Source organism: Sinorhizobium arboris LMG 14919, assembly GCF_000427465.1.
GTDB lineage: Bacteria > Pseudomonadota > Alphaproteobacteria > Rhizobiales > Rhizobiaceae > Sinorhizobium > Sinorhizobium arboris.
Genome location: NZ_ATYB01000014.1, coordinates 506808 through 734186, shown reverse-complemented (window position 1 = coordinate 734186; position 227379 = coordinate 506808). Strand labels below are relative to the sequence as shown.

General features: G+C 62.9%; 202 protein-coding genes, 2 tRNA genes, 1 pseudogene and 1 riboswitch (2 of these 206 running past the window's edge). Of the genes and pseudogenes, 91 read left to right on the top strand and 114 right to left on the bottom strand.

Annotated features, from left to right (window positions below; all coding sequences use genetic code 11):
• Positions 1-794 carry the 3' portion of an aldo/keto reductase gene (locus SINAR_RS0114585; protein ID WP_027999789.1) on the top strand. The gene continues 34 nt to the left of window position 1, outside the view, so only the last 794 of its 828 coding nucleotides appear in the window; the start codon falls outside the window, past its left edge; the stop codon is at positions 792-794.
• 62 nt (positions 795-856) lie between these two features.
• Here SINAR_RS0114585 and SINAR_RS0114580 read toward each other — a convergent pair whose 3' ends face one another.
• Positions 857-1249: a hypothetical protein gene (locus SINAR_RS0114580; RefSeq protein ID WP_027999788.1), complete on the bottom strand. Its 393-nt coding sequence runs from the start codon at positions 1247-1249 to the stop codon at positions 857-859.
• A 288-nt stretch (positions 1250-1537) separates the two neighbouring features.
• Here SINAR_RS0114580 and SINAR_RS0114575 point away from each other — a divergent pair, with 288 nt between their 5' ends.
• Positions 1538-3100: a helicase HerA-like C-terminal domain-containing protein gene (locus tag SINAR_RS0114575; RefSeq protein ID WP_027999787.1), complete on the top strand. Its 1563-nt coding sequence runs from the start codon at positions 1538-1540 to the stop codon at positions 3098-3100.
• Positions 3101-3108: 8 nt separating this feature from the next.
• Positions 3109-3321 carry an alkylphosphonate utilization protein gene (locus SINAR_RS0114570; RefSeq protein WP_027999786.1) on the top strand — a complete coding sequence of 71 codons (213 nt, stop codon included), beginning with the start codon at positions 3109-3111 and terminating at the stop codon, positions 3319-3321.
• A gap of 109 nt (positions 3322-3430) precedes the next feature.
• Here SINAR_RS0114570 and SINAR_RS0114565 read toward each other — a convergent pair whose 3' ends face one another.
• The gene (locus SINAR_RS0114565) at positions 3431-3853 is read right to left on the bottom strand and encodes an organic hydroperoxide resistance protein (RefSeq protein WP_027999785.1); all 423 of its coding nucleotides are present in this window, start codon (positions 3851-3853) and stop codon (positions 3431-3433) included.
• A gap of 108 nt (positions 3854-3961) precedes the next feature.
• Here SINAR_RS0114565 and SINAR_RS0114560 point away from each other — a divergent pair, with 108 nt between their 5' ends.
• On the top strand, positions 3962-4438 hold the full coding sequence (locus SINAR_RS0114560) for a MarR family winged helix-turn-helix transcriptional regulator (RefSeq protein ID WP_027999784.1): 477 nt from the start codon (positions 3962-3964) through the stop codon (positions 4436-4438).
• 240 nt (positions 4439-4678) lie between these two features.
• Here the strand turns inward: SINAR_RS0114560 and SINAR_RS0114555 are convergent, their stop codons facing one another.
• Together SINAR_RS0114555 and SINAR_RS0114550 are read right to left on the bottom strand one after the other, a co-directional pair.
• Positions 4679-5458, bottom strand: coding sequence for a L,D-transpeptidase family protein (locus tag SINAR_RS0114555; RefSeq protein ID WP_027999783.1), 780 nt, complete (start codon positions 5456-5458; stop codon positions 4679-4681).
• Between the two features lie 324 nt (positions 5459-5782).
• Entirely contained in the window at positions 5783-8101 is a 2319-nt protein-coding gene (locus tag SINAR_RS0114550; protein ID WP_027999782.1) for a putative bifunctional diguanylate cyclase/phosphodiesterase, read from the bottom strand.
• Between the two features lie 291 nt (positions 8102-8392).
• Here SINAR_RS0114550 and SINAR_RS0114545 point away from each other — a divergent pair, with 291 nt between their 5' ends.
• On the top strand, positions 8393-9052 hold the full coding sequence (locus tag SINAR_RS0114545; RefSeq protein ID WP_027999781.1) for a glutathione S-transferase family protein: 660 nt from the start codon (positions 8393-8395) through the stop codon (positions 9050-9052).
• A 28-nt stretch (positions 9053-9080) separates the two neighbouring features.
• On the opposite strand, the gene SINAR_RS0114540 is transcribed toward SINAR_RS0114545, so the two are convergent.
• The 3 genes from SINAR_RS0114540 to SINAR_RS0114530 form a co-directional block, all read right to left on the bottom strand.
• Positions 9081-9989, bottom strand: a complete 909-nt coding sequence (locus SINAR_RS0114540; protein ID WP_027999780.1) for a LysR substrate-binding domain-containing protein — start codon at positions 9987-9989, stop codon at positions 9081-9083.
• Between the two features lie 409 nt (positions 9990-10398).
• Complete coding sequence (locus SINAR_RS0114535) at positions 10399-11019, bottom strand: glutathione S-transferase family protein (RefSeq protein WP_027999779.1); 621 nt, start codon at positions 11017-11019, stop codon at positions 10399-10401.
• Between the two features lie 101 nt (positions 11020-11120).
• The gene (locus SINAR_RS0114530; protein ID WP_027999778.1) at positions 11121-12128 is read right to left on the bottom strand and encodes an asparaginase; all 1008 of its coding nucleotides are present in this window, start codon (positions 12126-12128) and stop codon (positions 11121-11123) included.
• A gap of 71 nt (positions 12129-12199) precedes the next feature.
• On the opposite strand from SINAR_RS0114530, the gene SINAR_RS0114525 reads away from it, so the two are divergent.
• A complete protein-coding gene (locus SINAR_RS0114525; RefSeq protein WP_027999777.1) occupies positions 12200-12937 on the top strand; it encodes a DUF3750 domain-containing protein in 738 nt (245 codons plus the stop codon).
• A gap of 394 nt (positions 12938-13331) precedes the next feature.
• On the opposite strand, the gene SINAR_RS0114520 is transcribed toward SINAR_RS0114525, so the two are convergent.
• The 3 genes from SINAR_RS0114520 to SINAR_RS0114510 all read right to left on the bottom strand — a co-directional run bounded on the left by SINAR_RS0114520 (position 13332) and on the right by SINAR_RS0114510 (position 16865).
• Entirely contained in the window at positions 13332-14333 is a 1002-nt protein-coding gene (locus SINAR_RS0114520; RefSeq protein WP_027999776.1) for an NAD(P)H-quinone oxidoreductase, read from the bottom strand.
• A gap of 78 nt (positions 14334-14411) precedes the next feature.
• Positions 14412-16208, bottom strand: coding sequence for a GGDEF domain-containing protein (locus tag SINAR_RS0114515; RefSeq protein ID WP_027999775.1), 1797 nt, complete (start codon positions 16206-16208; stop codon positions 14412-14414).
• A 108-nt stretch (positions 16209-16316) separates the two neighbouring features.
• Positions 16317-16865, bottom strand: a complete 549-nt coding sequence (locus tag SINAR_RS0114510) for an HdeD family acid-resistance protein (RefSeq protein WP_027999774.1) — start codon at positions 16863-16865, stop codon at positions 16317-16319.
• A 145-nt stretch (positions 16866-17010) separates the two neighbouring features.
• On the opposite strand from SINAR_RS0114510, the gene betI reads away from it, so the two are divergent.
• The 4 genes from betI to betA all read left to right on the top strand — a co-directional run bounded on the left by betI (position 17011) and on the right by betA (position 22602).
• Complete coding sequence (gene betI / locus SINAR_RS0114505; protein ID WP_027999773.1) at positions 17011-17619, top strand: transcriptional regulator BetI; 609 nt, start codon at positions 17011-17013, stop codon at positions 17617-17619.
• Between the two features lie 127 nt (positions 17620-17746).
• Complete coding sequence (betC, locus tag SINAR_RS0114500; protein WP_027999772.1) at positions 17747-19285, top strand: choline-sulfatase; 1539 nt, start codon at positions 17747-17749, stop codon at positions 19283-19285.
• Position 19286: 1 nt separating this feature from the next.
• Positions 19287-20750, top strand: coding sequence for a betaine-aldehyde dehydrogenase (gene betB / locus SINAR_RS0114495; protein WP_027999771.1), 1464 nt, complete (start codon positions 19287-19289; stop codon positions 20748-20750).
• A gap of 202 nt (positions 20751-20952) precedes the next feature.
• A complete protein-coding gene (gene betA, locus SINAR_RS0114490) occupies positions 20953-22602 on the top strand; it encodes a choline dehydrogenase (protein WP_027999770.1) in 1650 nt (549 codons plus the stop codon).
• Between the two features lie 73 nt (positions 22603-22675).
• Here the strand turns inward: betA and SINAR_RS0114485 are convergent, their stop codons facing one another.
• Positions 22676-23155: a DUF6644 family protein gene (locus tag SINAR_RS0114485; RefSeq protein WP_027999769.1), complete on the bottom strand. Its 480-nt coding sequence runs from the start codon at positions 23153-23155 to the stop codon at positions 22676-22678.
• Positions 23155-23541, bottom strand: a complete 387-nt coding sequence (locus tag SINAR_RS0114480; protein ID WP_027999768.1) for a DUF6152 family protein — start codon at positions 23539-23541, stop codon at positions 23155-23157. Before SINAR_RS0114480 ends, SINAR_RS0114485 begins: the two co-directional genes overlap by 1 nt.
• 158 nt (positions 23542-23699) lie before the next feature.
• Between SINAR_RS0114480 and SINAR_RS0114475 the strand changes: the two genes are divergently transcribed.
• The 4 genes from SINAR_RS0114475 (at position 23700) to cysN (ending at position 28487) form a co-directional block, all read left to right on the top strand.
• Positions 23700-25052 carry a chloride channel protein gene (locus SINAR_RS0114475; RefSeq protein WP_027999767.1) on the top strand — a complete coding sequence of 451 codons (1353 nt, stop codon included), beginning with the start codon at positions 23700-23702 and terminating at the stop codon, positions 25050-25052.
• Between the two features lie 141 nt (positions 25053-25193).
• Positions 25194-25991, top strand: coding sequence for a phosphoadenylyl-sulfate reductase (locus SINAR_RS0114470; RefSeq protein WP_027999766.1), 798 nt, complete (start codon positions 25194-25196; stop codon positions 25989-25991).
• A gap of 46 nt (positions 25992-26037) precedes the next feature.
• Positions 26038-26991, top strand: coding sequence for a sulfate adenylyltransferase subunit CysD (cysD, locus tag SINAR_RS0114465; RefSeq protein WP_027999765.1), 954 nt, complete (start codon positions 26038-26040; stop codon positions 26989-26991).
• Positions 26991-28487 carry a sulfate adenylyltransferase subunit CysN gene (gene cysN, locus SINAR_RS0114460; RefSeq protein ID WP_027999764.1) on the top strand — a complete coding sequence of 499 codons (1497 nt, stop codon included), beginning with the start codon at positions 26991-26993 and terminating at the stop codon, positions 28485-28487. The genes cysD and cysN overlap by 1 nt, the downstream gene beginning before the upstream one ends.
• A gap of 373 nt (positions 28488-28860) precedes the next feature.
• On the opposite strand, the gene SINAR_RS1000000135375 is transcribed toward cysN, so the two are convergent.
• Positions 28861-29004, bottom strand: a complete 144-nt coding sequence (locus tag SINAR_RS1000000135375; RefSeq protein ID WP_084617732.1) for a hypothetical protein — start codon at positions 29002-29004, stop codon at positions 28861-28863.
• A gap of 235 nt (positions 29005-29239) precedes the next feature.
• Positions 29240-29316, bottom strand: a tRNA-Pro gene (locus SINAR_RS0114450).
• A 277-nt stretch (positions 29317-29593) separates the two neighbouring features.
• Here SINAR_RS0114450 and SINAR_RS0114445 point away from each other — a divergent pair.
• The gene (locus SINAR_RS0114445; RefSeq protein WP_027999763.1) at positions 29594-30007 is read left to right on the top strand and encodes a hypothetical protein; all 414 of its coding nucleotides are present in this window, start codon (positions 29594-29596) and stop codon (positions 30005-30007) included.
• A 176-nt stretch (positions 30008-30183) separates the two neighbouring features.
• On the opposite strand, the gene SINAR_RS0114440 is transcribed toward SINAR_RS0114445, so the two are convergent.
• The 4 genes from SINAR_RS0114440 to SINAR_RS0114425 form a co-directional block, all read right to left on the bottom strand.
• Positions 30184-32796 (bottom strand): mechanosensitive ion channel family protein, encoded by a 2613-nt coding sequence (locus tag SINAR_RS0114440; protein ID WP_027999762.1) that lies wholly within the window; start codon positions 32794-32796, stop codon positions 30184-30186.
• A 382-nt stretch (positions 32797-33178) separates the two neighbouring features.
• Positions 33179-33937: a hypothetical protein gene (locus SINAR_RS0114435; protein WP_027999761.1), complete on the bottom strand. Its 759-nt coding sequence runs from the start codon at positions 33935-33937 to the stop codon at positions 33179-33181.
• Entirely contained in the window at positions 33888-34919 is a 1032-nt protein-coding gene (locus SINAR_RS0114430) for a MarR family transcriptional regulator (protein ID WP_027999760.1), read from the bottom strand. Before SINAR_RS0114430 ends, SINAR_RS0114435 begins: the two co-directional genes overlap by 50 nt.
• A gap of 323 nt (positions 34920-35242) precedes the next feature.
• A tRNA-Gln gene (locus SINAR_RS0114425) sits at positions 35243-35317 on the bottom strand.
• Between the two features lie 254 nt (positions 35318-35571).
• Between SINAR_RS0114425 and SINAR_RS0114420 the strand changes: the two genes are divergently transcribed.
• Positions 35572-36480, top strand: a complete 909-nt coding sequence (locus SINAR_RS0114420; protein WP_027999759.1) for an MBL fold metallo-hydrolase — start codon at positions 35572-35574, stop codon at positions 36478-36480.
• A 61-nt stretch (positions 36481-36541) separates the two neighbouring features.
• Here SINAR_RS0114420 and SINAR_RS0114415 read toward each other — a convergent pair whose 3' ends face one another.
• Positions 36542-37453 carry a DUF1499 domain-containing protein gene (locus SINAR_RS0114415; protein WP_027999758.1) on the bottom strand — a complete coding sequence of 304 codons (912 nt, stop codon included), beginning with the start codon at positions 37451-37453 and terminating at the stop codon, positions 36542-36544.
• Between the two features lie 294 nt (positions 37454-37747).
• Here SINAR_RS0114415 and SINAR_RS0114410 point away from each other — a divergent pair, with 294 nt between their 5' ends.
• Both SINAR_RS0114410 and SINAR_RS0114405 read left to right on the top strand, forming a co-directional pair.
• The gene (locus SINAR_RS0114410; protein ID WP_027999757.1) at positions 37748-38137 is read left to right on the top strand and encodes a hypothetical protein; all 390 of its coding nucleotides are present in this window, start codon (positions 37748-37750) and stop codon (positions 38135-38137) included.
• Positions 38138-38331: 194 nt separating this feature from the next.
• Positions 38332-38580 carry a hypothetical protein gene (locus tag SINAR_RS0114405; protein WP_027999756.1) on the top strand — a complete coding sequence of 83 codons (249 nt, stop codon included), beginning with the start codon at positions 38332-38334 and terminating at the stop codon, positions 38578-38580.
• A 178-nt stretch (positions 38581-38758) separates the two neighbouring features.
• On the opposite strand, the gene ppdK is transcribed toward SINAR_RS0114405, so the two are convergent.
• From ppdK to SINAR_RS0114385, 4 genes are all read right to left on the bottom strand, one after another.
• Complete coding sequence (ppdK, locus tag SINAR_RS0114400) at positions 38759-41455, bottom strand: pyruvate, phosphate dikinase (protein ID WP_027999755.1); 2697 nt, start codon at positions 41453-41455, stop codon at positions 38759-38761.
• Positions 41456-41689: 234 nt separating this feature from the next.
• Complete coding sequence (gene smc / locus SINAR_RS0114395; RefSeq protein WP_027999754.1) at positions 41690-45151, bottom strand: chromosome segregation protein SMC; 3462 nt, start codon at positions 45149-45151, stop codon at positions 41690-41692.
• A gap of 189 nt (positions 45152-45340) precedes the next feature.
• A complete protein-coding gene (locus tag SINAR_RS0114390) occupies positions 45341-46141 on the bottom strand; it encodes a DsbA family protein (RefSeq protein WP_027999753.1) in 801 nt (266 codons plus the stop codon).
• A 109-nt stretch (positions 46142-46250) separates the two neighbouring features.
• A complete protein-coding gene (locus SINAR_RS0114385) occupies positions 46251-46757 on the bottom strand; it encodes a DUF721 domain-containing protein (RefSeq protein WP_027999752.1) in 507 nt (168 codons plus the stop codon).
• A gap of 89 nt (positions 46758-46846) precedes the next feature.
• Between SINAR_RS0114385 and mutY the strand changes: the two genes are divergently transcribed.
• A complete protein-coding gene (gene mutY / locus SINAR_RS0114380; RefSeq protein WP_027999751.1) occupies positions 46847-47947 on the top strand; it encodes an A/G-specific adenine glycosylase in 1101 nt (366 codons plus the stop codon).
• A gap of 74 nt (positions 47948-48021) precedes the next feature.
• Entirely contained in the window at positions 48022-48678 is a 657-nt protein-coding gene (locus tag SINAR_RS0114375) for an HAD family hydrolase (protein WP_027999750.1), read from the top strand.
• 130 nt (positions 48679-48808) lie between these two features.
• On the opposite strand, the gene SINAR_RS0114370 is transcribed toward SINAR_RS0114375, so the two are convergent.
• The 3 genes from SINAR_RS0114370 to SINAR_RS0114360 form a co-directional block, all read right to left on the bottom strand.
• Positions 48809-49939, bottom strand: coding sequence for a site-specific DNA-methyltransferase (locus SINAR_RS0114370; protein ID WP_027999749.1), 1131 nt, complete (start codon positions 49937-49939; stop codon positions 48809-48811).
• A gap of 113 nt (positions 49940-50052) precedes the next feature.
• The gene (locus tag SINAR_RS0114365; protein ID WP_027999748.1) at positions 50053-50412 is read right to left on the bottom strand and encodes an antibiotic biosynthesis monooxygenase family protein; all 360 of its coding nucleotides are present in this window, start codon (positions 50410-50412) and stop codon (positions 50053-50055) included.
• A 4-nt stretch (positions 50413-50416) separates the two neighbouring features.
• Positions 50417-50737, bottom strand: coding sequence for an NIPSNAP family protein (locus SINAR_RS0114360; protein WP_027999747.1), 321 nt, complete (start codon positions 50735-50737; stop codon positions 50417-50419).
• Between the two features lie 72 nt (positions 50738-50809).
• Here SINAR_RS0114360 and SINAR_RS0114355 point away from each other — a divergent pair, with 72 nt between their 5' ends.
• The 3 genes from SINAR_RS0114355 to SINAR_RS0114345 all read left to right on the top strand — a co-directional run bounded on the left by SINAR_RS0114355 (position 50810) and on the right by SINAR_RS0114345 (position 53736).
• Positions 50810-51493, top strand: coding sequence for an ArsR/SmtB family transcription factor (locus SINAR_RS0114355; RefSeq protein ID WP_027999746.1), 684 nt, complete (start codon positions 50810-50812; stop codon positions 51491-51493).
• Between the two features lie 193 nt (positions 51494-51686).
• Complete coding sequence (locus SINAR_RS0114350; protein ID WP_027999745.1) at positions 51687-52382, top strand: HAD family hydrolase; 696 nt, start codon at positions 51687-51689, stop codon at positions 52380-52382.
• 247 nt (positions 52383-52629) lie between these two features.
• On the top strand, positions 52630-53736 hold the full coding sequence (locus tag SINAR_RS0114345; protein ID WP_027999744.1) for an ABC transporter substrate-binding protein: 1107 nt from the start codon (positions 52630-52632) through the stop codon (positions 53734-53736).
• 192 nt (positions 53737-53928) lie between these two features.
• Here the strand turns inward: SINAR_RS0114345 and SINAR_RS0114340 are convergent, their stop codons facing one another.
• Positions 53929-54474 (bottom strand): hypothetical protein, encoded by a 546-nt coding sequence (locus SINAR_RS0114340; RefSeq protein ID WP_027999743.1) that lies wholly within the window; start codon positions 54472-54474, stop codon positions 53929-53931.
• Positions 54475-54822: 348 nt separating this feature from the next.
• On the opposite strand from SINAR_RS0114340, the gene thrC reads away from it, so the two are divergent.
• From thrC to SINAR_RS0114320, 4 genes are all read left to right on the top strand, one after another.
• Complete coding sequence (gene thrC / locus SINAR_RS0114335; RefSeq protein ID WP_027999742.1) at positions 54823-56223, top strand: threonine synthase; 1401 nt, start codon at positions 54823-54825, stop codon at positions 56221-56223.
• A 15-nt stretch (positions 56224-56238) separates the two neighbouring features.
• The gene (locus SINAR_RS0114330; RefSeq protein ID WP_027999741.1) at positions 56239-57540 is read left to right on the top strand and encodes a M16 family metallopeptidase; all 1302 of its coding nucleotides are present in this window, start codon (positions 56239-56241) and stop codon (positions 57538-57540) included.
• A 277-nt stretch (positions 57541-57817) separates the two neighbouring features.
• Complete coding sequence (locus SINAR_RS0114325; RefSeq protein WP_027999740.1) at positions 57818-58429, top strand: GNAT family N-acetyltransferase; 612 nt, start codon at positions 57818-57820, stop codon at positions 58427-58429.
• Positions 58429-61341: a sensor domain-containing phosphodiesterase gene (locus SINAR_RS0114320; protein ID WP_027999739.1), complete on the top strand. Its 2913-nt coding sequence runs from the start codon at positions 58429-58431 to the stop codon at positions 61339-61341. The genes SINAR_RS0114325 and SINAR_RS0114320 overlap by 1 nt, the downstream gene beginning before the upstream one ends.
• A gap of 122 nt (positions 61342-61463) precedes the next feature.
• Here SINAR_RS0114320 and SINAR_RS0114315 read toward each other — a convergent pair whose 3' ends face one another.
• Complete coding sequence (locus SINAR_RS0114315; RefSeq protein WP_027999738.1) at positions 61464-62069, bottom strand: YqgE/AlgH family protein; 606 nt, start codon at positions 62067-62069, stop codon at positions 61464-61466.
• A 257-nt stretch (positions 62070-62326) separates the two neighbouring features.
• Between SINAR_RS0114315 and SINAR_RS0114310 the strand changes: the two genes are divergently transcribed.
• On the top strand, positions 62327-63154 hold the full coding sequence (locus SINAR_RS0114310; protein ID WP_027999737.1) for a protein-disulfide reductase DsbD domain-containing protein: 828 nt from the start codon (positions 62327-62329) through the stop codon (positions 63152-63154).
• Positions 63155-63215: 61 nt separating this feature from the next.
• Positions 63216-63701, top strand: a complete 486-nt coding sequence (locus SINAR_RS0114305) for a peroxiredoxin (RefSeq protein WP_027999736.1) — start codon at positions 63216-63218, stop codon at positions 63699-63701.
• 430 nt (positions 63702-64131) lie between these two features.
• Here SINAR_RS0114305 and SINAR_RS0114295 read toward each other — a convergent pair whose 3' ends face one another.
• The 3 genes from SINAR_RS0114295 to SINAR_RS0114285 form a co-directional block, all read right to left on the bottom strand.
• Positions 64132-65595: a DUF1254 domain-containing protein gene (locus tag SINAR_RS0114295; protein ID WP_336884857.1), complete on the bottom strand. Its 1464-nt coding sequence runs from the start codon at positions 65593-65595 to the stop codon at positions 64132-64134.
• Positions 65596-65677: 82 nt separating this feature from the next.
• The gene (locus SINAR_RS0114290; RefSeq protein WP_027999734.1) at positions 65678-67156 is read right to left on the bottom strand and encodes a DUF1254 domain-containing protein; all 1479 of its coding nucleotides are present in this window, start codon (positions 67154-67156) and stop codon (positions 65678-65680) included.
• Between the two features lie 36 nt (positions 67157-67192).
• Complete coding sequence (locus tag SINAR_RS0114285) at positions 67193-67768, bottom strand: SMI1/KNR4 family protein (protein WP_027999733.1); 576 nt, start codon at positions 67766-67768, stop codon at positions 67193-67195.
• A 159-nt stretch (positions 67769-67927) separates the two neighbouring features.
• On the opposite strand from SINAR_RS0114285, the gene SINAR_RS0114280 reads away from it, so the two are divergent.
• Positions 67928-68950 carry a helix-turn-helix domain-containing protein gene (locus SINAR_RS0114280; protein ID WP_027999732.1) on the top strand — a complete coding sequence of 341 codons (1023 nt, stop codon included), beginning with the start codon at positions 67928-67930 and terminating at the stop codon, positions 68948-68950.
• Between the two features lie 63 nt (positions 68951-69013).
• On the opposite strand, the gene rnhA is transcribed toward SINAR_RS0114280, so the two are convergent.
• From rnhA to coxB, 11 genes are all read right to left on the bottom strand, one after another.
• Positions 69014-69475 carry a ribonuclease HI gene (gene rnhA, locus SINAR_RS0114275; RefSeq protein ID WP_027999731.1) on the bottom strand — a complete coding sequence of 154 codons (462 nt, stop codon included), beginning with the start codon at positions 69473-69475 and terminating at the stop codon, positions 69014-69016.
• Positions 69472-70452: a homoserine kinase gene (locus tag SINAR_RS0114270; RefSeq protein ID WP_027999730.1), complete on the bottom strand. Its 981-nt coding sequence runs from the start codon at positions 70450-70452 to the stop codon at positions 69472-69474. The genes rnhA and SINAR_RS0114270 overlap by 4 nt, the downstream gene beginning before the upstream one ends.
• Before the next feature lie 53 nt (positions 70453-70505).
• Positions 70506-71516 (bottom strand): 4-hydroxy-3-methylbut-2-enyl diphosphate reductase, encoded by a 1011-nt coding sequence (gene ispH / locus SINAR_RS0114265; protein ID WP_027999729.1) that lies wholly within the window; start codon positions 71514-71516, stop codon positions 70506-70508.
• Positions 71517-71611: 95 nt separating this feature from the next.
• Positions 71612-72376, bottom strand: a complete 765-nt coding sequence (locus tag SINAR_RS0114260) for an SURF1 family protein (RefSeq protein ID WP_027999728.1) — start codon at positions 72374-72376, stop codon at positions 71612-71614.
• Positions 72345-72728 (bottom strand): DUF983 domain-containing protein, encoded by a 384-nt coding sequence (locus tag SINAR_RS0114255; protein WP_028002328.1) that lies wholly within the window; start codon positions 72726-72728, stop codon positions 72345-72347. The genes SINAR_RS0114260 and SINAR_RS0114255 overlap by 32 nt, the downstream gene beginning before the upstream one ends.
• 243 nt (positions 72729-72971) lie before the next feature.
• On the bottom strand, positions 72972-73850 hold the full coding sequence (locus SINAR_RS0114250; protein ID WP_027999727.1) for a cytochrome c oxidase subunit 3: 879 nt from the start codon (positions 73848-73850) through the stop codon (positions 72972-72974).
• A 61-nt stretch (positions 73851-73911) separates the two neighbouring features.
• Positions 73912-74508, bottom strand: a complete 597-nt coding sequence (locus SINAR_RS0114245; RefSeq protein WP_027999726.1) for a cytochrome c oxidase assembly protein — start codon at positions 74506-74508, stop codon at positions 73912-73914.
• A gap of 11 nt (positions 74509-74519) precedes the next feature.
• The gene (locus SINAR_RS0114240) at positions 74520-74660 is read right to left on the bottom strand and encodes a cytochrome c oxidase system small membrane protein (protein WP_027999725.1); all 141 of its coding nucleotides are present in this window, start codon (positions 74658-74660) and stop codon (positions 74520-74522) included.
• A complete protein-coding gene (locus tag SINAR_RS0114235) occupies positions 74660-75610 on the bottom strand; it encodes a heme o synthase (RefSeq protein ID WP_027999724.1) in 951 nt (316 codons plus the stop codon). The genes SINAR_RS0114240 and SINAR_RS0114235 overlap by 1 nt, the downstream gene beginning before the upstream one ends.
• Before the next feature lie 98 nt (positions 75611-75708).
• Positions 75709-77397, bottom strand: a complete 1689-nt coding sequence (ctaD, locus tag SINAR_RS0114230) for a cytochrome c oxidase subunit I (protein ID WP_027999723.1) — start codon at positions 77395-77397, stop codon at positions 75709-75711.
• Between the two features lie 19 nt (positions 77398-77416).
• A complete protein-coding gene (gene coxB, locus SINAR_RS0114225; RefSeq protein WP_027999722.1) occupies positions 77417-78301 on the bottom strand; it encodes a cytochrome c oxidase subunit II in 885 nt (294 codons plus the stop codon).
• 398 nt (positions 78302-78699) lie between these two features.
• Here coxB and SINAR_RS0114220 point away from each other — a divergent pair, with 398 nt between their 5' ends.
• Positions 78700-79230, top strand: a complete 531-nt coding sequence (locus SINAR_RS0114220) for an invasion associated locus B family protein (RefSeq protein ID WP_027999721.1) — start codon at positions 78700-78702, stop codon at positions 79228-79230.
• A gap of 64 nt (positions 79231-79294) precedes the next feature.
• Here SINAR_RS0114220 and ribB read toward each other — a convergent pair whose 3' ends face one another.
• Positions 79295-80395 (bottom strand): 3,4-dihydroxy-2-butanone-4-phosphate synthase, encoded by a 1101-nt coding sequence (ribB, locus tag SINAR_RS0114215; RefSeq protein WP_027999720.1) that lies wholly within the window; start codon positions 80393-80395, stop codon positions 79295-79297.
• Between the two features lie 61 nt (positions 80396-80456).
• A complete protein-coding gene (aroC, locus tag SINAR_RS0114210; RefSeq protein WP_027999719.1) occupies positions 80457-81554 on the bottom strand; it encodes a chorismate synthase in 1098 nt (365 codons plus the stop codon).
• A gap of 444 nt (positions 81555-81998) precedes the next feature.
• Here aroC and SINAR_RS0114205 point away from each other — a divergent pair, with 444 nt between their 5' ends.
• Complete coding sequence (locus tag SINAR_RS0114205; RefSeq protein ID WP_027999718.1) at positions 81999-82259, top strand: DUF1344 domain-containing protein; 261 nt, start codon at positions 81999-82001, stop codon at positions 82257-82259.
• Between the two features lie 10 nt (positions 82260-82269).
• On the opposite strand, the gene SINAR_RS0114200 is transcribed toward SINAR_RS0114205, so the two are convergent.
• From SINAR_RS0114200 to SINAR_RS0114185, 4 genes are all read right to left on the bottom strand, one after another.
• A complete protein-coding gene (locus tag SINAR_RS0114200) occupies positions 82270-82854 on the bottom strand; it encodes a histidine phosphatase family protein (RefSeq protein ID WP_027999717.1) in 585 nt (194 codons plus the stop codon).
• A gap of 143 nt (positions 82855-82997) precedes the next feature.
• The gene (gene fabI, locus SINAR_RS0114195) at positions 82998-83816 is read right to left on the bottom strand and encodes an enoyl-ACP reductase FabI (protein WP_027999716.1); all 819 of its coding nucleotides are present in this window, start codon (positions 83814-83816) and stop codon (positions 82998-83000) included.
• Positions 83817-84016: 200 nt separating this feature from the next.
• Positions 84017-85075, bottom strand: a complete 1059-nt coding sequence (locus SINAR_RS0114190; RefSeq protein ID WP_027999715.1) for a DnaJ C-terminal domain-containing protein — start codon at positions 85073-85075, stop codon at positions 84017-84019.
• 203 nt (positions 85076-85278) lie between these two features.
• The gene (locus tag SINAR_RS0114185) at positions 85279-85734 is read right to left on the bottom strand and encodes an RT0821/Lpp0805 family surface protein (RefSeq protein WP_027999714.1); all 456 of its coding nucleotides are present in this window, start codon (positions 85732-85734) and stop codon (positions 85279-85281) included.
• A 140-nt stretch (positions 85735-85874) separates the two neighbouring features.
• Here SINAR_RS0114185 and pdxH point away from each other — a divergent pair, with 140 nt between their 5' ends.
• Positions 85875-86495 (top strand): pyridoxamine 5'-phosphate oxidase, encoded by a 621-nt coding sequence (gene pdxH / locus SINAR_RS0114180; protein WP_027999713.1) that lies wholly within the window; start codon positions 85875-85877, stop codon positions 86493-86495.
• Positions 86496-86518: 23 nt separating this feature from the next.
• Here the strand turns inward: pdxH and SINAR_RS0114175 are convergent, their stop codons facing one another.
• Entirely contained in the window at positions 86519-87577 is a 1059-nt protein-coding gene (locus SINAR_RS0114175; protein WP_027999712.1) for a polysaccharide deacetylase family protein, read from the bottom strand.
• Between the two features lie 208 nt (positions 87578-87785).
• On the opposite strand from SINAR_RS0114175, the gene SINAR_RS0114170 reads away from it, so the two are divergent.
• On the top strand, positions 87786-89015 hold the full coding sequence (locus SINAR_RS0114170; RefSeq protein ID WP_027999711.1) for a D-alanyl-D-alanine carboxypeptidase family protein: 1230 nt from the start codon (positions 87786-87788) through the stop codon (positions 89013-89015).
• A gap of 173 nt (positions 89016-89188) precedes the next feature.
• Here the strand turns inward: SINAR_RS0114170 and tldD are convergent, their stop codons facing one another.
• Positions 89189-90604 (bottom strand): metalloprotease TldD, encoded by a 1416-nt coding sequence (gene tldD / locus SINAR_RS0114165; RefSeq protein ID WP_027999710.1) that lies wholly within the window; start codon positions 90602-90604, stop codon positions 89189-89191.
• Positions 90605-90706: 102 nt separating this feature from the next.
• Positions 90707-91906: a winged helix-turn-helix domain-containing protein gene (locus tag SINAR_RS0114160; protein ID WP_027999709.1), complete on the bottom strand. Its 1200-nt coding sequence runs from the start codon at positions 91904-91906 to the stop codon at positions 90707-90709.
• Between the two features lie 133 nt (positions 91907-92039).
• On the opposite strand from SINAR_RS0114160, the gene SINAR_RS0114155 reads away from it, so the two are divergent.
• The 5 genes from SINAR_RS0114155 to SINAR_RS0114135 are packed head-to-tail and all read left to right on the top strand — an operon-like array spanning position 92040 to position 96586.
• Positions 92040-92720 (top strand): energy-coupling factor ABC transporter ATP-binding protein, encoded by a 681-nt coding sequence (locus tag SINAR_RS0114155; protein ID WP_027999708.1) that lies wholly within the window; start codon positions 92040-92042, stop codon positions 92718-92720.
• Positions 92714-93319: a CbiQ family ECF transporter T component gene (locus tag SINAR_RS0114150; protein ID WP_027999707.1), complete on the top strand. Its 606-nt coding sequence runs from the start codon at positions 92714-92716 to the stop codon at positions 93317-93319. The genes SINAR_RS0114155 and SINAR_RS0114150 overlap by 7 nt, the downstream gene beginning before the upstream one ends.
• A gap of 31 nt (positions 93320-93350) precedes the next feature.
• The gene (locus SINAR_RS0114145; protein ID WP_027999706.1) at positions 93351-93914 is read left to right on the top strand and encodes a biotin transporter BioY; all 564 of its coding nucleotides are present in this window, start codon (positions 93351-93353) and stop codon (positions 93912-93914) included.
• Positions 93915-93918: 4 nt separating this feature from the next.
• Positions 93919-95409 (top strand): AMP-binding protein, encoded by a 1491-nt coding sequence (locus SINAR_RS0114140; protein ID WP_027999705.1) that lies wholly within the window; start codon positions 93919-93921, stop codon positions 95407-95409.
• On the top strand, positions 95393-96586 hold the full coding sequence (locus tag SINAR_RS0114135) for a thiolase family protein (RefSeq protein ID WP_027999704.1): 1194 nt from the start codon (positions 95393-95395) through the stop codon (positions 96584-96586). Before SINAR_RS0114140 ends, SINAR_RS0114135 begins: the two co-directional genes overlap by 17 nt.
• Here SINAR_RS0114135 and SINAR_RS0114130 read toward each other — a convergent pair.
• On the bottom strand, positions 96574-96975 hold the full coding sequence (locus SINAR_RS0114130) for an acyl-CoA thioesterase (protein ID WP_027999703.1): 402 nt from the start codon (positions 96973-96975) through the stop codon (positions 96574-96576). The two genes, SINAR_RS0114135 and SINAR_RS0114130, sit on opposite strands and share 13 nt — an antisense overlap.
• 13 nt (positions 96976-96988) lie before the next feature.
• On the opposite strand from SINAR_RS0114130, the gene SINAR_RS0114125 reads away from it, so the two are divergent.
• The 7 genes from SINAR_RS0114125 (at position 96989) to SINAR_RS0114095 (ending at position 104470) form a co-directional block, all read left to right on the top strand.
• Positions 96989-97957, top strand: a complete 969-nt coding sequence (locus SINAR_RS0114125; protein ID WP_027999702.1) for a zinc-dependent alcohol dehydrogenase family protein — start codon at positions 96989-96991, stop codon at positions 97955-97957.
• 62 nt (positions 97958-98019) lie between these two features.
• On the top strand, positions 98020-98949 hold the full coding sequence (locus tag SINAR_RS0114120) for a histone deacetylase family protein (RefSeq protein ID WP_027999701.1): 930 nt from the start codon (positions 98020-98022) through the stop codon (positions 98947-98949).
• Positions 98950-98952: 3 nt separating this feature from the next.
• Positions 98953-99204: an exodeoxyribonuclease VII small subunit gene (locus tag SINAR_RS0114115; RefSeq protein ID WP_027999700.1), complete on the top strand. Its 252-nt coding sequence runs from the start codon at positions 98953-98955 to the stop codon at positions 99202-99204.
• A gap of 156 nt (positions 99205-99360) precedes the next feature.
• Positions 99361-100284, top strand: a complete 924-nt coding sequence (locus SINAR_RS0114110) for a pirin family protein (RefSeq protein ID WP_027999699.1) — start codon at positions 99361-99363, stop codon at positions 100282-100284.
• 221 nt (positions 100285-100505) lie between these two features.
• Positions 100506-102419 carry a 1-deoxy-D-xylulose-5-phosphate synthase gene (gene dxs, locus SINAR_RS0114105; protein ID WP_033057425.1) on the top strand — a complete coding sequence of 638 codons (1914 nt, stop codon included), beginning with the start codon at positions 100506-100508 and terminating at the stop codon, positions 102417-102419.
• A 51-nt stretch (positions 102420-102470) separates the two neighbouring features.
• The gene (locus SINAR_RS0114100) at positions 102471-103226 is read left to right on the top strand and encodes a TlyA family RNA methyltransferase (protein ID WP_027999697.1); all 756 of its coding nucleotides are present in this window, start codon (positions 102471-102473) and stop codon (positions 103224-103226) included.
• Positions 103223-104470: a class I SAM-dependent RNA methyltransferase gene (locus tag SINAR_RS0114095; RefSeq protein WP_027999696.1), complete on the top strand. Its 1248-nt coding sequence runs from the start codon at positions 103223-103225 to the stop codon at positions 104468-104470. Before SINAR_RS0114100 ends, SINAR_RS0114095 begins: the two co-directional genes overlap by 4 nt.
• A gap of 101 nt (positions 104471-104571) precedes the next feature.
• Here the strand turns inward: SINAR_RS0114095 and mcpU are convergent, their stop codons facing one another.
• The 3 genes from mcpU to SINAR_RS0114075 form a co-directional block, all read right to left on the bottom strand.
• Positions 104572-106668: a methyl-accepting chemotaxis protein McpU gene (mcpU, locus tag SINAR_RS0114090; protein WP_027999695.1), complete on the bottom strand. Its 2097-nt coding sequence runs from the start codon at positions 106666-106668 to the stop codon at positions 104572-104574.
• Positions 106669-107066: 398 nt separating this feature from the next.
• Entirely contained in the window at positions 107067-107819 is a 753-nt protein-coding gene (locus SINAR_RS0114080) for a crotonase/enoyl-CoA hydratase family protein (protein WP_027999694.1), read from the bottom strand.
• A gap of 9 nt (positions 107820-107828) precedes the next feature.
• Entirely contained in the window at positions 107829-109610 is a 1782-nt protein-coding gene (locus SINAR_RS0114075) for an acyl-CoA dehydrogenase (protein ID WP_027999693.1), read from the bottom strand.
• Positions 109611-109787: 177 nt separating this feature from the next.
• Between SINAR_RS0114075 and SINAR_RS0114070 the strand changes: the two genes are divergently transcribed.
• Positions 109788-110777 (top strand): transporter, encoded by a 990-nt coding sequence (locus SINAR_RS0114070; RefSeq protein ID WP_027999692.1) that lies wholly within the window; start codon positions 109788-109790, stop codon positions 110775-110777.
• A gap of 14 nt (positions 110778-110791) precedes the next feature.
• Here SINAR_RS0114070 and SINAR_RS0114065 read toward each other — a convergent pair whose 3' ends face one another.
• A complete protein-coding gene (locus tag SINAR_RS0114065) occupies positions 110792-111205 on the bottom strand; it encodes a BA14K family protein (RefSeq protein ID WP_027999691.1) in 414 nt (137 codons plus the stop codon).
• Between the two features lie 258 nt (positions 111206-111463).
• Between SINAR_RS0114065 and SINAR_RS0114060 the strand changes: the two genes are divergently transcribed.
• Positions 111464-112525, top strand: a complete 1062-nt coding sequence (locus tag SINAR_RS0114060) for a glycoside hydrolase family 25 protein (RefSeq protein ID WP_027999690.1) — start codon at positions 111464-111466, stop codon at positions 112523-112525.
• A gap of 1 nt (position 112526) precedes the next feature.
• On the opposite strand, the gene SINAR_RS0114055 is transcribed toward SINAR_RS0114060, so the two are convergent.
• Together SINAR_RS0114055 and SINAR_RS0114050 are read right to left on the bottom strand one after the other, a co-directional pair.
• On the bottom strand, positions 112527-113627 hold the full coding sequence (locus SINAR_RS0114055; RefSeq protein ID WP_027999689.1) for an FAD-binding oxidoreductase: 1101 nt from the start codon (positions 113625-113627) through the stop codon (positions 112527-112529).
• Complete coding sequence (locus SINAR_RS0114050; protein WP_027999688.1) at positions 113624-114868, bottom strand: aromatic ring-hydroxylating oxygenase subunit alpha; 1245 nt, start codon at positions 114866-114868, stop codon at positions 113624-113626. The genes SINAR_RS0114055 and SINAR_RS0114050 overlap by 4 nt, the downstream gene beginning before the upstream one ends.
• Before the next feature lie 111 nt (positions 114869-114979).
• Positions 114980-115182: riboswitch (cobalamin riboswitch) on the bottom strand.
• Positions 115183-115501: 319 nt separating this feature from the next.
• On the opposite strand from SINAR_RS0114050, the gene SINAR_RS0114045 reads away from it, so the two are divergent.
• From SINAR_RS0114045 to SINAR_RS0114035, 3 genes are all read left to right on the top strand, one after another.
• On the top strand, positions 115502-116098 hold the full coding sequence (locus SINAR_RS0114045; protein WP_027999687.1) for a DUF6656 family protein: 597 nt from the start codon (positions 115502-115504) through the stop codon (positions 116096-116098).
• 68 nt (positions 116099-116166) lie between these two features.
• On the top strand, positions 116167-117141 hold the full coding sequence (locus SINAR_RS0114040; RefSeq protein ID WP_027999686.1) for an L-threonylcarbamoyladenylate synthase: 975 nt from the start codon (positions 116167-116169) through the stop codon (positions 117139-117141).
• A 28-nt stretch (positions 117142-117169) separates the two neighbouring features.
• A complete protein-coding gene (locus SINAR_RS0114035) occupies positions 117170-118603 on the top strand; it encodes an FAD-binding oxidoreductase (RefSeq protein ID WP_027999685.1) in 1434 nt (477 codons plus the stop codon).
• A 55-nt stretch (positions 118604-118658) separates the two neighbouring features.
• Here the strand turns inward: SINAR_RS0114035 and SINAR_RS0114030 are convergent, their stop codons facing one another.
• On the bottom strand, positions 118659-120968 hold the full coding sequence (locus SINAR_RS0114030) for a DUF1217 domain-containing protein (protein ID WP_027999684.1): 2310 nt from the start codon (positions 120966-120968) through the stop codon (positions 118659-118661).
• Between the two features lie 311 nt (positions 120969-121279).
• Here SINAR_RS0114030 and SINAR_RS0114025 point away from each other — a divergent pair, with 311 nt between their 5' ends.
• Positions 121280-121846 carry a DUF6101 family protein gene (locus SINAR_RS0114025; protein WP_027999683.1) on the top strand — a complete coding sequence of 189 codons (567 nt, stop codon included), beginning with the start codon at positions 121280-121282 and terminating at the stop codon, positions 121844-121846.
• Between the two features lie 374 nt (positions 121847-122220).
• Here SINAR_RS0114025 and ubiA read toward each other — a convergent pair whose 3' ends face one another.
• From ubiA to SINAR_RS0114005, 3 genes are all read right to left on the bottom strand, one after another.
• Positions 122221-123180 carry a 4-hydroxybenzoate octaprenyltransferase gene (gene ubiA / locus SINAR_RS0114015; protein ID WP_027999682.1) on the bottom strand — a complete coding sequence of 320 codons (960 nt, stop codon included), beginning with the start codon at positions 123178-123180 and terminating at the stop codon, positions 122221-122223.
• A gap of 76 nt (positions 123181-123256) precedes the next feature.
• Complete coding sequence (locus SINAR_RS0114010; RefSeq protein WP_027999681.1) at positions 123257-124063, bottom strand: MipA/OmpV family protein; 807 nt, start codon at positions 124061-124063, stop codon at positions 123257-123259.
• Positions 124064-124419: 356 nt separating this feature from the next.
• Entirely contained in the window at positions 124420-125229 is an 810-nt protein-coding gene (locus tag SINAR_RS0114005) for an AraC family transcriptional regulator (protein ID WP_027999680.1), read from the bottom strand.
• A 113-nt stretch (positions 125230-125342) separates the two neighbouring features.
• Between SINAR_RS0114005 and SINAR_RS0114000 the strand changes: the two genes are divergently transcribed.
• The 5 genes from SINAR_RS0114000 to SINAR_RS0113980 all read left to right on the top strand — a co-directional run bounded on the left by SINAR_RS0114000 (position 125343) and on the right by SINAR_RS0113980 (position 132073).
• A complete protein-coding gene (locus SINAR_RS0114000; RefSeq protein ID WP_027999679.1) occupies positions 125343-126539 on the top strand; it encodes an MFS transporter in 1197 nt (398 codons plus the stop codon).
• A 102-nt stretch (positions 126540-126641) separates the two neighbouring features.
• Positions 126642-127679 carry a polyamine ABC transporter substrate-binding protein gene (locus SINAR_RS0113995; RefSeq protein ID WP_027999678.1) on the top strand — a complete coding sequence of 346 codons (1038 nt, stop codon included), beginning with the start codon at positions 126642-126644 and terminating at the stop codon, positions 127677-127679.
• Positions 127676-130045, top strand: a complete 2370-nt coding sequence (locus SINAR_RS0113990; protein ID WP_027999677.1) for a putative bifunctional diguanylate cyclase/phosphodiesterase — start codon at positions 127676-127678, stop codon at positions 130043-130045. The genes SINAR_RS0113995 and SINAR_RS0113990 overlap by 4 nt, the downstream gene beginning before the upstream one ends.
• 132 nt (positions 130046-130177) lie before the next feature.
• Positions 130178-131449, top strand: a complete 1272-nt coding sequence (gene purD / locus SINAR_RS0113985; protein WP_027999676.1) for a phosphoribosylamine--glycine ligase — start codon at positions 130178-130180, stop codon at positions 131447-131449.
• 114 nt (positions 131450-131563) lie between these two features.
• On the top strand, positions 131564-132073 hold the full coding sequence (locus tag SINAR_RS0113980; protein WP_027999675.1) for a plant virulence effector HPE1-like domain-containing protein: 510 nt from the start codon (positions 131564-131566) through the stop codon (positions 132071-132073).
• A 127-nt stretch (positions 132074-132200) separates the two neighbouring features.
• Here the strand turns inward: SINAR_RS0113980 and SINAR_RS0113975 are convergent, their stop codons facing one another.
• The 4 genes from SINAR_RS0113975 to SINAR_RS0113960 all read right to left on the bottom strand — a co-directional run bounded on the left by SINAR_RS0113975 (position 132201) and on the right by SINAR_RS0113960 (position 137714).
• On the bottom strand, positions 132201-132701 hold the full coding sequence (locus SINAR_RS0113975; RefSeq protein ID WP_027999674.1) for a 2-thiouracil desulfurase family protein: 501 nt from the start codon (positions 132699-132701) through the stop codon (positions 132201-132203).
• A 59-nt stretch (positions 132702-132760) separates the two neighbouring features.
• A complete protein-coding gene (gene glyS / locus SINAR_RS0113970; RefSeq protein WP_027999673.1) occupies positions 132761-134926 on the bottom strand; it encodes a glycine--tRNA ligase subunit beta in 2166 nt (721 codons plus the stop codon).
• A gap of 196 nt (positions 134927-135122) precedes the next feature.
• The gene (locus tag SINAR_RS0113965) at positions 135123-137057 is read right to left on the bottom strand and encodes a DUF2207 domain-containing protein (RefSeq protein ID WP_027999672.1); all 1935 of its coding nucleotides are present in this window, start codon (positions 137055-137057) and stop codon (positions 135123-135125) included.
• A gap of 108 nt (positions 137058-137165) precedes the next feature.
• Positions 137166-137714 (bottom strand): LemA family protein, encoded by a 549-nt coding sequence (locus SINAR_RS0113960; RefSeq protein ID WP_027999671.1) that lies wholly within the window; start codon positions 137712-137714, stop codon positions 137166-137168.
• 293 nt (positions 137715-138007) lie between these two features.
• Here SINAR_RS0113960 and SINAR_RS0113955 point away from each other — a divergent pair, with 293 nt between their 5' ends.
• Positions 138008-138256, top strand: coding sequence for a hypothetical protein (locus SINAR_RS0113955; protein WP_027999670.1), 249 nt, complete (start codon positions 138008-138010; stop codon positions 138254-138256).
• On the opposite strand, the gene SINAR_RS0113950 is transcribed toward SINAR_RS0113955, so the two are convergent.
• The 5 genes from SINAR_RS0113950 to SINAR_RS0113930 all read right to left on the bottom strand — a co-directional run bounded on the left by SINAR_RS0113950 (position 138257) and on the right by SINAR_RS0113930 (position 141685).
• Entirely contained in the window at positions 138257-139219 is a 963-nt protein-coding gene (locus SINAR_RS0113950) for a glycine--tRNA ligase subunit alpha (protein WP_027999669.1), read from the bottom strand.
• 99 nt (positions 139220-139318) lie between these two features.
• Positions 139319-139510 (bottom strand): hypothetical protein, encoded by a 192-nt coding sequence (locus tag SINAR_RS0113945; protein ID WP_027999668.1) that lies wholly within the window; start codon positions 139508-139510, stop codon positions 139319-139321.
• Between the two features lie 143 nt (positions 139511-139653).
• A complete protein-coding gene (locus tag SINAR_RS0113940) occupies positions 139654-140520 on the bottom strand; it encodes a S49 family peptidase (protein WP_027999667.1) in 867 nt (288 codons plus the stop codon).
• A 138-nt stretch (positions 140521-140658) separates the two neighbouring features.
• Positions 140659-141429 (bottom strand): tRNA1(Val) (adenine(37)-N6)-methyltransferase, encoded by a 771-nt coding sequence (locus tag SINAR_RS0113935; RefSeq protein WP_027999666.1) that lies wholly within the window; start codon positions 141427-141429, stop codon positions 140659-140661.
• 34 nt (positions 141430-141463) lie between these two features.
• A complete protein-coding gene (locus SINAR_RS0113930) occupies positions 141464-141685 on the bottom strand; it encodes a putative signal transducing protein (RefSeq protein WP_027999665.1) in 222 nt (73 codons plus the stop codon).
• Between the two features lie 107 nt (positions 141686-141792).
• Between SINAR_RS0113930 and SINAR_RS0113925 the strand changes: the two genes are divergently transcribed.
• The 4 genes from SINAR_RS0113925 to moaB all read left to right on the top strand — a co-directional run bounded on the left by SINAR_RS0113925 (position 141793) and on the right by moaB (position 146368).
• Positions 141793-142809, top strand: coding sequence for a polyprenyl synthetase family protein (locus tag SINAR_RS0113925; RefSeq protein WP_027999664.1), 1017 nt, complete (start codon positions 141793-141795; stop codon positions 142807-142809).
• 260 nt (positions 142810-143069) lie between these two features.
• Positions 143070-144899 carry a tetratricopeptide repeat protein gene (locus SINAR_RS0113920; RefSeq protein ID WP_027999663.1) on the top strand — a complete coding sequence of 610 codons (1830 nt, stop codon included), beginning with the start codon at positions 143070-143072 and terminating at the stop codon, positions 144897-144899.
• A 7-nt stretch (positions 144900-144906) separates the two neighbouring features.
• Positions 144907-145812, top strand: a complete 906-nt coding sequence (locus SINAR_RS0113915; protein WP_027999662.1) for a 4-(cytidine 5'-diphospho)-2-C-methyl-D-erythritol kinase — start codon at positions 144907-144909, stop codon at positions 145810-145812.
• A 13-nt stretch (positions 145813-145825) separates the two neighbouring features.
• Positions 145826-146368 (top strand): molybdenum cofactor biosynthesis protein B, encoded by a 543-nt coding sequence (gene moaB / locus SINAR_RS0113910; protein WP_027999661.1) that lies wholly within the window; start codon positions 145826-145828, stop codon positions 146366-146368.
• 336 nt (positions 146369-146704) lie between these two features.
• On the opposite strand, the gene SINAR_RS0113905 is transcribed toward moaB, so the two are convergent.
• Entirely contained in the window at positions 146705-147256 is a 552-nt protein-coding gene (locus tag SINAR_RS0113905; RefSeq protein WP_027999660.1) for a glycosyltransferase family protein, read from the bottom strand.
• A gap of 146 nt (positions 147257-147402) precedes the next feature.
• On the opposite strand from SINAR_RS0113905, the gene SINAR_RS0113900 reads away from it, so the two are divergent.
• Together SINAR_RS0113900 and rnhB are read left to right on the top strand one after the other, a co-directional pair.
• A complete protein-coding gene (locus tag SINAR_RS0113900) occupies positions 147403-148560 on the top strand; it encodes a PA0069 family radical SAM protein (protein WP_027999659.1) in 1158 nt (385 codons plus the stop codon).
• 250 nt (positions 148561-148810) lie between these two features.
• Positions 148811-149461 carry a ribonuclease HII gene (gene rnhB, locus SINAR_RS0113895; protein ID WP_027999658.1) on the top strand — a complete coding sequence of 217 codons (651 nt, stop codon included), beginning with the start codon at positions 148811-148813 and terminating at the stop codon, positions 149459-149461.
• 253 nt (positions 149462-149714) lie between these two features.
• Here the strand turns inward: rnhB and SINAR_RS0113890 are convergent, their stop codons facing one another.
• The 12 genes from SINAR_RS0113890 to SINAR_RS0113835 form a co-directional block, all read right to left on the bottom strand.
• Complete coding sequence (locus SINAR_RS0113890) at positions 149715-150200, bottom strand: F0F1 ATP synthase subunit B (RefSeq protein WP_027999657.1); 486 nt, start codon at positions 150198-150200, stop codon at positions 149715-149717.
• A 13-nt stretch (positions 150201-150213) separates the two neighbouring features.
• Positions 150214-150828, bottom strand: a complete 615-nt coding sequence (locus SINAR_RS0113885) for a F0F1 ATP synthase subunit B (protein WP_027999656.1) — start codon at positions 150826-150828, stop codon at positions 150214-150216.
• 73 nt (positions 150829-150901) lie between these two features.
• Positions 150902-151129 carry a F0F1 ATP synthase subunit C gene (locus tag SINAR_RS0113880; RefSeq protein ID WP_027999655.1) on the bottom strand — a complete coding sequence of 76 codons (228 nt, stop codon included), beginning with the start codon at positions 151127-151129 and terminating at the stop codon, positions 150902-150904.
• A gap of 83 nt (positions 151130-151212) precedes the next feature.
• The gene (locus SINAR_RS0113875; protein WP_027999654.1) at positions 151213-151965 is read right to left on the bottom strand and encodes a F0F1 ATP synthase subunit A; all 753 of its coding nucleotides are present in this window, start codon (positions 151963-151965) and stop codon (positions 151213-151215) included.
• Positions 151966-152025: 60 nt separating this feature from the next.
• Positions 152026-152388, bottom strand: coding sequence for an AtpZ/AtpI family protein (locus SINAR_RS0113870; protein ID WP_027999653.1), 363 nt, complete (start codon positions 152386-152388; stop codon positions 152026-152028).
• A 291-nt stretch (positions 152389-152679) separates the two neighbouring features.
• Positions 152680-153855, bottom strand: coding sequence for a cell wall hydrolase (locus tag SINAR_RS0113865; RefSeq protein WP_027999652.1), 1176 nt, complete (start codon positions 153853-153855; stop codon positions 152680-152682).
• Between the two features lie 342 nt (positions 153856-154197).
• On the bottom strand, positions 154198-156099 hold the full coding sequence (locus SINAR_RS0113860; RefSeq protein ID WP_033057416.1) for a potassium transporter Kup: 1902 nt from the start codon (positions 156097-156099) through the stop codon (positions 154198-154200).
• A 17-nt stretch (positions 156100-156116) separates the two neighbouring features.
• Positions 156117-157094 carry a magnesium transporter CorA family protein gene (locus SINAR_RS0113855; RefSeq protein ID WP_027999650.1) on the bottom strand — a complete coding sequence of 326 codons (978 nt, stop codon included), beginning with the start codon at positions 157092-157094 and terminating at the stop codon, positions 156117-156119.
• A 314-nt stretch (positions 157095-157408) separates the two neighbouring features.
• A complete protein-coding gene (locus SINAR_RS0113850) occupies positions 157409-158563 on the bottom strand; it encodes an Mrp/NBP35 family ATP-binding protein (RefSeq protein ID WP_027999649.1) in 1155 nt (384 codons plus the stop codon).
• A gap of 509 nt (positions 158564-159072) precedes the next feature.
• Positions 159073-159828, bottom strand: coding sequence for a LuxR family transcriptional regulator NurR (nurR, locus tag SINAR_RS0113845; RefSeq protein ID WP_027999648.1), 756 nt, complete (start codon positions 159826-159828; stop codon positions 159073-159075).
• A gap of 616 nt (positions 159829-160444) precedes the next feature.
• Positions 160445-161185, bottom strand: a complete 741-nt coding sequence (locus tag SINAR_RS0113840; RefSeq protein WP_027999647.1) for a helix-turn-helix transcriptional regulator — start codon at positions 161183-161185, stop codon at positions 160445-160447.
• 212 nt (positions 161186-161397) lie between these two features.
• Positions 161398-162258, bottom strand: coding sequence for an IclR family transcriptional regulator (locus SINAR_RS0113835; protein WP_027999646.1), 861 nt, complete (start codon positions 162256-162258; stop codon positions 161398-161400).
• A gap of 115 nt (positions 162259-162373) precedes the next feature.
• On the opposite strand from SINAR_RS0113835, the gene SINAR_RS0113830 reads away from it, so the two are divergent.
• The 6 genes from SINAR_RS0113830 (at position 162374) to SINAR_RS0113805 (ending at position 168419) form a co-directional block, all read left to right on the top strand.
• Complete coding sequence (locus SINAR_RS0113830; protein WP_027999645.1) at positions 162374-163144, top strand: SDR family NAD(P)-dependent oxidoreductase; 771 nt, start codon at positions 162374-162376, stop codon at positions 163142-163144.
• On the top strand, positions 163141-164061 hold the full coding sequence (locus SINAR_RS0113825; protein ID WP_027999644.1) for a 2-dehydro-3-deoxygalactonokinase: 921 nt from the start codon (positions 163141-163143) through the stop codon (positions 164059-164061). The genes SINAR_RS0113830 and SINAR_RS0113825 overlap by 4 nt, the downstream gene beginning before the upstream one ends.
• Before the next feature lie 14 nt (positions 164062-164075).
• Positions 164076-164714: a 2-dehydro-3-deoxy-6-phosphogalactonate aldolase gene (locus SINAR_RS0113820; protein WP_027999643.1), complete on the top strand. Its 639-nt coding sequence runs from the start codon at positions 164076-164078 to the stop codon at positions 164712-164714.
• Entirely contained in the window at positions 164711-165598 is an 888-nt protein-coding gene (locus SINAR_RS0113815; protein WP_027999642.1) for an SMP-30/gluconolactonase/LRE family protein, read from the top strand. The genes SINAR_RS0113820 and SINAR_RS0113815 overlap by 4 nt, the downstream gene beginning before the upstream one ends.
• 94 nt (positions 165599-165692) lie before the next feature.
• The gene (locus SINAR_RS0113810; protein ID WP_027999641.1) at positions 165693-167417 is read left to right on the top strand and encodes an IlvD/Edd family dehydratase; all 1725 of its coding nucleotides are present in this window, start codon (positions 165693-165695) and stop codon (positions 167415-167417) included.
• Positions 167418-167792: 375 nt separating this feature from the next.
• Positions 167793-168419, top strand: a complete 627-nt coding sequence (locus tag SINAR_RS0113805; RefSeq protein ID WP_027999640.1) for a PRC-barrel domain-containing protein — start codon at positions 167793-167795, stop codon at positions 168417-168419.
• A 170-nt stretch (positions 168420-168589) separates the two neighbouring features.
• On the opposite strand, the gene SINAR_RS0113800 is transcribed toward SINAR_RS0113805, so the two are convergent.
• The gene (locus SINAR_RS0113800; RefSeq protein WP_027999639.1) at positions 168590-170134 is read right to left on the bottom strand and encodes a trimethylamine methyltransferase family protein; all 1545 of its coding nucleotides are present in this window, start codon (positions 170132-170134) and stop codon (positions 168590-168592) included.
• 90 nt (positions 170135-170224) lie between these two features.
• On the opposite strand from SINAR_RS0113800, the gene SINAR_RS0113795 reads away from it, so the two are divergent.
• Positions 170225-171199 carry a LysR substrate-binding domain-containing protein gene (locus tag SINAR_RS0113795; RefSeq protein ID WP_027999638.1) on the top strand — a complete coding sequence of 325 codons (975 nt, stop codon included), beginning with the start codon at positions 170225-170227 and terminating at the stop codon, positions 171197-171199.
• Here the strand turns inward: SINAR_RS0113795 and SINAR_RS0113790 are convergent.
• Together SINAR_RS0113790 and SINAR_RS0113785 are read right to left on the bottom strand one after the other, a co-directional pair.
• Entirely contained in the window at positions 171172-172521 is a 1350-nt protein-coding gene (locus tag SINAR_RS0113790; RefSeq protein WP_027999637.1) for a putative bifunctional diguanylate cyclase/phosphodiesterase, read from the bottom strand. The two genes, SINAR_RS0113795 and SINAR_RS0113790, sit on opposite strands and share 28 nt — an antisense overlap.
• A complete protein-coding gene (locus tag SINAR_RS0113785; RefSeq protein ID WP_027999636.1) occupies positions 172518-174254 on the bottom strand; it encodes a response regulator in 1737 nt (578 codons plus the stop codon). The genes SINAR_RS0113790 and SINAR_RS0113785 overlap by 4 nt, the downstream gene beginning before the upstream one ends.
• Before the next feature lie 370 nt (positions 174255-174624).
• Here SINAR_RS0113785 and mutL point away from each other — a divergent pair, with 370 nt between their 5' ends.
• Entirely contained in the window at positions 174625-176442 is a 1818-nt protein-coding gene (mutL, locus tag SINAR_RS0113775) for a DNA mismatch repair endonuclease MutL (RefSeq protein WP_027999635.1), read from the top strand.
• A 94-nt stretch (positions 176443-176536) separates the two neighbouring features.
• Positions 176537-176770, top strand: a complete 234-nt coding sequence (locus SINAR_RS0113770) for a DUF2093 domain-containing protein (RefSeq protein ID WP_027999634.1) — start codon at positions 176537-176539, stop codon at positions 176768-176770.
• A gap of 29 nt (positions 176771-176799) precedes the next feature.
• On the opposite strand, the gene lpxK is transcribed toward SINAR_RS0113770, so the two are convergent.
• The 6 genes from lpxK to SINAR_RS0113740 form a co-directional block, all read right to left on the bottom strand.
• Positions 176800-177840 carry a tetraacyldisaccharide 4'-kinase gene (gene lpxK, locus SINAR_RS0113765; RefSeq protein WP_027999633.1) on the bottom strand — a complete coding sequence of 347 codons (1041 nt, stop codon included), beginning with the start codon at positions 177838-177840 and terminating at the stop codon, positions 176800-176802.
• Between the two features lie 140 nt (positions 177841-177980).
• Positions 177981-178691 (bottom strand): HAD family hydrolase, encoded by a 711-nt coding sequence (locus SINAR_RS0113760; RefSeq protein ID WP_027999632.1) that lies wholly within the window; start codon positions 178689-178691, stop codon positions 177981-177983.
• 23 nt (positions 178692-178714) lie between these two features.
• Entirely contained in the window at positions 178715-180028 is a 1314-nt protein-coding gene (gene waaA, locus SINAR_RS0113755) for a lipid IV(A) 3-deoxy-D-manno-octulosonic acid transferase (RefSeq protein WP_027999631.1), read from the bottom strand.
• Between the two features lie 37 nt (positions 180029-180065).
• Positions 180066-180302, bottom strand: a complete 237-nt coding sequence (locus SINAR_RS0113750) for a DUF4170 domain-containing protein (RefSeq protein WP_027999630.1) — start codon at positions 180300-180302, stop codon at positions 180066-180068.
• A gap of 60 nt (positions 180303-180362) precedes the next feature.
• A complete protein-coding gene (locus tag SINAR_RS0113745; RefSeq protein ID WP_027999629.1) occupies positions 180363-181181 on the bottom strand; it encodes a 3'(2'),5'-bisphosphate nucleotidase CysQ in 819 nt (272 codons plus the stop codon).
• 315 nt (positions 181182-181496) lie between these two features.
• Entirely contained in the window at positions 181497-182843 is a 1347-nt protein-coding gene (locus tag SINAR_RS0113740) for a TldD/PmbA family protein (protein WP_027999628.1), read from the bottom strand.
• Between the two features lie 152 nt (positions 182844-182995).
• On the opposite strand from SINAR_RS0113740, the gene SINAR_RS0113735 reads away from it, so the two are divergent.
• Positions 182996-184828 (top strand): monovalent cation:proton antiporter-2 (CPA2) family protein, encoded by a 1833-nt coding sequence (locus SINAR_RS0113735; RefSeq protein WP_027999627.1) that lies wholly within the window; start codon positions 182996-182998, stop codon positions 184826-184828.
• A 67-nt stretch (positions 184829-184895) separates the two neighbouring features.
• Here the strand turns inward: SINAR_RS0113735 and SINAR_RS0113730 are convergent, their stop codons facing one another.
• The 3 genes from SINAR_RS0113730 to SINAR_RS0113720 form a co-directional block, all read right to left on the bottom strand.
• Positions 184896-185780 carry a patatin-like phospholipase family protein gene (locus SINAR_RS0113730; protein WP_027999626.1) on the bottom strand — a complete coding sequence of 295 codons (885 nt, stop codon included), beginning with the start codon at positions 185778-185780 and terminating at the stop codon, positions 184896-184898.
• A gap of 89 nt (positions 185781-185869) precedes the next feature.
• Entirely contained in the window at positions 185870-186430 is a 561-nt protein-coding gene (gene rsmD, locus SINAR_RS0113725; RefSeq protein WP_027999625.1) for a 16S rRNA (guanine(966)-N(2))-methyltransferase RsmD, read from the bottom strand.
• Positions 186431-186436: 6 nt separating this feature from the next.
• Complete coding sequence (locus SINAR_RS0113720; RefSeq protein WP_027999624.1) at positions 186437-188143, bottom strand: pseudouridine synthase; 1707 nt, start codon at positions 188141-188143, stop codon at positions 186437-186439.
• Positions 188144-188217: 74 nt separating this feature from the next.
• Here SINAR_RS0113720 and SINAR_RS0113715 point away from each other — a divergent pair, with 74 nt between their 5' ends.
• The gene (locus SINAR_RS0113715) at positions 188218-188667 is read left to right on the top strand and encodes a nucleoside deaminase (RefSeq protein WP_027999623.1); all 450 of its coding nucleotides are present in this window, start codon (positions 188218-188220) and stop codon (positions 188665-188667) included.
• A 42-nt stretch (positions 188668-188709) separates the two neighbouring features.
• Here SINAR_RS0113715 and SINAR_RS0113710 read toward each other — a convergent pair whose 3' ends face one another.
• The 6 genes from SINAR_RS0113710 to SINAR_RS0113685 all read right to left on the bottom strand — a co-directional run bounded on the left by SINAR_RS0113710 (position 188710) and on the right by SINAR_RS0113685 (position 196402).
• Complete coding sequence (locus SINAR_RS0113710) at positions 188710-189189, bottom strand: GNAT family N-acetyltransferase (RefSeq protein WP_027999622.1); 480 nt, start codon at positions 189187-189189, stop codon at positions 188710-188712.
• A gap of 121 nt (positions 189190-189310) precedes the next feature.
• The gene (locus SINAR_RS0113705; RefSeq protein ID WP_027999621.1) at positions 189311-189931 is read right to left on the bottom strand and encodes a hypothetical protein; all 621 of its coding nucleotides are present in this window, start codon (positions 189929-189931) and stop codon (positions 189311-189313) included.
• A gap of 133 nt (positions 189932-190064) precedes the next feature.
• On the bottom strand, positions 190065-192974 hold the full coding sequence (gene ileS / locus SINAR_RS0113700; protein ID WP_027999620.1) for an isoleucine--tRNA ligase: 2910 nt from the start codon (positions 192972-192974) through the stop codon (positions 190065-190067).
• A gap of 372 nt (positions 192975-193346) precedes the next feature.
• A complete protein-coding gene (locus SINAR_RS0113695) occupies positions 193347-194330 on the bottom strand; it encodes a bifunctional riboflavin kinase/FAD synthetase (RefSeq protein ID WP_027999619.1) in 984 nt (327 codons plus the stop codon).
• 13 nt (positions 194331-194343) lie between these two features.
• Positions 194344-195192, bottom strand: coding sequence for a TIGR01459 family HAD-type hydrolase (locus SINAR_RS0113690; protein WP_027999618.1), 849 nt, complete (start codon positions 195190-195192; stop codon positions 194344-194346).
• Between the two features lie 382 nt (positions 195193-195574).
• A complete protein-coding gene (locus SINAR_RS0113685) occupies positions 195575-196402 on the bottom strand; it encodes a chromate resistance protein ChrB domain-containing protein (RefSeq protein WP_027999617.1) in 828 nt (275 codons plus the stop codon).
• A 268-nt stretch (positions 196403-196670) separates the two neighbouring features.
• On the opposite strand from SINAR_RS0113685, the gene groES reads away from it, so the two are divergent.
• The gene (gene groES, locus SINAR_RS0113680; RefSeq protein ID WP_010968824.1) at positions 196671-196967 is read left to right on the top strand and encodes a co-chaperone GroES; all 297 of its coding nucleotides are present in this window, start codon (positions 196671-196673) and stop codon (positions 196965-196967) included.
• Positions 196968-197040: 73 nt separating this feature from the next.
• Positions 197041-198678, top strand: a complete 1638-nt coding sequence (gene groL, locus SINAR_RS0113675) for a chaperonin GroEL (protein ID WP_027999616.1) — start codon at positions 197041-197043, stop codon at positions 198676-198678.
• Positions 198679-198992: 314 nt separating this feature from the next.
• Here the strand turns inward: groL and SINAR_RS0113670 are convergent, their stop codons facing one another.
• The 5 genes from SINAR_RS0113670 to hisS all read right to left on the bottom strand — a co-directional run bounded on the left by SINAR_RS0113670 (position 198993) and on the right by hisS (position 204485).
• On the bottom strand, positions 198993-200213 hold the full coding sequence (locus tag SINAR_RS0113670; protein WP_084617725.1) for an NAD(P)/FAD-dependent oxidoreductase: 1221 nt from the start codon (positions 200211-200213) through the stop codon (positions 198993-198995).
• Between the two features lie 91 nt (positions 200214-200304).
• Positions 200305-201012 carry a glutathione binding-like protein gene (locus SINAR_RS0113665; protein ID WP_027999614.1) on the bottom strand — a complete coding sequence of 236 codons (708 nt, stop codon included), beginning with the start codon at positions 201010-201012 and terminating at the stop codon, positions 200305-200307.
• Between the two features lie 121 nt (positions 201013-201133).
• On the bottom strand, positions 201134-201829 hold the full coding sequence (gene hisG / locus SINAR_RS0113660) for an ATP phosphoribosyltransferase (protein WP_027999613.1): 696 nt from the start codon (positions 201827-201829) through the stop codon (positions 201134-201136).
• Positions 201826-202965: an ATP phosphoribosyltransferase regulatory subunit gene (locus SINAR_RS0113655; RefSeq protein ID WP_027999612.1), complete on the bottom strand. Its 1140-nt coding sequence runs from the start codon at positions 202963-202965 to the stop codon at positions 201826-201828. The genes hisG and SINAR_RS0113655 overlap by 4 nt, the downstream gene beginning before the upstream one ends.
• A gap of 5 nt (positions 202966-202970) precedes the next feature.
• Entirely contained in the window at positions 202971-204485 is a 1515-nt protein-coding gene (gene hisS, locus SINAR_RS0113650; protein ID WP_027999611.1) for a histidine--tRNA ligase, read from the bottom strand.
• A gap of 231 nt (positions 204486-204716) precedes the next feature.
• On the opposite strand from hisS, the gene SINAR_RS0113645 reads away from it, so the two are divergent.
• The 3 genes from SINAR_RS0113645 (at position 204717) to SINAR_RS0113635 (ending at position 207293) form a co-directional block, all read left to right on the top strand.
• Positions 204717-205124 (top strand): hypothetical protein, encoded by a 408-nt coding sequence (locus SINAR_RS0113645; RefSeq protein WP_027999610.1) that lies wholly within the window; start codon positions 204717-204719, stop codon positions 205122-205124.
• A 97-nt stretch (positions 205125-205221) separates the two neighbouring features.
• Positions 205222-205602 carry a CopM family metallochaperone gene (gene copM, locus SINAR_RS0113640; RefSeq protein ID WP_027999609.1) on the top strand — a complete coding sequence of 127 codons (381 nt, stop codon included), beginning with the start codon at positions 205222-205224 and terminating at the stop codon, positions 205600-205602.
• A 233-nt stretch (positions 205603-205835) separates the two neighbouring features.
• Positions 205836-207293 carry an NCS1 family nucleobase:cation symporter-1 gene (locus SINAR_RS0113635; RefSeq protein ID WP_027999608.1) on the top strand — a complete coding sequence of 486 codons (1458 nt, stop codon included), beginning with the start codon at positions 205836-205838 and terminating at the stop codon, positions 207291-207293.
• Positions 207294-207365: 72 nt separating this feature from the next.
• On the opposite strand, the gene SINAR_RS0113630 is transcribed toward SINAR_RS0113635, so the two are convergent.
• Positions 207366-208001, bottom strand: coding sequence for a DNA-3-methyladenine glycosylase I (locus tag SINAR_RS0113630; protein WP_027999607.1), 636 nt, complete (start codon positions 207999-208001; stop codon positions 207366-207368).
• A 287-nt stretch (positions 208002-208288) separates the two neighbouring features.
• On the opposite strand from SINAR_RS0113630, the gene SINAR_RS0113625 reads away from it, so the two are divergent.
• A complete protein-coding gene (locus SINAR_RS0113625; RefSeq protein WP_027999606.1) occupies positions 208289-209029 on the top strand; it encodes a L,D-transpeptidase in 741 nt (246 codons plus the stop codon).
• A gap of 190 nt (positions 209030-209219) precedes the next feature.
• The gene (locus SINAR_RS0113620) at positions 209220-209915 is read left to right on the top strand and encodes a L,D-transpeptidase (RefSeq protein WP_027999605.1); all 696 of its coding nucleotides are present in this window, start codon (positions 209220-209222) and stop codon (positions 209913-209915) included.
• Positions 209916-210150: 235 nt separating this feature from the next.
• On the opposite strand, the gene glcF is transcribed toward SINAR_RS0113620, so the two are convergent.
• The 3 genes from glcF to SINAR_RS0113605 form a co-directional block, all read right to left on the bottom strand.
• Complete coding sequence (gene glcF / locus SINAR_RS0113615; protein WP_033057410.1) at positions 210151-211482, bottom strand: glycolate oxidase subunit GlcF; 1332 nt, start codon at positions 211480-211482, stop codon at positions 210151-210153.
• A 96-nt stretch (positions 211483-211578) separates the two neighbouring features.
• On the bottom strand, positions 211579-212796 hold the full coding sequence (glcE, locus tag SINAR_RS0113610; protein ID WP_027999603.1) for a glycolate oxidase subunit GlcE: 1218 nt from the start codon (positions 212794-212796) through the stop codon (positions 211579-211581).
• Complete coding sequence (locus SINAR_RS0113605) at positions 212793-214232, bottom strand: FAD-binding oxidoreductase (protein ID WP_027999602.1); 1440 nt, start codon at positions 214230-214232, stop codon at positions 212793-212795. The genes glcE and SINAR_RS0113605 overlap by 4 nt, the downstream gene beginning before the upstream one ends.
• Before the next feature lie 273 nt (positions 214233-214505).
• On the opposite strand from SINAR_RS0113605, the gene SINAR_RS0113595 reads away from it, so the two are divergent.
• Positions 214506-215402, top strand: coding sequence for a LysR family transcriptional regulator (locus tag SINAR_RS0113595; RefSeq protein ID WP_027999601.1), 897 nt, complete (start codon positions 214506-214508; stop codon positions 215400-215402).
• A gap of 60 nt (positions 215403-215462) precedes the next feature.
• Here SINAR_RS0113595 and SINAR_RS0113590 read toward each other — a convergent pair whose 3' ends face one another.
• Entirely contained in the window at positions 215463-216731 is a 1269-nt protein-coding gene (locus tag SINAR_RS0113590; protein ID WP_027999600.1) for a DUF3422 family protein, read from the bottom strand.
• A gap of 213 nt (positions 216732-216944) precedes the next feature.
• Between SINAR_RS0113590 and SINAR_RS0113585 the strand changes: the two genes are divergently transcribed.
• From SINAR_RS0113585 to SINAR_RS0113560, 6 genes are all read left to right on the top strand, one after another.
• Entirely contained in the window at positions 216945-217736 is a 792-nt protein-coding gene (locus SINAR_RS0113585) for a FadR/GntR family transcriptional regulator (RefSeq protein ID WP_027999599.1), read from the top strand.
• 287 nt (positions 217737-218023) lie between these two features.
• Positions 218024-218530, top strand: coding sequence for an NUDIX hydrolase (locus SINAR_RS0113580; RefSeq protein ID WP_027999598.1), 507 nt, complete (start codon positions 218024-218026; stop codon positions 218528-218530).
• 250 nt (positions 218531-218780) lie between these two features.
• Positions 218781-220286, top strand: coding sequence for an inorganic phosphate transporter (locus SINAR_RS0113575; protein ID WP_027999597.1), 1506 nt, complete (start codon positions 218781-218783; stop codon positions 220284-220286).
• A 9-nt stretch (positions 220287-220295) separates the two neighbouring features.
• Complete coding sequence (locus SINAR_RS0113570; RefSeq protein ID WP_027999596.1) at positions 220296-221033, top strand: 16S rRNA (uracil(1498)-N(3))-methyltransferase; 738 nt, start codon at positions 220296-220298, stop codon at positions 221031-221033.
• Between the two features lie 136 nt (positions 221034-221169).
• A complete protein-coding gene (locus tag SINAR_RS0113565) occupies positions 221170-222543 on the top strand; it encodes a glutamate--cysteine ligase (RefSeq protein ID WP_027999595.1) in 1374 nt (457 codons plus the stop codon).
• Between the two features lie 108 nt (positions 222544-222651).
• The gene (locus tag SINAR_RS0113560) at positions 222652-223467 is read left to right on the top strand and encodes a DUF937 domain-containing protein (protein ID WP_027999594.1); all 816 of its coding nucleotides are present in this window, start codon (positions 222652-222654) and stop codon (positions 223465-223467) included.
• Between the two features lie 373 nt (positions 223468-223840).
• Here the strand turns inward: SINAR_RS0113560 and SINAR_RS0113555 are convergent, their stop codons facing one another.
• The gene (locus SINAR_RS0113555) at positions 223841-224137 is read right to left on the bottom strand and encodes a DUF1127 domain-containing protein (RefSeq protein WP_027999593.1); all 297 of its coding nucleotides are present in this window, start codon (positions 224135-224137) and stop codon (positions 223841-223843) included.
• Positions 224138-224346: 209 nt separating this feature from the next.
• On the opposite strand from SINAR_RS0113555, the gene SINAR_RS0113550 reads away from it, so the two are divergent.
• Positions 224347-225297 carry a LysR substrate-binding domain-containing protein gene (locus tag SINAR_RS0113550; RefSeq protein WP_027999592.1) on the top strand — a complete coding sequence of 317 codons (951 nt, stop codon included), beginning with the start codon at positions 224347-224349 and terminating at the stop codon, positions 225295-225297.
• Between the two features lie 83 nt (positions 225298-225380).
• On the opposite strand, the gene katA is transcribed toward SINAR_RS0113550, so the two are convergent.
• The gene (katA, locus tag SINAR_RS0113545) at positions 225381-226865 is read right to left on the bottom strand and encodes a catalase KatA (RefSeq protein WP_027999591.1); all 1485 of its coding nucleotides are present in this window, start codon (positions 226863-226865) and stop codon (positions 225381-225383) included.
• Between the two features lie 175 nt (positions 226866-227040).
• Here katA and oxyR point away from each other — a divergent pair.
• A pseudogene (oxyR, locus tag SINAR_RS01000000133525) lies at positions 227041-227379 on the top strand (hydrogen peroxide-inducible genes activator OxyR); its annotated part runs 558 nt beyond the window's last position; the annotation flags it as partial.

Here is a 227379-nt window from a genome sequence, read left to right as displayed (position 1 = left end):
CCGCGCTCGGCTTCGGCACATTCCGTATGTCCGGAGCGGAGGTGCTTCGAATCCTGCCGCAGGCCCTGAAACTAGGTTTCCGCCACGTCGACACCGCCCAGATCTACGGCAACGAGGCGGAGGTCGGCGATGCCATGCAAAAGTCGGGCATCCCGCGGGCGGACGTCTTCCTGACCACGAAGGTATGGGTCGACAACTATCGTCACGACGCCTTCATCGCCTCGGTCGATGAGAGCCTGAGAAAGCTGAAGACCGACCATGTCGATTTGCTGCTTCTACACTGGCCGGGCAGCGACGTGCCGATGGCCGAGCGCATCGGCGCCCTGAACGAGGTGCGGGATGCCGGTAAGGTGCGCCATATCGGCATCAGCAACTTCAACACCACGCAGATGGAAGAGGCGGCGCAGCTCAGCAATGCCCCGCTCGCCACGAACCAGGTCGAGTATCATCCTTATCTCGACCAGACGCAGGTCCTCCAGACGGCGCGGCGGCTCGGAATGTCGCTCACGGCCTATTATGCCATGGCCAACGGCAAAGTGCCTGCCGACCGGCTCCTCACGGAGATCGGCGGCCGCCACGGCAAGACGGCGGCGCAGGTGGCGCTGCGCTGGCTAGTGCAACAGCAGGACGTCATCGTGCTTTCGAAGACGGCGACGGAGGCGCGGCTCAAGGAAAATTTCGCGATATTCGACTTCGCGCTGACGCGGGAGGAAATGGCCGCGATCCGCGAGCTTGCCCGCCCGGATGGGCGGATCGTCAATCCGCAGGGCCTTGCTCCCGAATGGGATAAGTAAGGAAAAAAGCATTTCGGCCGCCCCCTCGGGCCCAAGGGGCGGCCACCTAAGCTTCAGAGCAATCAGACGAACTGGCTGAGGCCCGGAACGGAGGCAACCACCTCGTCGACGACCTCCTCGCCCGCCTTCTCCTTGGCAAATGCGATCGTCTCTTTGGCGAGCGCCGTGATTTCTCCCATGCCAAGCCCCTGGCTCATCAATTGCTGCCCGAGTGCCATGACGCCCCCACCGCCGACCGCGGATATCAGGCCGCCAAGGAGACCGCCGCCATTGCTGCCCTCGCCATTGTACCGGGCGACCAGCTCGGGCGCACCGGGGATCGCCTCGATCATCTGCGCGACGGGACCTTCGGCGGCCTCACGCTGCAGGAAGCCGAGGATCATCCCGACTGCCTTTTCCGCCGTCGCGGTCTCGATGCCGACATTTTCCGCCACGCGCGTGACCAGTTCACTCATAGAAATCTCCTCGATCGATTTTGACGTTAACGTCAAGGTAAATGAACGATGCCGGAATGACAAGAGCACCGAGACGGACCTCGCATACCCATGCTCCGCCAACTTGCGGCATCGTTTCACGGAGCTGTCCAGATGGCAATCCGACCCTTCGTCCTGCCCGCAATCATGTTGCCGGGGGAATACGCACCGCCTATAACAGATGCGCGCCATGTTTCGATGACTGACTTTGCGACATGCGGGAAATACCCGCTTTCATTGAGAAAATCGACAGACGGAGATGAAGCCCCCATGCTGCAGGAAGGCAAGATCTATATCGGAACCAGCCGCAAGCCGGACGATTCGATCAACAAAGGCGAATATCTGGAGCTGAAGTTCGGCAACCGCCACGGACTGGTCACCGGCGCCACGGGGACTGGCAAGACCGTCACGCTGCAGATCTTGGCCGAGGGTTTCTCGAATGCCGGCGTTCCGGTCTTCTGCGCGGACGTGAAGGGCGATCTTTCCGGTATCGGCGCAATGGGCGAGCCGAAGGACTTCCTGCTGAAGCGCGCTGAGCTGATCGGCCTCGAGCCTTACGACTTCCAGGAGTTTCCGGTGATTTTCTGGGATCTCTATGGCGAAAAGGGTCACAGGGTCCGCACCACCATTTCCGAAATGGGCCCACTCCTTCTGTCGCGGCTGATGAATGCGACGGACGCACAGGAAGGCGTGCTGAACATCGCGTTCAAGATCGCCGACGAGGGTGGCCTTCCGCTGCTCGACCTGAAGGATCTGCAGGCCCTGCTCAATTACATGGGCGAGAATGCGGGTCAGCTTTCCAATCAGTTCGGATTCATTTCCAAGTCTTCCGTCGGCTCGATCCAACGGGAACTCCTGATCCTTGAACAGCAGGGGGCGGAGCATTTCTTTGGTGAGCCGGCGCTGAAGATCACCGATATCATGCGGACCACCAATGACGGGCGCGGCGCGATTTCGGTGCTTGCCGCCGACAAGCTGATGATGAACCCGCGGCTCTACGCGACTTTCCTGCTCTGGCTCCTTTCCGAACTTTTTGAAGAGCTGCCCGAAGTCGGCGATCCCGACAAGCCGAAACTGGTGTTCTTCTTCGACGAAGCGCATCTGCTCTTCAACGATGCGCCGAAGGTTCTCGTCGAACGCGTCGAGCAGGTCGTCCGGTTGATCCGCTCGAAGGGCGTCGGCGTCTTTTTCGTCACACAGAACCCGCTCGACGTGCCGGAGACGGTACTCGCTCAACTCGGCAACCGCGTCCAGCACGCGCTGCGCGCCTATTCCCCGCGGGAACAAAAGGCCGTCAAGACGGCTGCCGACACATTCCGCCCCAACCCCGACTTCAATTGTGTCGACGTGATCACCAATCTCGGCACCGGCGAGGCTCTGGTCTCGACACTCGAGGGCAAGGGATCGCCATCGATCGTCGAGAGGACCCTGGTTCGCCCGCCGGCCTCGCGCCTCGGCCCTCTCACGCAGGCGGAACGGCAGAAGGTGATGGATGTGAGCCCGGTGCGGGGCCTCTACGACGAGGATTTCGATCGGGAATCGGCCTATGAGATACTTGCCAAACGGGCGGCCAAGGCCGCGCAACAGGCGGAGGCTGCCCAGCAGGCTGAAGAAAAATCGGCCGAGGAGAGTTCCGGCGGCGGCCGCTGGACCCTGCCCGGCTTCGGCGACGACGCGGCCGAAGCGCCCTCCGGCAAACAGGCCCGGCCGCGCTCCTCCGGCTACAGGCGGGAAACCATCATGGAAGCCGCGATGAAGTCGGTCGCGCGAACGGTTGCGACCCAGGTGGGACGAGCCCTTGTGCGCGGCATTCTCGGCAGCCTGAAGCGATAGGATAGGCCATGGACGTCAAGGATTCGAACGGCGCTGTTCTCAAGGATGGCGACAATGTCATCCTGATCAAGGATCTGAAGGTAAAGGGAACTTCCGCCACGCTGAAGCGCGGCACGCTGGTCAAGGGCATCCGCCTGACGGACGATCCGAACGAGGTCGAGTGCCGGGTCGAAAAAATCAAGGGATTGGTGCTGCGTACCGAATTTCTGAAGAAGGCGTGAAACGCAGGCGTTCCGACCGCTAGCCAACTCTTGCCCTGCGGCGGAACTGCCAGGGCAGGCCGACGCCCGGAGTTTCGCTCCGAGCTTCGGCTTTCCCGAAACGGCCCGATCAGGCCACCGTCAGCTTCACGTCGATATTGCCCCTTGTCGCATGGCTGTAAGGGCAAACGATATGCGCCTTCTGGACGAGGTCTTCCAGAACCGCCTTTTCCACGCCGGGCGACGAGATTTCCAGCGCCGCGTCGATAAAGAAGCCCGTTCCGTCGTCGCGAGGTCCAATGCCGACCGTGCCCGTCACCGTCGTGTCTTCCGCAAGCTTTACCTTCTCCTTGCCGGCGACGAATTTCAGTGCACCGAGAAAGCAGGCGGAATAGCCGGCGGCAAAGAGCTGCTCGGGATTGGTGCCGCGCGCGCCGTCGCCTCCGAGTTCCTTCGGAACGGTCAGCGTCACGTCGAGAACGCCGTCCTTGCTCTTGGCCTGACCGGCGCGGCCGCCGGTCGCGGACGCGGTAGTGCGATAGAGGATGGGCATGACAGTCTCCTTCCTTGTGGTTGCCGATTTTCTATATCGCAATATTAAATAGCGCGCAAATTAATTTTGCAAATTGCTTTGCCGGCGTGAATTTGCGACAATGACATCATGACGACGAAAGCGGCAAAATTCGACGCAGATTCCGATGAAGCGCTGGCGCTCGGCAGGCAGCTTTGTTTTGCCGTCTACTCGGCGGCGCACGCCTTCAATCGCGCCTACAAGCCATTGCTCGACCGTTTCGGGCTGACTTATCCGCAATATCTTGTGCTGTTGGCGCTCTGGCAGCAGGACCGCATAACGGTGAAACGAATCGGCGAAGAGCTGGGTCTCGATTCAGGCACCCTCTCGCCCCTGCTCAAACGACTGGAAGCAGCAGGCTATGTCCGCCGTGTACGCGATGTGGCGGACGAGCGGCAGGTGCTCGTCAGCCTCACGGATCGCGGCCGGGAGCTGAAGGCCGAAGCCTTCGGCATTCTGCGTGATATCGGCAGTGCCTCGGGCTGCAGCCTGGAGGAGGTCGGCGAATTGCGCGACGCGCTGCATCGCCTGACGCAGCGGCTCGCTGGAAGTCAACGCGACACCTGACAACCGATGCTGGAGCAGTTCCAGGAAACGTGTGTAACGGTTTTCCGTTGGGAATGCGCAGTTCAAAGGATTAGTCTTGGGCCTTTCACTATTTCAATAAGACAGTGAAACGCTCTGAGGCCTGTTGAGATCAGGGATACCCGCTGCGGCTTGTTCGATCTCCTCGTCCCTGTGCCCGTCACAGGGATGCCAGCCAGATCAAGTCCTTGGTCTGAAAAAACACAGGCCTTAGACAGGCCGTCAGATGACGAGGATCGGCGCCTTGTTGCGCACGCGGTCGTAAAGATCGATCACGTCCTGATTGACCATGCGGACGCAACCGGAAGAGACCGCCTTGCCGATCGATTGCCATTCGGGCGTCCCGTGAACGCGATACAGCGTATCCTGGCCGTTCTGGAAGATGTAGAGCGCGCGCGAGCCGAGCGGATTGTCGAGCCCCGGCGGCATGCCGCCATTATCAGCGGAATATTTCGCCAGTACGGGCTGACGGGCGATCATTTCGTTCGGCGGCGTCCACTTCGGCCATTTCTGCTTCCACTGGATCAGGCCGCGGCCCGACCAGGCAAAACCTTCGCGGCCCAACCCGACGCCATAGCGCATCGCGCGCCCGCCCGGCTGGACGAGATAGAGATAGCGATCGGCCGTGTCGACGACGATCGTGCCTGGAGCCTCACCGAAGGGGTCGCTGACCTCCTGGCGATAGAAGCGCGGGTCGATCTGCCGGAAGGGAACAGCCGGGATGAGGAAGCCGCCGTCTTCGCGCGCCGCGTAGATCTCCGCATAGTAGGCATCCTGCGGCGGCAAGCCGATCGGCCCTTCGCCGACGGGCCCTTCATAGATCCCTCCCGGAGGGCCGATCCAACGGCTTTCGAGCGCGGGATTGCGGTAGACCGGCATCGTTTGCTCGCGGAAGCGATTCGTATTCATCGAAGACGTGCAACCCGCAAGCCCGGCGGAGGCGATTGCCAACGCGGATGTGCGGAGAAACTGACGTCGGGACAAAGCTGGCGGTGATGACATCGAACTCTAATGCGTTGTGCTGCACGGAAAAGCGAGTGGCGGGATGGTCCACCTGCTCCATTCCGAGGGCCAGATCAAGATGCTTCGAAGTGAATCATTGCGAAGCAGTCTCGAATGGTTACCGGCAAGTCGGAACGGGACGCAAGCGGAAACCGCTCCAGCCTTTTGAGACTACGCACTTCCGGACGGAAAACCGCACACTCTCCCTGGAAGCGCTCTGTGGCACCGGTTTGCATTTACGGCCTGAGCGGGGCCGGTGTCAGCAAACTTCAGATCACAATCGTGACACCGCGCTCCGCAACTGGAATGCGACCGTTGCCGGGATCACGGCGGCGGTGACGAAAGCAGCGCTTTGAAATCCTCACCCGAAAGAGGGCGGCTGAAGAAGAAGCCCTGGATCTCGTCGCATCCGCTCTTCTGGAGAAACTCGACCTGGGCCTCGGTCTCGACACCCTCGGCTATGACCCGCAGGCCGAGCTTCTGCGCAAGTGAGATGATCGCCGAAGTGATCGCCATGTCGTCGGCATCGAGCGGAATGTCCGTCACGAAGGACCGGTCGATCTTCAGCCGGCGTACCGGGAAGCGCTTGAGCGCGCTGAGGCTCGAATAACCTGTTCCGAAATCGTCGATCGCAAGGTGAACGCCGATCGCCTCGAGCGCGTGCATGGTGGCGATCGCCCCCGGCACGTCCTGCATGATCAGACTCTCGGTGAGTTCGAGTTCGAGGTAGCGGGCCTCAAGGCCGGTTTCCTCCAGGATCGCCGCCACACGCGCTGCCCAGTTACGCTCGCGGAACTGCCGCGCGGAAACATTGACGCTGACGATCAGCGGTGGCAGGCCGGCGTCCTGCCAGGCCTTCAACTGGCGACAGGCGGCGCGCAGGACCCACTCCCCGATCGGCACGATCAGGCCGGTTTCCTCCGCGAGAGGGACGAAGGCCGCAGGCGAGATGATGCCGCGCACCGGGTGGTTCCAACGCAGCAACGCCTCCGCAGCGAAGATGCGGCCGGTATCGAGGCTCATCTGCGGCTGGAAGTGCAGCAGGAATTCCTCCCGCGCGAGCGCCTCGCGAAGCTCCTCCTGAGACTGGAGTTTTTCGTGGGCCCTGGCCGCCATCTCCTCGGTAAAGACCTGAATGTTGTTGCGGCCGAGCTCCTTGGCTCGGTACATGGCCATGTCGGCATTGGCGAGCAGTTCGCCGGCCGTCTTTCCCTGGTTCGGGAAGCAGGCCACTCCCATGCTGCAGCTGACCTGCAGAGTGCGCCCATGCAAATGCACCGGCATGGCGATTGCGGCACGGATATCTTCCAGCCGCGACAGGACAACGTCCCGCTCCTTCGGCAGACCGTTCAGGAGGATGATGAACTCGTCGCCGCCGACGCGCACGACGAAATCGGATCTCCGCACAGCCGCCCGCATGCGCCCGGCCACGGCTTTCAGGAGCTCATCGCCCGTGGCGTGACCAAGGCTGTCATTGATCAGCTTGAAGTTGTCGAGATCGAGAAAGGCGAGAACGGCCCATTGGTCCCGTTCGCGGATTCCCTCGAGCATGCCGGCGACCTGCTCCTCGAACAGAACGCGGTTCGGCAGACCCGTCAAGGCGTCGTGGTGAGCCATGAAACCGATCCGGTCTTCGGCCCGCTTGCGCTCGATCGCAATTCCGGCGAGATGGGCGGCCATCGCGATCAGCTCCTGCTGCTGGTCGCTCGGGGTCCCGACCTCATGTGCATAGAGGGCAAATGTGCCGAGCACCTTGCGCTCGCGCGACAGGATGGGCGTAGACCAGCAGGAACGCAGGCCGGAGGGCTTCAGGAGGGGTGCGCATCCCTCCCACAGGGGGTCGGCAAAGACATCGGAAACGATAACCTGTTCGCCGCGCCAGGCGGCCGTTCCGCAGGACCCGGCAACCGGACCGATCTCAATGTCGTGAATCGCGGCGCAGTAGGCCTCGTCGAGGCTGGGGGCAGCGCCGTGCAGCAGATGCCGGCCATCGTCCGAAAGGAGCAGGATCGAGCCCTTGATACCCGGCAACAATGCCTCGATCAGCAGCACCAGCTCGTTGAAAAACTCACCGAGCGGCCGGCCCTTGGCTATCATCTCCAGCAGCCGGGCCTGGCCTTCGAGCAGGCGCTCGGCGGCCTTCCGATCGCTGATGTCGCGCGAGATGCCGACGATCCCGATGATCCTCCCGCCCTTGCTGCGCAGGGGCACTTTCGATGTCATGAGCCAGCGATCGCGGCCCTTGGTTACAATGGCGCGTTCCTCGATGCCGAAGATCGGTTCGCCGGTCTCCATCACCCGTTGCTCGATGTCGGCGACGGCCTGGGCGAACTCATGCGGATGCAGGTCGAAATCGGTCTTGCCGACGAGGTCCTGCAGGCTTGCGAGGCCGTTGTCGGCGACCGTCACATCATTGGCGATCAGGAAGCGCCCCGCCGTGTCTTTGGCATATATATAATCGGGGACGTGGTTGATCATCGCTTCGAGCCAATAGTGGCGGTCGGCAATGTCGGGCTCGGGCGGAAAAAGGCGCGCTACCTCGTCGGCAAGGCGATTGCCGGCATCGATCAGCCGGCGCGTCAGCGCGTTGTCGCCAGCATTCAGGTCGGCATATCTGATCGTGCGGGACGTTTTTCTTGCCAAGCGAAACCTCCGAGGGAGCGGCACTCGCTCAGGTTTAGCGGACAGAGGTTATGCTTCCCTAAATTCCGCAGCAAAAAATCGTCTAAAGGTTACGCAGAAGCTCTCGACCCGTCCGCCGCGGAAATGCCCTCGCATCAAAAGATTTCATGCGATCTATCATTGTCGGCGGCTTCTGCCGAGGAAGGCGATGGCCTATCACATACAGCAGCTCAAGCGTTGCAGCGGCCTCCGCGCGTCGGATCAGACGCGCGGCGCTGTAGCGAAGCCGAACGCATTCGGAGGAGAACGGAAATGCTGACGATCTATGGAGTCTATCGCTCGCGCGCGTCGCGCAATTACTGGATGGCACGCGAGCTCGGCATTCCCTTTGAATCGGTCCCCGTAATCCAGGCGCGCCGCGTCGCCGATCCGCTGGCCGCGGATGCCCCGCTCAACACGAAATCGCCAGGCTACCTGGCCATAAACCCAATGGGCCTCATACCCGCGATCGTGGACGACGGGTTGGTGCTGACTGAATCGCTTGCCAACAACCTCTATCTCGCCCGCAAGCATGGCGGGCCTCTGGCACCGGCCGACATTCGGGAAGAAGGGCAGATCGGCAACTGGACGATGTGGGCAGCGACCGAGGTCGAGCCGCATGCCGTCACGATCGTTCTCGCCTACGACAACGGGATCGAGAACACGCCGGAAGGCCGGACGGAGATCGCGGCCTGCGTCCGCTCGCTGGAAAGGGCCTTTAGCGTACTCGAGGCCCACCTTGCCGAACGCGACTACGTCGTGGGAGACCGCTTTACCGTCGCCGACCTCAATCTCGCGGAAGTTTTCCGCTACACGATGAGCCAGACTGTCCTTTTCGACAGGCACCGCCAAGTGAAGGCCTGGCTGGAGCGCTGCCAGTCCCGCCCCGCCTTCAAGGCGATGATGGAGGAACGGCTGAAGGAGCCGGAATAGGGCACATCGCCAGGAAGCGGCGATCCGCTCATGCCGCTTTGGCGGCAAGCTGACGCATTCCTTCCTCGACCTCCTCGCGCACCCAGCGCTTGAAAGCGGCTGCGCCCTTGCTTTCGCGGCGTGTGGCGGACGTGACGAAGTAGTGCCCGAAGCCGGTCCTGGCGCGAATGCCGAAAGGTGCCACCAGAGACCCTTTCAGCAGGGCGTAGCCGGCAAGCGTCTGCCAGGCAAGCATCACCCCCTGGCCGGCGATGGCCGCGTCGAGCGCCAGGGAGGCGTCGTTGAAGGTGTGGCGTACCGTCATGGCCGCACCGGAGAGGCCGGCGGTCCTCAGCCACAGCTCCCAGGAAAACATCGCATGCGCGTCGATCACCGCGGGCAGTTTCAGAATGTCCGCGGGCTCGCGCAGTCCGGTGGCTAGCGCCGGCGAGCAGACCGGAAATACTTCCTGCTCGAGCAGCAGTTCCGATCGCACGCCGGGCCAGCGTCCGGCACCGACGCGGATGCCGAGATCGACATCGGAGGTCTCCAGATCGGCGAGCGTCGTGGTCGCGTCGATCCTCAGCCGGATATCGGGATGGCGCTCGGCGAAGCGGTCCAGCCGGTAGACGAGCCAACGGGCGGCAAAGACCGGCGCTACCGACACGGTCAATACCGATTCGTCACGACGACGTGCCTGCGCGACCGCCTCGGCGAGTTCTCTGAATGCGCTCGACAATCGCGTCAGCAGCGCACGCCCGCTATCCGAAACCGCGAGCCCCCGCGGCGTGCGCTCGAAGAGCGTTCGGCCGAGTTGCGCCTCCGTCTTGGCCACCTGCTGACTGACGGCGCCGGGGGTGACGCCGAGCTCCTCCGCGGCAGCAGCGAGCGAGCCCAGGCGGCCAACCGCTTCGGCCGCGCGCAAACCGTTCAGGTGAACCGTATTCAGGTCTTTCATGTAGTTTTTCTAAACTGATGCTGTGGCAATCTCAATTGCAAACTTCGACGAAGGAGCAGATGCTCTTACCAGAAGCTTGGTGAAGGCATGGGATCGGTTGGCCGGCGAGATCGCTCCTCCCCTCCCGATCCAGGCTGATCTGGCACTGAAAGGGCACGCCGATGTTGAAGTTTTTCTCAATACTGAAGCGCCCCCGGATCTCGTCCGGCAGTGTTCGAGGTCTCGCCTCCGATTGGATGCGCGACCCTCTCCAGCATCCGGATCTCTCCCGTATGGATGAACGCGAACTCGCGGACCTGCCGTTCCCCGGATGGCCATGGCCCCGCCCCGCGGCGGAAAATCTCTGCGACCGAAGGTGAGCGCCACTCGTTTGAACGCTTCGGCTCCGCCGATCCCGGGCCGGTTGCCGCTACGACTGCACTTCAGCCAGAACCTTGGCGACGGCCGGACGCTCGGCCATCCGGTTGCGGTAGTCGAGGATTCGTGGAAACCGGGCCGGATCGACGCCGTCCGACTCAAGCCAGCTTGCGATGGTGAAGAGATAGGGGTCGGCAATCGAATAGGCGTCGCCAAGGACGAAGGGGCCGACGAACATCGTGCGTTCGATCAGCGCAAAGCAATCAGCCATATTCTGCGGCACCTTGGCCCTCATCGCCTCTTGCGCGGCCGGGTCATCTGCCCACCGTGCCGCGCGACGCGCATGGGCGTGCGCCACGTGCACCGTCGAGCAGAGATAGCTCAGGAACGACTGCAGGCGCGCGAATTCGAAGGGATCGTCAAGCGGCGCGAGCCTCGCCTGCGGAAAGCTCTGGGCGATATAGGCGAGGATAGCCGGCGTCTCGGTCAGGATACCGCGGTCGGTCACGAGCGCAGGGACGCGCCCCTTCGGGTTGATGGTGAGATAATCCGGCTTGGTCTGCTCCGCCTTGGAGAAGTCGATCCGATGCAACTGATAGGGCGCACCGGCTTCTTCGAGCGCGATATGCGATGCCAGCGAGCAGGTTCCCGGCGTGTAAAACAGTTTCAGCATCGTTCTTCTCCGAAATCGTCCAGCATGTGAACATACGGTAGCGCCTAAGCTTGGCGGACAGAAGATGAAATCGCGGGGCGGCAAGTACGGTCCCGGCTTCCTCAGGCGGCAAAGGCCTCCGTCACCCGCACGTCGCCGACGTGAATTCCGTTCCAGTTGTGCATCGAGCGATTGGCCTGGGCCATCAACGCCGCATGGGTCTGCGGGGCATCCTCGAAGAAGCGCGCCAGCGTAGCTGCGACCATCGCCTCGGCGGCACGGGTGGTGCCGTCCTCGCATTTCAGCGCGATGCCGATCCCCTTCTCCGGTATCGCCGCGCAGAACACGCCTTCGGCGCCGGTCTTGGCAAAAATACGCCCGGGAGCCGTCTTCATCAGCCGCGTGCAAGCGCGCTTCGTACCGGCGACATAGAAGGGTTCGGCCATGCAGGCGTCGATCAGACGCCTCGAGGCGCGCGCCCGTTCCATCCCAAGACCCACGCCGCTCGCCATCCTGGCGAAGCCGCGGGCAAGCCGTTTCAGCGAGAGGGCATAGGTCGGGATCGAACAGCCGTCGACGCCGCAATTGTCGCGGTCAAGAATCGCGCCCGTGAGCTCCGCCATGATACCGCGGATTTCCTGCTGGATAGGGTGGTCGTAGCCGATATAGCCTTTGACCTCGGTACCGGAATGGCAGCAGGCGCAGACGAAGCCCGCATGTTTGCCCGAGCAGTTGTTGTGGAGCGCGCTCGGCGCTTCGAGCGAGCGGGCCTGCGCGATCAGCGTCTTCTGGTCGGAGGACCAATGGGCACCGCATTCGAGCGCCTGGACGTCCCGCCCCGCAGCCGCCAGCATTTTTGCGGCGAGCGCAACATGGTCCGGCTCCCCCGAATGTGACGAGCAGGCCAGTGCCAATTCCTTATCACCGAAGCCGTAGGCCTCGGCGGCTCCGCTTTCAACAAGCGGCAGGGCCTGCATTGCCTTGCAGGCGGACCGCGGAAAGATGTGAGCATCCGTTTCACCGAGGGAAAACAGCGTGTTCCCGTCACCATCGACGGCGACGATCATGCCGCGATGGCGGCTTTCGACCAGATTTCCGCGCGTGACTTCCACCAGAACGGGATTCGACATCGCCTGCCCTCAATTTTCCAAGATTCGCATATGCATCTATCAGGAATCCCACCGCAGAAAAGTCGCCGCCGATGAAATTCCTCCGCAAGCTCGCTCTCGTTTTTGCCGTTGTGTACCTGCTTCCGGCACTCGCCTCGGCGGGCCTGTGGTATTTCAAGGAACGGCCGCAGAGCTGGCGCGATGCGGATTGGTCGTCGTCCGGCATTCTGGTGGATGCGGCTGCGAGCCCGGAGGCGGCGATATACGTCTTCTCCGCGACAACAGGCGGCATGAAGGGTGCAGTGGCAAGCCATGCCTGGATCGTCACCAAAGCGGAAGGTATCCCCGCCTACACCCGTTATGAAAAGGTCGGGTGGGGCAAGCCGATCCGCAAGAACGCTTATGCGGCCGACGGACGCTGGTATTCCAACGCGCCGCGCATCGTCGTGGCAGTCAGGGGCGAGGAGGCCAAGCGCCTGATCCCGAAGGTCGAAAAGGCGATCGAGGCGTACCCCTATTCTTCGCCGGGCGCCTATCGCCTCTGGCCCGGCCCCAACTCCAACACCTTCATTGCCCACGTGTTGCGATCGGTGCCGGAGCTCGACGCGGTACTGCCGCCGGATGCGGTCGGGCGCGACTATCTGCCGGAGGGGAAACTGTTCCATGTCGATGCCGACGGCCGCGACCTGCATGCGACGCTTTACGGCCTCGCCGGCGTCTCGGCCGGCTGGCGCAGCGGCCTGGAACTGCACTTCATGGGATTGGTGGCGGGATTCGACGTGGCGCGGCCGGGCATCAAGATTCCGGCACTCGGCCGCTTCGGGATATGACATCGGCGGCGCTCGTGTTTCGATGAAACACTGAAACGCTCCAGAGCGGAATGAGGAAAGGTGTATGCGGTTTTCAGCCCGCGTTCCGCTCTCACTTCTTGGAATGGATCACGATGTTTTTAGGTCGATCCGACCTGGAACATACGCTCCATAGGAAAAGGGCCGCCCTCCGGCGACCCTTCCATGAGCTTTGGCCTCACAATGGCCGGGTGCAAAGACCCCTAAGGAAGGCGGCTATCAAGCCGAGGGCTGCCTCGACTCCTTCACCTCTCCCATGTCCACTACGAGGTCCGAAATCTCATTAGACATTGGATCACCTTCCTTTCTGTTCGTTGACGTTGATCCCAAGGTAAGCGATCTTTGCGCCAATGCAAGGGCGACCATCGTCTTATTGTCAGGCGATCCTCATTACGATCTTGCCGATATGGTCGCCCCCCTCCATCTGACGATGGGCATCGGCAATCTCCGCGAAGGGCAGCACCGTCTGGATGACCGGAGCGACTTCACCCTTCTCCAGCAGCGGCCAGACCTTTTCCGCAAGTCCGTCACGGATCGCCTGCTTCTCGGCGGCCATGCGCGGCCGGAGCAGCGAACCCATGACATGCAGGCGCTTCGTGAGAATTGGCGCGATACTGGCGCCTTCCACTCGCGCGCCGCCGAGAAAGGCAATGATGGACAAGCGCCCGTCCTTGGCGAGGCTGCCAATGTTTCGATCGAAATAGCGCCCGCCGACCATATCGAGAATGACGTCGACCCCGCGGCCACCCGTTTCCTCCACTACGACAGCCCTGAAGTCCTCCTCACGATAATTGATCGCACGTTTCGCCCCGAGCGCCTCGCAGGCCTCGCACTTCGCAGCGTTGCCGGCAGTTGCGAAGACCTCTGCACCGAACGCCCTGGCGAGCTGGATCGCGGTGGTGCCGATGCCGCTCGATCCTCCATGGACGAGAAACGTCTCGCCGGGCTTCAGGCCCGCCATGTCGAAGACATTGGCCCAGACGGTGAAGAAGGTCTCGGGCAAGGCTGCAGCCTTCACGGCATCGTAGCCCTTCGGCCAGAGTAGAGCCTGTGTTGCGGGAACGGCGCAATATTCCGCATAAGCGCCGCCATTGGCGAGAGCGCAGACCTTGTCGCCGGTCGAGAAGCCGGCCGCGCCCTCGCCGAGAGCGACCACTTCGCCCGCAACTTCGAGCCCGAGAACCGGGCTCGCTCCTGGTGGCAGCGGGTAGTCTCCCTTGCGCTGCAGGACGTCCGGCCGGTTGATGCCGAAGGCCTCCACGCGGACCAGCATTTCGCCGGGCCGGACCTCAGGCAGCGGCCCTCGCGCCAGCATCATGTTCTCCGGTCCTCCGAAGCCGGTAAGGTCGACAAAAGTCATTTCTGTGGGAGGGTTCATGGCGGCATCCTCGCTAGCGGTTCCGCCTATACCTATAGCGCTCATGCCGTTCGGGAAAGTTCCCCTCGCGTCCGCCGCTCAGGACCGGTCGAGGGACTCCATGGCGAAACCTTCTTCGCTCGCCTTGGCACGCGCCTTGATCTCCGCGATCCGCTTGCTCACCACCTGGCCGTCCGAGAGCACAAGGCCTTCCGGCAGGACAAGCACGGCGATGGAGCAGCGCATTAGGGGAAAGTCCTTCGAGACGCCGTCGCGGCCATACCCGCTGATCCGTCCCGCCGACAGGTGCTCAGGCGAGTAGAGCTGGCGGACGTCGGATCGGAAATCGTCGATCAGACGTGAAAAGACGGCCGTCATATCCTCCTCGGTACCGCCGTCGATTCCGACGAAGAAATCGTCGCCCCCGACGTGCCCCAGGAACTTTTCTTCGCCAATGAAATGGCGCCGCAGGAGCGCCGCGAACAGGGTGATCGCGAGATCCCCCTTCTGAAAACCGTAAGTATCGTTGAAGGGCTTGAAGTCGTCGAAATCGCAGTAGCAGAAGTAGCGGACCCGGTCGCCGTCCAGGATCGCGCGCTGGACGTAATCGCGGATCGTCCGGTTACCGGGAAGGCCCGTCAGCGGATTCTGCTCCTGCGCCATCTTCAACTGCTTCTCGTTGATGATCTTCAGAAGCGACGAAGCGGAGAGAATACCGGCATAGCGCATGTTCTCCGTCAGGATGACGCAGTCGCTCCCGTCCATTCCGGCGAAGATCTTCAGCATCTCGTCGGCGGGCGTGTCGAGATCCGCGATCGGCGCGGGCGTGACGAAATGCGAGATGCGGCGCTGATAGATCCGGTTCTTCAGGAGGTCGCGGCCGAAGGGATGATAGATCATCTCCTTGACGTGGTACTCGTGCAGTATGCCACGCGGTTCGCCATCGGCATTCAGCACCGGAAAGAACGGCTGGCGCGGATTGAGCCGGAAAAGGTCGAACACGGAATCGAGGTCGTCGCTCTCCCTCGCCGCCGGGAGCTGCTCGATCTCCTTCCGGATCAGGATGCTGTCCAGCGTCGATGAGGACCGCCGGACGCCCTCCGGTTGGAGATGGGGATAGACGGCCTGCAGCTCCCTAAGGTGCGTCGTCGGCCGGGCGATGAAATAGCCCTGCATCAGATCGCAGCCGAGATCGCGGCAAGCGAGGAGCTCCGCCTCCGTCTCCACCCCCTCGGCGATGACCCGCGTCCCGAGGACATGAGCCATATTGACGGTGTGGCGGACGAGATGGCGCCTGCGTGCGTCTTTGTCGATACCGGAGATGAAATGCCGATCGATCTTCACATAGTCGACCGGCTGGTCGCAGAGCAGCTTCAAGCCGTTGAACCCGGCACCGAAGTCGTCGATCGCAAGCTTGAAGCCCGCCAGCCGCAGCTGCCGTACGAGCACGGAGAAGTCCGGCATCCTGCTGCTGTCGAAGCGTTCCGAAAGTTCGAAGCAAAGCGAAGATGGAGCGATATTCGCGCGCTTCAAGTGGTTGACGAGACGTTCGACGATATCCCCCTCGCCGCCGATGAGCCTCGCATCGAAATTGAGAAAGAGCGTGCGCGCCGAAAAATCCGGGAGCTTGGCAAAGGCGGCGACGGCGCGGCTGTTGATCAGGTGCTCGAGCGCAAGCAATTGCCCCGCACTCTCGGCCTTGTCGAGCAGTTCGACCGGAGAGGCGAAGCCCAGGCGCTCGAATCCGCGCATGAGCGATTCATAACCGAACACCGCCCCGGTCGTCGCTTCTACGATCGGCTGGAGGGCATTTTCGATCACCAGTTTGGCAAGCGTCACGACTTGGTCGTCGCCGAAGCGGCGAAGCGACAGGACTTCTGCAGGGGCGGCCGACATGCCGGGCTCCAGGGATAGGACACACAAACGCGCGCCAGCATCCGAGCCGGGAGTCAACGAAATCTTTCGCCAATGTGAAAGTTTGATGAAGGTTTGGAAAAGGCCTGCTCAGCCCCTCGCAAGAACCCCGAAGGCGATCGAGGCGAGACCCTGCATGACGAGATCTACGGCGAGGAAAAGGCCCAGGATCCAAAGGCTGTCGACCGGCCAGCCGGCGGCGATGACGAGGCCGGCGAGCAGCGTGACGAGGCCGCCGATAACCATCCATCCCCAGCCGCCGAGAGGCCGGAGCCTGAAGCCCACCCAGATGCGGAAGCAGCCGGCGGCGATCAGCGCCACCGCAAGCAGAAAGGTCAGCACGGAGGAGGCGAGGACCGGGTTGATGAAGGCGAAGAGGCCTGCCGCGGCGTAGAAGGAGCCGCTCAAAACCCAATAGAACACGCTCCCCCAGCTCTTGACCTGAAAGGCGTGGGCGAGATTGAGCAGGCCGCCGATCAACATGATGAGACCGACGTAATAGACGGAGGCGACTGTCGCCATCAGCAGGTTTCCGAAGGCGATGCCGCCGCACATGATCAGAAGGACGCCGAGTGCGACGAACCATCCCCATTTTCCGGCAAGGGCTTCTCTGCCGGCGGGATCGAACGCGTGAACCATTTCAACCTCCAGTCTTGCCTGTGCGCGAGAACCCTTCCCGCTGATTGAGCCGGATTTCAACGCAAAAAGAAAGAAAAAAGCGAAGTTTTTTTGTTGATTGATTAGTCAATCAACAATAAATTGGGCATGTCAGAGGAGTTCGAGAATGCCGAAGGTCGGAATGGAGCCCGTGCGCCGCAAGGCGCTGGTCGATGCGGCGCTACGCGTGATCGGCGACCAGGGGACGCTTGCCGTTACCATGTCCGACATCGCGCGGACGGCCGGCGTCTCGCCCGCGCTCGCGCATCACTATTTCGGCAGCAAGGAGCAGTTGCTGATTGCCACGATCCGCAGCCTCCTTGGCAAGTTGCGCGACGATGCCATCGCGGCAATGAAAGCCGCCTCGACGCCGCGCGAAAGGGTGAGCGCATTGATCCGCGTGAGCTTCCGCGCCGATCAGTTCGCGCCGGAAACGGTCGCAGCCTGGCTCGCCTTCTATTCGGAGGCGCAACGGTCGGAGGAGGTGCGGCGCCTGCTCGTCATCTATGCGCGACGGCTGCGCTCCAATCTGCTCGCGGGCCTGAGATCGCTCTGCCCCGCGGATGACGCGGAGCGCATCGCCGAGGGCGCGGCTGCGATGATCGACGGGCTCTACATCCGGCAGAGTCTGAGATCGGCGCCGATCAGCATCGATGCCTCGGTGGCGCTCACGGAAGATTATGTGAGTGCGCATTTGAGGGCGAATGGTGGAAATTGCCCTTCTCCTCGGGTCTAGGGGAGGAGATCGGCGCGGCAGGTCCCTTCTCCCGCCGGCGGGAGAGGTGACGGCAGCCGGACGAGGGACAATCGCCATCCGAACCAGGCAAGACGGGCAAGAACTCGAACCATTGAGGAACCGACCAGTGACTACCGGGAAACCGAATATTCTGATCATCATGGTGGACCAGTTGAACGGGAAGCTCTTTCCGGACGGGCCTGCAGACTTCCTGCATGCGCCCAACCTGAAGGCGTTGGCCAAGCGGTCGGCCCGCTTCCGCAACAACTACACCTCGTCGCCCCTGTGTGCCCCCGCCCGTGCGTCCTTCATGGCCGGGCAATTGCCGAGCCGCACCCGGGTCTACGACAATGCCGCCGAGTACCAGTCGTCGATCCCGACCTATGCGCATCACCTGCGCCGGGCCGGCTATTACACGGCGCTTTCCGGCAAAATGCATTTCGTCGGGCCGGACCAGTTGCACGGCTTCGAGGAGCGGCTGACGACCGACATCTATCCCGCCGATTTCGGCTGGACGCCGGATTACCGCAAGCCGGGCGAGCGGATCGACTGGTGGTATCACAATCTCGGCTCCGTCACCGGCGCCGGGGTCGCCGAAATCACCAACCAGATGGAATATGACGACGAGGTGGCCTTCCTCGCACAACAGAAGCTCTACCAGCTTTCGCGGGAGAACGACGACGAGGGCCGGCGCCCCTGGTGCCTCACCGTCTCCTTCACGCATCCGCACGATCCCTATGTCGCGCGGCGGAAATTCTGGGACCTCTACGCGGATTGCGAGCATCTCTCGCCCGAAGTCGACACCATTCCCCTCGACGAGCAGGACCCGCATTCGCAACGCATCATGCTTTCCTGCGATTATCAGAATTTCGACGTGACCGAGGAGAATGTCCGCCGCTCGCGCCGCGCCTATTTCGCCAATATATCCTATCTCGACGAGAAGGTCGGCGAGCTGATCGATACGCTTACGCGGACGCGGATGCTCGACGACACGCTCATCCTCTTCTGTTCCGACCACGGCGACATGCTCGGCGAGCGCGGCCTCTGGTTCAAGATGAACTTCTTCGAAGGATCGGCGCGCGTGCCGCTGATGATCGCCGGCCCCGGCATCGCAGCCGGCCTGCATCTGACGCCGACCTCCAATCTCGACGTGACGCCGACGCTTGCGGACCTTGCCGGCATTTCGCTTGATGAAGTGAAGCCCTGGACCGACGGCGTCAGCCTCGTGCCGATGGTCAACGGCGTCGAGCGGACGGAACCGGTGCTGATGGAATATGCGGCCGAGGCCTCCTATGCGCCGCTGGTCGCCATCCGCGAGGGCAAGTGGAAATATGTCTACTGCGCGCTCGATCCGGAGCAGCTCTTCGACCTCGATGCAGATCCGCTGGAGCTCACGAATCTCGCAGAAAACCCGCGCGGACCGGTCGATCAGGCAACGCTCACCGCCTTCCGCGACATGCGCGCGGCCCATTGGGACATGGAAGCCTTCGACGCTGCCGTGCGCGAAAGCCAGGCACGGCGCTGGGTGGTCTACGAAGCGCTTCGCAACGGCGCCTACTACCCCTGGGACCACCAGCCGCTGCAAAAGGCATCGGAGCGCTACATGCGCAACCACATGAACCTCGACACTCTCGAGGAATCCAAACGCTATCCGCGAGGAGAATGACATGAGAGCCCAACCGAAAGCCTCGCACTTCATCGACGGCGAATATGTCGAGGACGCCGCCGGCACGGTGATCGAGAGCATCTATCCGGCGACCGGCGAAGTCATCGCCCGGCTCCATGCCGCAACGCCGGCGATCGTCGAGAAGGCGATCGCCGCGGCCAAGCGCGCGCAGCCGGAATGGGCGGCAATGAGCCCGACGGCGCGCGGCCGGATCCTGAAGCGGGCAGCCGAGATCATGCGCGAACGCAACCGCGAGCTCTCCGAACTCGAAACGCTCGACACCGGCAAGCCGATTCAGGAGACCATCGTCGCAGATCCTACCTCCGGCGCCGACAGTTTCGAATTCTTCGGCGGCGTCGCGCCCGCGGCGCTCAATGGCGACTATATCCCGCTGGGCGGCGACTTCGCCTATACGAAGCGGGTGCCGCTCGGCGTCTGCGTCGGCATCGGCGCCTGGAACTACCCGCAGCAGATCGCCTGCTGGAAAGGTGCGCCTGCGCTCGCCGCCGGCAATGCAATGGTGTTCAAGCCGTCGGAAAACACGCCTCTCGGTGCGCTGAAGATCGCCGAGATCCTGATCGAGGCGGGTCTGCCGAAGGGCCTTTACAACGTCGTCCAGGGCGACCGCACCACAGGCCCCCTCCTCGTCAACCATCCGGACGTCGCCAAAGTGTCGCTCACCGGCTCCGTCCCGACGGGAAAACGAGTGGCGGGCGCCGCCGCCGCCGAACTCAAGCACGTCACGATGGAGCTCGGCGGCAAGTCGCCGCTGATCGTCTTCGACGACGCCGACCTCGAAAGCGCCATCGGCGGCGCCATGCTCGGCAATTTCTATTCGACCGGCCAGGTCTGCTCCAACGGGACCCGCGTCTTCGTGCAGAAGAAGATCAAGGAGCCTTTCCTCGCCCGTCTCAAGGAGCGTACCGAAGCCATCGTCATCGGCGACCCGATGGACGAGGCGACGCAGCTCGGGCCGATGGTCTCGGCGGCGCAGCGCGACAAGGTTTTCTCCTATATCGAGAAAGGCAAGGCGGAGGGCGCGCGGCTCGTCACCGGCGGCGGCATTCCCAATAATGTGAGCGGCGAAGGAACCTATATTCAGCCGACCGTCTTTGCCGACGTCACCGACGAGATGACGATCGCGCGCGAAGAAATCTTCGGGCCGGTCATGTGCGTGCTCGATTTCGACGACGAGGCAGAGGTCGTCGCACGCGCGAATGCCACTGAATTCGGCCTTTCGGCCGGCGTCTTCACCGCGGATCTCACCCGCGCCCATCGGGTCGTCGACGGACTCGATGCCGGCACGCTCTGGATCAACACCTACAATCTCTGCCCGGTCGAGATTCCCTTCGGCGGGTCCAAGCAATCGGGCTTCGGACGCGAGAACTCGGTCGAAGCGCTGAACCACTATACCGAGCTCAAGACCGTTTATGTCGGCATGGGGCCCGTCGAGGCGCCGTATTGATGAGTTGATTGCCCCTCACCCTAACCCTCTCCCCGCTTGCGGGGAGAGGGGATTGGAGGGCGCGGCATCATCCTTCTTCTCTCATTCCGGGAGAGGGAGTGGAAGCGCCGCAGCACGATCCCTTCTCCCTGCAAGCGGGGAGAAGGTGGCGGCAGCCGGATGAGGGGCGTACCGGGACACTACGCAGAAGAAAGACACACTCATGCAGGCAGATTTCGTCATCATCGGTTCCGGCTCGGCGGGCTCGGCGCTCGCCTACCGCCTGTCGGAAGACGGCAGGAATTCGGTCATCGTGCTCGAGTTCGGCGGCTCGGATGTCGGTCCGTTCATCCAGATGCCGGCAGCGCTTGCCTGGCCGATGAGCATGAGCCGCTATAATTGGGGCTATCTCTCCGAGCCGGAGCCGAACCTCAACAACCGGCGCATCACTGCGCCGCGCGGCAAGGTGATCGGCGGCTCCTCCTCGATCAACGGCATGGTCTATGTCCGCGGCCATTCGGAAGACTTCAACCGCTGGGAGGAACTCGGCGCACAAGGCTGGGCCTATGCGGATGTGCTGCCCTATTACAAGCGAATGGAGCATTCGCACGGCGGCGAACAGGCCTGGCGCGGCACCGATGGGCCGCTGCACGTGCAGCGCGGCCCGGTCAAGAATCCCCTTTTTCACGCCTTCATCGAAGCGGGAAAAGAGGCCGGCTTCGAAGTGACCGAGGATTATAACGGCTCGAAGCAGGAGGGCTTCGGGCTGATGGAGCAGACGACATGGCAGGGCCGCCGCTGGTCCGCCGCTTCCGCCTATCTGAGGCCCGCGCTCAAGCGTCCGAATGTCGAGCTCGTCCGTTGCTTCGCCCGCAAGGTCGTCATCGAGAACGGCCGGGCGACGGGCGTGGAGATCGAACGGGGCGGACGGACCGAGGTGGTGAAGGCCAATCGCGAGGTGATCGTCTCAGCCTCGTCGTTCAATTCGCCGAAGCTGCTGATGCTTTCCGGCATCGGCCCGGCCTCGCACCTCAGAGAGGTGGGGATCGAGGTGAAGCTCGACCGTCCCGGCGTCGGCCAGAACCTGCAGGACCATATGGAATTCTATTTCCAGCAGGTGAGCACAAAGCCGGTCTCACTTTATTCCTGGCTGCCATGGTTCTGGCAGGGCGTCGCCGGTGCGCAATGGCTTTTCTTCAAGCGAGGCCTCGGCATTTCCAACCAGTTCGAGTCCTGCGCCTTCCTGCGCTCGGCACCCGGCGTGAAGCAGCCGGATATTCAGTACCACTTCCTGCCCGTGGCGATCAGCTATGACGGCAAGGCGGCGGCGAAGTCGCACGGCTTCCAGGTGCATGTCGGCTACAATCTCTCCAAGTCGCGCGGCAACGTCACGCTCCGCTCCTCCGACCCCAAAGCCGACCCGGTGATCCGCTTCAATTATATGAGCCACCCGGAAGACTGGGAGAAGTTCCGCCATTGCGTGCGCCTGACGCGCGAGATCTTTGGTCAGAAGGCCTTCGACCTCTACCGCGGACCGGAAATCCAGCCGGGCGAGAAGGTCCGGACGGACGAAGAGATCGACGCCTTTCTGCGCGAACATCTCGAAAGCGCCTATCATCCCTGCGGCACTTGCAAGATGGGTGCCAAGGACGACCCCATGGCGGTGGTCGATCCGGAAACCCGGGTCATCGGCTTAGACGGGCTTCGCGTCGTCGACTCCTCGATCTTCCCGCACATCACCTACGGCAACCTGAACGCCCCCTCGATCATGACCGGCGAAAAGGCCGCCGACCATATCCTCGGCAGGCAGCCACTCGCCCGCTCCAACCAGGAACCCTGGATCAATCCGCGCTGGGCGGTGAGCGATCGGTAGAGCACGATGTCTTCAGGTCGGCATGCGGGCGGAAAACCGCACGCAGTTTTCCTCGTCCAGCTCTAGTCCGACCTTATTCCAGGAGGAATCCGATCCAGCGGCCGGCAAAGACGGCGCCGGTCCAGGCCGTCATGGAGAGCAGCGCGGCGACGCGGACCCTCAGGGACAGCGGCCCGCCTTTGACGGCCTCGCGCCATTGCGGGCTCAGGTGCAATAAGGCCGCGTTGAGGACGCCGAGCGCGAGCAGCGTCATCTTCGTCAGGAAGGCAGGATTGCCGGCATATTCGGCCGGACGAACGCTGAAGAGGCAGAAACCGGTGGCGACGGCTAACGCGATGCCGACTGCCGCCGCGCGTGAAAGAAAGGGTCCGAGCACTCCGACGGGTACGGTGCGGAAGAAGCCGAGCAGCCGCAGATCGAGCGTCAGGATCGAGCCGACGATGATCCCGATCGAGAGTATGTGGGCGGCGTTCACGAAGATGTAGAGGGTCGCGGAGCGCCGTATCGCTGCCGCGAAGGGCAGCGCCCCGATCCACGTCAGCGCGTCCTCCATCAGTTTGTCCGTATGCGCTCCGGATAGATATCATAGACCTTGCCGGCGACGGTGATCCGCACGGCCTTCATCCTTTTCTCGTTCCGGTCGAGCGAGCGGTTGCCGAGCACGACGATCGGATCGCCGGCCCTGGCAACCCCTTCGACAAAGCCGGAACGTTCGGTGAGCCGCGGGTTGCCGAGCTCGACCCGCCAGGTGCCGTCATTCTGCGTCTCGACTTGGAGGGTCGGATGCGGCGGCGCCATCGAGATCTCGCGGATCGTGCCTGAAAGCTCCACCTGCTCTGCCTCAGCCCAGGACCAGCCGTGATGCGCATAGGCACCGGTCACGAGAAGCAGGCTCAGCAAACCGGCCGCGGGTACGGGTGACGACAAAGACGTAGCCATCGGCATTTCCTTCCCTTGCGTTGATCATGCCTGAAGATGGAGCATGCTTGAGGGGAGAACAGGCGCCCTCACCGATTGTTGAACGCCAGACGGCGGCCGGCCCGAAGTCGCAGCCTCAACGGTTTGTGTTCAAAGGCGATACTGGCTAAGAGAACATGATGCCTTCAGCCTACGCGAAATCGAAACTTCTTCGCCGGTCCAAAGTCCTTTGGGGCTCCTACGACGTCTGGCGACCGCGGCTGGTCTTTTGGGTGGGCGCAATTGCAATCGGCGTGATCAGCGTCGCCTTCGCCGAAGCTGCCGACTGGGCACAACACGCCTTCCGCCGCCTGACGGATGCCGGGCAATGGAGCTTTCTGCTACCGCTTCTCCTCACACCCGGGGTTTTCGTCCTTTCAGCCTGGCTCGCCATCCGCCTCTTCCCCAACGCCCAGGGCAGCGGCATCCCGCAAGCCATCGCCGCCCGGCATCTGCATGGCGAGGAAGAGCGCTCGCGCCTGCTGTCGCTGCGGCTCGCCTTCGGAAAAATCCTGTTGACCGTTCTCGGACTTTTCGGCGGGGCATCGATCGGCCGCGAAGGGCCGACAGTCCAGGTCGGCGCGTCGATCATGCTGCAGGCCGCCCGGTGGGGCGGCATCGCACATGCGCGCGGGCTCATTCTCGCCGGCTCCGCTGCGGGCATCGCGGCTGCCTTCAACACGCCGCTGGCGGGAATCGTCTTTGCCATCGAGGAGATGAGCCGGACCTACGAGTCGCGCGCCAACGGGCTCGTCCTGACCGCCGTCATACTTTCAGGCCTCGCGGCCTTAAGTCTATCCGGCAATTACACCTATTTCGGTACCGCCTCGGCGACCGCGAGCGGGGCGAAAGACTTCCTGCTCATTTTCGCCTGCGGCGTCGGAGGCGGACTGCTTGGAGCCGGCTTCAGCATGACCAGCCTGCGTCTGACGCGGCGTATCCGCCGGTGGGCACAGCCGGCACCTCTGAGGCGCATGCTGATGCTTGCAGCCGGATGCGGCCTCGTCACCGGCATAATCGGCGTGCTGACCGGTGGCGCGACCTTCGGCACCGGTTATGAACAGGCCCATGCGGCCGTCGGGGGCGAGGCGCTCCCCCTTTTCTTTTTCCTGGGAAAATTGTTCGCGAGCTTCGCGGCGATGATCTCGGGTATTCCCGGCGGCATTTTCGCCCCCTCTCTTGCCATCGGCGCAGGACTCGGCAGCACCATGAGTTCGCTTTTCGGAACCGGCATCGCATTGGGGGCCGTGCTCGGAATGGCCGGCTACTTCGCCGGCATCGTTCAGGCGCCGATGACCGCCTTCGTCATCATAATGGAGATGACCGGCAACCATCAGGGCGTGATCCCGCTGATGGCCGCCTCGATGCTCGGCTATATCACCTCGCGGCTTATCTCGCCCGAGCCGCTCTATCACGGCCTTTCCCGAACCTTCATCGCCCAGAGCATTCTTTTGCGCAGAAGCAGCGCGAAAAGCGAGGCCGCATCGCAATGACGCGCCGGTCGGGCGCCTTTTTCAAGGCTTTTGGGGATCAGAGAGATATTTGCTCCGATCGCGCGGCATTAGAAACCGCTATTTCTGTCCATCGTCACGAACGGCTGCCATATTCCGTGCAAATTGCAACAGGATGCAGCCATGACGACGCAATCCCTCAAAGCAGAAGTGGTGGCCCTCGCAGCAGAAGTGACGGACCTCGAAATCGAAGCGAAGACCCTCAACGCCAAGCTCGAGGGCCTGGACCTTGCCGGGCGGCTGGCGCTCGTCGCCGGGCTCGAAGGCCGTGCGGTCTTCACCACCTCGCTCGGCATCGAAGATCAGGTGATTACCGCCGCGATCGGCAGCAACCATCTCGATATCGAAGTCGCGACGCTCAAGACAGGCCGCCTCTTCAATGAGACCGTGGCGCTGATCGACAGGACCGAGGAAGCCTTTGGTATCCTCATTAAACGCTATTATCCGGAAAAGGCCGACATCGACGCCTATGTGGCGCAATACGGCATGAACGGCTTCTACGAGAGCGTCGAAGCCCGGCATGCCTGTTGTGGCGTGCGCAAGCTGAAGCCGCTTGCGCGCGCACTCGATGGGGCAAGCTACTGGATCACGGGCCTGCGCCGCGGGCAGTCGGGCAACCGTGCCGCGACCCCGTTTGCGGAAGCCGACGCCGAGCGTGGGCTCATCAAGATCAATCCGCTCGCGGACTGGGGCATCGAGACGATCCAGGCTCACGTCGCGGCAGAGGGCATTCCCGTCAACCCGCTGCACAGTCGCGGCTACCCTTCGATCGGTTGCGAGCCCTGCACCCGCGCCATCAAGCCCGGCGAGCCGGAGCGCGCCGGCCGCTGGTGGTGGGAGAACGACGAGAAGCGCGAATGCGGCCTGCATGTGCCGGAAGCGGCTTCCTCGATCATTCCCAGCGCCAGCAGCGCGGCCTGAGCGCCACGCGCCGCATCCGAAGACAAGATCTTCCCCGGAGTCAGCAATGCCCCACACTCTTCCGGAAACGGAACTGCATAATCCGCAAAGCACCAAACCGCCGCTCGACCCGCACCTGAAGGCGCTGGAGAACGAAGCGATACATATCTTCCGCGAGGTCGCGGCCGAATTCGAGCGTCCGGTGATGCTTTACTCGATCGGCAAGGATTCGTCGGTCCTGCTGCATCTTGCGCGCAAAGCCTTCTATCCCGGCCGCGTCCCCTTCCCGCTTCTGCATGTCGACACCGGCTGGAAGTTCCGCGAGATGATCGCATTCCGCGACGAGATGGTCGCGAGATACGATCTCGATCTCGTTGCCCACACCAATCCGCGCGGCGCAGCCGAGAACGTCACCCCGTTCACGCACGGTTCGGCGCTCTATACCGATATCATGAAGACCGAAGCCCTGCGCCAGGCGCTCGACGCGGGCCAGTACGACGCCGCATTCGGCGGCGCGCGCCGCGACGAGGAGGCAAGCCGTGCCAAGGAGCGCATCTACTCCTTCCGCACACCCGATCATCGGTGGGATCCGCGTAACCAGCGCCCGGAGCTCTGGAATATCTATAACGGCATGATCCGCAAGGGCGAGAGCGTCCGCGCCTTCCCTCTGTCGAACTGGACCGAGGTCGACATCTGGCGCTACATCCAGGCGGAAGAGATCCCCATCGTTCCCCTCTATTTCGCCAGGAAACGCCCGGTCGTCGAGCGGGACGGCATGCTGATTCTCGCCGAGGACCCACGCCTCGAGCTGCTTCCCGGCGAGGTCAAGCGCGAGGAAGTCATCCGCTTCCGCACGCTCGGCTGTTTCCCGCTGACGGGCGCGATCCGCTCCGATGCCGACACGCTCGACGACATCATTGCCGAACTTGAGACCGCGACCGTCTCCGAGCGCCAGGGCCGCGCGATCGACCGCGACCAGGCCGGCTCGATGGAAAAGAAGAAACGCGAAGGATATTTCTGATGACCGCACCGGCAGCAGCGAACGCAGCCCTGGATCAAACCGTCGTTTCCCTTCCGGTGCAGGAGAGCGCGCGGTTGGTGCGCGACACGCGCCCCCTTCGCCTCATCACCTGCGGCAGCGTCGATGACGGCAAATCGACGTTGATCGGCCGGCTGCTTTGGGACACCAAGGCGGTCAAGGAAGACCAGGCGGCAAGCCTTCAGCGCGATTCAAGCGGCAAGCAGAACGATCTCGGCCTTCCGGACTTCGCTCTCCTGCTCGACGGCCTTCAGGCCGAGCGCGAACAGGGCATCACCATCGATGTCGCCTATCGTTATTTCTCGACCGACAAGCGCTCCTTCATCGTCGCCGACACTCCCGGCCATGAGCAGTATACGCGCAATATGGCGACCGGCGCCTCGACTGCCGATCTCGCCGTGCTGCTCGTCGATGCGCGCGTCGGTCTTTTGGAGCAGACCCGCCGTCACGCGACGATCGCGACGCTGATGGGCATCCGCCAGTTCGTGCTCGCCGTCAACAAGATCGACCTGACGAATTACGACCGCGCCCGCTTTGACCAGATCTCGCATGAGTTCCGGGAACTGGCCCTTTCGCTTGGGGTGCGCCAGGTCACCGCAATCCCGGTCTCGGCGCTCAAAGGCGAGAACGTCGTCTATGACGGCCGCGCTTCCATGCCCTGGTATGACGGCCCGACGCTGATCGAGGTTCTGGAGCTTGCCACGACCCGCTCCGCCCAGACTGTCGGCTTCCGCCTGCCGGTACAGCGCGTCTCGCGCCCGGGAGAGAGCTTCCGCGGCTACCAGGGAACGGTTGCCGGCGGCTCTGTAAAGCCCGGTGATTCCGTCGTCATCCTGCCGTCCGGCATGGTTGCCAATGTCACCAAGATCGTCACCTTCGATCTCGTGCGCAATGCTGCGGTTGCCGGCGACGCAATCACGCTCGTGCTCGACCGCCAGGTCGACGTTTCGCGCGGCGACGTGATCGCCTCGATCGACAGCCAGCCGATGACCGGGCTTGCCTTCGATGCGCAAATCGTGGCGCTGCAGCCTGAAGGCATCCAGCCGGGCAAGCGCTACTGGCTGAAGTCCGGCAGCCGCCGGCAACGCGTGCAAGTGCAGCCGGTAAGTCAGCTCGAACTCAAGAGCGGCAAATGGAACCACGCCGACGAATTGCCGATGAATGCGATCGGCAAGGTGCACCTCGCCTTCGACGAACAGGCGATCTTCGACACCTACGAGCAGAACCGCACGACCGGCGCCTTCATCCTCATCGACCCGGACACCAACAACACGGTGGCCGGCGGCATGATCACAGCCAAGCGCGCCGCACTTGGGGGAATCCATACCGAGGAGAGCCGGGTGATCCTGTCGCTGCCGGCCGATCTTGCCGATCAGCTCATGGCAACGGAGCTCTTTGCGAGCCGCCGCGAAGACGTGGAGGTGCGCCGCGTCACTGCCGGCAAGGCGGTCGGCATCATCGATGCCATCGACGGGTGACCGGGCGAATCACCGATGAGCTGAGGGGCCGCGAGGCCCCTTTTTGCTGCGCCTTTTTCGACCGGCCAACAACCGCCCGCGGTGCGCCGTGCCGCCTCTGAGCGTTTCGGAATTAGCAGCTGGACAACGTCAAGCCGCCAACCGGCCTGTCTTTCGCCCGAGGCCGTCAACCGTCTTCCAGTTCGCGAGAACCCGGTCAAGGTCTGGCGATTCCATCGCGGCATGGCCGCTCGGGAAGCGGCAAAGAGTGCCGGGATGAGCGTTCCTATCTCTCCGAAATCGAGAGCGGGAAAATGGACGGAAGTCTTTCAACCATGAAGAAGCTCGCCGGATCTCTTCCCGCGCATCCCGACGATTTGGCCTGATCAGGCGTTCAGGCGCGCCGCTCGATCGTTGCGAGATCGATCGTCAGCGGTTGCGGATCGGCATGATTCCAAAGCTGATAGCCGACCACGCTGCCGAGAATGGCTGCCCAGACGAGAATCTCACGGAGAGTGAAGATAGGTTCCTTCGACATCGCTGCCTCACGGTTGCGCTTTTGAAGCATATTCGCGCCGATTGTTCACTCCGATAAGACGGAGTTTCGAGAACAGCCCGTTTCCCTGTGAACAATAAAAGAATGGCAGAGGAGGTTTCGCCTGCCCCGCTCCATCTTGGTTGAGCGAGGCGTTTGCGGCCATCGGCCGGGAGTCGCTCGGGCGCCCGGGGCAAAGAAGCCGGCTGGAAAACAATAAACGGATGAGTGTTTCCGCTGGTCGGAGTGGAGTGATTCGAACACTCGACCCCCACGTCCCGAACGTGGTGCGCTACCAGACTGCGCTACACTCCGTGACCAGCGGCGCCTCTATAGAACAGCATTTTTGATTTCACAAGCGCCTATCTCAAAAAAGACCGCTCTACAGTCAAAAAAACCCGCCCGGCGGCAGGTGCCCGCCACGCTGGGATTAGGGCGTTTCTGCAACGCTTGCCAAATTCCTCGGTTGCGACTGTCCGGGCCGATTTTCTTTCGCGGATTTTGGCGCTAGAGCCTCGGCGGACTGCAAGGAAAACCGGGAATTCCGGCCGTTCCGCGCCGCAGGTTCAGGACATATCTAAGGGACAGACACATGAATTTCCGCATGATGACGGCGGGCGCCCTCGGGCTGCTTCTTGCCGGCTGTACGACGACGACGGGCATTACGAGAAATGCGGTCGAGGCGCGCTGGCTCGGCCAGCCGGCCGGACCCTTTTTTGCCAAGTTCGGCCCACCGCTTTCCGACGTCGAAGCCGGCGGCGACACCGTTTACAGCTGGAAGGGCGGCTACCAGACGCGCAAAATCGCGGCCGAATACGAAAAGACCGCCGACGGTAAACGCGGCAAGCGCATCTCGGCTGCGCGCACGGAATATCTGAGCTGCTCCGTTCAGCTCACCGTCTCGTCCGACTACGTCATCCGCGCGATCCGCATCGTCGGCGACCGCAAACGCCCGGACGGCCCGAGCTGGTGCGAGGAGTTCCTGGCCGGCGCGAAGGCGGAGTAGGCTGTTTCCTGGCACTTCCAGGAAATGTGCGGAACGGTTTTCCGTTCGGAACTGCGTAGTGCCAAGGTTAGAGTGTTTCAGTGCGATGGAGCACTGAAACGCTCCAGCCGCATCGGCCATGTCGGCCTGCCGTCGAAAGCCAGCGGGCTTCATAAGTCCGGAACGGCATCACAGCATTAGTCGTCGGTCGCCTCCACCGGGCTCTTCCTGCGCTTCGTGCGCGCCTGCGCCGGGGGAGAGGGAGCAGCGGCAGGCGCCGTGCGGCCGCCGAGCACGTCGCGCACCAATCCTTCGATGCTGGCGAGATCGCGAAGATGGATGTCGCGCTGCCCGAAAGGCATTTCGATTTTTTCCTCACGGAAGCGTTTCGCTATTTCGAAACGCATATCGCTCGCCGCGCCCGCATCGGCGTTGATGTTGCCGACGTGGCAGAACAGAGTGAACTGCAGGGCATCGGCTCCGAAATCGGTAAAGGATACGAAAGGCTCGGGAATTTGCAGGACGCGCGGATTCTCGTTCGCGATTTCCAGCAACACCCGCTTCACCTGCTCCGGGTCCGAATCATAGGAGACCCCCACGGGAATCTTCAGGCGCGCCGAAAAGTCGCCATGCATCCAGTTGACCACCTGGCCGCTGATCAGGTCGGCATTGGGTACGATCACCGTCACATTGTCGAAGGTCTGGATCTGGGTAGCCCTGACGCTGACGCGCTGGACGATCCCCATGTTTTGGCCCACCTCGATGCGGTCGCCGACCTTGAAGGGCCGTTCGGCAAGCAGGATGATCCCGCTGACGAAGTTGTTGACGATGGACTGGAGGCCGAAACCGATACCGACGGACAGCGCGCTGGCAACGATGGCGACGTTCTGAAGATTGAGACCCGCATAGGAGAAAGCCACGAGTCCCGCGATCGCCGCACCGACATAGCCGACGCCCGTATGGATTGATGTCCTGAGGCCCGCGTCGAGGCTGGTCTGCGGCAAGAGGCGGCCGTCCAGCCACCTCTGAAAACCGCGCGTAGCGACGATTACGATGATGAAGACGACGATCGCGCCGAGGATAGCCGAAGGCGAAAACGAGAAGCCGCCGATCTCGAAACCGAAGAAGGCGGAGGCGAAGGTGCCGACCACGTCCTCCGATTGGATGCCCCAGGGCGCAAGAAGGGCCATGATTGCAATCATGATCACGACCAGACGCGCGAAGCCGGCAAGGATCACGCCGATCTGGCTGATCGTATTGGGCTTGAACCCGATCGCCTGCCGCATGAAGCCGCCGATCCGGGTCTGCACCGAAAAGCCGCAGGAAATCGCCTCGTCGGCAAGGCGCAGCAAGAGCACGAGGCTCATCAGCACTGCCGTCGTGAAGACGATCTGGAGCGCGGCGAAGCGGCCAAAGGCCACAAAGCCGGCAAGGGGCGCGACGATGGTGAGCGCGGCGACCGCCCAGGTAACGGGAATCAGAAGCCGCCAAGCCGAGCTCGTCCCCTGGTGGCCCTCGTCGTCGTCTTCGCGCGCGACCAATCTGAGCGCGATCATCGCGAGGATGCCGAGCGCGATGGCGCCGAGGCCCTGTGCCGCGACGGCAAAGGACAAAGGCGCATGCGTGGCCTTCAGAAACGCATCGAGGGCAAGGCCGCCGGCATTGATCAATGCCATCGCAACGATGACCGGAATCAACCTCTCGGCCGCCGCGTCGGTGACGCCGACGAGGCGCCAGCTCGGCCGTTCGGGCGCGAGCACGGCGATGGAGAGACCGTAAAAGAAAGATGCGAAGGTCAATCCGAAGAAGACGGGTCTGAGGACCGTCGCCAGATCTGCGGGAAGAACACCCAAAGTCGACATCGCCTGGTAGAGCACGAAGAAGGCGATTGCCGGTATCAGGAGGTTGGCAAGCGTTATGGCTGCCGCTGCGGTCGCCTTGGCGAGCCCGGATGGGTGGAGCACCGAAGGATCACGGCTCGTGCGCCGGGTCAGCCAGCGTCGGCCCGGCGACAGAAGAAAGGCGGCGAAGCCGATCACTACGACGAGAATGCCCGCGGCCGAACGGCCGGTGCGCTCGATCAGGACGCCGAACCAGTGCCCGACGACGCTCGATTGATTGGCGAGCGTCGACGGTGTCGCGGCGGCCAGATCGAGCCAGAAAGAAGGATCCGCAAGGCTTTGCGAGCGCTGCAGGATAGAGCTTGTGAAGAGTGCCCGCCGCCGTTCTCCGATAATGTCGATGTCCTGCTGCGCGCGCAGCGCTATGAAATCCGCCTGCTGCACTATGCTCTGAAGACCGGCCGCCTCCGACTGGAGCTGCGCCTGTTCGAGCTTGATCGCTTCGGTCTGATTGAGGGCAGCGCGCTCATCGGCAGGCTTCAACTGCTCGACACGCTGGTTGACCGCCTGCAGTCGCGGCTGCAGGCTCGCCTTGAGCCCGGCGGCATGCATCGGGATGGTACCGAGCTGCCGGCGCAGATCGGAGAGGGTGGCGTCGTCGATGTGCTCGGCTTGCAGCCCACGCTCCACGCGCTCAAGCGTCGCCCGCCAGGCATCGATGCGCGCCTGCTCCTCCGGAAAGGCTTGCGGCGGCACTTGCAGCAGGGAATCCGTCTGGCCCTGGACATCAGTCGCCGCGCTGGCTTCCGGCGGCGCTCCACTACTCTCCTGAGCCAGCGAAGCTGATGAAAATACCAGCAGAGACGCGACGAGAAGCAAGCGAAACAATGCCCCGGCCGAAAGCTTCGGCGCCCCGAAAAGATTGCCCGCCGCGCAAGCGCGACGAAGAGGTATTCGCATGCTCGTCATCTTCAGTCCTTGTTCCGCAATGCCGCTTCATGTGTTTGCCGAGCGCGATCAGGTCGAGCTGGCAAGTCGGGGGAACAATAAGGTTGCTGGCCGGAATGTCCAACCCGCCGACTGAATTGAGTCGGTTGCGCTCCGCCTGGAAAGGGATGAGGAAAACTGTGTACGGCTTGACCTGCTACTGAACTTTCACCCAGCGGCGATTAGAGCCTCGGCGGTTACGCGGGAGCAACCAGCGGAAGCGCGTAGCCCTCATCGCCCGTCCTTCAATAGGCCGGCCTCTAATCCAATCTTCGGATGTATGTGGCGAGCAAGAAGGTCCGGGGATGAGGCGCTCTGGGGCTTTGGCGGTGTACAGACGTTGCTGTCAGAACGCAGGAGCCCCTCACGCCTTCATGAAGACGCTCAATAACACAGCTTTTATGTTATCCATCGTGTCCGAAATCCCGATAGCCGCGAGGTCCCGGTTGGACCTGTCTTCGACAGTTTCAAGAAATTCCCTCAGATGTTCCTGCGCTAGCTCAGGAATTTCGAAACGGTCGTCAGGAGACAGCAATTGGGAAAGCCGAAGGATGTCGCCCTCATGCTTCTTAATGTTCTTGGAATCGACCTGTTCACCGCGTTCGCGCCGTGCACGCAAATCAATCCAGGCGTAGGCCTTCAGCGGGATCAGGCATCCCTCATGAACGATTGTGACTCCGTCAATCTCTTTCCGGTTGGCTTGAATTAGTTTGTAGTAGTTCTCGTCTAGAAGGATTGCGGATAGACTGGAGACTTCTTCGTCGGCGGGAATTGGGGTCAGCCTCGACTGTTCTCCAAGCTCCAGGCCGTCCGGCGCACGAGAGAACAGTTCAAGCATGAACGGATACTTTTCGTTTGTCGGCTTTTGGAAACGATAGACTCGTTTCTCACCAGTGCTTTTCTCTTGAAGTTGATAGCCGCCATCCGAAACAAACTGCCAGAAATCTTTCAGGAACGATTGATCAATCGCCTCAAGCGTTAGAACTATATCCAAATCCTTGGTCAAGCGCGGATCAAAGCCTCGGTCCTCCATAAGGAGATAAGAGGCCGAACCGCCAATCAATACGTATTTGTCAGAATGGTCGGCGAAATGGGCTCTGAATAGGTCGATACCGTGGATCAAAATACTGCTCCATTAATTCTTCAAGGGCGATTTGCAGCCGTTCATCCGGGCGGTCTCTCAAGCTGAGGTAGAGAGAAAACCTGTCCACAACGTTACCGTCAGCAGTTGTTCGCGGATCATATTTCCACTTTTCGACCAAGCACACCGCTTCACCGTCGTCCGCGTTATCGAGTGCGTTGAGTGCCCGTGATTGGAGGTCATTTGCGAAGTCCCTCCCTACTGCGAACGTGGGAACACGTGGAGGGGCAAGCATCGTCTTCGCGGCTAACCCCGTCTCCCCTGCCTTTAGTCGCCGTTCAACTGGCATGTCGTCCAGAAAAACGTAGAACGATTGCCGAACTGGAGACGTGAGATAGGGCAACGCTGTTTCCCAGATTGCAATGGTTTCGTCGGGCAAGATCAGCATGCGTTCGCGACCCATACGGCTGTCTTCTGCAATGCCGGCTGCCACCAGCTCGTTTGCTATTCTTGATGCCGACATTTTTGATAGCTGAAGAGCTGCGGCTAGATCGGACACCGATACCATCGATGGTAGTTTACCGGTGAGCGCAGCAATGACCGCCCCTTGGGAAGCCGGCGTGAGCTTATCAACAAGCCGTGCTGTCGCAGTCGGCTGTCCGCCGCTCGATACAATTTGTCCAATGAACGGCCAATACAGTTGTCGAAAGGGCACCATGAATGGAATATTGTGCGCTCTCAACCGATGAGCGACGTAAGCGGGAAGGTCTTCAAACACCAACACCCAGTCCATCGGATAGGACTGCCTGATGACCTTGAGATGTTTCAGAAACGCCGTCGGCGTGAACTCTCGCGTGTCTTTGACAACTATCGCAAGGAATGTCTGCCCCCCCAACTGCAACAGGTATCTGTCGTAAGCGTTGTCGATGTACCTTGCTTGCCGATCTTGGATCCGTGTCACATCCGTAGGTGCGCCTATGACCGTTTGCAAGTATGAATTGAGCGTCGCTTCGCTGATTTTCATGGTATGTAACCTTTTTTGGCGATGGTAACGAAAAAAAGTTACAATCGCAAATAAAAGTTACTGTCCCTGGAATTCGGGCATTTTCATCGAGCACTCAGTTTCCAGAGGGCCAAGCTCTGCGTCCCTCCTCCGCACAATCACTCGGCATTGTCTGCGCATTTAAACGAATACTGAAACGCGCGGCATATACCGAGCGAGACTGTGAGACCGGAACTGCAATTAGGAATTGCACCCGACGGCTGAATTTATGTCAATACGCAACCACTGCAGTGGTTTCAATTTGAGAGGCGAAAGTTCAAAGGTATGTGGCGAGCAAGAGGGGATGGCTGGGGCGCCTGGATTCGAACCAGGGAATGGCGGTACCAAAAACCGCTGCCTTACCGCTTGGCTACGCCCCAACTAAACTGGCGGGAATCTCCTCGCCAAATCGAGCGCCTGATTAGCAAAGCTCGTGCGCGCTCACAATGCTTAACTTTGTTTCGCCTGCAGATTTATCGCTTTGCGCTTCGGGCCGCAACGTCGTGCAACGACGGATGGTTTTCTGCGTCTGCCCTTTGTTCTATGGTCGCGCCGACGGCCGGGCGACCGGTCGGGCCCGAGTCGGTCGCGCATACGGGACGGCAGGTCGGCAGGTGGATGGGAAAGCCAGGATATGCAAGCTCCGGAATTCGATCTCGATTTCAAGCCCGCCCACGGCGAAGCGGTGAACGTTGCCGAGAGTGTCGAGCGCATCACCGTCAACAATCCCGGGCCTTTCACCTTCCATGGCACGAATACCTATATCGTCGGCCGCCGCTCGGTCGTGGTGGTCGATCCGGGCCCCGAGGACGAAGCGCATTTCCATGCACTCATGGGCGCACTTAAGGGGCGCGAAGTGACCCACATCGCCGTCAGCCACACACATCGCGACCACTCTCCGCTTGTCCGCAGGCTGGCCAGGGCGACCGGCGCGATCGTCGTGGGCGAAGGTCCGCACCGCGCAGCCCGGCCGTTGCACGCCGGCGAGGTTAACCCGTTCGCCGAAAGTTCGGACATGGACTTCGTGCCCGATGTCGCGCTTTCCGACGGCGCACGCGTGGAAGGCGACGGCTGGAGCCTGACTGCGGTGGCGACGCCGGGCCACACGGCCAACCACATGGCCTTCGCGCTCGATGGAACCGGAATCCTCTTTTCCGCCGATCATGTGATGGCCTGGGCGACGAGCATCGTCGCTCCGCCGGACGGAGCCATGGCCGATTACATGGCCTCGCTCGACAAGTTGCTCCAGCGGGACGATGGGCTCTACCTGCCCGGGCATGGCGGCCCAGTTACCGAACCGGCTTCCTTCGTGCGCGCGTTGAAGGCACATCGCAAGATGCGCGAGCGCGCGGTGCTCGATCGCCTGCGCGCGGGCGACCGGCAGATCGCTGACATGGTAAAGGTGATCTATGCCTCGACCGACCCGCGGCTGCACGGTGCTGCGGCACTCTCGGTGCTGGCGCATCTCGAGGATCTTATCGAGCGGGGGCGTGTCGCAACCGAAGGACCGCCGTCGCTCACCGGTGCCTACAGGCCGATATGAGGCGCAGTCGAGGCGGGATGCGGGCGGAGACCCGCACTCGATCTTCCTCATCCCGCCCAGACTAGTCGCCGGCAATCCCCAATAGCTCGGCGTCGAGATCACGCAGGAATTCCTCAGCAAACATCGCTCCCATGCCGAGGTCATGGCGGCCGTAGCGCGAGGCGACACGCAGGTCGACGAAGGTGGTTTCTGCCTCTTCGCGCAGCCTGATCAGCACGTCGAAACGAAGGCCGACGATCAGGCTCCGCCATTCGCCTTGCAGCACGACGTCGCTGGATCGTCGTCCTGGTATGCCGTCGTCGACCAATTGTGCGGGCCGCGCGGTCGGAACTGGGATCACGTTCGGGCCGGCGATGGCATCCTCGCCTGCCTCGGGTCGCACCGCGAGGTCCTCGAGATCCGCCCGCGCATTGTCGACGCCGAACTCCGCGGTGGTGGCGACCCGCGTCTGCTCGACAACCTTGCGCACGCCCTGGAACACGCGGTCGAGCGCCCCCTCGTAGCGCCGGCCGGTAAGACCGGGATAGGCCGCAATCTGCGCGTCGCGGTCCTTCGGGGTCACCGCACGCTTGCGCCGCCCGAGCCAGCTTCCCTCGGTTGCCGGCGTCCTGATCCAGGGTGGCGGCGTGACCGTATCGGTGCTGACTTCATAAAGTGCCGGCCGCGTCAGATATTGCACGGCTCCATAACCGAGGAACCCGAGCGGGAGTGCCGCATAGAAGAGTGCCGAAACGGAAGCGGCGCCGCCGATCGCTGCCACCTGCCAAAGGCGCGTAAGCCCGACCGTTGCCAATACCACGCCAAGGAAAGCAAAGCCCCCGGCAATCAGCGCCAGGGCCAGGAAATGCGGCGTCGTCAGGGGACCGAAGCGGTGCGCCAGCAGCGACAGCAGAAAAACGATGAAGGCGATGCGGGCGATGCGGCGCGCCCAATGGGCCGCGTAGGAATAGGGACGCTCGTACCGGACAATCATCTAACGGAATCAATCCTCCGAGGCGGAAAAGGACCTCGCCTTTCTTAGACCATGGCTCGGGTGGTGCAAACCGGTAAATTCTCCGCCGTCGCCGGTGGAGATCGCTCCGCGGAGGCGACGGAAGAACGCGGGCGCAGATAAGGCGGCGCCACTCACACGAGTGCCGCAAATTTGCCATTCTCGTTAACCACCAATTCAGGTTCACTATTCGGCCCGGAACACGGCGCTGCAGGCATTTGGAGGCATCGGCCGTCGTCGCCGTAACGAGGCGCGGCAAATCAACGGAGAGACATCATGGCCGCACCGCAATCTACCATGGACATCGCCCTCCCCGCCCCTCCACCGCCGGCCGGCGATGCTGCGATACCCATGGCACTTCTCGAGCTGGAACTCTCGCTCGATCGCTTTTCCGGCAACAAGGACGATTTCGTCGGCTTCACCCACAAGGTCGCTCACGACATCGGCGCCGAGTTGCTCTTCATTCTGCCGGCCTCCGGTCTCGTCGACGATTGCGAGACGATCGCCGCGGTACGCCACGGCCGGACTGAGGACAACACACCGATCATCCTGTTCATCTGTCTTGCTCAGGATGACGCCACCATCCGCGTCGAGCAGCCGAGCGAGCGCACAGCCGGTCTCAAAAGCTTCGCCGAATCCTTCGTCGGCGTCCTCGAACGTATCTGACCCACAGCCGACCGCATGTCTGAACGCACGCGCGGCGCTGCCTGAACGATTGACCAGTCACGTGCGCCGGGCGCATGATGTGTGTGATTGAATCGCGCCCACGGACTTCGCCTTATGCGCTGCATTATTATGCCTGTCGTCCAGACTGCCATCGGTCTCTGTCCCCGCGAATGGGTGCCGATCAGGAGGCAAGAATGACGACGATGACGATGAGACTGCTTGGCCTCGCAGCCGCGGGGCTGGCGCTTGCTGCGTGCCAGTCGATGTCGCCGCAGGAACGGCGAGCGAGAGACGAAAATACATGCGCCTCCTACGGCTTCAGAAGAGGCACGGATGCGTTCGCAACCTGCCTGCAGCGCATAGATCTCGACCGCCGGGCGGAAGCGCGCGCTTTCCGCTATGACAACGACGTCTTCTTGCGCGGCCCCTATTACTGGCACTGAGCGGCTCCGCCGGTTCGCCGGGCTCACCCATCCACCGTTGCCCCGCGCAAGGCACATCATCATCCCGGGGAGGTAGCCCAGAGCGTTGCGGCGATTTTCCTTCGCCCCGCTTGCCGGGAGAAGGTGGCCCGCAAGCTGGATGAGGGGAATATCCAGCCGCCGGAACGCCATTTTGCCTTCAGCTCGCCGCCAGAGCCTGAACCTTTGCGACCTCGCGGCCGTTGATCGTCGCCTGTGCGGCCGCAAGTCTCGCGATCGGCACCCGGAAGGGCGAGCAGGAGACGTAATCGAGACCCGATTCCTCGCAGAAGCGGATCGAGGCGGGATCGCCGCCGTGCTCGCCGCAGATACCGAGTTTCAGGCCGTTCTTCGTCCGCCTGCCCCGCTCCGCCGCGATCTGGATCAGTTCGCCCACGCCCTCGAAATCGAGCGAGACGAAGGGATCCTGCTCGATGATGCCCTTCTGCTGATAGGTGGCAAGGAATGGGGCGGCGTCGTCGCGCGAAATGCCGAATGTGGTCTGCGTCAGGTCGTTGGTGCCGAAGGAGAAGAAATCGGCCGACTCGGCGATCGTGTCCGCCCTGAGAGCCGCCCGCGGCAACTCGATCATTGTGCCGATCAGATAGTCGATATTGTCGCCGGCTTCGCCGATGACCTCGCTGGCGACAGCCTCGATCCGAGCCTTGACGTAATCGAGTTCGGCGCGCAGGCCGACAAGCGGCACCATGATCTCGGGGACGACGGCGGCGCCGGTATCGCGGGCAGCCTTGACCGCCGCCTCGAAAATCGCCCGTGCCTGCATCTCGACGATCTCCGGATAGGAAATCGCCAGGCGGCAGCCGCGATGCCCGAGCATCGGGTTGAACTCGTGCAGTGCATCGACCCGCTGGCGCAGCTCGGCGGGGTCTACCGCCAGCACGCGCGCGACTTCGGCGATCTCCTCGTCTGTCTTGGGCAGAAACTCGTGGAGCGGCGGATCGAGAAGACGGATCGTAACCGGCAGTCCGTGCATAATGGAAAAGAGCTCCACGAAGTCGGAGCGCTGCATCGGAAGAAGCTTGGCAAGTGCCGCCCGCCGACCTGCCTCGTCTTCCGCCAGGATCATCTCTCGCATCACATTGATGCGGTCGTCCTCGAAGAACATGTGCTCCGTGCGGCAGAGGCCGATGCCTTCGGCGCCGAAGGAGCGGGCAGCGCGCGCATCCGCCGGCGTCTCGGCATTGGTGCGCACGGTCATGCGGCGGCTCGCATCGGCCCATTGCATGATCTTGCCGAAGTCGCCCGAAAGCTCCGGCTGCAGCATGGGGATTTCGCCCTTCAGCACCTGGCCGGAGGAGCCGTCGATGGTGATCACGTCGCCCTTCTTGAGCGTTACGCTTGCTGCGATCAGGAGTTCGTTGCGCTGATCGACGCGGATGCTGCCGGCACCCGATACGCAAGGGGTGCCCATACCGCGGGCGACGACCGCCGCGTGACTCGTCATGCCGCCGCGCGTCGTCAGGATGCCTTCCGCCGCGTGCATGCCGTGAATGTCTTCCGGACTCGTCTCGACGCGAACGAGAATGACCTTGCGGCCTTCCTTGACCGCCTGCACCGCCTCGTCGGAGCTGAAGACGATCTCGCCCGTCGCCGCTCCCGGCGAGGCTGGCAGGCCGGAACCGATAACGTCTCGGCGGGCGTGGGGATCGATGGTCGGATGCAGAAGCTGGTCGAGGGACGCGGGGTCGATGCGCGCAACAGCCTCCTCCTTCGAGATCAGCCCTTCCTCGGCCATGTCGACGGCGATCTTCAGCGCGGATTTGGCCGTTCGCTTGCCGGAACGCGTCTGCAGCATCCAGAGCTTGCCGCGCTCGATCGTGAACTCGATATCCTGCATATCGCGATAGTGGCGCTCGAGGGCGTTGCAGATCTTCTCGAACTCGGCAAAGGCCTCAGGCATCAGCTTTTCCAGGGACGGCCTGTCCGAACCGGAGGCGATGCGGGCCGCCTCGGTGATGTTCTGCGGCGTGCGGATGCCGGCGACGACGTCCTCGCCCTGAGCATTGACGAGGAACTCGCCATAGAGCTCCTTCTCGCCGGTCGAAGGGTTGCGTGTGAAGGCGACGCCGGTTGCGGACGAATTGCCCAGATTGCCGAAGACCATGGCCTGCACGTTGACGGCCGTGCCCCAGCCGGCCGGTATGCCGTGAAGGTGGCGGTAGGTAATGGCCCGCGGATTCATCCAACTGGAAAAGACCGCACCGATCGCGCCCCAGAGCTGTATTTCCGGATCCTGCGGGAAAGGTGTGCCGAGCACCTCCTCGATCGCCTCCTTGTAACGTGTGATCACGTGCTGCCACTCGACGGCGGAAAGCTCCGTATCCTGCTCGTGGCCGAGGCGTGCCTTCTCGTCTTCCAGGATTTCCTCGAAAACCTCGTGGTCCACGCCCATCACCACGTCGCCATACATTTGGATGAAGCGGCGGTAACTGTCCCAGGCAAAGCGCGCATCGCCGGCATCGTGGCCGAGCGCATGCACGGATTGATCGTTAAGGCCGAGGTTCAGAACCGTGTCCATCATTCCCGGCATGGACGCGCGCGCGCCGGAACGGACCGACAGGAGCAGCGGGCGGTTCGTATCGCCGAAGGCGCGCCCTGTGATTTTCTCCATTCGGGCAATGCCCTCGCGAACCTCGTCGCGCAAACCTTCCGGCATGCGGCAGCCATTCTCGAGATAGCTGTTGCAGGCGTTCGTGACGATCGTGAGCCCCGGCGGCACCGGCAGACCGAGATTGCACATCTCCGCCAGGTTAGCTCCCTTGCCGCCCAACCGGTCGCGGTCTTCCGCGCTCCCTTCGGCCTCTCCCGCGCCAAAGGTATATACCCATTTCGCCATGCCTGTTCTCCACCCGAAACAGCCGTCCACGCCCGCCCCCGGGATCCCGATGATTATGAGCCGGATCGGCCTAAATCATGAACGTGATCGAATCTAAGGCGTTAGAGCGGGATGCTGGCGGAAATCCGCAACAGTTTCCTCACTCCGTTCCAGACGATCTACAGTATATGCTCCGGGCTGAAAATGCACTTGGCGAAGAATTTTGTTGCAGTGCACCAAACTTGAGAGCCGGCGTCAAACGGCTTCGCGCAACCGCTCGGCCGTCTGCAGGTCGACCGAGACGAGCTGCGAAACGCCCTGTTCCGCCATGGTAACGCCGAACAGGCGGTTCATGCGGGCCATGGTGATCGGATTGTGGGTGATGATGACGAAGCGGGTCTCGGTCGAGGCCGCCATTTCGTCCATCAGGTTGCAATAGCGCTCCACATTGTGGTCGTCGAGCGGCGCGTCCACCTCATCGAGCACACAGATCGGCGCCGGATTGGTGAGAAAGACGGCAAAGATCAGCGCCATGGCGGTCAAGGCCTGCTCGCCGCCCGAAAGCAGCGTCATCGTCTGCGGCTTCTTGCCGGGCGGGCGGGCCAGGATTTCGAGCCCCGCTTCCAGTGGATCGTCGCTTTCGATGAGCTGCAGTTCCGCCGTGCCGCCTCCGAAGAGATGGGTGAAGAGCCGCTGGAACTGCACATTGACCACATCGAAAGCGGCAATCAGCCGCTCGCGGCCCTCGCGGTTAAGGTTGTGGATGGCACTCCTCAACTTGCGGATCGCCTCGATGACGTCGTCGCGCTCCTTGAGCAGCGCTGCAAGCCGCTCCGAAAGCTCCTTCTGCTCCTCGTCCGCACGCAAGTTGACGGCGCCGAGCCGCTCCCGCTCGATTTTCAGCCGCTCGAGTTCCCGCTCAACAGCGCGCATGTCCGGTAGCCCTTCGCCGGAGCCAAGGCCGGTCAGACGTATCACCTCATGCGGAGCACAGGACAATGCTTCCAGGATTCGTGCCTCTATCTCCACCCGCCGCTCCCGCGCAGAAACGAGCCGCTCTTCAGCGCGGCCGCGCTTTTCGCGTATCTCGGCCAACTCCGAGAGCGCGGTTGCGGCCTGCCGATCCGCTTCGCGCTGGTGGTTTTCCGCCTCGGCGAGCCTGTCGGCCGCCTCTCGGCGTGACGCCTCCGCTTTCTGCAGTTCGTTCATCAGCGCGCGGCGCTTGTCGTCGAACTCGTCCGGCGCGTCGAGCAGTTCCTCAACTTCCTCTCGCGCCTCCGCCTCGCGCTCGCGGAGCGTCGCGATGTGATTCTCGGCGCTCGCCGCCCTCACCCGCCAGGTCTCTCGCTCGCCGGAGATGGCCGCGAGCCGCCTGAGGCGCTCATCGTTTTCGCGTGCGAGACCGTCATGGGCCGCCCGCGCTTCGGCGGCCGCCGCCCGATCGGTCGCGACTTCCGCCGTCCGCGTGCTCAGTCGCAGGTCGAGCTCTGCAGGGTCCGGCTGGCTGGCAAAAGCCTCCTTGGCCGCCTCGATCTCCTCGGCGATCTCCTCGGCCTGGCCCTCCATCTGGAGCTTGGTCTCGGCAAGCACCGCGCGACGGCGGGCGAGATCGCCCGAGGCCCGCTCGGCGGCTGCCAAGGCTTCGCGCGCTTCGGCGAGCTGCCTTGCAAGCATGCGCTGCGCATCGCGCGAAAGCCTCAGCCTCTCGTCCTCGGCGCGGATTTGCGCGGCGGCCGCAGCGAGATCCGCCTCGGCCTTCAGCAAGCCCTCGTTCGCCTCCTCCGCATCGCCTTCGAGTTCGGAGAGACGGTTCTTCTGGGCGAGCCTCAGGGCCGCAGCGCTCGGCGCTTCCGAGCCGGTCACGTGGCCGTCCCATCGCCAAACACCGCCCTGCTTCGTCACCAGCCGCTGGCCGGCCTTCAGGAGCGGCAGCAGTCGCACCGCCACCCCTTCGCTCTCGACGATCCCGATCTGCCGGAGCGTTCGCCTCAGCGCCTCCGGTGCCTGGACGAAATCGATCAAAGGCTCGGCACCAGCCGGCAGTGCGGGATCCTCCGCATCGTCGCCGGGCATGCGCCAGTGCGACGGCGCCGCCTGCTCCAGGGGAGAATCGAGGTCGTCGCCAAGGGCGGCACCAAGCGCCGCCTCGAAGCCGCGTTCGACTTCCATGTCCTCTACGACGGCCGGATAGGTGCTGGCTCCGGCCGCCTCCAGCATGCGGCGGATCGTTCGTGCTTCCGTCTCGATTCCGTTCAGCCGCGCCCGGGCCTGGTCGACCGGGGGGCGGGCGGCGGTTTCGCCGGCGCGCGCCTCGGCGAGGCGCTCTTCAACGGCGGCGACAGCGGCCTCGGCCTCCTCCAGCGCCGCCTCCGCAAGCTCCACCTGCCCCCTCTTCTCGTCCGGGTCGGGAAGACTTGCCATCCGACCGTCAAGATCGTCGAGTTCGCGACCATGATCGGCAAGCTGACGTGCAAGGCGCGCCTGTCTCTCGGAGAGATCGCGCAACGCTCTCTCGATCTGATTGCGCGCGGCTTTCGCCTCGGCGCGCTCGGCCGTAATGCGGGCGAGACCGGCCTCGCTCGCCGCAAGCTTCTCATTGGCCTCATCGAGCCTCTCGCGCGCCTGCGCGCCGCGGTCGTCCGCCTCGGCCAGCATGTCTCGCAAACCTTCCTCCTCCTGGTCGAGGCGGGAGAGAATGCCGGCATTGTCGGCGACGAGTCGCTCTTCACGGGCGATATCCTCGGCAAGCTGCGCCAGTCGCCGTTGCAATTCTTCGCGGCGGCGCAGGATTCGCCCGGCATCCTCCTCGAGCTGCGCGCGGGCGATCTGCAGGCGCTGTAGCCCGGCTGCGAGCTTCGCCTCGCTTTCGCGCAGCTCGGGCAGCTTGAGGCTCGCTATCCCCTGAGCCTTGGCCGCTTCCATCTGCGCCTGCGCCTTCTCGGCAACGAGTGCGGTGATCTGATTCAGCTGGCTGGTCGCCTCTGCCTCCGCCTCCTTGGCCTGCACCCACCGAATATGGAACAGGATCGCCTCGTGGCGGCGAATTTCCGCCGACAGCATTTTGAAGCGGTTGGCCTGGCGCGACTGACGCTTGAGGCTCTCGATCTGGCTTTCGAGCTGTGAGGTGACGTCGTCGAGGCGCTCGAGATTCGTCTCGGCGGCCTTCAGCCGCAGTTCCGCCTCGTGACGGCGCGAATGCAGGCCGGAAATGCCGGCCGCCTCCTCGAGCAGCTGCCGGCGCGCCTGGGGCTTGGCGGCGATCAGCTCGCCGATGCGGCCCTGCCCCACCATCGAGGGCGAGCGTGCACCGGTAGACGCATCGGCAAACAGCAGCTGCACGTCCTTGGCGCGCGCCTCCTTGCCATTGATGCGGTAGACAGAGCCCTGCTCTCGCTCAATCCGGCGCGTCACCTGTATCTCGTCGCTGTCGTTGAAGGCTGCCGGCGCGGTACGATCGCTGTTGTCGAGATAGAGGCCAACCTCGGCCGTGTTGCGCGCCGGCCGGTTGCCGGATCCGGAAAAGATCACGTCGTCCATGCCGGAAGCGCGCATGTTCTTGTAGGAGTTTTCGCCCATCACCCAACGAAGGGCCTCGACGAGATTCGACTTGCCGCAGCCGTTCGGACCGACCACCCCGGTCAGGCCTCGCTCAATGACGAATTCCGTCGGTTCGACGAAGGATTTGAAGCCCAGCAGGCGCAGCCTGGTGAATTTCATGAGGGACACGCTGGGGTGGACGGCGTGTGCCGATACCCCCCTCTGCCCTGCGAGAACGGCATTCGCGACCTGTTTGTCTGAACTTCCGGCGAAACGTCAGCGTGAGGCATGGTGAAACCCCACAGGCAGCCCAATACAAAAACGGGCGCACGGCCGCCGCCGTCGCCCGCCGAAATCGAAAGCGAAGGATCAGAGTTTGCTGTCGATGAGGGCCGACATAACGTCAACCGACATGTCCCCCGAATAGTGCTCACCGTTGACGAAGAAGGTCGGCGTCGACTTGACCCCGAATTCCTTTGCGCCCCTCTGCATTACTGCATTCACATCATCCAGAAGCTTCTGGTTCGTCAAGCAGGCCTCGAAGCTCTCCTGTGTAAAACCGGCGAGTTTCGACAGCTGCAGGAGAGCATCGCGGCCGTTGTGCGCAGCGGCCCACTGCTCCTGCTGCTTGAACAGCATGGAAATCATCGGGAAATACTGCCCCTCGGGTGCACAGCGCGCCAGCATGAAGGCGGCTGCCGCGCGCGGATCGAAGGGGAATTCGCGGACGATGAAGCGCACCTTGCCGCTGTCGACATACTTCGTCTTGATCGCGTCGAACGTATCGTTGTGGAAATTGGCGCAATGCGGGCAGGTCATCGACATGTATTCGACGATGGTGACCGGCGCATTCGCATCTCCGAGCGCCATTTCCGGCAGCGCTCCGGGCTCCAGGAGCTTGGCCATGTCTACGCTGCCCTCCGACTTCGGCAACTCGACCTTGGCGGCAGGGGTAGAGGCCTGCGCCACTTCGGTCGCGGGCTTCGCCTCGCTCGGGGCCGCAGGCGCCTGAGCGGTCGAGGCGGTAGTCGTCGTATCCGTGGCTTCTGTGGGGGCCGTCGAAGCCGCCTCTTTCTTTTCATCGCTGCAGGCTGCAAGCGCCAGGGCGAGCGCTGCGACGGCGACCCCGCCCAGCAGGCGTTTCGGAAGGCTTGTTTGGGAAGCGGACATGGACAGGACCCGTGTTTACTCGAGGAAAATTGAAGCGTGATTTCGATAACTTGCCGCGTGCGGAGCGACAAGGGGGGGTGTTTCAACAGCGTTCAAACAATCGTGACCGTCATCGCCGCCGCGTCGCCAGAACGGCAGTGCCGAGCCGCTTCAGCGCCGCCTTCAGCACCTCGCTCTCGACGCCCTCCACCATGGCTTCGAGCCGCCGGGCAGCTTCGCCGACAAGGGGTTTCGGGCGGCTGTGGCGTTTGGGCGGCGTCGCAACCGGCTTCTGGACGATGCGCAACTGACCGACCGCATGGAAACCGAAGAAGCCGTTGATGCGTTGGATCAGCTCGCCCTGAGCATGGCTCAGGAAAAGCGCCCGCGCGCCCTCGCAGGCAACTGTCAGGACGCCCGGCTGGTAGCCGCCTTCGCCCGCGGTTTCGGAAGCACGGCGTGGCCAGGTAATTCTTTCCGGACGGGTGCAATCGGCGAACTCCGCCCCCGCGATTTCGTCCCACGAACCGAGCAGCATCGTATTGATGCCGGCACGCTTCGCCAGCACCGGATCGATCAGGCCGTTGGCGACTTCACTTATCTGAACGACGCCCCTGCGGGCCTTTCCTTCACTCACGGAGCGACTCTCTGTTTGCAATTGCTATGGAACCTTGCGGCTGGAGCCGGCATCGGCCAAGTATAGGCCGCAAAAGGATCCCCCGGCAAATGACGCGCGATATTCCACAGGCAACGAGCGCCGCACTTCTTCTCGACTGGTACGACCGGCACCACCGCGGCCTGCCTTGGCGGATCTCGCCAGCGATGGCGCGAGGAGGCGTGGTCGCCGATCCCTACCATGTGTGGTTGTCGGAGGTGATGCTCCAGCAGACCACGGTCCAGGCAGTCAAGGCTTATTTCGAGAAGTTCCTCGCTTTGTGGCCGACGGTCGACGACCTTGCAGCGGCAGACACCGAAGATGTGATGAAGGCTTGGGCCGGCCTCGGCTATTACGCCCGGGCGCGTAACCTGAAGAAATGCGCCGAGGCGGTCGTCCGCGATCATGACAGCCGCTTTCCGGACAGCGAGGAAGGGCTGAAAGCGCTTCCGGGCATCGGCGACTACACGGCAGCAGCCATCGCCGCAATCGCCTTCAACCGGCGAAGTGCGGTTCTCGACGGGAATGTGGAGCGCGTGATCTCGCGCCTCCACGCCATTGAGACGCCGCTGCCCGCAGCCAAGCCGGAAATGCGGACCCTGGTTCGAGAGTTCACTCCGGCCGACCGGCCGGGCGACTTCGCACAGGCGATGATGGATCTCGGCGCGACGATCTGCACGCCGAAACGGCCGGCCTGCTCCCTCTGTCCCTTTCACCCGGATTGCCGAGCCCTGAAGACGGCCGACCCGGAGACTTTCCCGCGCAAGGCCGCAAAGAAGGAGAAGCCGCTGCGCCTGGGTGCCGCCTTCGTCGCCGTCGCCGTCGACGACGCCATCTATCTTCGCAAGCGCCCCGAGACCGGCCTCCTCGGCGGCATGACAGAGGTGCCCGGAACGGACTGGACGGCGCGCCGCGACGGCGACAGCTCGATAGATGCCCGGCCCTTCCCCGCGTCCTGGGAGCCGTGCGGAACCGTCAGCCACGTCTTCACGCATTTCGAGTTGCGCCTTTCCGTGTTTCGGGCCAGGGTCGGGCGCGCCGATGCGGGAGAGGCGCGGACCGGAACGAGCGGCTGGTGGGAGCCGATGGCCTCGCTCAAGGAGCAGGCGCTTCCGACTGTCATGAAGAAGGCAATCGCCAAGGCTATACCGCACGCGTTCGAGGCGGGATAAAGGTAAGGCGGAGCGCTTACCGGCCCTCCGGCTTCAGTTTCCAACCGCAAGTCCCAGGATCGACAGAAATGGCAATGAGCAGCAACGATATCCGCCACATCGTTTTCGACATCGGCAAGGTGCTGATCCATTACGATCCGGACCTACCCTATTCCCGCCTGATCCCGGACGAGGCGGAACGCAGCTGGTTCTTCGCCAATGTCTGCACCTCCGAATGGAACATCGAGCAGGACCGCGGCCGCTCCTGGGAAGAGGCGGAAGCACTTCTCATCCGCAGCTATCCCGACAGGGAAGATCACATCCGTGCTTTTCGCCGGCACTGGCACGAAATGGTGCCGCATGCCTATTCGGACACGGTCGCCATTATGGAAGGCCTGATCGCCGACGGCTGGGACGTGACGATGTTGACCAATTTCGCATCCGACACCTTCCGGGAGGCGCAGAGGCTCTATCCTTTCCTGACCCTGCCGCGCGGAGTCACGGTCTCCGGCGACGTGCGGCAGATCAAGCCGGACCTCGCCATCTACCGGACCCACACTGAAACCTTCGATCTCGACCCGGGCGCGACGCTCTTCATCGACGACAGCCCGGCCAATGTCGAGGGCGCACGCGCGGCCGGCTGGCAGGCAGTTCGGTTCATCGATGCGCAGCAGCTGCGAGGCGATCTGGCTGCCTACGGGATCAAGCCTTCGCACACGGCACCTTCGCCGGCGGCGGCTGCCGCGCTGTAATCGCCGGCCCGCACTCGTACAAACGCCCGGAATCCTTTTCGGATTCCGGGCGTTTAAAGCGCTCCTTCCGGGACTGAAGGTACAAAAACCGGATGTGGCGCTTATCGAAGACCCAGGCGGAACTGGTTGATCAGTTCAGTTTTGCCAGGTCGTTTCGAATGACGGATCTGAGCTCGTCGATAGGCTTCAACACGCTTCCCTCCTCGAAGTGCCAGAAGGTCCAGCCATTGCAGGCATCGAGGCCCTGCACTTTTGCGCCGAGACGGTGAATGGATCCGGCCTCGCCGCCGGACGCCAGCGTGCCGTCGGCGCGAACGATCGCGCTGTAGCGGCGCTTCGCATCCGTCAGAACCGTGCCGGGCTTGATGAGCCCGCTTTCGACCAGCGTGTTGAAGGCGACGCGCGGCTCCGCCTTCTTGCCCGTCATCACCGAGAGCGTCGCCTTGCCGAGCGGCTCGACCGCCGCGATGCGCTCTGCGGCGGCATCGATATAGTCCTGTTCGCGCTCTATGCCGACGAAGTGCCGGCCAAGTCGCTTTGCGACTGCCCCGGTGGTGCCGGAGCCGAAGAACGGGTCGAGCACGACGTCGCCGGGCTTGGTCGAGGCCATCAGCACGCGGGCAAGCAGCGCTTCCGGCTTTTGCGTCGGGTGTACTTTCTTGCCGTCGTCACCCTTCAGCCGCTCGGAACCGGAGCAGATGGGGAACAGCCAGTCGGAGCGCATCTGAACGTCGTCGTTCGCCGCCTTCATTGCTTCGTAGTTGAAGGTATAGCCCTTGGCCTTGGCGTTGGGGGTCGCCCAGATCAGCGTTTCATGCGCGTTCTGAAAGCGGCGTCCCTTGAAGTTCGGCATCGGGTTGGTCTTGCGCCAGATGATATCGTTCAGGACCCAGAAATGCAGGTCCTGAAGGATCGCGCCGACCCGGAAGATGTTGTGGTAGGAACCGATGACCCAGAGCGTGCCGGTGGGCTTCAGCACCCGCCGGCAAGCGAGCAGCCAGGCGCGGGTGAAGGCGTCATAGGCTTCGAAGGAAGCAAACTGGTCCCAATCGTCGTCCACTGCATCGACCAGCGACTGGTCGGGCCGGTGCAGCGTGCCGCCGAGCTGAAGGTTATAGGGCGGGTCGGCGAAAACGACATCGACCGAATTATCGGGAAGCGCGTTCAGCGCGGCCACGCAATCTCCCTTGATGATGCTGTCGAGCCAGTTCAACGGACGGGCGGCACGGGAGATTTCGGCAAGCGAAACAACTGATGACATTGGCAACTCGCAAATACGCTTACTCGGACTGACGATAGGCGTATGGTTACCGAAGATGGTTACCAAAGCCTGAAGGTCGCCGGAAATAATTGCGTCATTGCCGGCGCCGTCGATCAGGAATCGCCATTCGCATCGTGCCATCGCCGGCTGTCCGGCGGCGCCGCTTCCCGCTCGTCAAGACCGTAGTCCCGAACGACCGCAGCAATCCGCAGCCGGTAGTCGGCAAAAACTCCGCGGCGGCCCGCAGCCTGCGCGGCCCGGTGTTCGGCGCAATTGCGCCAAGCCTTTACCGCCGTCTCGTCGCGCCAGAAGGAGAGCGACAGCAGCTTTTCCGGATTGGTGAGACTCCGGAAACGCTCGATGGAAATGAAACCGTCGATCCCGTCCAACAGCGGTCGCAGATCGCCGGCAAGCTTGAGGTAGGCGTCGTGCCTGCCCTCAGTCGGCAGGACTTCGAATATCACCGCAATCATCGCGTCATCCTTTCGCGTGCGTCAGGGAGACGTTCTTCAGGAAAATCCGGTCTTCCCTGAGGATGAAGCGTTCATTTCTGGCAAATTCATAGTTCTCGCGCCCGAGCGGGTCGGCGGCGAGGCGTGCCCGATACGCCTCGTAGGCGGCGAGGCTCTCTATGTTGTAGATGCCATAGGCGGTCGTCGCCGAGCCTTCATGCGGGGCGAAATAACCGATGAGATCGGCGCCGCAGCGGGGAATCGCTTCGCCCCAGTTGCGCGAATAGGCAGCGAAAGCGTCCTTCCGGAACGGATCGATCTCGTAACGGATGAAACAGGTGATCATGGTTTTCTCCTTGTTGATCGACCTCCATGATGCCCGCTTGCACAGAGGCGATGCTTCGATTACCGTCGAAGTATGAAGGAAGGTCCGGACATAGCCCTGATCGGTTCGCTGATCGGCGATCCTGCGCGCGCGAACATGCTGACCGCGCTGATGGGCGGCCAGGCGCTGACGCCGACGGAGCTTGCGGCCCAGGCCGGCATCACGCTGCAGACGGCCAGCTCGCACCTGGCCAAGCTGGAAGCGGGCGGTCTGCTGACACAGCGCAAGCAGGGCCGGCACCGCTATTATACGCTGAGCGAGGACGAGGTCGGGCTCATGCTCGAAAACCTCATGGGCTTTGCCGCCGGGCGCGGCCTGACGCGCTCGCGGCCCGGACCCAAGGACCCGGCGCTGCGCAAGGCGCGCGTCTGCTACAACCATCTCGCCGGCGATTATGGCGTGCGCATGCTGGACAGCCTGATCGCCGCCCGGCAAATCGAAATGACGGGCGAGGACGATCTGGCTCTCACCGATACAGGGCGTATCCGCATCGAGTCGCTCGGGATCGATTACGCGGCGCTGCAGAAATCCCGGCGACCGATCTGCCGGACCTGCCTCGACTGGAGCGAGCGGCGGTCGCACCTCGCGGGCTCGCTCGGGGAAGCCTTGCTGACGTTCTTCATCGACAAGGGCTGGGCGAAAAGGGAACGGAACAGCCGCGCCATTCGGTTCACGGCCGCGGGCGAGAAGGCCTTTTCGGAACTCTTTCCCCGATAATCCGTGATGATTTCAAATCGCAATGGCGGAGCGCCTGCGATTGTGATATCAAGCGGCCACAATCTTTGGTTATCGACCTCCTGCTCCAGGTTGAGCTTTGATCCGCCATCGTATAAAGCTGCGGCGACCGTTTCCCGCGCCGCTTTTCAGCTCCTCCCCTGCCGGCGGCGCCTTTCTCCCAAGGAACCGACTTATGACCGGTATCGACCTCATTATCTTCGATTGCGACGGCGTGCTCGTCGACTCGGAAATCATCGCCTCGGAAGTCGAGGCCGGATTGCTGACCGACGCGGGCTATCCGATCAGCATCGAGGAAATGTCCGAACGCTTTTCCGGCATGACCTGGCGCGATACGCTGCTGGCGGTCGAGAAGGAAGCGAGCATTCCGCTTTCCGCTTCCCTGATCGACAAGGTCGACTCGATTCTCGATCAGCGGCTTGCCCGCGACGTCAAGATCATCGAGGGCGTGCGCCCAGCGCTCATGCAACTGACGCTTCCGCATTGCATCTGCTCCAACTCCACTTCCGAACGGCTTGCGATGATGCTCGGCAAAGTCGGCATCAAGGACCATTTCGGCAAGCATATCTATTCGGCTCGCGACCTTGGCCCGGATCGCGTCAAGCCGAAGCCGGACATCTTCCTGCATGGAGCCGGCCAGTTCGGCGTCGATCCGGCGCGCGTTCTGGTCATCGAAGATTCAGTCCACGGCGTTCATGGCGCCCGCGCGGCGGGCATGCGCGTCGTCGGTTTCACCGGCGGTTCGCATACATTCGCAGCCCATGCGGACAAGCTGACGGAAGCCGGCGCCGAAACAGTCATCTCGCGAATGGCGTCGCTTCCCGGGGTAATCGCCGCGCTCGCGGAATGGTCGGAATCCATGACGGCTTAGAGCCGGGATGAAGATAAAGTGCGCTTTTCGCACATCCCGCTCTAACGCTTGAACTTACGCACTCCCGCAGGGAAAACCGTTACACGCTTTTCCCGGAAGTGCGCCGGGGTGGCGGTACGACAGGGTGAGGACTCCATGCCGCATGGAAGACGCATGGACTTCCTCCGAGAATCGACCGATTTTCGGACTGCGGCGCGGACATATCAAGCAGACCCCCCAAAGGGGGATTTTCCAAGGAGGAAACACAATGCGTCTCTCACGATTGACCGGAATGACCCTGGCGGCCAGCGTCGCGTTTGCGCCGCTCGCCCATGCCGACATCACCATCGGTGTCATCACTCCGCTCACCGGTCCCGTCGCGGCCTTCGGCGAGCAGGTCAAGAACGGCGCCGAAGCGGCGGTTGAAGCGATCAACGGCGCCGGCGGCGTCAATGGCGAGAAGCTTGTCGTCAAGGTCGTCGACGACGCGGGCGAACCCAAGCAGGCCGTCTCGGTCGCCAACCAGCTGGCGGGCGAAGGCATACAATACGTCGTCGGTCCGGTGCTCTCCGGTACTTCGATGCCGGCATCCGACGTTCTGGCCGAAAACGGAATCCTGATGGTGACGCCGACGGCTACGACCCCGGACCTTACGACCCGCGGGCTGTGGAACGTTCTGCGCACCTGCGGCCGTGACGATCAGCAGGCTGTTGTCGCCGCCGACTACGTCGTCAAGAACTTCAAGGACAAGCGCGTCGCGGTGCTGCACGACAAGGGCGCCTATGGCAAAGGCCTTGCCGACGGCTTCAAGGCTGCGATCAATGCAGGCGGGATCAACGAGGTGGTTTATGAAGGCCTGACCCCCGGCGAGAAGGACTTCGGAGCGATCGTCACCCGCCTAAAGGCCGAGAATGTCGACGTGGTCTATTTCGGCGGCTATCACGCGGAAGGTGGGCTGCTCGCCCGTCAGATGCACGACCAGGGCGTACAGGCGCAGCTCCTCGGCGGCGACGGCCTCTCCAATACCGAATTCTGGGCGATCGGCGGCGAGGCGGCAGCGGGCACCATTTACACCAATGCCAGCGATGCGACCCGCAATCCGGCCGCCGCACCGGTGATCGAGGCCCTCAAAGCCAAGAACATCCCCGCGGAAGCCTTCACACTTAACGCCTATGCAGCCGTGCAGGTGCTCAAGGCGGGTATCGAGAAGGCGGGCTCCACCGAAGATGCGACCGCCGTCGCCACCGCCATCAAGTCGGGCGAGGCGATCGACACTGTCATCGGCAAGCTGACCTACGGTGAAAGCGGCGATCTCACCTCGCCGAGCTTCTCGCTTTACAAGTGGGAAGGCGGCCAGAGCGTCGCGGTCGAGTAAGCGGCCGCTGAGCGGAGTTGAGCTCGCCCCTCATCCGCCTGCCGGCACCTTCTCCCCGTCTTACGGGGAGAAGGTACAAGCGGCATCGCCTCCGCACTTTCAACGCCAAGAGAGAGCTGGGAGCGTGCCGCTCGCGTCCTTCGCCCCGCCTGCGGGGAGAAGGTGGCCGGCAGGCCGGATGCGGGGCGGGTATTACTTGGTCCTATACGGACCTTCGTCGAATCCTACGAAAACCTTCGCTTCGGCGCCGGCACCGGCAGGAATCGTCACATCGGCCTTGGTGAAGACGAACTGTGTGGTGGCACTGCCCGCCGGCACTTCGACCGGGTATTGGGTCAGCTCCGAATAGAGCGTCTTTTCGCCGTCCGTGGCGGCAACGCGGATCGGCAGCGTCACCCTGCCCGGCCCTCCGGCGGGACCGGCGACCACGCGACCCTGCACGACGACCGTCATCGTCAGCTTGTCCGGGCTCTGCACGCATTGGCGCGTCGTATCGGCAAGCGAGGCCTGATAGACGATCTTGCTCGGGTCGTCCTTGGCACCCTTGGCATAGGTACGATAGGAGGACGTACCGTCCCGAAGGCTGATCGGCGGGCACGCCGCCTGGATCACCGCAGGCGTCGGCGCCGTCGCGCTTCCGCCGGCGTCGATGGCGCCACCCGATTGCGTCTTGTTACAGCCTGCAGCGGCCAAAAGGAGGGATACTGCGAGAAGACGGCGAGACACTTTGCCAGACACGTTGCACAACCTCTACTGAACGGACGAAAACCCGGACCGCGGCGAGTTCGGCTTTCGAGCAAGCCGAACTCGCCGCGGGCGGCTACAACAGGCGCGAGCTTGAGAGCACCTCGGGCCAACTCAAGCTCTGGGCCGAAAACGGCCGGAGCCCTTTCTTGACCTTCGGGCATCGTCTATAGCAGCGGCGAAATCAAAAATCGACCGGTCCACGCTCCCCCACCGAAATTTCCGAGACCGACGTGAAATTGCCACGGTGACAAGAATGGCCGCGCGATCTGCCGGAGACTGACGCAAAACGCGCCTGCAGCGCCGCGCGTCCTTGAGACGCGCAAACGACGAAGGATGACGATGGTGAAGTATATTTCGACACGGGGAGAAGCGGCCTCTCTCGGTTTTTGCGATGCGCTTCTGGCGGGACTTGCCCGCGACGGCGGGCTCTATTTGCCGGAGGCATGGCCGACGCTCTCAAAGAAGGATATCCGGGCGCTGCGCGGCAAATCCTATCAGGAGATCGCCTTCACCGTTCTGGAGCCCTTCACCAATGGCGAGATCCCAGCCGCCAAATTCCGCGAGATGATCGACGAGGCCTACGCCACCTTCCGTCATCCCGCCGTGGCCCCCCTGGTCCAGACCGGACCGAACGCTTTCGTAATGGAGCTCTTCCACGGCTCGACGCTCGCCTTCAAGGACGTCGCCATGCAGTTGCTCGCGCGGCTGATGGACCATGTTCTCGCCGAGCGCGGTGAGCGGGCGACGATCGTGGGAGCGACTTCCGGCGATACCGGCGGTGCCGCGATCGACGCCTTCGCCGGGCGCGAGCGCACCGACATCTTCATCCTTTTTCCGCAGGGCAAAGTGTCGCCGGTGCAGCAACGGCAGATGACCACGTCGGCGGCATCGAATGTGCATGCGGTTGCCGTAAGAGGCAATTTCGACGACTGCCAGAACCTGGTCAAAGCCATGTTCAACGATCAGGCCTTCCGCGACCGCGTGAAGCTTTCCGGCGTCAATTCGATCAACTGGGCGCGTATCATGGCGCAGATCGTTTATTATTTCACGACGGCGGTCGCTCTCGGCGCGCCGGACCGGAAGATTTCCTTCACCGTGCCGACCGGCAATTTCGGCGACATCTTTGCAGGCTACGTCGCCAAGCGCATGGGTCTGCCGATCGACAAGCTGATCATCGCCACAAACGAAAACGACATTCTGGCGCGCACCCTGAAGACCGGCCGTTACGAGATGCGCGAGGTCAAGGCAACGACCTCGCCGTCGATGGACATTCAGATATCTTCGAACTTCGAGAGGCTCATTTTCGAGGCCAACGAGCGCGACCCGGCGGAGGTCCGCGCGGCGATGGCGGGCCTCCGCCAATCCGGCTCGTTCACGATCGGAGATGCCGCGCTGAAAAAAATCCGCAAGGAATTTCGCGCCGGCCGCGCCTCGGAGAAAGAGGTGGCGAAAACGATCCGCAAAACCTTCGATGAGACCGGCTATCTGCTTGATCCACATACGGCAATAGGCGTTTTCGTGGCAGCCAGGCACGAGAAGAGCTCCGCCCCGATGGTCACCCTTGCGACGGCCCATCCGGCGAAATTCCCCGCCGCAGTAAAATCGGCAAGTGGTATTGACCCCGCGCTTCCGACGTGGCTTGCTGATCTCATGACTAGGGCGGAGCGTTTCGACATCCTGGATCCAGAACTCAAGAGCGTCGAAACCTTCATCGGCGAGCGTACCCGCGTTCGGGAATAGAGCGAAAGATCACGGATGATGAAAGTTGAGTGCACCCGGCTCCCTTCCGGGCTGACGGTGGTGACCGAGCGGATGCCGCATCTGGAAAGCGTGGCGCTCGGGGTCTGGATAAAGTCCGGTTCGCGCAACGAAACCGTGAATGAACACGGAATTGCGCATCTCCTGGAGCACATGGCTTTCAAGGGCACGAGGCGGCGCAGCGCCCGCCAGATCGCCGAGGAAATCGAGAATGTGGGCGGCGAGGTCAATGCCGCCACTTCCACCGAAACGACGTCCTATTATGCCCGCGTGCTCAAGGACCATGTGCCGCTGGCGGTCGATATTCTCGCAGACATTCTGACGGAATCGAGCTTCGAGGCGGACGAGCTCCGCCGCGAGAAGCAGGTCATCCTGCAGGAGATCGGAGCGGCGGACGACACGCCGGACGACGTCGTCTTCGACCGTTTTGCCGAGACCGCCTATCGGGGCCAGACGGTCGGCAGGCCGATCCTCGGCACGCCCGAAACGGTAATGTCCTTCAGCGCGGATCAGATCCGGCAATATCTCGGCCGCAACTATACGACCGACCGTACCTTCATCGTCGCCGCCGGCGCCGTCGACCACGACACCATCGTGCGCCAGGTGGAGGAGCGCTTCGCCGCGTTTCCGGCCCAACCCGCTTCCGCTCCCGTCATCGAGACCGCGCGCTACACCGGCGGAGACAGCCGCGAGAGCCGCGACCTGATGGATGCGCAGGTGCTGCTCGGCTTCGAAGGCAAGGCCTATCACGCGCGCGATTTTTACTGTTCGCAGATTCTCGCCAACATTCTTGGCGGCGGCATGTCGTCCCGTCTTTTCCAGGAAGTGCGCGAACACAGAGGTCTCTGTTATTCGGTCTATGCGTTCCACTGGGGCTTCTCCGACACCGGAATCTTCGGCGTACATGCGGCGACGGGCGGAGAAAACCTGCCGGAGCTGATGCCGGTGATCGTCGATGAATTGCGCAAGTCGTCCCTGTCCATCGATCAGCAGGAGATCGAGCGTGCCCGCGCGCAGATCCGCGCGCAATTGCTGATGGGGCAGGAAAGCCCGGCGGCGCGTGCGGGACAGATCGCACGGCAAATGATGCTTTACGGCCGTCCGATCCCCAATGAGGAGCTGATGGAGCGCCTGTCGGGCATCACCATAGAGCGCCTGACCGACCTCGCCGGCCGCCTGTTCTTCGACACGGTGCCGACGCTCTCGGCCATCGGGCCGCTCGAACAGCTCGCGCCCCTGAACGACATATTGTCTTCGCTGACCACGAAAGCGGACGCGATACGCGCTGCGGCGAGCTGACCGGCCATTGCCGGTCGCATGCTAATCCTTCAAGGTCCTCGTTTTCCTTGTACAATTCTTAAAATCGGATTCGATTTGAGCGTAAACTTGTGCAACGTTTCGCAATGAGGCAGTGCCTTGAAGGCGCGTCGCATTCGATTGGGTCCACGCGGCGCGCTTTAGGTCATCATTCTCGTGCATGTCGTCCTTCCGCAAGCGCCGCACACCCTTGGACGACATGCATTCGGCTCGACCGAACAGCGGCGGCGCTGACCGCGCTACTGGCCTGGAGGCATATATGACACGATCGGTTTTTCGGTTCCTGTCGCGGCAGCCGGAGACGGTCGAGATCGCCAGCCAGCACTATCTGCTCCGCCTTCCCCGCTACGCCGACTACCGGCAATGGTACCGGCTGCGCAGCGAAAGCCGCGCCTTCCTGGAGCCTTGGGAGCCCACCTGGCGCGCCGATGAAATGACCGAGGGCGCCTTTCGCAGCCGAGTCAATCGCAACGAACAGGAATTCGCTTCCGGTCAGGCCGTGCCTCTCTTCCTCTTCCACAGGCCGGACGAAACGCTGCTTGGCGGCCTCACCATCGGCCATATCCGCCGCGGGGCCGCGCAAAACTGCATGATCGGCTACTGGATGGGCCAGAAACATGCCGGACAAGGCCATATGTACGAGGCCTTGAAGCTGACGATCCCCTACATCTTCACGCGCCTTGAGTTGCACCGTATCGAAGCAGCCTGTATCCCGGAAAACGCACGTAGCATCCGGCTCCTTGAAAAGGCCGGCTTTGAGCGTGAAGGCTATTTGAGACAATATTTGAAGATAAACGGGCAATGGCGGGACCACTTGATGTTTTCGCTCCTCTCCGTCGATGCCGCACCCAACAGGAATATGCCCCTTTGATGCCCCTGATCCGTAAGCCGATCGCATGGCCAGCCGCGAGGCTGGCGGCGTTTCTGGTCGCACTCGTCGTTTTCGCCCTCGGCCCCGGCGGCGGCGTTGCGCATGCGCTCGAGCCGGTAAAGATCTCCCGCGAGGACACGGCGCTCGATCTTACCGCCACGACCGAGATCTACAGCGGCAGGGGCGATGCCTTCCAGGTTTCGACCGCCCCCGGTACGGACGGCATCGTCAGGCGCATCGAAGTGCGTTCCAGCACGGAAAATCATCAGGGCGACTGGGCCGTCTTCGCGCTCGCCAATGTTTCGGAAGAGCAGCTCGAACGCGTGATCGTCGCGCCGCATTTCCGGCTCGTGAACTCGAAGCTCTTCTGGCCCGATCTAGGCTCGCAGCGCATACTGTCGATCACGCCAAGCGAAGGCTTTGCTCTGGACCGGCAACCGAGCGAAGAAGCGGACGTCTTCCGAATCACGCTGAACCCGGGCGCGGTCATCACCTTCGTCGCCGAGCTCACGACGCCGGAGCTGCCACAGATCTATCTTTGGCAACCGGATGCCTACAAGGACACCGTCAACGCCTTCACCCTCTATCGCGGCATCGTGCTCGGCATCGCCGGGCTTCTCGCCGTGTTCCTGACGATCCTCTTCGTCGTCAAGGGCACGTCGATGCTGCCGGCAACGGCCGCTCTCGCCTGGGCGGTCCTCGCCTATATCTGCGTCGATTTCGGCTTCCTTTCGAAACTCATCACCGTGACCGCCGACGACGAGCGGATATGGCGAGCGGGGACGGAGGTATTCCTCGCAGCCGGCCTCGTCGTCTTTCTGTTCACCTACCTCAATCTCAACCGCTGGCATCAGCATCTCGGCTATGCGACGCTCGCCTGGATTCTCGGACTCGGCCTGCTCTTTGGCGTCGCCGTCTACGATCCGGCAATCGCCTCCGGCATCGCGCGTCTTTCCTTCGCGCTGACGGCAACCGTCGGTATCGTGCTGATCGCCTATCTCGGCTTCAACCGTTACGACCGCGCGATCCTTCTCGTTCCTGCCTGGCTGTTGATCCTCGTGTGGCTGTTCGGCGCCTGGCTCGCGGTGACCGGTCAACTCGCCAACGACATCGTGCAGCCTGCGCTCGGCGGCGGACTCGTCCTCATCGTGCTCCTGATAGGCTTCACCGTCATGCAGCACGCCTTTGCCGGCGGAGCCTATCAGCAGGGTCTGTTCTCCGATCTCGAGCGTCAGGCGCTGGCGCTCACCGGCTCGGGCGATACGGTCTGGGATTGGGACGTGGCGCGGGACCGCGTCGTCACCATTCCCGACATTTCGCACCAGCTCGGGCTTTCGCTCGGAACGATGAACGGGCCGGTGCGCAATTGGTTGCCGCGTCTGCACCCGGATGACCGCGACCGTTTCCGGGCGACGCTCGACGTGCTGCTCGAACATCGCCGCGGTCGGCTCAACCATGAATTCCGCGTGCGCGCCGAGGATGGCCATTATCATTGGCTGTCGATTCGGGCGCGCCCGGTGCTGGGGGCCAATGGCGAAATCATCCGATGCGTCGGCACCATTGTCGACATCACCGAACAGCGCAACTCGGTCGAGCGGCTCTTGCACAACGCGCTTCTGGACAACCTGACGGGCCTGCCGAACAGGCAGGTTTTCCTCGACCGCCTGCAGGCGATCCTGCTGATGGGCGACGGCAGCAATCCGATACGTCCGACCGTGCTTGCCATCGACATCGACCGCTACAAGCAAGTCAACGACATGCTGGGGATCGCCGCCGGCGACAATGTCCTCATCGCGCTGACGCGCCGTCTGCGCAGGCTCCTGCGCCCGCAGGACACGCTTGCGCGTCTCGGCGGCGACCAGTTCGGTTTGATCCTCATGTCCGAGCGCGATCCGGCCAAGATCGCCGACTTCGCCGATGCCGTCAGCAAGGCGATCATGGTCCCGCTCAACTACGGAAACCGCGAGATCAACCTGACCGCTTCGATCGGCCTCGTCTCGTGGCTCGACCAGGAACAGAGCGCTGCCGGACTGCTTGACGACGCCGAGCTTGCGATGTTCCGCGCCAAGAAGGCAGGCGGCAACCGGGTCGAGCCGTTCCGTCCGGCTTTCCGCACCTCCGGCTCGGACCGTCTCCAGCTCGAGGCCGACCTGAAACGCGCCATGGAACGCAAGGAGCTTTCCCTCGTATACCAGCCGATCGTTCGCCTCAGCGACGCGGAGATCGCCGGCTTCGAGGCGCTCATGCGCTGGGACCATCCGAAACGCGGCAACATTTCGCCGACCGAGTTCATTCCCATCGCCGAAAACTCCGACCTGATCAATCAGCTGGGCCTCTTCGCCTTCGATAAGGCCACCAGTGATCTCGCCGAGTGGCAGACGCAAACCGGCGATCTGCCGATCTTCATCTCGATCAATCTGTCGAGCGCACAGCTTCTGAACAACGAACTCTACGACGACATGCGCGCAATCCTCAGCCAGAGCCGCTGCGATCCGGCGCAGATCAAAATGGAGCTGACGGAATCACTTGTCATGGAGAACCCGGAGCAGGCCAGGCTCGTGCTCGAAAAGCTCCGGGAAACGGGGCTGCGGCTGGCGCTGGACGATTTCGGCACCGGCCACTCTTCGCTCTCCTATCTCACCCGCTTCCCTTTCGATACGATCAAGATCGACAAGGCGCTGGTGCGCGATCCGAGCGACAAGCGCGCCGTTATCCTGCGCTCGGTGATCACGATGGCGCGCGAACTGGACATGCGGGTGGTCGCGGAGGGGATCGAGTCCGAGGAAGATGCGATCCAGCTCGCGCAGATGGGCTGCGACTACGGTCAAAGCTTTCTTTTCGGACCGCCGGTCGGATCGGACTCGATCCTGAGGCTCCTGAAGGAGCGATTTCCGCTGATGAAGCGGGCTTGAGGGCGTTCGCCCCTCACTCGCCTGCTGCGGCCGGCATGAGAGATAATCGAGCGACTGTCGCTTCCCTTCGCGACGCCTGCGGCGAAAAGGTGCCGGCAGGCGGATGAGGGACAACCAGGCTTTCAGGCGTGGCCGGAATCCGTCGACAGCATCGCCGGACTGACACCCATCAGGGCCAAGGCTCTGTCGTATTTCTCGTCGAGATTGCGGCTGAAGATCAGTTCCTCCTGCGCAGGGCAGGTCAGCCAGCCATTCTGGGTGATTTCGGTTTCCAGCTGGCCCGGGCCCCACCCGGCATAGCCGAGCAGCATGGTGGCCTTGAGGGGTCCCTCGCCGCGCGAGATGGCCCTGACGATATCGAGCGTTGCCGTGAGGCAGATGTCGTCACTGACGGGAATGCTGGAGTCGCTCAGATAATCATCCGAATGCAGTACGAAGCCGCGCCCGGTCTCGACGGGGCCTCCGGCCTGGATCTGGAACTCGCGCGTGGCCGACGGCAGGCGGATCGCCTCATCCGGGTCCAGGAGCTGCAGGTGCAGCAGAACGTCCGGGAAGGTCAGGCGTTGCGGGCGGTTCAGGATGAAACCCATCGCCCCGTCTTCCGAATGGGCACAGACGAAGATCACCGTCCGGGCAAAATTGGCGTCGAACATACCGGGCATGGCGATCAGGAATTGACCGTCAAGGAAGCCGCGTTCGCGTATCGTATTCAGCACGTTTGTCGCCATGATATCGACAGCCTATCAATTCGCGACGAAATGAAAAGCGCTTCTGCGTGGCCTTCGCCGAAATTTGCGCCTACGACATTCCGCTGCGGTGTTGCGGCCGGGTTCGCAATGCGCCCTTATGATGTGCACAGGCGACGCCCTGCCCATATCCTCGCCTTGCCGATCAAGCAATTATGATCGCGGCAACGTATCGGGGCCGCTGGAGACCGAGGGCGAAACGCGATACAGCTTTGACCATGATCCGACGCCCGACCCCAGTGAAAATGGCCCAACGCATCGCCACGGCAAGCCTTCTCCTCGCTTTTTTTCTGCCCGCCCAGTCCTACGGAGCCGCCAGCGAATGGGTGACCTCGCCCGGCGGCGCTTTCCGCATTGTCGCTTCGCAACCGAAGCCGGATGGTTTCATTCCCGCCATGCTCGAAGTTCGGCTGACCTCCGGCTGGAAAACCTATTGGCGGGATCCCGGCGCAAGCGGCATACCGCCGCAGGTCACCCTCGATCCCTCCGGCGGCGTCTCCCTGCAATCGATCCGTTTCCCGGCGCCGAAGACGTTCGGCGAGGGGCCGGGACGCTACATCGGATATGACGCGCCGGTGGCTTTTCCGCTGACGTTGAAGAGGACCGGCAATGGCGGCGACGTCACCATCCGCGCCTCCATCTTCCTCGGCATTTGCGAAGACATCTGCATCCCCGTGCAGGGCGATGTGTCCCTCTCGCTCAAGAGCGGCGACTTCGACAATCCGCTCGACGATGCGCGCATAGAAAAGGCGATCTCCGCGCTGCCGGAGCAGCCATCCGAGGACTTCAGGCTGGTGAGCGCGAAATTCGATGCAACGACCGGCCTGGCCCGACTCGAGTTCGAGTTGCCACGGGATGCGGCTGCGGGGCCAGCCGATCTCTTTCTCGCTGGGCCGCCCGGCGTCTTTTTCGGCGAGCCGGTTTTTCACGGTGAGCGGGGCGCCCAGCGCCGGGCGGACGTTCCGGTGAAGGTTTCCGGCAAGGCCGAGACCATCGCCGGAAAGCCGATCACGCTCACCCTGCGCGCCGGCAGCCGCAGCATGGAGACGACGCTTGCCTTTGATTGAGCTAACCCTATAGTTCCCCGCAATTTCACTACTTGCATAGAGACCAGCCGAGGAGAGACCAGTGACCATTGCCGTCGGAGACAAGCTGCCCAACGCAACCTTCAAGGAGAAGACCGCGGACGGCCCGGTAGAGGTGACCACGGAACAGCTCTTCAAGGGCAAACGCGTGGTTCTTTTCGCGGTCCCCGGCGCTTTCACGCCGACCTGCTCGCTCAACCACCTGCCCGGCTATCTGGAAAGCCGCGACGCCATTCTCGCGCGCGGCGTCGACGACATCGCCGTCGTCGCGGTTAACGACCTGCATGTGATGGGGGCCTGGGCAACCCATTCCGGCGGCATGGGCAAGATCCACTTCCTCTCGGACTGGAACGCCGCCTTCACCAGGGCGATCGGGATGGAGATCGACCTTTCGGCCGGCACGCTCGGCCTTCGCTCCAAGCGCTACTCGATGCTGGTCGAGGACGGCGTAGTCAAGGCGTTGAATGTCGAAGAAAGCCCGGGTCAGGCCACCGCGTCCGGCGCGGCGGCAATGCTCGAGCTGCTTTGATTCGTCAGAGCGGAATGTTTTCAAGCCCGTTCATATCCTGCCTCTCTGAAGCAGGCTGAGCGTTCGTGCGGGGGGACGGCTTCCTGAGCCTTATGGGAGCCGGGATTGTCCAGGATGACGGTGTCGCCGGCTTTGAGTTCCGGCACCACAGCCCCCTTCATGGATTCCTCTTCCATGGCCAAGTCAAGAACTGCGTCAGCAAAATTCTCTTCGGTTGCGGGGCATTCTGCATCTCGACATAGCCCACGGGATTGCCGAACTGATCGACATCGGATCAGCGGCGACTGCGCAAGGAATATGATCGTTCGTGCGTGGTGCGGCGTTCAGTACAGGCCCGTAAACGGCGTCCTCCTGCTGTCTCGTCACGAAAGGCCCTCTGGTTGGTCAGGTGGGCGCCGCAGCGGGACTTGGCCGCTGCGGCGCCCAGTCCTCACTGGACCTTCTCGACGTCGGGGAGCGCCCACGACTTGTCGAAGAACGGCTCCGTCGGCCCGTAAAAGCGGAAGTAGGCGAACCATCCCTTGTCAGGATTGGTCTGTATCCAATTCGCCTCGTGGCCTTCGGGCGCCTTCGGACCGAAATAGACGTCGATCGAGCCGTCCTCGTTCTTGACGATGTCTTCCTTGCGCGACGAGATGTCCGGTCGTCCCTGCTCGGTCACCGGCATCTGGCGCGTGCCCTCGTCATAGGCGGTGACCGACCAGAAGCCCTTCGCGGGAGGATTGGCGGGGACATGCAGCTTGTAGGTGTTCTCGCCCGAGAGCCAGGCGCCGTCCGCATCCTTGTAGGAGGCGATGTAGCGCTGGCCGACACCCGGTGTCTGGGTCAGCATCGCTTTGGAAACAACGACGGCCTCGTAGAACCAGGCAGCGCGCTCGTCGACTTGATCATAGGTGTTGGCCTTCTGATCGGTCGCCACGACCAAGGCGTGCTTCCAGTTGGTGCCCTCCCAGAAAGGCGGCTCGACACGCTTGTCGGTGGTGTTGACCTTCGCCATCGCCTCCCCGACCAGAATTCCGTCCTGAAGCAGTTTGGTCTGCCTTTCGTCGGGCTCGAACGGCTGGCCCCTTTCGATGCCGAGGAACTTCAGCTGCCCCAGAATCAGCCGGTCGCGCTCGTCGATGGGGTTGCGCTGGATGACCTCGTTGAGGCTGTTCCAGTAAGCCATGCCGCGCGGAGGCATCTGGCTCCATTTCTTGTCGCCGGCGGCGCGTGCGGGCATGGGTTCGCCAGTGCCTTCAACAGTCCAGCTGTATGTCTTGATTTGCGGCACAATTTCGGCGATCGCCTTTTCCTTGTCGGCGCCGAGCAGCCGGAACCCGGCCAGCACGTCGCGGCTCGTCGCCTGCACCACAAAGTAGCCCGGAGCCTCAACCGGTCCGTATCCGGGCGGCATGATCAGATATTTGCCGCCCTTGCCCATGTCGGGACCGACGACGCCAAGGTCGGCAAGCACCCGCTGCCAATTGTCGAGAACCATGCCCGCGATCAGCCCTGGGGGCACTTCGACGACGAAGGGGCCGGTTTCCTTCAGGTCGATGAAGGTAGCGATGTAAGGCGTCGTATAATTCGGCGTCAGGATGCCCAGCTTCTCGGCAAAATCCAAATAGGTGAGCATCTCGCCGCTTTTGCCGCCAAAGACGTCGTAGTGAGCCCGACGCCATTCATTCAGGCCGACGGCGGGGATGCTCCACAGATAGGCCTGCGACGCCCGCTGGAAGTCCATTTCGTCATAGAGCTTCTTCACGGTCTCGGCGGACGGGTAGCCGCTTTCGAAGGTCAGGTTGCCGATGCGTGTGCTGACGGTCGCGTCGCCCTCGAAGGGGTTGGTCTCCTGCGCCATGGCGTTCGTCGCTCCGCAAAGGGCGCAAGCAAGCAGCGCTGACCTGATGATGGCTGTTCTGGTTCTCACCGTCTTTCTCCTTGAGTTCGTACTTGCACGAAGCGGGCCGCACCTCGCGGCCCGCCAGCTTGGATCAATCGACCTTCACCACGTCGTCTGGCTTCCATGTCTGGTCGAAGAACTCGACGCCGGTGCCGTAGAGGCGCAAGGCCACCAGGAAATTCCGGCCGCTGACCGTTTGGATCCAGTTCGTGTCCTGCGCGTCGGCAGGCTTCTCGGGTGCGAACCACAGGTCCACCGAGCCATCCTGATTCGTTGCGACCTTGTTGAAGCCGTTGATCGACGGCATCAATTGAGGCGCTTCCACCATCGTCCCGTCGGTGATGTTGTAGGCGGTGACTGCCCAGAATAGCGCCGCCGGCGGATTGGGTGGCAGGTGCAGCCTGTAGGTGCTCGAGCCGTTCAGGAACTCGCCCTTCGCGTCCTTGAAGGTGAATGGATATTTCGAGCCCGCACCCAGAGTGCGCATGACCATGGCGGGCGCTGACGAATAGGCAACCTGGAAGTACGATGCGCGCTGGTTCACATCGAGATAGCCGTCCTGCAGCCATTCGGATGTGCCGGCAGCCCAAGTGTTGAGATACTGCCTGTCCTTGTAGTAGCGATCGCGTTCGTCCGGCCTGCCGAGCTGCCGTAAGGCCAGGATCATCTTGGGTGCGGTCGCAACTGCCTTTTTCAGCAGCTCCTGCTGCTTCGGGGTCGGGTTGAACGGCTGGCCCTTGATGATGCCTATCGATGCCAGCACGCCGCGCAGTTCGGGATCGATCGCCGAGACGGGCTCGTAGTCGACGAACGCCTTCAGCTTGGTCCAGTACGCATCATCGACCGGATACATCATGTTGATGCGCTTGCCCGAACCGTTGGGGAACTCCATCGGCTTGACATCCTTCTCCGGCGTCCACAGCGGGTAGACGCGCGTTTGTTCGGCGAGCGCCACGGCCGGCTTGGGGTCGGGCCCGTTTTCGCCTTTCGCCATGATCGTGCGGAAGAACAGGAAGACATTGTAGGTCTTCGATTTGAATGCGAAGTAGCCTTGCGGAACTTCGCCGTCATAATCTGGCGGCAGCAGGAGATATAGCCCGCCGCGCGCGCGGTCCGGCCCGATCAGCCCGACATCGGTGATGGTGCGCTGGAAAAAGTCGGTGAGCATGCCGATCACATTGGGTGGCGCTGCAACCACGAGCGGTCCGGTTTCCTTCAGGTCGAGATAACTCATTGAATAGATGACGTCGGCATTCGGCGTGGGCACCCAGGTGCGCGAGTCCATCCGGTCCTTCCAGATCGGCAGGATGTTGTAGCCCCTGCCGAATGTCGCTTCCGAGCCATCACGCATGCCGATGGTGTTCAGTGCCGGGAGCATGGTGATGTAGGCGTGCACGGCGCGCTGATAGTAGAGCTCGTCGCGCAGCGCCTCAGCTTCCTCCTGCGGCAGCCAGTTGCCGTTGTTGAGTTGCTCGACCAGGGGCGGGGCTGCCGTCTCCTGAGCCAGCGCCGAAAACCCCGACAGCGCTGATGTCATTGCTGCAGCCAAAAACACAGCCTTCGATCTCATGATTACCTCCTGTTGCCGCCATCCGGCGAGCGCTGATCAATCGCTTAATCCATCGTATCCATCGTCCAGCCGCCATTTCCCGGCATCGAGACCGTCCGCAACGCGCCGGAAGAGATCGCCAATGCTTTGGGCGACGACAGCGCGCTCGGTACGGTCGTAGAGAAACCAGATGACTTGGCCGTATCGATCTGCGCGCTTTGTCCGGAGATCGATGCAATAGTGATCGCCGCGCGGACTGCTGAAGAGGGGGAGCCAATCTGCCGACCACGTGGTGGCCTGACGGAGGGGGCGGTCGTCGGCGAGCGCGACCAGATGAAATTCGTCACCGGTGCCATATCGGAGGCAAAGGTCCTCCCAGGCCACAGCCGCAAGATCGAGCGGCAGCCACCGCTGATTGAGATAGAGGGTGGGCGCTCCCTCCGGCTGGCCGTCATGGGCAGTATAGAGAAGCCGGAGGTCGGAAGGCAGGGCTTTCCCGAACTTGGTCTCGAATCGTTGAATAGTGCAGGAGTTTACTCCTGGTCGAACGAACGGCAGGCGGTCCGGGTAGTACCGGGCAACCCAGGCTTCGATGCGCTTCAACGACCGCACGGGGTCAAGCGGGATCGACATGAGGCCTCCTGTGTGACGGTGAAGCGGTTCGATGTTCCCGGGAGCAGTTTCGAATTCAAGGATAGGTTCGCTGCGACTGGTCTCAAGACCATATTCGTGCCAAAACTTGACCCAGCGTGCCAACCTAGGGCTGTACCTCATGCGGCGAGGAGGAGATCCATGGACTCGTCAACGATCCCCAGCACCCGTTTCTCGACCCGGCAATTCGATGTCTGGCGGGAGAGCATCGCTGTAGTTTTCGACGTCGAGCGCCTTCCCGGCGATGCCGGGGCGACGTTCGACGCGAGCGTCGATGCGTTCCAACTCGGTGAAATGGTCGTCACCAGTGCCAGTCTTGGCGGGCAGCGCTACGTCAGATCGCCGGCGCGAGTCCGCCGAGACGGCATGGACCACTTTGTTTTCAACCTGTACCGCACCGGCGGCTGGAAAGCCCAAACGCCGCGGCGCGAGTTCGAGGGGAAGGCCGGCCAAGTTTCCGTGCTCGATCTCTCCAGCGAATTGATCAGTGACGAACCGAACTCCAGTCTCGTGGCGTTGTTCGTTCCGAGGTCGCTGCTCGAGGAACGACTCCCCAATCTCGCCGCCCTTCATGGGAGTGCACCATCGGGTCCACACGCGGTGCTCCTGGCCGAGTATCTGGATATGCTGGTCCGGCGGCTGCCCACGTTGCCGGGGGGTGACGAGCAGGCGCTAAGCCGAGCCACATGCGAAATGCTCACGGCTTGCCTCGCCCCTTCTCTTGTCAACGTTGAGGCAGCGCGGCCGGGTCTTGAATTGGTCCTACAGCGTCGGGCGAAGCGCTTTATCGAAGCACACCTCAATTCCTCCGAACTCAGCACCGATGCGATCTGCAATGCTGTGGGCGTGTCCCGCAGAACGCTCTACCGATTGTTCGACCAGGAGGGAGGTGTGTTGCACTACGTGCGGAGCAGGCGGCTTGAGCGCATAAGGGCAGTCCTTGCTGATCCGAGAGAAACCCGGCGCATTTCCGAAATTGCGGCCGAGTTCGGATTTTTACGCAGCGATCATTTCGCTCGAGCCTTCAAACACCAGTACGGACAATCCGCACGGGACTTACGCGATCTGATGCACCGGCATCCGGAAACATATCCCGAAACCTCTCCTGTCGTGCCTGGTGAAAACCAGGGGTTCGACGATTGGATTCGCTCGTTGCTTGCTTGAATTCGCATCCGGTCATTGGGCGTCGCGGCATCTGGGGCGACCTCGCGCAGTGCCCAGTCGAATTCACTTCACCGCATCCGTCCGGCGCGCCTTCTTGAACGGCTCCATGCCCTTGCGGGCGAGTTCGTCGGCACGTTCGTTCTCCGGATGACCGGCGTGGCCCTTGACCCAGTGCCAGGTCACGTTGTGGCGATTTCTTGCCTCATCGAGCGCCTGCCATAACTCGCCGTTCTTCACCGGCTTTCGGTCCCCGGTTCTCCAACCGTTGCGCTTCCAGCCGTGTATCCATTTGGAGATACCGTCCATCACATATTTGCTGTCGGTGTGGAGATCGACCTCACAGGACTGCCTGAGCGCGTTCAGTGCCGAGATTGCTGCGAGAAGCTCCATGCGGTTGTTCGTCGTCTCCGCCTCTCCACCGGACATTTCCTTCTCCACGTCGCCGTAGCGCAGCACCGCGCCCCAGCCGCCCGGTCCGGGATTTCCCGAGCACGCACCGTCGGTGAAAATGTCGACGTGCTTCATGCCGAGGCCTCTTCGCGTCCGAGGCCATATTCGGCGCTCGAGACGATGGCGCGATGAAAGCGGATCTTCGTCAGATATTCGAGCGGGTCCTTCTTGACCACAAGCGCGCCCGGCGGCGTCGTCAGCCAGTCATAGAGGCGCGTCAGAAAGAAGCGGAGCGCGGACCCGCGCGCAAGCAGCGGCAGCGCCTCGACTTCTTCCGCCGTCAGCCGCCGCACGCTCTCATAGCCGGAGAGCAGCGCCATGCCCTTGGTGATGTTGTAGGAACCATCCTTCTCGAAGCACCACGAGTTCAGGCAGATGGCGACGTCGTAAGCGAGGAAATCGTTGCAGGCGAAATAGAAATCGATCAGGCCGGAGAGGCGATCGCCAAGGAAGAAGACGTTGTCCGGGAAGAGATCCGCGTGGATCACGCCTTCCGGCAGGCCTTGCGGCCAGTGCTCTTCGAGGAAGGCGAGCTCCGTCGCGATCTCGTCCTTGAGGCCCGCTTGAACCTCGTCGGCACGGGCTTCCGAATTCCGCCATAACGGCCGCCAGCCATCGACGGAAAGCGCGTTGGGGCGTTTCAAGCGAAAGCCCTCGCCTGCCTGATGCATCGAAGCGAGAGCCCGGCCGACCTCGCGGCAGTGCTGCGCCTCGGGCTTCCTCAGCCACATGCCTTCCAGAAAGGAGATCACCGCCGCCGGTCTCCCGGAGAGCGTGCCGAGCAGTTTGCCGTCGGCGCGCGGAAGGGGCAGCGGGCAGGAAAGTCCCCTTTGGGCGAGGTGATGCATAAGGCCCAGGAAAAACGGCAGGTCGTCGGCGTTTACGCGCTTCTCGTAGAGCGTGAGAATGTAGGCCCCTTTGGTCGTGTGGAGAAGGAAATTGGAATTCTCCACGCCTTCGGCGATCCCCTTGTAGGAGGTCAGCGACCCCACCTCATAGGCGGCGAGGAAACGGATCAGTTCGTCTTCCGTGATATCGGTATAAACTGCCAAGGCGCGATACTTTCCAGAGATGCGAATTGGGGAAATGCTGAGCGGCGTCTGCGCTACTCGCCGTTGACGAAGGCCATGTCGGCACCCGTCAGTTCGACGTGCCGGAGCTCGCGGTTGACGAGAAAGTGCTCGTTTTCCTCCACCGTGTCGGCAAGCTCGACCACGGCGTCGTAGCGCTCGCGGAAAGCTTCGATAATCTCGTTGACGATCACTTCCGGCGCCGACGCGCCCGCCGACAGTCCGACGGTCGAGATGTCCCCGATCGCCGCCCAGTCGATTTCCGAGGCACGCTGAACGAGAGCGGCATTCTTCGCCCCTGCCCTCAGCGCCACTTCTACGAGCCGCTTCGAATTGGAGGAGTTGGGCGCGCCGACAACCAGGAAAAGGTCGCAGCCTGGGGCCGCCTGCTTTACCGCTTCCTGCCGGTTCGTCGTCGCATAGCAGATCGAATCGGCTGCGGGCGCCGTCAGGTTCGGAAAGCGCTCGTGCAGCCGCTTGATGACGCCGGCGGTGTCGTCGACCGACAGCGTCGTCTGCGTGACGAAACCGAGATTGTCCGGATCCGGCGGCGTATAGACATCGGCATCCTCGACGGTCTCGACGAGGGAGACCGCTCCTTCGGGCAGCTGCCCCATCGTGCCGATGACCTCCGGGTGGCCCGCGTGACCGATCAGGACGACGTGGCGTCCCATGCGATGATGGCGCATCGCCTGCTTGTGCACCTTCGAGACAAGCGGACAGGTGGCGTCGAGATAGAAGAGATTGCGCGCGTCCGCGTCGGCCGGGACCGATTTCGGCACGCCATGAGCGGAAAAAACGACAGGCTGCTCGCGGTGCTCCAGCGGGATCTCGTCGAGTTCCTCGACGAAAATCGCCCCTTTTGCTTCGAGCCCTTCCACGACATAGCGGTTATGCACGATCTCGTGACGGACATAGACCGGCGCGCCGAACTCCTTTAGCGCGAGCACCACGATCTGGATCGCCCGGTCGACGCCCGCGCAGAAGCCGCGCGGCCCACAGAGACGGATGGTGATCGGAGTTTTTGCTGCTGCGGATGAGGCCATCATGAAACGCCAGTGGAACGAACAAAGCCAGATGTCGGCATGCGCCATATATAGCTGCAACGGTCGGGCGCACAAGGCAGAACCGGCGCGCCTTACTATCTGCGCCGGTAGACGTAGAAGCCGCTGACGACGACGAGCGCAGCCGCAAGGCCGTACCAGGTCAGCGCATATTGCAGGTGATTGTTCGGGAGATCGAACTGAGTCACGCCGCCGATCGGCAGACCTCCGGGATTGGGCGATCGATCGGCATCGGTGAAGAAAGGGACGACGCGATCGGCCGCAAGGCCGGCAGAGTTCGCCATCGCATCGAGGTCCTTCCAATAGAAGATGTTCTTCTCGGCATCGTTGTCCGGCACCAGCGACGACGGCTTTTCGGAAAGCTTCGGCCGCGCCAGACCGTTGACGGTCACCTTTCCGGCAATCTGCCCCTCGCGCCGCGTGGAGACGTCCTTCTTCTCGAAGGGGACGAAGCCGCGGTTTACGAAAAGGGCACGGCCGTCGGCCAGCATCAGCGGCGTGAAGACATAGAAGCCCGTACGGCCTTCATGCGTGGCGAAGAAATGGCGCTCCCGGCCGTGGTCGTAGACGCCGGACACTTGCACTGCCCGGTAGTCGATATCCTCGCCGGCAGCGTCCATGGCCTCGATCTTCTCGAGCGTGACTGGCGGAGCCGACCGCCGTTCGGCTATTGCGGCAATCAGCGCCTCCTTCCAATGCAGCCGCTGCATCTGCCAGGTGCCAAGCGACACCAGCACGGCAAACGCCGCAAGCACCAGAACCACACCCGCCGTCCGGACGACGCGGCTGCGCGAGGCCGGCATGCGCTCGTCAACCACGGTCGATTTCACCGGGACGGGCATTGTTGCGGTACTGCAGGTTGATGAGAACGCCCTTCAGCATGCGCGTCAGCCCCAGGCTCAAGATTGTCGCAAGCGGAATCCACAGGAGGAAGTGCAGCCAGAGCGGCGGATTGACGTTGACCTCCATCCAGAGCGCCGCGCCGACGACGATGAAGCCGACAATCAGGATGACGAAAACGACAGGACCATCGCCGGAATCCGCGAAGCCATAATCGAGCTCGCAATTGTTGCAAGCCGGCCGAACCTTCAGCAGGCCGTCGAAGAGTTTACCTTGCCCGCAGCGCGGGCACAGACCCTTGATGCCCGTCATGACGGGATCGACCGGCGGATAGAGCGCTTTATCTTCGTTCATGGATTGATCACGAGCTCAAGTACTGTTGGGAACCATGTCCCGGATTTTCGTTTCTCTCGGCATTGGTAACGGCAATTCAGCCATTCGTCCAATCGAACATCTGCGTCAAAAACGCCAGCCAGCCGAGATAGTTGGGCTGTCCATGGCCATCACCATGCCGCCGGGATGAACATGCCTTTCCCGAACGAAACGGGGCGGCCGCATCCCTGCAGCCGCCCCCGTCATTATCCAGCCGAAACGATCTCAGCCGTGGGCAATCGGCGCACCCCAGCCACCCCAGATGTAGATGGAGAAGAAGAGGAACAGCCAGACCACGTCGACGAAATGCCAGTACCAGGCTGCCGCTTCGAAGCCGAAGTGGTGCTTCGGCGTGAAGTCGCCGCGCAGTGCGCGCAGCAGGCAGACGAGCAGGAAGATCGTGCCGACCAGCACGTGGAAACCATGGAAACCGGTCGCCATGAAGAAGGTCGCGCCGTAGATCGAATCCTTGAAGGCGAAGGGAGCGTGGGCATATTCGTAGCCCTGCACATAGGAGAACAGAACGCCGAGCATGACCGTGAGCGTCAGGCCATAAACGAGGCCCTTGCGGTCGTTGTGCAGCAGCGCATGGTGCGCCCAGGTCACCGTCGTGCCGGAAAGCAGCAGGATGACGGTATTGTAGAGCGGCAGGTGCCAGGGATCGAGCACCTCGATGCCCTTCGGCGGCCAAACGCCACCGGTGAACTCGGCGCGCGCGGCCTGGATCGCTTCGCCCGGAAAGAGGCTCGCGTCGAAGAAGGCCCAGAACCAGGCTGCGAAGAACATCACCTCGGAAGCGATGAACATGATCATGCCGTAGCGCAGATGCAGCGACACGACGCGGGTATGGTGCCCCTCATGCGCTTCCTTGATGGTGTCCGACCACCAGCCGAACATGGTGTAAAGGATAAGCGCCAGGCCGATGAAGAAGACCCACGGATTGGCGAGCTCCAGCCCGAACATCTTGAAGGAGCCGCCGGAGAGATAGCGCATGTAGCCGACACCGCCGAGAGCTATGATGAAGGCTCCGATGGAGGCAAGCAGCGGCCACGGGCTCGGGTCGATGATGTGGTAATCGTGTTGCTTCTGGTGCGCTCCGGCCATGTCGATAATCCCCGATAGTCCTCTCTTGTCGCCGTCCGGCATAGCCGAAACGGCGCTCATGTCAAAGTTTGTTTTCGGTCTTCGCCTTCACCTCCGCGACCGGCTTGGACGGTTCGCGCGGATAGAAGGTGTAGGACAGCGTCAAAGTCTTGATGCCCTTCGTCTCGACCGGTTTGACGATTTCCGGATCGACGAAGAAGACGACCGGCATCTCCATTTCCTCACCCGGCTTGAGCGTCGTCTCCGTGAAGCAGAAGCACTGCACCTTGTTGAAATAAGCGCCTGCCGCCATCGGCGTCACGTTGAATGTCGCCTGCCCGGTCGTCGCCTTGGACGAAATGTTCTTGGCGCGGTAGGTGATCTGCACCGTCTCACCGATCCTGACGTCGATATCGCGTTGCACCGGTACGAACTCCCAGGGCAGTCCGGCAGCGACATTGGCGTCGAAGGTAACCTTGATCTTTTCGTCCAGGATGACGTCGGATACCTGCTCCACGCGTTGCGTCGTGCCATTATAGCCCGTGACGCGGCAGAACATGTCGTAGAGCGGAACGGCCGCATAGGCCATTCCGATCATGCCGGCCACGAAGGCGAGGCACGTGCCGACGATCACGCCATTCGAGCGTTCCTTCCGATCTGCCTGCCCTGTATCCGCCATATCCAACGCCCTCAATTCACCATGCCGCCGCCGACTTTGACCAGCGTCACGACGTAGAAAACGACGACCAGGCCCGCCAGCACGATACCGAGCGCGATGTTGCGGCCGCGGCGGGACTTCTTCTGAGTCTCGCTCAGTTCGACGGTTTCCATCAGATAACTCCTCCAAGCCAGATCCGGGCGATCGCGTAATCTACCAGGAGCGCCGAGAAAATCGCGAAAAGATACGCGATGGAAAAGGCGAAGAGCTTTTTCGCCGGTACCATGCGCTTGTCGTCTTCGGGCATACGCAGCACGCCCAGTGAATACCAGACGAAGCCAAGCCCCATGGCCGTGGCAAAGGCTCCATAACCCAGGCTCGCGAAGCCGAGCAGGGTGGGACAGATGCCGCTGATCGCCGTGAGCACGGCATAGATGACGATCTGGCGCTTGGTCGTCGCTTCGCCGCACACATTCGGCATCATCGGTACTCCGACCGCGCCGTAGTCGCCCATCTTGAAGAGCGCCAGTGCCCAGAAGTGCGCGGGCGTCCATAGGAAGATGATGAGGAAGAGCACGATGCTCTCGACCGATACGCCGCCGGTCACGCAGGCCCAGCCTATCATCGGAGGAAAAGCCCCGGCTGCACCGCCGATGACGATGTTCTGAGGCGTCGAGCGCTTCAGCCACATCGTGTAGATGGCCACGTAGAAGAAAATCGTGAAGGCGAGCAACCCGGCTGCGAGCCAGTGAACGGCGAGCCCGAGGATGATCACCGAGAATGCCGATAGCGTCAGCCCGAAGGCAAGCGCTTCCTGGGGCAAAATCTTGCCGGCCGGGATCGGACGCTTGGCCGTGCGGCTCATCACTGCGTCGATGTCCGCGTCGTACCACATGTTCAGCGCACCGGAAGCGCCGGCTCCGATCGCGATGCAGAGAATGGCGGTGAAGCCGATGAAGGGATTGATGTGGCCGGGCGCAAGAATAAGCCCGGCGAAGGCGGTGAAGACGACGAGAGACATGACGCGCGGCTTCAGGAGCTCGAAATAATCGCGCGCAGAGGCCTCAGAAAGTCGCGGTGCGCCTTCCATGCCTGCTACCTCGTGATTGTCGATGACCGTCATGTCCGTATCCTGCATTTGCTGCGGCAGAAAAAGCCGCCTCACGCCGGTATGCCGGCGGGGAGAAGCCGCCGTAACCGGCGGCTTCTGTTCGTAACCCGTCACTTGATCCGCGGGAGTTGCTCCCACTGGTGGAAGGGCGGCGGCGAAGACAGCTGCCATTCCAGTGTGTTGGCGCCTTCTCCCCAGGGGTTATCCCCGGCAACGCGCTTCTTCGCGAAAGCTTCGGCGACGCAGAAGAGGAAGATCAGCACGCCGACAGCGGCGATATAGGAGCCGTAGGACGACACCATGTTCCACCCGGCAAAGGCGTCCGGATAGTCGATGTAGCGGCGCGGCATCCCTGCGAGCCCGAGGAAGTGCTGCGGGAAGAAGATCAAGTTCACGCCGACGAACATCACCCAGAAATGCAGCTTGGCGAGGAACTCCGAGTACATGTAACCGGTCATTTTCGGGAACCAGTAGTACCAGGCCGCGAAGATCGCGAAGACTGCGCCTAGCGACAGCACGTAGTGGAAGTGCGCCACCACGTAATAGGTATCGTGCAGCGCCCGGTCGAGACCGGCATTGGCGAGCTGGACGCCCGTGACGCCGCCGACTGTGAAGAGGAAGATGAAGCCGATCGCCCAGACCATCGGAGTCGTAAAGCGGATCGAACCACCCCACATCGTCGCAATCCAGGAGAAGATCTTCACGCCCGTCGGAACCGCGATGACCATGGTCGCGAAGACGAAGTAGCGCTGCGTCTGGAGCGACATGCCGACCGTGTACATATGGTGTGCCCAGACGATGAAGCCGACGGCGCCGATCGCGACCATTGCGTAAGCCATGCCGAGATAACCGAAGATCGGCTTGCGCGAGAAGGTCGAGATGATGTGGCTGACGATGCCGAAGCCCGGCAGGATCAGAATGTACACTTCCGGATGACCGAAGAACCAGAACAGGTGCTGGAACAGGATCGGGTCGCCGCCGCCTTCCGGCGCGAAGAAGGTCGTGCCGAAGTTGCGGTCCGTCAGCAGCATGGTGATCGCACCTGCGAGAACCGGCAGCGAGAGCAGGAGCAGGAAGGCGGTGATCAGAACCGACCAGGCAAAGAGCGGCATCTTGTGCAGCGTCATGCCCGGAGCGCGCATGTTGAGGATGGTGGTGATGAAATTGATCGCGCCGAGGATCGACGAAGCGCCGGCGATGTGCAGGCCGAGGATCGCGAGATCCATGGCGGGCCCGGGCATGCCGGATGTCGAGAATGGCGGATAGATCGTCCAGCCGCCGCCAGCGCCGTAGGCGCCTGCTGGGCCCTCGACGAACATCGAAAGCAGCACCAGCAGGAAGGCCGGCACGATCAGCCAGAAGGAAATGTTGTTCATGCGCGGGAACGCCATGTCCGGCGCACCGATCATGATCGGCACCATCCAGTTGGCGAAACCGCCGATCAGCGCCGGCATGACCATGAAGAAGATCATGATCAGGGCGTGCGCAGTCGTGAAGACGTTGAACATGTGCTTGCCGCCGTCGATGGCAGCATCACCCTCGAAACCGTAGACCATCTGGGCAAGGCCGTGGAAGATCTGGATGCCCGGCTCCTGCAGTTCGGCGCGCATGAAGACCGACAGCGTGCCGCCGATGATACCGGCGATGATCGCGAAGATCAGGTAGAGCGTACCGATGTCCTTGTGGTTGGTCGACAGGAACCAGCGCTGGAAGAAGGTCAGCGGCTTGTGCGCGTGGTCCGCGTGGCCATGATCGGAATGATCATGGCGTTGATCGTGATGAACGGCTGTTCCAGCCATGGTCAAGCTCCACTTCCGATTACTGTGCGGCGTTTGCGGCGACGTCAACGGCCTTGGCCGCGCTGTCGACGGACGCCATGAGCGCCTTGTTCGCTTCGCCGATATTAGTCGCGGCGGCGGCGAGCCAGGCGTCGTACTTATCCTGCGCGACAACGCGGATGGCGATCGGCATATAGGCGTGATCCTTGCCGCAGAGCTCGGAACACTGGCCGTAATAGAGACCTTCGCGATCCGCCTTGAACCAGGTTTCATTGAGGCGACCGGGAACAGCGTCGATCTTGACGCCGAAAGCCGGCATGGCGAAGGCATGGATCACGTCGGCCGCCGTGACGAGCAGACGAACGGTCTTGCCGACCGGCACGACGACTTCGTTGTCGACGGCGAGAAGCCGCGGATACTGCGCCTTGTCTTCCTTGCCGAGGCCCGCACGGTCCTCTTCCTTCAGGAGCAGACTGTCGAAGGACAGCGGGTTTTCGCCGACCTCGTACTCATAGGACCAGTACCATTGGTTGCCGGTCGCCTTGACCGTCAGGTCCGGATTCTCCGGCGGCGTGAGCTGCGCGGTCAGAAGCTGGAAGGAGGGAACCGCCAGGAAAAGCAGCACGATGACCGGACCGACCGTCCAGATGACTTCGATCAGCGTATTGTGGCTGGTCCTCGACGGAACAGGATTGGCGCTCTCGCGGAATTTGACGACCACGATGACCAGCAGCAGGAGAACGAAAAGTGTGATCGGAATGATGAACCACAGGGTATAGTGTTCAAACCACGTGATTTCTTCCATGATGCCCGTCGCAGCCGCCTGAAAGTTCGTCTGCCAGTCGACAGGCTTGTCAGCAAAGGCGCTCGAAGCAAAAAGCAGACAGGCAAGCGCTGCCAGAACTGCATAGGCCTTGTTTTTCACAATTACGTCTCCCCAATGCGCTTGATCAGGATCAAACCCGGAACGCAGAATCCCTGCGATGCTGAAGCGCTTCAAACCACAGTTTGACCAGCGCCGCAACATCTGTCCAAGCAACCCCATGCGGCATTTTTGCACAAAGCGGACGTTTTCGCACAGGAGACCTCGCAACCTGCCGCAAGCTCTCCTACGCACCGGCGCCCGCGCGCGGGCAGCCCACCGGCCGCCCTTGGCGGGGAGCCACGCTCGTTCGGCGGGAGAAAGCGGCTCCGGGCGGCCGATTTCATGCCGGGCGGGCCCAATTTCGGCCATATGGCACTGGAATGTAACGACCAGGGCTTTTCATGTCTCACCGCGCGCTTCAAGAATAGCCCTAATGATTCGAGGTTTTTGAGGTTTACATGGGCCTGTCCCTCTTCTCCCGGCTGCCCACCCTGGCCGCGCTCGCAATTGTCGCCTTCGCATTCCCGGCAGCAGGCTTGGCCCAGCAATCCAACGCGACGCCGGGGACGGTGAAGTCAAATCACGGTGCTTGGTCGATTGTCTGCGACCAGCCAGCCGGCGCCTCGGCCGAACAGTGCGCGCTGATGCAGAACGTCATCGCCGAGGACAGGCCGGAAGTCGGCCTCTCGGTCGTCGTGCTGAAGACCGCCGACCGCAAGGCGAAGATCCTTCGGGTCCTTGCGCCGCTCGGCGTGCTCCTGCCGAACGGACTCGGCCTCAATGTCGACGGCAAGGACATAGGCCGCGCCTATTTCGTGCGCTGCTTTTCCGACGGCTGCTACGCCGAGGTCGTGCTGGAGGACGAGCTCCTGAAGACCTTTCGCGCCGGCGCAACGGCGACCTTCATCGTCTTCCAGTCGCCCGAGGAGGGCATCGGCATACCCGTCGATCTGAAGGGCTTCGACGAGGGCTACGACGCCCTGCCGTAACGGCACTCCAAAGACGAGAGCCGCTACGCACTTTTCCCGGACGTGCTCCAGGCTCTTGCGGGATCTACAGAATCTCGGTCGCGGCGATTTTGATGCCGAAGCCCTCCAGGCCGACATAATGCCGTTCGCGAGACGACAGAAGGCGGATGGAGGTGATGCCGAGTTCTTTCAGGATCTGCGCGCCGAGACCGATCTCCAGCCACTCGCTTTCGCGCGCCTGTGCCTCGGAATGCGCTTCACGTTCATGTTTGCCTTTTCGCGCGGTCTGCGAAATCCCGACACCCACCGAGCCCTCGCGCAGGTAGACGATGACCCCCCTGCCCTCGGCGGCGATGCGCTTCATGATGTCGTCGATCTGACGGCCACGGCCGAAGACGTCGGCTCCGACATTTTCGAGATGAAGACGAACCGGAATGTCGACGCCATCACGGATGTCGCCGAAGACCACGGCCAGGTGCTGCATCGAGTCCCAGGGAAGCGAATAGGTGTGGCCCTTGGCCCTGCCGTAAGGCGTGTCCATTTCGAAGGAATGCCCCTGCTCGATCAAGGTCTCCTTGCGCTGGCGATAGGCGATCAGGTCGGCCACCGAGACCTGCTTGAGGCCGTGAGTTTCGGCAAAGGCCTCGACCTGCGGCCCGCGCATGACCGTGCCGTCATCGTTGACGAGCTCGGAGATGACGCCGATCGGCGGCACGCTCGCGAGCTTGCAGAGATCGACCGCGGCCTCCGTGTGGCCGGAGCGCATGAGCACGCCGCCCTCGCGCGCCACCAGGGGAAATATATGACCCGGCCGCACGAAATCCGTCGGGCCGACATTCGGGTTGGCAAGATTCCTGACCGTCAGCGTGCGGTCGTCTGCTGAAATGCCCGTCGTGGTCCCGTGCTTGAAATCGACGGACACGGTGAAGGCGGTGGTGTGGGCGGAGTCGTTTTCAGCAACCATCGCATTCAGATTAAGGCGTTTTGCCTCCTCGCGCGGCATCGGCGTGCAAACGATGCCGGACGTATGCCGCACGATGAACGCCATCTTCTCCGGAGTGCAGTGCACTGCCGCGACGATCAGATCGCCCTCGTTCTCGCGACCGCCATCGTCGGTGACGACGACGATCTCGCCTGCTTCGAAGGCGCGAATGGCTTCGACGACGCGCTTCTGGTCGTAGGACATTTCCTGTCTCCGCAAATTACTCTGTCTTTATCGCAGTTCCGGACCGAAACATGCAGCAGAATTACTTCAGTCGCCCGGTCTGGCCGCGGTCACGCAGATAGTGATCGGCGATTGCGCAGGCAAGCATGGCCTCCCCGATCGGAACGGCGCGGATGCCGACGCAGGGGTCGTGGCGGCCCTTGGTGCGCACGTCGACCTCCTTGCCGTCGCTGTCGATCGAGCGGCGCTCCGTAAGAATGGATGAGGTCGGCTTGATGGCGAAGCGTGCAACGACCGGCTGCCCGGTCGCGATCCCGCCCAGAATGCCGCCGGCATTGTTGGACAGGAAGACCGGCTCGCCCTGAGGGCCGATGCGCATTTCGTCGGCATTCTCCTCGCCGCTGATCTCCGCGGCGGCGAAGCCATTGCCGATCTCCACGCCTTTTACCGCGTTGATCGACATCAGGTTGGCGGCGATATCCTGATCGAGCTTCCCGTAGATCGGTGCGCCGATGCCGGCCGGAACGCCTTCGGCAACCACCTCGACCACGGCGCCGATCGACGATCCCGCCTTGCGGATGCCGTCGAGATACTCTTCCCAGACGGGCACGATCGCCGGATCGGGGGAGAAGAACGGATTGCTGTTCACTTCCGCCCAGTCCCAATTGGACCGGTCGATCCGGTGCTTGCCGATCTGGACGAGGGCTCCGCGAACCACCAGGCCCGGCACGACCTTGCGGGCGACAGCGCCGGCCGCCACGCGCGCCGCCGTCTCGCGCGCCGAGGAGCGGCCGCCGCCGCGGTAATCGCGGATGCCGTATTTCGCATCGTAGGTATAGTCGGCATGGCCGGGACGGTAGCGCTTGGCGATCTCGGAATAGTCCTTGGAACGCTGGTCGGTGTTCTCGATCATCATGGAGATCGGCGTGCCGGTCGAAATCATCGTCTCGCCGTCGTCATCGAACATCACGCCGGAAAGGACCTTTACCAGATCCTCTTCACGACGCTGGGTGACGAAGCGCGACTGGCCGGGCTTGCGCTTGTCGAGCCAGGCCTGGACCTCGGCGAGCGTAAAGCGAATTCCGGGCGGACAACCGTCGACGACACAGCCAAGTCCGGGACCGTGGCTTTCGCCCCAGGTCGTGACACGGAAAAGATGACCGAATGTATTGTGCGACATGACGGCTACCGAACTCCGGATCGCGAAGATGGCCGGCGGGCCAATTCCTCGCGTCTATTCCAACTACCCCGGAGCCGCAGCTGGCCCGCTCCGAGGGCCACGCGAGAGACGCGCGTGCCCTCTCTTAGTGGAAAGCGGGCACATGGGAAAGCCCTTGTGCGGAAGCGGCGGGCGCAGGTGTCATGTCCTCTGTTCCCCAAGGTCGACGCCTCGAGGACGGCGCCGTGAAATCACGTCGGGAAACCTGGCGGCAACGGCTGCCGCAGAGCCACTGCCGCCGCTTTCCGGCACGATCCTCGAGGCTGCGTATTTCTGCACGCAAACCGTCACACACTTTTCCGGGAAGTGGTCTAGAAGCAACAACATAAGGCTATTTTTGCCACAATCGGGGATCAAAGCGTGGTGACAACGAAATTCGCAGAATCATTGAAGAGGGCAAGAAGGATGCGATTTGTCATTGCCACGCTCATGGCCGCCGCAAGCCTGCTTTCGCCACTCTCTGCGCTTGCCGAGAGTGCCGACGTCGAAGCCGTGATCACCAGCGTCGATACCGACCGGCTGAGCCTCTCCCTCGATGACGGCAAGAGCTATCAGGCACCGGAGGAGTTCAACTTCGAGGGACTCGAGGCCGGCGTCAAGGTGCTTGTCTTCTACACCGAAGTCGACGGCAAGCGCGTCATCAACGACCTGGAGATTCTTCAGTAGGTTTGCGGCGTCAGAGCCAGCCTATCGAGCCATCCACGATTTTCAGCAGACGGTCCTGCGGTATGGCGGCGGCCGCCGCTTCATCGGCATCCATTTCCCCCAGCAGCTTGAACAATGCCCGGATGACGCCGCCATGGCTGACGCAGACGGTCGGCCGCGTCACGCTCCTGAGCCATGCACCGACGCGCCAGGACAGGATCTCGTAGCTTTCGGCATCAGGACCGGGCGGGATGAAATCCCATTTGGCGACGCGCCGCTCCGCGATCCGCTCGGGTACGAGGCGTTTCAGTTCGGGGAGCGTGTAGCCCTCCCAGTCGCCGAAGGATACTTCCTTCAGCCGATCGTCGGTGCGGTAGACCAGAGGATCGAGATCCATCGCCCGCCGCAGACGCTCCATGGTTTCGCGCGTGCGGCCGAGCGGGCTGCTGACGAAGTCGAAGTCGGCGGCGCCGCTTCCGAGAAGCCTCTTCAACTCGATGCCGTTGCCGGTCGCCTGCTGCCGCCCGGTCTCGTTGAGGGGGATATCTTTCTGACCCTGAAGGCGACTCTCCGCGTTCCAGTCCGTTTGTCCATGGCGAACCATGTAGATGAGCACGATGTCCACTCCGGGCGGGCCGCCGCGATCCCTACCGCTGATTCCGCAGGCCGCAGCCGGTTTAAGGATAGAACATGCAGCAGTTCAAAGTGCTACGGCCGCCATGCGGTCGAAAGACGCATGGCGGCCGTCGAGCGAAGCTATCAGTCCTTCAGAACGCTGATGTCCGGCGCGTCAACGGCTTTCATGCCGACCGTGTGGTAACCGGAATCGACATGATGGACTTCGCCCGTGACGCCGCTCGACAGATCGGAGAGGAGGTAGAGGGCAGAATTGCCGACCTCCTCGATCGAAACCGTGCGCTTCAGCGGGGCGTTGTATTCGTTCCACTTCAGGATATAGCGGAAGTCACCGATGCCGGACGCAGCAAGCGTCTTGATGGGACCGGCCGAGATCGCATTGACGCGGATGCCGCGGCTGCCGAGGTCGACCGCCAGATAGCGAACGCTTGCCTCGAGGGCCGCCTTGGCGACACCCATGACGTTGTAGTGCGGCATCACCTTCTCGGCGCCGTAATAGGTGAGCGTCAGTATCGAGCCGCCATCGTTCATGACGCGGTCCGCACGGGCGGCGACCGCCGTGAAGGAATAGACCGAAATGTCCATCGTGCGCGTGAAGTTGTCCCGGCTCGTATCCAGGTAGCGCCCGGTCAGCTCGTCCTTGTCGGAGAAGGCGATCGCGTGCACGACGAAATCGATCTTGCCCCACTTCTCTTCGAGCGCCGAGAATACGGCATCGATCGTGGCGAGGTCGGTCACATCGCAATGGCCCGCCATGAAGGCACCGAGCTCCTGCGCCAGCGGCTCGACGCGCTTCTTCAAGGCATCGCCCTGCCATGTCAGCGCGATTTCCGCCCCGGCTTCGGACAAAGCCTTGGCGATGCCCCACGCAATCGAGCGATTGTTTGCGACGCCCATGATGACGCCGCGCTTGCCATTCATCAGACCCGATGCCTGAGCCATGGAATGTCCCCAATACTGTCTGCCTCCACCGGCTGTCGCCGGTGGCAATGTTCACGGAATGTCATGATGCCGCGCCTTCTGCAGCGGATGCGGCAAATTGTCGAGCATTGCCTATGGCATAGGCGTCACAGCGGTTCAAGCAGGAGCCAGATCAGGAACTGTTAGTCCCCGTAATATTGGTTCAGCTTGTCAGAAAAGCTTCACAAATAGAGGCCGTCGCGCTGGGACCGCATGAGGTCCATCACCTTGTCGTCCGGCTTTTCGTGAAGCACCAGCCGCAATTCGACGATCAGGTCGCCGCTTTCTCCATCAGCACCGCGCAGGCCCTTGCCGGCGATGCGGATCTCCTTGTCGGAGCCCGACCAGGCCGGCACCGCCACGGTCACCGGCCCGTTGGGAGTCTCGATCATGGTTTCGCAGCCGAGCACTGCGTTTTGGAGGTCCAGCGGCAATGTGGTGACGAGGTCGAGTCCGCGGGTCCTGAACGGACCGTCCTGACGGATGCGCAAGGTCGCAACGACGTCGCCGCGCGCCATGCCGGCGACGCGATAGCCCTGCTCCTTCAGGCGGATCGCCTGGCCATCGGTCGCGCCGGCCGGAATCGAGACCCTGAACGACTCTCCGTCCGGAAGCTCCACCGGCACCCGGGCGCGCGCGATTAACTCCTTGATGCTGACATGAACTTCTATAGCAAGATCCGGCACCTTTTCGGCCGTTTTGGCAATGCGCCCGCGAATACGCTGGACGATGGCCGCAACCAGCTCCGCCGCCGGCACAATGGAACGCCGGACTGGCAGATCGGTTTTCGGCTGCTCCTGCTTCGCTTCACCGGCAGGCGCGGTTTTAGCGTCCAGTGGCGGCCCGCCCTGCTCGACCGGACGTGCGGCGGACTTCGGCCTCGGTGCCGCCGCGGCCTGCGGTTCGACGCCGAAGATGCGCGAGATTGCCTCCTCGGCCGTTTCGGCGCCGACAGGCTCATCCGCCGGCTCCGGACCTCGCATCCTCTCCTTCATCGCCTCCATGCGGCGGAGCTCCGCCTCACGCCGCGCCCAGTCGTAACGGCTTCTGCGCACCGGGTCGCGCAACAGCTCATAGGCCCTGCCCGCTTCGGCGAAGCGCTCGGTAGCGGAGGGATCGTCCTGATTGTGGTCGGGGTGAACCGCTCTGGCGACGGAGCGCCAAGCCGCCTTGATCTCCTCTTGCCCGGCATTGCGACGCACACCAAGAATTGCATAGGGATCGCGCATGGCTGCTATCATTTTCTTTACTCGGCGGCCGCCCCGGATGCACGCCTGATACCTCACGACAACCGAAGGGACCCGAAGAGAGCGTCCTCCGCATGTGAGCGATGATCGGGCGAAGTTGCTAACTATCGGTTAGCCGGAGGCGGGAACACATTCCCGAAACGATCGTCCGGGGCGCTTCGCCGGCCGCTTTGCGGCAACATGGTTAATCTGGGATTTCAGTTCCGCGGGCCGAAGCTCGTCAGGTACCATTCCCCGTTGCCGAGTTGGCAGGCGTTGCCATCGAACTTGGCGATGCCCTCGAAAGAATGCCGGGTGGTCGTGAAGCGGCGGCAACGCATGCCCGAGGCGTTGTCCTCCTGGATGCTGCTGATGACGCCGGCGCTGCCGGACCTTGCGTTGGCCCAGGGAATGGTGCTGCCGCTGCCCTGACTGATGTCGGCAGCGGTAACGAGGTCGCGCACGGCTATGGCATCGGACAGGCCGTCCGATGTCTTCGCCACCGGCACGGTTCCGGTCGACACCGAACGGTCGACGCCGGAGCCTCCGAAGACGTCGAGGCCCCCGCCCATGCACCCGGGCAGGGCGACAAGCGCCAGGCAAATTGCCGCGATGTGCAGCAATGCAAAGGAAAGGCCCTTCTTGCCATCGTTCCGCTTTGCTATGTCTTGCACGGCATTCCTGTCAGACTTGCCAAAGCGTACCGCGTCCCGAGAAGTCCGCAGGCAGGCTCCGACCTTATTACGATGCGGAAACGCGACTCGGATTCATCCCGAAGCGTTCCCGCGCCAGACACACGGCATTGGAAAACAATATGACCGCGAATGAGTTAATAACCGGTGACTTCACGGAGGCAGGCGAGCCCTTTTCCCTTTTTGGCACATGGCTGAAGGAAGCCGAAAAGAGCGAGGTGAACGATCCGAACGCCGTCGCCCTTGCGACCGTGGATCCGGATGGGCTGCCCAATGCACGCATGGTCCTGCTCAAGGGATTCGACGAACGCGGCTTCGTCTTCTACACGAATTTGGAAAGTCAGAAAGGCCGCGAAATTCTCGCGACCCGGAAGGCGGCCATGTGTTTCCACTGGAAATCGCTGCGCCGCCAGGTGCGTCTGCGCGGTCCGGCCGAAATCGTCTCCGACGAAGAAGCCGACGAATATTTCATGAGCCGGCCCCGCGGCAGCCGCATAGGAGCCTGGGCCTCGAAGCAATCCCGGCCGCTCGAAAGCCGCTTTGCGCTGGAGAAAGCCGTCGCCGAATACACCGCACGGCATGCGATCGGCGAGATCCCGCGCCCGGACTACTGGTCCGGGTTCCGCATCCGCCCGCTCTCGATCGAATTCTGGCACGACCGTCCCTTCCGCCTTCACGACCGCGTGGAGTTCCGCCGCGAAACGCCGGAAGGCGGCTGGACCAAGTTGCGGATGTATCCCTGACGCGAAGACGCTTCCCCTCCCCCTCAACCCGCCCCGCGGGGGAATATCCGGAACGGAATGCCGGAACCGAGCGCGGTCACATAGCGTGCCGCCTGGAAACGGCCATTGAGCGAAATCCGCGGCAGCGCATGGAGATTTGCGGCATCGGACAGCATGCCGGGCTGCGTCGTCACCGCCACGGCGAAGCCGAGATCCGCCACCAGCCGATGATCCCGGGGCGAAACCGCAGGCCTATCCCCATAGGGATAGGCGAAGCTCGATGGCCGGCGACCGGTGATCGCCTCCACGCGCTCGGCGGAACCTGAGATCTCGCGCCGCGCCTCACGATCGCCAAGCCGCGCAAGTGCGCGGTGGCTGATCATGTGACTGCCGAGGCTTGCAAGCGGGCTTCGGATCAGGTTTCGAAGACCTGCCTCGTCCAGCGTCAAACGCTCGGTGATGGCCAGGGGATCGATGCCGTGCCGGCCCGCGGCACGATTCAACGAGGCGACCGCCCGTGCCTCATCCCCCGCATGGACAAACGCGGCAATCCGGTTGAAGGCGGCTTGCTTCTCCGCCAGGGATTCGCTTGCCACGTTCTCCGCGCCCGTGCCGAAATCGAAGCGGATCGTGCGGCAGGCGGACAGAAGATCGGCAAGCGTTTCCCACCAGAGCGTATGGGTTCGGTCGACATAACCGGCCGTGACGAAGACCGTGAAGGGCACGTCCTGCCGTTCGAAGACCGGCAGAGCGTGGTCGAGATTGTTGCGGTAGCCGTCATCGAGAGTGAAACAGGCGAAAGGCCGGGTATCGGCGGAACCGAGGCAGGCAGACAGTTCCTCCAGCGGGACGAAGCGGTACCCGTCCCGCCTCAATGTCACGATCGCCTCCTCGAGGAATTCCGGTGTGATTTCGAGATGGGCATTGGGATCGAAGGCCCGCCGAACCTTTGGCCGGACATGGTGCAGGGTGAAGATCGCCCCACGCCCGCGCGCCTCTCCCAGCAGCCGGGTCCGCGCGAGCAGGTGCGCGGCCTCGAGCCCGCCGGTGATGGCAGTGCGCTTGACGTGGTAGCGGACCAGACCCGCGAAGCCTTGTTTCATCTCGTCCGTCTTCTCAAATCCATATCGGGCTTCCGGCAACGGTTGCGGACCGGACGGTAACGGCTGCGGGGTTAAGCCTTGCTGAATCGGTCGGACGAGGCGAAACGGCGGGCGGGGTTTCGACGGCAAGGTTGCAACAAAGCGTTGAGCCTGTCACAACAACGAACCGCGTCGATATCGGCCGCATATCTCTATGAGGGGGAGTTCGATGACGAGCTTTCGATTGGCTCTGGCGACGATCGCCGTGCTTTTCTTCGGTGCCGTTCAGGCAATGGCAGGCAACGCCTCTCTTGTCGTCGACGCTCGGACGGGCCGGGTTCTCTCTGCCGAAAACCCCGACACGCTCCACCATCCCGCGTCTCTCACCAAGATGATGACGCTCTACATGACCTTCGAAGCGCTTCACCGCGGCCAGATCGCCTGGAAAACGCCTGTGCCGATGTCCGCGACCGCTGCACGCAAGCCGCCGACGAAGCTCGGCGTCAAGGCCGGAGGAACGATCACCGTCGAAGAGGCTGTCTACGGCATGATCGTCCGTTCGGCCAACGACGCGGCGGCAGCGATGGCGGAGCGGCTTGGCGGTTCCGAGGAAGGCTTTGCAAGAATGATGAACGCAAAAGCACGTGAGCTCGGCATGAACCGCACATTCTTCGTCAACGCTTCGGGTCTGCCGGCAAGCCAACAGGTGACCACGGCCCGCGATATGGCGCGGCTCGCCGTCGCACTCATGCGACACTATCCACGCGAGTACCGCCTGTTCTCGGTCCAGAGTTTCGCCTTCCGCGGCCGTGTGATCCGTGGCCACAACAATCTGATGTATCGATACCAGGGGATGGACGGTATCAAGACCGGCTACACGCGAGCCTCCGGCTACAATCTCGTAAGCGCGGTGAACGACCGCAACCGCCGCCTCATCGGCGTGGTGCTCGGCGGGCGAAGCGCGCGAAGCCGTGATGAGAAGATGGCGACGCTCCTCGACCAGCACCTGGGCAGGGTCTCCACGCCCGGCCGCCCCATGATCGCAGCGGCAAGCGCTCCCCGCCTGGCCGACGTGGCAAGCTTGCCTGGCGTTTCCTTGTCTTATGTGGGTACCCGGCCCGCGGTCGAAGCCGTCGCCGCAGCGCCGACGGAAGCTATCGTCCCGGCGGACCGGCCAACCGCAGTGGCGGCCGCGGGCACGAAACCAGAGGCAAGCGGCTGGCGCATTCAGATTTCCACCGCACCGACGGCGGAAGACGCGCGCAAGATGCTCGTCGAGGCACAATCCGCTGGCGGCGCGGCCCTTCTCGGCGCCGCCCCCCACACCGAGACCGCAGGTTCGGGCGGAGCCTATCGCATAGGTTTCGTAGGCTTCGCCAGTCGCGAGGCGGCGGCGACCGCCTGCAGCATCCTGAAAAAGCGGTCCTATGACTGCGTCTTGCTCCCTGATGAGGGGTAAGTCCGCAACGGCGGCCCATCAATTGAGTATGGCAGGTTTCTCCTCCGCCCCTCATTCCCGTGCTCGTCACAGGAATCCAGCCGGTCCAAGTCGTTGGGCTGAAAAAACTCTTCCGCTCCGCCGACGCGGCACTGCTGGATCTCCGTGACAAGCATGGAGATGAGGGAACGTTGTCAGGCCTGCGTGCCGCCGACGGTGATCTGATCCATGCGCAGGTGCGGCTGGCCGACGCCGACCGGGACCCACTGGCCGGCCTTGCCGCAATTGCCGATGCCGGTGTCGAGCTTCGTATCGTTTCCGACCATCGTCACCCGCTTCATCGCATCCGGACCGTTGCCGATCAGCATCGCCCCCTTGACCGGCGCTCCCAGCTTGCCGTTCTCGATCAGATAGGCCTCGGTGCAGCCGAAGACGAATTTGCCGGAGGTGATATCGACCTGGCCGCCGCCGAAGGAGACGGCATAGATGCCCCTCTTTACCGACGAGATGATTTCATCGGGCGTGCGGTCCCCGGCAAGCATGTAGGTGTTGGTCATGCGCGGCATCGGCACATGGGCGTAGCCCTGGCGGCGGCCGTTGCCGGTCGGTTCCATGCCCATGAGGCGCGCATTCTGCCGATCCTGCATATAGCCGACGAGCTTGCCGTCCTCGATCAGGACGTTGTAGCCGGATGGCGTTCCCTCGTCGTCGATCGAAATGGAGCCGCGCCGGGCTTCGATCGTACCGTCGTCGACGACGGTGACCCCCTTCGAAGCGACCTGTTCGCCCAGGAGTCCGGCGAAAGCAGACGTCTTCTTGCGGTTGAAGTCGCCCTCCAGGCCATGACCGACCGCTTCGTGCAGCATGACGCCCGGCCAGCCGGAGGCAAGCACGACATCCATGGTACCGGCCGGCGCATCGATCGCCTCGAGATTGACGAGCGCCTGCCGCAGAGCCTCGTCCGCTCCGCTTTTCCAGTTTTCCTCGGTTATGAAATCCCCGAAGCCGCGCCGTCCGCCGATACCGAAGGAGCCGCTTTCCTGACGGTCGCCCTCGCCGACCACGACAGAGATATTGATCCGCGTCATCGGCCGGACATCGTGTACGCGGTGTCCGTCGGCTCTCAGGATGTCCACGACCTGCCAGCTCGCCGCGACCGTCGCGGTCACCTGGCGGACCTTCGCCTCCTTGGCACGCAAATAGGCGTCAATCTCCTGAAGCAGCCCGACCTTGGCCTCGAAACTCGGCTCGCCGATCGGGTTCTCGTCGCCGTAAAGCTTCTTGTTGGTGCGCTGCGGGGCCGCCGCGTAGGAGCCGGAATAGCCTCGGGTCACCTGCTCCACGGCATCCGCCGCCCTCTTCAGGGCGGCAAGCGACAACTCGCCGGCATGGGCGTATCCGACGGCTTCGCCCGCGACGGCGCGCAGGCCGAAGCCCTGGTCGGTGTTGAAACTGCCGCCCTTCAGGCGGCCATTGTCGAACGAAAGCACCTCCGCCTGCGCATGTTCGAGGAAGAGTTCGCCGTCATCGGCGCCGGCAAGCGTCTCGGAGAGAACCTTGCGGACCGTCGCCTCGTCCGCATCGAAGAGGCTCATCAGGTTGGTGTCCATGGTTCTGCTCCCTGCCGTGAAGGATTGGGTCGTGAAACTTACTGGCTCCATTTAGGGAGCGCCGGCCCGCAAGCCAAGAAAAAACAAAGCACGAAAAATCGGTCAGGAAAGGGCAGCGTTCCAGCCTTCGAGCAATTGGACCTCCTCGACGCCCGCAAAGCGGGCGATGCGGTCGAGTTCGGCCATAAGCTTTTCCATCCGGCCCGAAGAGGGTTTGACGCCGCGCTCCAGCCAGAGGCGACGGACGTCGAGGCTGCCGCGCTTGCGATCTGCTTTCATATCGATGCGGCCGATCAGTCGGTCGCCTTCGAGCAGAGGAAAGACATAATAGCCGTATTCCCGCTTCGGCTCCGGTACGAAAACCTCGATACGGTAGAAGAAATCGAAAAGCCGTTCGGCCCGGTTCCGGTCGCGCAGCAGCGGATCGAAGGGGCTCAGCACCCGGACGCGGGCGGGCGGGTCGGGAATGTCGCCAAGCCCGCGGGGGAAGCCGGCGAAGGCAAAGGACGGGCGCGGCTTGCCGCCATTGGCAGACTCGATGACGATCTCGCACAGTTCGTCGCGATGGGCGGCGACCCAGTCCTTCGCCTCGTCCGGCGACACGAGATCCCAAAAGGCTGCGATCTCGCCGTGGGTGGCGAAGCCCAGCCGCTCGAGCGCGCTGCGGCAGGCCCAGTCGATGAACGCCTCATGCGCGACCTCGCCGTCGTAATAACGGGGCGGAATGACGCGTTCCGTCAGGTCGTAGACCTTCTGGAAATTTTCCCGCCGGGCGATCGCAAGCTTGCCCTGGCGCCAGAGCACCTCAAGAGCCGTCTTCGACGGATGCCAGTTCCACCAGCCTCCGGATTCGTGGCCGTCCTCCTTGAGGTGGCGCGCCATGACGGCGCCATTGCTCGCGATCCTCGCATAGGTCTCCTCGCAACCCGCATCGAAGTCTTCTCCGCGCCATTTGCGCCAGCGCTCGCGGAGCGTTTCGCTCTCCCATTTGAAGCGATGCTTCCAATAGACGAAGAAGGTGCTCGGAATGATCGATGCGTCGTGGGTCCAATGTTCGAAGAGCTCGCCGTCCTTTTCAAGAAGCTCCGCCAGATGCTCGCGGCGATAGGTCTGATTGCGGGAAAAGAGGATCTGATGATGGGCCCGCTCGACGGTCGCTATGCTGTCGACCTGCACGAAGCCGATGTCGTGGATCAATTGCAGCAAGCCGTGCTTGCCGAGCGCGCGATGCGGCGCGGCCGAGAGCCCCTGCTTGGCGAGAAAGATGCGCCGGGCATCGCGATTTGAAAGGCGAATCGTCATGAGCAGAGAGTAGGCTTTTATTCCCAAGTTTCAAACGTGAGTCGGCAATAGATGTATTGTCCACGCTACATTGCCCTTTACGATCGACTTGTCCTATAGACCGATCACGCAAAACATCGCGAGGACCGACGGCTTGGAAATCCGCTTTACCGATTGCTCGGTCAGCTTCGGCGAACGGGTCGCGCTTCATTCTCTGAGCCTCGCCCTCCATGAGCGGCGGGTCGGCATCATCGGTCTCAACGGCTCCGGAAAGACCACATTCGCACGGCTGATCAACGGGCTCGTCAAGCCGACGACCGGGCGGGTGAAGGTCAACGGCCTCGACACGATCGAGGACGACAGGGCAGTGCTCGCAGAAGCCGGCTTCATCTTTCAAAATCCGCAGCACCAGCTGATCATGCCGATCGTCACCGACGACATCGCCTTCGGGCTCAAGAACCGCGGACTGCCGGCGCATGAGATCTCGTCGCGGACCGAGGCAGTCCTTGCGCGCTTCGGCGTCAGCCACCTCGCACGAAGGCGGGTGCACGAGCTTTCCGGCGGCGAAACGCAGCTCGTCGCCATGGCGAGCGTCATCGTCACCGGGCCGAAAATCCTCATCCTGGACGAACCGACCAATCAGCTCGACCTCAGAAACCGCCGTATGGTCGCCGAGACGATCGACACGCTGGACGAAGACACGATCGTCATCACCCATGATCTGGCGCTTGCCGAGAGCGCCGAACGGGTCCTGCTCTTTCACGAGGGCCGCCTCCTTGCCGACGGAGCGCCGGACGAAACCATCCGGCGCTATCACGAGGTGGCCGGATGCTGACGAGCCTCTATGTCGAGGGAGGAAGCTGGTTTCACCGCGTGCCGGTACGCGCCAAGCTCATCATGCTCGCCGTCTTGAGCATCGCGCTCTTCGTGACGGAGTCACCCTTCCTGCTGCTTCCTGCCTTTCTCCTCAGCGGCTGGCTCTACCTCTCGCTCGGGCTGAGACCGCGCGAGGCGTTGTCTCGCGTCGGCTTCATCTTCTTCACCATTCTGATTCTTGCCGCGATCAATCTGTTTCTCGTTCCCGTCGCGCAGGTCGCCGCGCTCGTCTTGCGGCTGATGGCGCTCGTGCTTTTCGCAGCCGCGGTCACGGCGACCACCACGATCGGCGCTTTCATGGACGAGGTGACGATCCTTCTGAAGCCGCTGGAGCGCCTCGGTCTCTTGAGGGCGGCAGACGTCGGTCTGGCGCTTGGCCTCGTGCTGCGATTCGTGCCCGATATCTTCGCTCGATATCAGGCGCTCGCTGAAGCGCATCGGGCACGCGGGCTGCCGGTCCGGCCGTTGACCATCATCGGCCCGCTGATCATCCTGACGCTGAAAGATGCGGACACGATCGCGGCTGCCATTGACGCGAGGGGATTTCGCCGTCAATAAATTCGCATTTTCTAATAGAAGGTAGGGCTATATGAACACCAGAGACCTCGTCCTCGTAGCGCTATTCGCTGCCATCATCGTCGTGCTCGGCCTCGTGCCGCCGATCACGCTCGGCTTCATTCCGGTGCCGATCACGGCGCAGTCGATGGGCGTGATGCTTGCCGGCTGTATCATCGGCGCGAAACGCGGTGCCCTCGCCTTCCTCCTGCTCATCCTGCTCGTGGCGATCGGACTGCCGGTGCTTTCCGGTGGCCGCGGCGGGCTCGCCGTCCTGGCCGGCCCCTCGGGCGGGTTCATCTTCGGCTGGGCAATAGCCGCCTTCGTCACCGGCCTGATCGCCGAGCGCTTCGTCCAGCCTGCGACTTCCGAGGCGCGCCAGTTCGTCGGCTTCTTCCTGGCCTCGGTCCTCGGCGGCATCGTCGTGCTGTATGGGATCGGGGTTCCGTGGCTTTCTGCCGTCACCGGCACGCCTCTGATCGCAGCCGCAACCGGTTCGCTCGTCTTCATTCCCGGCGACCTGTTGAAGGCCGCGATTGCGACGCTTGCCGCCAGGGCCGTCTACGCCGGCTATCCGCTGTTGCCGGCGCGCGTCTGACGCAGTGCCGCTCGCTGAGACAGTCGCGCTCCATGCGAGCGAACGCCCGCATTCCCCGGCCTTCCACATGGAAGGCCGGGGATTCACCTATGGCGAGCTTGCCGCGGAAGCCGGACGCATCCTCTCAGCCATTCAACGATCGGCAGCAGAGGCGACGGAGAGAAGCATCCTTTCCGGGCGCGTGCGCCTGGTTGCGCTCGAAACCGGCAATCATCCGCTTTTTCCTGCGGCTTTCATCGCGGCAACCGCGGCCGGCCATTGTGCCGCTCTGATCGACCCGCATTTGCCGGAGATCGTACGCCGCCGAATGAAAGAACGGCTGCGGCCGGAGGTCGTCGTCCGCGCCGAAAGCGACCTCTTGCGCATCGACGTGCCATCGGCGGGGCAAAGCCGTCTGCTGCAAGGCGCTCACGATGCTCCGCCAGCAATCTCCGCCGGCGACGGCGATGAACCCTTCCTCGTGGTCTTCACATCGGGCACGACCGGTGAACCGAAGGCGATCATCCGCGACCGCAGGTCCTGGCGGGTGAGCCTTAGGACCGGCCAGGACTTTTTCAGGCTCGGGCCGGAATCCACGACTTGCGCGCCAGGACCGCTGGCGCACGGCCTGACCCTCTACGCGCTGGCAGAAACCTTGACGGCCGGAGCCGAATTCATCGGCGCTCGCCACTTCGAGGCGGATCAGGCCCTGGCAGCGGCTGCCAGGGCGAACCGGCTGGTGCTGGTGCCGACGATGCTGCGGCGGTTATGCGATCGCGCGGCCGGGTCGCCGCTGACATCGGTCAGACAGATTACCGTCGCCGGAGCCAAGCTCACGCCAGCGGATCGGCAAGCGGCGAGACGCGCTTTCCCGGAGGCTCAAGTCACGGAATATTATGGAGCCTCGGAACTCGGCTTCATCAGCGTCTCCAGGGCGACGGACAGACACACCCCGACCGCGGTCGGCCGAGCCTTTCCAGGCGTTCGCCTGGAGATCCGGGACGAGAAGGGCGAGCGCCTTCCCGCCGGAGAAACGGGCACGATCTTCGTCGAAAGCGAGCTGATCTCCGACGGTTACATCGGGAGCGGCGACGGAGCGGGTTTCTGCCGGCAAGGCAAGCTCGCAACGGTGGGCGACCTCGGTTTCCTTGAAGAAGACGGTACCTTGCATCTCATCGGCCGGTCGGGCGGGATGCTGGTCTCGGGCGGCAACAACATCTATCCATCGGAGGTGGAGGCTGCGATCCAGGGGATCGGCGGCGTCGACAGCGCCTTTGTCTTCGGTCTCGATCATCCGGATCTCGGCAGCGAGCTTGCGGCGGTGATCGAGCCTGGCGACGGATTCGATCATGCGGCACTCGAACGTCATCTTGCCGCCGCCCTGCCGCGCTACAAGCACCCGCGCAGGATTTGGCTGTGCCGGAAGATGCCGATGACCGCATCCGGCAAGCTCGCGGCCGGGGAGCTTCGCCAGTGGATCGCGGAGGAGAACAGCGCCCTTGAACGCCTCGTCTGATCCCGCTCGCACCCCGCTCGTCATCGCCGCGCTGCGGACGCCGGTCGGCCGCGTCAACGGCAGCCTTGCCGCGATTGAACCGGCAAGCCTTGCCGCCTTTCTGATCGAAAGGATCATTGCGGATACGGGCATCGACCGGGCGGAGATCGACGACGTTCTCGTCGGCAATGCCGCCAACAGCGCCGGCAATCTCGCGCGCCTCGCCGCGCTCGAAGCAGGATTGCCCGTCTCTGTTCCGGGCGTCACCGTCGACCGTCAATGCGGCTCCGGGCTGGAGGCGATCGTCCTTGCGGCTCGGCAGATCCAGGCCGGCGCGGGGCGCTTCTATCTTGCCGGGGGCACCGAGAGCGCCAGTCGCGCGCATATCCGCCTTCGGCCTCCGCTCACACGCGGCGAAGAGCCGCAGCCTGTCAAGCGCGCGCGAATGGCGCCCGATTCGATCGGGGACCCAGAGATGGGCGTTGCCGCCGAGAATGTCGCCACTGCCTGCGGCATCTCGCGCGAACGACAGGACCGGTTTGCGCTCGAAAGCCACCGGCGCGCCGTCGCGGCCGAAGCGGCAGGCCGGTTCTCGCGCGAGATCGTGCCCGTGCCGACACCATCCGGGCCGATCGCCAGGGACGAATGTCCTCGCGCAAACGCCTCCGCCGAAACGCTCTCGCGACTGAGGCCGGTTTTCGCCGCTGGCGGCACCGTCACCGCCGGAAACGCCTGCCCGGTCAACGACGGCGCGGCGATGGTACTGATGACGAACCTTGCGGAGGCGCGGAAGCTCGGTGTGCGCTTCGGCTTGGCTTTCACCGATGCGGCGACGGCCGGGATCGAACCGAAGCTGCTCGGCCTCGGCCCCGTCCCAGCCATGGCAAAGCTTCGCGCACGCAATCGCGCGCTCGATGTGGCCCGCGTCGATTTCATCGAATTCAACGAGGCCTTTGCCTCGCAGGTTCTCGGGAGCCTCGACCAACTCGACATCGCGCCCGAACGCGTCAATAGCGACGGCGGCGCGATCGCGCTCGGCCACCCCTATGGCGCTTCCGGCGCCATTCTCGTCGTCCGGCTGTTTTCGCAGATGTTGGCGGCCTCTTCCCCGACGGAAGGGCTGGCCATGATGGGCATCGGCGGCGGCATGGGGATCGCCGCCCACTTCAGCAGCTGCAGACCGGATCAGGCGGCATAGCCGGCAAGCCATTCCCGGGTGGGGGCCGGCAGCTGTACCGGTTGATGGCGGGCACGGTCGACGGCCACCCAGACGATCTCGACCTCGGCCGAAAGCTTGTCGCCGGTCTCGACGCGAACGGCGAAGCCTATCGAACTGCCTCCGATCTTCGCGACGGTCACAGTGAAGCGAGCGGGCTCGTCGAAGCGCAGGCCGCGATGGAAGATGCAGGCGGAGCGGCGAACGAGATAGGCCGGCTCCTCCGCAATTGTCGGGCGGTGCCGCCAGAGATTGGCAAGCGCGGCCTCCGCATGCGCGTAATAGGCCGCATTGTGCATATGGCCGTGCATGTCTATATCGCGGAACGGAATGCGGATTTCCGTGACATTCTCCCGCTCTGTGCCGTCCATGCGAGGCTCCTCGATGCGTTCCACTCTCGTTAGACAGTTTGGCGACCCCGGACAAGCCATCGAGCTCGTCGAAGTACCGCGCCCTGCCCCGCGAGGCGACGAAGTAGAGGTCGAGATATCGCTCGCGGCAATCAATCCGTCAGACCTGATCCCCGTTACGGGCGCCTATAGCGCGCGCACCACCCTGCCTTTCGTTCCCGGCTTCGAGGGCGTCGGCATCGTCCGCCGCGTTGGGCCGGACGTGGAAGACTTCAAGGCCGGCGATCGGGTCGTCCCGATCGGAGCAAGCGGGCTTTGGCAGCAATTCCTCCTCCGCCCGGCCGAGTGGTGCTTTCGCGTGCCCGACGGGATCGAGGACGCACAGGCGGCGATGAGCTATATCAATCCGCTAACGGCGTTGAGGCTTGTCGAAGCGTTGCGGGATCATTTCGGATCGCTAGAGGACCGGCAGGTCGGCATCACGGCGGCGGGCTCGGCCATTGGCGGAATGCTGGTCAGGCTGCTTGCGCTCGAAGGCGCGGTGCCGACGGCCATGCTTCGCAGCGAGAGGAGCCGCGGCCGTCTCGACAAGGCACATCGGATTCTGGTGGCCGGCAGCGGCGATCGCCCCATGAGCATCCAATTCGACGCGGTTCTGGATGCCGTCGGCGGCGCTCCGGCGGGCGAACTGATCGGACAGTCCATCCGCTCCGGCGGAACCTTCATCCAGTATGGAGCGCTCAGCGGCGCACCCGTGTCGCAGCCGGCGATCGGCGGCCGGCCCGACATACGTTTCGCCTTTCTCTGGCTGAGAACCTGGGTGCATTCCGCCGGCCGCGCAGCACTCGAAGCCGCTTTTCTGCGCAGCTTCGCCGGGCTGCAGAGCGGCCTCTTTACCAGCCCTATCGCCGCCACCTATCCATTGAGCCGGCTTGCCGACGCCCTTGCGCATCAGGCCGACCCGGGTCGCGACGGCAAGATCCTGCTCGATCCGCGCTGTTGAAAATCGGCAGTTTCGCGTCGCGTACCATGGATTTTGACAGGCATGCGCACTAGTTTCGCGGAATGACCACGCATCTCTACGAAAACACGGTCTTCCTGAAGCACGAGGTACCGGAAGGGCACCCCGAGCGGCCGGATCGGCTGAAGGCCCTGAACCTTGCGTTGGAGCATCCGAATTTCGCGGATCTGGAGCGGGTCGAGGCGTCGAAGGGGGACGAAAACCTGGTGCTGCTCGCCCATACCGAAGAGCACCTGCTGGGGATCAAACGGGACATTCCGGACGAGGACATCAACCAGCTCGAATCCGATACCTACGCAAGCCCGCAAAGCCTCGAGGCCGCGTTGACCGGTATCGGCGGCGCTGTGGCGGCCGTCGACGCGGTCTTCGCCGGCGAGGCGGACAACGCCTTCGTCGCAGTCCGCCCGCCCGGCCACCACGCCGAGAAGAACAGAGTCATGGGCTTCTGCTTTTTCAACAATGTAGCGATCGCCGCGCGCTACGCGCAGACGGCGCATGGTGCGGAACGTGTTGCCATCGTCGACTGGGACGTCCACCACGGCAACGGCACACAGGACATTTTCTGGGACGACCCGTCGGTGCTCTTCTGCTCCACGCATCAGATACCGCTCTATCCCGGCACCGGTGCCAAGGACGAGACGGGAGTCAGGAACAATGTCGTCAATGCGCCGATTTCGCCCAACAGCGGCAGCGAGCACTTCCGCGATGCCTTCCGATCACGCGTGCTGCCCGCGCTTGAAAATTTCCGGCCCGATTTCCTTCTGATTTCCGCCGGCTTCGACGCCCACCACCGCGATCCATTGGCCCAGATCAATCTGGTCGGCGAAGATTTCGACTGGGCGACGGGTCGCCTCATAGACATTGCCGGCAGGAGCGCCGGCAACCGCATCGTCAGCCTGCTCGAAGGCGGCTATGACCTGCAGGGCCTGGCCGAGTCGGCCGGGCTGCATATTCTGAGATTGATGAGAGGGTAATTCATGAACAGCAATGCGCAACCGGACGTTTCCGCCCTCTCCTTCGAGCAGGCCGTCGAGGAATTGGAACGTATCGTTTCGGCGCTTGAACGCGGCGACGTCGCACTCGACAAATCGATCGAGATCTACGAGCGTGGCGAGGCCCTGAAGAAGCACTGCGAGGCCCTGTTGAAGGCGGCAGAGGATCGTATCGAAAAGATCCGCCTCGACCGCGCCGGCCGGCCGCAGGGCGTCGAGCCGCTGGACGCGGAGTAGTGATCCCCTCATCCGCCTGCCAGCACCTCTCCCCGTTTTGACGGCAGGCTTCGTTCTTCCCCCGAATAGGAAACGCTCCGTCTCCCGATTGCCGCTACCGAACCGGAAGCACTGACGCTAGTCTTCAGTGAATGCCACCAACCGGAGCGCCCTGCCATGTCCTTCTTTCCCGGTCCCGATCCGCTCGCCGGCGACAAGCCCGCCTGCGACGCTATCGAGCATCTGATCATCCCACGTACCAGCGATATCGGCGGCCTGCAGGTCAGGCGGGCGCTGCCGACTGCAAAACGCCGGCTCGTCGGCCCTTTCATCTTCTTCGACCGGATGGGCCCGGCGCTGCTGCGTGCGGGCCAGGCGATCGACGTTCGTCCGCATCCGCATATCGGCCTTTCGACCGTCACCTATCTCTTCGATGGCGAGATCAAGCATCGCGACAGCCTCGGCACCGAAATGGTCATCCGCCCGGGCGACGTGAACCTCATGACCGCCGGGCGCGGCATCGTGCATTCGGAGCGCTCGCCGGAAAACCAGCGCGGGCACGAACGCTCGCTTTCGGGCCTGCAGACCTGGCTGGCGCTGCCCGACGCCATGGAGGAGATCGATCCGGTCTTCGCCCATACCGAGGAGCGTATGCTGCCGCATCTTTTCGACGGCGGGGTTCGCGCGCGCGTCGTCATCGGCCAGTTCGAGGGGGCGGCTTCGCCAGTCTCCACCTTTACCGATACGATCTATGTCGACCTGATGATCGAGCCAGGCAAGAGCGCGCCTTTTGCGGCCAACTGGGAAGAGCGGGCGCTTTACATCCTTTCCGGCGAAGCGATCATCGCCGGCGACCATTTCGACAACGATCAGCTCCTCGTCTTTCGTCCCGGCGACGAAATCACCATCACCGCAGGGCCTGCAGGCTGTCATGTGATGCTCTTCGGCGGGGCGGCGCTCGGCTCGCCGCGGCATATCTGGTGGAACTTCGTTTCCTCCTCCAGGGAGCGGATCGACAAGGCAAAGGAAGAATGGCGCACGGGACGCTTTGATATCGTGCCGGGAGACGAGGAAGAGTTCATACCTTTGCCCGCAAGCTGATCTCCGATAAGCTCGTTTTCGGGCGTTGGATCGCGATGCGGCGGAAAACCGCGCAGGTTTTCCTCGCTCCGCTCTTGGTTGAAGCCGCAGGAAAGCCTAATTTTGCATTCAACGGCGATTACCTCTAATAAAGAGCCGTTCCGACGACCCATCAACAATGCGCGCGCCGTCCTTCCGGCGCGCATGAGGCATGCAGCGTGACACAATTGCCAACCAATCCGATGCCGGCGACCCCCCTGCTCGACAAGGTCAAATATCCCGACGATCTGAAGAAGATCGACGACAGGGACCTGCCGCAGCTGGCGGCCGAATTGCGGGCCGAGATGGTCGATGCCGTATCGCGCACCGGGGGGCATCTGGGCGCCGGCCTCGGCGTCGTCGAACTGACGATCGCCATCCACAAGATCTTCGACACGCCGCATGACCGTTTGATCTTCGATGTCGGACACCAGTGCTATCCGCACAAGATCCTGACCGGCCGGCGCGATCGCATCCGCACATTGCGCCAGGAAGACGGGCTTTCCGGCTTCACGCGGCGGGCGGAAAGCGAATACGACCCCTTCGGCGCCGCACATTCCTCCACCTCGATCTCGGCCGGTCTCGGCATGGCCGTCGCCGCCGAACTCGACGGAAAGACCCGCAATGTGATCGCGGTGATCGGCGACGGCGCGATGTCGGCAGGGATGGCCTTCGAAGCGCTAAACAATGCCGGTGCGCTCGATGCGCGCCTCATCGTCATTCTCAACGACAACGACATGTCGATCGCACCGCCGACCGGCGCGATGAGCGCCTATCTGGCGCGGCTCGCCTCCGGACGGACCTATATGGGCATTCGCGAGGTCGGCAAGAAGCTCACCGCCTATCTCGGCAAGACCGTCGACCGGGCGATCACCCGCGCGGTGGAGCATGCCCGGGGCTACGTCACGGGCGGCACGCTCTTCGAGGAGATGGGTTTCTATCATATCGGCCCGATCGACGGGCACTCCTTCGACCACCTGCTTCCTGTCCTGCGCAACGTTCGCGACAATGCGAAAGGCCCGGTCCTGATCCATGTGGTCACGCAGAAGGGCAAGGGCTATCCGCCGGCCGAGGCCGCGGCCGACAAGTATCACGGCGTCAACAAATTCGACGTGATTACCGGGGCTCAGGCGAAAGCGAAACCCAACGCCCCCGCCTACACCTCCGTCTTCGCGGACGCACTCACGCAGGAGGCGAGCCTCGACGACAAGATCGTGGCGATCACTGCCGCCATGCCGTCCGGGACGGGCCTCGACAAGTTCGCGTCGGTGCATCCCTCGCGCTGTTTCGATGTCGGCATAGCCGAGCAGCATGCCGTGACCTTCGCGGCCGGCCTCGCGGCGGAGGGATACAAGCCCTTTGCGGCGCTTTATTCCACCTTCCTGCAGCGCGCCTATGACCAGGTTGTCCACGACGTGGCCATCCAGGCTCTGCCGGTCCGTTTTCCGATCGACCGCGCCGGCTTCGTCGGCGCCGACGGGCCGACTCATGCCGGCTCGTTCGATACGACCTATCTGGCGACACTGCCGGGCTTCGTCGTCATGGCGGCGGCCGACGAGGCGGAACTGAAGCACATGGTGCGCACCGCCGCGGCCTACGACGAAGGTCCGATTTCGTTCCGCTATCCGCGCGGCGAAGGCGTCGGCGTCGAGTTGCCGGAGCGCGGCGAGATCCTTGCGATCGGCAAGGGCCGGATCGTCAAGCAGGGGAACAAGGTGGCGCTGCTTTCGTTCGGCACACGGCTCGCCGACTGTCTGCTGGCGGCGGAAGACCTGGATGCCGCCGGCCTCTCCACGACCGTCGCCGACGCCCGCTTCGCCAAGCCGCTCGATCATGATCTGATCCGCCAGCTTGCCCGCCATCACGAGGTGCTGATCACCATCGAGGAAGGGGCCGTCGGCGGTTTCGCAAGCCACGTGCTGCAGTTCCTGGCGGAAGAGGGCCTCATCGACGGCGGCCTCAAAGTGCGCCCGATGGTCATGCCCGACATTTGGATGGAGCAGGCAAAACCGGAAGCGATGTACGCCCGTGCCGGCCTCGACCGTGCCGGCATCGTTTCAACCGTCTTCAAGGCGCTCGGCCAGAAGCACAGCGTCGGCCTCGGCGCCGCCGGCTGAGCCGTACGAGAGTTTGCTTGCATTGCGCGGCGGGACGCGCGATGACGGCCCATGTCCCAAGATACACAGATGACGATCCGCCTCGATCAATTGCTCCTGAACAGGGGCCTGGTGGCGAGCCGCGCCCGAGCCCGCGACGCGATCCAGCGGGGAACCGTGAAGGTTGACGGCCGCACGGTGACCAAGCCGGCCGCGCCCTTCGCGCAAAGCGTTACGCTCACAATAGACGATCCGGCGCAGGATTATGTCTCGCGTGCGGCACTGAAACTGGTCGCCGCGCTCGATCATTTCGGCCTCGATCCATCGGAGCAGACCTGTCTCGACGTCGGGGCCTCGACCGGCGGCTTTACCGAGGTGTTGCTGAAGCGCGGCGCCGCGCATGTGGTTGCCGTCGACGTCGGTCACGGACAGATACATCCGCGCGTCGCCGAGGACCCGCGAGTGACGAACATCGAAGGCCTGAACGCCAGGTCGATGACGCGCGACGACATCGGTGAGCGCGCCATCACTTTCATCGTCTCGGACGTCTCTTTCATCTCGCTGAAGCTGGCGCTGCCGCCCGCCCTCGGGCTGGCGGAACCCGGTGCCTGCTGCATCCTGCTCGTCAAGCCGCAGTTCGAGGCCGGTCGCGACGCGATCAGCAAGGCCGGGCTGCTCAAGGATGCCGAGAGCGCTCCGGCGGTGGCAGCCGAACTCGAGCGATGGCTTGTCGAGGACATGGGCTGGCGGAGCCTCGGCCTGATCCCCTCGCCCATCGCCGGAGGTGACGGCAACAGCGAGTTTCTTCTGGCGGGGCGCAAACCATGAGCACCGGGATCGTGACCATCGATCGTCTCGGAGCGCAAGGGGACGGAATCGGCCGGACCGAGGACGGCACCGTCTACGCACCGTTCACGCTACCCGGCGAGACCGTCGCGCTCGCCGTCAACAAGGCGAGCGGCACGCTCATCTCGCTGAAGGAGGCTTCGCCCGAGCGGGTGGAGCCGCCGTGCCGCCACTTCGGCCCGGAAGGCGTCAACGGGACGTGCGGCGGCTGCACGCTGCAGCACGCATCCGACGCGCTTTACCACAGCTTCAAGCGCAATCTCGTCATCGACGCCTTGAGGTCGAAGGGGCTGACGCCGGAGGTCGGGTCGCTGATCATCGCACGACCCGGCGATCGCCGCCGTGCCGTTTTCACGGCCCGGCGGACGGAAAAGGAACTGCTGCTCGGCTATAACCAGATGCAGAGCCACCACATCGTTTCGATCGGCGAATGTCCCATCACCAGCCCGGGCATCGTCTCGCGGCTGGCGATCATCCGCAAGATCGCCGCGGCGATGGCGTCGAACGCCGAACCGTTCCGTATCACCGTGCTCGAAACAGATACGGGCCTCGACCTCGCCTTCGAGGGGCTCAAGCTCAGCGACCCGCAGCGGCGCTCGACCGTCGAGGCGGTTCTGGGCGAACGTGGCATCGCGCGCGTCAGCCTGAACGGCGAGATCGTCATCGAGCCGGTCAAGCCTGCGATCGATTTCGGCGGCGTGACGGTTTCGCCGCCGCCCGGCGCCTTTACCCAGGCCACGCGACCCGCCGAAGAAGCGATGGCACACCTGGTGCTCGCTCACCTCGGCAAGGCGAAGCGCGTCGCCGACCTCTTCTCCGGCATCGGCACATTCGCGCTGAGGATCGCACGAACGGCCCGCGTGCACGCGGTCGAAGGCGACGACAGGGCCGTGAAGGCGCTGGATTTCGCCGCACGCAACACCCAGGGGCTGAAACCGGTAACCGCCGAAAAGCGCGATCTTTTCCGGCGGCCGATGATGACGCAGGAGCTGAAGGCCTTCGACGCCGTGGTTTTCGACCCGCCCCGCGCCGGCGCCGAAACGCAGTGTCACGAGCTTGCCCGATCCGGCGTGAAGAAGATCGCCGCCGTCTCCTGCAATCCGGTGACGCTGGCGCGGGACCTTTCGATCCTGACCGCGGCCGGCTACCGAATTACCGGGGTGACGCCGATCGACCAGTTCCTCTGGTCGGCCCATGTGGAGACGGTAGCAACGCTCGAAAAGTGAAAAGGCCCGGCTACGAACCGGGCCTTTCGCCTTTCTGGATCCAAGCGATTCCGGATGGAAAACCGCTACATGCTTTTCCTGGACTCGCTCTCGGATGACCGTCAGGCTGCGCGGCGGCGGCTCGTAGCCTGGTAAGAAGCCGTTTGCGTTTCGCCCAGTATGAACTGGGCGAGCAGCGCGTTGAGCGCCGCTGCCTCGGACGCGAGTCCATGGCTCGCGGCCGTCTGCTGCTCGACCATCGCCGCGTTCTGCTGAGTGCCCTGGTCCATCGTATTGACGGCCGTGTTGATCTCCTGGAGACCTGTCGACTGCTCGCGCGTAGCCGTCACGATCGCGCTTACATGCTGGTTGATCTCCTGCACCTCGGCGACGATCGCCTGCAAGGCCCGCCCGGTATCGCCGACCAGCGTCACGCCGGAATGCACCTGCTCGCCGGAGGTGGTGATCAGCGCTTTGATTTCCTTGGCGGCATTGGCCGAGCGTTGGGCCAGTTCACGCACTTCCTGAGCGACCACGGCGAAGCCCTTACCGGCCTCGCCGGCCCGTGCCGCTTCGACGCCGGCATTCAGCGCCAGAAGATTGGTCTGGAAGGCGATGTCGTCGATGACGCCGATGATGTTCGAGATTTCGCCGGACGATTTCTCGATGGCATGCATGGCCTCGACGGCATTCTGCACCACTTCGCCGGACTTCTCGGCGCCTGCGCGGGTGCGGGCGACGAGCGCACCCACTTCCTCGGCCCGGTGGGCCGAATCGCGGACCGTCGTCGTAATCTCCTCGAGGGCAGCGGCCGTTTCTTCGACGGATGCCGCCTGCTGTTCGGTGCGGCGGGCTAGATCGTCGGCGGCCGAGCGGATTTCGGTGGCACCCGCATCGATCGCCCGCGCATTCGCTCCGACGGCACAAAGCGTGTCATGCAGCTTGGCGACCGAATTGTTGAAGTCTGCCCGGAGGCGGTCCAGGCGATCGGCAAAGGGGCTGTCGATCCGGTAGGCGAGATCGCCGTCGGCCAGCCGGCCGAGACCCATCGCCAGCGCATCAACCGCGTGCTGGACCTCGGCAGCATCGCGCGCCTTCTGCGCTTCCCGCTCGAGGCGTTCGCGCTCCGAAAGGGAACGGTTGGAGTCGGCCTCGTCTTCAAGACGCTTCCGCTCGACCGCATTGGCGCGGAAGACCGCGACGGCCGCCGCCATCGACCCTATCTGGTCACGCCGCTCCTCGCCGGGGATTTCGATGTCGAGATTGCCGCCGGCGAGCTTCTCCATCGCTCCGGTCATGTCGGTTACCGGATGGATGACGAGGCGGCTCAGAAGCGTCGCGAGGAAGGCGATCATGGCACCGACCGCCAGGATCGTGGCAACGGTCGCGGCGACTCGGAACTGGCTGATCGCCGAATAGGCGACGTCCGCGTCGAGTGCGAAGCCGACATACCATTCGACCGACGGGAGGCCCTTCACCGGCACGAAGCTCACGAGCATCGGCTTGCCGTCGAGCTCGGTGTGCATGATGCCGGTGCCGATCGCCGGCGTATCCGCCGGGAAGGCGTCGGCGAGCGTCTTCGTCACGAGCTTCGCATTCGGATGTACCAGGATCTGCCCATCCTTGTTTGCGAGAAAGGCAAAGCCTTCGCCGCCGACATCGATGCCGTTGACCATGGCCACGAGCGCCTTCAGCGAGAAATCGCTGCCGGTCACACCGTAAAGCTTGCCCTCGTGCCTGACAGGCACCGCGGCGCTGATGATCAGGTCGCCACTCGAAGCGTCGATATAGGGCTCCGTGAGCACACGGGCATCGGCCTTTACCGCCTGCTGATACCACGGACGCTGACGCGGGTCGTAGCCTTCGGGCATCTTCGAGTCCGGCCAGATCATGAACTTGCCGCTCTCGCTGCCGACATAGGTGGACATGAACTCGCCCGTCAGCACCTCGTTCTTCAGAATTCCCTGAATGGCGGATTCGTCCGCCACCTCGCCTGCAGCGTCCGCTGCCATCGCGGTCAGCGTCACACGGCCGTTCAGCCAGTTGGCGACGCTCTGCGCCGCCTGATTGCCGGAGGAAGCGATGTCCTCCTCGACTGCTTTTGTGGTCGCGGCGCGCTGGAGACTGTCGATATAGACGGAAAAGCCGGCAAAGGCGCCGACGACGACGCAGGACGCGGCAACGAGAATGCGCGTCATGAGATTCGATCGTTTGGACAAGATTGGGCTCCTGGGGAGTGTCCGGGGTCATGCACCGGACGTGCTCGTGACGGTTTTCCCGCGCATCAGGAATCAGTCGCCAAAGCGACGTGAAGGCGGCGGGGAAACGATGGGACATGCCGCAAAGGCGGAGCCGGCAATGCTTCATGCGGCCGGGAGCCTTGCTCCGAAATACCCGCACATCCTCATCAATGGACGTTGGCGGTTCGACAGGCTTACTGCGGCGCAAGCTACCGAAAGCTATTTAAGAAGCGATTAAAAATGACTCCTGCAAAGTGCCACGGGCATCCTCGAGCGGGATAGGAAAGCGCGCGCGGCTTTCCGCCCGCATCCCGTTCCAACACTTCGAAACCAGGCACTTCCGCCGGAAATCGTTCCAGGCTTTTGCTGAAAGCGCTCTATCGGCGCATGAAGGCTTCGAAGGCTGCTCGCGCCTCTGCACTCTTCAATTGCGCGGCAAAATGCTTCGCCTCCTCCTCGATCCGGGCGAGCACGTCGCTGCGGTCGCCGCGGATGAGGCCGCGGGCAATGCGCAGCGCCTCCGGCGGTTTTTTCGCGAGGCGCCCGGCGAGCGCAAGCGTTTCCTCCTCGACGGCAGCCTCGTCGACGATCTTCCAGATCAGCCCGGCCTCGCGCGCACCGGCGGCGTCGAGCGGCTCGCCGGCTGCAAGCAGGGCAAAAGCGCGCTGATGGCCCATGATGCGCGGAACGATGAGGCTCGAGGCCGCTTCCGGAACGAGCGCCAAGTCGACGAACGGGGTCTTGAACACCGATCGGGCGGAGGAGACCGTCAGGTCGCAGTGAAGGTGGATCGTCGTGCCGATGCCGATGGCCAGTCCGTCGACGCCGGAAACGATCGGTTTCGTCGCGCCGGCAAGCGCCCGCAGGAAATCCAGAACCTCGCCCCCCATGCTGCCCCCCATGGCGAAGGCGAGGAAGTCGGCCATGTCGTTGCCGGCCGAGAAGCACCCTTCCGTTCCGAGGAATGCCGTCGCGCGGATGGCGGGATCCGTTCCGGCAGCGGTCAGCGCTTCCGTCATCCTGGCATACATCTGACGCGTGATGGCGTTCTTCTTCTCCGGCCGGTTGAACCGGATAAGCTGAACGCCGGGATAGGCTTCCGGCCGTTCGACGAGTACGTGGTCGGTCATGGGGTTTCCTCAGTCGAGTATGGAACGGGCGGCGGCGAGGCTCTCTGCGCCGTTGACGACGCGATCCTTGAGCGCGCCCGTCTCCGAGAGCAGATTTTCCGCTGCGAAACGGCAAAGCGCAACGCGCCGGTCCTGCCGCCCATCACCCGCTTCGGCGAGACCGCCTTTGGCGAGATAGACTCCGGTCAGCGCAAGGCCGAACAGGCGCTGATAGGCGGTCGCGCCGGCGAGCGCCTCGGCAAGCTTTCCCTCGCGAAGCCTCGAAAGCAGCCATTCGGTCGCCTCCTCAAGATCGGTAACCGCCGCATCGAGCCTTGCGGCCGTTTCGCCGAAGCCTTCCCTGTTCGACGCGGCAACGGCAGCAGCGACCTCCCGGAGCTCGGCGATGAAGCCGCGTACCTGTGCGCCATCGGAGAGCGGCAGTTTGCGGGTGACGAGGTCGATCGCCTGAATGCCGTTGGTGCCTTCGTAGATCGGCGCGATGCGGGCGTCGCGGAGATAGCGCGCGGCCCCGGTTTCCTCGATGAAGCCCATGCCGCCATGGACCTGGATGCCCATGGATGCGACGTCGACGCCGGCGTCGGTGGCGAAGGACTTGGCGATCGGCGTCAGCAGGCTCGAACGCTCCTGCCACCGGCGGGCGACCTCCCCTTGCGCGGCATGCGCCATGTCGACGGCGTGGGCGCAGGCATAGGCGATGGCGCGTGATCCCTGCGTCAGCGCCTTCATCGTAAGCAGCGTGCGGGCAATGTCCGGATGTTCGATGATCGGGCTCATACCCTCACCGCTCCATCCCGGCGCGCGGCCCTGCGTGCGCTCCTTCGCATAGGCGATCGCCTTCTGGGTGGCGGCCTCTGCGATCGCGACGCCCTGCATTCCAACCGCAAGCCGCGCATTGTTCATCATCGTGAACATGCAGGCGAGACCCCGATTCTCCTCGCCGACCAGATAGCCGATCGCCCCCTTCTCGCCGCCGAACTTGCCGTCGCCATAGATCATCGTGCAGGTCGGCGATCCGTGGATGCCGAGCTTGTGCTCCAGCGAATGGCAGAAGACATCGTTGCGCTTGCCGAGCGAACCGTCCTCGTCGACGAGAAACTTCGGCACGAGAAACAGCGAAATCCCCTTCGTCCCGGGCGGCGCATCCGGCAGCCGTGCGAGCACCAGATGGACGATATTGTCGGTGAAATCGTGCTCGCCCCAGGTGATGAAGATCTTCTGCCCAAAGATGCGGTAGGTGCCGTCCTCGCGGCGCTCGGCACGGGTCTTGAGCACGCCGAGATCCGATCCGGCATGCGGCTCGGTCAGGTTCATCGTCCCCATCCATTCCCCCGAGACCATCTTCGGCAGGAAGGTCGCCTTCAGTGCGTCGGTACCATGCTTTTCGAGCGCTTCGACTGCACCCATGGTGAGCGTCGGCCCAAGCGCGAACGCCATGGAACCGCTGTTCCACATTTCCATGGCGGCAACGTGCAACATGTGCGGCAGGTTCTGCCCGCCGAAGGCCTCGGGAGCCGTCAGACCGTTCCAGCCGCCCGCGATCCAGTTCCGGTAGAGGTCCCGCCAGCCCTCCGGCGTCTCGACGGCGCCATCGACGAGCCGCGACCCCTGCCGGTCGCCCGCGTCGCCGAGCGGCGCCACCTCTTCCGATGCGAAGCGCCCGGATTCGGCGAGGATCGCGCCTACGAGGTCCTCGCCGAGTTCGCCGAACGCCCCGGTTTCGAGAGCCTCGGCCATGCCGGCCACGTGCTTCAGGGTGAATGCGATCTCTTCGACCGGTGCCTTATACATGGTGCTCCTCCCCTGCGTCCGCCGGCGCCTATTCGATGCACGGCAGACTAGTCATTTTTACGTGCACGTCAACGTCACTTACTGCGGCCGGACGGCGACTGCGGCCAGGGAACTGTAACAAAACTGTCATGGCCCGCGAATAGAAGCCGTCTCGTCCGATCCGGCCGAGGCGCTCCGATGAATCTGATTTCACCCGACATACCGGGCCTCGTCTGGGCCTACCGGTTCGTGCCGGGAGAAAGCCGCTGTCAGCGCATAGCCGCCGATTCGCCCATCGAAAGCCTTGAGGCAGGCGAAGACTGGATCTGGCTGCACCTTGCGCTCAGCGACGCGCGCACACCGGCGCTGATCGAGCGGATCGGCAATCTTCCGCAGGAGGCAATCGCGACGCTGACGAGCCACGACACGCAGGCGGCGATCACGGTCGCGGATGACGTCGTACACGGCACGCTGGTCGATTTCGAGCGAACATTTGATGCGGTGACGCAAACGATCGGCTGGCTTCATTTCGCCGTCAGCGACCGGATGATCATCACCACGCGCCTGCATCCGCTGAGAAGCATCGACCGGGTGAAGGCGGCCGTGGAGAAGAGCGCCAGATGCAGTCGCCCGATCGACCTCTTCGAGATGCTCGTCGTGGAATTCCAGCGCACACTGATCACGCTGGTCCTCGAGCTGACGGAGGAATTGAACGTCATCGAGGAGCATGTCTATGGCGAGGCCGGGCACAGGAAGCAGCCAGGTCTGGCGCCGTTGCGCCGGACCGTCGTGCGGTTGCACCGACACTTAAGGACCGTGCTCGCCCTGTTGCGCCGGTGCGGAGCCTTGGAAGAGGACGAGGTGCCGCCGGGCTTCGTCGACGTGGCCGAGAGACTCTCGGATCGGCTGGAGGCCGTCGACCGCGATGTATTCGCCCTTCAGGAACGCGCAAGGCTGCTCCACGAGGAAATCGACAGCAAGATTTCCTCGGAGACGAACCGCCACCTCTATATCCTCTCGCTGATGACCGCCTTCCTGCTGCCGCCAACACTCGTCACCGGCTTCTTCGGCATGAACACGGGGGCGCTCCCCTTTTCCGAGGGCAGCGGCACCGCCTTCGCGGGACTGCTCATTGCCTCGTCCACCGGCCTCGCCTGGCTCGTCCTCAAGCGTATCGGCATTCTCTGAGCGAAGCGGCCTGCTCAGCTATAGGGCGAATAGCACTGCCGGCGGGGCCCGTTATAGGGCTGATAGCTGTTGTCATAGGCCCTGTAGGAGCGATAGCGGCCGTAGCACCACTGGACGTGCCGGCTGCCGTAGCGAGCCGGCGGGCGATAAGCGGGGCGGCGCTCGATCACGATCCCGAAAGCTGCCGGCGGATACCACCATCCCCGGTAATAGCGGTAGCCGGGGCGCTGATAGCGGTAACCACGATAACCGTTGTAGTAATCGAAGTCGCCATACCGGTAATAGCCACGCCGCGGCACATACTGAACATCGGTAATGGCGCTCTCGACGGTAACCCGAGGGGGCAGATGCGTGAATGCCTGCGACGGCACCGGCGATGCCGTCAGCGCGATCGCTGCAAGCGCGCCCGAAAGCCATTTGCGTGACATCATGTTCTCCTTGCGTCGATTTCGATGCACAACCGGCCCTTGCAAGGGCAGTACACCAAGACTAGAGCAGAAATCGCCGGAAGCAACCGTCGCGCGCGGATACGGCAGGGGAAAATCCCTCCGGCAGTACAATCCAAGGCGGAATCCGGCCGTCGACTTTGCCCCTTCAGGTCGGTGTACAGATGCGTCCGCCTCGCGCAGATTGGGGCCGGGGCTGAGATTTACGACCTCTTAACGCTAAGTCGGCAATCTCAGAGAATGGAAAAGCGGGGAATCTCGACCATAGGGATGATCTTGCGCCTGGCGGTCCTCATGGGCCTGACCTTCGCGGCGGCGAGCGCGCGCGCCGGCGAAGTGGAGCCGTGGAAAGAGCGGCAGAACGCCATCATCGTCGACGCTTACGAGCTGAACAGCATCGACTGGGAAGCCATGCTTAAGGATAAGCGGATCGCCGGTTTCATCGCGAAAGCCTCCGACGGCCTGCCGGAAAGCTTCACCTGTACCGGCGACCACCGCGGCGATACGGTCGCCCATTGCAAGACGATGTGGCGCAAATATGCCGTCAGCCGCGAACTTTATCAGACCCGCCGGCTGATCGCGCGCACGCATGGCCTGCTCTGGGGCGCCTATCATCTTGCAAGGCCCGGCAACCCCGTCGATCAGGCGAACCACTTCCTCAACTATGCCGACCCGCGCGACGACGAGCTGATGGTGCTCGATATCGAAGGGATCGATCCGGAAAAATACATGTCACTCGAAGACGCCGCCATTTTCGCCGGCCATGTGAAGGCCAGGACCGGGCGCTATCCCGTCCTCTACACCAATCACGCAACCGCGAAACACATTGCCGCCAACCGCTTCAAGCATCGGCTGCTTTCGCGTCTTCCGCTCTGGTATGCGCGCTACAAGCCCGCCATCCGCAACGTCTTTCCGATGGGAAACTGGGACCGTTATTCGCTCTGGCAATTCTCGTCGGCGCATAATTGCGGAAAGAAGCGTTGCCCTTATCGGGTCCCCGGCACACTGAACGACATCGACGTGAATGTCGCAGCGATGAGCGCGGCGGCACTGAAAAGCGTCTGGCCTCATGGCGGACTTCTCCCGGAGAAACCGCCGGTGCTCACCGTTGTCGCCTCGGCCGCCGTCGGCACGACCCCGGCGCTGAACGCCGAAGCGGTGGCCTCTCTCTCGCGGCCGCTCGTTATCAGCCGTGCCGAGGCGGAGAGCGGATCGGGAGCGGGCGCCGACAGGACCGTAACCGGTTCCATCGCCGTCAGGGCCGCAGAGGCGCACCTGCCCTACCAATCCGAGCGGCGGTAGCTCAGGCCTCGATCTGCACGTCGCTTATCGGCCGCGAACAGCAGGCGAGGATGTAGCCCTCCTCGATCTCGTCGTCGAGAATGCCGCCGTTGTGGTTCATTTCGACATCGCCGGCGATTTTCATCACCCGGCACGTCCCGCAGATGCCGCCTTCGCAAGCGGCCCCGATCCTGACACCATTGGCGCGCGCCGTCTGGAGGATCGTCTGCCCGGGAAGGGCGGTCGCATCCTTGCCGCTCATCGTGAAGCTTACCCGCGCCGCACTGGCCCCGGCATCGGCGGGCGGCCCCGCTCGAATTGCAAGCTCCTCGGCCGCCGGTGCCGCGGCAGGCTGGAAGCTCTCCTGGTGGTAGCGGTCCATGTCGAAGCCGGCCGTTTTCAGCATCTCCCGAACACCACGCATGAAGGGTTCCGGCCCGCAACAGAAGACGGTTCGCTCCAGGAAATCCGGTGCGAGCAGCGGCAGCTTGGTCGCGTCGATGCGGCCGCGCAAACCATGCCAGCCGTGCCGCGCCTCGTGTCCCTCCACCAGGAAGCCGAGATTGAGCCGCGGCATCTGGCGGGCGAGAACTTCGAGCTCCGCCTTGAACAGAAGATCGTCGGGGCGGCGGGCGCAGGAAATGAAGGTGACATCCATCTCCGGCGCGCAGTCGGCCATCCAGCGCGTCATCGACATCATCGGCGTGATGCCCGAACCCGCCGAAATGAAAAGATATTTTTCCCCGGGATGGCGAACGAAGCTGAAGTCGCCGAGCGGCCCCAGCGCCTTCACCACCATGCCGGGCTTCAGATTGTCGAACATCCAGCGCGTGCCGATGCTGCCGGGCTGCGCCTTCACGGTAACCGCCACGGAGAGCGGCCGCGACGGCGAAGAGGACAGCGTGTAGGTACGCATCACCGGCTCATCTGCAACGGGCAGTTCGAGCGTCACGAACTGCCCGGGCAGGTAGCGAAACCAGGCCGGCTTGTCGGAGCGGAACGTGAAGGTCATCACGTCGGCGGTCTCCGTGACCGCCGCAATGCACTCCAGCAGGTGCTGGCGGTCTCTCCAGGGATCGAGCTCGTCGAAATGGTGGAAGGAACGAGGCATCTCCATGATCATGCCACCCGCGAGAGATACGTGGCTCCGTCCTGGAGACGGTCCAGCATGAAGCTCGAATACCACTCGACGAACTGCATGACGCCGCCCTCGTGTTCGGCGGAATAGGGACCGGGCTCATAGGCCGGCGAGCGGATACCGAAAGCGTTCTCCTCGACGATCTGCCGGTCCTGGTCGTTGGTCTCCGTCCAGACATGCGTCAGTTCGTCGATCCGATAGTCCACGCCCTCCACCGCATCCTTGTTGACCAGCCACTTGGTCGTAACCTGCGTCAGTTCCGGCCCGAGCGGAAGCACACGGAAGGTGATCGCGTGGTCGCCAAGGATGTGGTTCCAGGTCGTCGGATAATGGAAGAGCAGCAGCGTGCCGATGCCATCGGCGCTCACTCCGGTAGAAAGCTGTTTGCTCACGGCCTTCTGGCCGGACATCGTGTAGCTCTCGGCGCCGTTGATCAGCGGCATCCTCGTCATGCGGAACTGGCCGGTGGGCGCGATCCGGAAGGCGCTCGGAAGACCGGCAGCCTCGCACTTCTGCCAATGGGCGCCGATTTCCGGATCGTCCATCGCCCCCTGGACCCCGGTCACGGTCGGCGCCTCCGGATAGGTGCGGCAGAGTTCCGGATGATTGGCAGCGCAATGATAGCACTCGCGATTGTTCTCCCAGACGAGCTTCCAATTGCCCTTCTCGACGATGGTGCTCTCGAAGGCGACCTTTGTCTCTCCGAGGCGGTGCGGCGCGAGATAGCCGGCGACCGTCTCGCGGAACGGCTGGAAGTCCATCGGGTGATCGGCAAGGCTGATGAAGATATAACCGCCGACGGTCTCGCAATGGATGGGCTTCAGACTGTGCTCCGCCGGGTCGAAGCCCTCGGGCATCTGCCGCGCGAAGAGCAGCCGGCCGTCGAGCTCGTAGGTCCACTGATGGTAGGGACACACAAGCTTGGCCGACGAGCCCTTGGACTGCGTGCAGACGCGCGAGCCCCGATGCCGGCACGAATTGTGGAGAGCCCGGACCGCGCCTTGCCGGTCGCGCACAATGACCACCGGATATTCGCCGATTTGCACCGTGAAGTAGTTGCCCGGCCGCGGGACTTCGCAATCATGGCCGATGAACAGCCAATCCTTGTACCAGATTTGCTCCAGGTCCTGACGGTAATAGTCGGGATCGACATAGAAGGCGCGATCCAGGCTATAGCCTTCGCGACGCGTCTTCAGCTTGCGCAGCATTTCGGTCTGAATTTCCATGCCCTTGTCCTCGTTTTCCGCCGCTCCGGAGAGGCAGGACAGGAACCCGCGCCGGTCGCATGGACCCGCAACGCATATGGCTCCGATCCGGCTGCCCGCCGCAACCAGCTGCTCGATTTGTGCTCCAAGGCTGGTTTCCGGGCTCTGGAGCTGTCCACGGGGGACCCGCCCGGCGCCTTCCCGGACGCGATGTCCAGTGGCCTTCTGCCGTGGCTGTTCGCTCCACCACCGTTGCGGGGGCAGCGCCGGGATTTGACCGGCTTCCCAATTCTCCGCCCTCTCTTCGAGGTGGCACCTTGAGTGTCCTCATCTAAGCTTGCGAGCGGGTCGGGCAACTGCCAATTGGCGACATCCGATTCCAGAAAGACGACAGGCAGAAAATGAAGCATTCGGCGACCAAGAGGGCAATATTATCCATAACAAACAATAGGGTAGATGAATCTCGATGCTGCCGGCCCTTTTTTGGGCAGCGTCGTTCACGACGCGAAGGCGATTTGCCGTTTTGCGACACTGCCCATTGGCGCAGGATCCGATCGACCCCGTCCTGCGCGACCGGGAATGCTTCGTTAACCGTAATGGCCTAACCTTGGCCGCTATCGACCCGCTTGCGGACAGGATGGCGCGAAGACGCCCATGGCAAAGTTCCGATATTACGAAGCCTCCGAAGAGGCACCGGCCGCAACGCCGAAACCCACCGCCCATACCGAGTTCCTGCGAACCGGCAGAATCGACAGACGCTGTTGGATGCCGAGCGAGCGCCAGTACCTGAGCTATGCCGAGGTCGCGCAGCAGACGGGGCGGAAACTGGCGACAGCGGGCGAGACGACCCACCGGCGGATCAACGGATTTCACACTTCGATCCGGTTCCCGAAGATGGTCTTTCACCGGACGCTCGCCGACAGCCCGCATCTCGGCTATTGCCATGTGACCGCCGCAAGTACCCGCCTCGCCGAGTTGCACGAGATCACCTGGTCCTTCTACTTCGCGAACTTCTTCTGCGACCTCGGGCACGAGGACCATTTTTTCGACCGTATCCGGCCGGGCTACTCGCGCATGTACTTCGCCGTTGCGACCGAACCCGATGCCGGCGAGGCGCGGATCGTCGTCAACCGGAATGTCCGCGGCAACGGGCTGATCTTCCGGACGCAGGATCCGAAGGTGGCCCTCAAGAACGTGCTGATGCTCGGCGCACGCGACGAAGCCCTTCGCCGGATCATTCGCGGGCTTTGACGAAGAAAATCGTTCTGTTTTTCCGACAGCTCCTTTAAGGAAGGCGACGGAAAGGACCGGACACCGCCATGGCCGAAGTCATAGACACGCGCATCGAACCGGAGCGGGCAATCGAGAAAGCCTGCGCCGTTCTTTCGGACGGGGATCCCGTCGCCATCCCGACGGAGACCGTTTACGGCCTTGCCGCTGACGCCACCAACCCCGATGCAATCAGCCGCATCTACGAGATGAAGGGGCGGCCGCGCTTCAATCCGCTGATCTGCCACGTCTCGGATCTGGCGATGGCCGAGGCGCATGTGACCTTCGACACGGTCTCTCGGCGCCTGGCGGAGGCCTTCTGGCCGGGGCCTCTCACTCTCATTCTGCCGCAGCGGCGGGAAACTACCGTACACGCGCTCGCATCCGCCGGTCTCGACACGCTCGGAATTCGCATGCCCGACGGTTTCTCGCGTCGGGTGATCGCCCGGTTCGGGCGGCCCTTGGCAGCGCCGAGTGCCAACACCTCGGGCGGAGTCAGCCCTACCAGTGCTGCCCACGTGCAGGCGGATCTCGGTCCCAGGCTGAAGCTTATCCTTGACGCGGGCCCGGCCGAGATCGGGCTCGAGTCGACCATCGTCAAGGTCGATGAGGGACGGCTGCGGCTGCTGAGGCCCGGCGGACTCGACGCGGCAGAGATCGAGGCGCTTACCGGGCTCGCCGTCGAGCGCCCGGAGACTGCCGGCGCCGTCATCGAGGCGCCCGGCATGCTGGCCTCGCATTATGCGCCCGGCGCGGCCGTGCGGCTCGATGCCGAACAGGTCCGGAAAGGAGAAGCCCTGATCCGCTTTGGCGGGAAGGCGCTTCCCGGAGAAGGCGATGCCGTGATCGTCATGGATCTCAGTCCAGGCGGCAGCCTTCGGGAGGCCGCAGCCAATCTTTTCGACTATATGAAAAAGGCGGATGCCACCGGCGCCGCGACCATCGCCTTCGGACCGATCCCGAGCGAGGGGCTCGGCGAGGCGATCATCGACCGATTGCAGCGCGCGGCCGCCCCGCGGGGCTGATGGCGCAGACACCGATCCAAGGCAGGCCATGACCACCATACTTCCTTCTCCCGAACTCATCGCCTCCTTCGCCGACATCGTCGGCCCTGGCAATGCTCTCACAGCACCGGCCGACACGGCACCCTACCTCGTCGAGTCCCGCGGGCTCTACCACGGCACGACGCCGCTCGTGCTCAGGCCCGGCTCCGTCGAGGAGGTTTCGCTGGTCATGCGTCTTGCAAGCCAGACCCGAACGGCAGTCGTGCCGCAGGGCGGCAATACCGGGCATGTGGCCGGTCAGATTCCGCGTGAGGGGAGAGCCGACGTGGTCCTTTCCCTCGAGCGGCTGAACCGCATTCGCGACATCGACCCGGTCGGCAACGTGATCGTGGCCGACGCCGGCTGCATTCTGGCAGACATCCGGAAAGCCGCCGACGATGTCGACCGGCTATTCCCTCTCTCGCTCGGCTCGGAAGGCTCGGCGCGGATCGGCGGAAATCTTTCGACCAATGCCGGCGGCACCGCCGTGCTTGCCTATGGCAACATTCGCCAGCTCTGCCTGGGGCTGGAGGTCGTGCTTCCGACCGGGGAGATCTGGGACGGGCTCAGACGCCTGAAAAAGGACAATACCGGCTACGATCTGCGCGACCTTTTCATCGGCGCCGAGGGAACGCTCGGCGTCATCACCGGCGCCGTGCTGAAGCTCTTTCCGAAGCCCCGCGGCCACCAGGTGGCCTTTGCCGGCCTCAGGAGCGTCGAGGACGCGCTTACGCTTTTCGATCGGGCATCGAGCGTCTGCGGGCCGGCCCTGACGGGCTTCGAACTGATGCCGAGGCTCGGCATCGAGTTCACCACCCGGCACATCGCCGGCGTGCGCGACCCGATGGAAACGACGCATCCCTGGTATGCGCTGATCGATATCTCCACCTCGGATTCGGCCGAAAGCGCGGAACGGTTGGTGCAGGACCTACTCGAAACGGTCATCGCCGACGGCCTTGTCGAAAACGCCGTCATTGCCCAGAACGAAGCGCAACGCAAAGCCCTCTGGCACATGCGCGAGAGCATGTCGCCGGCGCAGAAGCCTGAAGGCGGCTCGATCAAGCATGACGTTTCGGTGCCGGTATCGAGCATTCCGGCCTTCATGGCCGAGGCCGATGCGCTGGTCACGAAGGCCATCCCCGGCGCGCGCATCTGCGCCTTCGGCCACGTGGGCGACGGCAATATTCACTACAATATCTCCCAGCCGGTCGGTGCGGATAAGCAGAGCTTCCTCGACCGGTGGCGGGATATCAATGCGATCGTTCACGCCGTCGTACTCAAACACGACGGCTCGATATCCGCCGAGCATGGCATCGGCCAATTGAAGCGCGATGAACTTGCGGCGATCCGCTCGCCGATCGAGATCGAACTCATGCGACGGATCAAGCACGCCTTCGATCCGGCCGGGATAATGAACCCGGATAAGCTATTGCGGGAGGACTGAGACAGGTACGGACCGCATCGGGAAGCGCGTATTTCCGGCCGCTACTGCCGCTATCCTACCCGCCCTTCCTGAGCTGCGACAATTGAAAGAGCGTATCGGCGCTGATGCCGATATTCCCGCCGCTGCCTGAAAGCACGACCACGGCCGGATCGACCTCGGTGTTGTTCTCCAGATCGTAGAGCACGGTGAAGCGCGCGAGGAGTTTCTTCAGTTCGGCCGGATCGCTGAGCTTTTCAAGATCTAGGTTCTTCTCGACGATCTTTGCCTGCTGGTCGATGTCCATGGCGCTGAATTCGTCGGGCAGGCTGAAGATCGTGCGGAAGACTTCGGCAAGCGCATTGTCGGAGAGGAGATCGTAGGCGTCGACGACGGAGCCTGCCTGGCGTTCAAAGTAGAGTGCCAGGCGGACACCCGCATTGTCCTCGCCGGCCTGTTCTTCCAGCGTCTGGTGCAGGTACCGGTCGAGGGTCTCGTAAAGCCCCTGCCGCGTGACGATGATGCTCTTGTCCTCGCGCAGAATATTGCCCGCGCGGTCGAAGTTGAATGAAGTGACCAGGGCGGTATAGGCCCCGGAGTTCTGCTGCTGATTGATGAAGCTCTTTGGATCGTCGAGATCTGAGGTGAAGATGTCGCGGAGGAAATCGACGGTGACATTCTCCGGATCGATGCGGTTCGCCTCGAGAGCGAAATTGACCAGGCGGCTATCGGCCAGGAATTCGTCGAGAGAGGAAAGTTTGGCGACCTCCGCCGAGTAGTATTCGGCCTCGGCCTCGGCTTTCGCCTTGTCCTCTTCCGAGCCAAAACGGGACTTGTTGACGATGTAGGTCTTGGCGGTCTCCTGTATCAGCGTCTCCGATTGAGCCAATGCCGGGATGCCGACATCGCCCGATGTCGTAAAGTTGAACAGCTGGGCGAGCTTCAGGTAGCGCTCGTCCTTCAAGGTGTAGACGAAGCTCTTCGGGTCGTTGAGGTCGCTGGTCAGCACTCGTTTGATCGTTCGTGCGCTTTCGGCGTCGGGATCGAGACCGACCGCTTGCAGCGCGAAATCGTAGATCGAAGCCGTGTCGATGAAGTCGCCGACCGACGTCATCTTCGGGACGGCGCGCTTGTAGGCGTCGATCGCCTTCGCGTCCGCTGCGTCGTCCTTGTCGTTGTAGCGCGTCATGTAACGGCTGGAGGTGAGCGTCGTCTGCTCGGCAGTCTGCGCGGCATCGCCCGCCGCAAGCGTGCCGTCCGCCTGGAAGTTGAAGGCCCTGGCTAGCGCTTTGTAATTCTCGTTGCCCTTGCCGATCGTGTTGATGTAGCTGTTCGGGTCATCCGGATCGCTGGTCAGGATATTCTTGATCGTCGCCGGCACGATGGTGACCTCGTTGAGATCGAACGCGGTGCGGATGTAGTCATAGAGGCGCGTATCGGCGACAAGCTCGCTGACGTTCGCGATGCTCGCGATCTTCTCCTCGAAATAGGCCTTGTTCAGAAGTGCTGCCTGGGGTGTGATCCGGGGGTTGCTGGAGACGTAGAGCTCATTCATGGTCTTCTTGTGCGCGGCGGTCTGCGCCGATCCCGCGGCTACCGTGCCGTCGGCGTCGAATTGGAACGCTGCCGCCATCGCCAGGTAATTGCCGATCGTGGAGATCGATTTGTTGTAAGTGGCTATGTTTGCCTGAAGCTCCAGTTTCTCCGCCGGCGTCGTGTTGCTCTGCTGGAGCTTGGCCTGAGCATCGGCTCTGGCAGCCTGAAGCTCCGAAAGTCTGGGCTCGAGAACGGTGTTCGCATAGCTGTCGGGATCCTCGGCATTGCTGGAGAGAACGTTTCGGAGCGTTTCACGGGAGTAAGTGCTCTCGTTGATACCGAAGACGGTGAAGATGTAGGCTCGCAGACGGTCATTGTTCAGGAGTTGATCGACGCTCGTGACCTTGTCGATCATGACGTTGTAATAGCGCGTCTCTTCCTTCTGGATTTCCCCGATGCTGGCGATGCTCGTATTGTAAAGACCGATGATCTCGTCGAGTTGCGCTTCGGTCTGCGAAACCGCAGTCCCGCCGCCGAAGCTGAACGCCATCGCGAAATCGCGGTAGCGTTCGTCCGTCAGCTTGTTGGCAAAGCTGTTGTCGTCGGACAGGTCGCTATCCAGCACCTTTCGCATGAAGGCGACCGAGTCGATCATGTCGCCCAGACCATAGGCCTTCATCGCGTAGGAATAGAGGCGGTAGTCGCCAAGGAACTCGTCGACAGAGGCCACACTGCCGATGTTCTCCCTGTAGTACAGCGTATCGCGGGCGACGAGCGTCTGCTCCGATACGCGTCTCAGGCTGACCTTCATGTCGCGTGCGATGAGATTGTAGTCGAGATAAGTCGAAACCATGCGTCGCCCGCCAGCAAGGAACGGGGACCGCCGGCACTCCGACATCCCCTTGAAACCACATCGATGGCCGCAAGGATGGCGCGGCATGCTTGTGTGTGGCTTTTCGCCGCCGAAAATGCCCGCGATTTCGTTGACGAAAGAGAAACCTTGCGGCCTCGGTTTTTGCTAACCATTGGAGACGGCAAAGTTTTTTTAACCGCGAATTTTAAGCCGCCCGGAACAGAGCCGACCTATCCTCCGCCCATAGAGGACGAAAAAGTCCCGACAGGAAGGCCGGGAACGGCTCTCAAGGAAAACAAGGGCGATTTGAAATGCGCAATACACTCTCTCAACCGGCTTGGGTCGAAAACACGCTCAGACTTGACCCGAAGCGCTTTCCGCAGCAAGCAAGCTACATGCTGCGCGGGCACACAGGGAATGTCAGCATCAGCCTTGACGAGCGTGGCGCTGTGCTGCGCAAGGTGCTACCATCCAGTGGCCTGCCGCTTTCGATCGCTCTGCCGGCGCGAGCTTTCAAGGGCGTGGCGGCGCGGGCGATCGACCATGGCGACGGGGAGGTAACAGTGACGCTCGAACTTCATCACGATGATCCGGATCTCTCCATTCCGCTGCTCGTCGCGCATGATCTTTCGGATATCGCGGCCGATTGGCGCGCCTGGGCCGAGGCCTATCGCATTCCGATGCTGATGGTGGAGGCCGACGGGGTCGCGCGGCCGCTCGAGGAGCACATAGGCGATGTCCGTGCCGCTCCCGCGAAACCGCGCCGCCGCCATTCCTTCTTCGCCGAGCGCCGGCCACGCTTTCTCGTGCGCCGCTCCACCGGCAGTCTCGGCATCCAGATGAAGATCGACGGCCGCGAAATCATCGCCCGCGCCTGATCTCGGGGTATCGCACCTCAACACATTCAGCAGCAAGCCGGCCCTTCGCGGCCGGCTTTCCTTTTTGGCGCGCTTACCGCGATCACGGGTTCTTCCCCGAGGCGAGCAAGTGTTACCACCGAAACAAATGCGCCGCCTTCTTCATGGCATAAGCGATTCCTGACCAAGGACACAGATGAAGGAGACAACATGATCCGCAAGCGCCTTCTCGCGACCCTCGCCGCCATTCGAGCCCTTGTCGGCAGACAAACCGCAGTTCAAAGCCGCCAGCCAGAGGCTGAACCGAGCTGGGCGTAAGGACCGCTCGGACGGCCTGCCGAGACAATCTTACCTGCATCATGCGGGCAGCGATCCTCCGGATTCCGGAGGATTTTTCATATGAGCCGCACGACGAGCGAGAGCACAAGTCCGGCAAAGATGATAAGACCGACGACGCCGTTGAACTTGAACAGCGCAAGGCATTGCAACGGATCGTGGATGTTCAATACGAGGATCTGGTAGGCGAGCATAGCCGCGGCCGCCACGAGCCCGACATAGGCGAAGAATCCGGCGCCCGCCGCCGCGAAAGCGAAAAACATCAGAAGAACCGCAATCCCGTACAGTCCGATGAGCCACGGTCGTGGATTGTCGCCGAAGCGGCGCGCGGTGGATCGAACGCCGATCAGTTCGTCGTCCTCCCTGTCCTGATAGGCATAGATGGTGTCGTAGCCGATGGTCCAGGCGATCGCAGCGGCATAAAGGACGACCGCGGCCAGCGACAGGCCGCCGAATTCCGCCGCCCAGCCCATGACCGCGCCCCAGGAGAAAGCAAGGCCGAGGAAGAATTGCGGCCAGTCCGTGAATCGCTTGGCAAACGGGTAGATCGCGACCAGCGCCAGCGACAGGAAGCCGAGAAAAATCGTGAAACCGTTGAACTGCAACAACACGGCAAGACCCACAAAGGCCTGCAACAGCATGAATGCCTTGGCCCGAAAACGCGTAACGCGACCGGAAGGCAGCGGCCGAGAGCGCGTGCGCGCCACTTCCATATCGATGTCGTGATCGACGATGTCATTGTAGGTGCAGCCGGCGCCGCGCATGGCGATCGCCCCGACAACGAAGAGAAAGATATGGAAAAGGAAGCGCTGGGGCGAGAAGCCGCCGAGCGATGCGGCCGCTCCGGACGCCATCGCCGCCGACCAGAGGCATGGCCACAGGAGCAATTGCCAGCCGATCGGCCGGTCCCAGCGGGCAAGCTGCGCATAGGGCCATAGCGGCCGCGGCAGAACCCGGTAGACCCAGTTGTTGGACGGCGCGTCGTGCACGCGGCCGGAATCGGTGGAAGAACTGTCCATGACCACTGTTTGGCCCCGCAAGACCTGCCGGTCAAGCGCCGCGTTTCGTTCCACCCGCTTCGTCCGGAAAGACTCGTCAGGGTAGCGTGAAATCGAAGCGATAGGTTGCGGACACCCCCAGGAGGAACTGGTTGCGGCTGCCGCGCTCGCGTACGAGACTCGAATCGGCGGCGGCGCCCATCAGTCGCCGATATTCGGCATAGGCACCGGTCTCCAGCTTCTCGGTCGCCATCCAGTTGATCTCCGCGCCAAGACCCGCGGAGTGAATACCGCCGCCCGGTTCATAGGTGGCGAGTCCCGAGGCCGCCGATTCTGCGGCGTTGACACCAAAATAGGCGCCGAAATAATCGCTCGATGCCGCGGTCACTCGCGGACCGGCCGAGACGCGGACGGTGTCGCTGACATCGGTGAAGGCGTCGGCTGCAACATCCGCGACCACCCCATGATGGCTGCGGATACCCTGACGAATCTCGGCGCGAAGACGCATCCAGTCCGTGGGATAGACCTCTGCGAAACCGCCGAGTTCCCCGCCGAACTTGGGATGGTCCAGTCCGTTAAGATCGCTCGAGTCATTTTCGGTACGCTCGAAAATCAGCTTGCCGACCGCACCGGCGCGGAAATGGCCTTGATCGATCAGGGCGTAGGACATGTTGTCGTTGCGCGACGAAAAGCGCACGGCGCTGCCCGCCTTGCCGAGCGAAACGAGCGGCGCCGCCTGGAGCACACGCTTCGAAGCGCCTTCATATTCCGGGCCGAGAAAACCTGTAGCCCCGATCTTCAGATACCAGTCTCCCGACCAGGGATACCGGCTTTCTTCGGCAGCGGCGGATCCGGCTGCAAGAAGAAACGCCTGAGACGCAAGAAAAACAACATGTATTCGCATCCATACTCCGAAGACTAGTTTATCGGTGAAGGGAACCCGGAACGTGCCTCAATGACGTATAAGGAGTGACTGCTCACGTTATACAGCGTGTCCTTATCTTCGGCAAGGCCTTACGATTCCATTAGCAGCATCGATTCAGCTTCAGAACTCGCGTCAATCTGCGGTGATACCGCAGATTAGACTAAGACTAAGACTAATACTAAGACTAATACCATACTAATACTAAGACCTGCGCGCACCCATCAGACGCGCAAAGGTCGCTGTAGCACTTTGATCTGCTGCATGTTCTGTCCTTTAATCGGATGCGATTAAGGACACATGCAGTAAAGCTATTCCACGAAAAAAGCCGACGCCCGTCAGGTCCGCTGGTCGCGGAGGTAGACGCTCGGCGGTGCACCCAGCATGCGGCGGAACATGGTCGTGAAGGCGGCGACGTTTTCGTAGCCCGCGTCGAGCGCTACGGTGGTGATCGGCTCGCCGTCCGCGATGCGCGGCAGCGAGGCGAAGATGCAGGCGTGCTGGCGCCACGTGACGAAGCTCACGCCCGTCTCCTGGCGGAAGAGCCGCGTGAATGAACGCCGGCTGATGCCCATGCGAGCCGCCCACGCATCGGTATTTGCGGATGCCGATGGCGCCTCCAGAAATTGCCGGCAGAGGAGAGCGAGCTTGCGGTCGCGCGGGAAAGGCAGACCCAAAGGGCGCTGGCTGAGCCGCGGGATTTCCGTGAGCAGCAACTCCATGATCAGGCCTTCGCGCCGTTCGGACGAAGCTTCGTTCCCGGCGCTGACGAGTTCGTCGATGAGGCTGCCGACGAGCGTGCTCATCTCCAAAACGAGGGGCCGGCGCGCCTCGCTCGCCTCCGGCAGGATATAGATGGAATGCATTCGGACGTCGCTGACCATCTCGGCCGAGTGCTCGATCCCGGCGGGGATCAGCAGGGCATGGCCGGGGGGAATCATCCACCGCCCGCCCGACGTATAGACGAGCACCACTCCCGAACGCGCCCACCAGAGTTGCGTTCGACTGTGGCTGTGGGAGGGCACGGTGAGTCCGCAGGCGTAATCCCGCCCGATCGCGAGGACGGGCGCGTTCGCCTTCTCGATCCACTCCAGACTTCTGAAATGGTCCGCGTCCGGCAACTTTGGCAGCGTGTCGGATTTCGCCATCTGGCCCACTCACGAAAGAAATCGACCAAATCACAAAAGCAGGCCAGCGACAAGCCGTCTAGAGATGGCCGAAAAGGCTCCCCCTGGCGAGCCGCCTCGAAGGGAAACGTTCCATGGCAACGGTCACGTCGGCGGGCAATATCAGTCCGGAAAAGACAGCATTCTCGGTTATTCTCGCTGTCAGCTTCTGTCATATGCTGAACGACATCATGCAGTCGCTGCTGACGGCGCTCTATCCTTTGCTCAAGGAAAACTATGCCCTCGATTTCGTACAGATCGGCCTTTTGACGTTCACCTTCCAGGTGACGGCGTCGATGCTGCAGCCCGCCGTCGGCATTGTGACGGACCGTTGGGCGCTGCCCTATTCGCTGCCGTTCGCCATGCTCTCGACCTGCATGGGTCTCCTGCTTCTCGCCAGTGCCGACCACTTCTGGATGCTGCTCGTCGCAGCGAGCCTGATCGGCATCGGATCGGCGATCTTCCACCCCGAATCCTCCCGCGTCGCCCGGCTCGCTTCGGGCGGCCGCCACGGATTGGCCCAGTCGCTGTTCCAGGTCGGCGGCAATGCCGGAAGCGCGCTCGGGCCGCTGCTCGCAGCGTTTATTGTCCTTCCTTTCGGCCAGGGCAGCCTCGGGTGGTTCTCCATCGTCGCAATCACCGGTTTCTTCGTGCTTTCCTGGGTCAGCACCTGGTATGTGCGCCACCGCCGCTCGACCATGAGCCGTCCCGTTCCCAGCCGCGCGCTGCCGCTGCCGAAAGCGCGGGTGTTGTGGACGATCGCAATTCTCGTACTGCTGACGGCGACGAAGAACGTCTATCTCACGAGCATCTCGAGCTATTTCACCTTTTTCGTCATTGAAAAATTCGGCACCAGCGTACAGCAGGCGCAACTGATGCTGTTCCTGTTTCTCGGTTCGGCGGCCGCAGGCACCTTCCTCGGCGGCCCGATCGGCGATCGCTACGGTGCCCGCTTCGTGATCTGGTTCTCGATCCTCGGCGTCGTCCCGTTCACCCTTCTGCTGCCCTATGCGAACCTGTTCTGGACGGGCGTATTGAGCGTCATCATCGGCCTCATCTTTTCGTCCGCGTTCTCGGCAATCGTCGTCTTCGCGCAGGAACTCGTTCCGGGCCGGGTGGGACTTATCGCCGGCGTCTTCTTCGGCTTCGCCTTCGGCGCAGGCGGCATGGGCGCCGCGGTGCTCGGGATCTTCGCCGACCGGCAGGGCATCGAGTTCGTCTATAAGATCTGCTCCTACCTGCCGCTCCTTGGACTGCTCACGGTGTTTCTGCCGAAGCTGCCCGCGCGATAAGGGGCTGCTGCCGCTCCGCGTTTTCAGTCTTTGCTCCTGGCGTAAGCATTCCTCAATCATTGCCGGATAGCGTCCGGCGATGGGGGTGAGCAGGGGCGAAGAATGAGGAAATGTGGGGCCATTGTCGTTCTGGCAGCACTGCTTTGCGCTTCCGCAAGCCGGGCCGAAACGCTTAACCTGCTGATCTGGGAAGACTATATCGATCAGGGCCTGATCGACCGCTGGACGGAGAAGACGGGCGTTTCCATCCGCCAGATAAATTTCGACAGCGATGACGCCCGAGACGAGATTCTCGCCGATCCCGGCCGCAACATCGATCTTGTCATCGTCGATGAGAACGGCGCGATGCTTTTCGGGCGGAAAGGCGTCCTCGAGCCGATCTCCGATGCCAACCTTGCCGCACTCAAGGACTATGCCCCGGAACGGCGCAAAACCTGCGCCGGTTACGGCCTTCCCTACTTCTGGGGCACTGTGGGCATTCTTTACCGCTCCGATGTGGTCAAGCAACCGCCGACATCCTGGCAGGACATGATGCGCCCTGCACCGGCGCTTCGGAAGCACATCGCCATGTTCGACGATCACAGCGAGATTTTCGTGCCACCGTTGATGCTGCTCGGCGCCTCTCTCAATGCCGACGACACGGAGACCCTGAGGGCTGCATTCGAGCTCCTGAAGGCGCAGGCCCCTTTCGTTCTGACCTACGACTACGTCGTCACCTCGATCCAGGACCCGGCCTTGGCCGGGGAGATACATCTGGCACTCGGCTACAGCGGCGATCAGCACGTCCTCAACAACAAAGCCGGCAAGGCGGGGCTGTGGCGCTATTCAGTCCCGAAAGAGGGCACCTTGTCGTGGCTCGACTGTTTTTCCGTCGCGGCCGAATCGCCCCGCAAGCAGCGGGCTATCGAGTTCCTGAACTTCATCGCGTCGCCGGAGGCCGCCGCCGCCAACGCGCTCGCGCTCAATATGCCGACTGCAAGCAGCGTGGCGCTCAAGCTCCTTCCGGAGACCATGCGCTCCGATCCGGAAATCTACCCCCCGTCCGAAATCATGGCGAAAAACCAGCACCACAAGGAACTGTCCGTCCGGTCGATAGAGGCGCGCCGGCGCATCATCAACACGTTGGCGAACTTCCAGTGACCCTCGGCAAGCGTGCGCTCATCCTGATCTTTCCGGTCGTGCTGGCCGGCTATCTTCTGGCAGCCGTGTCTGTTCACGTCGCGCAGAGCCGTTCCATCCGCGCGCTAGAGCACGCAAAGCTTTCTCAACGGCTCGAGCATGCCGCCGCCGTCTTTCAGAACGAGGTCCGGCGCAGCCGGGGCGCCCTCAATGCGCTCCTGGGCGGCAACGCGCTGCGCCAATACGTCTCCGAAACCGACAAGAAATATCGCGCCAGCGCGCTTGGCGTGCGGCTGCAGGAGAATCTGAAGTCGCTGCTGGACGATCCAGCGGGTTACCTGTCCTTCGCCATTCTCGACAACAAGCTGGAAACCGAATACTACTTCGAAAACAGCTGGGATCCCTTCGCGGAGATCGACCAGGCACAGCTCGACCTCGCGCGCCAGCTGGCCAATGGATCGAAACTCGGCGACTGGACTTATGTCGACGGCACCGGCGACAGGCCGCGGATCGTCTATTCCCTCTTCGCCGATCCGATAACCTTGGGCCGACCGGCCCCCAGCAACAAGGCAAATGCACTGCTGATGCAGGTCGCGGTGCAGCCCGACCGTTTTCTCAAGCTGCAGGCGGCGCTGAAAAAGGAATATGGCGCCGACATCGTCCTCCAGCCCTGGCCGCTTGCCGTAACCGACGGCCTGTCGGCGAGCGTCCCTCTCGGGCCGTCTCTGCATGCGACCTTGACGGTCTCGGATACGCATTTCGACGCTCAGATGCTGCGTCAGAAGGTGCTTCTGGCCCTCGGCGCAGTGGCCATGAGCCTCTTCTCGATCTGGCTGATCATCGTGCTCATCCGCCGCTTCATCACGGGACCGATCGCAACGCTCGATACCAATGTCATGGCGGTGATGGCGGGGGCGCGCGAGGAGATCGCGGAGGTGGACGAGGCCGGTGAAATCGGCCGTCTGACCCGAAATATCCGGGAGATGCATCGCCGATCCGTCCAGTCGCTCCAGCTGGTGCAGCGGAGTTCCTGGACAGACACGTTGACGGGCATCGCCAACCGGGCGCGCTTCAACATGCTGGCCACGCAGGCCGTCCAGGAGGCTGTCGCATCCGTCGAGAAATGCAGCCTGCTTTTCATCGACATCGATAACTTCAAATTCGTCAATGACAAGCACGGCCATGATGTCGGCGATGAGCTTTTGAAAACGCTCGCCGCGCGGATCGCCAGCGATGTCGGGGCGATCACGCGCAGGCGCGGACAGGAGCCGGCCATTCTCGCGCGGCTTTCCGGGGACGAATTTGCCGTTCTGCTGCGCACCCGGCCCGGCGACGGAGCGGTGCGCGAGACCTGCGCTGCGATCCTCGCTCTGTTTTCAGATGGGTTCGAGCTGGCGGGCAAGCGCTATCCGGTCACGGCAAGCATCGGCGTGGCGGTATGCCCTGACGATGCGAGCTCGGTCGCGGAACTGATCTCGAATGCCGATGCGGCCATGTACCAGGCGAAAAGCGCCGGCAAGAACCGCTCCGCCCGCTTCTCCCGCGCGCTCAACGACAAACGCACACGCCAACGGCAAATCCAGGAAGAGCTTCGGGCGCTCGATCCCGACGAGCAGTTTCACCTGGTCTACATGCCGATCGTCGACACCGGCGGCAAAGTCACCGGCTGCGAGGCATTGCTGCGCTGGCACTCGCCGGTCCTCGGCCATGTGACGCCCGATGAATTCGTTCCGATCGCCGAGAGCTCCGGTCTGTTCACCAAGATCGACTGGTGGGTTATCGATAAGGCGATGTCGGACTGCCACCAGCTAAAGGCGCTGTTCGGGCCCGACACGGTGCTGGCGATCAACATCTCCTCGGCCGAACTGCACTCGAAGTCGATCAGCGGGCATTTTTCGGACTGCCTCGCGCGCTACGGCCTGGAGGCGCGATCGATCGATATCGAGCTCACCGAGACGTTCGCCGTCCAAATCAGCGATCAATTGCGCCTGAATATGGAAGAGCTCAGGAGCAAAGGCTTCCGGCTTTCGATAGACGACTTCGGTGCCGGCTACACGTCGGTTCAGCAGATCATCGATTATGCCGCCGACACGATCAAGCTAGACCGGGCGCTCGTCTCGAATCTGACGGCTTCGAAATCCCTCGCGGTGCTCAAAGCGGTCATCGCGCTATGCCACGCGAAGGAGATGGCCGTGGTCGGCGAAGGCGTCGATACGGCGGAAAAACTCGCCATGCTGTCCGCGGCCGGCTGCGACCGCTTCCAGGGCTATCTGATCAGCAAGCCGCTCCCGCTCGCCGAGCTGGCGATCTGGGCGCTGTCCCACGTCGCGCTCGCCTCGAAGCCGGCCGAGGGCGACAGCCGGTCGGCGCTCGGCGCTCGGCGCTGACATCTTGCGCGCGAGAGAGAGCGTTACGCCAAGCGAACACCACAAATTTGTAGCATCAACCGCTTTTTCCTTGACCTCGTCCCGCTTGCCGTCCTAACCGCAGCGCAACAATCCCTGACGGCGAGGATGGCGATGAAGGTTCTTCTGATCGGATCGGGCGGCCGCGAGCATGCGCTTGCATGGAAGATCGCGCAGTCGCCGAGACTGACCACACTTTATGCCGCGCCCGGCAATCCAGGCATCGCCGAAGAGGCCACGATCGTTGCCCTCGACACGGAAAATCAGGCGGCCGTCGTCGATTTCTGCCGCAACCATGCGATCGACTTCGTGGTCGTCGGTCCCGAAGCGCCGCTGGTCGCCGGCCTTGGCGACGCGCTTCGCGCCGCAGGCATCCCGGTTTTCGGCCCTTCGGCCGCAGCAGCCCGGCTTGAAGGATCAAAAGGCTTCACCAAGGACCTCTGCGCGCGCTACGGAATACCGACCGGCGCCTATAAACGCTTCGCCGATGCCGAAGCCGCCAAAGCCTATGTGCGCGAGCAGGGCGCGCCGATCGTCATCAAGGCGGACGGGCTTGCCGCAGGCAAGGGCGTGACCGTCGCGATGACCCTCGACGAGGCCCTTGTCGCGGTCGACGAGTGCTTCGCCGGCGCCTTCGGCGCAGCCGGCGCCGAGGTGGTGGTCGAGGCCTATCTCGACGGCGAGGAAGCGAGCTTCTTCTGCCTTTGCGACGGCAAGAGCGTGCTGCCGCTCGCTTCCGCGCAGGACCACAAGCGTGTCGGTGACGGCGACACTGGACCGAACACCGGCGGTATGGGGGCCTATTCGCCCGCGCCCGTCATGACCGCCGAGATGGTCGAACGGACGATGAAAGAGATAATCGAGCCTACCGTCCGCGGCATGGCCGAAAGCGGCTGTTCCTTCAGCGGCGTTTTTTTTGCCGGCCTGATGATCACGGAAAAAGGGCCGGAACTCATCGAATACAATGTCCGCTTCGGCGACCCCGAATGCCAGGTGCTGATGATGCGCCTCGAAAGCGACCTCCTGCCGCTGCTCTACGCGGCGGCCACCGGAACGCTTGAAGGCATGAAAGCAGAATGGCGTGACGACGTTGCTCTGACCGTGGTGATGGCCTCGCGCGGCTATCCGGGCGCCTACGCGAAAAACACGCCGATCGACACCTTGCCCGACGCTTCCGCCGGCACCAAAGTGTTCCATGCCGGTACGGCAATCAAGGACGGCAAGCTGGTTGCAACCGGCGGCCGGGTGCTGAACGTCACCGCCACGGGAAAGACCGTCGCCGAGGCGAAGGACGCAGCCTACGGGGCGCTTGGCGACGTTCACTGGGAGAACGGCTTCTATCGCAGAGACATCGGCTGGCGGGCGGTCGCGCGCGAGACTACCTGACCAGCGCGCCGTAACCGGCACCTCAAAGGCCCGATGGTTCAATTTTTACCATTTCTCCTGACTGTGCAGTAAGGGGAGACCGCTATCCTCACCTCGACCAATCGAGGAAGATCAATGCGTTCTTTGCTGATCACAGCCGTTCTCATATATGCCGCCGGTCCGGCGGCTGCCTCTTCGATCGAGAACATCACCTCCGGCGAGTCCGTCAATTCGAGCGTCGCGACGGTGTCCTGCGCGAATTGCCCGCCATTGCAGCCAAAGAGGAAACCATCTTACGTCGTCCCCGATCTCGCGCCGGGCACGGACCGCGTCGAACTCAAGGAAATTCACGGGGAAGTGAAGTCGGTCCGCACCGAGGCATGGCTGGGCGGTTCGCCGGTGGTTTTCGTAAACAGGGCATCTGAGGAGGCGATTCGGGCCGCGGCAATGAAGCCCGGCGAGCCGGCCGCAGCAGATCCTTCGGCGAGCACCCTCGCCGCCGGGACCGCAGAAATCGCTATCGACGAGACCGCAAAAACCGCCGCGGTCGCCACGATCACGCACGGCGCGCCGGTTGCCGCGTCCATGACCAGCGACCGTTCACGGAAAATTGATCCGGCTGCTTTTAATCTTCGCCTAAATTGACACCATATCATTAAGGTTCCCTGCCCCAGTCAGTCGACGTTCAAGGCTGACGGGCAATTCGCTGCAACGGCGAGAGGTTGCGCCCCTGAGAGAAGCAGGGGCGTAATCTTTAGAGCGGTACCCCAACTCAACGACTGGATTTGCCGCCGACCCTCGCGACCAGCGTCTCTATCTCACGGTCGGAATAGACCTCGATGCCGTTGGCGCGCAGCAGCGCGGCCGTCACGCCCTCACCCGCAACAGCCACGCCGCGGAACCGGCCGTCATAGATGAAGCCGGAGCCGCAAGACGGGCTGCCGTCGATCAGCAGTGCAAACCGGCAATTCGTCTCGCGTGCGAGCGCAAGCGCATTCTCCGCTGCGCGGCGGAACTCCTCCGTCACATCACCGCCCGTCTTCTCGAGGACGCGGGTCCTGCCGGCGAGCACGTCGGCACCGGTCCGGCCGCCTTCGATCTCGGCGGGCGGGCGCGGCACCGGCATGCCGGCCGACATTTCCGGACAGATCGCCACGAGCCGCCCTTCCTTCCTCCAGCGGTCGACTGCCGGGTGCGCAAGCGGCTTCGACGCGCCGTCGTAACGCACGGCATGTCCCATGAGGCAGGCACTGACGAGAATCCTGGCGGTCATGGGCTTTCATAGCGGTCAGCCGATAACGCGACAAGCTTCGGCGCGCGGGAAGGTCCGGGTTATCCGGTGATCTTCGAAAAGTCCGCCACCTCCCCCGTCGCCGAGCGGATGAGCCCCAGGAGCGCGAGGCGGTTGGCACGGATCGCCTTGTCCTCGTCATTGACGAGAACGTCGTTGAAGAAATCGTCGACCGGCTCGCGCAGTTTAGAGAGCGCCTCCATGGCCGAGCGGAAATCCTCCTTGACGATCGCGTCGCGCGCATCGCCCGATGCGACCTTGATCGAAGCATGCAGCATCCGCTCGGCATCCAGCCGGAACAGGTCTTCGTCGACCGAAGCGGCCACTTCCGTGCCCTTCTTCTCTTCCGCCGCGAGAATTTGCGTCGCGCGCTTGGTGCCGGCGAGCAGGTTCCTGCCCTCCTCGGCCGTGATGAAGGCGGTGAGCGCCTCGACGCGACGGGCTATCATCAACAGGTCGTCCGCATCGGGGGCGAGCACCGCATCGATCAGATCGTATCGGGCGCCGAGATCGCGCAGGTAGACTTTCAGACGATCGTGGAAGAAGGCGAGCAGATCGGAGGAAATGTCGGCGGCGATGTCCGGGCGCTGTGCCTTGAGTGCGGCCAGGGCGACATCGAAACAGGGCAGGAGCGGCAGCCGGGCCCTTCCCTCCAGAATGAGCCGGATCACGCCGAGTGCCGCGCGACGCAGCGCATAGGGGTCCTTCGATCCGGTCGGCTTTTCGTCGATCGCCCAGAAGCCGACGAGCGTGTCGAGCTTGTCGGCAAGCGCCACCGTTACCGGCACGGGATCGGTCGGCACACGGTCGGATGGCCCCTGCGGCTTGTAGTGATCCTCGATCGCATTGGCGACGGCCGAGCTTTCACCCTGCAGGACCGCATATTTGTGGCCCATGATGCCCTGCAGTTCCGGGAATTCGCCGACTGCCTCCGTGCGAAGGTCAGCCTTGGCGAGGACAGCCGCACGATCGACGGAGACCGCATCGGCACCGGTGACCTTGGCGAGTGCTGCGGCGAGCGAGCGGATGCGAGCGACGCGCTCTCCCTGCGTGCCGAGCTTGGCATGGAACGTGACGTTCAGGGCGTCGAGCTTCGCCATCCGCTGATCGAGAGGCTTCTTCAGATCGAGCCCGAATCTCTCGGCGGATGCCGTCAATGTTTCAAGATCAGGCAGATCGCCCTGATCTCGCTTCCAGAAATGCGCCGCGTCGGAGAGCCGCGCACGTACGACCTTGCCATTGCCGTGGACGATCTCCTTGCCACCGTCCTTCGCCTCGATATTCGAAACGAGGATGAACCGGTTGGACAGCGTTTCGGCGCCCGGTCTGCGCGTGACGAAGCATTTCTGATTGGTCTTGATCGTGAGCCGGATGATCTCGGACGGAATTTCGAGATAGCTCTCCTCGAAGCTGCCCATCAGCACGCGCGGCCATTCGACGAGACCGGCAACTTCTTCCAGGAGGCCCTCGTCCTCGACGAGTTCCAGGCCATTGGCGAAGGCGATATTGTGGGCGTCGGCGGAGATGATCTCCTTGCGGCGCTCCGCATCTATCACGACCTTCGCTTTTTCGAGCTTCTCCGCATAATCGGCGAAGCGGCGGACCGTGATTGCCTCCGGCGCGTGGAAACGGTGACCGTAGGTTATGTTCGAAGCGACGATACCGTCGACTTCGAAGGGGATCACCTTCGTCTCGTCGTGTTCCGCGCCGAAGGTGCAGACGATCGACTGCAGCGGCCGGACCCAGCGAAGGCTGCCCGGCTTCGCGGAGGCGGCCCCGGAGCGCATGGATTTCGGCCAGGGAAAGTCGCGGATGATCGCCGGCATCGCATCGGCGACGATCTCTTCCGCCTCCCGCCCTGGCCTGACGATGTGTGCGACGTAGAAATCGCCCTTCTTCGGGTCGTTATGGACATGAGCCTCGCTGATGGACGAGAGGCCTGCGGCGCGGAGAAAGCCTTCGATCGCCTTCTCGTTCGCGTCGATGCGCGGACCCTTGCGCTCCTCGCGCACATCGGCGGACCGCGCGGTCAGGCCGCGGATGTCGAGCGTCAGCCGCCGCGGCGTCCAGTATTCCCGCGCGCCCTCGTAGGTCAGGCCGGACTCGACCAGAGCATCCGTCACCAGCTTCTTCAGGTCGCCGGCCGCCTTGCGCTGCATGCGGGCGGGAATTTCTTCGGAGCGCAATTCAATAAGGAGATCAGGCATGAATTCGAGACTTCGTTCTGTTCCGGAAGGTTGCGGCGGGAGCTAAAGCGCGTCGCGTTCAATCGAATTCATGCGCTGCGCTTTAAGCTGTTGTTTTTGTGCATGTCGTCATTCCAAAACCGCTATGCACTTTTGGGCGACATGCCTTAGCAAGCTCTGGCGAAAATGTCATCACGGCCGGCGAGGAAATCGGCTGTCACCAGCCGCCGCCGCCTCCGCCTCCCCCGCCGCCGCCGGAAAAGCCGCCGCCGGAAGAGAAGCCCGAGGACGAACTCTTCGGAGGTGGTGGCAACGAAGATGTCATCGTATCCGCCATCGAACCGGCGAAACCGCCGATCGTATCGGTGAAGGATCCGGAGCCGAAGCTGTCGCCATGATACCAGCTCGGCTGATAGGCCGCGGCCGCAGCGCCGGCGGAAGCCGCAAGCAGCCACCGCTCGAACGTCTCGCTCCAGGGCTTCTCCACGCCGAGGGCGACGGCATACGGCAGCAGGGTCTCGAAATGCCGCGGCGACATTTCCGGTGCGCCCCGCATGTTCAGGCGGTCCTTCTCGGCGAGCGTCAGATATTGCCTGAGCCCGTCGATGCCATCCATCATGCGCGTGCCGAGCGGCGTTGGGGCGCCCATGAGGTAGTAGAAAAGCCCGTTGACGAGGACGATGCCCCCGATCGCGAAGAACAGTGGCAGGTCACCCGGATCGCTCGCCGAAAAGATAAGGGCGGCGAGAATGCTCGAAAAAACGGTGAACAGCACGAAGCCGATGAAGGCAAGTACGACGATCGAAAGAATGCGGCGCGTAAGGTTCGACCCGCGCCGCAGCGATTTGCCGACGGAAACGGCGAAGACGGAAACGAAGATGGCGAGAAAGACCGGGACGATAACGAAAGGAACGCTGTCTTCGCTCAGGTCGCCGAAGATGAAGAGCGCCGCGAGGGTGGCGATCGAAAGGACGATGCCGCCGAGGACATAGCCGCTATTGGCGCGGTAATACTTGCCGCGATGCTCGCGCTCCATCGCACTGCGGAAATCGGAACCGGCCGCCTGGATTTTCTTGCCGTTCGCCCGGTCGATAGTGAGCTTGCCGCCAGCCGCATCGACCGCTTTCATCAAGGCCGCCTCGCCGGTCGGCAGCTTCTCTGCGTTCTTGCCCGTGGCGGTGATGACGACCGCGTTCTTCAGGTCTTCGAGGATGACGTGCCCCTTGACCGCGAGGTTGAGCGCGGCAGCTGAAAGAGCCGTCCATCCCTCGCCGGAGAAGCCCTTGCCGTCTATATAGTTGACGAGCGCTGGCGAGATACCGTCGGGCGGATCCCAGCGCGGAACCATGACTCCGCGGGCCGGGTCGCGGCCGACGCGCGCCCAGGCGCGCCCGTAATAGAGGAGGACGAAGAGCAGGCCGGCGCCGGCGATAACCAGGGTCATGTGATCGCGCAGCCACCAGATATTTTCCTGGGACGAGGTTGGCCGTTCGATACTGCCCTTGGGCAGCTTAATCGCGACGGTCAGTCCTTCCTGCGGGCGCAGCCGGCGCGTGGTCGCGAAGAAGATCTCGTCCCCCTCCTCCACCGCGCGCGCATCCTTTTCCGTCGCGCCATAGCCGCCGGTAAAGACGTCGAGCGCCTGCGCTTTCACACCCGCCGGCAAAGTCACCGTGGCGGTCGCCTCCTCGATCGGAAAGGCCCACTCGGTTCCGGTCACGTTCCAATAGAGTTCGTCGTGATCATCGAAAAAGCGTATCTGCCGGCGCGTCTCGTAGGTGATCTGAAAAGTGTGCTCGCCGCGCGGCAGGAGAACGTCGGCGCTGCCCGTATAAATACGGATACCGCCGCTGATCTGTTCCGTGCGGTATTCCTCTTCGTCCCCATCCCGCTCGACGGAGAGGAGCTTGAAGTCGACCTTGCTGCGGCCGCCGCGCTCGTCGACTGATGTCAGCGGAAAGTCGCGATAGATGCCGCGCTGGATGCGATTGCCTTCGACATTCGCCGTAATCGTCTCGGTGACCGTGAGCGTGCCGTCCTTCGCAACGTCGATCACCGAATGATAGGCGGAGATGAACTCTTCCGCCGCCGCGACAAGCGGAGCGGAGAGAACGAAGGTGACGAGCGCAAGCGCCGCGAAAAGCCGCCTCATCAGGATTTCCCTTTCCAGGCCCTTCAGAAAAGTGTGCAACGGTTTTTCGTCCGGAAGTGCGTGGTTTAAAAGCGATAGATCGTCTTGAATCGATTCAGTGAAATGGATCTAGAACTTGACCGCGGGAACCGCGCGGTCCGCCTCGTTGGTGATCTCGAAATAGCTGGCTTTGGCGAAGCGAAAGGCGTTGGCGATCAGATTCGACGGGAAGCTCTCGACCTTGACATTGAGATCGCGCGCTGCGCCGTTGTAATAGCGCCGGGACATCTGGATCTCGCTCTCGATCGTTTCCAGCGAACGCTGGAGTTCTGCGAAATTCTCGTTGGCCTTCAGGTCCGGATAGGCTTCGGCGAGCGCGAAGACGCGGCCAAGCGCCTGCGAGAGGGCGCCCTCGGCGGCGGCCCGCGCCGCGACATCGCCTTCGGGCACCGCCCGGGCCTGGTTGCGCAGCGTAACGACTTCCTCGAGCGTCGACTTTTCATGGGCGGCGTAGCCCCGCACCGTCTCGATCAGATTCGGGATGAGATCGGCGCGACGCTTCAACTGCACGTCAATCCCGGACCAGGCCTCTTCGGCCATCTGCCGCGCCTTGACCAGACCGTTATAGACGAAGACGAGATAAAGAATAACGGCGACGCCAATTGCCAGCCAGATCATCAAATCCTCCCTGCGATCACGGCGACCTCAGGTCGATTCACCTGACATCAACGTGGCTGAAACCATCGAGACGCCACCGACCATTCGCAGCGGCGCTTAACGACAAGACATTTCTGCATCAAACCGGCGGAACCACAAGTCTGCCGCGCCGCTTCCGGTTCAGCCTTGCTTCAGACCCGCTCAGCAGGTCATGCCGGCGCCTTCAGCTTCAGGATGTTCCGCCGGTAACGGCAGGACATCGCCGGATGCTCGATAGTCGATCCATCGAACAACCACAACGCTTAGTGTCCGCCATGAACTCGCCCGTAAGCCTCATCAACGTGATCGCCTTTAGCGCCCTCTTCGCAACTCATGCAAGCGCTGCTCCGATCGAGCGGCCAAGCGGTGTGCGCCGGGCGCTGCAGATCTACGCCGGCGAGTTGTCGAGCGTCAGACCCCTGATTTCCGGACCGAAGTGGCGGCTCGATGGCAGCGAGTATTTCTGCTCGCAACGGCTGAACCAGCCCGTCCCATGCGGCCGGAGGACCTTCGCGGGCTCTTGATCAGGCCGCTTGCCTGTTCCAGTTGGCCCCGCCGGCTTCGGTCATCAGGAAGGCCTCGCCGCAGGCTTTTGCGAGCGTACGCACGCGCAGGATGTAACTCTGACGCTCCGTCACCGAAATCACGCCGCGCGCATCCAGAAGATTGAAGACGTGACTCGCCTTGATGCACTGGTCGTAGGCGGGGAAGACGCATTTGTGCAGGCGATTGTTGCTGACGTCATCAGGCGCACCGGCGGCCAGCAATGCCAGGCACTCCTTCTCCGCATCGATGAAATGCTGAAGCAGCATCGCCGTATTGGCGTATTCAAAATTGTGCCGCGAATATTCCTGCTCCGCCTGCAGGAAGACATCGCCATAGGAGATCTTCTCGGCGCCTTCGCGGCCGTTGAAGTTGAGGTCGTAGACATTATCGACGCCCTGGACATACATCGCCAGGCGCTCGAGACCGTAGGTCAGTTCGCCTGAAACCGGAGAGCATTCGATGCCGCAAACCTGCTGGAAATAGGTGAACTGCGAGACTTCCATGCCGTCGCACCAGCACTCCCAGCCAAGGCCCCAGGCGCCGAGCGTCGGGCTTTCCCAGTCGTCCTCGACGAAACGGATGTCGTGCAGAAGCGGATCGAGGCCGATCGCCTCGAGCGAGCCGAGATAGAGTTCCTGCAGATTGGAAGGGTTCGGCTTCAAGATCACCTGATATTGGTAATAATGCTGCAGCCGGTTGGGGTTCTCGCCATAGCGGCCGTCGGTCGGACGCCTCGACGGCTGCACATAGGCCGCACGCCAAGGTTTCGGCCCGAGCGCCCTCAGCGTGGTCGCCGGATGGAACGTACCTGCGCCTACCTCCATGTCGTAGGGCTGGAGGACGGCGCAACCCTTGTCGGCCCAATAGTTGTGCAACGTCAAGATCAGCGCCTGAAAGGAACGCTTCGGGTTCATGTGGTCCGGGAGGGGAGCGGTGGTCATGGGATCCAGGTCCGAATTCGTCGAGATTTGCGGGGACAGGTGCCATGCTGCAGGGCGAGGGTCAAGCGTCTTGCCGCAGCCGCATTCGCTCGGGCAGCCTTACTCGTCGTCACGCTTCAGGCGGTACTCGCCGGTCTTGGGGTCTTTGACGAGCGTGCCGTTGGCGCCGGTCTCACGCTGCCGGCGAAGCCGTTCGCGCTGGCGCGTCAGCTTCTCGGCGTCCGCGATGAACTTGCGATAGCCGATCCAGGCAATCACAGCGATAATCAGAAGCAGGATGATCTGCGGCATGGTTCCTCCTCTGCACATCCCTCGGCCGAACGGCGGCGTGAGGGGATGCAGCAAATCGAAGTGTTAGCGCGCTCTTGCCGTACTGGCCAGATGCCGCGGACCGTCCTTCAAAAACGCGTCCTCACGCGCGAAGCAAGGACAGCTCAAAGACCGAAACGCGCCCAGAGCGCCCTTTCCTCGACGGCGTCGACGAGACCAGCAGCCGCCGACGCCACGAGCGGCGCGGCCATTGCTCCGGCCACGGCCGCTCCAGGCTGGCGCCGTCCGAAGAGGCTCCGCGCCGGCTGTATCAGCTCGAGCCGCGCCTTTTCCCCATACCGTTTCTTGACTTCGCTGCGCATGTCCCCGAGAGCGTCGACAAGGCCGAGTTCCTGGCCGCGTTGCCCCGTCCAGAACAGTCCTGAGAAAAGATCCGGATGGTCGGCCAGGAGCGAGCCGCGTCTGCTCTTGACCATCTGGATGAAAACATCGTGGATCTCGAGCTGCAAACCCTTGAGAAATTCGACGTCGCGCTCCTTCTCCGGCTGGAATGGATCGAGGACCACCTTGTTTTCGCCCGCCGTGTAGACCCGCCTTTCGACCCCGATCTTCTTGAGAAGATCGGGGAAACCGAAGCCGCCCGAAACGACCCCGATGGAACCGACGATCGATGTCGGATCGGCTATGATCTCGTCGCCCGCAAGCGCGATCATGTAACCGCCGGACGCCGCCACATGCTCGACGAAGATCAGTACGCGCTTCCTCTTCTCCTGCGCGAGATCGCGGATGCGCTGGTAAATGAATCGGGACTGCACCGGCGAACCGCCCGGAGAGTTGATGGAGATGGCAACCGCGGGAGCCTCTTTGACGGAAAAGGCCTTTTCGAGCAGCGGTGCAACGGTCGCAAGATTGAGAACCGGGCGGAACTGGCTGCCGCCAGCCATGATCGCGCCATGCAGCCTGATCGCCGGAATCGTCACACCATCCCGGCGAAAGCGCTTCGGCATTAGTTTTCTGAAGAATCCGGCCATCTCAACTCCTGCCCGCTGCAAATTCTGCATGTGTCCCTCAATCCTAACCGATTTGAGGACAAAGACATGCGGCAATCCAAACTGCCGTCGTGCATGTATGCATTGGCGACGCAAACGCAATGGCGTGCTTACGGTTAATCACCGGCGATGATAGGCCGCGCGGCCATTATTGAGATCGTCGACCTCCGGCGAGAAGCGGTGGCCCTCTCCGTGCATGACGAGCGGCGCGCGCATCGCCAGCCGTTTGCGGCTCTGCTTGATCGCGGAAACCAGGATGCGCACGGCATTTTCGCCCGCCCGCGGCAAGAGCGGCGTGATCTCTATGCCGCCGAAGCGGCGACCGCAGGCCGCGATGATCCCGGCAATCGATTCCGGCCGGGCGATCAGAGAGAGCTGCCCGCCCGGCTTCATGATCGCCCCGGCCGTTTTGATCCAGACCTCGAACACGTCGTCGCTCATGGCGTGGGCTTCCGCTTTGAGCCGGTCGGGCGTCCTGCGGTCCGCGGCATCGTTGAAGGGCGGATTCATGATCACGTGGTCGAAACTGTCGTCGGGAAGGCCTGCGGCGACGCGCGCCTTTCCGCTCAACGAGACATCGGCTTCGAGCACCGAGACGCGGCCGGCGAAATGCGCATTTTGGGGCAAGGCGAGGCTGCGGCGCGCGAAATCCGCCATGACCGCCGAACGCTCGACCAGCAGCACCTCGGCCCCTTCGATCCGTGACGCGACGGCCATGCCGGCCGCCCCGGCGCCGGCGCCGAGATCCGCTACGCGGCAAGCGCTGCGGCAGGAGACGAGGGAAGCGAGCAGCATCGCGTCCATCCCCGAACGGTGCCCCTGACCAAGCGGCTGGACCAGGTGGAACCTGCCGCGGTGGAAAGCATCCACCGTCTCCGGAATTCCTGTCATGCCGGTTACCGCCTCGCGAAAGGGACGCAGCCGGTCATTGCCGCAACTCCGTTTCAAGGCCCGCGTCGACCAGAATGCGCCGGGCCCGGTCGGCATCGTCCTCGGCGACGAGAAAGCGCCGCGGCAGCAGGCCGAGCGATCCTTCGAGGATGCTCATGTCCTGATCGGCGATAAGGCATCCGATGCCTGCGTCCTTCATCAGGCTCTCCGCAAAGGAAAGAAGGACGGCATCATTGGTACGGATCAGTTCTTTCATCCGGCTCTATTTTCCTGTCTTAAAGCTGCGGGCGGGGCAATTCGCCTCTTGCCGCCCGAAGCCCCTCTTTCTATTGTCGAACCCGCAACGAAACAGGAGTCCGGGCGTTGGGCGTAGTGATACCGCTGGAAGACAATAAAAACAAACAGGCATCCGTGAAGCCGCTTGTCGACCTGACGCTGCCCGACATGGAGCGGGTCAACCAGCTCATTCTTTCCAAGGCCGGCTCCGACGTCCAGATGATCCCGGAGGTCGCCAATCACCTGATTTCCTCGGGCGGCAAACGGCTCCGGCCGATGCTGACGCTCGCCGCCGCTTCGATGTACGGCTACGAGGGAGATGGCCACATCAAACTCGCGACCAGCGTCGAATTCATGCACACGGCGACCCTTTTGCACGACGACGTGGTCGACGAGAGCGATCTGAGGCGCGGCAAATCGACGGCGCGGACGATCTGGGGCAATCAGGCAAGCGTGCTCGTCGGCGATTTCCTGCTCGGGCAGGCTTTCCGCATGATGGTCGACGTCGGCTCGCTCGACGCACTCGACGTGCTTTCGACCGCCGCATCGGTGATCGCGGAAGGCGAGGTGCTGCAGCTTTCGGTCGCCAAGAACATGGAGACAACCGAGGACGATTATCTGCAGGTCATTCGCGCCAAGACGGCGGCACTCTTCGCCGCCGCCTCCGAGGTCGGGCCGATCGTCGCAAGCGCAAGCAAGGCCGACCGCAACGCGCTGAAATCCTACGGCACCAATCTCGGCCTTGCCTTCCAGCTGGTCGACGACGTTCTCGACTACGGCGGGTCGTCGAGCGATCTCGGCAAGAATGTCGGAGACGATTTTCGCGAGGGCAAGATCACGCTGCCGGTCATTCTCTCCTACAGGCGCGGCACGCCGCAGGATCGGGCGTTCTGGCGCGAGGCGATCGAGGGCGGGGCAAGCGACGCGGCAAACCTCGAAAAGGCTCTGACTCTCATCCGTCGCTACGGGGGCCTGACGGATACGATCGCCCGCGCCAAGCACTACGGCACGATCGCCCGAGACGCGCTCGCGCCGTTGCCGGCTTCGCCATGGAAATCGGCGCTCGTCGAGGTGATCGATTTCTGCATCGAACGGGTAAGCTGAGCCACTTCATGCATCCTTGCGTCGCGGCCGATTCAAGGGCGGACCTTGTAGCGAATCAAGGCGTTACAGCCGACCTTGGGCGTCTGGCAGGATGCACGGCGCTGCAGGAGCGGCGGTCAGCAGCCTCCCGGAGGATTTTCTTGCCGCGCTGCGCCAAAAAAGCCATTCTATTTTTTAAGACTTGCGCCCGATTTCCAATCGGCTCCGGGCCAACCAGCGGTGGCGCCTCCAATCGTGCCATCGGCAATGAAAGGTTTGATATGCGGCAGAATACATTCCTTCGCCTTCTCAGCGGCGCGGCAATGCTGGTTCTTGCAACGGTGGCCGGCAGCCAGCAGGCCTTCGCCGAGGAAAAGGCGCCGGTCGAAGACGCCGAGCCTTTCGATATCAGGAGCGTCAACACCTTTGCCGGCGCCTTCCTTGCGGCGCGCACGGCGGATGTCGACCGCGACTTTACGGCTGCAACCGAGCTCTATCGTACCGCGCTCAGGTTCGAGCCCGGCAACAACGAGGTCAGGCAGCGGCTGATGATCACCCTGCTGATGAGCGGCAAGTTCGACGAGGGCGTCAAGATCGCCGAAGATCTGAAATCCGATCCCGCCGTCGAAAGGATCACCACGGTGGTTCGCGCGATCGAAGCGATCCGCAAGCGCGAATACCGCAATGCACAGAAGCTCCTGAACTACCAGGGCCCGAACGATCTCGACCGGCTGATGAGTTCGCTGCTTTCCGCCTGGGCCAAGTTCGGCCAGGGCCGCTCGAAGGAAGCGCTGGCGCAGATCAAGAATCTGGACGGCCCGGAATGGTTCCGGATCTTCAGGAACTATCATGCCGGCGCGATCGCTCTTGCAGCCGGCGACAAGACAACTGCACGGGCGCGGCTGAACGACGCTATTCTTGACCGCGAAGGCGGCGGCGCCGCGCCCGACACCTTCATGCGGGCCGTCGAAGCGCTGGCGCGATTCGAAGCGCGTGAGGGCAACAAGCAAAAGGCACTGGATACGATCGCCGTCGGTGAAAACCTCGTCAACAACTACACGCCGCTTGAGGCGCTGAGAAAGAGCATCGAGGAAGGCAAGCCCCAGGAGCAGCAGGTGCGCAACGCCGTCGAAGGCGCCGCCGCCGTGCTCTTTTCGATCGGAGGCGCACTCAATCGCGAAGGCGCGGAAGACATCGTTTCGCTCTACCTGCAGACGGCGCGGCGACTCGATCCGGATAGCGCCGACGTCCTCGTGATGCTCGGGGGAATCGCCGAAAACCTGAAGAAGCCTGAAGAGGCGATAGAGCTCTACAAGAGCGTGCCCGGCAATTCGCCGATGCGCCGTCTCTCCGAGCTTCAGCTTGGCCTCAGCCTTGCCAGTGTCGGCAAGGTCGACGAGGCGAAAAGGCACCTGAAGGCGCTGATCGACGTCGATCCCAAGAACATCCGCAACTATCTCGCCTATGGCAGCGTGTTATCCGACGCCAAGGACTACAAGGAGATGGGCGAGCTGTACGACCGGGCCGTCGCTGCGATCGGTCCCGTGCCGAAGCGGAGCGACTGGACCGTCTTCTTCCAGCGCGGTATCGCCTATGAGCGGCAGAAGCTGTGGGAGAAGGCGGAGCCGAACTTTCGCAAGGCGCTGGAGCTCAACCCGGACCAGCCGCAGGTGCTGAACTATCTCGGCTATTCCTGGGTCGACATGAACGTCAATCTCGAGGACGGGCTCGAGATGATCCGCAAGGCGGTCGAGCTCAAGCCCGACGACGGCTATATCGTCGACTCGCTAGGCTGGGCTTATTTCCGCATGGGCCGTTTCGACGAAGCCGTAACGGAACTCGAGCGCGCGGCTGAACTGATGGCCGGCGACGCGACGATCAACGACCACCTGGGCGACGCCTATTGGCGCGTCGGGCGCAAGCTCGAAGCAGTGTTCCAGTGGAACCAGGCGCTTGAGCTGAAGCCCGAGGAAGCGGAGATTCCGAAGATCAAGGCCAAGATCGAAAACGGTCTGCCGCCGCTGAAGGAACCGGTTCCGGCCGCGGCGGACGCCAAGGAAAAGCTGCCGAAAAAGACCGGACCCGAGACGGCGCCGGACAAGAAGTCCTGATTACAACATGCAGGCAGACGGCGTTCCGGGCTTCGCACTGACCTTTGCGGCGCCCGCCAAGATCAATCTTGCGCTGCACGTCGTCGGGCAGCGCGCCGACGGCCATCACCTGCTGGAAAGCCTGGTGACCTTTGCCGGATGCGGCGACCGGATCGGACTGTCTGCGGCGGATGCGGACCGCTTCACGGTGTCGGGCCGCTTTGCGAAGGGCCTGCCGCTTTCAGCCGGGGACAGTACCGGCAATCTCGTGCTCCGGGCCCGTGACCTGTTGCGGCGCGAGCTTGCGACACAGGGTAGAACGGCCGGTCCCGTCCATCTGCATCTCGAGAAGAACCTGCCGCTAGCCTCCGGGATCGGCGGCGGTTCGGCCGACGCAGCCGCGACATTGCGCGCTCTGCTGTCGCTCTGGAGCGCGTCCGTCGAACCGGCAAAGCTCAACAGCCTCGCGCTGGCGCTCGGTGCGGACGTGCCCATGTGTCTCGACGGCCGCCCTCTCCTCGCGAGAGGCGTCGGCGAAAAAATCACGCCTCTTCCGCAACTGCCTTCTTTTGCGGCCGTCCTCGTCAATCCTCTGGTCGCAGTCTCCACGCCGGTCATCTTCCGCTCGCTCGTCAGCAAGACCAATCCACCGCTCGTCCTGCCTGAAGATGCCCGCTCGCCGGCCGAATGGCTGACGGCGATGGCCGCCATGCGGAACGATCTGGAGCCGCCGGCGCGCGTGCAAGAGCCGGCCGTCGCAACGGTCTCGACCGCATTGGAGGACGCAGGCGCCGCGCTCGTGCGGATGTCCGGCTCCGGCGCCACCTGCTTCGGACTGTTTGCAGACGAGAAAAGCGCCGCGCTTGCGGCCGAAACGATTTCCGCCGGGCACCCGCGATGGTACGTTCAGGCGACGCGAACCGCTGGAAAATAGGATAACGCCAGAAATGCCCAGCCTCGACGAAAGACGTCCCTTCATCCCTGTCGGCATCGCCGTACTGACGGTCTCGGACACGCGGACGCGCGCGGACGACAAGTCCGGCGACGTGCTCGAAGCGAGGATCCGGGAGGCCGGCCACCGGCTCGAGGCGCGGGCGATCGTTCCCGACGACCCCGAAAAGATCCACGAGCAGGTGAAGGCCTGGACGCTCGACGCCGCAATCGACGTCGTCATTACGACCGGCGGCACCGGCTTCACGGGCCGAGACGTGACGCCGGAAGCGCTGGAGCCACTTTTCGAAAAACGCATGGACGGCTTTTCCGAAGTATTTCACCGGATCTCCTACGACAAGATCGGCACGTCGACGATACAGTCTCGCGCAACCGGCGGGGTCGCCAACGCCACGTTCATATTCGTTCTCCCCGGATCGCCCGGCGCCTGCAAGGACGCCTGGGACGGGATCCTGAAGCAGCAACTCGACTACCGGCACATGCCGTGCAATTTCGTCGAGATCATGCCGCGGCTCGACGAGCACCTGAAGCGCGGCTGACGTTTTTTCGTGTTCCGTTTGGAACAGCCGCAGCGGCGGAATCCCGCTAGTTTCTCTTTGTCGGCTTGGCTCGAAGCGGGCAAGGCAAGCACCATCTATTGCTTCGAGCGAATGCTGACCTCTTTCCGGGGCAATATTGGGAAAGAGAGAAAACATACGACGGGCTGCCCATTCGAAATGGTGGGCATGCATGGCAAGACATTTTCACAGACAAGGTCATTTGAGAGCCACTTTGGGGGTACCGAAAGGTACGCCCCATTCTTGCTTCGCAGACGCGGCTCAGCTGCGGGCTACGGCCACCATATCACGGCTTCTCGTCGGCCCGGCGCCGGACGTCTAGGAACCGGGCGCCCGGTGCCGTTCTCCGGTCGACCTGTTGCCCAAGGCGACCCAGGCAGGCACGAGCTCGATCGCAAGTTTGCGGGCTGCCCGCCCGCTCGCAAGATCGCTGAGCGGCATCTTGCCGCGCGCTACCGCGATTGCCTCCCCCTTTGCCACCAGGAACCCGGATTCGAGTGGTGGCGCCCTGCCGGTAAGACGTTTCAGAAGCGGCCGCCGATGCATTCGCGACGGCGAAAACCGCGCCGGACTCCTGTTCAGCGAAACATATTCCGCCAGCTCATCCACCCAGCGGCCGATGGGACGGGCACCTGGTTCGAGGAGCATCAGCCACTCGCCGCGCGCCGAGCGAAGAACCTCACCGAGATCCCAGTCGACGCAAAAGCGGCAGCCAGCCGCATCCGCGACGCTGAGGGATCCGTCGGTCGATCCGTGATCTAGCACGATGACATCGCTGACAAGCCCCTCCACGGCCCCGGCAACGAGCGCCGAAAGCGTCTGTGCCAGTTCCGCTTCGTTGTCCTTCGTTTCCATGATGACCGTCAGCATAGCCGTTCCTACCGCATTGCAGCGCCGAATGCTACAAGCGCGCGCCCGGACGCGCGCCCGATATTTGTTCTTGCTTTGTTCCGACATCTGCGCTAGGAAAATAATCAGCACGAAGCGGAGCCGAGCATGGTTCCGGGGAGATTTCGATGAACGATCTGTCTCAACTCAAGCAGGGTGTCTTTGCGCCCGGCCACAGCGCGGAAATGGCCGAGGCCCTCGTCGCCGGAACCGGCATCAGGATCGACGTCGACCGCCGGCGCGGCCGCGGGGCTGCCCTCAACATTTCGGGGCGCTTCGAGCCGAAGACGCGCGAGGTCTTCGATGACGGGTGGCAAACGATCGAGGAACTGCCGCCGTTCAAGACCGAGGTCCAGATTGAAAAGCCGAAAACCGCAATCACGCGCAACGATTCTCCCGACATATCCTTCGACCGGTCGATCAACCCCTATCGCGGCTGCGAGCATGGCTGCATCTACTGCTTCGCACGGCCTACGCACGCCTATATGGGGCTCTCGGCGGGGCTCGATTTCGAAGCCAAGCTCTTCGCCAAGCCCGACGCGCCGCGCCTCCTGGAGCGCGAACTGGCGAGGCCGGACTATAAGCTGCGCCCGATCGCGATCGGCACAAACACCGACCCGTATCAGCCGATCGAGAAGGAATGGCGGATCATGCGCGAGATTCTGAAAGTGTTGAAGGAGGCCAATCACCCGGTGATGATCGTCACCAAGTCGGCAATGGTGACGCGGGACATAGACCTGCTGGCGCCGATGGCGGAAAAGGGCCTCGCCCGGGTCGGACTTTCCGTGACCACGCTCGACCGGAAGTTGGCGCGCAGCATGGAGCCGCGGGCGTCGACGCCGGCCAAGCGGCTCGAGGCGATACGCGCAATTTCCGACGCCGGCATTCCCGCTGGCGTCCTGGTCGCGCCGATCATCCCGGCACTCAACGACCACGAGATCGAACGCGTGCTCGATTCGGCGAAGGCGGCCGGCGCTTCGGATGCGAGCTACGTGCTCCTGCGGCTTCCACTGGAGGTGAGCCCTCTCTTCCGCGACTGGCTTCTCAGGAACTATCCGGACCGCTACCGGCACGTCATGTCGCTCATCCGCTCCATGCGCGGCGGCAAGGATTATGATGCGGAATTCGGCAAACGGATGAAAGGCAGCGGGCCGTACGCCTGGCAGATCGGCCGCCGCTTCGAGCTTGCCGCCAAGCGGCTCGGCCTCAACCTGACGCGCCGGCAGTTGCGCAGCGATCTGTTCGTGCCGCCGTTGGGAATGGGCGTTCAGCTGTCGTTGCTCTAGACACGACGCACTTCCGGACGGAAACCGTTACATACTTTTCCTGGAAGTGTTCGCGTTTCACGTCTTCAGTGGACGATCCAGGAAGCGCAAGCCGTCAAAGTTTTTCCACTTTGGAACGTCTCCAGCGCGGCTTTGAAAATTCCAGCATCCGCCCTTTGCCCCACGGGGCGGCGCTGGTTTCACCCCGGCAACCGCCGCAAACCAAGCCGGGGGCTTGAAGGGAATCGGGCGAGTATGCGAGTGTCTTTTCATGTCACGCCGCAAACAGCCCGATTCCCCTCTTTTTCCTCTTCAGCCGCCTGTTCCGGACTTCACGTTCGAACGCGCCGCGCATCGCGACGGTCTCTGGCCGGTCGCGGGTGCCGACGAGGCAGGCCGCGGGCCGCTCGCCGGCCCGGTCGTCGCCGCCGCGGTCATCCTCGATCCGGATGCAATCCCGGCGGGCCTCAACGACAGCAAGCTCCTGAGCGCGGAACAGCGCGAGGCATTGTTCGAGGAGATTCTGGCGACGTCGACTGTTTCGATCGCCTCCTCCTCGTCGGCACGCATCGACACGACCGATATTCTGAAAGCCAGCCTCGATGCCATGCGCCGGGCCGTCCAAGGTCTTGAGATCGCGGCCCGCATCGTTCTGGTCGACGGCCGCGACGTACCGCCCGGCCTCACCTGCCATGCAAAGGCCATAGTCAAAGGGGACAGCCGCTCCGTGTCCATCGCGGCCGCATCGATCGTCGCCAAAGTCACCCGTGACCGCATGATGGCCCGCGCCGATGCAAGATTCCCGCTCTACGGCTTTGCTCACCACGCGGGCTATGCGACGCTAAAGCATCGCACGGCCATCGAAAGCCACGGCCCCTGCTCTCTGCACCGCATGAGTTTCCGCCCGTTCCGTCAGATTTGACGGCGGTGAGCACCCTCATCCGCCTGCCGGCACCTTCTCACCGCGAGCGGGGCAAAGGGGACTTGCGGCGCTGCTCTGCCCGCAGCCGCTCAAGCAGCGATGCCGAGGCTTGTCCCTTTCCCCGTCAGAACGGAGAGGTCGCGGCAGCGGGATGAGAGGCCGCGCGCCACCCTCAGAATCGAAAGCACCCGACCTGCAATGAAAAACCCCGCCGAAGCGGGGCATTTCAGTCTCCAGCTATTGTCGCCTGGACTTAATTCAGGCGGGACTTGACCTCGCCGAGCGCCTTCTTGAAGAGCGTCTCCTGCGCACCGGCATCGGCCTTGCTTGCGAGCACTTTCTCCGCCGCGCTGATTGCAAGGTCTACTGCAGCAGCGCGCACCGCGTTGATCGCATCGCTTTCGGCCTGCTTGATCTTCTGTTCGGAAAGTGCCGTGCGGCGCGCGACATATTCCTCGGTCTTCTGCTTGGCTTCCGCCGTCAGCATCTCCGCCTCGCGCTGGGCCGCGGCGACGATGCTTGCGGCTTCGGCTTCGGCGTCCTTGCGCTTGCGCTGGTACTCGGCGACGAGGCTCTGTGCTTCCTCGCGCAGACGCTTGGCTTCCGCCAGTTCATTGCCGATCTTGTCGGCGCGGGCGTCGAGCGCCTTGCCGACCATGCCCGGAACCTTGAGATAGGCAATAAGCGCGAAGAAGAGAATCAGGCCTACGAGGGCATAGAAAGTCGCATCAAGAGCCATGGTTCTCTGTTCCTCAGTTGCCGGCCGAAGCCTTGACCGCCTGGGCGATCTCGGTCTTGGTGACGGTTCCGCCGATCAATTGCTTGACGACGGCGGTCGCCGTTTCCTCGGCGATTGCACCGACATCGCCAAGTGCTTTCGACTTGATGTCGGCTATGCGCGCCTCTGCAGCGGCAATCTTCTTCGCGAGGTCGGCTTCGACACCGGCGCGGTCCGCGTTGGCCTTCGTCTTGGCGGCGTCGCGGGCGGTATCGGCGATCGAATGGCCTTTGGCCCTGGCGCTCGCCAATTCCTGCTCATAAGCGGCAATCGCGGCGTCGGCTTCGCCCTTCAGGCGAGATGCTTCGTCGAGATCCTGAGCGATCCGGTCATGGCGCGTCTCGAGAATTCCGCCGATACGCGGAATGATGACCTTCGACATCAGGAGATAGAAAAGGCCGAACGTGATCGCGAGCCACAGAAGCTGCGAAGCGAAATGGGTCGAATCGAAGGGCGGGAACACGCCGGAGCCATGTTCGGCTTCGTGGGCCACACCCGTTTCGGTGTGCACCTCACCGGCCGCAGCGGGATCGTGTGCTTCGGCGCCTTCGGTGGTGGATGACTGGGCATAGGCCGCGGTCACAAACATGCTCACCTCCAGGTGCACTCAAGAATATGCGCGGCCGCGGCCCGACGGGCCGCGGCCAAAACTTCTGCCGCTATTAGACGGCGAAGAGGAGGAGGAGTGCAATGAGCAGCGAGAAGATGCCCAGAGCTTCCGTAACGGCGAAGCCGAATACGAGGCGGCCGAACTGGCCGTCAGCAGCCGACGGATTGCGCAGAGCGCCGGACAGGTAGCTGCCGAAGATGTTGCCGAGGCCGAGAGCCGTGCCGGCCATACCAAGGCATGCAAGACCTGCACCGATGAACTTTGCTGCTTCCGCTTCCATGATTGACTCCTTCGAAATGGTGTTGCGGCTTAGGATTTGTGCTTCCGGTGGCAAGCCGGCCGGAAACCAGCGACTGTTATTCCTTAGTGACCCCCGGGGTGGACGGCATCATTGAGGTACATGCAGGTCAGCACCGCAAAGACATAGGCCTGGAGGAAGGCGACCAGGAATTCAAGACCGGTAAGCGCGACGGTCATGATCAGCGGCAGGATCGCACCGCCAATGCCGAGCGCACCAAATGCGCTGAGCGAGGCGACGAAGCCTGCGAAGACCTTCAGCGTGATATGGCCGGCCAGCATGTTGGCGAACAGACGGACCGAGAGGCTGATGGGTCGGGAAAGGAACGAGATGATTTCGATCGCCACCACCAGCGGCAGAAGCGCGCCCGGCACTCCCTGCGGCACGAACAGCTTGAGGAAACCGAAGCCGTGCTTATAGAAGCCGTAGAGAAGCACTGTGCCGATCACGAAGACCGCGAGGGCGAAGGTGACGATGATCTGGCTGGTGACCGTGAAGAAATAGGGGACCATGCCGAGCAGGTTCGCCGTCAGGATGAACATGAACAGCGAGAAGACCATCGGGAAGAATTTCATCCCGTGGCTGCCGGCGCCCTCCCGGAGCATCGAGGCGATGAACTCGTAGGACATTTCCGATACCGACTGCATGCGCGTCGGGATCAGCCCGCGCTGCGACGTCGTCAGGTAAAGGAAGCCAGCGGCCGCGCCGACGGTCGCAATCATGAACAGCGACGCGTTGGTGAAGGAAAAGTCAATTCCGCCAATTTCGATCGGGACAATCTTGTTGACCAGGAACTGATGGGTCGGATCGTTTGACACCGCGCTTCTCTTTCGTTTTGCCCGCCCGCGAGCGGAAATCCTGTTCTTCCCGGCGACGCTTCAGGCGCCGCCGCCGTCCTCTTTATCCACGCCCGGCCCATCCTTCCGCTGGTCGGATGTCGCCACCAAACCGGCGGAACGCAGGACGTTCAACACGCCGGCACAAAAGCCGAGAAGCAGGAGGACGATCATGCCCCACGGCCCTGTACCCGCAAAGTGGTCCAAAAGATAGCCCAGAAACGCCCCGACCAGGATACCGGCGATGAATTCGCTCGAAAGCTTCATCGCCGCCGCGTAACCCTTGCGGCTTTCGTCGGCACGCCCATCCGCCCCTTCCGGGACATCCGTCCGCTTCTTGGACTTGATATCCTCGCCGAGGCGCTTGAGCCGCGCTTCCAGACTTTCTTCCGGCTTCTCCGTCACATGGCTCCCCTTTGCAGCCCCCACGCGGTCGAACGCGATCTCGGTCATACAAACGGCCGGTGTTCAAGCCACGCTTCGGCCCCATTTGAAGTCGCGCGCAACATAGTTTTAGGCACCCGCATAGTCAAGGCATCCAGGCACCTTCGACGTGGACAATATTCTTGTTATAGTTCAATTACTTAGCAATAAATCCGAGCTGCTGCGACAAAGGTGCAACGGGAATCGGCGCCGCAGGTGGGGGGCTTGCACCTTTGCTTCGGCAGCGATTGTCGCCACCGATCCGGCTCAGCGTCAGCTCCAGCCGCCGCCATAGGTCCTGTAGAAGATGTGCAGTCCGATCTTCCCGACCCGCTTCATCGTCTTCGCCCATGCGGGATTCACATAGGTGGCGTGATAATGCGTCGCCGAGCCGACTTCGGGCAGCCAGATTCTGCCGGCAGTCACCGCCAGCGCGACCTCCTTGGCGGTCGTCCAGTGCGATCGCGAGTAGATCAGGTCGCGGATCATGTCGCAGGCGAAAGAGAACTGGCAGCGATTGCGCCAGGCCTTGTTCTGGTAGACCACGCCGCAGATCGTCTTCGGATAGGTGGGATTGCGGACGCGATTGAGGATGACCTGCGCCACCGCGGCCTGCCCCTTCACCGGCTCGCTGCGGGCCTCGAAGTAGATCCCTTCGGCCAGGCAGGTCTGCTCTTCCTTGCTGAAGACCGTCGGCGGCAGGGGCGTCGCCGCCCAGGCATGATCGTCTGGCGCGATGTCCGGGATGAAGCGTCCCGCGTTCTCCTCGTTCTGCAGAATCGAATCGAAGGGCGACTCGCGCGCATAGTCCGGCTCGGGCCGGACATAGGCGGTCGCAAGAATATCGGGCTTGTCGTTGGTGATGAGCTTGGCAAGCATCGGGGAGAGGCCCGGCTCCGGCTTCGGAGGCGTCTTGCGGTAGAAGGCCGTGGCGATCTCGATCTCCTTGCCTTTGATCTTCGGCTTGGCAAAGACCATCTTCTCGGGGCCGTCGAGCGCCGGATCTATGAGCGAGCTCGTGCGCTGAAGGATCGAACCGGCGCTGAAGTCCTTGGGCGGGGTCACCGGCGTGACGGCGACGATCCGTCCTTTCTTCAGCTTGCGCGTGACCCGGTCCTCATCCGGCGTTCCCTGATGTTTCGATTCGGCAGTCAGCGCGACACGACCTCCGTCCGGCAGGGTCATGCCGGCACCGCCGTCGAGCGCCCCGGTGGTGATCGGATCCGTGAAGACCATCTCGACTTCGTGAAGGGAGCCGGCGGGCGACTGAGTGAGATAGGTGCGCCAACGCTCGCCGCCTCGGTTGATGCCGGACAGAAACGTCGCGATGTCCGAATAGGCGACCGCCGAGGGAAAGCCGAGGAAGACCGCAAGGCCTATGATGGCCGGGGCGCGCCAGGCCGAGAAAGAAAACCGAAACTCGTCACGCGACTTCCAACTCTTACGCACCGTCGGCTCCAGCAACTCTTACTCAAGCACGCGTTCTCGCAAGCCGGCGGCGAGCCAGCGGCAAGATTCATGCAGGACGGTAGATCACGATGAATTCGGGTCGATCCGACCTAAATTCATGAACGCGATCGATCCAAAAAGCAGAGCGGGATACGGGCGGAAAACCGCGCACACTTTTCCTCATCCCGCTCCAGGATTCGAAAGCGGTCGGCCGGCACGCCGGGACTGCTTCGCTTGAGCCTTGAAAATGCGGCATTAACCTTGATGTTTGGTTAATGCGCGCGCGTCGGGACCGGCAATTCGCCCAGAGGCCAGACGTGCGCGGCATCAGGTTTCCTCGGATCAGATGATCACGTGAGAGCCGAGTTCGACCACCCGGTTCGTCGGCAGGCGGAAATAGTCCGAAGGGTCGATCGCAGCATTGGCGAGTGCGATGAACAGGCGGTCCTGCCAATGGGGCATCCCGGACTGAGCATCGGGCACGAGTTTGCGGCGGCCGAGATAGAACGAGGTCGACATGATGTCGAACTTCAAGCCCGATTTCCGGAAAAGACCAAGCGCCTGCGAGACGTTCTGCGTCTCCATGAAACCGAACCTCATCTCCAGCAAAGTGAAACGCTCCGACAGCCGCCGCGAACTGACCCGCTCTTCCTTCGGCACTTTCGGCGTGTTTGCCGTGCGGATCGTCAGGATGAAATTCTGCTGATGCAGCACGTGATTGTGTTTGATGTTGTGCAGCAGAGCAGCAGGCGTCGATTCCGGATCGCTGGTCAGGAAGATCGCGGTGCCAGGCACGGATACCGGCGCGTGCTCGCTCTGGCGCTCGATCGATTTTATGAAGCTTTCCAGCGGAATATCGATGTGACGTGTCTTGGCACGCAGGATCGCCGTGCCCCGTTTCCACGTCCACATGAGGACGATGAAGGTCGCCGCGATCAGGATCGGGACATAACCGCCATCGTGGATCTTCAGCATGTTGGCGCCAAGGAAGACGAACTCCAGCGCGAATAGCGGCAGCAGTGCGCCGGCCGCCCACCAGGCCGGCCAGTTCCAGCGCATACGCAGGAATTCGAACGAAAGAACCGAGGTGACGACCATCGCCCCGGTAACCGAAATGCCATAGGCGGTCGCAAGCGACTCGGACGAGCCGAAGATGAAGACAAGCGCCATGACGCCGAACATCAGGAGCGTGTTGACGTTCGGCAGGTAGATCTGGCCCGTATGGGTTTCGGACGTATGAAAGATCGCCATGCGCGGCAGGAAACCGAGATGGATCGCCTGGCGCGTCAGCGAAAAGGCGCCGGTTATAACCGCCTGACTGGCGATAATGGTCGCCGCGGTCGCAAGAAGGACGGCGGGCAGCAGCGCCCATTTCGGAAACATCAGGAAGAAGGGATCGGACATCGCCTCCGGATTCTTGAGCACGAAGGCGCCCTGCCCCAGATAGTTCAGCGTGAGCGCGGGGAAGACGACGGTGAACCAGGCCCATTGGATCGGGCGCCGGCCGAAATGGCCGAGATCGGCGTAAAGCGCCTCGGCACCCGTGACTGTCAGGAAGACGGCGCCGAGTACAACGATCCCGACATAGCCTTCGTTCAGCATGAAGGCGACGGCATAATATGGATTGAAGGCCCTGAAAATCGACAGGTCGTCGGCAATATGCACGAAGCCGATCGCCCCCATGACCAGGAACCAGAGGAGCGTGATCGGCCCGAAGAAATTGGAAACCGCGGCGGTACCCTTCGACTGAACGGCGAAGAGGAGGAGAAGGATCACAACGGCGATCGGAACGACATAGTCCGAAAGGGCCGGAGTCACCAACTTCAAACCCTCCACGGCCGAGAGCACCGACAGTGCCGGTGTGATCATCGCGTCGCCGATGAAAAGCGCCGCGCCCGCAATCCCCATGAAGAACAGGATCGCCGCATGGCCGTTCGCAGTCTTCATGAGAAGCGCAAGCAGGGAGAGCGTGCCGCCCTCGCCCTGGTTGTCCGCACGCAGCAGGAAAAGCACGTATTTTATCGTGACGATGATCGTCAGGGCCCAGATCATCAGCGAGATCAGGCCGACGATCTCCACATCCGTCACACCGTCGTGCGAGACGGGGCGCAGGGCTTCGCGGAAGGCATAGAGCGGACTGGTCCCGATATCGCCATAGACGACGCCGACGGAGCCAAGCGCCAGAACCAGCAGGCGCCGGGTATTCTCCACCCCATGCATTGCGGGAGCAGACAATTGAGACATATGTGCCCAACAGGCCCTTAGAGCCAGCCTTTCCAGCGGAAGAAGAAAAACGGGATCACGGCCGAAAGCACCATGGCCGCAAGCGCCCACGGATAGCCGAACTGCCATTCAAGTTCAGGCATCAAGCGGAAGTTCATGCCGTAGATGGACGCGACCAGTGTCGGCGGCAGCAGAACGACCGAAGCGATCGAGAAGATCTTGATGATCGCGTTCTGCTCGACATTGATGAGGCCGAGCGAGGCATCGAGCAGGAAGGTGATGTTTCCCGAGATGAAAGCCGTATGTTCCGAAAGCGACTGGATGTCCCGGGATATCGTGCGGCAAAGCTCGCGGCTTTCCTTGTCCGCTTGAACGTCGGGAACCGTATAGACGAAGGTCAGCAGCCTCGAAAGCGAGGCGAGGCTGTCGCGCGTCTTGGCGACCAGCCGGTGATAGCCCGCCACGTCGCGCAGGCGCGCTTCAAGGAAGTGGGGCGGCCTGCGCCGGCCGGAAGCCTTTTCGCCGAAGACCTGGAGCGCCAGATCGTCGATCTTGTCGACCGCCTGCTCGAGAATTTCCGCCGTTCGGTCGACGATCGTCTCGAGCAGTCGCGTCAGGATCACCGCGCCGTTGCGGCAGCCGCCGGGAATACGGTGCATGCCGGCCTTGAAGAGGCTGAAGGCCCTGGGTTCGGCATAGCGGACGGTGACGAGGCGCCTGCCCGCCAGGATGAAGCCGACATCCGTCAGCCCCGGCATTTCCGTGTCGCTTCGATAGACGAGCGACGCGGTCATGAAAACGGAACCGTCATCGGTATAAAGCCTGCTTGAGGGTTCGATGTCTTTCAGATCGTCCCGCGTCGGTATGGGAATTCCGAGCAGATTTTCGATCATCACGTCTTCCGCCTTGGTCGGCTCGACAAGGTCGATCCAGACGAGATCGGGACGCAGGACCGACGGCGGCTCGGCCGTCGAGAGAGCGACAGCTTCGCCGTTGGCGCAATAGCCCGTGATCATGTGGCCGCCTTTTTCATGCAGCCGACAACGATGAACCAGGAAGATACCGCAGGATCAGCCGCCATTTTCCACAATGCAGATTCATCCGATGAAGGCTTCCAGCCGTTTCGACGCTGCTCGACGGCAGTCGGATCAAAGTCCCCGGCGACGGCAGCGGCTGGCTTTGCCTTGCCCATGCGAGCCAAGGGGTATGGCGCAACGCTGGCGCAAAATCAATGGCCTTGAGGAATGCAGCGCTTCCGCTGGAGTACGGCTCCGCCGCTCAACAATCGCCGCGCCGGCAGGACCGATCGGCAAGCGGCCGCGGCGAAGCGCTATTCGAAGACGATCTTCGGCATCGCACGGCTTGCGTCCTGCCGGGCAGCGACGACTTCGCCCCAGACCCGCGCCGCGATGTCGCGGTAGACGCGCGCGACCTCTCCATCGGGCTCGGACGCGACGAGAGGTGTTCCCGCGTCGGAGGTCTCCCGTATACCCATGGTCAGGGGCACTTCTCCGAGGAACGGCACCCCGATGCGCTCGGCCTCCTTGCGCGCGCCGCCATGACCGAAGATGTCGTAGCGCCTGCCCGTATCAGGCGCCACGAAATAGCTCATGTTTTCGACGATCCCGAGAACCGGAACCTCGACCTTGCGGAACATGGCGAGGCCCTTGCGGGCATCGACGAGCGCGAGGTCCTGTGGCGTCGACACGATGACGGCGCCTGCGAGCGGCACCTGCTGGGCCATCGTCAGCTGTGCGTCGCCGGTGCCCGGCGGCATGTCCACGACGAGAACATCGAGGTCGCCCCATGCCACTTCACGCAACATCTGCAGGAGCGCCGACTGAATCATCGGTCCGCGCCAGATCATCGCGACCTCCTCGTCCACCAGGAAGCCCATCGACATGACCTTCAGGCCATAGTTTTCCATCGGACGGATAAGCCGCCCTTCGATCTGTTGCGGACGGCCGGAAATCTTCAAAAGCCGCGGCATCGAAGGGCCGTAGATATCGGCATCGAGGAGCCCGACCTTCAGCCCGTTTGCCTGAAGCGCCAGCGCCAGATTGACTGAAGTCGTGGACTTGCCGACGCCGCCTTTGCCGGACGCGACGGCGATAATGGCGCCCACGCCGGGGATGCCCGCCTTCGGCGCTGCGCCGCCGCCTGGCCGTTGAGCCGGCGCGGCGTGTGCAGGGGTGGACCGGGGTCGCTCGACGGCGGCTTTCGGGGGCGCGGCCTTGCGGTCCGCGGTCAATGCCACCATGGCCGCTTTCACGCCGGGAATCTCGCGTACGACCCGTTCGGCCGCCGCTCGCATCGGTTCGAGCTCCTTCGCCCGATCCGCCGGCACGGTAATCGAAAAATAAGCCTTGCCGTCGGAAATGAACACATCGGAGACGAGACCGAGATCGACGATGTTGCCTTCCATGTCAGGACCGCGGACGTTCCGCAGCTTTTCCAGAACTATTTCCCGGGTGACGTCGGGCATGTCGGCCTCTTGCTCTTTCCATGGCACCTACAGCGCCGCGGTCTTATCGGACTCGCAAGGGTTGCTGTAGCACTTTGATCCACGATCCGCCGCAACGCTTTTGGCTGCCGCAATGGTATTCCCAAATCGGACACGATTTAAGGAGTTATGCAGTAGATAGACGAGCCGGGGCGCTTCGCCAATGCGACAGGTGAGAAAATAAAAGACCGCCAGCCGATCGCCGTGTCCGTACATCCGGGATCACAGGCGATCGGCGGCGGTCCTTGTCGCGACCTTCTTGGGCGCTGTCTTATTTTGGTCCCCTCTGGACACGGCACTGGCTATGCAGAAAGCGTGCCAGTTGGGAAATTCCCGGAAAACCTCGATTTTTCAAGGGGGTGATCGTCGCGGCCGAGGCATCGCAGAGCCTGCGCTGCTCATTTCCTGAGCATGCGTGCCGTTTAGGCACTCTTCCGACCTTTGCTTTGCGGCTCCGGCCGGAAACCCGCTTCGCAGTTTTCCTGGAAGCTCTAGCTGATATAGCCCTTTTTCATCGCCTTCACGACCGCCTGTGTGCGGTTCACCGCGTCGAGCTTCTTGGTGACGTGGTTGAGGTAATGATTGATCGTGTGCTCCGACAGGCCGAGTATACCTGCGATTTCGGAACTGGTCTTGCCGGCGGCCGTCCAGCTCAGGCACTGGATCTCCCTTTCGGAAAGGACCGTGTTGGTATTTTTCCACACGGAGCCGATCTCGGCGAGCCGGTTATAGACGTGGATCGCGATCATCTGCAGTTCCATGGCCGCGGTCATCGGCAGGTCCGTTTCCGAGCCCATGAGGATAACCGCGCCGCGGCCGCCCTCGGCATCGTGGACCGGGAAATAGTTGGCTTGAAATATGCCGTTCTCGCGCAGCATGGCGATATAATCCGCGGCAGCGTCCGGTTTGCCTCCTTCCTTCTCCCAGTCTTCGAGCATGACCTGAAACGGGGTTGTGGTCTCTCTCAGCCGGCGCACCCCGGTGCTGAAACGCAGCATCGAAAGGCTGTCATATTTGTTGAGGAGTTCGGCCGGCATGTTCGAGATGACAGTGTTGGCGGAGAGGCGCTCCACCTCGACTGCGGGAATCGAACAGATGAGAAACGTTTTGAAGCCGAAAATCTGCGTGACCCGCCGCATGTAGCGGATGATGTCGAACTGGGTCTCGAGCCTTGCTATCTCCGACGCGAAATCGCCGCCCCGGGGCAAATCGATGTCAGTCATCCCCGTCGTAATCATATCCTGCATTCGCGCGGTTCCATCGCATTCATCGACTATCAAATAGCCCGAGCGGACGAGCTATGCCAACAGGTGATTGACGATCATTCCTTCTGATGCGCAAAACCCTGTGCATTTCGCCCGCGTGCCGATGGAAGCCGAACCCGCCTTGCAACCGGTAAGTGGCTGCGTTCGGATCATGCGCCCTCATTCCTGTACTCGTCGCAAGGATCAGCAAAAAAGAGCTTCAATCGGACCTCAACGCGCCTGTCGCGTTCCGGGGTTTCGAAGGATTGCACGAGATCACGATGAATTTTGGTCGGGCCGGCCAAAGATCATGAAACGTGATCGATTCAAGTCGGGCGGGACGCGGGCGGAAAACCGCACGCACTTTCCCAATCCCGCTCCAAGGCCCGTCGAGATTCGGGATATCCGCCGCGGCTTGTCTGATCTCCTCATCCCGTGAATTCCGCCGGACCAAGTCCTTGGTCTGAGAAACCATTTCCCCGCGCCGCAAACGCGGCGCTGCTGGATCTCTGTGCACAGAGATGGGGACGAGGAGAGATCAGAGCTTCAACGCCATTATCCATCTCGCATCAGCCGCCATAGGCTCAACATGAAGCTCAACAAGCCCCGGCGGCATCCATCAATTGATAAGCCCCGCGCGGATCGCCTTGGCGACGGTTTGGACGCGATTGACCGAATCCAGCTTGCGCGTCGCGCGGTTGAGATAGTGGTTCACCGTATATTCCGACAGCGCCATGATGCGCGCCATCTCCACGGTCGTCTTGCCGGCAGCAGCCCAACGCAAACACTCGATCTCGCGCCGGGAAAGACTGCCGGGGCCGCGCCTGTCGCGCGTTCTGACCTCGCTCAGCCGGCTGTAGAGAAGGCCGGCCCAGAGGTTCAGTTCCTGCAGCTCGTCGCCGGAGACGGCGGACCTGTCGCCGCCGAAGGCGACAGCGGCGCGGTGCCCCGCGGCATCGTGGACCGGCAGATACACCCCGCGCGGCATGTTCGCCTGTTCGAAGACGCATATGGCGGCATCCCCTTTGCCGTCCACGCGCCCGCGCGCCAGTTGATGGGCATCATAGGTAAAGGGAATGGTGCTGCGCCGCAGCCGCTGGATCACGGGACTGCCGTCGATCAGGCGGGCACTGTCATAGCGCCGGAGGAAATCCATCGGCCAAGTCGTCATGAGCGCCTGGGCGGTCAGGCTGTGGCACCCGGCCTCGGGAATGGCGAGGACCATGAAGCCGCGAAAGCCGAAGCCTTCCGACACCTGGCCGAGCGCGCGCCTGACATCATCCTCAGTGTCGATCGACCCGCTGACGGCGTGGCCATCGGGGAGGACCATTGAGGATATATCCACGCTGAAATCGATCATCTTCCGCCCGCCTCCCACATCCGTGCTCCGCCTGGAGCATGGCCGCTCACGCCGTCGTGCCATGCCGCGGCTTCCACCATACAACCAGCCGTGGCAGCAGACCGCTAGTGAAGCTACTTATCTTGAGCCTTTTCGTCCAGTCGAAACTTCTAATTTACCGTAAAGCGATCCCATTGCACATTTTCCTGATACAGGCCGCGATCCTCAAACTGTTACAGCGACCGTTGCGCGTCCGACATGACGCGCGGCCCTGTAGCCTCCGTTTCGCGCCCCGGACCGAATCGGACCCGGACCTCTTCCTCGATCTTCGCCGCCGCCTTGCGCACATCCGGTGCCCAGGCGGTCAGCTGCTGCAAGCTGACCCGGTAGGAGGGGCCGGTCACCGAAATTCCTCCGAAGAGGTCGTGTTCCGGAACGCTGATCGGGGCGGCCACACAGCAGATCTCCGCTTCGTGCTCCTCTCGGTCGAACGCATGGCCGTCGTGCCGGATCTCCTCGATCTCGGCAAGAAGCGATTCTTTCGAGCGGTGCGTATGCGCCGTGAATGGATGAAACGCCATTCCCGCCGAGATCCGCTGCAGTTCGCTTCGAGGAAGCACCGACAACGCCGCCTTGCCGATACCCGTGCAGTAGGCCGGCGACGCCTTACCGATCTGCGAGCTCATACGCACGGTCTGCCGGCTTTCCACCTTGTCGACATAGATGATCTCGGCTTCCCGCAGAACGCCCAGATGCACTGTCTCGCCGGTCAACTGGTGCAGATGCAGGAGGTAGGGCGCAGCGACCTTCCGAAACCGGTTCCCCGACCAGGAACGATAGGCGAATTTCAACAGCCGGATCCCGGGCTCGTAGGACAAGTCGGGGCGCTGCGCCAGCAAGCCCTCTTCGACGAGGTGACCCAGCAGCCGGTGCAGGGTACCGCGCGGCTGATGCACGCTTTGCAATATATCCGTGAAGCGCTGAGGGCGCTCGGCCGTGACTACGGCCTCCAGCACCGCCATTGCCTTGCCAAGCGTGCCGGTGCCGGCGCTATCCCCTTCCATGCCGCCTTCCTTCTTTCGCTTCATTCCCATCGCTATCAGCTGCACGACCTTGACAGGATAAAAGCATTGGCGCGATAATTCCAGATAATAAAACACAGTTCCGGATAATGGAACAATTCTGCAGCTGCGGTTTTGGGGAGAAGCCATGACTATGCCGAGCAGCCAGTTTCCCGACCTGCGCGATCGCGGGGTTCTGGTCACCGGAGGCGGCTCCGGGATAGGCGCCGCGCTGGTGGAGGCGTTCGCCCGCCAAGGCGCGCGCGTCGCATTCGTGGATATCGCGGCGGCACCGAGCCTAGCGCTCTGCGAAAGAGTCGCGGCGCGGACCCGGCAGGCGCCGCACTTCATCGAAGCAGACCTCCGCAATGTCGAGGCCGTGCGGGCCGCGGCGGAAGAGGCGTTCGCCAAGCTCGGTTCGGTCCATGTCCTCGTCAACAACGCCGCGCGAGACGACCGGCAGGCGCTCGAAGCTGTGACGGAGGAGAGCTGGGAAGAAAGCCTTTCCGTCAACCTCCGGCATCTCTTCTTCATGTGCCAGGCGGTCGCGCCGCACATGCAGCGGCAAGGCGGCGGGTCGATCATCAACTTCTCGTCGATCGCCTTCATGCTCAACATGCCGGAAATCCCTGCCTACTCTACGGCCAAGGCAGGCATCGTCGGCCTCACAAAATCGCTCGCCGGCAAGCTCGGACCGGACAATATACGCGTCAACGCGATCCTGCCCGGCATGGTCGTGACGGAGCGGCAGCGGCGCCTGTGGCTCACGGAAGAATCGATCGCGCGGATGCAGGAAAGGCAGTGCCTCAAGCGCATGCTCGTCGCCGACGACCTCGTCGGGCCCTGCCTCTTTCTGGCGTCGGACAGTTCGGCGGCGATGACCGCACAGACGATGATCATCGATGGAGGCGTATTTTGACGACGGCAGGCTATTATGCCGCAGTGGACTGGGGGACATCGAGCTTCCGCCTGTGGGTCATCGGAGAGGACGGGGCCGTGCTTGCCGAGCGGCGCAGCGCCGAGGGCATGACGACGGCCGCGAAGACGGGTTTTCACAAGGTTCTTGACGGCCATCTCGCCGCCGTCTCCGCGCCCCCGCATTTGCCGATTATCATCTGCGGCATGGCGGGTGCCCGCCAGGGCTGGAGGGAGGCCGGCTATATCGAAACGCCGGCGCCGCTCGCCGAGATTGCCGGCCGTGCCATAGCCATTCCCGATGTCGACCGAGACATCCGCATCCTCCCCGGCCTCGCCCAGCGTGACCAACGATATCCGGATGTCATGCGTGGCGAGGAGACGCAGCTCCTCGGAGCAGTCGCTCTCCTCGGCAGCGGGCGGCATCTCGTCTGCATGCCCGGCACGCACAGCAAATGGGTCCGTCTTGCAGCCGACAAGGTCGAGGGCTTTTCCACCTTCATGACCGGCGAGCTCTTCGAAGCCGTCTCGCGCCACACGATCCTCAGCCACGCGGTGGCGGGAGCCGAAACGTTTCCGGCCGACAGCTCAGCCTTTGCCGAGGCCGTAAGCCACGCGAGGCACAACCCGGCACTTGCGACCAATCTGCTCTTTTCGGTTCGCGCCGGGCAGCTTCTGCACGGCACCGGCGCTGCCGATGCGCGGGCAAAGCTTTCCGGGGCCCTGATCGGCCTTGAGATCGCCGGTGCGCTCTCCGGTTTCGGTCCCCGGGAAAGCGTTTGCCTCGTCGGTTCCGGCGCGCTTGGCAGGCTCTATCGTACCGCGCTGGAAGGCCAGGGTCTCAACGTTCGGGTCGTCGACGCCGATGAGGCGGTGCGAGCCGGCCTTTCCGCTGCAGCCCAGTCGATCTGGCCCTTGTAAGAGAAAGAACGAACATGGACAGAATACCCCTACCCCCGATGAGACACCCGCTGATCGCGATCCTGCGCGGCCTTAAACCGGAGGAGGCGGAAAGCGTGGTTGGGATACTCATCGAGACCGGCTTCACGGCAATCGAGATCCCGCTGAATTCACCGGAACCCTTTCGCTCCATCGAGATGGCCGTCAATATGGCTCCCGCCGGCTGCCTGATCGGCGCCGGTACGGTGTTGAGGACGGACCAGGTGGAACGCCTCGCCGATGTGGGCGGGAGGCTGATGGTGAGCCCCAATGTCGAGCCCGCGGTTATCCGGCTTGCTGCAACGAAAGGCATGGTGACGATGCCCGGCGTTTTCACGCCGACGGAGGCGCTGTCGGCGACCGCCGCCGGAGCCAGCGGCCTGAAGTTCTTTCCGGCGAGCGTGCTCGGCCCTGCCGGCATCGCGGCCATCCGGGCGGTGCTGCCCGGCGATATCGAGATCGCGGCGGTCGGCGGCGTATCGGAAGTCAACTTCGCCGACTATGCAGCGATCGGGATCCGCAGCTTCGGACTGGGTTCGAGCCTCTATAAACCCGGCATGAGCGCCGCGCAGGTGCGGCAACGGGCCGTTGCGACGCTCGCAGCCTACGATGCCGTTTATGGAGGCAAGAAGTGATCGACCTCATTCCCTTTTCCGGCCGCATCCTCTCAGATTCCGCGGCTGAACTCGGTGAAGGCCCCACCTTCGATCCCGGCACCGGCACGGCCTGGTGGTTCAATATAACAGGCCGGGAGCTGCATGAGCTTCATCTCGAAAGCGGACGACGGAAGGCGATCCATCCCCTTCCCTTCCTCGGCAGCGTCCTTGCCGTGATCGATCCCCTGCGGCAGCTGATCGCCTCCGATCAGGGCCTTTTCCTGCGCGACACCGAAAGCGCAAGGCTCAGCCATTTCGCTACGCTGGAAGAAAAGCCGGGCAACCGTTCCAACGACGGACGCGTCCATCCCTGCGGCGCCCTCTGGATCGGCACGATGGGAAGGAAGGCCGAGAAGCACGCGGGCGCGATCTACCATGTAGCCGGCAGCCGCGTCACCAAGCTCTTCGGCAATATCACTATTCCGAACGCGATCTGCTTCTCTCCGGACGGGGCCACCGCCTACTTCACCGACACCGACGTCAACCATCTGATGCGTGTGGACCTGGATCCGGAGACCGCGCTTCCGACCGGCGACCCGGTGCTGCTTTCGGACGAGAGCACAAACCCGGGCGGGGTCGATGGCGCCGTCTGCGATGCCGACGGGTTGATCTGGAACGCACGCTGGGGTGCGAGTTCCGTGGAGGTCTATAAACCCGACGGACAGAAGGTTGCCCGCTACGCCGTGCCAACGGCGCAGCCGAGCTGCCCGGCCTTTGTCGGCGCCAGGGCCGAAAGGCTTCTGGTGACCTCGGCCTGGCAGGGCATGAATGACGCCGCACGGGCAGCCGACCCGCATGCCGGAAACACCTTCGAGCTCGGCATCGAGGTCAAAGGGCGTTTCGAGCCTGCATTCCGACTCTAGGTTTCTCCGCCGTTCAACAAAGTCTGGCGTCATGCCGGCGAAAAATCATACAATTGCTCCATGGCGCTGACTCGCGGTGGGAAGGAGTGCTCGAATGAGCGACAAGAAAAAAGAATTGAGGAGCCGCCACTGGTACGGCGGCACGCACAAGGACGGCTTCATTCATCGGTCATGGATGAAGAACCAGGGGTTTCCGGATCATGTTTTCGACGGCCGGCCGATCATCGGCATATGTAACACCTGGTCGGAGCTCACGCCCTGCAACAGCCATCTGCGCATTCTCGCCGAAGGTGTGAAGCGCGGCGTCTGGGAAGCGGGGGGCTTTCCGGTCGAGTTTCCCGTGTCGTCGCTCGGGGAGACGCAGATGCGTCCGACCGCCATGCTCTTCCGCAATCTGCTCGCAATGGATGTCGAAGAGGCGATCCGGGCCTATGGCATCGACGGCGTCGTGCTGCTCGGCGGCTGCGACAAGACCACCCCGGGCCAGTTGATGGGGGCCGCCTCGGTGGACCTGCCGACGATCGTCGTTTCCTCCGGCCCGATGCTGAACGGCAAGTGGAAGGGAAAGGATATCGGCTCGGGCACGGATGTCTGGAAGTTTTCGGAAGCCGTACGCGCCGGCGAGATGAGCCTGCAGGAATTCATGGCCGCCGAAAGCGGCATGTCGCGCTCGCCGGGGGTCTGCATGACCATGGGCACGGCCACGACAATGGCGTCGATCGTGGAGGCCATGGGCCTGTCGCTGCCGACCAATGCCGCCCTGCCAGCGGTGGATGCGCGCCGCATGGCGCTCTCGCACATGACCGGCAAGCGCATCGTCGAGATGGTGCATGAGGACCTAAGGCTATCCAAGGTGCTGACCCGAGAGAACTTCGAGAACGGCATCATCGCCAATGCCGCGGTTGGCGGATCGACCAACGCCGTCGTCCACATGCTGGCGATCGCCGGGCGCGCAGGTATCGACCTCTGTCTCGAAGATTTCGACCGCGTCGGCGGTCAGGTGCCCTGCATCGTCAACTGCATGCCATCGGGCAAGTACCTGATCGAAGATCTCGCCTATGCGGGCGGCCTGCCGGCGGTGATGAATCGCATCCAGCACCTGCTCCATGCCGACGCGCCGACGGTTTTCGGCGTTCCGATCAGCAAGTACTGGGAGGGCGCGGAGGTCTATAATGACGACGTCATCCGCCCGTTCGACAACCCGCTGCGCGCGGCCGCCGGCATTCGCGTGCTCAAGGGCAATCTGGCGCCCAACGGCGCGGTCATCAAGCCGTCGGCAGCAAGCGAGCACCTGCTCGCCCACGAGGGCCCGGCCTATGTCTTCGAGACGATCGAAGACCTCCGGACCAAGTTCGACGACCCCGACCTGCCGGTCACCGAAGACACGATTCTCGTCCTCAAGGGTTGCGGGCCGAAGGGCTATCCCGGCATGGCAGAGGTCGGCAACATGCCGATCCCGCGCAGGCTCGTCGAGAAGGGCGTGCGCGACATGGTGCGCATCTCGGATGCGCGCATGTCCGGCACCGCCTTCGGCACCGTCGTTCTCCATGTGAGCCCCGAAGCCAATGCAGGAGGCCCCCTGGCGATCGTCAGGACCGGCGACCGGATTCGCCTCGACGCCATGAAGGGCGAACTGAACCTGCTCGTCAGCGAGGAAGAACTCGCCGCCCGCCTGGCGGCTTGGCAGCCACCCGAACAGAAATGGCAGCGTGGCTATTACAAACTCTATCACGATACCGTGCTGCAGGCCGACAGGGGCGCGGATCTCGATTTCCTCGTCGGCAAGAGCGGCAGCGAGGTTCTTCGCGAAAGTCACTGAGCGTCTCCAGGAAATGCTCCAGATCACCATGATTTCAGGCCGGATCGGCCTGAAATCATCACTCTGGAGAACCGACTCTTATGCGATTTCCCATACGCCGCGTGTTTTCCGAGCATGCGGCCTCGTTGCTGTTTTGGGTGAGCATGCATGAAGCCTGCACCAGCCGGCTTTCGGCGTTCACGTTTTTTGGAACAGTTTGCGCTGCCGGGCGTTGCTTGAGTGTCATCGGCGCAGCATCCCTCGCCCAACTTGAGGCTGCGCCTGGATCACGGTGTTTCACTGTGATCGATACCAAAGTGCCAGAGCGGGATGGGGCGGAAAATCAGCTTTCCTTGTCTCGCGCTGGTCGACAACGTCAACGAAAGGCAGTCTGACATGAAAGAGAGACTTATATCTTCCGTTGCCGCTGGCGCGCTTCTCGTGGGCGTTGCCGTTGCCCCGATGAGCTTCGCACAGCAAACCACGACGCCGCCGGCACCGGCACCTGAAACCCAGACCATGGAACCGGCCCCGGCTACACCGCCGGCCGCCGATGAGCAGGCCCAGACGCCGGATACGGCCGACACAACGACCGATATGGCGGCTGGCGACGCCAGCTACCTGACCGAGCAGGCGGACAATCAGATTTCCGCAAACACCTATATCGGACAGTCCGTCTACAACGCCAGCGATGAAAGCATCGGCGAGATCAACGACCTGATCATCGAGAAGGAAGGCGGCATCGCTGCTGCCATAGTCGGCGTCGGTGGCTTCCTCGGTATCGGGGAAAAGAACGTCGCCGTTCCGTTCGACAAGATCACGGTTGCCGATCAGCCGGATTCGGACGACATCAAGCTGACGACCATGGAAACGGCCGACTCGCTGAAGGCGGCACCGGAGTTCAAGACGAAATCGCAGCTGATGGCCGAGCGCAACGCCAATCAGCCGGTCGATACGTCGACCACTTCGGCAACGGGGACCACACCGGCCCCGGCGCCTGCAGAACCTGCTCCGCAGCAGTAAGCCGCAGGCTGTGATAACGGACCAAAGGAGCGGCGCCCGGAGCGCCGCTTTTTGTTGTCAGGTGGAGGAATTGAACAGCGGCTGAGATCGTTTCCTTGCCAAACTTGAAACAGTGAACCGGCCTCACAGTCTGAACTTCGCCTTGCGGAAAACCGCTGCTCGGTTTTCTGCTAATACCACGCGTCGGCCATGCTGTTCTTGCGTTGCGCGACATAGTCGTTCAGCGCTTCGTCTACCGCCGCATCCAAGGGTGGCGCCACGTATTCGGCAAGCGTCTTCTTCCAGCTCCTGTTGGCACGAAGGGCCATGTCGGTCTCACCCTGCTCTACCCATTTCTCGAAGGGTTCGTTGTCGGAAAGGGCGCTGTCCCAGAAAGCCGTCTGGTAGTTGCGCATCGTATGCCCGCAGCCCAGGAAGTGGCTGCCCGGACCGACCTCGAGGAAGGCATCCATGGCAAGCGTGTTGTCGTCGACCACGACACCGGCGAGATAGGAATGCAGCGCACCGCAGAAATCCAGGTCCATCATGAATTTTTCGTAGGACATGGCCAGCAGCCCGTCGGCGAAGCCAGCCGAATGCAGCACGAAATTGGCGCCGCAATGCACGGCTGACAGCATCGACATGACGCCCTCCTGCATCGCCTGCGCATCCGGCCGCTTCGAATTGGAGAAATTCCCGGCGCAGCGCAGCGGCAGGCCAAGCCGGCGCGCGAGCTGGCCGATGACCATGCTGCCGATCGCCGGCTCCGGCGTGCCGAAGGTCGGCGAGCCCGAGCGGAGCGACATCGAGGAAAGAAAGTTGCCGAATATGACAGGCGCGCCCTTGCGTTCGAGCTGCGTCAGCGCACAGCCGGCGAGCGTCTCGGCATAGGATTGCGCGATTGCCCCCGCATTGGTGACCGGCCCCATCGCGCCGCCGAGGATGAACGGCACGATCACCGCGGCCTGGTTGGCGCGGGCATAGGCACGCAGCGATTTCGTCATGGTGCCGTCCCAGACGAGCGGCGAGTTGACGTTTACGTTGCCGAGAATGACGCAGTGACTGTCGACGAAATCGGCACCGAAGAGAATGCGGGCCATTTCGATCGAATCCTCGGCACGTTCCTCCGAGGTAATCGATCCCATGAAAGCGCGATCGGAATATTTTATGTGGCTGTAGACCATGTCGAGATGGCGTTTGTTCACCGGCACGTCGACCGGTTCGCAGATGGTGCCGCCGGAGTGGTGCAGCCACGGGCTGGACTGGGCGAGCTTCACCAGATTGCGGAAGTCCTCGATGGTGCCGTAGCGCCTGCCCCTGTCCAGATCCATGACGAAGGGAGAACCGTAGGCCGGAGAGAACACTACGTTTCGGCCGCCGATCTCGACGCTGCGGATTGGATTGCGGGCGTGCTGCGTGAATTGCGACGGCGCCGAGCGGACGATCTCTTTCAACATGCCCGGTTCGAAGGTGACGCGAAGGCCTTCGATCTTCGCCCCCGCTCGTCGCCAGTGTTCGAGCGCCACCGGATCGTCGCGAAACTCTATGCCGACTTCGGCGAGAATGCGGTCTGCCACACGCTCGATCCGCTCCAGGTTCTCCTCGCCGAGGATGTCATAGGTCGGTATATTGCGGACGATGTAGGGGACGCCGAGATTTCTGCTGCCCTCGCGCCGCTGCGGTCGCGCGCCCCGTGTCCGTCTCGGCGCCTCGCCGGTTGCCTCCGCCAGTTCCATGATCAATCTCCCATCATTTGCAATGATGGTATTGACGAGAGAGCCTGTTGTAACGCAGGAAAAATTCGACGCATGATATAAGTGGTGCTTATGGAAAACCTGCGCCGTCTCCTCCCTTCGGCCGCAAGCCTCATCGTCTTCGAGGCTGCCGGCCGGCATCAGAACTTCACACGCGCCGCCAGTGAACTCGGAATGACGCAGGCGGCGGTGTCCTACGCCATTCGCGGCCTCGAGAACCAGCTGGGGGTGCCGCTCTTCCACCGGGTGCACCGGGCCGTCGAGTTGACGGAAGCCGGGGAGAGATTTCACGCGGATGTCTCGGTCGGCCTCGCGCGGATTCAGAAGTCGGCCGAAGACATCCGCGCCAAGGGGCGGGAGACCAACGTGACGCTGGCGGCCTCGACCGCGTTCGCCTCCATGTGGATGCTGCCGCGGCTCACCCGGCTGCGCGAAGATCTGCCGGAGATCGACCTGCGCATCCAGACCAGCGTGCGCGATCTCGATCTGGATGAGGAGCCGATCCCGCTCGGCATTCGCGGCGGTGACCCCGGCCATTGGCCGCGCTACCACGCGGCGGTGCTTGCCGATGAAGTCATTCAGGCCGTCGCGACACCGGCCTATGTCGAGACGCACGGACTGCCGGCAACGCCCGCGGAGCTCATCAGGCACAATCTCATCCATCTCGAGGAGCCGGTCAGGCGCGCCTGCGATTGGACCGAATGGTTCGCGAGCGCAGGGCTCGCCTATCCGACGCAGGGCAAGCGGCTCGCGATCAACGATTACGTGCTCGTGATCCAGGCGGTGCTGGCGGGAGAGGGTATCGCGCTTGGCTGGGAGCATCTGACCGCCCGGCAGATGCGCTCCGGCGCGCTGGTACCGGTGGGCGGGCATGTGCTGAGGACGGGTCAGGCCTTCTATGTCGTCTGGCCGCGGTCACGCGAGCTCAACAATCAGGCGCGCCGCATTCGCGACTGGCTTTTGAAGGAAGGGCAGCGCGACCGTTCGGAGAGCGACAGTGCAAGCGGGCATGAGGCGCTTCAGCGCACCGCCGCGATATCCCGATAGTGCTCTGAAAGGTAACGCAAGGTGGCATCGGCATCGGCGGGCTTGCCGTAGAAATAGCCCTGTCCCATGCCGCAGCCGAGTGCCTTGAGCTTCAGCACCTCGGATGAATGCTCGATGCCTTCGGCAACCACTGCGAGTTCGAGTCCCTCGCACATCGAAACGATCGCCTTGACAATATGTTCTGTGGCCCGGTCGGTCGAAATCCGCGAAACGAAGGTGCGGTCGATCTTCACCTTGTCCAGCGAAAAATCCCTGAGCCGCCCGAGGCTTGACTGACCCGTTCCGAAATCGTCGAGCGACACCCGTACGCCAGCCGACCTCAGTTCGGCGACGATTCTCTGGGCAATACCGGCGTCGGCCATTGCGGCGGTCTCGGTGATTTCGAGTTCGAGGCGCCGGGGGTCCAGGCCCACCTGAGCTACGATTGCCAAAAGCCGGGCGCTCGTCGCCGGATCCATCAATTGAACCGAGGACAGGTTGAAGGACAGGAAGAGTTCCTTCGGCCAGGACAGGGCCGCCCGGGCCGCCTTGCGCAGAAGCATCTCCGAAAGCGCGTCGATGAAACCACGCTCTTCGGCGAAGGGCACGAACACCGCCGGCGAGACATAGCCCAGGTCGGCGTCGCACCACCGCGCCAGCGCCTCGAAGCCCACCGGACGGTCGCTGCGCAGGTCGACGATCGGCTGAAAGTGGACATCGATCCCACCGGCGATAATCGCGTTACGCAGTGCCTGCTCAAGCTGCGTCGCGTGCTTCATCTCCTGTGCGATCTCCTGCGAATAGACGGTGATCTGGCCCCGGCCGCGCCGTTTGGAGCGGTAGAGAGCGGTGTCGGCGCTCTTCAACAGGTCGTCGAACGTGTCACCGGCAAAGGGATAGACAGCAAAGCCGAACGAAGCTGACAGCCGAACGTTCCGGTCGCCAAGCGCGAAGGGCGAGGAGAGCACGTCCTTGAGCATCTGGCCGCGCTTCTCCGCACCCCTTCGTTCGAAGACGAGCGGCAGGACGATGGCGAATTCGTCGTCAGCGGTCCGCGTCACCGTCGCGCCCTCGGGAACGCAGGCCTTCAGCCGGTGCGCCACCTGCCGCAGGATCTGATCGCCCGCCTCCGGCCCGAACAGATCGTTGATCGGCTTGAACCCATCCAGGTTGGCAAGACCGATGGTGAAGGGTGCAGGATCGCTTGCCCGCTCAGCGGCGAGAGCGCAGACGGTTTGCTTGAGGTGGCGTGCATCGCCGAGTTCGGTCAAGGGATCGACGAACGAAGCGCCATGCAGCTTGTCCCGGTTCGGCCGATCGAGTCCGAGCTCCTGCAATGTCATCGCGGTCTGCTCCTGACAGAACCCGAAGCGCGTGTCTCACCCCCCGGCAGGTGTTTGCGCAGGAGCATCTCGATCATATCCGGACTGACCGGCTTCATAATGTGGTCGTCCATCCCCGATATCCTGCAGTGCTCAAGGTCGATATCGAGCGCCTGCGCGGTCACGGCCACGATCGGGGTGCGACGGCCGGTGCGCTTCTCCGCCTCTCGAATGGCAATGGCGGCTTCGAAGCCGTTCATCACCGGCATGGACACGTCCATCAGAACCAGGGCAGGCTGGAGCTCCTGCCAGAGGTCCACGGCTTCTCTTCCATCGGCGGCTATCCGGTGGGAGATCCCGAGCCCCTCCAGGATCTGTGCGAAGACGAACTGGTTGACCTGGTTGTCCTCCGCGACGAGGACTTCCACCGTTGGCGCATGCGTCGCGGGCGCCAGATCGCGGTCGAGCGCAATCCCCCATCCGGACCGCGGCAACGGAAAACGTGCCCCCCGGGCGCAGACACGGAAAATCTCGGCAATGAGGACCGTCGCATCCATACCGCTCGAGATCTCGATCCATGTACAGGCACGCCAGGAGGCGAGAACGCGATGCTTCTGCGGAAGAGCTTCGTCGAGCAGAAGAAGATCGAGCTCCAATCCGCGGCTTTCGGCGGCGAGCGCAAAGGCGTCGAGTTCGTCGATATTGCGGACTGCACAGGCATCGAGCCCGCAGCCCCGCAGCCGCGCCACGACACACTCCTCCATTTGCGGGTCGGCGGTCGCCAGAAGCACGCGCAAGCTGCGCGCCGGCGGCACGTCGATCTTCACGCCGGCACCGACGAGTTGCTGCAAATCGAGCGACCGGAAAGGATCGTAGAAATTCTGCCCGGGCGTGAAGATGCTGTAGTCACGGATCTGCAGGCCGGTATCGCCGCCCCTTTGCGAGCCGTCGTACCAGACGGCGATATCGGTGACGTCGTTCATGCAGGTGACGACGAAATGGCGGCCGGGCAAGCCGACGCGATATTTGCGCGTCACGACCCATAGGTCGCTGCCGTCGGCGCGAACGATATGTTCCGCCTCCGAATGCGGCATGCCCGTCTCCAGGACGTGGCGATCCGATCGTTCGAAGTGCGCCGCAAGCTCCGCTTCCACGAGTTCCGAGGCGGAGCGTCCGAGCATGGCGTCCGGCCCGAGATCGTGGACGGCGCAAAAGGCGTCGTTCACCGCGACGTAGTTGAGATTGCGGTCCTTGACGCAGATGGGATTGGGCTGAGCATTGAGGATCTCTTCCGTCAGTGCGATCCGCTGGAGATCCGTCTGGATGTGCTCGTCGCGCTTCTTCTGTTCGGAGACATCGCTGACGGCAAGAATGCCGATGCCGCTCGACAGCCGTCGCTGACGCAGAGAGAGCCAACGCGTCCGGCCGGCCCGCTCGACATTCTCGTAGCGCTCCCGCCAGTGGAGCGCCATCTGCTCGGCGATCCAGTCTTCTCGGTTCGGCCGGTGCCGGCTGGACTCGGGCAAGGTTCCGGGGCGCACGCCCGTGTCGTAGACCGCGCCCAAAAAATCCCGCAGTCGCGTTCCAGGCACCAGCACGCCGGCGGGCACGGGGAAGAATTGCAGTATCGAGGCGCTCGCGAAGGTGATGGTGTCGTCCCGGCCAACAACGAGCAAGGCGGCGCCAAGCGTTTCGCCGCTTGCCTCGAGAATGATCCTGCTCATGTCTGCGCCGCCCGACGCCCCGTCGTTCATCGCGCTGCCCTCGTTCCCGCTCCAGCGCCAGCCGTCCTTGGACGAATAACGGGTGCTGTCGCTCTGACTGCTGAACGGCCTTTCCCCCGGGCCCGGTCACGGTCCGGCGAACCGATCAGCAGCGGTTTCATTTCGGGACATGCTGGCGGCCTTTGAGGCATCTCTTCGAAAAGGGATGCGGACGGCGTCCAGCAACGCCGCGGTGCTCCAGAGGCAAACCCGACGATCATTCAGGTTGCTGTGGAAAATTGCAGCAGAACGTTAAAGCCCAATTAAGTCGCGATGCTGCTTTTTGCGGGGGCCGGCGACAGCTGCGAAGAAGAGTAGCGCAGGGCCTTTCCTTCCCTCTCCGAATCCCGGAAAATAGGCCATGGCCATAAAGCAGCTTTCCGAAACGCTCATCAACCAGATCGCCGCCGGCGAAGTCATCGAACGACCGGCCAGTGCCGCGAAGGAATTGATCGAGAACGCGCTCGATGCGGGCGCGACGAGGATCGAGGTTGCGACCGCCGGAGGGGGCAAGACGCTCCTGAGGGTCACCGACAACGGTGTCGGCATGTCGCCGGCCGATCTCGAACTGGCGATCCGCCGCCATTGCACCTCCAAGCTCGATGACAGCCTTGCCGATATCCGAACGCTCGGCTTCCGCGGCGAGGCCCTGCCCTCGATCGGATCGGTGGCGCGCCTGTCGATCACCACGAGGACGGCGGAAGCACGTGAAGGAGCGGCGATCACGGTCACCGGCGGCAGGAGCGAACCCGTTCGCCCGTCGGCCGCCACTGTCGGCACCGTGGTCGAAGTGCGCGACCTTTTCTTCGCGACACCGGCGCGGCTGAAATTCATGAAGTCGGAAAAGGCCGAGGCGGCTGCGGTCTCTGAAGTCGTCCGGCGTATGGCGATCGCCTTTCCGAGAGTGCGTTTCGTGCTTTCCGGCTCCGATCGCACGACGCTCGAATTTCCGGCAACCGGCGACGACCGGCTGGCGCGGATGGCGCAAGTGCTCGGGCGGGACTTCCGCGAAAACGCCATCGAGATCGATGCCGAGCGCGAGGGTGCGCGGCTGACGGGCTTTGCCGGCGTGCCGACGTTCAACCGCGGCAATTCGCTTCAGCAATATGCCTTCGTCAACGGTCGCCCGGTCCAGGACAAGCTGATAATTTCCGCGATCCGCGCCGCCTATGCCGAGACCATCCCGCAGGGGCGCTACCCCATCGCGGTACTGTCGATCACGCTCGATTCGGCTCTCGTGGACGTGAACGTCCATCCGGCGAAATCCGATGTGCGCTTCCGCGATCCCGGCCTGATCCGCGGCTTGATCATCGGGGCCATCCGCGAGGCTCTGACGCGCGAGGGAGACCGGGCGGCAACGACCGGAGCGCACGGGCTGATGCGCGCCTTCCGACCCGAATTCCACCGGACGGACCGGCAAGGGCCGCAGGAACCCTGGACGGCAGCCGCCTCGCCCCATCGGCCGCTGCGCTTCGACGAGGCCGCGCGCGGTTTTGCAGAAGCACCCCAGGCGGCCTTCTCTGATTTCGCCCGGCCGTCGGCGCGCAGCGCTGCCGGCGCCGAAGAGGCGATGCGGACCACCGATGGACAGGCGGCGTCCTTCCCGCTCGGCGCCGCCCGCGCCCAACTCCACGAAAACTATATCGTCGCCCAGACCGACGACGGGCTCGTCATCGTCGACCAGCACGCCGCCCATGAGCGGCTCGTCTTCGAGACGATGCGAACGGCGCTCCACGCCCGCCCGGTGCCCGCGCAGGCGCTGCTGATCCCGGAGATCGTCGATCTGCCGGAAGACGATTGCGACCGGCTGATGGCGCATGCCGAGGAGTTCACGCGCCTCGGGCTGGCCATCGAGCGCTTCGGCCCCGCGGCGGTCGCCGTCCGCGAAACGCCGGCGATGCTCGGCGAGATGGACGCCGCCGGACTGGTGCGGCAGCTTGCCGACGAGCTTGCGGAATGGGACACGGCCAGCGGGCTTAACGGGCGGCTCGAATATCTGGCCGCCACCATGGCCTGCCACGGCTCAGTGCGCTCCGGCCGACGCTTGCGGACCGAGGAGATGAACGCCCTGCTTCGCCAGATGGAGGCGACGCCCGGCTCCGGGCAGTGCAACCATGGCCGGCCTACCTATATCGAGCTCAAGCTCGCCGACATCGAGCGGCTCTTCGGGCGGAGCTGAGAAACCTGCCGGAACCGTATTCCGAAACCGCTGGTTTTTTGCCGAGCGCCACGATAGATCAGGACGTTCACGAGAAGACGAGGCCCGTTCAGGCATGATGAACCGTTTTGAAGGAAGCTCCTCCCGGGAGGCGAAGATCCGCTATCTCGACGGAGACTTCCAAGTCGTACTTGCCGGCTCGCACGTGATCTGTGCGGTTACGGGCAAGCCCGTTCCGGTCGACGAACTGCGTTACTGGAGTGTCGCCCGCCAGGAAGCTTACGTGGATGCTGCCGCCTCGCTCGAGGCGGACCGACGCGCCGGCACCCTTCCGGGCCGGCGACCCTAAGGCGCTCCGGATTTGCTGAAAGTGCCCAGCTAGCCGGTCTTGCGCTCGCGCAATCGGCGGGCACGGGCGGAGGCAAGTGTCGCGTCGATGATCGCACCCGGCGCTGCCGGATCGTCGAAGCGCACCTCGATCTCGATCACGCGGCTTTTCGCCGCCAGTTCCCCTGCCCGTCCGTGTCCGGGCTCCAGGCGAACCATGTCCTTCGCCGTGGTCACCAGCGTATAGCCCTGGCTTGCGGCACGGTCGATCAGATCGGCAATCTCGTCTTCGGAGAAATGGTGGTGATCCGGGAAGGTCCTGATTTCTTCGATCACCGCGCCGGTCTCGCGAACGGTCTTGAAGAACTTGTCCGGATCGGCAATTCCGGCCCAGGCAAGGACCTTGACGCCGTCGAGCGACCCCGCGTCCGTGCGGACCGTTTCGGCCACATAAACGGGCTTGCCGGCCCGGGCCGCCCGGCGCACGAGTGGATCGGCGGCGGAACCGTGGCCGAGTTTCAGGAGAGCGTTGGCATGGCGCAGCTGATTGCCGATCGGCGCCCGAACCGGGCCGGCAGGCACGAGATGGCCGTTGCCGATACCGCGGCCGGAATCGACCACGAGAAGGGCGAAATCGAAGACGAGCCGGGCGCTCTGGAATCCATCGTCCATGATGATGATGTCCACGCCTTCGGCGGCAAGCTTGCGTGCGCCATCCACCCGCCGCCGGCAGATCACGGTGAGTGCCTCGTGGGCAAGCAGCAGCGGCTCGTCGCCGACGTCGCGCGCGCGATGGTGCTCGGGGTCGACCACGGTCGTGACATCCAGCGATCCGCCATAGCCGCGGCTCAGGAAAGCCGGCTTCAGGCCCCGCGCCCTGGCGGCACGCGCGATCGCGATCGCCGTCGGGGTCTTTCCGGCTCCGCCGACGGTGAAGTTGCCGATGCAGATCAGCGGCACGGCGGAGGTCGCCCGGCGCGCCCGGTCCATGCGCATCCCGGCGATCCGGCCGTAAACCCAGGAAAAGGGCCAAAGAGCATAGGCGCGCCAGTCGGCCTTGGTCCACCAGAACGGGGGCGCTTCTGAAACCATCTGTACCCGTAATATCCGTGCGGCCGCTCCTGCACCTCAGGGGCAGGACGGGCAAATCCAGAACTTTCCGCCGCAGGCATCGGCCGTAAGCGGTGTGACCGGCGACAAAGAACGTCAGAACGGAGAAAAAGGCAAGCCGATCACGCCGTAAGCACCGCTTCCAGTTCGGTGATGTCGGCGAGGCAGTGGTCGGAAGCAGCGGCAAGCGACTGGCGCGATCCGGTGCCGGTCAGAACGGCAACCGTCATGCCGGCGCCGGCGCTGCGGCCCATATGCATGTCGTGATTGTTGTCGCCCACCACGGCCACCTGGTCGGGCGCAAGCCCCGTTGCGGCACAAAACCCGAGCACCATGCCGGGCTCCGGCTTTGTCCCATAGCCGCTGTCGTAACCGGCGACGTAATGCAGGTAGTTCTCGAAGCCGAAGCGTTTCGCCGTCTCGCGGATCGAGCGCTCGTTGTCGCTCGAGGCAACGCCGAGCCGGTAACCTTTCGCGTGCAATCCGGCAAAAAAGGACGCGAGATCGGTCACGGGCACGGCATAATGCGCAGACTGCGCAAAGAGGCCGTCGAACAGCGCCGTCAGTTCTTCCACGGTGAATGGCGCGCCGGCGCCGACCATGCCTGTGGCAATCTCCACCGTATTGCCGGCGGCAAGCAGGCTGTCGGGAACCACATGGCCGGTGTCGGGATCCATGCCGCAGGCGTGAAGGAGGACGCGCGCGAGGTTCTCGTCGTCCCTGGCGGCGATCCGCGCCAGCTCGTAATTCACCGGCACCCAGCTCTTCGCATAGTCGAGAAGGGTGCCGTCCTTGTCGAACAATATGCCGGCGATCGGCTTCGTTGCGGGCATGGTTCCGTCCACAAATCGGGCCATCAGACTTCCGGGCGCGGCTCCAGCCGCGCCTTCACCACCAGCGGGTTGATGTAAGGCTCAAGACCCTTCATCGTTGCCGTCAGCGCGCCCCGCATCTGTTGCACGGTTTCAAGTCCGGCATCGATCATCGAGCGACGCATGTCGTCGTTGGCGAGCAGGTAGTTGACCCCCTTGGCGAGCATCTCGGTGTCGCGCACGATCTTGGCGCTGCCGTTCTTGGCGAGCATCTGGTAGGTCTCGCGGAAATTCTGCACGTTGCCTCCCGAAAGCACCGCGCAGCCGAGCATGGCCGGCTCCAGCGGGTTCTGTCCGCCCTCGGCGAAAAGCGAACGTCCGACGAAAGTGACTTCAGTCAGCCTGAGATAGAGTCCCATCTCGCCGATCGTATCGCCGAGGAAGATGTCGACCTCCGGAGTAAGCGGATCGCCGCGCGTGCGGCGCGCGACCTTCATCCCCTTCGCAACCAATGCAGCCTCGACGGCATCGCAACGCTCCGGATGGCGAGGGACAATGATCGTCAGCAGACCCGTTCTCTGCTTCAGGGCCTGATGAACGGTTCCGGCAGCATCCTCTTCCCCCTCGAAGGTCGAGATCGCGGCCCAGGTCTTGCGCGCACCGATCTGCTGACGATATTCGCGCAGGTCCCGCGGATCGTGCGGCGGCGCCTCGTTGTCCACCTTGAGATTGCCGGAGACGGTGACCGGAAGCGCACCAAGCGTTCGGAAACGCTCCGCATCGACATCGGACTGGGCGATGACGAGCGCGAGATTTTCGAAGAGAGCATCGGCGAGCGACGGCCGCCGCTTCCATCGGGCGAAGGTCCGGTCCGAAAGCCGGCCATTGACCAGGACTTGCGGAATATGGCGCCTGCCGAGCTCGATGATCGTCATCGGCCAGATTTCCGATTCGGCGATGATCGCCAGATCCGGTTGCCAAAATTCCAGGAACCGGCTCACCGCCGGCTTGAAATCGAGCGGCACATATTGGTGCACGACGGCCGAGCCCAGCCGCTCTGCAGCGACCCGTGCCGAGGTCGTCGTACCGGTGGTCAGCACAACGGCGATGCCGCGGCGGCGGATCTCCTTGATCAGCGGAGTGACTGCATTCGTCTCTCCGACGCTGGCGGCGTGGAACCAGACGAGCGGCCCCTGCGGCCGCGGCGCGCTGGCATAGCCATAGCGTTCGCGCCGGCGCGCCGGGTCCTCCTTGCCCTTCGCAGCGCGCAGCGCAAGATAGGACCAGAAGAAGGGATAGATGGCAGTTCCGAGCCAGCGATAGCCGGAAAGCGCCAGTTTTGCCCGCACGCTGCTCATGAACGCCCGTCCTCAGCTGCGTCCGACGCCGACGGCATTACTTGTTTTCCGGATCGAGCAGGCGATGCATATGGACGATGAAATAGCGCATATGCGCATTGTCGACGGTCATCTGGGCCTTGGCCTTCCAGGCCACGTGCGCGCTCTCATAGTCCGGGAAGATGCCGACGATATCCAGATTTTCGAGGTCGCGAAACTGCACGCCGGTGAGCGTCTCCAGTTCGCCGCCGAAGACGAGGTGCAGCCGTTGTTTCTTCTCGGAGTCGTGAGCCATCGGAATTCCATCTGTGTTCTTATTGGTGTGGAGTTGGTTTGCGGCATTCGCCCCTAAAGGTCAATGGGGCTCAAGCGGCCTGGAGGCGGCGAGCAATGCCGGCAGCGCCGTTCCCGAGGCTGCTCCCAGAACGCCGTGAGTGACCGTCGGGCGATTGTAGGACAAGGGCTCGCCATCGAGACTGCGAAGCGCCCCGCCGGCGCGCGACAGAATGAGGTCGGCGGCCGCCAAATCCCAATCGTGCGAGTTCCGCTTGACGATCGTGCCGTCGATGCGGCCATCCGCGATCATCGCGAGACGATAGGCGAGCGACGGCACATGCGACACCCGCATCAGCGTGTTGCGATAGGGCAATGCCAGCCTGCCCATCACATCCTCGGCCGCCGCCACCTTCAGCACCGCGCCGGATGCCGCCTCCCGCACGGCAATCGCCTTGCCGTTCTTCCGCGCTTCGCCATCGGTGGTCGCCTGGAATATCTCGCCGAGGGAAGGCGCATAGAGAACACCGGCCACCGGCTGGCCCCGGTGGACGATGGCAACGCTGACGCACCAGAGATCCTTGCCGGCGATGAAGGCCCGGGTACCGTCGATGGGATCGACGACAAAGACGGTCTCGCGAATGAGGCGGCTTTCGTCGTCGTCGGTCTCCTCCGAAAGCCAGCCGTAGTCCGGCCGTGCCGCGAGCAGCCGCCCCTTGAGGATGTCGTTGGCAGCGAGATCGGCCTCGCTCACGGGGGAACGGCCCTCATTCTTCCAGCGAACGTCCAACGTCTTGCGGAAATAGCCGAGCGCCGTATCGCCCGCCGCGACCGCGGCAGCGAGAATGAGTTCGAGGTCCTCGTCCCAGGCCGGGACGATCGAAAGGGCTGTATCTGACATCCAAATCCTTACATGCGGCGCTTTAGGACCTGTGGACACTTATGGATAGGGATTTGACGGCCCAAATTTCGAGGGACTTTCGCGGAAAATCCGGCGCCGCAGGCCGTCCGCCTGCAAGCCGGATTTTTCGCGACAAGGCACCGCAATATGGGCCGCCCGAAGGGTTTTGCACAAATCGCCCACTGCCGGCGCCTTTTCCCTTGCAAAGGGGGCAACCCTTTGCTGCGGAAAAATCCTTGGCATTGACCGATTTGTGCAAAATCAAACCCCTATCCATAAGTGTCCACAGGTCCTAGTGCAACGCGCCGCCCACATTCATGTTCCGGCAAGCGTCATGCCTTCGATCGCAAGCGTCGGCGCGGCGATGCCGAACTTCCTGTCGATGTCATCGGCCGGCGTCAGCGCCATGAACATCTGCTTGAGGTTGGAGGCGATCGTGACCTCGGAAACGGGATAGCGGATTTCCCCGTTTTCGATCCAGAAACCGGACGCGCCGCGGCTATACTCGCCGGTCACCATGTTGACGCCCTGGCCGATGAGTTCGGTAACATAGAAGCCGGTGCCGATGCCGCGGATCAGGTCGTCGCGAGAGATGGAGCCGGGCTCGAGTGCGAGATTGGTCGATGCCGGGTTGACCGACGGACCGCCGCGAACGCCGCGCCCGTTGGTTTCCAGGCCGAGCTCCCTGGCCGCGGACGTGGACAGGAACCAATGGCGCAGCACGCCATCCTCGACCATCGACAGTTTCGAGCCGCTGACCCCCTCCCCGTCGAAGGGACGCGAGGAGGCACCGCGGACGATCAATGGATCGTCGGTGACGGCAATGCCCGATTTCATGATCTGCTTGCCCATCATGTCGCGCAGGAAGCTCGTCTTGCGGGCGACCGACGCGCCGTTGATGGCACCCGCAAGATGCGCGACGAAGCCGCGTGCGATGCGCGGGTCGAAAACGACCGTCACGTTCTTCTGCGTCGCGACGCGGCGGGGGTTGACACGCGCTGCCGCCCGCTCGCCGGCGACGCGGCCGATGTCCTCGGCCGCGCGGAGCTCGTCGAAATAGAGGCTGCTGTCGAAATCGTAGTCGCGCTCCATTTTGGTGCCTTCGCCGGCGATCGCGCTCACGGAGCGGCCGAAACGGGTGGCCATGTAGGAGCCGGAAAAACCATGGGAGGTGACGAGCACCAGCCCGCCCATGCCGGCCGATGCGCCGGCCCCGCTCGAATTGGTGACGCCGGAAACCGAAAGGGCGGCCTCTTCGGCGGCAAGCGCCGCCTCCGCGAGCGCTTCGGTCGATACGTCCCGGTCGTCGAAGAGTTCGAGATCCGGATAGGACTTCGCCAGGCGGTCAGCGTCGGCGAGCGACGCGTAAGGGTCCTCCGGCGAAGCCTTCGCCATCGCCACGGCGCGCTCTGCCAGAAGCGTCAGGTCGAAGCCCGGATTGGCGGAAACGCTGGCGACCCGCCGCCCGACAAAGACCCTGAGCGAGAAATCGTCGCTCTCGGAGGCCTCCGTCGCTTCGACCTTGCCGAGCCGCACCGAAACGGAGCGCGAGCGGCCACGCACCACCACGGCATCTGCGGCATCCGCGCCGGCGCGTCGGGCCCGATCGACAAGCTCGGCGGCGCGTTGCTCGAGGACGGCGGAATCGATCGTCTCAGACATGATTTTGGCCTTTCATTCCTGTCCCATTTATTGTGCACTGAAGCATGCATCAAGGGCATCATCGTGATTCCCGCCCCAGCAGCAAAAATGATATCCGGCCGACCATGCCCTCTCCTACGGGCGCCCCGGCCGTTATAGCGGAAGCACCGAGCATGGAAACGACGACGATAATCTATTCGCAGGCGCTCATGCTGCTTGGCGGCGCCGTGATCGCGGCGCCGCTGTTCAAGCGTCTCGGGCTCGGCACCATCCTCGGCTATCTCGCCGCCGGCATCCTGATCGGGCCCGTCGCCCAACAAATCACGGAGGGCGAAGAGATCCTGCATGTCTCGGAACTCGGCGTCGTCTTCCTGCTGTTCATCATCGGCCTCGAGCTGAAACCGTCCCGGCTGTGGCAGATGCGGCGCGACATCTTCGGTCTCGGCACCGCGCAGGTCGTGATCACCGGCCTCGTTCTTTCCTTCCTGATCGCCTTCAGCGGCCTTATCGAAGGTGCAGGCAGCGTCGTTGCCGGCTTCGGGCTGGCGCTTTCTTCCACGGCATTCGCCATGCAGATCCTGGAGGAGAACAACGATACCAACACGCGCTATGGCCAGCGTGCCTTCTCCATTCTCCTGCTCCAGGACCTGGCGATCGTTCCCCTGCTTGCGATCATTCCGCTGATGGCGGCGCAAGCGCCGGAGGATACGACCACGCCGCTCGAGGACTTCGCAATCGCAATCGCTGCCGTCGCAGCGCTTTTCGCCGCCGGCCGCTATCTTCTCAATCCGCTCTTCCAGATGATCGCGCGCACAGGGGCGCGCGATGTCATGATCGCAGCCGCGCTTCTCGTCGTCATGGGCGCGGCGACGATGATGCAACTCGCCGGTCTTTCGATGGCCATGGGCGCCTTCCTCGCCGGCGTATTGTTGGCGGAATCGTCCTATCGTCACGAACTGGAAGCCGATATCGAACCTTTCCGCGGCATCCTCCAGGCGCTCTTCTTCATGGCGGTCGGCCTGTCCCTCGAGCTCCAGGTCGTAGCGGAGAACCTGCTGAGCATCATCATCGCGGTTCCGGTATTGATGCTGGTAAAGAGTCTCGTCCTTTACGGGCTTTGCCGGGCAGCCGGCTCACGCCACAACGACGCCGTCCGCATCGGTCTGCTTCTTCCGCAGGGCGGTGAATTCGGTTTCGTGCTCTTCACCGCAGCCGCTGTGGCCGGCGTCTTCTCGCAAGCCACTTCCTCGCTGCTCGTTGCCATCGTCACGCTCTCTATGGCGCTGACACCCGTGGCGGCGATCCTCTCCAGGAGGCTAATGCATGAACAGGATGAAATGGCCGAGGAGATCCAAGAGGATTTCGAGGGCGCCGGCGCCGACGTGCTGATGATAGGGTTTTCGCGCTTCGCCCAGATCGCTTCGCAGATCCTGCTCGCTGGCGGCCGCGACGTTACGATCATCGACCATTCAGCGGCGCGCGTGCGTCAGGCGGCGACATTCGGTTTCCGCATCTATTTCGGCGACGGCACGCGCCTCGACGTCTTGAGGGCCGCCGGGATCGAAAAGGCAAAGATCGTCGCCGTATGTACGCAGAAGAAAGAGGTCACGGACAGGATCATCGATCTCGTCCATGCGGAATACCCGAATGCCCGCATCTTCGCGCGCTCCTACGACCGCCTGCACACGCTGGAACTGCGCGCGCGGGGTGTCGATTACGAATTGCGCGAAACCTTCGAGTCGGGCCTGCTTTTCGGCCGCAAGACGCTCGAGGCGCTCGGCGTGAACGGCGACGAAGCCATCGGAATCATGGACGACATCCGCCGCCGCGACGAGGCAAGGCTGGTACTCCAGGAAGCGGAGGGCATCACCGCCGGCCGCCACATGCTGCACTCAAGACCCGTTCGGCCCGAACCCCTGGTCAAGCCGAAGCGTGAGGTCACCCATTCCGCCGATGCTCTGGCGGATCTTGCCGAGGGGAACGAGGCGCTGGAGAAGGCGGAGTGATATTCGAGTGAGGGATACGGTCGGGACCGGCAGGCGGATGAGAGGCGGCTGCGGAACCCGTGCCGGGTTATATCCCCTTCCTCCATTGATCGATGCGCTCTGCCAGTGCGCGCTTCACCTCGTCCTTGGTCCCGCTGGTGGCTGCAAGCAATTCCTGTGCGCGCAGGAAATCGAGCACGCGGTACCGCCCGATATCGGGGCGCAGAAGAATATCCGGTGCGCCGGCCTGCATCTTCATGGTGATGATAGACTGCATCATCAGCTGGGTTGCGCCGAAAAGGCTGTCGATACGGCTCGGGATCGCCCTGCCGTCCCCATCCGGTCCGCCGACGACATCGACGGCGACAACGATGTCTGCCAGCCCGCGCAAGTGATCGAAGGGAATCGGATTGTAGATGCCGCCGTCGATCATCACTCGGTCGTCGATCGTCACAGGCATGAAGACCGCCGGCAGGGCGCAGGAGGCAGCAAGCGCCTTATGGAGGTCGCCGCTTTCGCAGACCCGCTCCTTCTGTCCGTAATAGTCCGTGACGATGATTTTCAGGGGAAGGACCAGATCGGAGAAGCGAACGGGCACCGCCTCGGGCAGGAAGGCGTTCAGCACGCGCTCGATATTGAACTGACCGAAGCGGAAGCCGCTCGCCACAGCCTCGGCAAGACTGGTGGGCCTCAATCGCCAGAGCCGGTTGAGCACCTCCCCGCGCCGGCCGACGGTCGAAAGCACATGTTCCCGGATTTCCTTCCCCCTCATGCCGGCTGCCACGCCCGCGCCCATGAGCGCGCCGATCGACGAACCGGCGACCACTACCGGCCGGAGCCCCATCTCATCAAGCGCCTCGATGACGTGGATGTGGGCGAGGCCGCGCGCACCGCCTCCGCCAAGGGCAAGAGCGATGGTCGGCTCCCCCTCGCTTCCTGCGGCTCTGCGTGTCGTGGATAGGTTCTGGTCCATCGGGGCCCTCCCGTCACCGGCCATCCTGCACGACGGACAGGCCGAGATCACGTGGAATCTGAGTCCTCCGGGCCGACGTTGCGCCGTTCTCAGACGCCGCGAAAGCGAAGGAAATGCATGAGCGTGTCTCCGAAGGCGCGTTCATCAATCGGTTCGAAGCTTCCGGAAAATTGCGGCCGGACGTCCGCGCGCTCCTCCAGGATTGCAAGGGCACCGGGAACGAGCCAACCGCCGCGGGCAGCCGCCGTCAGAGCGCGTTCGCCAAGGCCCTTGCCGTAGGGCGGATCTGCAAACACCAGATGAAACGGTTCCATCGTCCCGACCGGCCCGAGATCGGTCGCGTCGCGGCGAAAGATCTTGGCCCGCCCCTGAAGGCCGAGTGCTTCGATATTGATGCGCAGCAGCCCGCGCCCCTCGACGCCCTGTTCGACGAAGAGGCCCTGCCGGCAACCGCGCGACAGCGCCTCGAGCCCGACGGCCCCCGTCCCGGCGAAAAGATCGAGAACGCGCGTTCCGTCAAGCGCCTCGGGATAGGCGTGGCTCAGGATGTTGAACAGACTCTCGCGCGTCCGGTCCGTGGTCGGGCGGATATCGTTCGACTTCGGCGTGGCCAGCGTGCGGCCGCGGAATTCTCCACCGACGATGCGCACGGACGGCTATTTCCCCTTTCCCTGCGGTCCCCTGCCCGGCGGTTTGCCGCCACTCGGACGGCTCCCGGGCTTGCCGCCGCCCGGACGGCCGCCAGGCTTGCCTCCACCGGGTTTGCTGCCGGCGGGCTTCCCGGCCCGCGGGCCGGACGAGCGATTGGCGGCCGGCTTTCCCGTAACCGGTTTGCCGACAGCGTTCGCGCCTGGCCGGTCGCCGCCAAAGCGCTTCTTGCCGTCGCCGCGTGGCGGCCGGGCGCTCTCCTTGCGTCCGTCCGACGAGGCGCGGTCATCGGCCGGGCGGGCCGTTCGCTCACCATTGGGGCGCCGCGGCGGCCGGTCGCCATGGTCGCGGGATTTCCGCTCAGCGTTTTCGAGCGGGCGGCGCCTCTCGAAGCCGCCGGCGAGCGAGGTGTCCTTGCGCCCGGCGGATTTACCCGCCTTGCCCTTGCGCTCCGCATCGAAGCCTCCCGCCGCCTTTGCCGCGGCATCCTTCGGACGATCGCGGCGTTTGCCTTCGGCAGGCGCGCGCCGCGCCGCCTTCGGCGACAGCTCGTCCTCCGCAGCTTTCGGCTTCTTCTCGACAACCGGACGCGCACCTGGCGCCATCCAGACGTTGGAAGACCGGTTGCGCCGCACGGGCTGGCGCGCCGGTCGCTCCTCCGGCTTTCCGCGGCTGCGGCCACGTTCGTTCGGGCGACCATCGTCGCGGCGGGTGTCGAGCCGGGCAAGAGCACGCTCGCGTTTGTCCTCGGCCTTCTCGCGCTTGCCACCCCACTCCGCCTTACCGTGATCGGCGGGCTCCGCCTCAGGCTCGGCGGCAGCCGGCTGGTCGTTATAGATGGGCGCGTCGAAATTCGCCTTGGCGTCGGCGATCAGCCTCGGTCCGAGCTGTTCGCGCAGGGTGCGGCCGCGGATCTCCTGAACCTGGCCGATCGGCAGCTCGCCGAGCTGGAAGGGACCGTAGGAGATGCGGATCAGCCTGTTGACGTCGAGACCGAGCGCGCCAAGAACATTCTTGATCTCACGGTTCTTGCCTTCGCGCAGGCCCATGGTGATCCAGACGTTGGAACCCTGCACCCGATCCAGCGTCGCCTCGATCGCTCCGTAAAGAACGCCTTCGACCGCGATACCCTCTTTCAGCCGGTCGAGCGCCGCCTGATCGATCTCCCCGTGCGCCCGCACGCGGTAGCGGCGCAGCCAGCCCGTCGACGGCAGTTCGAGCACGCGGGCAAGCCCGCCGTCGTTCGTCAAGAGCAGCAGGCCTTCGGTATTGATGTCGAGACGCCCGACCGACAGTACCCGCGGCAGATCCTCGGGCAGGTTCTCGAAGACCGTCGGACGGCCTTCCGGATCGGCGTTGGTCGTCACGAGGCCGGCCGGCTTGTGATAGAGCCACAGACGCGTCCGTTCGATGCCGCGGATCGGGTGGCCGTCAACCTCGATCCTGTCGGCCAGCGTCGCATTGACGACCGGCGTGTCGAGCACGACGCCATTGAGGCTGACCCGCCCTTCCATGATCATCCGCTCGACGTCGCGCCGTGAGGCGACGCCCGCCCGCGAAAGGATTTTCGAGATGCGCTGGGGCTCGTCCGCACCGATCGGCGCGGCCGGACTGCTGCCGGTTGCCCGTGCCGAAGCCTTCTCGCCGGAATGAGGTTTCTTGTCGCGCCCCTTGGCCTTGCCGCCGGGCCTCGTGGGCTTGTCTTTGGATGTCATTTGTGTTGCCTGCCTTTTGCGGCTGTCCTATCAGGTCAAAGCCCGTGGGTTAAGAGGAAATTGTTGAACGAACGATGGCGGAAACGGCGCGTTTCATGCAGGCGGCCCTTCAGGAGGCCCGAAAGGCGGCGGCACGCGGCGAAGTGCCCATCGGCGCCGTCGTGGTGCTCGGCGGCAAGGTGATCGCTGCCGCGGGCAACCGCACCCGCGAACTCAAGGACATCACCGCCCATGCGGAGATCGAGGCGATCCGCCAGGCGGCTGCCGCCGTCGGCGACGAGCGGCTTTCCGGCGCCGATCTCTACGTCACGCTCGAGCCCTGCACAATGTGTGCGGCCGCGATTTCCTTCGCTCGCATCCGCCGCCTCTATTACGGCGCGGAGGATCCGAAAGGCGGAGCGGTCGACAACGGCGTCAGGTTTTACGCATCCCCGACCTGCCACCATGTACCCGATGTCTATTCCGGTCTGGCGGAGCGCGAGGCCGCCGATATTCTGCGCGAGTTTTTTGCGGCGCGCCGTTAGACGGGTTCCGGTCCGGAGATGCGCCGTTTCAAGAGTATCGTGTCAGGCGTCCGCGAACGCCTCTAGGCCCTTGCCGGCAAGGCGGTAACGCGTCCATTCCGACATAGGCTCCGCCCCGATCGCCTCGTAGACACGGATGGCGGGCTCGTTCCAGTCAAGCACGCTCCATTCGAAGCGGCCGCAGCCTTCGGCGACGGCCGTGCGTGCCAGATGTTTCAGGAGCGCCTTGCCGGCGCCGGAGCCGCGATACTCCGGCGAGACGTAAAGGTCCTCCAGGTAAAGCCCCTTGCACGCCTGCCAGGTGGAATAGCTGTAGAACCAGATGGCAAACCCCGCGGGCCTGCCGTCGGTCTCGCAGATCACGGCGCGCGCGACCGCACCGGCTCCAAAGAGCGACTCCTGCAGGCGCTCGACGGTCGCCTCGACTTCGTGCGCCGCTCTTTCATAGGTCGCGAGTTCCGTGATGAACCGCAGGATCGTCTTAACGTCGCCGGGTGCGGCATCGCGAATGCTGATGGTCATGGCTCGAAATCAACTGGATAAGTCCCAGGAAAACCGCGCGGCGGTTTTCCGTCTGGGATTGCGGCAAAACAAGGTCAGAGCATTCTCCACAAATCGGAGAAAGGCGGAAACGCTCCGGTGGCTAAAACGGCCAGTACCATTTGCTTCCGGAGTTTTTGATCTGCGCCTCTTTCTTGCGGCGGCGCTCCTTGTCCTTCTCCGGTTCGCCGAGATCGGCTTCGGAGCCCTCCGGCAGTCGGCGGTACTCGAGCGGCGGATCGCTCAGGAAGCGGCGCTTGTCCGAATAGGCTCCCTGCTCGATCTTGCGCGCCTGACGATAGGCCTCCTGCTGCTCCTTGGCCGAAAGGCGACGGCCGTTGGCATTCGCTTTTGCCAGCGGCGAGACGTAGTTGGGGTCGTTCTTGTTGGCGTCCGCCTCTTCGCGCAGGCGTGTGCGCATTTCTTCGGGAGACTCGACCCAGGCCGGGTTGGCCTCGCGGCTCGCGAGCGATTGCTGCGGCTCGATAAGCGCGGTCTGCTGCTGTTGCGGCGGCAGCACCAGCGCCGGGCGCGGCTGATACTTGACCGGATCCCTCTTCGGAGGAGCGAGGCTGACTGCGCTGCCGAGATCGTCCAGCAAATGCTCGCCGGCCGTCTTGTCCGTGCCGTAGGTCGGGCCGCCGATGCAGCCGGAAAGCACAAGGCCGCCCGCCAATATGGCGGCAATGCTGGCGGCCACTCGCAACTCTCGCATCATTCCCATGAGATCCCTTCCAGCCGGCCGTATCGCGCATGAAACGGCCATTCAGCGCCCCATGGCGGAAAAATCCGCCAAATTTCGGGCAGGTTTTACCGGATGAAGAGCCTGAGTGCAATTCACCCGGTAAACCGATCGGTTACGGCTTGAAGCCGAGTTCCCGCAAAGCGGCCGCATCACGCGCGGAGACATCCGGATAGAGCGGATCGGAACCGACGTCAGTGGTGATTCGCCAGGAGCGCGCGCATTTGCGGCCCTCGGCGAATTTCGGCACAACGCTGACCTTCGCGACGTCCGGCAGTCTGAACGCGTCGGCCGGGCCTTCGCCGCCGTCGACTTCGATCGCCGACGTGATGCAGATCTCGGCGAAGTCCTGACCTTCGAGCGCCTGGCGCAAATCGGCGTCGGCGACATGGACGACCGGCGCCGCCTCCAGCGATGAGCCGATGCGCTTCTCCTTGCGCTCGATCTCGAGCGCACCGGTTACCACCTTGCGGACCTCGCGGATCTTCCGCCACTTCTCGGCGAGTGCGTCGTTGCGCCATTCCGCCGGAACCGTCGGGAACTGTTCCAGATGCACCGAGACCGCTTCCGGGTTGCGCGAAAGCCAAGCCTCCTCGGCGGTGAAGGGCAGCATTGGTGCAAGCCACGTCACCAGGCAATCGAACAGGGTGCGGATGACCTGCAGGGCCGCGCGGCGGCGCAGCGACGACGGCGCGTCGCAGTAGAGCGCATCCTTGCGGATATCGAAATAGAAGGCCGAGAGTTCGACGTTCGCGAAATCGATGAGCGCCCGGGCGATCCTCTTGAAGTCGAAGGCGTCATAGCCCTCGCGCACCAGCCGGTCGAGTTCGGCGAGACGATGCAGCATCAGCCTTTCGAGTTCCGGCATGTCGGACAGTGCCACGACTACGCCCTCGTCGTGGGCGAGCGTACCGAGCATCCAGCGGACCGTGTTGCGCAGCTTGCGGTATGCGTCGATGTTCGTCTGGATGATGGTCTTGCCGAGGCGCTGGTCCTCCCAATAGTCCGTCGTCATGACCCAGAGGCGCAGGATGTCGGCGCCGGCATCCTTCATCACCTCCTGGGGCGTGACGGTATTGCCCTTCGACTTCGACATCTTCTCGCCCTTCTCATCCATGGTGAAGCCATGGGTGATGACGGCGTTGTAGGGCGCACGGCCACGGGTCGCGCAGCTTTCAAGCAGCGAGGAATGGAACCAGCCGCGGTGCTGGTCGGAGCCTTCGAGATAAACGTCGGCCGGCCATTTCAGGTCCGGACGGTCCTCCAGCGTGAAGGTGTGGGTCGAACCGGAATCGAACCAAACGTCAAGGATGTCGGTGACCTGATACCAGCGGGCATGGTCGTGGTCGTTGCCGAGGAAGCGCTCTTTCGCGCCTTCGGCGAACCATGCGTCCGCCCCTTCCTTCTCGAAAGCGTCGAGTATGCGGGCATTGACCTCATCGTCCACGAGAATCTCGCCCTGCTCGTCCGCGAAGACAGCAATCGGAACACCCCAGGCGCGCTGGCGCGAAAGCACCCAGTCGGGACGCTGTTCGATCATCGCCCTGAGACGGTTCTGGCCGGCGCCGGGGACGAAGCGGGTCCCGTCGATCGCGTTCAGCGCGCGGGAGCGAAGCGTCGTGCCATCGCCGAAGTCCTTATCCATGTAGACGAACCACTGCGGCGTGTTGCGGAAGATGACCGGTTTCTTCGACCGCCAGGAATGCGGATAGGAATGCTTGAGCCGCCCCCGCGCAAAGAGGGCATGACGGCCGATCAGAGCCTTGATGACGCGCTCATTGGCGTCGCCCTTCTTGCCCTTGTCGTCGATGACCCGTCCAGCGCCGCCTTCCGCATCCGGACCGAAGCCGGGTGCATCGGCCGTGAAATAGCCGGCATCGTCTACCGGGAACGGGATGGTGGACGAGATGCCGCGTTCCTCGAGGAGGCGCACGTTATCCATCCAGGCCTCGAAATCTTCGCGACCATGGCTCGGTGCCGTGTGGACGAAGCCGGTGCCGGCATCGTCGGTGACGTGCTCGCCGTCGAGGAGAGGCACGCTGAAAGCATAGCCTCCGCCGAGGCCGTGCAACGGATGGGCGCAGGTAATCGCCGCCAGGTCGCCCGCCTCGACATCGCGCACGAAGTTGAACGTGACCTTCGCCTTGGCCGCCGACTCTTCGGCCAGGCGCTTGGCGAAGATCAGCTTCTCGCCCGGCTGCGGGCCATAGTCGTTTTCGGCGGTCGCAACCTCGTAGAGGCCGTAGGCATATCGCGACGAATAGGCGATCGCGCGGTTTCCGGGAATCGTCCAGGGGGTCGTGGTCCAGATGACGACGGAGGCGCCGGCAAGCGCATCGGGGCCCTCGGTCACCGGAAACTTCACCCAGATCATGTCGCTTTCGACGTCGGCATATTCGACCTCGGCCTCGGCCAGCGCGGTACGCTCGACGACGGACCACATGACCGGCTTCGAACCACGATAGAGCTGGCCGGACCTGGCGATCTTCATCAGCTCGCCGGCGATACGCGCTTCCGCATGGAAGTTCATCGTGGTGTAGGGGTTCTCGAAATCGCCCTCGATGCCGAGGCGTTTGAACTCCTCGGTCTGGACCGCTATCCAGCCGCTGGCGAATTCACGGCATTCCTTACGGAACTCGTTGACCGGTACCTCGTCCTTGTTCCGGCCCTTTTCCCGGTACTTTTCCTCGATCTTCCACTCGATCGGCAAACCGTGGCAATCCCAGCCCGGGACGTAATTGGCGTCGAAGCCGCGCATCTGGAACGAGCGGTTGATCACATCCTTGAGGATCTTGTTCAGCGCGTGGCCTATATGGATATTGCCGTTGGCATAGGGCGGCCCGTCGTGGAGGACGAACTTCTCGCGGCCGGCAGCCGACGCGCGGAGCTTTTTGTAAAGCTCCATCTTCTGCCAGCGGGCAACGGTCTCCGGCTCCTTCTGCGGCAGGCCGGCGCGCATCGGAAAGTCCGTCTGCGGCAGGTAAAGGGTAGAGGAATAGTCGATCTTTTCAGCGGTTTCGGTCATGGTTTTCGCATTCGTCTTTTCCGCGCGGGGCAGTCACGCAGGCGGAAGGGTTCGGTAATCTCGAAGATGAATGGGGGCGTCGGAACGCCGAAATCCCGGACCTTCCGGCGCAGACTAGAGCGCGCGGAAAGCCGGGCCAATAATTCGCTGATCGATGATCACTCGATGGAACCGGGTCATTGTGGCCGGTTCTTTAAGGCGTTTTCCGCCTTTTGAAAAGGTCCGCAGGCCCCGCATGCCCGAATTCTTTGGAGCACTTCCAGGAAAAGTGTGTAGCGGCTCTCCGTCGGGAAGCGCGCGGATTCAAAGCGTTGGCCGTTTCGCTGATTATTGAAACAGTGAAACGATCCAGCGCATCGGGTGCTGCCGCTCTCAGGCGAAATTGAGCCTGCGGTCGATCTCGCTCAAGGGCTGAACGCCGGCAAGCAGCGCGCGCGCCTCGCCCTCGTCCCCGCGCATCTGGACCATCAATGGCTCGAGACCGTCGAACTTGAGTTCGTCGCGCAACCGGCCGAAGAAGGATACGGCGCAGATTTCGCCGTAGAGGTCCGCGGAGAAATCGAAGACGAATGTCTCCAGCAGGGCTTCGCCGTCGCTGTCGACGGTCGGGCGACGGCCGAAGCTTGCGACACCGTCATGGAGCGACCCGTTCGCCCGGCGGAAACGCACCGCATAGATGCCGCTTTTCAGCTCCGCTTCGGGCGGCAGGCGCATGTTCGCGGTCGGATAGCCGAGCGTGCGCCCAAGCTTCTTGCCGCCGATGACTTCGGCTTCGACCGTATAGCGATAACCGAGCAGCCCGGCCGCATGCGAAACGTCGCCCTCGGCAAGCAAGGAGCGAATGAAACTCGAGGAAATGACGGCCGCGTTTTCGTCGCGGAATGCATCCACAAGCGTAACGCCGAAACCCTCCCGTTCCCCGGCCGCCATCAGGAAAGCCGGCCCCCCTTCCCGTCCCTTGCCGAAATGGAAATCGAAACCGGTCACCACATGAAAGGCGTGGAGCCATTCGCGCAGGATGCGATGAATGAAGTCGGAGGCCGAAAGCTCCGAAAAGCTCCGGTCGAAGGGATATTCGATGACGGCGCCGAAGCCCATACCCTCGAGGATGCGGGCTTTCAGCGGAGCCGGGGTCAGGCGGAACACGGGCGTGTCGGGTCGGAAGACGGTGCGCGGATGCGGCTCGAAAGTGAGCACGAGTGCCGGAACGCCCCGCTTCGCCGCCTCGTCGAGGGCACGGTTCAGCACCGACTGATGGCCGCGGTGCACCCCGTCGAAATTGCCGATCGCGACCACGCCGCCGCGAAGATGCTCGGGCAGCGGATCGCGGGTCTCGTTGCGGTGAAAAACCGTCATGCCGATCTTCCCGTCATGCCAGCCGCGGCATCCACCATTTCGGCGTTGCCCCGTTCTGTCTCAGAAAGGCCATGAGCTTGGCTTCGTCGGTACGGCTTTCGTGCATGTAATCCTGGGCATGGATTCCTGCACTGATATAGAGCAGATCGAAGCCCGCATCCTGCGCACCCTTTACATCCGTGGGCATGCCGTCGCCTATGGCAATGATGCGCGACCGGTCGAACGCGCCCCTGACCGCCTTCGCCTCGGAGAGTGCTGCGCGATAGATGGAGATATAGGGCTTGCCCGCAATGCGGGCCTCGCCGCCGAGCTCTTCATAGAGCTTGGCGATGGCGCCGGCACAGGGGATCAGCCGATGACCGCGCTCGACGACGAGATCGGGATTGGCGCAGATGAAAGGTATTTTCCGCTTGGCGAGGCCCGTCAGCGTCGCACGGTAGTGCTCGGGCGTCTCGGTCTCGTCATCGTAGAAGCCGGCACAGACGATCGTCTCGGCGTCGTCGGCAGACACGATCTCGGTGCCGAGTCCTTCGAGCAGCGGCAGGTCTCGATCGGCGCCTATGAAGAAGATGCGTTTGTCGGCCGCCGCAATCAGCGCCCGCGTCACATCACCCGAGGTGACGATGCGATCATAGGATTCGTCAGGCACGCCGAGGCCACGGATCTGCACCGTGACGCCCGGATGCGGCCGGGGTGAGTTGGTGATGAGAACGACGGTCAGCCCCTGGGCGCGCGCCTCGGCAAGCGCTTCACAGGCGGATGCAAAGGCTTGAATCCCGTTGTGAAGCACGCCCCAGACATCGCAAAGGACCACGTCGTAGCGACCGGCGATTTCCCGAAAACTGTTGATCCTGACGGCCATGCTGGCTTCCTGCAAACTCGGCTTTCCGGCTGACATCGCAAGGAAGGGACAAGAATACAAGTCTCGCACCGAGAAAAACGCGGCGCTTCCAAAGGATTTAAGGCAATTGCAGGAAAGCGCGCGGCGGTTCTGCTCCAGATAACGATGCCTTAGGTCGCCTCGACCTGACTTTTCCTATCGCGCTCTAGAAAAGCGCGATCCCCCCGCCGCGGCGCAGATTGCCAGCGTCTGGAACATTCCGCGTTTCCACCAAAGGAGCGAGGCGGCTGCCAGGACCGTCAGGAACAAGGCGACAGGATCGAGCGTCGCCGGGTCCGGATGAGGAAGGAGAACCGACCCGGCCTCCGGCGTGCGGGCGCAACATTCAAGGCTGCCTGCTCGTTCACGGGTGCTTCCCCTTGCCGCCATGCGAGACCCAATCGTGCTTTTCCTGGGTCGCATCACGCGCCCAGCGATAGAGGGCGTCATAAAGGGTCATCCCCGCCTCGAGCTGTTCGAGATCGTCGGCATACATGCGCGAAAGGCCGAGTGAAACGGCAAGCAACCCGGCTGCCTCCGGCTCCAGTTCGCGCCTGTCCGTGTCGGCGCCACGGACGATACGGGCGACATGCTCCAGCGCAGGGAACGAGAGACGGAATTCCTTGACCATCGTGTCGAAGGTACATTCCTCGCCGCGATGGCTCCAGAAGACGCCTTCGATGTCGAACGGCGTCGCGCCGAAGCGCTCGCCGACGGCCTCGACCTCCGCCGGCGTGACGAAAAGAAACCTGGCGCGCGGATCGACGAAGCGCTGGATCAGCCAGGGACAGGCAATCCGGTCAATCTTCGGTCGCGACCGGGTCACCCAGACGGATCCCCCCGAAGGATCTGCATCCGGAAGGCTTGCGACCGGAACGAGCGGCAGCCCCGCCGCCCGCCACGCTTCGATGCCGCCGTCGAGTATTTCCGCAGCCGCCCCTGCATGACGCAGCCATGCGGCGGCACCTTCGCTGAGCTTGCCCCCGTGCTTGCAGAGCACGACAACCCAGCGGCCGCGGTATTCCTCTGCCCATCGCCGCACGTGAGCATGGGCGCGATGGAAGGAGCCCGGCACGAGATGCTGATCGGCTGCGAAGTCGTCGCCGTCGCGCACATCGATAAGGACTGGCGCCTTCGGGGTGCCGACGAGACGAGCGAGTTTTTCGGAAGAGATGGAGTTGAACGAGGCCATGTTACGACGTCCTTTAGATCGCTAGCGGACGCGAAACTCCGGCATGGCGCCTCGTGAGGCATTCGCTTACCCCATGGGAACCATCAAACAAAAGCGCGTCCGATCTGTCAACGATCATGGCCGGCAAAAAATCTCGGAGCCGATCCTTGACTCATTTCGCAGCCAGCCTTATCTCGGCTGGCGCTAGCACTCACTTGAGAAGAGTGCTAACACCCATCCGGCGGGTCCATCCGCGACCCGCAGTGTCATTTGATCGAGGGATTAGACAATGGCAAGCACCAATTTCCGTCCGCTGCACGACCGCGTTGTCGTCCGCCGCGTCGAGTCTGAAGAAAAGACCAAGGGCGGCATCATCATTCCGGACACCGCGAAGGAAAAGCCGCAAGAAGGCGAAATCGTGGCCGTCGGCTCGGGTGCCCGTGACGAAAGCGGCAAGGTTGTTCCGCTCGACGTAAAGGCTGGCGACCGCATCCTGTTCGGCAAGTGGTCCGGCACCGAAGTCAAGATCAACGGCGAAGACCTTCTGATCATGAAGGAAGCCGACATCATGGGCGTCATCGGCTGATAGCCGGCACCCTTCAAACTTCCGTAATTTGAAACCGGACCCGTTCCGGAATTCGAAACCAGGAGCTTTCAAAATGGCAGCTAAAGAAGTCAAGTTCGGCCGTAGCGCGCGCGAAAAGATGCTGCGCGGCGTCGACATCCTCGCCGACGCAGTCAAGGTGACGCTCGGCCCGAAGGGTCGCAACGTCGTTATCGACAAGTCGTTCGGCGCACCGCGCATCACCAAGGACGGCGTTTCCGTCGCCAAGGAGATCGAACTCGAAGACAAGTTCGAGAACATGGGCGCCCAGATGGTTCGCGAAGTCGCTTCGAAGACCAACGACATCGCCGGTGACGGTACGACGACTGCAACCGTTCTTGCTCAGGCGATCGTTCGCGAAGGCGCGAAGGCCGTTGCCGCCGGCATGAACCCGATGGACCTGAAGCGCGGCATCGACCTCGCTGTCGCCGAAGTCGTCAAGGACCTGCTGGCCAAGGCCAAGAAGATCAACACCTCGGACGAAGTCGCCCAGGTCGGCACGATCTCGGCAAACGGCGAAAAGCAGATCGGCCTCGATATCGCCGAAGCGATGCAGAAGGTCGGCAACGAAGGCGTCATCACGGTTGAAGAAGCCAAGACCGCCGAAACCGAACTCGAAGTCGTCGAAGGCATGCAGTTCGACCGCGGCTACCTGTCGCCCTATTTCGTCACCAACCCGGAAAAGATGGTCGCCGACCTGGAAGACGCTTTCGTTCTCCTGCACGAGAAGAAGCTCTCCAACCTCCAGGCGATGCTCCCGGTTCTCGAAGCTGTTGTCCAGACCGGCAAGCCGCTCCTCATCATCGCTGAAGATGTCGAAGGCGAAGCACTCGCAACGCTCGTCGTCAACAAGCTGCGTGGCGGCCTGAAGATCGCTGCCGTCAAGGCCCCGGGCTTCGGCGACCGCCGCAAGGCCATGCTCGAAGACATCGCCATCCTGACGGGCGGCACGGTGATCTCGGAAGACCTCGGCATCAAGCTCGAAAGCGTCACGCTCGACATGCTCGGCCGTGCAAAGAAAGTTTCGATCACCAAGGAAAACACGACGATCGTCGACGGTGCCGGCCAGAAGTCCGACATCGAAGGCCGCGTCGCTCAGATCAAGGCCCAGATCGAAGAAACCACCTCCGACTACGACCGCGAGAAGCTGCAGGAGCGCCTTGCCAAGCTCGCCGGCGGCGTCGCCGTCATCCGCGTCGGCGGTGCGACGGAAGTCGAAGTGAAGGAAAAGAAGGACCGCATCGACGACGCTCTCAACGCGACGCGCGCTGCCGTCCAGGAAGGCATCGTACCGGGCGGCGGCGTTGCCCTGCTGCGTTCCTCCGTCAAGATCACCGTCAAGGGTGAAAACGACGATCAGGAAGCCGGCGTCAACATCGTTCGCCGCGCTCTGCAGTCCCCGGCCCGTCAGATCGTCGAAAACGCTGGCGACGAGGCATCGATCGTTGTCGGCAAGATCCTCGAGAAGAACACCGACGACTTCGGCTACAACGCCCAGACCGGCGAGTATGGCGACATGATCGCCATGGGCATCATCGACCCGGTCAAGGTCGTTCGCACCGCCCTGCAGGATGCTGCCTCGGTTGCCTCGCTGCTCATCACCACCGAAGCCATGATCGCCGAGCTGCCGAAGAAGGAAGCTCCGGCAATGCCGGGCGGCATGGGCGGCATGGGCGGCATGGACATGATGTGATAAGGCGAAAGCCTTAGCACAGCAGGTCCATAAGCTTCGCCCATGCACCTAAAAGTGGTTCAGCGCGCCAAGCGCGCTGAACGGGCGGCATGGACATGATGTGATAAGGCATCAGCCTTAGCACAGCAGGTCCATAAAGCTTCGCCCATGCACCTAAAGTGGTTCAGCGCGCCAAGCGCGCTGAACGGGCGGCATGGACATGATGTGATAAGGCGAAAGCCTTGACATTATCCATCCGGATCTGGAGGGCGGCTCTCGGGCCGCCCTTTTGGTTTTATAGTGCTGGAGCGCATGCGGCCGAGGAAGTAGCGCGGCTATTTTACAAGCAATGCCTTCAGATCGATCTGCGGATCCGCCAGAAGCGCACGGTCCGGCGTGGCCCCCGACTCGAGCAGCTTCTTCCCCGTCACATAGGCCTTGGCGTCGTTGATCGCATCGACTGCTATCAGCTTTCCCTGGCGAAAATACCAGACGGAAATGCTGCCCTCGCGCTGGCCCGGCCGAACGAGCGTTTCGTCGTGGCCGAGGCCGAAGCCGGCTATCTGCAGTTTGACATCGTACTGGTCGGACCAGAACCAGGGTTTCGGGTCGTAGGGATCGGTGCTGCCCGCGAGAATGGCGGCAACCGCCTCCGCCTGATCGACTGCATTCTGCACGGATTCGAGGCGGATGCGCATGCCGTCCCACGGCAGGACGGCGCAGTCGCCCATGGCGAAGATCGCGGGATCGGATGTCCGGCCATGGCTGTCGACGACGATGCCGCTGGCGGTTTCGACGCCGGCTTCGTGCGCCAGGGCATCATTCGCGGCCACGCCGATGCCGACAATCACGATGTCGACGGGAATGACGGAGCCGTCGGAAAGCTCGGCTGCGGTAACGCGGCCATTGTCGCCGATCAGGCGGTGGAGCCCCGTGCGTTCACGTATGTCGACACCATGCGAGCGGTGGATCTCGCGAACGATCGCCGAGGTGGCCGCAGAGGCGACGCGCTGAAGGATACGATCGGCCATTTCGATGACGGTGACCTCGAGCCCGGAGGTCCGGGCAACCGCTGCAGCCTCGAGGCCGATATAGCCGCCACCGACGACCAGCACCCGCCGGCCGGGCTGCATCTCCTCTGCCAGCCGGTCGGCATCCTGGAAATCGCGCACGACGAAAACGCCCGCGAGATCGCCGCTTACCGCAGTCGGCAGCCGGCGCGGCGTGGCGCCGGTCGCGAAGGCAAGCGTCTCATAGGCCAGTGCCGAGCCATCGCTGAGGATCACCCGTTTGGCGGCGCGATCGACCCGCGTCACGGTGGTCGAAAGACGAATGTCGATCTCGTGCTCCGCATACCATGTCTCCGGGCGGTAAAGCAGGCGATCGAGAGTCATTTCGCGCAACAGGTATTTCTTGGAGAGCGGTGGCCGCTGGTAGGGCAGGCTCGCTTCGGCTGCGACGACCGTGATCGGACGCATGTCCTTGAGTGCGCGAAGCTTGGCGACCAAAGCGAATGCGGCTTGACCGCCGCCGACAACAACAAGTCTTCCCGACACCTGCTCCACCCGTCTCAAACGTCCCTGCTCATCGCTATCCTCCCGGCCGGCGTCTGGTCAATCTCCGGCCGGAAGGCTCCCCGTTCTTAATTTACTCCTTGCGCGGGATCTCCATGCCTCTCCGCGCGGCGGGGCGTGCCAGGCCGCGATCCACCCAGTCCATGACGTTCGGAAAGCTCTTATAATCGAGCACCTCGGCGCCGCCGTAGAATTTGCGCGCCCCCTCCACCCAGGGATAGGTCGCGATGTCGGCGATGGTGTATTCTTCACCCATCAGCCATTGCCGGCCATCGAGACGGGCTTCGAGGACGCTAAGAAGACGCTTCGCTTCGTCGCGATAGCGCTGAACGGGATAGGGGTTGTTGGCGACCTTGTCGGCGGCAAATTTGAAGAAATGTCCGAACTGCCCGAACATCGGACCGATGCCGCCCATCTGGAACATGACCCAGCATAGCGTCTCATAGCGCCCGGCCGCATCCGCCGGGAGGAGCTTGCCGGTCTTTTCTGCAAGATAGATCAGTATCGCGCCGGATTCGAAAAGGCCGATCGGTTTGCCGTCCGGTCCATTCGGATCGATGATCGCCGGAATGCGGCCATTCGGGTTGAGCGACAGGAATTCCGGCGACTTCTGCTCATTCGTATCGAACGAGATGCGATGCGCCTCATAGTCGAGGCCCAGTTCTTCCAGAGCTATCGAAACCTTCACCCCGTTCGGCGTCGGAAGCGAATAGAGTTGAACGATATCGGGATTTTTTGCCGGCCAGCGTTTCGTAATCGGAAAGGAGGAAAGATCAGCCATGACGGATGCCTCTAGGTGGGAATATCGAAGGGGTCCTGCCGCCCCAACATAGGGAGTGCCGGTTGCATTTGTCAGGGCCGAATGCAAATTTGCGCGCATTCGCCTCCGCCGGTCCCGTCCTTCAGAGCACGGCCCGCACGGCCGCAACGATCCGGTCGATCACCGGATTGCCACTATGGTCCGCCTTGCGGGCCCGCACGAGGCAGGCTTCAGAGCGCAGGATCACGCCATCCGAAAGTATCTTCAGATGGTTGGCCTTGAGCGTCGATCCCGTCGAAGTGATGTCGACGATGATGTCGGCGGAACCGGACGCAGGCGCGCCTTCGGTCGCTCCCAGGCTCTCGACGATTCGGTAGAGCTGAATGCCGTGGCTGCCGGAGAAGAAATGCTGTGTCAGGCGCCAGTATTTGGTGGCGATCGCAAGCCGCCGGCCGTGGCGCGCGCGGAAGTCTGCGGCGACGTCGCCCAGGTCGGCCATGGTGTCGACATCGTACCAGATCTCAGGGACCGCGACGACCACATCGGCGTGACCGAAGCCGAGACGGGCGGCGAATTCGACGCGCGCGTCGGCGTCCGCCAAGCCCTCGCGCACGAGGTCCTCTCCCGTGACGCCGAAATCGACCGCGCCGCTCCCGAGCTCTCGCGCGATTTCCGAGGCCGACAGGAAGGCAATCTCGACATCGTTCCAGCCTTCCACGCGGCCGCGATAGGACCGGTCGTTGCCGACCGCAGCTATCCTCATTCCGGCGCGTTCGAAGACCGCCGAGGCCTCATCCTTCATTCGCCCCTTGGAAGGCAGCGCAATGGTGACGGTCATTCCGCCCTCCCGGCAGCAATCGCCTGTTCTATCCGGTCGAGCCAGAGGGAAAAGCCGACGGCCGGGATATGTTCACGGGCGCCGAGCAAGGTGAGAAGACGGTCGAACCGGCCACCGCCGGCGAGCACCGCCTGCGTGCCTTCGACCTCGATCTCGAAGACGAGGCCGGTATAGTAATCAAGCGGTCGCCCGAAGGCGGCGCGGTAGCGCATCAGACCGGGATCGGCGCCAGCCCGCGCAAGCGCAGCCACGCGCGCGTCGAAAAGCGCGAGCGCATCATCGATCTTCAGGCGCGCCTTGCCGGCGAAGCGGTGGAGCGCAGCCGGGGCATCGGCGAGCGGGACGTCGAGAGCCAGGAACTCGCGCATGACCGCAAGCGCTTCCTTGTCCAGCCGGGTGGCGGCGAGCTCGACCTTTTCCTTCAGGCGCCGCGCTATGTCGCGGGGCGACCGGCTCGCATTGGCCGAATAGCCGGTGGCCTTCATCGTCTCGCCGATATGGGCGACGAGGCGCTCTTCGTCCTCGAGCATGCCGAGTGCCGCAACGCGCTCGACATCATGGCCGAAGACGCCGGGCGACTTCGGATCGGCCAGCGCCGCCAGAAGCCGTTCCAACTGCTTCTGATCGCCAAAGGCATGGATGAGACGTTTCTGCCAACCACCGGGAAGACCGCAAGCGGCAATCACCGCTTCGAACACCGACTGGTCGCCGAGCGTCACTTTCAGCCGCTCGCCCGGCAACCGGTTTGCGAGGACGAACATCGCGTCACCGACCACGCGAGCGTCGGCAGCGGCCGTATCCGGATCACCGAGGTCTTCGATGCCCGCCTGATAGAACTCGCTCGATCCTTCCCGACGCTGCCGGAACACCTCTCCCAGATAGGCGTAGCGTTGCGGCGTGCCGGTTGCGGTCTCGATATGCCGCAGGCAGACGGGTATGGTGAATTCGGGCCGCAGGCAAAGGCTTTCGCCGGTCTCGCTCTCGGTCATGAAGATGCGCCGGCGCAGATCTTCGCCGGCCATGTCGAGGAATGGCTCCGCCGGCTGGATGACCGGCGTATCGACGCGCATCGTGGCCCGGCGCTCGAAATCCGCAAGGAGGTCGCCTGCAAAGGCGGGAAGATTGATCAGAGGCATTGCGGTCAACCCGCCCTTTTCCGGTCCTCGGCCTGTTCCGCCAGAATTTCGCGAACCTTCGCAACAAGTTCGGCTTCCGGAACGGAAACCTGCGCGACACGCGCCTCGCGCCAAGCGACATTATCCTCGATTTCGCCCGAGAGCCGCTTGCCTTCGATCAGATCCTTGATCTGTACGACGCCGGAGGCGCGCTCGTCTCCCCCCTGAATAACGGCGACGGGGGAACCGCGACGGTCGGCATATTTGAGCTGGTCGCCGAAGTTTTTCTTGTTGCCCTGGTACATTTCCGCGCGAATGCCCGCATGGCGCAGCTCCTGCACGAAACTCTGGTAGCGCCCCATACTTTCGGTATCGCGATCCATGACGCAAACCACAACCGGGGCGGTGACCTGCTCGACGCCCAGCTTGCCGAGGTTCTTGAGCGCCGTCATCAGCCGCGAGACGCCGATCGAGAAGCCGGTCGCCGGTACCGGCTGGCCCATGAAGCGCGAAACGAGCCCGTCGTAGCGGCCGCCGCCGCCGACCGAGCCGAAGACGACCTTCTCGCCCTTCTCGTTGGTGACGGCGAACTGCAATTCCGCCTCGAAAACCGGACCGGTATAGTATTCGAGACCCCGCACGACCGAGGGGTCGATCTTGATGCGGTCCGCCTCGTAACCGGCGCTGAGTACAAGACTGCGGATCGTATTCAACTCGTTGACGCCCTCGGCGCCGCGCGACGTTCCGTCAACGAGTGCTGCCAGCTCGTCCGCGCTCCTGGCGTAGTCGGTGATACCGACGAAGAACAGGATCTTGCCTATCTGCTCCTCCCTGAGCCCGGCGCCCTTGGTGAAGTCGCCGCTCTCGTCCTTGCGCCCTTCGCCCAGCAACAGCCGCACGCCTTCCGGACCGAACTTATCCAGCTTGTCGATTGCGCGCAGCACCGTCAGCCGCGTATTCATCTGTTCGACGCCGCCGAGACCGATTGCCTCGAGAACGCCGTCGAGGACCTTGCGGTTGTTGACGCGGATCACATAGTCGCCGCGGGCAATGCCGAGCGCCTCCATTGTATCGGCCATCATCATGCACATTTCGGCATCGGCCTGGACGCCGGCCGCGCCCACCGTATCGGCATCGAACTGCATGAACTGGCGGAAGCGGCCCGGGCCCGGCTTCTCGTTGCGGAAAACGTAGCCGGCACGATAGGTGCGGTAGGGAAGCTGTATCTCGTTGAAATTCTCGGCCACGTGACGCGCCAGCGGCGCGGTCAGATCGTAGCGCAGGCTCAGCCACTGGTCGTCGTCGTCCGTAAGCGAAAAGACGCCTTCATTCGGCCGGTCGCTGTCGGGCAGGAACTTGCCAAGCGCGTCGGTGTATTCGAAAAGCGGCGTCTCCACCGGATCGAAGCCGTAACGTTCATAGACCTCTCGGATTTTCGCGATCATCTCGTCGACTGCGCGAATGTCCGCAGCCGACCGGTCGATGAAACCGCGCGGCAGGCGTGCCCTGAGCTTCTGCGTTTTCTTCTGTTTTTCATTCATTGAAAGCATTCCGGACTTCAAGCTTGATCGGTGCCTTCCCTACCGGATCATGGCAGGGGCGGCAAGGGCGACGACCGGTGACTGTGGCGAGCCGTGGGCCCCCGCACCTCCCCTTTCGGAACATTGCATCGCGAGATGCGTTTTCCGGCCGATATGTGATCACAATGCCGTGATTGTATCTATTTCCGATTTTCACGTATAGGTTACGCAGGAGACTGGGAACGGGGGAAAATGCTGGACTTCATGACACCCGGAACGGGAGCCGTAAAGCCTCTGAATATGGAAACGCAGAGGGCTTGGGCCCGCCGCCTCTCGCAGGCCGGTTACCTGGTTGAGCCATGGCGCTGCGATCTTTCCAGTGGCGCTTTCGTGTTGGGCTCCAGAACGCTTGCACTGCTTGGCCTGCGGCGCAATCCCTGCGGCATCATCGACCTTGTGCGTGCCTATGACAGGGGCGACCGGCCCACGATCCTCAACATCCTGGAACAGGCGACGGAAAGTTCGTCTTCCTTCCGCTTCTCGACAACCGTCCACGGCGCAGCGGGACGTCCGTCTCCGCTTCATTGCGTCGGCAACTCGACGCTCACCGACGAGGGCGCGGAGGGATCGCTCGAAGGCGTGTTCGCGCTGCCGCAATAGCCGGGAGACTTGACGTTCGGCCGACAGCGCCGATTTTCCGTTCATTCACTGCCCGCGGCTGCCTCGGCCGGCGACGGATTCGATCAAAGGAAACGATATGATTCTGAAAAGGTTCACACTTGCGCTTTTGCTGGCCGCCTTCGCCGCCCCCGCCCTCACGCAGGAGAGCGGCCACGGCGGCATGCATCACGGCTCCACGGAGGTCGGCGCGACGGATGAGGCATCTCCGTCGAGCAAAGCCTTCGCCGAAGCGAATGCGAGGATGCACAAGGACATGGACATCGTCTTCAGCGGCAATACGGATCTCGATTTCGTGCGCGGCATGATCGCTCACCATCAGGGCGCGATCGACATGGCGAAGGTCGAGCTTCAATACGGCAAGGACGAAACGATCCGCAAGCTCGCGGAAGACATAATCGAGGCCCAGGAGGGCGAGATCAAGATGATGAGGGAGTGGCTGGCACGGAACGGCGGTTAGAACATTTCCGCCTCCCCGATTCGCGGAACCGCTCTGGGCCCAAGTGATGTCTGGGCCTAAGTGATGATGTGCCCGATTGGCAAACAAGACCGGGGATGAGGATTTAATCCCACTACCGGAAAGAATTTCCCTTTCTGCGCGGCGCCAGCGGGTCCCGGGCCTACACCGATATTGACAGAAGCTCGCAAGCTCACCTTCCATAGCACAGGTGCCATACGTCAGGAGGGGAAACGATGACGATACCACCCGGTGCATCTCCGCAACTTTACAACGAAGACCTCGCGCCCGCCAAAGAGCGCAACTGGGGCGCGTTCTCCATTTTCAACGTCTGGACATCGGACGTGCACAGCCTGTGGGGCTATTATCTCGCCGCCAGCCTCTTTCTCTTCTGCGGCAGCTTCACGAACTTCCTTCTGGCCATCGGCATTGGCTCGCTTATCATCTTCTTCCTGATGCAGCTTGTCGGCGTTGCCGGCGTACGCACCGGCGTTCCCTTTCCGGTCCTAGCCCGGGCATCCTTCGGCATCTGGGGGGCGAACTTCCCTGCCATCGTCCGCGCGATCGTCGCTTGCTTCTGGTACGGCGCACAGACGGCGGCCGCCTCGGGCGCCATCGTCGCGCTGCTTATCCGCAACGAAAGCATGCTTCAGTTCCACCAGTCGAGCCACATGCTCGGTCATTCCACCCTCGAACTGGTCTGCTACGTCGTCGTCTGGGGCCTTCAACTGCTGATCATCCAGAACGGCATGGAAACGGTTAGAAAATTTCAGGACTGGGCCGGCCCGGCGGTCTGGGTGATGATGCTGCTGCTTGCGATCTATCTCGTCGTCAAGGCTGGCGGCTTCTCGTTCAACCACACGATCCCGATGGACGTGCTGCTCGAGAAGACCAAGAATGCGGGTGTGCCCGGCGTGCCGGGGTCGATCGCCGCACTTGGTGCGGTGGCCGCGATCTGGGTCACCTATTTCTCGGCGCTTTATCTCAATTTCTGCGACTTCTCGCGCTACTGCCCGAACGAACGGTCGCTCAAGGTCGGCAACCTGTGGGGCCTGCCGGTCAACCTCATCCTGTTCTCTCTGGTTGCCGGCGTCACCACCATAGCCGCCTACAATGTCTACGGCGAAGTGCTGCTGCACCCCGACCAGATCTCGGCCAAGTTCGACAGCTGGTTCCTGGCGCTGCTCGCCGCGCTCACCTTCGCGGTGGCGACGCTCGGCATCAATGTCGTCGCCAACTTCGTTTCGCCGGCCTTCGACTTCGCCAACGTCTTCCCCAGGCACATCGACTTCAAGAAGGGCGGGTACATCGCGGCCTTGATCGCGCTCGTGCTCTACCCCTTTGCGCCCTGGGAAGGCGGGGCCGCGCATTTCGTCAACATGATCGGCAACACGATGGGTCCGATCTTCGGCGTCATGATGGTCGACTACTATCTCATCCGAAAGGGTCGCCTCGACGTGGAGGCGCTCTACCGCGAGGACGGCGAGTTCCGCTTCGAGAACGGCTGGCACGTCAACGCGCTGATCGCCGCCGGCATCGGGATCGTCTTCTCCTCGATCCTGCCGGGCCTCACATCCGTCATGCCGGAATGGTGGGGTGTCTACGGCTGGTTCTTCGGGGTCGCCATAGCCGGTACGATATACTACGCGCTCCGCTCCTTCCAGGCGGCGAGGCCCTACCCGGCCCAACCTTGATAGGCATTCCGATCCAGACAACGCGCCCTCCCTCTCCAGTGGGGAGGGCGCTGTTCGCATCCGATGTGGCAATCATGCCGCCGGACGTGCGAAACGCCGGCGCAGCTCCTCTATCGGGGCACGGCAGAAGCAGCCCTCGATATGATCGTTGACGAGGCCCATGGCCTGCATGAAGGCATAGACCGTCGTCGGGCCGACGAAGGTCCAGCCGCGCTTCTTCAGGTCCTTGGAAATCCGCACCGAGGCGGGGGTCGTCGGATTGGCGATCAGGGTCTCGAAGTCGACGGTCTTCGGACGCTCGTTTCCATCCGGCTCATGCGACCAGAAATAAGCCGCGAGCGATCCGAATTCCGCGCGTAGCTCCTTCGCGCGGCGGGCATTGTTGATGGTCGAGACGATCTTGCCGCGGTGGCGGACGATGCCGGTATCGGCGAGGCACCGCTCGATGTCCTCCTCTCCGAATTCGGCGACCTTGTCGAAGTCGAAGCTTGCAAATGCGGCGCGAAACGCCTCGCGCTTTCTCAGGATCGTCAGCCATGAGAGGCCGGACTGGAATCCTTCGAGGCAGATCTTTTCGAACAGCCTGTAATCGTCGGCGACGGGGCGGCCCCATTCTTCGTCGTGGTAGCGCCGGTAATCTTCCAGATTGCCGTGCCAGGCGCAGCGATCCAGTCCGTCGTCCCCCGTAATCAAGCCCCTTGCTGCCATCTCGCCTCTCTCCATTGTTTCTCTTTTGTTCCGTTTACCATTTGCAAACCACATCGATAAAGGGGCGAATAACCCTACTCAAAGCTTTATTGACGTGGACCGCCCTTCAGCGCTGCACCGTTTACCATTCGGTTGCGCACCGGTGAGAGCATCGCGCCATTGACGGAGCGCGGAAAAACGCATGCGAATTCCCGCAGCCCCGCCCCGTTGGAATGAATTCGAGACCCTGGCGAGACAGCTCACCCGGGCTCCTCCAGATTATTTCGGCCAAGTAGCGAGTCCGTCCGATGCTGAAGAAATCCCTTTGTCTTGCCATGTGCCTTTTCCCGATCCTTTCCGGGGCTGCGGGTGCGCAGGACCGTTATCAAAACCGGCCCCCCGTGATCGTCAGCCCGGATCTGACCGCCCCATGGGTGATGCAGTTGACCGGCGAGCGCGTCGTTTATCGCCAGCAAGCTCCGACAGCCACCCGAAAGATGCCCGGGCGGCGCGAACTCAGCCGCCGGCCCGCCACGGCAACCGTTCAGCCGGCATCGATCGCGCGCAGGCAAAAGCCGTCAATGTCCAAATTCGACCCGCAGTTCCTGCCGCAGATGGTCGCCTACGAGACGAAGGAAAAGCCCGGTACGATCATCATCGACACCAACAACCGCTTTCTCTATCTCGTCACCGCTCGCGGAGAGGCGCGGCGCTACGGTGTCGGCGTCGGCAAGCCGGGCTTCGAATGGGCCGGAGAGCACAGGATCACGCGCAAGGCCGAGTGGCCCAACTGGACGCCGCCGCAGGAAATGATCGCGAGGGAGGCAGCCAAGGGCCATTTTCTGCCGGCCCGTATGGACGGCGGCCCGGACAATCCGCTCGGCGCTCGCGCCATGTATCTCGGCTCGACGCTCTATCGCATCCACGGCACCAATGCCCCCTGGACCATCGGCTACGGCGTTTCCTCCGGCTGTATCCGCATGCGCAACGAGGACGTCGTCGACCTTTACGAGAGGGTGAAGGTCGGCACGAAGGTCATCGTGATATAGCGACTGTGACATTAGAATACTTCTTCCACTTGTTCTCTCTTCATCTCGTGAAATCGTGGTTTTGAAGCAACAGATGTTCCTTGAGATACATGACCTACCGCTTTCCTCGCACTATAGGATGTGTCGCGGGCGTACGCTTGCGGTTAAATCGCATTGATTGCTTGCATCGAGGGTTCAGAGGGAATTGTAAATGAGATTTCATGCCAAAAGGCTGGCCGCGCTCACGGTCGCGGCCACAGCTCTTCTTTTTGCCGGAACTGCTTCGGCATTCAGCCCGGCCGATATTGCCGGCGTGGCCGAAAAACGTTCTGACATCATTCGAGTCGCCCAGCCGAAGAAGCCTCCGCAGAAGTACTGGCGCACCAAGGTTCGCTTCCGCACGGACGAGGCTCCCGGCACCATCATCGTCGATACCAACAGCAAGTATCTCTACTATATCGACGGCCCGAACCGGGCGACGCGCTATGGCATCGGCGTCGGCCGCGACGGATTCGGCTGGTCCGGTGTCGTCAAGGTCGGCCGAAAGGCCGAGTGGCCGAGCTGGACGCCGCCAGCCGAGATGCGCGTGCGAGAAAGAGCCAAGGGCCGGATTCTGCCCATCACACAGCCGGGGGGCATCGACAATCCGCTCGGCGCCCGCGCGCTCTATCTCTACAAGGGCGGCCGCGACACGATCTTCCGTATCCACGGCACCAACCAGCCCTGGACCATCGGTCAGAACATGTCCTCGGGCTGCATCCGGATGATGAACGAGGATGTCGAACACCTCTATGAGCGCGCCGGCGTCGGCACGAAGGTCGTCGTCATCGGCCCCGGCAGCAAGCCGGGCGACACCTATTTCGACGATCGCGGCGTCGACATTTTCCGCACGATTTTCGGCGGTTGATGGCCTAAGGGAGGCCCGCACTGGCAGGATTCCTTCGACGCCCGGTTTACGCCGCGTGTGGCCCCTCATCCCGCTGCCGCGACCTTCTCCCCGTCTGACGGGGAGAGGGAACAAGCGGCTGCGCTAGCGATTCTCCGGTATCGATGAGGAGGCGGAGCGCGCGGCGAGTCCCTTCGCCCCGCTTGCGGGAGAAGGCGCCGGCAGGCGGATGAGGGGTCTGCTCCCCCCCTGACTGTCACAACCCCGCCGGCTTCGGGCCGCCATAGGCCCAGTCGAGCAGCTCCACGGTGTGCAGAATCGGTATCTCCGTGCCGCTGGCGATCTGCGTAATGCAGCCGATATTCCCGGTGGCGATCACTTCAGGCTTGGTCGCCTCTATATTTCTGACCTTCCGCGCCTTCAGCTTCGCCGAGATCTCAGGCTGCAGGATGTTGTAGGTTCCGGCCGAACCGCAACAGAGATGCCCCTCCGCCGGCTCACGCACCGAAAAGCCCGCCCGTTTCAGGAGCTGCTTCGGCGCCGAGGTGATTTTCTGTCCGTGCTGCATCGAGCAGGCGGAGTGGTAGGCGACCGCGAGGTTCCGTGGCTCTTGCTCCGGCAGGTCGAGGGTCGCAAGATATTCGGTGACGTCCTTGGCCAGCGCGGAAACCCTCGCAGCCTTGTCCGCATAGGCCGGGTCGAGCCGCAGCATATGGCCGTAATCCTTGATCGTGGTGCCGCAGCCGGACGCGGTAATGATGATGGCGTCGAGTCCATCCTCCTCCGCCGCCTTCAACCAGACATCGATGTTGTGCCGGGCGGCCTTCAACGCCTGTTCCTCCCGTCCCATGTGGTGGACGAGCGCCCCGCAACAGCCCTCTCCCGCCGAAACGACCACCTCGATCCCTTGTGCCGTGAGAAGACGGATCGCGGCGTCGTTGATCTCAGGCCTCAGTACCGGCTGCGCACAGCCGGTAAGCAGGGCGACGCGGGCGCGCGGCGTGCCCTTTGCCGCATAGACGGCCGGCTTTGCCGCCCGCGATATCGGCAGTGCGCTCGGTGCCAGATCCAGCATGACGCCGAAAGTCTTCAGGAAAGGAACCCGCTTCAGCAATCCGGCGAGCGGGCGCGCAAGACCGGCAGCCCCGAGCGCCAGGCGGAACCGGGACGGATAAGGAAGCGTGGCGGCAATGACGGAGCGGGCGAGCCGGTCCCTGAACGGTCGCTTGTAGGTCTTGTCGATATGGACTCGGGCATGGTCGACGAGATGCATGTAATCGACACCCGACGGACAGGTAGTAAGGCACGAAAGGCACGAGAGACAGCGGTCGATATGCATGACGGTCTCGCTATCTGCCGCGCGGCCGTTTTCGAGCATGTCCTTGATCAGGTAGATACGCCCGCGCGGACTGTCCAGCTCGTCGCCGAGAACCACGTAGGTCGGACAGGTGGCCGTACAGAAGCCGCAATGCACACATTTGCGCAGGATCGTTTCCGATTCGGCGACATGCGGGTCGGCGAGTTGCTCAGGGGAGAAATTGGTCTGCAACCGGGTACTCCATGTGGCGCCTTGCGGCGTTGGAATCACTTTGATCTTCGTTGGACCGGCCGGAAATCGCGAGGATCGATGCTCGTCGTCTTAGACCGATCTTTTGGACCGTACGATGGCGGAAAGCCCTTTCGCCTAGTTCGGGATCAACGCTGCTACCCGCCCCGGATTCAATATGCCCGACGGGTCGAAACGGGCGCGGATGCGTTCCGACAATTGTGCGACAGCCGGGGGCTGAGGCTCAAGGGCCGGGATGCGGCCGCGCGTCTCCTCGTCCGCACGCAGGAGCGCCGCATGCCCGCCACCGACCGCACCCACATAGCGGCGGAGCAGATCCGCCTCCGGATCGGCCTCCATGCGCAGCCAGACCAGGCCGCCCTGCCAGTCGTAGAAAGCGTCGACGCCGGTCTGCAGGCGCAATGCGGCGNCGAGCCGATGGCCCGCGGAAGGGGCGACCGAGACGCGCCACAACGGTCGCCTGGTGCCGTCTGCAAAGGGCTTCACGTCGCGGATTTCCGTCCAGAGGGTTTTCGTTTGCGCCTCGTCAAGCTGCGAAATCGGCCCGAAACGGGAGAGCTTTCCGCCAAGCTTCTCCGCCCTTATGGCAACTGATGCCGACAGCCCTTCGAGCCGCAGAACCGTCGCAGCACCATCCGGCAAGGCGCCGTCCAGAAAACGGCTGCGCACGCTTTCCGGCAGATGCGCCGCACCCGACACCTCCACCGGCTGCGCCATTGCCTCGGCCATCACCGCGGCGGCCTCCGCATCGTTCAGCCCGGAGACGACCACGGTCGCGGCCGCTGCGGGCAGTGGCAGCACCTTGAAGGTGACTTCGGTCAGAATGCCGAGCGTGCCGTAGGACCCCGCCATGAGCTTGACGAGATCGAGCCCGGTCACGTTCTTCATGACCCGGCCGCCAGCCTTGATGGGCTCTCCCCGGCCGTTGACGAAGCGCACGCCGAGCAGGCTGTCGCGGGCGGCACCGGCGACATAGCGGCGGGGGCCCGAGACATTGGCGGCAAAGACTCCGCCGATCGTCGGTTCACCCGCCATTGCGAAAATCGGCCGATGATCCATCGGTTCGAAGGAGAGCATCTGGCCCTTGGCACGCAGCGCCGCCTCGACCTCGGCGAGCGGCGTTCCCGCAAGCGCACTCATGGTCATCTCCGCCGGATCGTAGGTGACGATGCCGGACAGGCGTCTGGTCGAGAGCGTTCTGTCCGCGCGCACGGGATTGCCAAGACCTGCGCGCGTACCTCCGCCGACAACGGCGAGTGTGACGCGCTCGGCCGCCGCGGAACGCACGACGGAGGCAATCCCCTCCTCGCTTGCCGGTTCGAAATGAACGATCATGTCGCGTTCCGCCCTTCGAGCGGAAAGACTTTCGACGGGTTCATGAGCCATTGCGGATCGAACGCGGCGCGCACCGCCATCTGCTGGCCGAGATCGGCCCTGTTGTACTGGTAGGGCATCAGATCGCGCTTCTCGATCCCCACGCCGTGTTCGCCGGTCAGGCAGCCGCCCGCCTCGACACAGAGCTTCAGAATGTCGTTGCCCGCCGCTTCCGCACGGGCCGCTTCGTCCGGATCGTTGATGTTGTACAGGATCAGCGGATGCATGTTGCCGTCGCCGGCATGGAAGACATTCGCGACGCGCAGGCCGTAACCGGCGACGATCTCTCCGGTCCGCTGCAAGACATGGGGAAGCTGGCTCAGCGGCACCGTTCCGTCCATACAGATATAGTCGGCGATCCGGCCGGTTGCGCCGAATGCCGACTTCCTGCCTTTCCAGATCAGTGCCGCTTCCAAGGCCGACTGCGATTCCTTGACCGTCACCACCCCGTGGCGGCGAGCGATCTCGATGATGCTTGCAAGCATCGCATCCATCTCAGCCTCGGAGCCTTCCACTTCGACGATCAGCAATGCCTCTGCATCGAGCGGATAGCCGGCCTTGGCGAAGGCTTCGCAAATCTCGATCGCCGGCTTGTCCATGAATTCGATCGCGACGGGGATGATGCCCGATCCGATGATATCGGCGACGCAGGCACCGGCGGACTGGGAGGAAGCAAATCCGAAGAGGACGGGACGCACGCCTTCGGGTTTCGCAATCAGCCGCACCGTCGCCTCCGTTACGATACCGAGCTGCCCCTCCGAACCGCAGACGAGACCAAGCAGGTCGTATCCCGCGGCATCGAGCGACTTGCCGCCGAGTTCGATCACGGTGCCGTCGAAAAGCACCATCTTGACACCCAGAAGATTGTTGGTCGTGACCCCATATTTCAGACAGTGTGCGCCGCCGGAATTCATCCCGATATTCCCGCCGATCGTGCAGGCGAGCTGCGAACTCGGATCCGGTGCATAGAAGAAGCCGTCGGGCGAAACCGAATCGGAAATATTGAGATTGGTCACGCCCGCCTGAACCGTCGCCGTGCGGTTGAACAGGTCGATATCCAGAATGCGGGACATCTTCGACAGTCCGACCACGATCGCGTCCTCCTGAGGAATGGCGCCGCCTGAGAGCGAGGTGCCGGCGCCCCGCGGCACGACCGGTATGCCGTAGCGGCTGCAATATTTGAGGACCGCGGCGACCTGCTCGGTGGACTCCGGCAGAGCGACCGCGAGCGGCATCCGCCGATAGGCGATAAACGCATCCGTCTCGAACGGCTTGAGCCCGCGCTCCTCACTGATGAGGCAGCCTGCGGGGAGCAAGTCGTCAAGGTCGGCGACGATTTCCCGCCGGCGGTCGAGAACAGCCTGCCTGGGCTTTAGAAAGCCTATCGTCTCCGGCATGAGCGCCTCCCATTGCAGCAAAGTGGTATTTTTTGCTTACCACCGGAGCATCATGCGTTCAAACGAACGCGTCACGGACGCTCGAGAATTTTAGCAACTAAAGCGGCATGAGGAGAACTGCGGGCGGTTTTCCGTCCGTATCCCGCTTCAACTCCTTGAAACCGATGAGCTTCATGATCTTAGGTCCGCCCGGCCGAAAATCATCGTGACCTTGGACGAACGCCGGGCAAATGTTAATGATCTTTTCGGTTTGGGAAACAATGATCAAGATTGATGACGAATCTAGGCGATCTCGAAATATTCGCGCGGGTGGTGTCGACCGGCAGCATGTCGGCAGCGGGCCGCGCGCTCGGTTTTTCCGCGGCCGTGATTTCCAAGCGCATCAAGCGGCTCGAAGACAGGCTCGGCACGCGGCTCCTGCAGCGCACGACGAGGCAGATCTCCCTGACCGAGGCCGGTCAGGGTTTCTATGACAGGGTTCTCGGCATCCTCGCCGGCATCGAGGAGGCGGAGGCCTATGCGTCCGGCCGCTCCTCCCAAGTCCAGGGAACGCTGCGTATCTCCGCACCGACCTCCTTCGGCCGAATGCACATCGCGCCGCATCTGACCGGCTTCATGAAGGACCATCCCGACCTGAAGCTGCACATCGTTTTGACCGACGATTTCACCGATATCGTCGCAGAAGGCTTCGATCTCGCCATCAGGATAGGCGAACTCAGCGACTCGAGCCTCGTTGCCCGCAAGCTAGCTCCGGTGCGCCGGCTCCTCTGCGCGGCACCGAGCTACGTAGCACGCCACGGAGCGCCGCAAGAGATCGGCGAACTCGCGCATCACATCTGCCTGCCGGCGCACAACAACGACAACTGGAAGCTGGAGGGGCCAGACGGCAGCCTCTCCTATCGGCCGGAGGGACCGCTCGTCACCAATTCGTCGGAAATCATCCGCGAAGCGGTGATCGCCGGCGCCGGCATCGCGCTACGGTCCACCTGGGATATCGGCAAGGAACTGCGGGAGGGACGCCTCGTTCAGGTGCTGCCGCAATGGGAAGGATCGCACAGGCTGACGCTTTCGGCCGTCTATCCGAGCCGGCAATTCCTGCCGGCAAAGGTGCGGCTGTTTATCGACTATCTCGCCGCGCTCTACGGCCCGGTGCCCTATTGGGAGCAATAGCCGGCCTTTGAAACTACGCACTTGCGCACGGAGGTCCAATGGGCACGTTTGCCGAGGACTTCAACGATGCTCGTCATGGTGCCGGCGGATGCGCCGAACGATCAGCCAGACCCCGGCCACCGCAACGGGAACGGCGAGGCCCGTGAGAAGACCGGGATCGACTGGAACCTCGTGACTGACGGCCTTGGCGACATAGCCGAAGAGCCCGACGACATAATAGGAGATCGCAGCGACCGACAGGCCTTCGACGGTCTGCTGCAGGCGCAACTGCAGCTTGGCGCGCCGATCCATCGAATTCAACAGTGCGCTGTTCTGCCGTTCGAGCTCGACGTCGATCCAGCTTCTCAGGAGAGCCGTCGCGCGGGCGAGCTTGCGCGAAAGGTTCGCCTGCCGCTCCTCGACCGACTGACAGGTGCGCATGGCCGGCGCCAGCCGGCGCTCCAAGAAGGTGCCGATTGTCTCGTAGCCGGGCACCGGGGTCTCGGAGAGCGTCCGGATGCGCTCCTGGACGATGCCGTAATAGGCGCGGCTGGCGCCGAAGCGATAAAGGCTGAGGGCGGCACCGGCCTCGAGATCGGCGGCAAGGCGGGTAATCTCCGCCAGCATCTCGTCAGCCTCCTCGCGGACGTTCTCCTTCATGCGCTGCGTCACCGCCGTCAGGCCGTCCTCGGTGCGGCGAATTTCCGGCGAAAGCGACTGCGCAAGCGGCAGGCCGAGAATGGCCAGCGTGCGATAGGTCTCAATATCGAGCAGGCGCTGCACCAGGGCTCCTGTTCCGGCCTCGGTCATGCCGCGGTCGATGATCAGAATCTGGGTGAGCCCGTCGCCGTTCTGGCGAAAGTCGGTCAGGAGCACCGCCTGACCGTTCTTGGTTTCGCTGTAACAGAGGCTCGTGGGATCGAAGGCCCCGATCGCCTCGCGAGTCTCCGGAGTATCGGGACGGATTTCCAGACGAATCCCGGAGATCAGCGATCCCGGCGGCGAAAAGCCGTCGCCGAACGGGTGGATCGGCACCTCGCCGCCGAAGCTCTCCGGGGCGGGCGCGTCCCAGAAATAAGTGGAGAATTCCGTGTGCCGCTCCCAGCGCAGCGTTCCCTGTCCCCAGGGGATCGCGTGGTGATTGGCGTCGCGGCCCGGAGGGGTGATGCCGCGCGAGCGCGACAGCTCGGACATCACGGCGTGATCGACGATCGAGCCGCCCTCCGTCATGAAGGCGAGTTGAAAGATGACGCGCGGAGTCGTCACCAGGGCATAGGGCCGCGAATGGACCTCGCCCAGCGCCTGGGCGCGCAAGGGCGCCACCGGAAATGCAAAACTGCCCTTTGGCATGAAGCGCTTCATCCCCCTCACGCGTTCATCATCGTCTTCTTATCAACGGATAAGGTAAAATGAACAGGACGCTTTGACGCAGCTCGGTCTTTGTCACACCCCCGCAAAGTGGACAATCAATTTGACCACTTGTTGGGTCCTGTTAGATTGCCGCGTGGAAGCGGATGCGGGCGGAACCTGTGCATAGTGCCCTTCGCGCTCCGGGAGATACGTGTGACCGAAGACCAGGACGACCTCTATGCCCGCATCAGCCACAGCCGGACGGCTGACGAGGTCGTGCAGCAGATCGAGCTTCTGATCCTGGAGGGCGTGTTGCGCGACGGCGACCGCCTTCCGGGCGAGCGGGAACTCTCCCGGCGCTTCGACGTGTCGCGACCGATCCTGCGGGAGGCACTGAAGGCGCTGGAGTCCCGCGGTCTTGTCGAAAGCCGGCATGGCGGCGGCACCTTCATCGCCGACGTGGTCGGCCAGATCTTCTCCAAACCCTTGATCGAGCTCATCGGACGCCACCACAAAGCGACGCAGGACTATCTCGAATACCGGCGCGAACTCGAGGGTTTGACGGCGGAACTGGCGGCAACCCGAGCAACCGACATCGACCGCGACATCCTGACCCGCGTCATCGAGCGCATGCGCGCCGCGCACAAAAGCGGTGACTTCGCCGAAGAGCTCGAAGCGGATATTGAACTGCACAACGCCATCGGCGACAGCGCTCATAACATCATCCTGCTTCACACCCTCAGGGCCTGTTACAGGCTGCTGACCCAAGGTATCTTCTTCCACCGCAATTCCGTCTTCGGAGCGCCCGGCGCGCGAGACCAGCTTCTCGCACAACACGAGGCGATCTATGCGGCGATCATGGCCGGCGATCCGCGAACCGCCAAGGCCGCCGCGCAAAGCCACATCGATTTCGTCGCCGCAGCAGCGCGCGAGGCCGAGCGCAGCGGCGAGTGGGCGCGCATTGCCCGTCTGCGCCTGCAGCAGCGCGACCGTTCGGGTTCCTGACCTGTCCGCACGCGCGGCGAGCGCCAAAGCAACGGGTCGCGTGCTCCTCGGCAAGATTTCCGCCGCTTTCCTGCATATGGACCTATCGAGCGGTGATTCCGACGGAACCGCGACTCGGCGCTTTGCGTTAGTTGGCTAAGCTACGCCGCCCCGAAAGATGAGCGGGCGGAGCGTTTCGAGTTTCAATGAAGCAGCGGAACGCTCTAGCGCATTTACAGCGGCATGCGAGGGTTCATACTTGCGTTGCGCAACGGTAATCACTGATTCGTTGAGGAGTATCTGGAATCTTGAACTTTCTGCACCGGCTCGCTTCTGATGTACAACTCATGCTGCGCCGCCCGGCGCGTATGCAGTATGCGGCGCTGTGCTACCGGCTTGCCAAAACGACGAATGCGCCGGAGATCCTGGTAATCACCAGCCGCGACACCGGCCGTTGGGTCATCCCCAAGGGATGGCCGATGCAGGGCAAGCAGGCGCATGAAGTCGCCGAGCGCGAGGCCTATGAGGAGGCCGGCGTGCAGGGCAAGGTGCAGAGGGCCGCCATCGGCGCATATGTCTACCAGAAGCGGATGGACCACGGCCTGGAGATCTCCTGCAAGGTGCAGGTGCATGCGCTCGAAGTCGAGGGTTTTTGCAAGAACTTCCCGGAGAAAGGCAGCAGGCGGCTCGAATGGGTCGACTACCGTGAGGCGGCAAGGCGCGTTGCAGAACCTTCTCTGAAAGAACTTATCCTCAACTTCGGCAAACGCCTCGATCCCGACCCGGAGCCGCGGCCGAAGGCCTCCAGCAACTGACGGCGAGGCGGAGACGCCCACGGCACCTTGCGACGACCGGCCGAACGCGCAAAGGTCGCTGCGGGCCGCGACGCGCAGCGGTCTTCCGTCCGGAATTGCAACTCCGCGTTTCGGAGAGATGCGGAAATGCTCCGGGGGGAATCCGGCAGCAGACAGCGCTCCGGTCGCAACCCTCGCCCCTCTCTTCAATTCCGCTTGAATACGCCCGTCTGTGCCGCTACTGCCGAATGGCACAGTTGGAGAACAGTCATTGGCCAAGTCGCGACCGCGCCTCGAAAAGCTGACGCTCGACAAGGATCTCGACAAATTCAGCCTTGCCGAGGAGGCGTCGCATCACGTCATGCGCAGGTCGGCTGCTCCCGGGCTCGCCGCTCTCTTCCTGATCCTCAGCATGGGCTTTGCGGCGAGCTATTTCACCGGCGCCTCCGGTGCGGCCGTGGTGGTGGCGGCAGCGGCGGTGGCGGGCTACATGGCGATGAACATCGGCGCCAACGACGTCACCAACAACGTCGGGGCGGCCGTCGGTGCAAAAGCGATATCGATGCCCGTGGCGCTGGGGATTGCCGCCGTGTTCGAGATCGCAGGCGCGTTGGTCGCCGGCCGCAAGGTCACGCTTACCATCGAAGCCGGCATCGTCGACGGAACGCAACTGGTCGGCGCCGAGGGCCTGGTCTGGGTGATGCTGTCGGCTCTTGTCTCATCGGCTATCTGGATCAATATCGCGACCTACTCGCGTGCGCCCGTTTCGACCACCCATTCGCTTATCGGTGGCATTATCGGCGCAGGCGTCGCCGCCGCCGGGCTTTCCAGCGTCAAATGGTGGGCAATCGCCGGCATCACGGCAAGCTGGACGGTTTCACCCCTACTCGGCGGGGTCATTGCCGCGCTCTTCCTCGCCTTCCTCAAGGAGTTCGTCATCTACCGCGATGACAAGATCGACGCGGCACGGCGCTGGATGCCGGTCGTGCTCGGCGTCACTGCGGGCTCCTTCACGGCCTATGTGGCGGTCTTTGCCATCGACCATCTGGCTCTTGTCCCGCTTCCGACCGGCCTGTCGATCGGCGGGCTGGCCGGGATTCTTTGCTACATAGCGTCGAAGCCCTGGATCCGCCACCAGTCGAAAGGTCTTGAAAACCGCAACCAGTCGCTCCGCAAGCTGTTCCGCCTGCCGCTCATCTTCTCGGCCGCCCTGCTTTCTTTCGCCCATGGCGCGAACGACGTCTCCAACGCCATCGGTCCGCTGTCGGCGATCGTCTCGGCCGTCGACGGCGTGATATCGACCCCGGACTCGGAGGCGCCTTTCTGGGTCCTGCTCATCGGTGCGCTCGGAATCTCGGTAGGGCTTCTGCTCTACGGTCCGCTGCTCATCCGTGTGGTCGGCGAGGAAATCACCCGCCTCAATCCGATGCGCGCCTTCTGCGTGGCGCTGGCAACCGCGGTGACGGTTCTGCTCGCCTCGGCTCTCGGCCTGCCGATCAGTTCCACACACACGGCGGTGGGCGCTGTCTTCGGCGTCGGCTTCTTTCGCGAGTGGTACACGCGCCGCTCGCAACGGCGCCTCGAATATGTCCGGCGGAAGACGGGTCAGACCGAATTCATGGAAAAAGGCGAGACCAATTTTGCGGAAGTGCGCCGCCGGCGCCTGGTGCGGCGCTCCCATTTCCTGACGATCATCGCCGCCTGGGTCATCACGGTTCCTGTCTCGGCGCTGCTTTCGGCGGTCCTCTACCTCATCCTCTCCGGCCTGTTTCTTTAAGGTATCCGAATGCGCGCCAATTTCCGCATGCAGCGACTGTTCATCGAGAGCCCGCTCAACGCCGGAGCGGAACACGAGGCCACCCGGGAGCAGTTCAACTATCTCATCAACGTTCTGCGCCTCGGTGAGGGCGCATCGCTTCTGGTCTTCAATGGCCGGGATGGCGAATGGCGGGCGGAGATATCCATGCCGTCGCGCAAGCGCGCGGTTCTCGTCGCTGTCGAGCAAACGCGCCCGCAGCCGCCCCCTTGCGACCTCGTCTACCTGTTCGCGCCGCTCAAGGTGGGGCGGCTCGATTATCTCGTGCAGAAAGCGGTCGAGATGGGTGCCGGCGTCCTGCAGCCGGTCATGACGCAGCATGTTCAAGGCAGGATCGGCAGCCTCGAACGGGTCCGCGCCAATGTCGTCGAGGCGGCCGAGCAATGCGGCGTGCTGGGCATCCCGGCCGTGGAGGAACCTCGCAAGCTCGAGGAACTCCTCACGGTCTGGCCGCGCGACCGGCGCATCGTCTTTTGCGACGAGGGGAACGAGAGCCAGAATCCCCTGCCGATCCTCAACGGGATTGCCGAACGCAGGCTGGCGCTCCTGATCGGGCCGGAAGGCGGATTTTCGGAGGGAGAGCGGGAACTGCTGCACAGTCTCGATTTCGTGACGTCGATCCCTCTCGGACCGCGCATCCTGCGCGCGGACACGGCAGCAGTAGCTGCAATGGCCGTCATTCAGGCGACGCTCGGCGACTGGCGATGAAGCGTCCATCCGCTTGCCCCTAGTTTTTTTGAGGGCATCTTGAAAGAAATTGACTTGCGCCGCACTTGATTACGGTTCAAGCACTCCATCCGCTCCCGCTGACCCCGCGGGAGCCGCCCAGGCAAAGAAGACGAACATGGCCCGAGACACCACCGACCAGACGCCGGTTACCTCCGTTGCTGAACTGACCGCCTATCTGGCATCGGGATCGAAGCCGAAGGAGAAGTTCCGGATCGGCACCGAACATGAGAAGTTCGCCTTTTTTAAAGCGGACAACAGCCCGGTGCCCTATTTCGGCGAGGCCAGCATCCAGGCGCTCCTGAACGGTATGGCCGAAAGGAACGGCTGGGAGCCGATCATGGATGAGGGCAATGTCATCGGCCTTGCCGAGCCCTCGGGCAATGGGGCGATCTCGCTCGAGCCGGGCGGACAATTCGAGCTTTCCGGCGCTCCGCTCGAGAACCTCCATCAGACCTGCAGGGAATCCAACCAGCACCTGGCAGTGCTTCGGGAAATCGCCGAACCGCTCGGAATCCGTTTCCTCGGCATCGGCGGCAGTCCGAAATGGAGCTTCTCCGAGACGCCGCGCATGCCGAAGTCGCGCTACGCCATTATGTCGCGCTACATGCCCAAGGTCGGTTCCAAGGGCCTCGACATGATGTACCGCACCTGCACGATCCAGGTTAACCTCGACTTCTCCTCGGAAGAGGACATGCGGCGGAAGATGCAGGTCTCCCTGAAGCTGCAGCCGCTGGCCACCGCCCTCTTCGCAAGTTCGCCTTTCACCGACGGCAGGCCGAACGGATTGCTTTCCTGGCGAGGAGACATCTGGCGCGACACCGACAATCAGCGCGCAGGCCTGTTGCCGACCGCCTTCAATCCGGACTTCGGCTTTCGCGACTACGTGGAATGGGCGCTCGACGTCCCGATGTATTTCGTCGTGCGCGACGGGCACTATCATGACTGTACGCACGTCACCTTCCGCCAGTTCATGAACGGAGCGCTGAAGGGCGAAATCGCCGAGTGGCGGCCGACGATGGGCGACTGGACCAATCATCTGTCGACCCTCTTTCCGGACGTCCGTCTGAAGCGCTTCCTGGAAATGCGCGGGGCCGACGGCGGCCCGTGGCGACGGATCTGCGCCCTGCCGGCATTCTGGGTCGGCCTGCTCTATGATGATGAGGCCCTGTCGGCTGCCGAGGCATTGACGCGCGACTGGAGCTACGAGGAGGTCCTGGCGCTCAGAGATGCGGTGCCAGCCAAGGCGCTCGCGGCCGAATTCCGGTCGAAGCCGCTTTTCGATGTCGCGCGCGAGGTTCTCGCCATTTCGCGCGACGGCCTTAAGCGCCGCAACCAACTGAACGGGGACGGCATCGACGAGAGGCAGTTCCTGGCACCGCTCGACGAGGTGCTGGCGAAGAAGGCGACGCTCGCGGAAGACATGCTCGCCCTTTACCGCGGCCGCTGGAACGAATCGGTCGAACCGGTTTTCACCGATTACCAGTATTGAGCGAGGCGCTCGCTCCGCCGCGCGGACGCCTCACAAAAAGCGGTTTCCAGCCCTTCAATTCCCGTTATAGTGCAATGACATGCGTCGTTCGCCCGGGAAGGAACGCCAATGGCACCGCTTTTTGACATGTTCGCGCAGGCGCAGAACGGCCACGCCATCGAACTGATGGCCAAGCAATTCGGGCTCGCGCAGGAGCAGATGGCGAAGGCCACGGCCGCGCTGATGCCCGCATTCTCCACCGGCTTCAAGCACAATGCCACGAACCCCTACGACTTCGGCGCGCTGCTGACGGCACTCTCGACTGGCAATTACGCCAAGTATTTCGAAGACATGAGCCAGGCGTTCACGCCCCAGGGCGTCGCCGACGGCAATGGCGTTCTCGGGCAGCTCTTCGGCTCGAAGGAGATGTCGCGCGCGATCGCGGCGCAGGCGGCACAGGTGACGGGGATCGGTCAGGAGATCTATAAGCAGATGCTGCCGGTGATGGCGAGTACGCTGATGGGCGGGCTTTTCAAGCAGACCACGGGGCAGATGAGCGGCGGGCTCGCAGACAATCCCATGATGACACTGATGCGGCAGTGGATGGAGGCGACGGGCTTCGCAAAGAAGCCCGAACCGCAGCCCAATCCCTTCGACAACCCATTCACCCAGGCGATGCAGGGTTTCTTCGGCATGGGGAAGACGCCGGAAAACCCGAAAGCCGAGGAGCTCTTCGCCGGCAATCCATTCTTCAAGGCGTATCAGGAGATGATGGCGCGCGCCGGGACGGCTGAGAAGGCGCCGGCGGAGAATCCTGCTTTTTCCCAGTTTTCGCAGGCGATGAACAGCCTCTTCGACAGCGGCCTGGAGATGCAGAAGGAATATCAGAAGAGCATCGACGCGCTTTTCGAGAGCTACAAGGGCGGCTCGGACGGCAAGGCGTAGAAAAGACAACTGCCCCTCATCCGCCTGCCGGCACCTTCTCCCCGCAAGCGGGGAGAAGGGACAAGCGGCGAGCGCCCGCTCCAAAGTCCCCTCTCCCCGCATGCGGGGAGAGGGTTAGTCCTCGGGTTAAACCCGAGGAGAGGGGCAGACATTCCTTGAGGGGCCCCGTGAGGAGCAATAAAAAAGCCCGGTACACGTCTTGGCATGTACCGGGCAAGCAGCAGGGTCTATTGGCTCATACCCTGCGGGGAACTTTTAGCTAGGTGCCGCCGGCACCATCCGAATATCGCGGCATGACCCGCGCGCGGCGAAAGCTTTCGCAGATCATGCCGCATTGGCGCATCCGAGGCGGCGGAAAGCGCCAATGAAGAGGTCAATCGTGGCGAACTCCCCTGTAGAAGAGATTCGCCCGGTTGCGTGAGGCGCGCGTCAGATAACTGCCCGTGTCTTCGAAGAAGGCTGAGGTCAGCGCCTCGCGCAGGTCTTCTCGTTTCAAACCCATGTCCAGCAGCTGGCGGTCGTCGAGATCCTGAAGGCGGGCGATCTGGCACCGATTTCGATACAGGCGCCAAACGGCCGACAGCACGCCGATGATGCCTGTCGCGCGGGTTGCAGGCGACTGCCTGTTCGCGACGAGACCGAAACCGGAGGCGTGTTGGGTCGTGCGCATGACGGAACTCCTTTTCGCGGGCACGAAGAAACCCGTCCCTGCAGGAAGGTCTTTCGCAGGGGCAGGCCGAAATACTTTTGGCTAACCGGCGACTATCTTTGCCGGGAAGATCGACGTGATTTGCGGATTATCATTCGCAAATCCTTATTGATCAGTCCAACGAATGTTTTTAATGATATTCATCAAACAATCTTATAGGTATTGCCGCCATGTCCGCACCGCTCGATATTGACCAGTTGCAGACCTTCGTAGCCATTGCAGATACGGGGAGCTTCACCAGGGCCGCCGACCGTGTTTTCAAGACTCAATCCGCCGTTTCGATGCAGATGCGTCGCTTGGAAGAACGGATCGGCAAGCCGCTTTTCATGAAGGATGGCCGGGGCAACCGGTTGACCGTGGACGGCGACAGGCTCCTCAACTTCGCGCGGCGGATGATCCGCCTCAACAACGAGGCGATCGCCTCCTTCGACGACAACCGCCTCGAGGGAACGCTGCGGATAGGCACGCCGGACGACTATGCGGACCGCTATATGCCCGAAATCATCGTCCGCTTCGCCAAAACCCATCCGAATGTGGAGCTCTACATCGTTTGCGAGCCTTCGGTGGACCTTGCTGAAAAGATGGCGAAGGGCGATCTCGATATCGCGCTCGTCACGCACAATCCGCGTGCGCGGGCTTCCGACGTCGTTCGAACCGAGCCGCTCTGCTGGGTAAGCTCCATCAACCACCCATTGCCCGAGAACGCTCCGATTCCGCTTGCGGTCGGACGGCGCGACTGTCAGTGGCGGCAGGCTGCCTGCGCGGCGCTCGATGCAACCGGCAAGGAATACCAGATCCTGTTCACGAGCTGGTCTTCGACGGTCGTCGCGGCTGCGGTCCTCGCCGGGATGGCGGTATCCGTACTGCCGGAGTCGGCGCTGCGGCCGGGCATGAAGGTGCTGACGCTGGCCGACGGCTTCCCGGCACTGGCGCCGGTGCAGATCGGCATCATGAAGCGCCCCGGCCTTTCGCCGTCGCTGTCGAACGCGATCACCAATCACATTACCGCCTGCCTCGACAACATCACGCCGATCACCGTCAACGACGATCTCGAGGGCGATCTCAAGGGCTATCCCCGTTACCCGCGCCTCAGGCAGAGCCATATGCTGCCGGGCTGGTGAGCTGCCTTACGCGTCTCCTCCAATGACGAAAGCCACGCCTTGCTGAGGCGTGGCCTTCGTTTTCATCGGGAACGGTCGCCTGATTACTCGGCCGCCGTGCTGATCGTGTCCGCCTCGTAGGCGTGGGCGGTCTTCAGCGCCTGACGGACGCCCGACTCGTAATCCGGGTGAACGCGAGCGAAATGGATGAGCTGCCGTTCGACAATCTCGCCCGGAACGCCGCCCATGGCAGCCGCGATGTTGGAGAAGAGGCGCAACTTCTGCCCTTCGTCGAAGAGGTCGAACAGCGCGCGAACCTGGACATAGTCGTCATTGCCGTCGCGGTGGTCGTAGCGGGACATGTCGCCGTCTATTCTGAGCGGCGGCTCCTTGGCGAGCGGCTGCTCAGCCGGGCCATTGAAGGAATTCGGCTCGTAATAGGCGTCCGGATTGGCGGTGCGAATGCCGCCATAGGTGTTCATCTGGCCATCGCGATGGTAGTGGTGAACCGGGCAGCGCGGCTGGTTGACCGGGATGTGCTCGTAATGCGTGCCAAGGCGATAGCGATGGGCATCCGCATAGGAAAAGATGCGGGCCTGCAGCACCTTATCCGGCGAGAAGCCTATGCCGGGAACGATGTTTGAAGGCGAGAAGGCTGCGTTCTCGATCTCGGCGAAATAGTTTTCCGGATTGCGGTTCAGCTCCAGCACGCCGATCTCGATCGGCGGGTAGTCGGCATGCGGCCAGACCTTCGTCAGGTCGAACGGGTTGTAGGGCGTCTTCTCGACGTCGAGTTCCGGCATGATCTGGACCTGAACCGTCCAGCGCGGGAACTCGCCGTTCTCGATCGCGTAGAACAACGCTTCCTGATAGCCCTCGCGCGTCTTGCCGATGATCGTTTCGCCTTCTTCGTTCGTAAAGAACTTGTGTCCCTGCTGCGTCTTGAAGTGGAACTTGACCCAATAGCGCTCGCCCGCTTCGTTCCAGAAGGAATAGGTATGAGAGCCGTAGCCGTTCATGTGCATCGGCGTCTGCGGCAGGCCGCGGTCGGACATCAGGATCGTCACCTGGTGCAGGCTTTCCGGCGACAGGGACCAGTAGTCCCACATGGCGGTGGCGGAACGGAGATTGGTCTTCGGATGCCGCTTCTGCGTATGGATGAAGTCCGGGAACTTGTAGGGGTCGCGGATGAAGAAAACGGGCGTATTGTTGCCGACGAGGTCCCAATTGCCCTCCTCGGTGTAGAACTTCAGCGCGAAACCGCGGACGTCGCGCTCGTGGTCGGCGGCGCCCTGTTCGCCGGCAACGGTCGAGAAGCGGGCCAGCATCGGCGTCTCGGCGCCAGGCTGGAGACACTTCGCCCTGGTGTATTGCGAGATGTCGCCCGTGATCTTGAGCGTGCCGAAGGCACCCCAGCCCTTGGCGTGGACGACACGCTCCGGAATGCGCTCGCGGTTCTGATGCGCCAGCTTCTCGATCAGCTGGTAATCCTGCAGCATGATGCCGCCACGCGGCCCTGCCGTCAGCGAATTCTGGTTGTCCGGCACCGGCGCCCCGGCGGTGGTGGTGATCGTCGGACGATCTGTCATCACATCCCTCCTGTTTCAATATTTCGGCTTCCGAAGCCCGTTGAGGACCGTGACGGCTGAACGGCAGCAGCCACGATCCGCACCGCGCATGGAAGGCCTCGGCAAGGGTTTCTCCCATTCGCGGACGATAATTTCCAATTGTATTTCCTGCCGATTGCGATAGGATTTTCCTATTATGCTGACACTCCGACAGATGCGTTATTTCGATGCCCTCGCGGCCACTCGTCACTTCGGCAAGGCGGCCGAACTCGCTCATGTGAGCCAGCCGGCCCTGTCCGCACAGATCATGGAGATGGAAAGCCATCTGGGCGTGAAACTGGTGGAACGGAGCCGCGCCGGCGTTTTCCTGACCGGCAAGGGGGAGGAAGTGCTGGCGCAGGTGCGCTCGATCCTCGCGGATGTCGGCAGACTGGAGGAGAGCGCCCGGGCGAACTCGGGCATCCTCGAGGGAAGAGTCCGCCTCGGGGTCATCCCGACACTCGCGCCCTATCTCGTACCGAGGCTCATTCCCTAC

Bases quoted from the DNA above. Each gene is read 5' to 3' on its own strand.
- SINAR_RS0114580 (WP_027999788.1), bottom strand. From the start codon at position 1,249: ATGAGTGAACTGGTCACGCGCGTGGCGGAAAATGTCGGCATCGAGACC.
- SINAR_RS0114575 (WP_027999787.1), top strand. From the start codon at position 1,538: ATGCTGCAGGAAGGCAAGATCTATATCGGAACCAGCCGCAAGCCGGAC.
- SINAR_RS0114570 (WP_027999786.1), top strand. From the start codon at position 3,109: ATGGACGTCAAGGATTCGAACGGCGCTGTTCTCAAGGATGGCGACAAT.
- SINAR_RS0114565 (WP_027999785.1), bottom strand. From the start codon at position 3,853: ATGCCCATCCTCTATCGCACTACCGCGTCCGCGACCGGCGGCCGCGCC.
- SINAR_RS0114560 (WP_027999784.1), top strand. From the start codon at position 3,962: ATGACGACGAAAGCGGCAAAATTCGACGCAGATTCCGATGAAGCGCTG.
- SINAR_RS0114555 (WP_027999783.1), bottom strand. From the start codon at position 5,458: ATGTCATCACCGCCAGCTTTGTCCCGACGTCAGTTTCTCCGCACATCC.
- SINAR_RS0114545 (WP_027999781.1), top strand. From the start codon at position 8,393: ATGCTGACGATCTATGGAGTCTATCGCTCGCGCGCGTCGCGCAATTAC.
- SINAR_RS0114540 (WP_027999780.1), bottom strand. From the start codon at position 9,989: ATGAAAGACCTGAATACGGTTCACCTGAACGGTTTGCGCGCGGCCGAA.
- SINAR_RS0114535 (WP_027999779.1), bottom strand. From the start codon at position 11,019: ATGCTGAAACTGTTTTACACGCCGGGAACCTGCTCGCTGGCATCGCAT.
- SINAR_RS0114530 (WP_027999778.1), bottom strand. From the start codon at position 12,128: ATGTCGAATCCCGTTCTGGTGGAAGTCACGCGCGGAAATCTGGTCGAA.
- SINAR_RS0114525 (WP_027999777.1), top strand. From the start codon at position 12,200: ATGAAATTCCTCCGCAAGCTCGCTCTCGTTTTTGCCGTTGTGTACCTG.
- SINAR_RS0114520 (WP_027999776.1), bottom strand. From the start codon at position 14,333: ATGAACCCTCCCACAGAAATGACTTTTGTCGACCTTACCGGCTTCGGA.
- SINAR_RS0114515 (WP_027999775.1), bottom strand. From the start codon at position 16,208: ATGTCGGCCGCCCCTGCAGAAGTCCTGTCGCTTCGCCGCTTCGGCGAC.
- SINAR_RS0114510 (WP_027999774.1), bottom strand. From the start codon at position 16,865: ATGGTTCACGCGTTCGATCCCGCCGGCAGAGAAGCCCTTGCCGGAAAA.
- betI (WP_027999773.1), top strand. From the start codon at position 17,011: ATGCCGAAGGTCGGAATGGAGCCCGTGCGCCGCAAGGCGCTGGTCGAT.
- betB (WP_027999771.1), top strand. From the start codon at position 19,287: ATGAGAGCCCAACCGAAAGCCTCGCACTTCATCGACGGCGAATATGTC.
- betA (WP_027999770.1), top strand. From the start codon at position 20,953: ATGCAGGCAGATTTCGTCATCATCGGTTCCGGCTCGGCGGGCTCGGCG.
- SINAR_RS0114485 (WP_027999769.1), bottom strand. From the start codon at position 23,155: ATGGAGGACGCGCTGACGTGGATCGGGGCGCTGCCCTTCGCGGCAGCG.
- SINAR_RS0114480 (WP_027999768.1), bottom strand. From the start codon at position 23,541: ATGGCTACGTCTTTGTCGTCACCCGTACCCGCGGCCGGTTTGCTGAGC.
- SINAR_RS0114475 (WP_027999767.1), top strand. From the start codon at position 23,700: ATGCCTTCAGCCTACGCGAAATCGAAACTTCTTCGCCGGTCCAAAGTC.
- SINAR_RS0114470 (WP_027999766.1), top strand. From the start codon at position 25,194: ATGACGACGCAATCCCTCAAAGCAGAAGTGGTGGCCCTCGCAGCAGAA.
- cysD (WP_027999765.1), top strand. From the start codon at position 26,038: ATGCCCCACACTCTTCCGGAAACGGAACTGCATAATCCGCAAAGCACC.
- cysN (WP_027999764.1), top strand. From the start codon at position 26,991: ATGACCGCACCGGCAGCAGCGAACGCAGCCCTGGATCAAACCGTCGTT.
- SINAR_RS1000000135375 (WP_084617732.1), bottom strand. From the start codon at position 29,004: ATGTCGAAGGAACCTATCTTCACTCTCCGTGAGATTCTCGTCTGGGCA.
- SINAR_RS0114445 (WP_027999763.1), top strand. From the start codon at position 29,594: ATGAATTTCCGCATGATGACGGCGGGCGCCCTCGGGCTGCTTCTTGCC.
- SINAR_RS0114440 (WP_027999762.1), bottom strand. From the start codon at position 32,796: ATGACGAGCATGCGAATACCTCTTCGTCGCGCTTGCGCGGCGGGCAAT.
- SINAR_RS0114430 (WP_027999760.1), bottom strand. From the start codon at position 34,919: ATGAAAATCAGCGAAGCGACGCTCAATTCATACTTGCAAACGGTCATA.
- SINAR_RS0114420 (WP_027999759.1), top strand. From the start codon at position 35,572: ATGCAAGCTCCGGAATTCGATCTCGATTTCAAGCCCGCCCACGGCGAA.
- SINAR_RS0114415 (WP_027999758.1), bottom strand. From the start codon at position 37,453: ATGATTGTCCGGTACGAGCGTCCCTATTCCTACGCGGCCCATTGGGCG.
- SINAR_RS0114410 (WP_027999757.1), top strand. From the start codon at position 37,748: ATGGCCGCACCGCAATCTACCATGGACATCGCCCTCCCCGCCCCTCCA.
- SINAR_RS0114405 (WP_027999756.1), top strand. From the start codon at position 38,332: ATGACGACGATGACGATGAGACTGCTTGGCCTCGCAGCCGCGGGGCTG.
- ppdK (WP_027999755.1), bottom strand. From the start codon at position 41,455: ATGGCGAAATGGGTATATACCTTTGGCGCGGGAGAGGCCGAAGGGAGC.
- smc (WP_027999754.1), bottom strand. From the start codon at position 45,151: ATGAAATTCACCAGGCTGCGCCTGCTGGGCTTCAAATCCTTCGTCGAA.
- SINAR_RS0114390 (WP_027999753.1), bottom strand. From the start codon at position 46,141: ATGTCCGCTTCCCAAACAAGCCTTCCGAAACGCCTGCTGGGCGGGGTC.
- mutY (WP_027999751.1), top strand. From the start codon at position 46,847: ATGACGCGCGATATTCCACAGGCAACGAGCGCCGCACTTCTTCTCGAC.
- SINAR_RS0114375 (WP_027999750.1), top strand. From the start codon at position 48,022: ATGAGCAGCAACGATATCCGCCACATCGTTTTCGACATCGGCAAGGTG.
- SINAR_RS0114370 (WP_027999749.1), bottom strand. From the start codon at position 49,939: ATGTCATCAGTTGTTTCGCTTGCCGAAATCTCCCGTGCCGCCCGTCCG.
- SINAR_RS0114365 (WP_027999748.1), bottom strand. From the start codon at position 50,412: ATGATTGCGGTGATATTCGAAGTCCTGCCGACTGAGGGCAGGCACGAC.
- SINAR_RS0114360 (WP_027999747.1), bottom strand. From the start codon at position 50,737: ATGATCACCTGTTTCATCCGTTACGAGATCGATCCGTTCCGGAAGGAC.
- SINAR_RS0114355 (WP_027999746.1), top strand. From the start codon at position 50,810: ATGAAGGAAGGTCCGGACATAGCCCTGATCGGTTCGCTGATCGGCGAT.
- SINAR_RS0114350 (WP_027999745.1), top strand. From the start codon at position 51,687: ATGACCGGTATCGACCTCATTATCTTCGATTGCGACGGCGTGCTCGTC.
- SINAR_RS0114345 (WP_027999744.1), top strand. From the start codon at position 52,630: ATGCGTCTCTCACGATTGACCGGAATGACCCTGGCGGCCAGCGTCGCG.
- thrC (WP_027999742.1), top strand. From the start codon at position 54,823: ATGGTGAAGTATATTTCGACACGGGGAGAAGCGGCCTCTCTCGGTTTT.
- SINAR_RS0114330 (WP_027999741.1), top strand. From the start codon at position 56,239: ATGATGAAAGTTGAGTGCACCCGGCTCCCTTCCGGGCTGACGGTGGTG.
- SINAR_RS0114325 (WP_027999740.1), top strand. From the start codon at position 57,818: ATGACACGATCGGTTTTTCGGTTCCTGTCGCGGCAGCCGGAGACGGTC.
- SINAR_RS0114320 (WP_027999739.1), top strand. From the start codon at position 58,429: ATGCCCCTGATCCGTAAGCCGATCGCATGGCCAGCCGCGAGGCTGGCG.
- SINAR_RS0114315 (WP_027999738.1), bottom strand. From the start codon at position 62,069: ATGGCGACAAACGTGCTGAATACGATACGCGAACGCGGCTTCCTTGAC.
- SINAR_RS0114290 (WP_027999734.1), bottom strand. From the start codon at position 67,156: ATGAGATCGAAGGCTGTGTTTTTGGCTGCAGCAATGACATCAGCGCTG.
- SINAR_RS0114285 (WP_027999733.1), bottom strand. From the start codon at position 67,768: ATGTCGATCCCGCTTGACCCCGTGCGGTCGTTGAAGCGCATCGAAGCC.
- SINAR_RS0114280 (WP_027999732.1), top strand. From the start codon at position 67,928: ATGGACTCGTCAACGATCCCCAGCACCCGTTTCTCGACCCGGCAATTC.
- rnhA (WP_027999731.1), bottom strand. From the start codon at position 69,475: ATGAAGCACGTCGACATTTTCACCGACGGTGCGTGCTCGGGAAATCCC.
- ispH (WP_027999729.1), bottom strand. From the start codon at position 71,516: ATGGCCTCATCCGCAGCAGCAAAAACTCCGATCACCATCCGTCTCTGT.
- SINAR_RS0114260 (WP_027999728.1), bottom strand. From the start codon at position 72,376: ATGCCCGTCCCGGTGAAATCGACCGTGGTTGACGAGCGCATGCCGGCC.
- SINAR_RS0114255 (WP_028002328.1), bottom strand. From the start codon at position 72,728: ATGAACGAAGATAAAGCGCTCTATCCGCCGGTCGATCCCGTCATGACG.
- SINAR_RS0114250 (WP_027999727.1), bottom strand. From the start codon at position 73,850: ATGGCCGGAGCGCACCAGAAGCAACACGATTACCACATCATCGACCCG.
- SINAR_RS0114245 (WP_027999726.1), bottom strand. From the start codon at position 74,508: ATGGCGGATACAGGGCAGGCAGATCGGAAGGAACGCTCGAATGGCGTG.
- SINAR_RS0114240 (WP_027999725.1), bottom strand. From the start codon at position 74,660: ATGGAAACCGTCGAACTGAGCGAGACTCAGAAGAAGTCCCGCCGCGGC.
- SINAR_RS0114235 (WP_027999724.1), bottom strand. From the start codon at position 75,610: ATGACGGTCATCGACAATCACGAGGTAGCAGGCATGGAAGGCGCACCG.
- ctaD (WP_027999723.1), bottom strand. From the start codon at position 77,397: ATGGCTGGAACAGCCGTTCATCACGATCAACGCCATGATCATTCCGAT.
- SINAR_RS0114220 (WP_027999721.1), top strand. From the start codon at position 78,700: ATGGGCCTGTCCCTCTTCTCCCGGCTGCCCACCCTGGCCGCGCTCGCA.
- ribB (WP_027999720.1), bottom strand. From the start codon at position 80,395: ATGTCCTACGACCAGAAGCGCGTCGTCGAAGCCATTCGCGCCTTCGAA.
- aroC (WP_027999719.1), bottom strand. From the start codon at position 81,554: ATGTCGCACAATACATTCGGTCATCTTTTCCGTGTCACGACCTGGGGC.
- SINAR_RS0114205 (WP_027999718.1), top strand. From the start codon at position 81,999: ATGCGATTTGTCATTGCCACGCTCATGGCCGCCGCAAGCCTGCTTTCG.
- fabI (WP_027999716.1), bottom strand. From the start codon at position 83,816: ATGGCTCAGGCATCGGGTCTGATGAATGGCAAGCGCGGCGTCATCATG.
- SINAR_RS0114190 (WP_027999715.1), bottom strand. From the start codon at position 85,075: ATGATAGCAGCCATGCGCGATCCCTATGCAATTCTTGGTGTGCGTCGC.
- pdxH (WP_027999713.1), top strand. From the start codon at position 85,875: ATGACCGCGAATGAGTTAATAACCGGTGACTTCACGGAGGCAGGCGAG.
- SINAR_RS0114175 (WP_027999712.1), bottom strand. From the start codon at position 87,577: ATGAAACAAGGCTTCGCGGGTCTGGTCCGCTACCACGTCAAGCGCACT.
- SINAR_RS0114170 (WP_027999711.1), top strand. From the start codon at position 87,786: ATGACGAGCTTTCGATTGGCTCTGGCGACGATCGCCGTGCTTTTCTTC.
- tldD (WP_027999710.1), bottom strand. From the start codon at position 90,604: ATGGACACCAACCTGATGAGCCTCTTCGATGCGGACGAGGCGACGGTC.
- SINAR_RS0114160 (WP_027999709.1), bottom strand. From the start codon at position 91,906: ATGACGATTCGCCTTTCAAATCGCGATGCCCGGCGCATCTTTCTCGCC.
- SINAR_RS0114150 (WP_027999707.1), top strand. From the start codon at position 92,714: ATGCTGACGAGCCTCTATGTCGAGGGAGGAAGCTGGTTTCACCGCGTG.
- SINAR_RS0114145 (WP_027999706.1), top strand. From the start codon at position 93,351: ATGAACACCAGAGACCTCGTCCTCGTAGCGCTATTCGCTGCCATCATC.
- SINAR_RS0114130 (WP_027999703.1), bottom strand. From the start codon at position 96,975: ATGGACGGCACAGAGCGGGAGAATGTCACGGAAATCCGCATTCCGTTC.
- SINAR_RS0114125 (WP_027999702.1), top strand. From the start codon at position 96,989: ATGCGTTCCACTCTCGTTAGACAGTTTGGCGACCCCGGACAAGCCATC.
- SINAR_RS0114120 (WP_027999701.1), top strand. From the start codon at position 98,020: ATGACCACGCATCTCTACGAAAACACGGTCTTCCTGAAGCACGAGGTA.
- SINAR_RS0114115 (WP_027999700.1), top strand. From the start codon at position 98,953: ATGAACAGCAATGCGCAACCGGACGTTTCCGCCCTCTCCTTCGAGCAG.
- SINAR_RS0114110 (WP_027999699.1), top strand. From the start codon at position 99,361: ATGTCCTTCTTTCCCGGTCCCGATCCGCTCGCCGGCGACAAGCCCGCC.
- dxs (WP_033057425.1), top strand. From the start codon at position 100,506: ATGCCGGCGACCCCCCTGCTCGACAAGGTCAAATATCCCGACGATCTG.
- SINAR_RS0114100 (WP_027999697.1), top strand. From the start codon at position 102,471: ATGTCCCAAGATACACAGATGACGATCCGCCTCGATCAATTGCTCCTG.
- SINAR_RS0114095 (WP_027999696.1), top strand. From the start codon at position 103,223: ATGAGCACCGGGATCGTGACCATCGATCGTCTCGGAGCGCAAGGGGAC.
- SINAR_RS0114080 (WP_027999694.1), bottom strand. From the start codon at position 107,819: ATGACCGACCACGTACTCGTCGAACGGCCGGAAGCCTATCCCGGCGTT.
- SINAR_RS0114075 (WP_027999693.1), bottom strand. From the start codon at position 109,610: ATGTATAAGGCACCGGTCGAAGAGATCGCATTCACCCTGAAGCACGTG.
- SINAR_RS0114070 (WP_027999692.1), top strand. From the start codon at position 109,788: ATGAATCTGATTTCACCCGACATACCGGGCCTCGTCTGGGCCTACCGG.
- SINAR_RS0114065 (WP_027999691.1), bottom strand. From the start codon at position 111,205: ATGTCACGCAAATGGCTTTCGGGCGCGCTTGCAGCGATCGCGCTGACG.
- SINAR_RS0114060 (WP_027999690.1), top strand. From the start codon at position 111,464: ATGGAAAAGCGGGGAATCTCGACCATAGGGATGATCTTGCGCCTGGCG.
- SINAR_RS0114055 (WP_027999689.1), bottom strand. From the start codon at position 113,627: ATGATCATGGAGATGCCTCGTTCCTTCCACCATTTCGACGAGCTCGAT.
- SINAR_RS0114050 (WP_027999688.1), bottom strand. From the start codon at position 114,868: ATGGAAATTCAGACCGAAATGCTGCGCAAGCTGAAGACGCGTCGCGAA.
- SINAR_RS0114045 (WP_027999687.1), top strand. From the start codon at position 115,502: ATGGCAAAGTTCCGATATTACGAAGCCTCCGAAGAGGCACCGGCCGCA.
- SINAR_RS0114040 (WP_027999686.1), top strand. From the start codon at position 116,167: ATGGCCGAAGTCATAGACACGCGCATCGAACCGGAGCGGGCAATCGAG.
- SINAR_RS0114035 (WP_027999685.1), top strand. From the start codon at position 117,170: ATGACCACCATACTTCCTTCTCCCGAACTCATCGCCTCCTTCGCCGAC.
- SINAR_RS0114030 (WP_027999684.1), bottom strand. From the start codon at position 120,968: ATGGTTTCGACTTATCTCGACTACAATCTCATCGCACGCGACATGAAG.
- SINAR_RS0114025 (WP_027999683.1), top strand. From the start codon at position 121,280: ATGCGCAATACACTCTCTCAACCGGCTTGGGTCGAAAACACGCTCAGA.
- ubiA (WP_027999682.1), bottom strand. From the start codon at position 123,180: ATGGACAGTTCTTCCACCGATTCCGGCCGCGTGCACGACGCGCCGTCC.
- SINAR_RS0114010 (WP_027999681.1), bottom strand. From the start codon at position 124,063: ATGCGAATACATGTTGTTTTTCTTGCGTCTCAGGCGTTTCTTCTTGCA.
- SINAR_RS0114005 (WP_027999680.1), bottom strand. From the start codon at position 125,229: ATGGCGAAATCCGACACGCTGCCAAAGTTGCCGGACGCGGACCATTTC.
- SINAR_RS0114000 (WP_027999679.1), top strand. From the start codon at position 125,343: ATGGCAACGGTCACGTCGGCGGGCAATATCAGTCCGGAAAAGACAGCA.
- SINAR_RS0113995 (WP_027999678.1), top strand. From the start codon at position 126,642: ATGAGGAAATGTGGGGCCATTGTCGTTCTGGCAGCACTGCTTTGCGCT.
- purD (WP_027999676.1), top strand. From the start codon at position 130,178: ATGAAGGTTCTTCTGATCGGATCGGGCGGCCGCGAGCATGCGCTTGCA.
- SINAR_RS0113980 (WP_027999675.1), top strand. From the start codon at position 131,564: ATGCGTTCTTTGCTGATCACAGCCGTTCTCATATATGCCGCCGGTCCG.
- SINAR_RS0113975 (WP_027999674.1), bottom strand. From the start codon at position 132,701: ATGACCGCCAGGATTCTCGTCAGTGCCTGCCTCATGGGACATGCCGTG.
- glyS (WP_027999673.1), bottom strand. From the start codon at position 134,926: ATGCCTGATCTCCTTATTGAATTGCGCTCCGAAGAAATTCCCGCCCGC.
- SINAR_RS0113965 (WP_027999672.1), bottom strand. From the start codon at position 137,057: ATGAGGCGGCTTTTCGCGGCGCTTGCGCTCGTCACCTTCGTTCTCTCC.
- SINAR_RS0113960 (WP_027999671.1), bottom strand. From the start codon at position 137,714: ATGATCTGGCTGGCAATTGGCGTCGCCGTTATTCTTTATCTCGTCTTC.
- SINAR_RS0113955 (WP_027999670.1), top strand. From the start codon at position 138,008: ATGAACTCGCCCGTAAGCCTCATCAACGTGATCGCCTTTAGCGCCCTC.
- SINAR_RS0113950 (WP_027999669.1), bottom strand. From the start codon at position 139,219: ATGACCACCGCTCCCCTCCCGGACCACATGAACCCGAAGCGTTCCTTT.
- SINAR_RS0113945 (WP_027999668.1), bottom strand. From the start codon at position 139,510: ATGCCGCAGATCATCCTGCTTCTGATTATCGCTGTGATTGCCTGGATC.
- SINAR_RS0113940 (WP_027999667.1), bottom strand. From the start codon at position 140,520: ATGGCCGGATTCTTCAGAAAACTAATGCCGAAGCGCTTTCGCCGGGAT.
- SINAR_RS0113935 (WP_027999666.1), bottom strand. From the start codon at position 141,429: ATGACAGGAATTCCGGAGACGGTGGATGCTTTCCACCGCGGCAGGTTC.
- SINAR_RS0113930 (WP_027999665.1), bottom strand. From the start codon at position 141,685: ATGAAAGAACTGATCCGTACCAATGATGCCGTCCTTCTTTCCTTTGCG.
- SINAR_RS0113920 (WP_027999663.1), top strand. From the start codon at position 143,070: ATGCGGCAGAATACATTCCTTCGCCTTCTCAGCGGCGCGGCAATGCTG.
- SINAR_RS0113915 (WP_027999662.1), top strand. From the start codon at position 144,907: ATGCAGGCAGACGGCGTTCCGGGCTTCGCACTGACCTTTGCGGCGCCC.
- moaB (WP_027999661.1), top strand. From the start codon at position 145,826: ATGCCCAGCCTCGACGAAAGACGTCCCTTCATCCCTGTCGGCATCGCC.
- SINAR_RS0113905 (WP_027999660.1), bottom strand. From the start codon at position 147,256: ATGCTGACGGTCATCATGGAAACGAAGGACAACGAAGCGGAACTGGCA.
- SINAR_RS0113900 (WP_027999659.1), top strand. From the start codon at position 147,403: ATGAACGATCTGTCTCAACTCAAGCAGGGTGTCTTTGCGCCCGGCCAC.
- rnhB (WP_027999658.1), top strand. From the start codon at position 148,811: ATGTCACGCCGCAAACAGCCCGATTCCCCTCTTTTTCCTCTTCAGCCG.
- SINAR_RS0113890 (WP_027999657.1), bottom strand. From the start codon at position 150,200: ATGGCTCTTGATGCGACTTTCTATGCCCTCGTAGGCCTGATTCTCTTC.
- SINAR_RS0113885 (WP_027999656.1), bottom strand. From the start codon at position 150,828: ATGTTTGTGACCGCGGCCTATGCCCAGTCATCCACCACCGAAGGCGCC.
- SINAR_RS0113880 (WP_027999655.1), bottom strand. From the start codon at position 151,129: ATGGAAGCGGAAGCAGCAAAGTTCATCGGTGCAGGTCTTGCATGCCTT.
- SINAR_RS0113860 (WP_033057416.1), bottom strand. From the start codon at position 156,099: ATGTCTCAATTGTCTGCTCCCGCAATGCATGGGGTGGAGAATACCCGG.
- SINAR_RS0113855 (WP_027999650.1), bottom strand. From the start codon at position 157,094: ATGATCACGGGCTATTGCGCCAACGGCGAAGCTGTCGCTCTCTCGACG.
- SINAR_RS0113850 (WP_027999649.1), bottom strand. From the start codon at position 158,563: ATGCCCGACGTCACCCGGGAAATAGTTCTGGAAAAGCTGCGGAACGTC.
- nurR (WP_027999648.1), bottom strand. From the start codon at position 159,828: ATGCAGGATATGATTACGACGGGGATGACTGACATCGATTTGCCCCGG.
- SINAR_RS0113840 (WP_027999647.1), bottom strand. From the start codon at position 161,185: ATGATCGATTTCAGCGTGGATATATCCTCAATGGTCCTCCCCGATGGC.
- SINAR_RS0113835 (WP_027999646.1), bottom strand. From the start codon at position 162,258: ATGGGAATGAAGCGAAAGAAGGAAGGCGGCATGGAAGGGGATAGCGCC.
- SINAR_RS0113830 (WP_027999645.1), top strand. From the start codon at position 162,374: ATGACTATGCCGAGCAGCCAGTTTCCCGACCTGCGCGATCGCGGGGTT.
- SINAR_RS0113820 (WP_027999643.1), top strand. From the start codon at position 164,076: ATGGACAGAATACCCCTACCCCCGATGAGACACCCGCTGATCGCGATC.
- SINAR_RS0113810 (WP_027999641.1), top strand. From the start codon at position 165,693: ATGAGCGACAAGAAAAAAGAATTGAGGAGCCGCCACTGGTACGGCGGC.
- SINAR_RS0113805 (WP_027999640.1), top strand. From the start codon at position 167,793: ATGAAAGAGAGACTTATATCTTCCGTTGCCGCTGGCGCGCTTCTCGTG.
- SINAR_RS0113800 (WP_027999639.1), bottom strand. From the start codon at position 170,134: ATGGAACTGGCGGAGGCAACCGGCGAGGCGCCGAGACGGACACGGGGC.
- SINAR_RS0113795 (WP_027999638.1), top strand. From the start codon at position 170,225: ATGGAAAACCTGCGCCGTCTCCTCCCTTCGGCCGCAAGCCTCATCGTC.
- SINAR_RS0113790 (WP_027999637.1), bottom strand. From the start codon at position 172,521: ATGACATTGCAGGAGCTCGGACTCGATCGGCCGAACCGGGACAAGCTG.
- SINAR_RS0113785 (WP_027999636.1), bottom strand. From the start codon at position 174,254: ATGAACGACGGGGCGTCGGGCGGCGCAGACATGAGCAGGATCATTCTC.
- mutL (WP_027999635.1), top strand. From the start codon at position 174,625: ATGGCCATAAAGCAGCTTTCCGAAACGCTCATCAACCAGATCGCCGCC.
- SINAR_RS0113770 (WP_027999634.1), top strand. From the start codon at position 176,537: ATGATGAACCGTTTTGAAGGAAGCTCCTCCCGGGAGGCGAAGATCCGC.
- lpxK (WP_027999633.1), bottom strand. From the start codon at position 177,840: ATGGTTTCAGAAGCGCCCCCGTTCTGGTGGACCAAGGCCGACTGGCGC.
- SINAR_RS0113760 (WP_027999632.1), bottom strand. From the start codon at position 178,691: ATGCCCGCAACGAAGCCGATCGCCGGCATATTGTTCGACAAGGACGGC.
- waaA (WP_027999631.1), bottom strand. From the start codon at position 180,028: ATGAGCAGCGTGCGGGCAAAACTGGCGCTTTCCGGCTATCGCTGGCTC.
- SINAR_RS0113750 (WP_027999630.1), bottom strand. From the start codon at position 180,302: ATGGCTCACGACTCCGAGAAGAAACAACGGCTGCACCTCGTCTTCGGC.
- SINAR_RS0113745 (WP_027999629.1), bottom strand. From the start codon at position 181,181: ATGTCAGATACAGCCCTTTCGATCGTCCCGGCCTGGGACGAGGACCTC.
- SINAR_RS0113740 (WP_027999628.1), bottom strand. From the start codon at position 182,843: ATGTCTGAGACGATCGATTCCGCCGTCCTCGAGCAACGCGCCGCCGAG.
- SINAR_RS0113735 (WP_027999627.1), top strand. From the start codon at position 182,996: ATGGAAACGACGACGATAATCTATTCGCAGGCGCTCATGCTGCTTGGC.
- SINAR_RS0113730 (WP_027999626.1), bottom strand. From the start codon at position 185,780: ATGGACCAGAACCTATCCACGACACGCAGAGCCGCAGGAAGCGAGGGG.
- SINAR_RS0113720 (WP_027999624.1), bottom strand. From the start codon at position 188,143: ATGACATCCAAAGACAAGCCCACGAGGCCCGGCGGCAAGGCCAAGGGG.
- SINAR_RS0113715 (WP_027999623.1), top strand. From the start codon at position 188,218: ATGGCGGAAACGGCGCGTTTCATGCAGGCGGCCCTTCAGGAGGCCCGA.
- SINAR_RS0113710 (WP_027999622.1), bottom strand. From the start codon at position 189,189: ATGACCATCAGCATTCGCGATGCCGCACCCGGCGACGTTAAGACGATC.
- SINAR_RS0113705 (WP_027999621.1), bottom strand. From the start codon at position 189,931: ATGGGAATGATGCGAGAGTTGCGAGTGGCCGCCAGCATTGCCGCCATA.
- ileS (WP_027999620.1), bottom strand. From the start codon at position 192,974: ATGACCGAAACCGCTGAAAAGATCGACTATTCCTCTACCCTTTACCTG.
- SINAR_RS0113695 (WP_027999619.1), bottom strand. From the start codon at position 194,330: ATGACGGTTTTTCACCGCAACGAGACCCGCGATCCGCTGCCCGAGCAT.
- SINAR_RS0113690 (WP_027999618.1), bottom strand. From the start codon at position 195,192: ATGGCCGTCAGGATCAACAGTTTTCGGGAAATCGCCGGTCGCTACGAC.
- SINAR_RS0113685 (WP_027999617.1), bottom strand. From the start codon at position 196,402: ATGGCCTCGTTCAACTCCATCTCTTCCGAAAAACTCGCTCGTCTCGTC.
- groES (WP_010968824.1), top strand. From the start codon at position 196,671: ATGGCAAGCACCAATTTCCGTCCGCTGCACGACCGCGTTGTCGTCCGC.
- groL (WP_027999616.1), top strand. From the start codon at position 197,041: ATGGCAGCTAAAGAAGTCAAGTTCGGCCGTAGCGCGCGCGAAAAGATG.
- SINAR_RS0113665 (WP_027999614.1), bottom strand. From the start codon at position 201,012: ATGGCTGATCTTTCCTCCTTTCCGATTACGAAACGCTGGCCGGCAAAA.
- hisG (WP_027999613.1), bottom strand. From the start codon at position 201,829: ATGACCGTCACCATTGCGCTGCCTTCCAAGGGGCGAATGAAGGATGAG.
- SINAR_RS0113655 (WP_027999612.1), bottom strand. From the start codon at position 202,965: ATGCCTCTGATCAATCTTCCCGCCTTTGCAGGCGACCTCCTTGCGGAT.
- hisS (WP_027999611.1), bottom strand. From the start codon at position 204,485: ATGAATGAAAAACAGAAGAAAACGCAGAAGCTCAGGGCACGCCTGCCG.
- SINAR_RS0113645 (WP_027999610.1), top strand. From the start codon at position 204,717: ATGCTGGACTTCATGACACCCGGAACGGGAGCCGTAAAGCCTCTGAAT.
- copM (WP_027999609.1), top strand. From the start codon at position 205,222: ATGATTCTGAAAAGGTTCACACTTGCGCTTTTGCTGGCCGCCTTCGCC.
- SINAR_RS0113635 (WP_027999608.1), top strand. From the start codon at position 205,836: ATGACGATACCACCCGGTGCATCTCCGCAACTTTACAACGAAGACCTC.
- SINAR_RS0113630 (WP_027999607.1), bottom strand. From the start codon at position 208,001: ATGGCAGCAAGGGGCTTGATTACGGGGGACGACGGACTGGATCGCTGC.
- SINAR_RS0113625 (WP_027999606.1), top strand. From the start codon at position 208,289: ATGCTGAAGAAATCCCTTTGTCTTGCCATGTGCCTTTTCCCGATCCTT.
- SINAR_RS0113620 (WP_027999605.1), top strand. From the start codon at position 209,220: ATGAGATTTCATGCCAAAAGGCTGGCCGCGCTCACGGTCGCGGCCACA.
- SINAR_RS0113605 (WP_027999602.1), bottom strand. From the start codon at position 214,232: ATGCCGGAGACGATAGGCTTTCTAAAGCCCAGGCAGGCTGTTCTCGAC.
- SINAR_RS0113595 (WP_027999601.1), top strand. From the start codon at position 214,506: ATGACGAATCTAGGCGATCTCGAAATATTCGCGCGGGTGGTGTCGACC.
- SINAR_RS0113590 (WP_027999600.1), bottom strand. From the start codon at position 216,731: ATGCCAAAGGGCAGTTTTGCATTTCCGGTGGCGCCCTTGCGCGCCCAG.
- SINAR_RS0113570 (WP_027999596.1), top strand. From the start codon at position 220,296: ATGCGCGCCAATTTCCGCATGCAGCGACTGTTCATCGAGAGCCCGCTC.
- SINAR_RS0113565 (WP_027999595.1), top strand. From the start codon at position 221,170: ATGGCCCGAGACACCACCGACCAGACGCCGGTTACCTCCGTTGCTGAA.
- SINAR_RS0113560 (WP_027999594.1), top strand. From the start codon at position 222,652: ATGGCACCGCTTTTTGACATGTTCGCGCAGGCGCAGAACGGCCACGCC.
- SINAR_RS0113555 (WP_027999593.1), bottom strand. From the start codon at position 224,137: ATGCGCACGACCCAACACGCCTCCGGTTTCGGTCTCGTCGCGAACAGG.
- SINAR_RS0113550 (WP_027999592.1), top strand. From the start codon at position 224,347: ATGTCCGCACCGCTCGATATTGACCAGTTGCAGACCTTCGTAGCCATT.
- katA (WP_027999591.1), bottom strand. From the start codon at position 226,865: ATGACAGATCGTCCGACGATCACCACCACCGCCGGGGCGCCGGTGCCG.